This window comes from Gardnerella sp. DNF00550 (genome assembly GCF_049262685.1).
Taxonomy (GTDB): Bacteria; Actinomycetota; Actinomycetes; order Actinomycetales; family Bifidobacteriaceae; genus Bifidobacterium; species Bifidobacterium leopoldii.
In genome coordinates this window covers 865072-1095757 of record NZ_CP058397.1, presented here as the reverse complement: position 1 = coordinate 1095757, position 230686 = coordinate 865072, and the positions used below count along the sequence as shown (strand labels likewise).

The window sequence follows — 230686 nt, the reverse complement described above, 5'->3', positions numbered from 1 at the left end:
CAAAGATGAACGCGCCGAAGGACTTTCGCTTTCTGCGCGTTCTAATCTTGAGTATGTGCAAAGCCCACAATCTACTCCGCAATTAGTGGCGTCTAGACGGATTAGCAGTGCGCCAATTCCTGTGCATGTTACGGCAACATTGTTTGACGCTCCTTCTAAAGCTGAGCGTATTGACAATAAGCCATTGCTTGTGCGTTTTGGTCGCAGGCTCGTTACGTCTATTGTCGGCATGTGGATGCGTCTTGCTGGTCGTGTTGCTCGTCGTTTTGGCTGGTTTCCAAGTGTTGAGCCATATATTGGGTATGGAACGCATAGATATGCTCGCTTGATTTGCAGAACTGTGTATGCTCCAAAGCTTGGTCATCATTCTGCTCTAAAACGCGGAATTTATGCGATGCTTGTTGTTCCTGCTGTGCGTGTGCGCGTGGCTTTGTCTATTGACGGTATTCCTGTAGAAACAGCTCAAATTGGCGATTCTGAAATATACGATAAGCCTGAAGGTTCACGCGATGGTAGTGCAGAGTACTGTATTTCTGACCGTGCAGGGTATTTAGATTTAATTACCGAACGCGCTTTAGAGCCTGGTCGTCACGTTGTTTCGTATTCTGTTAGTGACCGTGAGCCTGTAAAAGCGAGTTTATTTGCTATTGATGCAAATGTTCCTGTTGGTGTTATTTCGGACGTTGACGACACTATTATGGTTACTCAAGCGCCTTCGCCAATTCGCGCTGCTTATAATTTGCTTATTATGAATCCTGCTCATCGTTCGCCAGTTGCTGGAATGTCTGAGTTTTTCCAGTCTTTAGAGCGTTTGCGTGACGATATTCCATTTTTCTATCTTTCTACTTCTCCGTGGAATGTTGAGGCTTCAATTCGTCACTTTATTGATCGCGAAAAGTTTCCTGAGGGTCCTCTTCTTCTTCGTGATTTGGATCCGCGTCCTAAAACTTTTATTCCAAACGGACCGCAGCATAAATTAGAATTTGCAACTCAACTTATGGATGATTTTCCTGGCATGCGTTTTGTGCTTATTGGCGATGATGGTCAAAAGGATCCTTTAACGTATGCGAATATTATTCGTAAGCATCCAGGTCGTGTGCTTGCAGTAGGTATTAGGCAATTGCGTAAGCGTGCTACTGTTGAGGATTTTCGTCGTAAATTATCTCGTGATTTTGCTGTTGCTTTAAGTGCATCTAAACGTGCGTATGTTTTTTCGGATGCTCTTGATACTACGTGTGAAGATGCGCAAGAAATTCCTACTATGGCGATCGAAAAATTAAATAATGCTAACGAGTTTTCTGGTGATATTGATGATTTTGATGATGCTCAAATGCGCATAATTGAAGCAGAAGGTGCTGCTGGTACTTTGCAAGGCGTGCCATTTTTTGCAGCTCCTCAAGGCAAAGATTTAGCTAAAGTAATGCTTCCGTTTATAGAGGAAGCGATTGCGAAATAGTATAAAATAATTGCAAAATAATTTTGTAATATTAAAGAATTGCAGAAAATATTTCGTTACTAATATATAAGAGCTGAAGAAAATACTTAATGAAAATTAAAAGAGGTGTAGCTATGAATAATCAAGATTTTGCAAAGCCAAAAGCGGCAGAACGCATACCGTCGGCACGTGAATTCCATGGCGACACTTATATAGACGAATATGCTTGGATGAAAGATCGCAATAATCCTAAGCTTATGGAATACGTCAATAGTCAAAATGCTTATACTGAACAGCGTGTAAAGCACTTAGAAAACTTGCGTTCTACATTATTTGACGAGTTGCGCTCAAGAGTGCAAGAAACAGACATGTCTGTTCCTGTGCGCATGAATAATTACTGGTATTACGTGCGCACTGAAAAAGGCAAACAATACGCTGTGCAATGCCGTATGAAAGTCGAAAATAGTGACGATTGGAATCCGCCAACTATCGACAATTCTGCAAAACCTGGCACAACTGATGGTGAAGAGATTTTATTTGATGCAAACTTTGAATCTGAGCACTCTGGTGGCAAGTTCTTTAGAGTCGGTGGAATGGATTTGAGCACCGACGGTTTGCGAATGCTGTACGGTGTCGACACTCAAGGTGATGAACGCTTTAACTATTTTATTCGTGACTTTTCTACAAAAACATGTTCTTGGTCGCAGTTAGAAGAATCGTGGGAAAATCTTGCTTCTGCTTCACTTTCTCCAGATGGAAAATGGGTGTTTTATGTAAAGCTTGATGATGCTTGGCGTCCTTATCAGGTTTGGAGGCATAAGGTTGGCACTAACGTTTCTAATGATGTAAAAGTTTTTGAAGAAACTGACGAGCGATTTTTTGTTGACGTGTATGAAAGTTTTGACGAACGATACATGATGATCAGTAGTAGTTCAAAGACTACATCGCGCGTGCTTATGCTTCCTTTGAGCAATCCTGAAGGCGAATTCAGCATGGTTATTGAGCCGGTTGAGGGAGTGGAATACGATATTTCCTTCGCTTGCTTTGAGAATGCTGGCGAAAATGGTGAAGATATTCCAATTGCGATTGTGTGCCATAACGCTAAAAATCCTAATTTTGAAATTGACATTATTGATATGAGAGGAAATTCCGGCAAGTTTGATGAGCATGTAACGTATAAGCTTTCGGATGGAGTATGTGTTGCTTCGGGTTCTCCTTATGGTTGCGAGCAAGGAGATGCTTGGCAAAAAGGTGCCGGAAGTGAGCCTATTACAAAGCCTTATAATTCGCCTCAAAATCCTGAAATATTGCAAAATGCAGTTGGATTGAGCATAAGCGGATTGTCAATGTACAAAAATTATGTGGCACTAGCTTACCGTTCTCAAGGTTTGCCGCATTTGGCTGTAATGAGCAAGAAGCGCGCTGTTGAAGATTTTTTGCAAGCAAAACCGTGGCGTTTTTGCGAAGTGCGACCGCTTTCTTCCCAGCTTACGAATCAATTTACGGATCAACTTACGGATCAATTTTCTTCTCAACTTACGGATCAACTTGCGGATCAAGCGCAAGCCGAATCACGTGCTGCGCTCGCAAATATTTCACAAGAAGAAATCAACAATAATCGCCTATTTAGTATTTCTATGACTGGAAATCCTTCGTACGAAGCTCCGCATATGCGTTACGCTTTTGGTAGTTATGCGACTTTAGGTCAACTTCGCGAGTTGGATCCTTTAACAGGCGAAGATGTGCTGCTCAAGCAAGGTAAAATTTTAGGCGAATTTAATGAGCACAATTATGCTGAAAAGCGAGTTTGGATTACTGCTCGAGATGGTGAGCGTGTGCCAGTATCGCTTGTGTGGCGTCCGGATAAAATTTCTCAAACTGACTCAATGTTTATTACTGGTTATGGAGCGTATGAAGTTAGTTCAGACCCTACTTTTTCTGTCGGTCGCTTGAGTTTGCTGGATCGCGGCGTGTTATATGCGCAAGTGCATGTGCGAGGCGGTGGCGAAATGGGTCGCGCGTGGTATGAGCAGGGTAGGCGCGTTAATAAAAAGCATACTTTTGAAGATTTTGTTGATGCCACGCGTGCTTTGCAAAATGCTGGTTTTGCTTCCGCTTGCCATACTGTTGCAAACGGTGGTTCAGCAGGAGGCTTGCTTATGGGTGCTATAGCAAATATGGCTCCGGAATGTTATGCAGGGATTGAAGCAGACGTGCCTTTTGTAGATGCTCTTACGTCTATGCTCGACTCTTCTTTGCCGCTTACTGTAACAGAGTGGGATGAGTGGGGCAATCCGCTCGATGATTCTGAAGCTTATGCTTATATGAAATCGTATACTCCTTACGAAAATGTGCCTTGCGCAAAAACGGAAGATGGTCGCAAAAAGTTAGCTGATTTTCCGAAAATCTTAATCACATCGTCTATTCACGACACGCGCGTACTTGTTACAGAACCTTTGAAATGGCTCGCTAAATTGCAAGCTTCTGGGGTTGATGCAATTGCTCGTATTGAAACTGACGGTGGTCACGGTGGCACTTCTGGCAGGTACAGGCAATGGCAGGAGTTAGCTTATGAAAACGCATGGTGCTTGCATGTTATGGGCGTAAACAGTTAGTCGGAAGCGGCAGAAACTTTACTGCGTTGTAAAGTAAATGTCGTTTGTGTGCTAAAAGGCGGCAGAAACTTTACAGCGGCGTAAAGTAAATGTCGTTTCCTCGTCTTTCGTGATATCATAGGTCAGGTGATGTGCGTTTTTCGCTTACGCTTTTCGTTTGCGTTTGCGCTCATCCGCATACAGGTAGTTCAATGGAGATATCTACTTATTGCTTAATGAAGGGGTAGAGCAGCAATGGCAACACTCAGCGTTGACAGTGATGAATTTTCACTGCAACATACCGCATTGTTTAAGCAAGTTCCAGCTGATCAAGTAAAAGAATTGATGCAGTATTTGCAAGAATCGACATTTAAAAAAGGTTCGGCAATTTTTAATGAAGGCGATACTGACCATCGAATGTACTTGCTTGAGCGTGGAAGAGTAAAATTAGTTCGTCATTCAAACGACAATCGTGTGCAATTGTTAAGTATTCACACTCCTGGCGAAATTCTAGGCGAAATTCCCGTTTTTGATCCTAGCGGCGGTCCTCGTACAGCTTCAGCAATATCTATTACAAACAATACTAGAGTTTTATGGCTAGAAAATGACGTGTTATTCCATTGGCTAAACAATCACCCTAGCGTTGCAGTAGATATGCTTCAAGTGCTTGCAGCGCGCATGAGAGCAAATAATGAGCGAATTTCCGACTTAGTTTTTATGGATGTTCCTGCTCGTTTAGCGAAGACTTTGCTGAATTTAGCTTCAAGATTTGGCGAGCCTATGAGCGATGGCTTGCTTGTGCCGCATGATTTAACGCAAGAAGAGCTTGCGCAACTTGTTGGCTCTTCACGCGAAACAGTTAACAAAGCACTTATGGATTTTGCAAACAGAGGCTGGATTATGCGCCAAGGCAGGTCAATTATTATTTATAAGCCTGGCATGCTTATTCGTCGAGCTGAGCGTTAAAGTGCGAATGTTTATGATGCCAGTTTTCAAGTAGAGGCAAACCTTTAGAATAGTACGCATGCCGAAAAAGAATTCACTGACTGTTCGCCGTGTGCTAGCACTGTTCCTTACCTACATCACTTTGTGTGTTGCAGGAGGTGTTGCAGCAAGTATTATGTTTGTTCCTGGCGTAATGAGCGTGAATAGCATAGTGAAAACAGTAGTACCTTCACTTCGCGTTGACGGCATCGATTTTGATGTAACTGCTTTGCCGCAAAAATCGCGACTTTACGCTTCTGATGGCAAAACTATTATTGCAACTTTTTATGCTCAAAACCGCACTGTAGTGCCGCTTCGACGCATATCGCAATATATGCAGCGAGCAATGGTTGCTCGTGAAGACCGTCGATTCTTTGAGCATTCCGGCGTAGATATGCAAGGTGTTATTCGCGCATTCGTGCAAACATTCGTTAAAAAGGGAGATATGCAAGGTGGCTCTTCCTTAACTCAGCAATATGTAAAAAATGTGCTTATGATTAAAGCTCGCGAAAATAACGATCCTTTAGCTGAGTATCACGCTTCTGAAGGCACTATTGCTCGTAAATTGCGCGAAATGCTTATTGCAATTCAAATGGAGAAAAAATACTCCAAACTTGAGATTTTGCAGGGATATTTAAATATTGCGCAGTTTGGTAGCAATAATATTTACGGCGTAGAAACTGCAGCTCATCGATACTTCAATACGAGTGCTGCAAAGCTTAATCTTGTGCAATCGGCAACTATTGCTGCAATTACAAAGAATCCTTCGCGTTACGATCCTTCTATTGAAGCAAATCAACCTGAAGCGCAAAAGCAGCGCAATATTGTACTTGATTTAATGCTTCGTCAAGGTTTTATTACTAAGAGCGAGCATGATTCCGCTGTTGCTATTCCTCTTAAAAGCACTCTTAACATACAGAGGGAAGTTTCTAAGATTGGATGCCAAGCTGCAGGTGATGCAGCATTCTTCTGCGATTATGTAACGAAGAAAATTTTGCATTCTCGCGAGTTTGGTAAAACTGCTGCCATGCGCGAAAAGTTGCTTACTGAGGGTGGTCTTGATATCTACACAACTATGGATTTGCGTGCTAGTAAGGCTGCTATGAAAGCTGCTAGAGATACGATTCCTGTAAACGATAAGAGCGGTTTTGAGGTTTCAATTGCAGCAATTAAGCCTGGAACTGGTGAAGTTTTGGCATTTGGCAGCAATCGTATTTATGATGCTACGGATGCTGCAAAATCAGATCCTACGCATACTGCTTTGAACTATGCTGTAGATGAGCGAGATGGTGGCGGTCTTGGTTGGCAGATTGGTTCTACGTGGAAGCCAATTAATATGGTTGCATGGATGCTTGCTGGAAAGTCAATTAATCAGCCTCTTCGCACTTCTATGCTTTACAACAATGCTGATTTTAATTGCAGCAAATTCCGCGGAGTTGGTAGTTGGTCAGTTCAAAACTCTGGTGGTGGCACAACTAATCCGGAAACTCCTTTGCAAGGTCTTGTGCGCTCGCATAACACCACTCAGGCTTCTATGGCTCAGCAAATTAAGCTGTGCTCAATCGCGGATGCTGCTCGCATACTTGGTTACCATAATTCGCCTCTTGGTCAGGAAAGTGTGTATTCTTCTAACTCGCTTAATCCGCCTATGACGATTGGTTCTGTGCAAGCTTCGCCTTTAACTGTGGCGAATGTGTATGCAACTATTGGTGCTGATGGCGTGGCATGCGATCCTATTGCTATTAAGCGAGTTGTTGACAAAAATGGTAAGCGTTTGAAAGTTCCTAGTGCGCATTGCCATCAAGCAATTCCAAAGGGAATTGCTCAAACTGCTGCTTATGCGCTGAATCAGGGTGTTGTGCAACCTGGCGGCGAGGCTTCAACTACCCAACTTGATGGTGGTCGCAAGACTTTCGCAAAAACTGGTACTAACGAACAGTACTACATGACTACAGCTGGTTTTGTGCCGTATCAAGTTGCTTCGTTTGTGGCAGTTGGTAACGCCGAATCACAAAAAAGCTTTAATGGCATGACTATTAACGGTCGTACAATGGCAGCTTGGTACGGTATGTATATTGCAACGCCAGCGTGGAAACAGTTTATGAATGACTATTTGAAAGCTGCTAACATTCCTGTTGACAACGATTATGGCAAGCCTGATCCAAAGTACACTGCCGGTGGAACTCTGCCTGGCATGCCTAAAAATACTGTTAAAACTGATCAGCAGAAGCGAGATGAAGACGCTAGAAAGCAGGCAGCACAAGAACAGCAGGAAGAAGCTAAGAAACAAAAGAACACGCAAGATCAGTACGGCACTGCTCGTCGCGACGACTATAGTAATTCAGAAACTGATAATTACTAAATGGTATTTGTTAACTCGTAATTGCTAGTTAACTTACTAAATACTAAGTTGTTTTGTGCTGTTCCTTACAAATAGACCCTTACTTATGCTACTTGATTGTGAGCAAAGTAAGGGTCATTTTTAGCGCAAATACGCACTGTACTAGTTCAAATCCGCACCAACTGCGTCTGTAACATGCTCAAAGCCGTCGCGTTTCAAAAGATCCGCAAGTCCGCGTTTCAGCGTTGTGATTTGCTGCGGTCCTCTGTACATAAGTGACGTAATAAACATAACCAAATCAGCGCCTGAGCGAATCTTCTCATATGCTTGCTTTGGCGTAAATACTCCGCCAATGCCTGCAATAGCAAAACGTTTACCAAAAGCTTTGCGCGTGCGTCGAATAAGCTCGTTGCTTGCGCTGTAGGTAGGACCTCCAGAAAGTGCTCCTTGCCAATCTTCCGGAACATCAAGTCCTGCGCGATTCTTTTGCAAGTTCGCAATACTTACTCCGTCAACTTTATGTTCGGCAAGTACGTCAAGCAAAGATTTGAACTGTTCCCAACCACCGTGCAAATTAAGCGGCATCTTAACTAACGTTGGCTGAGGTCGCTTAATAGTGTCAAGATCGGTGAATAATTTGTCAAGTGCTTCCGGCTGACTAAATGGTTCACCCACACGCGTGTTCGGGCATGAAATATTTACTTCAATTATTGAGCTTTTTCCGGCTGCACGTTCCATAGAAATATGGTAGTCTTCAATTCCTTCTTCCAAGTCGCCAACTAAGTCGTCGTTTGTGCGCGCAATAGAAATAGACATATTCATAGACTTTGCATGCGTCCAGGCTTTCTCGGCTCGTGCAACAACGGCTTCGCTGCCATCGTTTGCTAGTCCTGCGTGTACAAGAATAGAGTCATATTCTGGAAGGCGATGATACCAAGGTTTTTGATTTCCTTCGCATGGTCGGCTTGTGGTAGAGCCAACTGTTTCAAAACCAAAGCCGGCGTTGTCTAGTACGGTCGCCATTTGGCAGTTTTTATCCAGTCCTGCACTTAAGCCAAACGGATTTGCAAAATCCACACCCATAACGTTAGTTTCTAGCACTGGGTCTGTGTAGTTAAGCATTTCGCGAAGAAGCCACATTAATCCAGGAGTGCGTTCGCTAAATTTGCAAAAATTAATCATGCGATCATGCGCTTCGTCTGGAGGAATGTTAAAAACAAAATGCGGTTTAATAATGTGTTTGTATGAGAATGTAAAAAGGTCGGTCGTTGCTTTATTGACGACATTGTGCAATGAGTGTTCAGAAACGTAATACATATTTATATAGTAGGGCATTATTGTTATATGCGCTATTACTTAGTGTATTTTGTGCGTTTTTTCTTGCCGTAGTTTGTGCGTTTTCTTCCTTAGTACGCGTTCGTTTTTGTGCGATTTTTCATAAAACTTGCTTTGCTTGACAACAAAATGTGCGTTCTTTTCGTTTTAATGCCCTGAAACGCTCAATTACGTTTGTTTTTTGCGTTTACGTGTGCGATAATGTTCGTATGATTTCTTCACAGCGTCAACATTTGATTTTAAGCCGTCTCCGTACGCGCGGTGCTGTTCGCATTACTGCGCTTTCTAAAGAACTGAACGTTTCTGCTATGACGGTTCGCAGGGATATCGCAGAGCTTTCGGATCGTGGGCTTTTAAAGCGCGTTCACGGCGGCGCAGTGACGACTAATACTCTGCTTTCGGAGCCGCTGTTTTCTGTAAAGTCGCAAATGGATATTGGTTTGAAGGATGCAATTGCGCGTTTGGCTGTGGATTATGTTTCTCCGGGGGATGTGATTGCTATTGGCGGCGGTACCACTGCTTATGTGTTTGCGCAACATTTGCTCGAGTCGCGCAGGGCTTCTGGTATTACGATTTTGACCAATTCGATTCCTGTTGCGGAGCTTGTGCAAGCTTTAGAGTCGAAGGATGTCGAGGTTATTGTTACCGGTGGCGTGATTACGCGTTCCAATTCGCTGGTTGGGCCTATTGCAGATAAAGTTGTTGCTTCTCTTCGTGTGAATACCGTTTTTCTTGGCACGCATTCTGTGTCTCTTCCTCGCGGATTCCTTATGCCAAATTCTTTGGAAGCTGCTACTGATATGGCGTTAATGGATATTGCGGATCGCACGATTATTTTGACGGATCATACTAAATGGAGTTGTACGTCGCTTTCGCTATTTGCTCGTTTTGATCAGGTTGATACTGTTATTACCGACGATGGTTTGGATGCTGATTCTCAGCTTCGTACGCGTGAGCTTGTGAAGGATTTGGTTTTGGCACCTGTTATTGATGAGCGAGATGTTCTTGATGCGTCTAATGCTGACGATTTAGTGAGTTCTGGAGATTCTGACGATTTGCTTGATTAGTATTTTTGCGAATATTTTTGCAAAGTTTAATTTTGCGCGCTGATGATTTTAATGCCCGAGTGAGTTGTTTACTCGGGCATTTTTGGTTTTTCTGTTTGGTTTTGCTTCAAGTGTGTCGATGTTTAAACAAATTTCGCCGATGGTTAAATATTGCGTTTTTCTTTGTTTTATAAGGCTGTTAGAGGAATCACAAAACTCAAACCTTAAAGAAAGCTGAAAAAACGTTAAAAAAATCCAGTATATGGCGTGTCGCGTAATTTTTATTAAAAAATACAGAAAAATGTCGTAAATATTTCTACTTTTCAATGAATATAACGAATATTTATCAAGATTTTTGTATTTTTGATGCTGAGAAACCTGAATTTTAGTGTTGAGTTTTCTGAGAGCTTGCGGTAAGTTTTAACTCAGTTACCGGTTGAATCCCTAGTTCACTGGTACGAGCGGGAAACCGCAAATGGCAAATTTTTCTTCGCATACCCTAGTGCGAAGGAGAAGAAGAAAGGAAAATATTATGTTGAATAAGAAGGCTATCGCCGCATTCGCTGCTGGCGCCACCCTCCTCTCTGGTTTCGCTTTTGCTGCTCCAGCAATGGCTGCATGCCCAGATCCTGCTCCATTCAAGAGCGCTGCTAAGACGTCTGCTGATGCTGCTTACAAAGCTTATACTGATGCTAAGGCTGTTCTTGATGGTATGACAGTTTCTCCAGCTCCTGCAAAGGATTCTGAAGCTGAACATTATACTGTTACAATTTTGGCTACTGGCTTGTTGAAGAATAATGCTGATCCATCTGAAGTCTCACATGATCTGTACGTAAAGGTTCAGAAGTATGTTGATGCTTTCAATGCTAACGTTACAGAGACTAGGGCTAAGGAAGCTCAGCAGACTAAGGTAAATGATCTTCTTGCTAAGTATCTCGATGCTAAGAACGTATTGGAGAACTGCGCAGTTCCAGATCCAACTGAGGATCAGGTTAAGAGGGCTCTTATTAACAAGGTTCGTCTTGCTAAGATGAACTTGGACAACAAGGATGATGAACTTGCTGTTGCTAAGAATAAGTTCAATGATGCTTATAAGGCTTTGGTTGCTGCTATTGCTGAGTACAATGCTCGCATGGATGCATTCAGTGCTGCTAATGGAAAGCTCAACGCATTCTTGGCTTCTGGCGTGAATGATTCTGCTACCCTTACTCGTTTGCGTGATGCTGCAGATCGTGCTGAGGCTCACCTTAAGCGTGCAACTCTTGCTCTTGCCAAGGCTAAGGCTGCTTATGATGATGCTCTGGCAAAGGATTTGGCTGCTGTAGCTGCTTATAATAAGGCTTTGCAGACTTACAAGGATGTTTACAATGAGGCTGTTGCTGCTGGTGTGAACCCAGCTTTGTTGCCACCAGTTGTGACTTCTGATCCTTTGGATCCAAAGGTTCCAGCTGTTCCTGGTTTGAAGCATGCTTATGCTTCTGCTATGAGCGGTAAGTTTGGTAAGGAAGCTAAGGCTGCTGAGGCTGCTGCTAAGCAGGGTCAGAATACCAAGGCTTCTGCTCAGCAGAACAGCAATGCTAACGGTGCTGCCGCTGGTGCAAACGGTGCCGCTGCTGCTGGTTTAGCTAAGACTGGTGCTGCTGTAGCTATGGCTGCTGTTGCTGCTTCTGTGCTTGCTGGCATGGGTGCTGCTCTTCGCAAGATCCGTCACTAAGCTAAAAGCTGATTCAGCGATGAATCATTTGGGCTTTAGCTTATTGGTTGATTGTTGAGTCGGTTTTACTGTGAATTACTTAGTCTAGTGTGCTGAAAGGTGCGCTAGACTAAGTTTTTTTTTATAGCAATTTTGAGATCTGTACGCTTGTATTTACCGCGTTCGTTCTCTTTTTACGCCGCTGTAAAGTTTCTGCCGCCTGACACCATCGTTTAAGCGCGTAACTCTCGTCGTCACGAGCGTGCTGTAAAATAGCAAAGTTGTGTGCGGTTTTGGTGCTTATCATCAAACAATCGCGCATATTTTGCAAACACACTCCTGCTGTGGAAGGTCCACAGCCGATAGTCCGAAGGAGGTGGGTGATGTCTGCACATAAGTATGAACTGATGTTCATTGCAAATCCTGAGCTGGATGAGCACGGTCTTAAGAAGTTGACCGAGCAGTATCTTGAGCTTGTCACCAACGAGGGCGGTTCCGTTGACGGTACCGATTACTGGGGTCGCCGCAAGTTTGCCTACGAAATTGAAGGCAAAACCGAAGGTAACTACGTTGTGGTGAACTACACTGCCGAGCCATCTGTAAGTGACGAACTTGACCGTGTTTTGAACCTTAACGAATCTGTAATCCGCACGAAGATTCTTCGCAAGGACGCTAAGTAAAAACTAGCAAAACTAAGTAAGCTCTAGTGAATTAAATAAAAACTAGTTAAGCTAAATAAATACGTAAACAACCGCGCATAAGTTGCGCACAAAATTGCCAGTAATTGCTAACTAACATGCGATTACGAGTAAAGCGAGAAAGAAAAGGCACGATATGGCAGGTGAAACAATTATTACCGTCGTGGGAAATCTCACTTCGGATCCTGAATTAAGGGCACTTTCCAACGGTGCTTCTGTTGCGAGCTTTACCATTGCATCCACACCTAGAACGTTTAATCGTAATACGAATCAGTTCGAGGATGGGCCTGCATTATTTATGCGTTGCTCAGCGTGGAGAGACTTGGCAGAACATTGTGCAAACAGCCTTTCTAAAGGCATGCGCGTGATTGCTCAAGGCAGGTTGTCGCAGCGTTCGTATCAAGCGCAAGACGGCTCTAATCGCACAGTTGTTGAACTTACAGTTGACGAAATTGGTCCATCTTTGCGTTATGCAACTGCGCAAGTTAACCGCCAAAGCTCTTCAACAGGTTTTGCTGGTGGCTCGCGTGCAGCAAATGCTGCTGGTGCAGGTTATGCTGGCGGAGCAAATTATGCTGCTAGCCAGGCCGCTTCTCAGCATGCCGCAAGTTCTTCAGCGGCTGATCCGTGGAGTGCTGCTGCGCCAACAAACGATAGTTTTTCAACTTTCGGCGCTAATTCTGATTTTGGTGGCGATTCTGAAGAACCTGAGTTCTAGCGTTTTAGTTGAGCTATAGATAGCGTATTTATTTGTTTATTTATGCACTTATTTACGCGCTTACTTAATCCTTATAAATACATCATCAGTTACATGTTATGCGAACAAAAAGCATAACGGATTTGAGAGAGGACATCTTATGTCACGCAAAAGGCCGCAACCACCGGTCAAGCCTTTCAAAAAGAAGCCAAATCCTTTGAAGGCTGCCAAGATTACTGAAATTGATTATAAAGACGTTGCTTTGCTGCGCAAGTTCGTTTCTGACCGCGGCAAGATTCGTTCCCGTCGTATCACCGGCGTAACCGTGCAGGAACAGCGCAAGATCGCGAAGGCAGTGAAGAATGCTCGCGAAATGGCTTTGCTTCCTTACGCCACTACCGGTCGCTGATTGAGAGGATAGGAATATGGCTGAAACCAAGGTTATTCTTACCAAGACTGTTGCCAACCTCGGTCACTCTGGTGACGTTGTTGAAGTTAAGGCTGGCTATGCACGCAACTACCTGATTCCTCAGGGTCTTGCTTTTGTATGGAACAAGGGTGCTGCTTCCCAGATTGAAGCAATGCGTCGCGCTCGTCTTGCCAAGGCTGTTGCCACTCGTGAAGAGGCAGTTGCAGCTAAGGCTCAGATTGAAGGCACCGTTGTGGAGCTTTCTGCTAAGGTTTCCGAATCCGGCAAGCTTTTCGGTGGCGTTTCTGCCGATAAGATTGCTGCTGCTTTGGCTTCCAAGGCTCAAGTTGAGGCTCGCGCAATTAAGGTTGCTACTATTAAGACCACTGGTGAGTTCCCAGCAACCGTAACGTTGCATCCGGAAATCACCGCTTCCTTCACTGTTAAGGTTGTGGCTGAGTAAGTAGCTTTGTGAATTTTACAAAACATGTTGCAGCAAGCAGATTCTTGCTTTTAGTGGTTTTCTGCTTGTAATACATGTGGATTGAACTTAAGCATTAGCTCTGCGTTTGCGTTGTATTGAGTTTTCTCAGTGCGATGCTGCGCAGAGTTTTTTATTGCTGCGCGCTGGTCGGTTTTACATTTCTATTCCCCGCGCGACCTTTTCTTTACAAGCGTGTAAAGTTTCTGCCGTTTTATTGCCTTAATCCGACCGAAATTTTACACTCGTGTAAGGTTTCTGCCGTTTTTCTGCCATTTTGCGACTTTTTCTTTACAAGCGTGCACAGTTTCTGCTGTTTTATTGCTTTAATCCGACCGAAACTTTACACTCGTGTAAAGTTTCTGCCGTTTTCCAAATGTGAATGTGTTGTAAGTGTCACGTGCGTAACGTAGTTTTTTAAGTTTTACTCGACTAAATTAGAACAGTTGGAAAATTGCGAAATTATAAAGGAGATGCAAACTGTGCTGGAAAGCAAATATGAACTGGCTGACGAGCTTAGTATGAACGCAAAAGCGCAAGATGCCAACATATCTGCTATTCGCAATGACGAAGAGTATGCTTGTAAAAATTCCGTAAGCGCAAATCTTGAAAACGCAATAAAATACAGCAATCACAAAGGTTATGGCGAAACTTGCGCGAAGGTTATTCTTTTTGGCGAACATTCCGTGGTTTATGGCCATTCTGCAATAGCTTTGCCGCTTAAAAACTTGCGTATGCGCGCTGTTGTAACTAGTTGCAATGAATCTTTAGCACCTGCTTCGTGTGAATCTTTATCTTCTACATCAAGCGAATCTTTAGCATCTATGACGAATCTCGATTCACATATAACTCTTTCATGCCTTGACTTTACTGGCAAACTTTCCGAAATTCCTACGCGCTTTAATAGCATACGAACAGCAATTCGCGCGTCGCTAGAGTTTGCAGGGTGGAACGGTGAGAATTTGCACATTTTTACCGAGTCTGATTTTCCAGCAGAACGAGGTCTTGGTTCGTCTGCGGCAGCTGCCGGTGCTGTAATTCGTGCGATTCTTGACTATTATGGCGTTGCAGCTAGCAATGATGAGATTTTTAAGTTGACGCAGACTGCTGAGTGTGTGGCTCACGGACGTTCTTCAGGCTTGGATGCCACTGCAACTGCTGCTTCCTGGCCTGTGCGTTTTAGTCGTGGCTGTTTTGATCGCATGGAAATTAACATGCGTGCGTGGCTTGTTTTGGCGGATTCTGGATGCAAAGGAATGACTCGCGAAACAGTTGAAGCTTTACGTTCTCGTTTAGAATCGAATCCTGTTGAAGTTGGAGCGCAGCTCAATAAATTGGGGGAGATTGCGGCTGTTGCAGAAGATGATTTGGCGTTTGGCCGTATTGAAAATATGGGTAAGCAAATGACTTTCGCACACCGTATTTTGGCGGATTTGGGCGTAAGTACTGCAAAACTTGACGCCTTGGTAGATGCTGCTTGTCAGCATGGCGCGTTGGGTGCAAAACTTACCGGTGGAGGTGGTGGAGGATGTGTCATTGCGCTGGCTGATAGTGAGGATGCTGCTAAGCGAGTGAGTGAAGCTTTTAAAAATGCCGGTGCTTGCGATACGTGGGTTGTAAATATAGGTGATTCTGCAATAAATTGAATCTTATTTTTACTTGAAATGTAGCATAAACTTTACAGTTGTTTAAAGAAAAGAAGCTTGTGCGCACTGTTTTGCTAAAATATTGCTTAGCACATTAACAAACGAGAATTACTTATCTGCCGCAAGAGGAACAGCATGCAAAATGTTGAAATTCAGCCAAAAATAACGTTTGACGCTAGTCTTTCACCCAACTCAGCTTTTGCTAAAGCAAACGCGAATATTGCGCTGATTAAGTATTGGGGTAAGCGCGATGAAAAGCTGATTTTGCCTTATACTTCCTCGCTTTCGCTCACCCTTTCGGATTTGTCTACAACTACAAGCGTAAGTTTTGCGAATAATCTTGAACAAGATACTTTTACTTTAGATAATGAAAAGATTTCGCCGTCTGCCAAAACTTTTCGTCGCGTAGTCGCTATGCTCGATTTGGTGCGTGAAATTGCAGGAATTTCAATGAAAGCAAGCGTTATTTCGCATAATATTGTGCCAACTGCTGCTGGTCTTGCGTCGAGTGCGTCTGGTTTTGCAGCTCTTGCGTCTGCTGCCTCGTACGCTGCTGGATTAAACCTAACTCCACGAGAACTTTCTAGACTTGCAAGACGTGGTTCTGGTTCAGCTTGTCGTTCGATTTTTGGAGGACTTTCAATTTGGCATGCAGGTTGCGACGACGAAACGTCTTATGCAGAGCCTATTGAAAACGCACAAGTTGCGCTTAAAAATTTAAACCTTGCTATGATTGTCGTCACTTTGGACGATAGCAAAAAGCCGATTTCTAGCCGAGAAGCGATGCGCAGAACGGTTGAAACTTCGCCAACGTATATGCAATGGGTTGAGCAGTCGAAGGACGACCTTGAAATTGCTAAAAACGCAATTCAGCGAGCAGATATTGAGCAATTGGGTGAGGTTGTTGAACGCAATGCTTTTGGAATGCACGAAACTATGCATAATGCTGTTCCATCGGTGAATTATTTGACTAGTAGCACGCATATTGTGCTTGAAGCGGTTAAAAATATGCGAAAAGATGGTTGGCTGGTGTGGTCTACGATGGATGCTGGTCCGAATGTGAAGGTGCTTACTTCTGGAGATGATGCTTATCGTGCGATGTGTCAGTTGCGCTCGCGAGTTGAAGATGGTTTGCGTAATTCTAGCGTTTTTTGTAATACAGAATATTGCGAGCCGAAATTTGCGATTGCGCTGCCAGGTGACGCTGTGACGGTGAGTACGAGTTTAAAATAGGCGGATAATATGACTCAAGTGCGCTCTAGTGCCCCAGGAAAGCTTTATATTGCGGGCGAGTATGCTGTTGTTGACGGCTGTGCTGCAATTGTTGCTGCTGTTAATCGTTATGTGACGGTTAGTGTAAGTGATGAAACTTTAAACGAAGAGTTACGCGAAAATTTGCAGAAAAATGCGCCTAGTAGCAGAAATTATTGTGGTGTGATTACCTCAGATGGCGAAAAATATAAACCGTTTCTTTGGGCGCGTGCATCCGACGGAAGTATTGAAATACAAAACGACGAAAAATATGCTTATGTGCTTGCAGCAATGAGTGTAGTTGACGCTTATGCTAGTGAGGAATGTGCGCCAAATATTAACCGCAAAAGTTACAATGTGCATATTTCTAGCGAACTTGATGATGCAAAAACTGGTAGAAAATACGGTCTTGGATCTTCTGCTGCAGTAACTGTCGCAGTTATTCGCGCGTTGTGCAAATGGTATGATTTGAATCTTTCGACTCCAGAAATTTGCAAGCTAGCGTTAATTGCGTCGTCGAGTGTTAAAAAATCCGGAAGCGGTGGAGACGTTGCTGTCAGCTCTTATGGCGGTTGGATTATGTATCGCGCGTATAACCGCGAGTGGCTTGAAGCTGAGCTTACGCTAGTAAAATCCGGATGCTCTGATTTCGGTGAGTTGTTGCACAAAAAGTGGCCGCGCCTGGAAGTTAAGCGTTTAAACGTAGATAAGTCGCTAAAACTTTTAGTCGGCTGGACTGGTTCTCCTGCGTCTAGCGCAAAGCTAGTAAGTAGCGTAGAAAGTAGCGTTAAAACTAGTACGGAAAGTAACGTTGAAAGTAATGCTGAAAGTAGCGTCGAAACTAGTGCTTTTGACAAAAAAATTAAATCTTTCACTTACGAAGATTTTTGCAAAGAAAGTGAGATTTGCGTGCAAAAACTTGCGCGCGTAATTGAAAAGTTTGAAATAAGCGAAATCTATAGCGGTTTTGCTCAAAATCGTGCGTTGTTGCAAAAATTAAGTGCTCTTACTGGAACTGTTATCGAAACGCGTGAACTTACAAAATTTATTGAAATTGCGACTTGTGCCGGTATTCCTGCAAAAACTAGCGGTGCAGGCGGAGGAGATTGCGCAATTGCGCTGTCGACAATTTATGACAATAATGTAATTGAAACTATGAAATCTACTTGGGAAGCCAATGGAATAAAGCCATTGAATATTGATGTTACGGAAATTTTTGGAACTGGTAAGCCTTCTGAAAATATTGTATTAGACGCGTTTGCTAAGCGTAACGAGCTTAATATGCAATCTGCTCAATCTTGCATAATACAAAACCGAAAAGACGCGCATATTGCGCTTGCGGACAAGCAGTATAAAACTCGTGCAGATTCAGATTTTGACAAAGTGCGTTTTGTGCCGAATGCTTTGCCGCAAGTCGCGCTTGAAGAAATTGACGCTAGCGTGAGCGTGCTAGGAAGCGAAGTATGCGATTCTGTGCATTGGTGCTCGCCGATATATATTAACGCAATGACAGGCGGAAGTGATGCTGCTAAAAAAGTGAATGCAAGTCTTGCTAGAGTTGCTGCAAAAAATTCTGTTGCTATGGCGAGTGGATCTTTGAGTGCTGCTCTTCGAGACGAAACTTTACTCAGCACTTTCAGTGTCATAAGAAGCGAAAATCCACACGGATTTGTGATGGCAAATGTTAGCGCTGGAACTAGCGCGTCTGATGCATTGCGTGCTGTAAACATGATTCATGCGAATGCGTTACAAGTGCATTTAAATGCTGCACAAGAGTTGGTTATGCAAGAAGGCGATCGCGATTTTCGAAATTGGTTGCGCAATATTGAGTCTATTGTCAGTGCGTGCGAAGCTCTAAAAGTGCCTGTGATTGTGAAGGAAACTGGATGCGGAATTTCTGCTAAAGATGTTCAGCGTCTTAAAGATGTTGGAGTGCGCACTGTAGATGTTTCTGGTCGTGGTGGAACTAATTTTGTAACAATAGAGAATGCTCGCAGGAACTTAGGCGACTGTGATTATTTGGCTGATTGGGGTCTTACTACTGTTGAGTCGCTGGTTGACATACGCAAGTGTGATTCGTTAAAAAATATGGAAGTTTTCGCAAGTGGAGGAGTTCGCACGCCTTTGGATGTTGTGCGCGCGTTGGCTTTGGGTGCTTCTGCAGTTGGTGTCGCTGGCGAGTTTTTGCATACGCTTATGCATGAAGGTGAGGACGCGCTTTCTTTGCAAATTGATAACTGGAAGAAGCAAATTAGGGTGATTATGGCGCTTCTTGGATGCAAGACAGTTAAGGATTTACAAGAAAAGACTGAGTTTGTGCGTGCGGATTGTCTTGGTAAGTGATATACTTGTGTAGTTGTGCGTTCAAGCGTGCTTATTTGTTTATGCAATGTGCGTAAGTAATTTGCGTAAGTAGTTCGTGTGTTTGAATGACGCAAGACTTGCAAGTCAAAGAAAATAGGAGTCCATTATGGCAGCTCGTTGCGCAGTATGTGGCAAGGGACCGCAGACCGGTTTCAGCGTTTCACATTCGCACATTCGCAATAAGCGCACCTTCCGCCCGAACCTTCAGCCGGTTCGCACCACCATTGATGGCGAAAACGTTCGCCTTCGTGTGTGCGTAAAATGCATTAAGGCAGGCAAGGTTCAGCGCGTTGAGGCGTGAATCGCGTGTTAAATGTAAGGCCCTGAGCAGTGCTCGGGGCTTTTTTGTATTTGCATATTTTTTCGCGCGCACGTTATATTCCTGATTGCGGATGATTTATAATCGAAATATGCTAAATACGCCCACGAACTCAGCCAAAATGCATACTTCGCTTTCTGCGATAATCAGCAATAAGCGACGCGTTTCTGCATTAAAATCTTTGGGCATAGTCACAGTTGAAGACGCGTTAACTTACTACCCGTTTAGAGTTACAAGTCCACTGAGAATTGCGAACTTAAAAGATGTAAAAATTGGCGAAGAAGTGGCTTTCTATGCGCAAGTTCAGTCAATTAACGTTGTGCCTATGAATGCTCGTCGCGGTTTTAGAATCGAAATTAACGTTTTGCAAGATATGCAAGCAGTAGCTCAACTTATTTATTTTTCTAAAAATCGTCAATACGCTCAGTGGCTTTCTGCAAAGATGCATGTTGGCGAAATGGTTGTTGTTGGCGGCACGTCTAGTGCTTTTAATGGTAAATTGCAATTTACGCATCCTCAAATTTTAACCGTATCTGCTGTAGAAGAAAGCGATAGCTTGCATCAATCTCGCGATACTGTAAGAAGCGTGGAAGATGGTTTGGCGCGTATGAGTGCGCCTATGCCTGTGTATCATGCAAATTCGCGAATCTCTAGTGAGCATATTCACGAAACTATACTTTCTATACTTTCTGCACTTTCTAAAGATTCTGAAGATTTCGCAGCTTCCGCAGATTCCGCAGATTCTAAAAATTCCGCAGCTTCCGCAGATTCCGCAGATTCTAAAAATTCCGCAACTTGCACTACTGAATCCCTGCAAATCCCAAACATTACGCCTGAATCAGTGCTAAAAAAACGTAACCTCATGACTAGAGCGTCAGCAATATACTCAATTCATAATCCGCAATCAGTTGACGAATTTTACAAAGCTGTTGACTCGTTGCGCTATGAAGAAGCTTTTATTTCCCAAGTAGCTGTATTGCGATCTCGTGAAGATTCTAAAGATAATCAAGCAAAATCCTGTAATAATTCTCTTATAAGAAATGAATTTGTGGAAAGTTTGCCGTTTGAGCTTACTGCAGGTCAAAAAGATGTAATTGATGAGATTGTACGTGACATGCGTGAGCGCCATCCGATGCGTCGCTTGCTTCAAGGTGAAGTTGGTTCCGGAAAAACAGTTGTTGCGCTCGCTGCAATGCTTGAGGCAGTTGGATCAGGATATCAGGCTGTGCTTGTGGCTCCTACTCAAGTTCTGGCGTCTCAACATGCCGAAAATTTGCGCCAAATGATTGCGCGCGCGAATCTAAAAGTGCCTGTAATCGTAGTAACTGGCGGCATGAGACTTGCGGATCGCAGACGTGCGCTAGCGAGTGTTGCAAGTGGGGAGCCTTCGCTTATTGTTGCAACTCATGCAGCGTTCTCGTCGACTTTTAAGCCGACTAATTTAGCTTTGGTAATTATTGATGAGCAACATCGTTTTGGTGTTGAGCAGCGCGATGTTTTGTTACGCAAAATGAGTGTAGATCCGCATGATAGTGCTGAAAAGTCTTTTACACCGCATCTTTTAGTAATGACTGCAACGCCTATTCCGCGCTCTGCTGCTATGACGTGGTTCGGTGATTTGGATGCTTCATATTTAACTGAATTGCCTGGAGGCAGAAAACCTATTCGCACTTTTGTTGTACAAGAATCGGATGCGAATACTATGGCGAGAATGTTTGCGCATATTCGTGCTCGCATTGATGCAGGTGAGCGTGCGTATGTTGTTTGCGCGCATATTGATGATGATTTTAATGAGGATTCTGGTAGGGATTCTGGTAGTGCTTCTGCTAGGGATTTTGATAGCGATGAATCTGAAGGTTTTGAAGATGTTTCGCAATCTGTGCAATCTAATCAATCTGAAGAAAATAGCGCAGATTCTTTGCGTAAACTTCACACAGTTAACGGCATTTTGAAGCGGCTTTCAGCTTTGCCGCAATTTAAAGGCGTTACTTTTGCTAAGCTTACTGGTCGCGACGATGATGCTACAAAACGCGAAACGATGGAACATTTTGCACGCGGAGATGTGCAAGTTCTTGTTGCTACAACGGTTATTGAGGTCGGTGTTGATGTGCCTCAAGCGAGTTGCATTGTGATTTTTGACGCGGATCGTTTTGGCCTTGCGCAATTGCATCAGTTGCGTGGACGTGTTGGGCGTGGTGGCACGAATTCTTGGGCATTTTTGGTTGCGCAAACTGAGGATGGAAGTCTTGCTCAAGAACGTTTGCAAGTTGTTGAAAATTCGCTAGATGGTGCCGTAATTGCTAAAAAAGATTTGGAATTGCGCAATGTTGGCGATGTTCTTGGCGATAAGCAGTCGGGTGGTCGCTCGAGTTTGAAGATTTTGCGAGTTGTTAAGGATGCAAAGATTATCGCTATGGCTCGTGAAGATGCGTTGGAGACTTTGCAAAAAGACGCTCATCTTGTTTCGTTGCCGTATCTTGCAGGTGCAGTGCTTGATTTTACGAGAGGCGGAAGTACGCAAATCGTAAGCAATTAAAATTCTAAAGTTCTGAATTTGCTCGCAAAATATCTTATAAAATTAAAATATTGTATGAATAAAATATCCTATAAAGAAAAGTATAAAGAAAAAATTATTGCATATTTATGCACTTAATTTAGTAAAAAATACTGTAAGAAACTATTTTTAATTGATAATTAATATCAACTTTTGTTAGATATAATATAAAAAAACAACAAAATTACATAAATTTACGTGCATATTATGAGAATTGTGAATATCCTAGATAGTAGGCATCATTTGTAATCACAATAGAGATGAGGCGACAATGACTGAACGCGAACAACAAATCTTGACTTGGATTCAACAAAACCCGATGATTAGCCAGCAGGAACTTGCAAATCTCGCAGGAATTACTCGTTCAGGTGTGGCCGCTCATATTTCCAATTTAATTCGCAAAGGATATTTACGAGGTAAGGGATATATTGTTACTCCTCCAAGTTATGTGACTGTTGTTGGCGGAATTAGCATGGATGTTCTTGGCATTGCTTGCGGAGATTTGATGGATTACACGTCTAATGCTTCCCACGTGCGCTACATGCTAGGCGGTGTTGGAAGGAATATTGCAGTCGCGTTGGAGCGTCTTAATATTCGCACAAGCATGGTTTCTGTGTACGGTGGCGATCACAACGGAGAACTTTTCCGCATTGATGCTGCTGCAAACGGCTTAGATATTGGTTATGCGAAGCAACTTCCTGAGTCGATGACTGCTTCGTACATGTATGTTGGTGACGCTTCTGGTCAGCGTTTGCTTGCTTTAGACGATATGAGTATTTACGATCACATGACTCCTGATTTTTTGCGTGAGCGTATGTCTATTATTGAAAATGCTGATATTTTGGTGTTGGATACTAATATTCCGCAAAAGTCAATTGAGTGGCTATGTGACCGTTATCGCCGTCCTATTGTTGTTCGTGCAGTTACGGATGCAAAAGCTCCTCGAGTGCTTTCTAGATTGTCTCGTATTGACACTCTTATTTTAGATACTGCTGAATCGCAGGCTTTAACTGGCATTAATGCTGTTGACGAGCGTTCTGCAATTCGCTGTGCGAATGTGCTTTTAAAGCGTGGAGTAAAACGTGTATTTGTAAATGCCGGTCGCGCAGGAGTTGCTTATGGTGTTGCAGATGAGGGAGTGTCGTTCTATCCTGTCCCAGTCAAGCGCGTCCAGAGAATGATGCTAACTCGCGGAAATAGCAATGTTGGTGTTAAAGCAGTCGGCAACGACAACGGTTCTAGCGATGCTGCTACTGCGGCGCTTATTTACGCGCGATATAACGAATTTGATTCTTCAAAAACTGGCAGATTTGCGGTTGCTGCTGCAGCTTTGAATACTGAATCTATGCAGCCTGTACATGAGTCGTTTAATCCAGAACTTATTTCTCAACGCATGACGAATATTCATGAGCATGCTTAATTTTGCGTTCTTATGCGAAGTGCATTCGTCACGATTTGCTTCCAAAATACATGTGTTTATGAAGGAGTTAGTATGACTTCCATCATCCTAGATTGTGACCCTGGTCATGACGATGCGATGGCAATTTTATTAGCTGTTGGCAATCCTAATATCGATTTGCTCGGCGTAACTACGGTTGGTGGAAATCAAAGCCTAGAAAAAGTAACATACAATGCTCGAGCAACTCTAGAAATAGCTCATGCAACTAATATTCCAGTTCATGCCGGATGCGACCGTCCTATGGTTCGTCCTCTAAAAGTTGCTGCTGCTGTTCATGGAGAAACAGGATTAGACGGAGCAAATATTCCAGTGCCAACTAAACCTTTGGATAAAGGGCATGCTGTTAACTGGATTATTGACACAATTATGAGCCATGAGCCTGGCACGATTACGCTTGTACCAACCGGACCTCTTACGAATATCGCTATGGCTGTGCGATTGGAGCCTAGAATTGTCAGCCGCGTTAAAGAAGTAGTTCTTATGGGTGGTGGCTATCATAGCGGCAATTGTAGTGCTGTTGCTGAGTTTAATATTAAGACAGATCCTGAAGCTGCGCATGTTGTGATTAATGAAAATTGGCGAGTTACGATGGTTGGCTTAGACTTAACTCACCAAGCTTTGTGCACTTTAGAGATACAGAAGAAAATTAATTCTATTGGAACGCCTGTTTCTAAATTTGCTTGCGATCTTATGGATTACTTCCGTAAAGCTTATAAGAATAATCAAGATTTTGTTGATCCTCCAGTGCATGATCCTTGCACAGTCGCTTATTTGATCGATAAAAGTGTTATTAGCACAAGGCGTTGCCCACTTGATGTTGAAATAAACAGTGACTTAACTCTTGGCATGACCGTTGCAGATTTGCGTGGTACTGAACCTTCTGAAGAAGAATGCCATACGCAAGTTGCTACAAAACTTGATTTCGATAAATTCTGGAATTTGATTATAGATGCGATTAAGCGCATTGGATGATTGTTGGTGACTTTTGAATGACGTTTGAATGACTTTACGTAATTAAGCGGAGGTTAGATTATGGCTGAGGTTGAATCTCCAACATTTTCTACGCGTATGCTAGATAAGGGTGGACGTTCCGTTTTGGCGTTAATGGTGGCGTTTCTTGCTGCTATCTTTGCGTTCCAGCTAAACGTTTCTATGCTTTCGCCAGTATTGACGACGATGTCAAAAGAACTTCATACTACAGATACTCAAATCGCTTTAACGCAAACAATATTCTTTACTGCTGCAGCATTATTTTCGCTATTTTTGCCGCGATTGTCTGATCTAATTGGGCGTAAAAAAGTACTTTCCGGAATTCTTATCTCAACTCTTTTTGGAAGCATTATTTCTGCGCTAGCTCAAGACGTTAATATGCTTATGCTTGGGCGTATTTTGCAAGGTGCTTCCGGTCCTGTATTGCCAATGTGCTTAATTATGTTGCGCGTGCGCGTACGGCAAGAAAAAAGTTACGCAAAGTTGATGGCAATATTAAGTTCTGTAAATGGCGGTATTGCTGGATTTGATGCTTTATTAGGTGGTTGGCTTGCCAGTAAATACGGATTCCGTTCTGTTTTCTGGATTATGGCTTCAATCGCAACTATTGCTGTTATTATGATTATTGTTTTAGCTGATGAATCTCGCTCGGATGCTACTAGCAGAATGGATTGGCTAGGAGTTGTAACGCTCGGAATTGCGTTTCTTGCAATATATCTTTCTATTAATGAACTTAGTAATAAACTAGCTAAATCTAACTGGCTTATGGTGCTTATTCTTGTGCTTGTTGCTGTGCTGTTTTTCGCAATATTCTGGAAAATCGAAGTTTTAAGCGCGGCTCCGCTGGTTTCTACAACATATATGAAGCAGCGTCGTACATGGGGTTTGCTTTTGTGCACTTTATTGACAATGACTGGCGTGTTTGCTTTGATAAATGGCGTTGTGATAAAGCTTGCTAACGATAGTAAGTTTGGTGCAAATATTGGCACAAATATGGTAAGTTTCGTAACTCTTACTCCTTACGCAATTATTGGGCTATTGTTTGGCACTATTTCGGGCGTGCTTGCTGCAAATTACGGGTACAGGCTTGTGTTGCGTATTGGAATTGCGTTTAGCATGATTTGTGTTGCTTTTGGTGTGTATGTTGCTTATATGCCGTCTGCTTGGGCTTTGGTGCTGTTTTCAGTGTGGGTAGGTGTGAGCTATTCTGGCATGGCAAATATTATGCTTAATGGCTTAGGTATTGTGCTTTCTCCAAAAGATAATCCGGGATACTTGCCGGGTATGAATGCTGGAGCTTTTAATTTGGGAGCCGGCTTAAGTTTTGCAATTTTGTATGCTGTGATGACGAATGTTGCGTCTTTAAGTGGCGTAACATGCGGATACGCTGCTGCGATGGTTGCCGGCGTCGTTTTGCTAGCTTTTGCGCTTGCTTGCTCGTTCTTAATTCCAGATCCTAAGGCTGCGGATAAGTAATATTGTAAAGTTTCGCCGTTTTTTGGCGCGCAAACGGCTTTTCCTTTACACAGCTGCACAGTTTCTGCCGTTTTTTGGCGCGTAGCCGACCGAAACTTTACACGCGCGTAAAGTTTCTGCTGCCGCGTGCGTGTCTGCAGGTTCCAGCTAAGCTAGAAGTATGCACATTATTGCTGGACGTTTTAAATCTTTGCCGCTTACTTCAGCGCAGTCGTGTACAAGACCTACTACAGATCGCACAAAAGAAGCGATATTTTCTAGGCTCGATTCGTGGGATGTTATGCACAATGCGCGCGTACTTGATCTATTTGCTGGCACGGGAGCACTCGGAGTTGAAGCGCTATCTCGTGGCGCGCGTGAGCTTGTTTCTGTTGAAGCAAATTCGCAAGCAGCTGCGCTTATACTTCGTACGTCGAAAGCGTTGCAGAGTTCAAAGGCTTGGGATTCTGCGCTTTCTATGAGGGTTCTTCGAAAGCGCGCGGAGCAGTTCGTTGCGGATTATAGTGGGGAAGCGTTTGACTTGGTTTTTATTGATCCGCCTTATGCTTACGAAACTGCGGATTGCGAAAGTTTATTGGCTTCGATGATTGCGAGCGGAGTTGTGAGCGTTTCTGCAGATACGTTGATTGTGTTGGAGCGTAGCGCGCGAAGTGTTTTGCCGACTATGCCTGAGGGCTGGGAGCTGTTTGATACGCGTAATTACGGAGAAACTTCCGTGTTGTTTATTCAGCCTTCTCGCGACTAATTTATTTTTCGGCTTCGTTACAATCTGTTTTCGCACTCAGGTTGTGGCGCGAGTTTTGGGGGATTTCTCTCCTCGCACGTCCCGTCCTTCAGTCGCTTTGGCTGTTAGATGTTTTGCTGTCTGCTTTGTTCTTTAAAGAACGTTGCTCCATCAGTCCTCTTTTAGTGCTCGTAAAGAAATCCCCCAAACTCTGCGTGTTTAATCGTTAATAACCGTGTCTATCGCAGAGATTTTTCGATTTTTCTTCTTCGCTTGGCGAATCAGCAGCCTGCGGCTCTGACGTTCGCCGCGCTCAGTGCGAAAAATCTCAAATCTCTACCACACGAATATTAGTACATTGAAGTTAGCGTACTAAACAGGTGGTGGTGTTATGGTGAAGGGATTTTATGTTGTACGCGTGCGGCAGCAATAATGTTAGTGTTCTCTAATCAACAAGTAATTAACGTTAGCAGGGCAATACTGTTGCCGGAGTATTTCTGGCTTTTGTTGCTAGAGTAAGTTTTTGCGCGGATGATCGCCGGAAACTTCCCATCCGAGCGACATAAGCGTTTTTCGATCCGCTTTATCTAGCTTGTGGCAGTCCAATTTTTCAATCAAATCAGGACGAATTTCGCTTGTGCGAGATATAGCTTCATCTCGACGAAAACGATCAACTTTGGCGTGATTTCCGGAAGTGAGTATTTCCGGAACGCTTATACCGCGCCAAGTAGTTGGACGCGTATATTGATGGTGTTCCAAAAGTGCGTCCGATCCTGTGTACGACTCTTCAACAATCGACTCAGGATTTCCCATAAACCCAGGGATTAAGCGTGTAATTGCCTCAAGCATAACGCTTACTGCAACTTCTCCGCCATTTAGCACGTAATCGCCAATTGAATACTCGCGTACGTCAATTCCTTGCGCGCGGTAATATTCTGGAATCCTAGCGTCGTAGCCTTCGTATCTGCCGCATCCAAACACCAAATGATTTGCGTTGCTTAATTCCGTTGCGTCTTTTTGCGTAAATAGTGGGGCAGAAGGGTTCGGGAATATAAGGATTGGTTTAGTTGAGTCTATTTTATTAGGCGCGATTTTTGCTTCTTCGCAACTATCACACGTATCACACGTATTTTTTACTTCAGATTTTGGCAAGTTAAGCAGCTCGTCTAAGCATTCCGCCCAAACTTCAGGCTTCATAACCATGCCAGCGCCACCGCCAACCGGCGTGTCATCAACCGATTGATGCACATCGTGAGTCCATTTGCGTAAATTGTATGCGCGAATTTGCAATAAACCATTATTTTGCGCTTTGCCTAACAAACTTAGGTCTAGCATGCGAAAATATTCTGGGAATACGGAAATAATATCGATGTCCATCATAAGGCACTCTACTACGAAAACTACAAAACTACGAAAACTACAAAAGCCCCGGAATTAAACCGCCAGGAGGATCAATAGTCAAATACCCGTTTGCAACATCAACTTCCGGCACAATAGCTTCAACAAATGGCACGAGCGCTGTTTTATTCTCTTCGTCAATCGGATGATCTAAACGGATTTTCAGTAACGATTGCGCGCCGTCGAGCACATCCACGACTTTTCCAATAACTTTAGGAGTAAGCCCAAGCTGATTTTCTTCGCACAAACGCGCTTGCAAACCGACCAAATCCTTAATATACCAAGCATTTTCAGCAGCAAGCTCTTGCGCATCTTCTGCATGCACATACAATTCAGTGCCATTAAGTGCTTCCGCATCGTTGCGATTTTGTGATTCTTCGAATAGTAAAATCCAACGATTTTTGAACGTTCTTGCGTTCTCAATAACGAACTCGCGCTCGCCGTTTGCAGTGCACAATATATTTCCAGGCTCAAAACGTTCATAAGGCTCATCTGTAAAAATTTGTACAGTGACTTCACCTTTTAAACCTTGGGCTTTACCGATACGACAAACCCTCAGCAGGTCATTACGACTTTGCTGAGGGTTGTCAAAAGATTGTTGGTCTAATGCCACGTTCATCTCACTTACGTACGTCCATAATGTCAACGCGCACATTGTGGTTGCTCAAAGCTTGCACAACAATGCGAATTGCATTAGCGGTACGACCATTGCGTCCAATAACGCGACCGATATCTTCAGGATTCACGCGTACTCGAAGCAATTCGCCGCGAGCATTTTCGTGAGAACGTACCGACACGTCATCTGGAAAATCTACGATGTTCTTAATGAGATGTTCAACAGCTTGAGCCAGCATGATTACTCAGCCTTTTCCTCGGCTTCGGCAGCTTCAGCTGGGGCTTCTTCGGCTTCGTTTGCAGCGGCTTCAGCTGCAGCCTTAGCCTTAGCAGCGGCTTCAGACTTAGCGGCCTTCAGCTTCTGAGCTTCAGCTTCAACAGCTTCAACGCGAGCCTGTGCGTCTGGGCCAGCTTCAGAAGTCTTCAACGTGCCTTCAGCGCCGTCGAGACCCTTGAACTTCTGCCAGTCGCCAGTAATCTTCAAGAGCTTCAACACTGGTTCGGTTGGCTGCGCGCCAACGCCAAGCCAGTACTGTGCGCGCTCAGAATCAATCTGAATCATAGATGGCTGCTTGTTTGGATCGTAAACGCCGATCTCTTCGATGGACTGACCGTTGCGCTTGTTGCGTGAATCAGAAATGACTACACGGTAGAAGGCATAGAACTTCTTGCCCAATCGCTTAAGACGAATCTTGGTTGCCAAAATGGCTCTCCTTATAACTAGAGTCGTGGAATTTCGTTCGGGTGTGGGGCACTCCTTGCGAGCTTCCACATGTTCCTCACGTGATCGGGAAGAGGGCGCCGATTCACGCGAATAACTTATCCATTATGCCTGCGCGCTTGGACGTTTTTATCTAGTGATTGTAGGTCGATTGCTGCGATGTAGGCTAGGTGATCAGTGCCGTCAACAACTACATTCTTTTGCCATAGTGCGTTAGATTTACAGTTTTTTGCGCAAAATAGCACATGGTCAAGTGTAAGATTTGGCCACTTAAGCCATGTAGGCCATGTGCGTAGACGCTTTCCAAGCGAAAGTGCAACGTCTGTAAATCCGTATTTCAAAAGCGAGCGAAAGCTTGGGTGGTCGACTGTGGAATTAAGATCGCCAGTAACAATAGTAAGAGTTGCTAAATCGCAAGTTTTCGAAGTGGATTCGTCAACGCAATAAGTAGAATCAATAGTCGCAAGTGCGCGAATTCCATTACTCCAAGCAGCACACCCACGCATCGGTGACTTTGGATGTGCAGAAGCAAATTTCACTACAACTTTTTCAGTTGCACCAAAATCTAAGCAAGTTGTAACGCGAGGCACGCTTGCAGCTTCAATTTTTACGGAATTATTGCAAGTAGAAATCGCGGAATATTGCGTAAAAATAGCGTTGAATCCGCCGTTATTATGCTCACTTTGCGCACCTACGCACGAAGTTGGGAAAATTTCGTATATTCCAAGTTTCTCAAGATTTTTTACTAAAGACTCGCTTAATTCTTGTAAAAGTAACGTATTTACGTGATATTTTTTCGTTATTTCTATTATTTCGGATGCGCTCGCTTTTCCGTATCTGCAATTAAGAGTCATCACGCGTATTTCTTGATGCCGTTTCTTGCAGCTTTTGCGCGACGACCTGCTTTCGTGCAACCTACGTAATTTTGCAAACCAGTACGGCGTATGCGACTTAAGCGAAATCAAAAATAGCACAGCGTACGCAATACATAAATATCCGTAAGATTTCGCGTAAGATTGCGCTAAATTAAGCGATTTCGTCACTTTTTCTGCGCAGCATGTATACAGCAAAAAACCGCCAAAATTACACAAAAACAGTGCTCCCATAACGTAAGTTGCAAGTGGAAGCAGCGCAATAATATACGGAAGTGGGTTATATTTATCCGCACCTGTTGGCAGCCAACGCATCAACTGCCACAAAAGAAGCGGCACAAATATAACCCACAAAAACGCCAATACTAAAATCATCGACCGAATAAGCCAGCTAATCCGCCGCCAAAGTTAGGTGGCAGTTGATTATCTTGATTTGCATCTTCGGAATTCATAAGTTCCTTAAGTCCTTCAGGAAGATTCTGAAGATTTGGTTGCTGCGGCTTTGCAAAAGCAGAACCTGCAACATCGTCGCTAGTAGATTCGCCAGAAAGACGCTCACGCAACGCGCGCTCTTCAGCTTCCCTGCGCATTGGATTTCCGGACTTTCCGCCCTTCTTCTTGCCTTTCTTATCTTTGCGCTTCGACTTACTGCCGGCTCCACCGAAGCCAGGAATTCCGCCCATGCCAGGCATTCCAGCGCCTCCGCTCATTCGCTTCATCATTTTTGCAGCCTGCTCGAAACGTTGCAAAAGTGCATTAACTTGCGAAACGCTCACACCTGAACCAGCAGCAATTCTCGCGCGGCGAGATCCGTCAATAATCTTTGTATTTCTACGCTCTTGAGGAGTCATAGAGCGAATAATTGCCTCAGTTCGGTCAATTTCCTTATCGTCAAACTGCTCAAGCTCCTGACGGTGAGCTGCCATTCCAGGCATCATGCCCAAAAGCTTCTTCATTGAGCCAAGCTTACGAACTTGCTGAAGCTGCTCCAAAAAATCATCCAAACCAAAGCTGCCTTCAGCTATTTTTGCAGCAGCCTTGCGCGATTCTTCTTCGTCGAACTGCTTCTGTGCGTGCTCAATAAGCGTCAAAATATCGCCCATATCGAGTATGCGTGAAGCCATTCGATCAGGATGGAAGATTTCAAAATCCTTCAAACCTTCACCTGTAGAAGCAAACAAAATCGGCTTTCCAGTAACGCTTGCAACCGAAAGTGCAGCACCGCCTCGAGCGTCGCCATCAAGCTTAGAAAGCACAACGCCAGTAAAGTTCACGCCATCGTTAAAAGCTTGAGCAGTGCGAACAGCATCCTGACCAATCATTGCATCAATAACAAACAGCACTTCTTGCGGTTGCACGGCATCGCGAATATTGCGTGCCTGCTTCATAAGCTCTTCGTCAACACCCAAACGACCTGCGGTATCAATAATCACAGTGTCATACATTTTTTCGCGCGCATAATTAATAGAATCGCGCGCAACTTTAACAGGGTCGCCTTTAGTGAACCATGGCAAAGAAATCGCGCTTCCACCTGTTTGCACACCCTTTTCTGGAGCAAATACAGGAACTCCTGCGCGCTCGCCAACAACTTGCAGCTGTGTGACTGCATTAGGTCGTTGCAAATCTGCTGCTACAAGCAAAGGAGTATGACCTGCATCCTTTAGCCAGTAGCCTAGCTTTCCAGCAAGCGTAGTTTTACCTGCACCTTGCAAACCTGCAAGCATAATTACAGTTGGAGGGTACTTCGCAAAATTAAGCTGCCTATCTACACCTGCGCCCAATACTTGCGTAAGCTCGTCGTTTACAATTTTCACAACTTGCTGAGCTGGATTTAAAGCGTGCGAAACTTCCTCACCAAGAGCGCGCTCGCGAATTCGAGCAGTGAATGAGCGTACTACTTCCAACGCAACGTCTGCATCGAGAAGTGCGCGACGAATCTCGCGAATTGTGCCGTCAATATCGGATTCTGATAGCTTGCCTTTGCTGCGCAAATGCTTAAAAGCATTGGAAAGGCGGTCTGTTAACGAACTAAATGCTGCCATAGTTTTCCATTCTACCTGTTGTTGCTAACGTAACTTTAGTGCAATTGCTAACTAATACTTTTGCGTTACTTTCGTTTATTGCAAATGCCAAGATGATCCTTGCGAAGTATCGACAATTACAATTCCTGCGTTATTTAACGCGTCGCGAATAGCATCTGCAGTAGCAAAATCCTTTGCTTTTCTAGCATCTGCTCTAGCTTTAAGTTGCAAAGTAATTAAAGAGTCCAAAGCTGAGTATTCTTTGCTTTCCTTGCCATTTGAGCCTTCTGCAGACGATTGATTATCGTTCGAAGCCCACGTTTTTGCGTAAGGATCCAAGCCCAAAGTATCTAACATAGCTCGCACTTGCAAAACAGCGAGATATATGAGCTTTTGTACGCTTTCGCTTTGTGCTTGTGAAGAATCTTTGCTGCAGTCGTCAATAAGAGCATTTCCTTGACGAATTGTAGTAAATATTTCTGCGATTGCGCCAGAAACGTTAATGTCATCGTTCATAGCGCGAGTAAAATCTTCTGGAAGCTCGTCTGCGTTAACAGAGTGCACTTCTTCGCAAGTTGGCTTCTTGTCAAGCAATCTGCCAGCTCTCTCAAGGAAGTTCATAATGCGATCGTAAGCCGATTTTGACTCCACCAAAGCTTGGTCGGACCACTCCAGCATTGCACGATATTGCACTGCTCCCAAAGCATAACGCACAACCCAAGCCGAATTATTTGCCAAAACTACTGGTACGGAAAGTCCATTTCCTAAGGATTTGGACATTTTTTCACCTTTTGCGGTAAACCCATGCTGAATGCATCCACACATCAGCGCTTTCCCAGCCAGCAGCACGCGTTTGTGCCATTTCGTTTTCGTGGTGAGGGAAACGCAAATCCAGGCCGCCTCCGTGAATATCGAAATCGTCTCCAAGATATCGATGGCTCATAGCAGAGCATTCAATATGCCAACCAGGGCGTCCCTCGCCAAAAGGAGTTTTCCAGCGCGCATCCGGCTGATCGAAATCGCAAGGTGCTTTCCAAAGTGCGAAATCCCTAGGATCATGTTTGTCTGGTGAAGCATCTGCAGGATCTGTTGGATTGTAAATATCGTTTTCAGCAGCGTCTACGCTTGGACCCTTTGCGTCTGCAATAGCTGCGGCTTCGTCTGCGCAAGTTTCATTTTGGTTCTGATTTTGGTGCGTTAATTCGCCGTAATGCTCCCAACTTGGCACGTCAAAATAAACATTTCCAGTAGGATTTCCGTCGCTGTCATTAATAACATATGCGTGACCGCGCTCAATCAAACGCTCAATCAGCTCAACCATGTCTGTAATATGACCTGTTGCGCGCGGCTCAACTGTTGGCGCAAGTACCCCTAAAGTATTGTAGGATTTTGTAAATTCGCGCTCGTAAATATATGCTCGTTCCCACCAATTTTGCCCTGATTCATTGGCTTTTTTCATAATTTTATCGTCAATATCTGTGACGTTTCTAACAAACGTGACTTTGTAGCCTAAACGTAGCATCCAGCGACGGATTATATCGAATGCGATCGCTGCGCGAATATGACCAATATGCGGAGAACTTTGCACTGTGGCGCCGCACACGTACATGCCTACTTGACCAGGCTTTTTAGGTACGAAAGTGTTCGTTGAATGTGAAGCCGTGTTGTATAAGTGCAGGTTTTCTGCGGCTTTAGTAACTTTTGCAGTCTCTTCGTTCAAACTCTTATTAAGCATAATTGCTATTATAAATGCTTCTTTATACTCAGAGTGACTTTGAGAAGTTGCATTTCGTGCGTCGGCTCTTTAGTTAGCGATACAATTATCGCGATTTGGTTTTAGATTTAGCTTTAGTAATCCAATTAGATTCATATCTATTACTTATCTATTACCTAGCTGTTTTTATTTTGTTCGTTACGAAAGGAATATCATGGCTGAGATTTCATCTGCTCTTATGACGGACATGTATGAATACACTATGCTCGACGCTGCTCTTAAAGACGGCACCGCAAATCGCAAGTGCGTTTTTGAAATTTTTACGCGCCACTTGCCTCAAGGCCGTCGTTACGGAGTTGTTGCTGGCATGGGCCGCATTTTGGAAGAGTTGCAAAAATTCCATCTTTCGGAAGATGATTTACGTTTCTTAAGTGATCGCAAAATTGTTAGTGCAGAAACCATTGAATGGCTGAAAAATTTCCGATTCCGCGGTAAAATTTCCGGTTATCGCGAGGGTGAGATGTTCTTCCCTAACTCGCCAATTTTGCAAGTAGAAGGCACTTTCGGCGAGTGCACTTTGCTCGAAACTCTTCTGCTTTCCGTTCTCAATTACGATTGTGCTGTGGCGTCTGCTGCAGCTCGCATGGTTTCTGCTTCCGCAGGACGTCCTTGCATGGATATGGGCGGCCGCCGCACGAACGAATATTCTGCAGTTGCTGCATCTCGTGCCGCAGTAATTGGCGGTTTTAAAGGTACTGCAAATCTGTTAGCTGCAAAACTTTACGGTTTAAAGGCAATCGGAACCGCAGCTCACTGCTTCACTCTTGTTCACGACACTGAGCGTGACGCTTTCACTTCTCAAATTGCAGCTCTTGGCAAAGGCACTACGCTTCTTGTTGACACTTATAATATTGAGGAAGCTGTAAAGACAGCCGTGGAAGTTGCAGGTCCAGATCTTGGCGGAATTCGTATTGATTCTGGAGATTTGTGCGCTCTGGCTCGTCGCGTTAGGAATCAGCTCGACGAATTGGGTGCTAAAAACACAAAGATTACAGTTACGAACGATTTGGACGAGTATGCTCTTGCTTCCTTACAAAATGCGCCTGTGGATTCTTACGGCATCGGCACAATGCTTGTAACCGGCTCCGGCGCTCCAACTTGCGCAATGGTTTATAAGCTTACTGAGCGTGAGGGTGCAGATGGTGTAATGCAGCCTGTTGCTAAGCGTTCTAAGAATAAAGCGACTGTGCCTGGACGTAAGTTGGCGTATCGTTCATACGATTACAGCAGCGATTCTTGCGGTGTAGCTGATTGCGAACACGTGATTTCCGGTTCGGAAGTTGCGCTCGCTCAGTTTAAGCCTAAGGATTCGTGGGAAAATCTGCTAGTTGATTACATGGTCGACGGTGAAGCTGACGAACAGTTTATGGGTCACGATGCGATTATGCGTGCCCAGGATTATTGCGCTTCTGCTTTGCGTCGACTGCCTTTGGCTGCGCAAAGTTTGATGCGCGGAGATCCTGCAATACCAACAGAAATTCAAGTACTGTAAATTGATTTTTTTAAAACTAAACTTTACTAAATAACTAAATAAGATTCGCAAAAGGATCGCAAATAATTTTCGCAAATAATTCATGCGTAAAGATTAGCGTTTCCGACAGCTTTTTGAGTGTTTGTTGCGATAATGCTTTATGCTTGGTTTTGCGAATAAAATTCAATTAAATTTTAGTGCGCTACGAAATTCGTTACACAATGCGTTACGAAAGGATGCGAGATGTTTTCATCTTTAGAAGCAGATAATGCGTTAGATGCTGTTATGGAATCTGGTTCGCAATCCACAGATCCAGACTCTGGTTCCGGCACAAGCACTTCTGTTCTAGAACGTCCAGAAGTTGACGAAGATGCTCGTCTAGATGATGGTGGTAATGCAGATCGTTTTGCGCACTATGTGTCAAAAGACAAAATTGAAGAGTCGCGCTTAACTGGTCGACCAGTAGTAGCTTTGTGCGGTAAAGTGTGGATTCCTCGACACGAAGCAAATGACTACCCAGTTTGCCCTGAATGCAAGCGCATATACGAGGAATTAGGAAAGTTTAATTTTTAAGTAATTATGTTGCGTATTTAAGCAATTTATATTAAATATCAGCGTTACTTCTATCTTTAACGATAAAAGTAACGCTATTTTATTAATATATTTTTGTTCTGAGCGCAATGGGTGATAATCTAAGAGCATGACTATAGCTGTGTGCCCCGGCTCGTATGATCCAGTCACTGCCGGCCATTTAGACGTAATACAACGTTGTACGCATCTATTTGATGAAGTACATGTGCTAGTTGCGGTAAATGCTGCAAAGACTCCGTTATTTCCTGAATCTGAGCGCGTAAAAATTATTCAAGAAGCAATAAATAATTTGCCGCAAGCTCAGAATAGTTTCAATCGCAATTGCAAAATAGTAGTAACTTCAACAGCTGGTTTGATTACTGATTACTGTACAAAAGTTGGTGCTACAGTAATCGTAAAAGGCTTACGTCAAAACGGTGATTATGAGGCAGAACTTGGAATGGCGCTAGTGAACCGCAAATTAGCAGGTATCGAAACACTTTTTCTGCCTGCTGATCCTGTGCTTGAGCATGTTTCAAGCTCTGTGGTTAAAGATGTTGCTCGTCATGGGGGAAATGTTACTGGCATGGTTCCAGATAACGTAATACCCTTATTAAAAAAGCTTTTTAATGAACAATCATTAGGCGTAGATAATAATTCATCTATGCTGAACAATTGAACAGGAGAGTAGAAGATGACAAATAAAAATGAACTTACTGACGCAACTTCTGGATTATCTAGTGAAGGAGACGACACAATGGAGCGCGAAGTGCAAGTTGATCGCAATCAAAAGCTTCCATTGCATCCGGTTCTTGCAGATGAAGAAGATGCTCAAGACGGCGTTGTAAATACAACGCAATCCGACGTGCGAAGTGCGCGTAAAGGCGACCTATTAGTTGACTCAGATGCTGACAATACAGAAACGTCATCTGTTGCGGCAGTTGGAAGTGTTTCTGCTGCGGAAGATGTGCGAGATAATGGCGCTGATAGTGCAAATAAGAACAATAAAAATAGCAAAGCAGCTTCTTCGCCAGCATCATTTTCTCCTTTCCCTCTTCCAGATTTACGAGAAAGAGAAGACGGTGGCGTTATTGACTTTGAAGAAAATGAATCTGAAACTTCAAAAGTAGCTGCAGAAGCAGTAAGCGATGAAGTGCGCTCAAAGAGTCGCGCTGAATTTACAACAGTTTACGACATTATTGATGCAATGGAAGCAGCCCTTTCGGAAGCAAAGAATGTTCTGTTTGCTGCAGGAATGGTAAAAATTGATCGCGATGAGTTCGTTGACCAGTTAGCGCGTTTGAAAGATATGCTTCCTGTGCAATTGGAGCGAGCTTCTGCATTAATGCGAGAAGCAGAGCGACGTTTGCGTACAGCGCAAGCACAAGCAAGCTCTATTGTTTCCTCAGCGCAATCTCAATCTGCAGAAATAATTGAAGAAGCGCAAGAGCGTGCTCAATTCTTAGCAGGTCAAGAAAACGTAACGGCTTTAGCAAAACAGAAAGCTCGCGATATTCTCGCTACTGCGCAAGCAAAATCAGACAAGCTTACGCAAGGTGCGGATCAGTATTGCGCAACTGTTATGGAAGGCTTAAAGCAGCAGCTAGATAAATTAGAGCAAGACGTGCAAGCGGGTCAGCGAGTGTTAGAAGATCGTCGCCGAGCTGCAGCGCACGTACAAAACGACATTAGCTCATCATTGTATGACGATGATGAAGAGGAAAGGAATTAGTAATGGCTTCGCATCCATCCCAATCACCATGGGCTGTTCCAGTAGCGCAAATGGCTGCGCGCGCTGGTAGTAGCATGTCGTTGCATCGCGTATTTCCGGCGCCGGAAGGCATTGGAGATTACGTTATTGGCGTAAAGCCAGGCAGCGATGTTATGGTTGATGGCGATTTTGATGCTGTGGTTGACGGCTTAATGTTTCAGGGCAGTATTACTGCTCCGGTGCATGCAGAATGTACTCGATGCTTGATGCCGCTTCGTCGCGATTGGAAAGTGGATGTGTGCGTATTCTTCCCATATGCTGACTCGCGTTCTAATCGTTCTGATAATCGCAATACTCGTGGCGATGCGGATGAAGCTGAATCGCAAATTTGGGATGAAAATGACGAGTCAGGCAATGTGTATCCGCTAGTTGCGGGTGGCGATTTTGCGGATATTGAGGCTCTTATTCGCGACACGATGGTAAGTGAGTTGCCGTTGCAGCCGTTGTGCGAGCCGGATTGCCGCGGACTTTGCTCTCAGTGTGGCGAAAACTTAAACGAGCATCCAGATCATCATCACGACGTTACGGATATTCGTTTTGCTGCTTTAGAGGATTTGAAAGCTCAGCTTGAGCAGAATGAAGAGCGGCATTAATTTTAGCGAGTTGTAAAGTTTCTGCCGTTTTTGAGCTGATTCCCGACCGAAACTTTACAGTAGTGTAAAGAAAAGGTCGTTTGCGCGCCTTATTTCGACCGAAACTTTACAGTAGTGTAAAGAAAAGGTCGTTTTTGGGCTGAAAAGCGGCATAAACTGCGCACGTTTGTAAAGTTTCTGTCGCACTAAAGAGAAATTAGGTTGCGCAATTTGTACGGCGCTTGCTGTAATATACAGAACGCTTAAGCTCAATCGATTGAACGAAATAGAGGAAAGAATTATGGCACTGCCTAAGTACAAGACCTCGCGTGCTAATACGCATTCGCGTCGCGCTAATTGGAAGGCGTCTGCCGTGCAGACTGTGACTTGCCCGAACTGCGGTTCTCAGGCATTCCCACACATGGCTTGCCCATCTTGCGGAACCTTCCGTGGTCGTGTTTACCGTGAAGCTATTCGCTCCGAGCACACCAAGTAGGTTTTATTAACAGAAACCCTGCCATCGACGGGTGGCAGGGTTTTTCTTTTTTCTTTCGTATTGTGGTTGTTGCGCGAGTTATCGTTTGGTGTGGCGTGAGTTTTGGGGGATTTCTCTCCTCGCACGTCCCGTCCTTCGTCGCTTTGGCTGTTAGAGGTTTTGCTGTTTGCTTTGTTCTTAAGGAATGTTGCTTCCTCAGTCCTCTTTTATTGCTCGTAAAGAAATCCCCCAAACTCTGCGTGTTTAATCTTTAATAACCTCGTTTTATCGCAGAGATTTTTCGATTTTTCTTCTTCGCTTGGCGAATCAGCAGCCTGCGGCTCTGACGTTCGCCGCGCTCAGTGCGAAAAATCTCAAATCTCTACCGCACTAATATTCGACCTCTCAAGCAACACCCACCCCTCACTACTCAGAAAATGATTAGTGTTTTTGTTGTGTGGTAGTCATTTCGGTGTAGCGATGGCAGAGCAATAATGCTAGTGTTCTTTGATTGATAGTCGCTTATCGTATTCGAAGTATCGATGACAAAGTTCGCAGATCAGGTAAAGTTCGTAGTTACTTACGCGCGTCGAGTGCGTGCCAAGCGATTTCGGCGGCTGCGAGTTGCGCTTTTCGTTTGCTAGAGCCACTTCCGACTCCCAGCACTTCGTCGCCATCCTTATGTGCCAAAACCGCGCGAGCCTCAAATACTGGTGCGTATTCTGGCCCAGAAACAGCCATTCGATACTCTGGATCTTCCAAACCCATATCGTGAGCTTTGACTGTAAGCGAAGTCTTCCAATCGAGAGCTGGTCCTTCAGTTAGCACTTCCGCCAAAGTGTCGTCAATCAAACGATGCACAACTCTGCGAGCTTCATCAATTCCATGCTCAACAAAAGTTGCGCCAATAAGCGCTTCAACAATATCGCACAAAATTGAATCTTTATTATTTCCGCCCTGCTCCATTTCTCCGCGACCGAGAAGAATATACGCGCCAACATGCAGCTTTTCGCGCGCAACAGCAGAAAGCGCCCATTCAGACACAGCTTTCGCTCGCATCTTTGCAAGCTGACCTTCAGTCATGTCTGGATGTGCAGAAAACAGCGTTTCCGTAGAAACTAACTCAAGCACAGCATCGCCCAAAAACTCAAGTCGCTCATAATTTCGTGTGCCAGGATGCTCGTGCGAGAACGAGCGGTGGGTGAGTGCTTCTACCAAAAGATCCGGCGAAATAGTTGTGCCTAAAGCGTTCAAAAGTTCCTGCGTTGGGTCTCCAGGACGTGTTTCATCGCCATCTAATCTCAAAACTCCATCTTCGTTGTGTTGCGCATGTGAGTTGTTTTGATTATTTTGATTGTGTTTGCTCTGCATATTTTGTTGATTGTTCTGAGTTTTCATAGCACGTATTATTATAGTCCTACTACCAACACAAGCGCTTTTAAGCTTCGTGTTCGCATTTGCGATCGCATTTTTCCATATTCCTTCTATATCCTTTCGTATAAGTGTTCAGCTATATTTGTGGATTATGCCTACGTATGATTTGGGATTAGAACGAGTTTCGCTAGAATTTGCTACAAAAACGATTTTTACAGACGTAACTCAAGGTGTTTTTGAAGGCGACAGAATAGGTATTGTTGGAAAAAATGGTGACGGAAAGTCAACGCTACTTCGGCTACTTGCCGGTACAATGCAGCCTGATTCTGGTCGCGTTACAAAGCGCGGAGGGCTTACTTTTGGCATGTTGGATCAGCGCGATCCATTGGACGATAACGCAACTGTGCGCGAGGCTGCTCTTGAAAATCGCGAAGATTACGAGTGGGCTGCAGATCAGCGTTCACGCGAAATTGTAGAAGCGCTTCTTGGTGGCATAAATTTGGAAGCAAAAGTAGGCACGCTTTCTGGAGGCCAGCGCAGGCGCGCAGATTTAGCAAGATTATTGTTGCACGATTGGGATATTTTGGCTTTGGATGAGCCTACGAATCATTTGGACGTTGTGACGATTCATTGGCTTGCGGAGCATCTTCTTCACCGTTGGCAGGACGGTCAAGGTGCGCTTTTGATTGTGACGCACGACCGTTGGTTCTTGGATGAGGTTTGCACTTCGATGTGGGAAGTGCACGACGGCGTAATTGATCCTTTCGAGGGTGGTTACAGCGCTTATATGATGCAACGCGTGGAGCGTGAACGCCAAGCGGATGTGCGCGAAGAGCGTCGCAGAAATTTGGCAAGAAAAGAGTTAGCTTGGCTTTCTAGGGGTGCTCGTGCGCGTTCTACTAAGCAAAAATTCCACGTAAAGCAAGCGCGTGAGCTTATTGCAGATGTGCCGCCGCTAAGAGACACTCTTGAATTGAAGAAAATCGCAACTTCGCGTCTTGGTAAGCAAGTTGTTGATTTAATTGACGTTACGCAAATTTTCGACAACGCTCAGCAGCTAAAAAATATCGATCCGGATATTGTAGAAAACGCATCTTTAGGTGAAGATAATGCAGAAAAATCAAATAAAGTCGATATCGTAGAATCTGCTTTTGCGCAACCAACTCACGTAGGAAGCGTTACTATTGCTGTTGACGAGAGTCAAGAAAATTCTTTTGAAAATACTGCGGAAAATACTTCTGAAAATACTGCTACGAGCGCAGAAAACATTGCAGAAACTTCAGCTGCATCGCGCAAAACTATTACTGGACGCATGATTTTAGACGATGCAACTTGGCTTATAGGCCCAGGCGATCGTTTTGGAATTGTGGGTGCGAATGGAGCAGGAAAATCAACATTATTAAGCATTATTGACGGGTCTCTAAAGCCTACGCTTGGACACGTAAATATCGGCAAGACTGTAAAATTTGCTGTGCTTTCGCAGCGGCTAGAAGAGCTTGAAAAGCTTGGAAAATATAAAGTAAAAGAAGTTTTAAGTCGCTATAAGCCTAGCTATATTATCGATGGCAAAGAAGTGACTCCAGGTCAGCTTATGGAAAGGCTTGGTTTTAAGCCCGAGCAGCTTATGACACCAATTGCGGATCTTTCGGGCGGTCAAAAGCGCCGTATGCAGTTGCTGCTGATTTTGCTAAACGAGCCAAACGTGCTGATTATGGATGAGCCTGGAAACGATCTTGACACTGACATGCTTGCAGTTATGGAGGATTTGCTCGATACTTGGCCCGGCACTTTGATTGTTGTTTCGCACGATCGCTACTTGCTTGAGCGCGTAACAGACCAGCAATTTGCGCTTATTGACGGCAAAATTCGTCACCTTCCAGGCGGTGTAGATGAGTATTTGCAAATTGTAGAAAAGTTGCAGCGTGATCACGAAAATAGCATTAGTACTGCGAGTACTGTGAATGCTTCAAGTACTGCAAATTCTACAACTAAAGAAAGTTCAGAAAGTACAGTAGCTGAGCCAAAACTTACAGGCAAAGCCTATCACGATGCTGCAAGGCGAGTTTCTGCAATCGAGCGAAAACTTACAAAGCTTGAAGAAGAAAAGTCGCAAATTGAAGCGCAAATGGCTGCGCATAACCCAAGTGATTTTGTTGGACTTCAATCTCTTAACGAAGATTTCCAAAAAAACGAGCAAGAAACCAGTGCTCTTGAGGATGAGTGGATGAAGCTTTCTGAGCAGCTTTAGTACAAAATTGCTGCGCGCTAAGAAGAAGAAATAGAAGATAACAGCCACGTGCTAAATTTGTGAGGTATGACTCAAATCAAGGATATGTTGGAATCTGTAAAACCAATTCGCGTTGACGGTCGTAATGTTGACGAGCTCCGACCTGTGCGCATAACACGTAAATTTACTGATGTTCCTGAAGGTTCTGTGCTTATTGAGTGTGGCAATACGCGCGTAATGTGCACTGCAACTTTTACGGTTGGTGTGCCTCGTTGGCGTAGAGATTCCGGTTTGGGTTGGGTAACTGCCGAATATTCTATGCTTCCTAGAGCAACAGCTGAGCGAACTGATCGCGAATCTGTGCGTGGAAAAATTGGTGGTCGCACTCACGAAATTAGTCGTCTTATTGGTCGCTGCTTGCGCGGTGTAGTCGATATGAAAGCGATGGGTGAGTGCCAGATTCAAATTGATTGCGACGTGTTGCAGGCGGATGGTGGAACTCGTACTGCTTCTGTAACTGGAGCTTATGTAGCTTTGGTAGATGCGCTTAATTGGGCAGAAAAGAATGGTCATATTCGCTCTGCTGCAAGTGTTATTAAGGATTCTATTTCCGCTGTTTCTGTAGGCGTTATTAACGGCACGCCTATGCTTGATTTGCCTTATGTTGAAGACAGTCAAGCTATGACAGATATGAACGTAGCTATGACAGGTTCCGGCACTTTCATTGAAATTCAAGGCACTGCAGAACATCGTCCATTTAATCGCGACGAATTAAATACGTTACTTGATTTGGCAACTAAAGGTAATCGCGAATTGCAAGCTGCTCAAAAAGCCGCTTTAGCAAAATAGAAGAGATTGAAGGAGAACGGGCGTGAAGCTTATTGTGGCAACACATAATGAGGGAAAACTCGTTGAAATTAAGCAAATTTTAGAGGAGCAATTGTCGAAGCTGGCAAACAGTTTCGAGTTAGTAACTGCAGGTTCTCTTGGCTTGCCTGATCCTGTGGAAACTGGCGTGACTTTTGAACAGAATGCTTTGCTCAAAGCGCGTGATGTTGCTGCAAGAACAGGTTATCCTGCTATTGCAGACGATTCGGGTCTTATTGTCGACGTGCTTGGTGCTGCCCCTGGTATTCTTTCTGCCAGGTGGAGTGGTGTGCATGGGGACGATAAAGCTAATAATGAGCTTCTTTTGCGCCAACTTTCTGATATTCCAGATCAATGTCGTACTGCTCGTTTTCGTTGTGCTGCAGCTCTTGCTATTCCGGATGGGTGCAGTGAGGTTCCTGAAGGCAGTGTTATGTCGCATTCTCACGGCTTTGAGACTGTTCGAGTCGGAGAAATGGTTGGTCACTTGTTGCGCGAGGTGCACGGAACTAACGGTTTCGGCTATGATCCGCTATTTGTGCCAGATCTTCAGCCTATTCGCGATGGTGTGCAAATGAAAGGTTTGACTAGCGCGGAGCTGACTCAAGAAGAAAAGAATGCTATTTCGCACAGAGGTAATGCTTTGCGCGCGCTTTTGCCGGAGTTGCAGGCATTATTTATTACCGAATAAGCATTTATTACTGAATAAGCGAAAAATTTCGTGCGCGAGATGGGACTTGAACCCACACGTCGTAAGACACAGGAACCTAAATCCTGCGCGTCTACCATTCCGCCACTCGCGCATAGACTCATATAAATAATCGAGCGAATAAAAACAAATCAAAAGTATTAATACACTCGAGCGAGTCAGAGAGCCGCTTGACAGAATCGAACTGTCGACCTTCTCATTACGAGGGAGACGCTCTACCGACTGAGCTAAAGCGGCATGTTGCCCGAGACGCATTCGCGACTCGCGCACAAATCAATTACTATATATCATATTTTTAAATTTGTCCAATGGGCGCGCCGTACAAAATATAATAGTCATTAAGCAAGTATTGCATAGTTTGTATTGCAATTCGTTTAGTGTGGCGCGAGTTTTGTGGGATTTCTTTCCTCGCAGGCGCGACGACCTGCTTTCGCGCAGCACCAGTGTGATTGTGTTCATTTTTGTGTTAAGCTTCGCGTGTTTCTGTCTGCTTTTGTGAGTATCTTGTGAATTGGACTATAGTGACGATTGCTGTCACGTAAGTTGAAGAAATGAAAGGACCTAGAAATGGCCATCAATCCGCCAGTTGACGCCGTAAAAACCCCAGAGTGGGCTGCATTGCAGAAGCATTACGACGAGTTGCAATCAGAAGGTGTTTGCCTGAAGAAGTGGTTTGCTGAGGATGCAAATCGCGTGGATAAGTTGAGCTTCGAAGCTGGAGATCTCCACTTCGATCTTTCTAAGAATTTAATTAAGCCTGAAACTCTTAAGCTTTTCGCAGACCTTGCAAAGGCAGTTAAGCTTGACGAGCGCACTAAGGCAATGTACACTGGCGTGCACATTAATAATACAGAAGATCGTGCAGTTTTGCACACTGCTTTGCGTCGTCCTGCAGAGGATGCTGGCAAGTTCATTGTTGACGGTCAAGATACCGTTGCAGACGTGCGTGAAGTGTTGGGTCGCATTTACGATTTCGCTAACGAAGTTCGTTCCGGCGCTTGGAAGGGCGTTACCGGCAAGAACATTAAGACCGTTGTAAACATTGGTATCGGCGGCTCTGATTTGGGTCCGGTCATGGTTTACGAAGCCTTGAAGCCATACGCTGATGCCGGCATTAGCGCTCGCTACGTTTCTAACATTGATCCAAACGATATGGCAGAAAAGACCAAGGATTTGGATCCAGAAACCACTTTGTTCATCATTGTTTCCAAGACCTTCACCACTTTGGAGACTTTGACCAACGCTCGCACCGCTCGTACCTGGTTGCTTAACAAGCTTCAGGAGTCCGGTGCTATTGACGGAAGCGACGCAAAGAAGGCTGAAGCTGTTGCTAAGCACTTCGTGGCTGTTTCCACCAACCTCGAAAAGGTTGAAGAGTTCGGCATCAACCCAACCAACGCTTTTGGCTTCTGGAGCTGGGTTGGCGGTCGTTACTCTGTGGATTCCGCTGTCGGCACTTCTTTGGCTGTTGTTCTCGGTCCAGAGCGCTTCGAAGAGTTCTTGAAGGGCTTCCACGCAATCGATACTTACTTCGCTGAGACTCCATTCGAGAAGAACGTTGTTGTGCTTCTCGGTATGCTCAACGTTTGGTACCGCAACTTCTACAAGGTTGCTTCTCACGCTGTGCTTCCATACGATCAATACTTGCACCGCTTCCCAGCTTATTTGCAGCAGCTCACCATGGAATCCAACGGTAAGTCTGTGCGCTGGGACGGCACTCCTGTAACAAGCGAAACCGGCGAAATCTTCTGGGGTGAGCCAGGTACTAACGGTCAGCACGCTTTCTACCAGTTGATTCACCAGGGCACTCAGCTTATTCCAGCTGATTTCATTGCTTTCGTGAACACGCCAAATCCTACTAAGGATGGCGATCAGGATGTGCACGAGCTCTTCTTGGGCAACTATCTTGCACAGACTAAGGCTCTTGCTTTCGGCAAGACTGCTGATGAAGTTCGCGCTGAAGGCACTCCAGAGGAGATTGTGCCAGCTCGCGTGTTCAAGGGCAACCGTCCAACCACGTCCATTTTCGGCGATGCTTTGACTCCATTTAGCTTGGGCGAGCTTATTGCTCTCTACGAGCACATTACCTTCGTTGAAGGCACTGTGTGGGGCTTGGATTCCTACGATCAGTGGGGTGTGGAGCTTGGCAAGCAGCTTGCAAAGCAGATTACTCCTGCAATTTCTAAGGATGATGAAGCTTTGGCAGCTCAGGATGCTTCTACACAGAGCTTGATTCGCTTCTATCGCGCTCATCGCAAGTAAGATAGTAGTCATATAGGCAATCGTTTTTAGCGATTGTTGATTTATAAGCCTCTTGGCGTTAATTCGTCAAGAGGCTTTTTTGTTTAGCATCTGTCGCTGAGTTTTGTAATCGTTAGACTGCGTAGAGCGCGCGGCGTGTCGCGTCAGAATGGCGGTTTTGCAACGGTTTTGCGGCTGGTTGGGGGAGTATTAAAGAGTTTCCTGAGAGTTTTCTGAGAAAAATCTTTAAAAACCTTGAAATTGACATTTTTACGAAAAATAACGCATAATACTGTATTTTTTACTCTTAAAAATAGTTTGACTGAAATATTTCCGCAAAAACATCGATGTTTTTTGTTAATGAGCTGCGTGTCTGCTCTTGACTTTTGCGAACGGGGGGGGGGTATGTTAATAGCAGCTTCCAGCCAGACGTTCTGTGCTGGTAGTTATTCACAAAAACTTAAGTTGTGAATATTTAGATTTTTCTTCGCACACATGGTGCGAAGGAGAAGAAGAAAGGAAAATATTATGTTGAATAAGAAGGCTATCGCCGCATTTGCTGCTGGCGCCACCCTCCTCTCTGGTTTCGCTTTTGCTGCTCCAGCAATGGCTTACAGCACAGTGTGCCCAGTACCAGCGCCTTATCATAAGGATGCTAAGCGCGTTGCAGACGCTGCTTACGATACTTATATTGGTGCCCAGACTGTTCTTAATGGTATGACTGTTTCTCCAGCTCCTGCAAAGGATTCTGAAGCTGAACATTATACTAAGACTAACGCTTCTGGCTTGTTGGAAAATACTGCTGATCCAGCTGCAGTCTCACATAATTTGTTTGAGAGGGTTCAGAAGTATGTGGATGCTTACAATGCTCATGTAACTTCTCAGAAGGCTTTTGATGAGCAATCTCGCACTGTAGCTGACCTTCAGGATAAATATCTTGGTGCGAAGTATGTTCTCGATCATTGCGCTAAGCCAGATTTAACTGAGCATGATATTAAGATGGCTCTTATTAACAAGGTTCGTCTTGCTAAGATGAACTTGGACAATGCTGATAACGAGTTTGCTATTGCCAAGAAGAACCTTATGGATGCTTATAAGGCTGCTGTTGCAGCTCAGGCTGAGTACAACAAGCGCAAGGCTGATTTTGATGCTGCTGAGCGTGCTTACCAGCTCTTCAAGGCTTCTGGTGTGAACGATTCTGCTACCGAGACTCGTTTGTTTGATACCATGAAGCGTGCTGCTGCTCATGTGACTCGTACTCTTGCTGCTTGGCAGACCGCTAAGGGTAATTATGATGATGCTTTGAAGAAGGCTCTCAAGGCTGAAGCAATTTACAATAAGGCTTTGGTTCTTTACAAGGCTGCTTACAATGAGGCTGTTGCTGGCGGTGTAGATCCATCTTTGTTGCCACCAGTTAAGACTTCTGATCCTTTGGATCCAAAGCTGAAGTCTATTCCAGGCATGAATGAAGCTTATGCTTCTGCTATGAATAGCAAGTTTGGTAAGGAAGTTAAGGCTACTACTCAGAAGGGTAAGGATACCAAGGCTTCTGCTCAGCAGAACAACAATGCTAACGGTGCTGCCGCTGGTGCAAACGGTGCCGCTGGTGCTAATGGTGCCGCTGCCGCTGGTTTAGCTAAGACTGGTGCTGCTGTAGCTATGGCTGCTGTTGCTGCTTCTGTGCTTGCTGGCATGGGTGCTGCTCTTCGCAAGATCCGTCACTAAGCTAAAGCGCTAAATGTGCATGGTGAGCGTATTTCAAATATGAATGCGCTCACCGCAATAATCTTGCACTCAACAATGGCATAGAGTGTAGGGCTCTTTGCTCTGGCGGATTTAAGTTTGCTTGTTTTACTGGCTATGCTGTTTTGCTAAAATTCCTTTTTTCACGGCATTTGCTAGTTCTTGTTTGCTTTTTCTGCTGTTGGGTGTGTTTAGCTTTCGGTTTTGTTTGAGCTACTAGGGGCTCATTCAAAGCCGAAAGCTTTTTTATTGCGTAAAAATCCTATTTTTAAACGATAAAGCTGCGCCTTTTGCGGCATTGCAATGTGTTTTGCTGCATGTTGACACAACTGCAACAATAATTTATAATGAGCACGGTCGGTAGGTAAGGCTACCACGGGGATACGGGTTGCTGCCGCAACACAGTGGAGACACTGCACGCTGGTTAACAGTCGTTGTCGAATTCAAGGCTTCGACTAATGCAACGCCACCGCCCTGCGAAGCTGAAGCTTGAACGACGTGGCACGCTTAACATGCGTTTGTGTGTTTTGGTGCGCCTCTGTTCTCTTGTAAACCTCCGATTCAATGATGAAGATTTGCGCCGGCAGCGCACTAACTTAAGGAGGTGATTTGCCGTGAAACATGACAGTAAAAGCCATAATTCTAGTACTCGTACTGATGAAGGCTCCGACACTATTGGCAGTAGTAGTTCGGATGTTCCTCCTGAATATATGAAGCCGGCAATCACCGAATTTAGGTTGCAAAACTTGCGAAATATATAACTTACGAAATATAACTTATGAAATATAATTTGTGGAGTTAAAACGTGAGTTCTAGTTATTTGCGCCTGTAACGTAATCAATGGTGATACGGCTACGCAAGAATTTACACAAGAAAAGTTACGCAGATCTTTACGCAAGAATTTACGAAAATCTAAATAGAAATTCGCATAGAAATCTCAATAGATATCTGCGTAATAAATGAATAGAAATAAAAAATACACGAAAGTGAATCCACTTATTGCCTATTCGAGGACTTTATTATGACCGTATTTACAACTTCGCGCAAAGAAAGCGCAGGCGCGCAAGTCGACGAGAACACTCGTTTCTGGTCGGACATTATTGTGTGCGTTGGCATTATTGCCGTTTTTGGCGTAACTGCCTTCCTTATTCAGCGCATAAATCAACCGATTGGTCCAAGTGGCATACCATCTAAGGTATCCACGGACTTAATCAATCTGCCTTACTACACTTTGCGCTCAGTATTTCGCATGCTGATCGCATTAGTTGCATCTCTTATCTTTACTATTGTTTATGGCTCTCTTGCAGCTCGCAGTCGTAGGCTTGGCAAGGTGCTTATTCCTCTTCTAGATATTTTGCAATCAGTTCCAATTCTTGGCTTCCTTTCGGCAACTGTCACGATTTGGTTGGTAATTTTCCCTGGATCGATGCTTGGTGTTGAAGCCGCTTCGATTTTTGCTATTTTTACGAGTCAAGCATGGAATATGACTTTTTCGTTCCACCGTTCGCTGCTCAGCGAGCCAAAGGAACTGGATGAGGCAGTTCGTAGTTTGCAACTCACGCATTGGCAACGTTTCTGGGTGCTAGACATGCCTAACGCAATGATTCCACTGCTTTGGAATTGCATGATGTCTGTTGGAGGCGGATGGTTCTTCCTTACAGCTTCGGAAATGATTTCCGTAAATAATCACACTTACGCTCTTCCTGGCATCGGTAGTTTTGTGGCACAAGCTGCTGCCGAAAATAAGCTTGGTCTTATTTGGTGGGCTATTGTGTCGATGGTCATTGTTGTTTTGGCACTTGACTTCTTCTTGTGGAAACCGCTTACAGCTTGGGCTGAGCGTTTCCGCATTACGCAAAGCGCATCTGATAATGAGCGTCACAGTGCTATTTTGACTCTTATTCGTCACTCTCATGCAGATGAAGTTATTAGTAAACTGTTTTTGCCAATTCGCGAGTGGCTTGAAAAAGTAACGCGCCCATTCGGTCGCACAGGCTCCAAGTGGCCTCACAAGGCTGCTCAGCATAAGCTTGGTGATTGGGTATTTAACGTTATTATGCTAATTATTGTGGCTGCTGGTGCTGCCCATATGCTTTACTTTGTGTATACAACTGCAGGTTTGCATGAGTTTATTACTGCAGGCATGCTTGGTGGCATCACTTTTATACGCGTTGCTGTGTTGATTTTAATAAGCTCGCTTATTTGGGTTCCTGTTGGTGTTGTAATCGGCATGAATCCTAAGATTTCGCGTATTATGCAGCCTATAGTGCAAATTCTTGCTAGCTTCCCAGCAAACTTCATCTTCCCGTTTGCTATGGCTTGGTTTATGGCTTGGCATATTGATCTTGGTTGGGGAAGTATTATTTTGATGGCTCTTGGTACGCAATGGTACATTCTGTTCAATGTTATTGCAGGTGCTAGTGCTATCCCTGATGATTTGCGTGAAATGACGCGCAGCTTCCGCTTGGATCGTACTTTGCGATGGAAGACGCTTATTTTGCCGTCTATTTTCGGTTCATGGTGCACTGGCGGTATTACAGCTGCAGGCGGTGCATGGAATGCTTCGATTGTGTCTGAGATTGTGGAATATGGAAAGAACCACATGGAAACTCAGGGTTTGGGTGCATATATTACTAATGCAACCACTTTAGGAGATTCTGCGCGCACTTTAGTTGGCGTAACTGTTATGAGCTTGATTGTTGTTTTAAGCAACCGATTATTCTGGTCGCCAATGCAACGTATTTCCGAAAAACGTTACGTATTGAATTAAATCGACTAATAAATCGACTAATAAATCGACTAATAAAATTACTAATAAATCGCTTAAAATAACAAAATTTTATGAAAAAGATTGGCAAAATTATGAATACTTTAAAGAGCAATGCAAAAAAAGTGCAATCCTCAATTACAAGCGATATTATCGACGCAAAGCACATCAGTCAAAGCTTCACTTCTGACAGTGGCACTACTCAGCACGTTTTGCACGATATTTCTTTCACCCTTCGCGAAGGTGAAATCGTAGCAATATTAGGACGTTCTGGTGCTGGAAAATCAACTTTCCTACGCACAATGGCTGGTCTTGTGCAGCCAACAGAAGGCACAGTAACGTATCGCGGACGCGAGCTGACAGGTCCAAACCCAGGTGTTGCAATCGTATTTCAAACCTTCGCTCTTATGCCGTGGCTTACAGTACAAGACAATGTGGAACTTGGTTTGCGTGCTAGAGGCGTTAGTAAAGAAAAGCGTACTGAGCTTGCTTTAGCTGCAATTGACGCAATCGGTTTGGACGGCTTTGAAACAGCATATCCTAAGGAACTTTCCGGCGGTATGCGTCAGCGAGTTGGTATTGCGCGCGCGTTGGTGCTACGACCGGATGCATTGTTTATGGACGAGCCATTCTCTGCTCTCGATGTGCTTACTGCAGAAAACTTGCGTCAGGAAGTTCTTAAGCTGTGGTCTAGCGAGGAGCGAGATATTAAGTCTGTGCTTATTGTGACGCACAATATTGAAGAAGCTGTGCAAATGGCTGATCGCGTTGTGGTTCTTGGATCTCATCCAGGTCACTTAATTGCTGATGTGAATGTTGATTTGCCTCGTCCTCGAGATAAGCACAGTGCTGAATTTGAAGCGATGGTTGATAATCTGTATGCTATTTTGACTGGTTCTGCTCCAGAAAGCGCTGCAGAGCAAGACGCTTCCGAAGATGCTGATTCTCAAGATCAAGCAAATAATGCAACTAATGAAGATGCTGAAGATAACGAAGCTGCAGCAATTGCAGATATGCTTATTCAGCGCCACCATGACGATGAAGATGAAGATAAGCAAAGTGAGGATGAAGCTGAAGCAGGTGAGGCAAAGGCAGAGCCTGTGGCTGTTCATTTGCTTCCAAACGCTACACCAGGTGGTATGGCTGGTTTGCTTGACGTGATTTCTGAAAACCCAGATGGCATTGATTTGGCTGATTTGGCAGCTGATTTGTCGTTTGAGATTGATGATTTGTTCCCACTTGTCGATGCGGGTACGATGCTTAATTTACTTACTGCAGAAAACGGTCATATTACTATTACTTCTGAGGGTGAAGAGTGGCATAATGCCGATATTTTGCACAGTAAGCAAGTTTTTGCTCGTCTTGCGATTGAACATGCACCTCTTGTGCACGCAATTGATCAAGCTTTGAGTAGGAATCGTAACGGAAAGCTTCGTGGCGAGCTGATTTTGGATTTGTTGCGCAGTAAGCACACGGATGCTTTGGCACGTCAGCAGTTTGATATTGCAATTAGCTGGGGTCGTTACGGCGAGTTGTTTGATTATGACGCTGATGATGACGAGTTGACTCGTACAGTTGAAACTGCTCCTCTCGATGGAGTTGTGCGCTGAAATAGTGCGGAATAGTGCGGAATTATGCTCAATAATGTCCATTATTGAGCATAATTTGGTATTTGTATGCTTTCGATAAAGGGATGCCGCATAGTTCTTTTATCTTTTAGGTCTAGTCGCTTCTTATTTAAGATTGCGCGGATCGGAAGCCCCCTAAAAAGCGAACTTTTTGGGGAAAGAATTGCGTAGCACATTTGTTGCTAACGCTTACTATGCGTCGATATGCGGCGGCGATGGAGGAATATTATGGTAAATGCTGTAGAAGCATTTGATGCTAAGCATCTTAAGGCTGCTGAAGAAATTCCAGCTTTCCGTCCTGGCGATACCGTTGATGTCAATGTTAAGATTCAGGAAGGCAACAACACTCGTATTCAGACTTTCACCGGCGTTGTGATTGCTCGTAAGGGTGCTGGCGTGCGTGAAACTTTCGTTGTTCGTAAGGTGAGCTTCGGCACTGGTGTTGAGCGTCGTTTCCCACTTCATTCTCCAGCTATCGATTCGATTAAGCTGGTTCGTAGCGGTCGCGTTCGTCGCGCTAAGCTTTACTACTTGCGCGCTTTGCGTGGTAAGGCTGCTCGTATTGCCGAGCGTCGCGATAACTCTGCTAAGTAAAATGGAACTTATGTGAAGGGTATTTGTTATGACTGATGACACGCAAATTAGCGATACTCATATCGTTTCAGTAGCGGGTCATGGTATAGATCCTTCACCGGTTCCACCAGAGCCGGAAGGAGATTTACCTTCCGGCTCTCGCATGTTTAAGCGCAAAAATAGAAAAGGTAAGCATTTTGCACATTCTAAGCGTGCTAAAAATGACCGCCTAACTTTGCGCGATGCTATAACATGGTTCGGTATTCCAGTATTAGTAGTGATACTTATTCGTGTGTTCCTATTTGGAGCTTACACAATTCCTTCTGGCTCTATGCTAGATACTATTCATATTGGCGATTATGTTATTACGACTAAGCTAACTCCGCGCTTATTCCCATTAAAACGTGGAGATATTGTTGTTTTTGAGGATCCTGCACATTGGTTGAGTGGTGAAAATTCTTCCGGTGCTGTTGGCAAGGATTTAATTAAGCGTCTTATTGGTTTGCCTGGAGATACTGTTGAATGTAAAGGCGCTGGGCAGCCTATTGTTGTGAACGGTGTTCCAATACGAGAATCTTCCTATATTCGTCCTGGTGTTGACCCGAGTGCTTTTCCGTTTAAAGTAAAAGTCAAAGCCGGTCACGTGTTTGTTTTGGGTGATAATCGTTCTAATTCTGCGGATTCACGATATCATCGCAATGATGGCGATGACGGTTTAGTTCCTATTTCCAAAATCGAGGGCGTTGCTGTGTTTAGATCGTGGCCGCTTGATCGAATTGGTCTTTTAGACGAACATCATGATGATTTTAACAATGTGCCTGATCGTCCTGCAAAATAAAAGTATTAGCGCAATTAGTATTAACGAAATTGTATTAGCGCGACTTATATCAACTGATTTCAATTATGCCAAATAAATCATCCAATATACCGCTTGTTCCATCATTTAAATATGAGCAAGATCTGCTTTGCGAAGGCTATGATTGGGTTATTGGTCTTGATGAAGTAGGAAGAGGCTCTCTTGCAGGTCCTGTGATGGTAGGAGCTGTAGTTATTGGAATTAAACAAGTAAAAGAAAACTATATGCCTGAAGGCTTAGCTGATTCTAAATTGCTGAGCGAAAAGCGTCGAGAAGAGCTTTATGAACCGTTGCAAAAATGGTGTACAACTTGGGCAGTCGGATCTTGCACTAACACAGAAATTGATGAGTGGGGCATTAGCTATGCGCTTGGTGTCGCTGCGTTAAAAGCAATTTCTAAAGTTGAGGAAGATATTAAAAAGCTAAGTTTTAGCGTAAATGCGGATTCGGGTGAGAATACGTGTGCGAAGTTGGGTGCGGATTCGGGTGCAAATTCAAACTTTTGTATTGCCGCAATATTGGATGGACCTTGCGATTATATTGACAAAGTCGCAAATACTTTTGACGCTCCTTACGTTCCTGAGCCTGTAAAAGTTCATACTTTAGTAAAAGCAGACAGGCAGTGTGCGAGCGTAGCTGCAGCTGCAGTTTTGGCAAAAGTTACTAGAGATAATCTTATGGTATCTCTTGCTAAAAATCCGCAATATGAAGCCTACGATTGGGCAAGTAATAAGGGTTACGGTTCTTTAGCTCATCGCAATGCCATTAAAAAAGTAGGACCTAGCGATTTGCATAGACTGTCTTGGCATTTATAAGCGAGGGTGCATATGGCAAAAAATGAAGCAAAACGCGTGTCAATGATCGATGTTGCGCACGCTGCTGGTGTAAGTCATCAAACTGTTTCTCGCGTTATTAATAATTCTCCTGATGTTTCTGCTAGCACGCGAATTAAAGTTCTGCGAGTTATTGAGCAGCTTGGGTATTATCCGAGTAATTCAGCACGCGCATTAGCAACTAAGAAATCGCGTACTTTAGGGCTTATCGTTGGTGCAGAAAATAGAACATCTCGAAACATTATTGCTCCTATAGAAGCGCAAGCAAAATCTCGTGGTCTTTTTCTTTCTATTAGCATGGTCAACGAAACATTATGTGAACAAAGTGATATTCAAGATTTATGCGAGAGTTTTGAAGAGCAAAATGTCGACGGATTAATAATTGACGCTCCAACAGATGCAATATTTACGTCACTGTGTCGTACGCGTATTCTTAAGCCGTGCGTATGCGTTACTGCTACTCATGGTGCAATAAGCGCGCATGAAGGCATGAATATGTTGCGTTCTCATAGCAACGTTGAGTATTCAATGATTGGTATTAATCAATCTCGCGCAATGAACGATATTGTGTCACTTATTGCGCATTATGGACATCGAAATGCCATTTATATAGCAGGTCCTTCGCAATGGAGAGGTGCTGCAACGCGACTCATTGCATGGCGTTCACTTTCAACTGCTCAAGGTATTCATTCGCATATTGTGCAATGTACTTCGTGGAAGTCTTCTGAAAGTTACGCGCGAATGAATCATATGATTGAGAAATTTGGCATAGATGGCATTGCATTGCCGACTGTTATTGTTGCTTCAAGCGATGAGCAGGCAGTAGGAGTTGTGCGTTCCTTGTATGAGCACGGTTTGAAAATTCCGAGTGATATTAGTGTTGTTGGTTTCGGCGATATTCCGGCAATAAGTGATTTTTTCCCACCTCTTACAACTGTGAGTCTCGATATGCAGCAATTAGGGTCGTTGGCAGTGCGTGAAGCTTTGAGATTAATGAATCATGGGCCTGAGCCAGCATTCCCAGATATGTCTCATGGAGTTGGGCAAATACCTGCTGGCTTAAAATTGCGTTCTTCTATTGGTGCCGTATTGAGATAATTTTGCGATTGTGAAAAATTGCATTAAAAATTATCGAGAATAGAATTAAGAATGGTATTTTTAATTATTTTTTTGATTATTTAAATATTGTGTGAAACAGTTGTGAAACAACTTTATTTTCTTAATGCTAATATCTGGCAAAATGGCTTAAAATCAGCATAATTACGCGGATGCCGGCGTGTTGATGGTGTGTGTGAAGCGTAATCTTAACATCAGTTGGGAGTGTGTGGTTTTTTGAATAAATATGGAATAAAGAAAAGGATCAGGAGATGATAAATCGCTGCTTTGCGTTCGTGCCAGGAATTAAGCATCTAGTTATTTTAAGGTCGGCGTGTCTTGCGATTTCTTATCTTGTAAACATAGCTTTTGTCTACGTTTGCGTTGGGATGTTGTCTCCAGTATTAAGACCTGTTCGTTCTACTGGAACTTCTTTAATGAGTTCTGTTGAATTTACGTCTTACATTATTGCTTTAGCTGCTATTATTTTGCTGAAATATGCAGTTTTTTACTGGTCGTGTACTGTTTGTGCAGAAATTGAGTCGCGAATAGCTATGCGTTTGCGCCCTAAAATGTTGCACGCAATGTTATCTCTACGTTCTGTAGATATTGAAGATTCTCATGACATTACTTCTTTGCGTGTAAATGAAGATATTTTTGCAATACAAAGTTTTGTTGCTTCTTTAGTTCCACAAATTATTGCAGCTATTCCTGTTCCTGTGGTTGTTTCTGCAGCACTATTTACAGTTAACCCTGCTATAGCCGGGATTTGCGCATTAGCTGCATTGTTTAATGTCGCTTCTCTTATATTCTCGTTGGCACTAAGCCCAGTATCGTGGCGTTGTGTAAGTGCGTTATTTGCCTATGTTATTGCTGGACTCGCAATTGTTGCAACTGTTTGGTTATCTTCCGTTAAAGGCGTAGGTCTTGCTGCAGCTCTGTTAACGATGCCTTTGTTAATGTTAAGCGTCCAGCCACTGAGAATTGTTGGTAAGAATATGCATGTAGTTAAGCATGCTGTTCATGGTTTGGATCATGTTGAAACATTGTTAAAAATGGTTACTGATTCTCCTGCTCCAATAGCATTTAGTGACGATGGTTCAACATTATCTTTGCCTGATGGCTCAACCAATATTGCTTTGCGTATGCGATGCAATATTTTGGAAAATAATGCGAATACTAATGAAGCTCAGCGTTTATCGATAATTGCAAAATCTGGTGAATTGCAAGTTATTCCAAGTAAATATCATCATGTTATGCGTGAGAAAATACTTTCTGGTACAGGTTTTAACAAATCTGCTGACATATTGCTTTCTTATAGCGACCGTTATGATATTCATGAAGACGACGTTTCTCCATTTGTAGTTTCTGAAGTATTTGACGCAAACGATAGTGCATCTTACTTGTCGTTGAATGATGCAAGTTCTGCAGCTTTAGCAGATATTGTTACTATAGTTAGCGAGCGAAGTCATCTATTTTCCACAACATTGCGAGAAAACTTACTTTTGGCTGCTCCAACAGCTACGACTACTGCGATGTGGGATGCATTGCGAGCTGTGCGAATAGATGGCGTTGTTTATGCCGATTACGACGGTCTAGATATGCCAATAGATAGACTTTTTAATAATCCTGAAGCATCCTATAATTCTGAAGATTTAAAGCGTCGTGTTATTCTTGCTAGAGCAATTTTAAGACACACTAAAGTGTACGTTTTTGATTATTCCCAATGTGATATTAGCAATCATGAAGCTGAAGAAATTGTTAAAATATTGCGTCGCATAGCGCGTTATGCGAATGTAATAGTTTTAATGCCAAATGATGCTGGAATTAGCTCAACGGACGAAATAGCAACTGTAGAATCGTATCGTCATGTTGCTAATGATAGTTCTAAAAATATTACGCAACTAAATCAATTAAACGAATCTCAGAACTCGCAAAACTCACGAAACTCGCAAAACGTTGAGCAAGCTCAGCAAGATCCTAATAAAAACAAGCATATTTCTTCTATTGCAAGTATTGCTTACACTTATGAAGTGAGAACAATCTCAAAGTTCAAACGTGCTATTTTTGCTTTTATATCAATGTTTAGTACTGCTCTCAATCTTGTTTCTGCAGTATGTATTCCTGTTGCTATTGTTTCAGCAATGTTTGCTGTTGCAGGACGTCCAATATTTGGTTTTGTAATGCAACAGTGTGTGCTTGTTGCTGTTGCTTGTATGGCAGTTCGTGCATTAACTCTTGTTACAACATTTGCAGGTGTAGATATGCATCACGAACGTTGGCATAAAGCTCATATCAGCATGAATGTTGGAATGATATTTGCAGTTGTGCCTCTTATGGTTGTTTTGTACTATTTCGATGCGAATTTGTCTTATGTAGCTATTGCTTCGTGCGTGTTTATTATGTTTATTGTTCCTCGATACTTACTTATACGCTCCAAGCATATTGCAAATAAAGTGCGCATTGAACAACATGAAGTTGAGAATGAAGTAAGTGATATTGAACTTGGTATCGATGAAGTACTTGCATTTAGGCAAGGTGAGCATTGCGTTAATCGAATGGTTACTTCAATGCATAAAGTTTCTCAACAAAGAATGCGTTTGGCTCGTAAAAGTGGAGGCATGTCGGCACTTGTTCTTGCTATATCGTTAATTAGCATTTCTGTAGCAGCACTAGTTGTTTCTCACACTATCCATCCAGTTCCAGCTAATATTCCAGCATGGAGCACTGTTTATGCTGTTATGGCAATGGTTTTGCTTGTAATTATGATTCAGCAAGTTGTAGATGTTGTTTTACAAAGAATACCGTCTGTTATGAGAGTTAAGAGCAGTAACTAACTTTAATTTAAAAAATATAGAATATGCATAAGTTGGGTTGGGGGACTGAACATGCGTAATCGTTGTAACAAGAGGCAGTTTCTTGCGCTGTTTTGGATGCTGCTGTTTGCTGTTTTATGTGGGATTGTTATTGGCTTGTTGCTTCCTAAAATAAACAGTAACGTTGGGAAGATTACAGGAGAATATGAAGCAAACGGAGAAGCTGCGCAAGCATTGAAAAAATTGCGTATATCTAAGCCTTATCGTTACGGGTACGAGCGTCAAGTATTTGGATATCGTACTACTGACGATGACGGTAACGGATGTGACGTTAGGGAAGATGTTTTAGCGCGTGATTTACAAAATGTGAAATACAAGTACGCAGGATCTTGCCAAGTGCGTTTCGGCTTGTTGCATGATCCGTATACTGGCAAAGATATCAACTTCGTGCGTGGGCGAAAAACTAGTGCCTTAATTCAAATAGATCATGTTGTTGCATTACAAAATGCGTGGGAATCTGGAGCATGGAAATGGAATCGTGCAAAACGATTAAAATTTGGCAACGATATGATGAATCTACTCGCGGTTGAAGGAGCTGCTAATCAAGAAAAAGGTTCCGCGTCCGCAGCTTACTGGCTTCCTTCAAACAAAACCTTTAGGTGCGAATATGTTGCTAGGCAAATAGCTGTTAAATATAAATATGGTTTAACTGTAACTCGCGAAGAAAAGCAGAGTATGGAAAGCGTATTGCATAACTGTTCTGCACAGAAATTGCCAAAGTAAGGATTTTGCTCAGTCTAGTATCCTTAAAAGCGACTTAGTAAGCGTTTAATAAGCATTTAGTAATGATTATGGGTGTGATCGTGCATTACGTCGTGATGCTCTGCTGAATGAGGAATATGCAAAACGCGCATGCGGTCAATAGCTCTACGCGCAAGATTGTGAGCAGAACCTGTGCCTTCGCCCTTGACTCCAAAAATAACGATAAGAGCCATAATTCCCGTAATAATAGCACTAATGCGCAAAGTCCATTGAACTCCAAAAATACTAGCAGCAACATCGGCAGCGTGACCTGTGCCAGAATGGTGAAGAGTTGTCAATACTGTCATTGTAACTACTAAAACAGGTGCTCCAATAGCACCCCAAAGTTGACGCATAGTATTAGTTACAGCAGAACCGTCGCCAAGCTCTTCCTTACGCAAACAATTAAGTGACCACGTAGTTATTGGCATAAGCAAGAATCCCATGCCAATTTGGCGAGTAAACTGCCAAATGGAAATCCACCAAATCCACGTATCCATGTCAATAAGACTCATCATTACAGTGCCAAAAAACAGAATAATAGAGCCTGCCATAGCAACTGGGCGCACTCCAAAGCGATCTAGCATACGACCGCCAAAATACTGCGAAATAGCCATGCCGAATGCTCCAGGAAGCAGAATTAAGCCGCTCATAGTTGCTGAAAAACCACGATCAGACTGAATATAAAGCGGAATAAGCACCATAATTGAGCTGAAAGCAAAAAATGTAAGGCAAGCGCAAATAGTACCTACCATAAAGTAGCGGTTTTTAAGCACATTAAGACCAAGAAGAGGAGTGTGACCGCGTTTTTGCGCTCGCAACTGCCTTATAACAAACCAAGCAATTCCAAAAGCACCAATAATCATAGGAGCCCAAGATAATGGGTGGGAAATTCCGCATCCTTCAATATTAGTGAATCCAAACATGAGTCCGCCGAAGCCGATAACCGAAAGACCAACCGAGAAGAAATCAGCATGCGCGTTAAGATCATGTTCTCCAAAATTATGCAAGAAAAATACTGCTAAAACGACGGATAGCGCTCCGATAATAGTAAGAGAGCAGAAAATAGAACGCCATCCATTAATATCAGTTTGCAAACCGCCAATAGTAGGACCGATTGCTGGAGCAATACTCATAGCCATGCCAACGCTTCCCATTGCCACACCTCTGCGAGTAACAGGGTAGACGGAGAATACGGTAATTTGTAAAACAGGCCACATTACGCCAGTGCCAATAGCTTCAAGAGTTCTGCCAACAAGTGCCATCATAAAGTCGCTACTAAGCCATGCAAGTACGGATCCAAAAGTAAAAAGCGACATGGAAGTAATAACAATTTGGCGAGTAGAAAAGCGTCTTGTTAAAAATGCTGTAAGTGGAACCATAATTGCCATAATCAGCTGGAAAATAGAAGTAAGCCACTGACCAGTTGTGACGCTTATGCCAAATTCTTGAACTATTGTTGGCAATGCTGCAGTAAGTTGTAATTGTGCGAAATTGCCAATAAATGTAATAAACGTAAGAATAGCAAGAGAAATTAAAGCAGGACGTGTAAGACGATTGTTATTGTATGCTTCTTCGCCTGTTAGCGCATGGCTGAGATTTTGGCTTTTATTAGACAGCCATGTTGAGTGCATCAAAATAAAACATCCTTTTTATTCTTAAACGTAGTTTTTCTTAAGCATATTTTTAAGCATAGGTGGCAAAAGTCAATCGACTTAAGTCTATTCTCTTATCTATTACAACGAAAAATTGTAAGACTTAATTTGCGCAAAACAATGATATCTAGACTGATTCTAATCAGTAGCTGTGGTAGGAAAGCCAATGATTGTAAGCGCCTTGAATGGAGCCATAACGACCATTGCAATAATTCCAGAACCAGCGGAGCTGAGTTTGATAGTTAGTAGCCCAATCAGCTCCGGCAGAAGCCATTTTTCCGCCTGGCAAAGCTTGAGGTAAACCGTAAGCTCCAGAAGGATTCATTGCGTTTACGCGCCAGCCAGATTCATGAGAAATAATAAATACTGTTGCAGTAAAATCAGCTTCACTATAACCGTTAGAAATAAGCCAATCGTGAGCCCATTGTTGCATCTCGCCAGCAGGAACAGTCGTGCCGATAGAAGCAGCTAAGCCAAGTCCGGCAGAAGAACCGCCAGTTCCAACAAGAATAACCTTATCTTTTGGAGCTTTTTTAACATAAGAAGCAAAAATATTAGAGGAAACTATTTTTCCCTTAGTTCGAGTAACTATTTTTGCTGTTTCCATTACGCCGTTAGCGCCTTCACTTTGCACCTTCTCAGTACCTTTTGGAAGTGCAGCAGTTTCCTTTTTAACGACGTTAAACGCGATTGGGTCGTCGGAATTTTCTAATTTTGCGCCTGCACGATTAATAGTAATAACAGTTGATTCGCTAACTTTAGTTGTAAGAGATGGAGTAACAACATCGTGTGGCTCAAGAGTGATATCCCCGGCATCAAGAACGGATTTTACATCAGTGAAATTAGTGCCCAAAATAGTACGATGATGACCATTTATAACAACGTTAACATATGAAGTTGCGCTATCATGCAACATGCGACGGCTAGCACTACGAGAAACTTGCGAAGAATCGGTTGCCGAATAAGAAGTAACCTGAACAGCGTGACCTTTAGACGAAGCGTAAAAATCTCGCGAGGCAAAACCAAGTATCACCAAAGCAATGAAGCCTAAAATAACCGCGCTAACTCTAGCCCACTGTCGTAAACTGAGTGAACCAAGCGTAACAGTATGCTTACGGTGACTGGCCATAACCCTCCTTATTTCTGCAATTACTCTATTGATATTTGCAAACGCTCGCAACGTAGAGTAATAAAACTAAAATGTATGTGCAAAACGTATATGCAAAACCTCACATATTGTATCTCATGGCATAGTCTATAAATCAGGATTCAGAATCATTAGATTCGTAAGATTTAGCTTGTTCAACCAAATCTTCTAAATCAGAAGCTAGTAATGCTCCAGCTTGTCTATAAATAACTTCGCCGCGCTTAATAACCATTACTGTTGGAACAGCTTGGATTTGAGCAGCTGCAGCAATCTCGTTGCTTTTGTCAATATCAACTTTTACAAAAGGAATTTCGGGATATTTTTCACTGACCTTCTCAAAAATAGGACCAAAAGACCTGCATGGACCGCACCACGTTGCCCAAAAATCGACAACAACTATTTCATTTGTCGAAGCAATCTTCTCAAAATTTTCTGTAGTAGCATGTATTGCTGCCATATTACTCCCTCAATATTTTGCGTATTTGCTTTATTGTACGTGCCGCCTTGCATAAATGTTGTCGATAGTGCGCTTATCTGTCGTCTTGCGGCACTAGGCTAGGAGTCATGCTTGATATCCAATTTATTCGTGAACATGCCGACGTAGTTAAGGAATCGCAGCGCAAGCGCGGTGAATCCGTTGAGCTCGTCGATGAAGTATTGCACAACGATGACTTGCGTCGTACTGCTCTTAAGGCTTTTGAAGAGGCTCGCGCTGAGCAAAAAGCTATTGGTAAGAAGGTTGCAACAGCTAGCGCGGAGGAAAAGGTTGCTCTTATTGCCGAAACTAAAGAATTAGCTTCGAAGGTTGCAGAATACAAGGCTGAATCCGAAAAAGCTACTGCCGACTACACTACAGCAATGTGGAAGCTTTCTAACATCGTTGAAGATGAAGCTCCAGAAGGCGGAGAAGACGATTATGTTGTAGTTAAGAAGGTTGGCACACCTCGCGATTTTGCAGCTGAAGGTTTCGAGCCAAAGGATCATTTGACTCTTGGAACTGGCGTTGCTGGAATTGATATGCGTCGCGGCGTGAAGGTTGCAGGATCTCGCTTCTACTTCTTGCGCGGTGCTGTGGCTCGCCTGCAAATCGCAATGCTTACTATGGCTGTTGATCAAGCCGAAGAGCACGGTTTTACGCTTGCGATTACGCCAACGCTTGTGCGCCCGGAAGTAATGCGCGGAACTGGCTTCTTGAATTCTCATGCGGACGAGATTTACCGTTTGCGCGAGCCAGATGATCAGTATTTGGTCGGTACTTCCGAAGTTGCTTTGGCTGGTATGCATGAGGATGAGATTCTTGACTTAAGCAATGGTGCTTTGCGTTATTGCGGTTGGTCGAGCTGCTACCGTCGTGAGGCTGGTGCTGCCGGAAAGGATACTTCTGGTATTATTCGCGTGCATCAGTTTGATAAAGTTGAGATGTTCGTTTATTGCAAGCAGGAAGATTCTCGCGCTGAGCATCAGAAGTTGCTAGGCATGGAGCAAGAAATGCTTGCTAAGGTAGAAGTGCCTTACCGCATTATTGATACTGCTGCAGGTGACCTTGGTTCTTCTGCCGCTCGTAAGTTTGATTGCGAAGCTTGGGTTCCAACGCAAGGACGTTACCGTGAGCTTACTTCTACTTCTAACTGCACTGAGTATCAGGCTCGCCGCTTGAATGTGCGTGAACGTATGGAAGATGGTGGAACTCGCCCAGTTAGTACGCTTAACGGCACTTTGGCTACTACTCGCTGGCTTGTGGCTATTTTGGAAAATCATCAGCATGAGGATGGTTCGATTGATATTCCGAAGGCTATGCAGGCTTATATGGGTGGCAAGGAAGTCATTGAGCCAACTAAGTGGGAAGCGTGAGTTTGCTCGTGCACAAACACGGCGTTTGTTTCAAAAAATCGTTTAATTAACTACAAAGCCCGGGAAATTACCTGGGCTTTGTTTTTTAGTTGATAAGTTTTTTGAATCTGGGTGTTGTGTGTTGCGTTCTATACGTGATGATATGCTTACCACTTGTGCGTTAAAAGCGGCAATTTGATTGCTTTCGCGCGCAAATGGATGGGTGTCCGAGCGGTCTAAGGAGACGGTCTTGAAAACCGTTGTAGGGAAACCTACCGCGAGTTCGAATCTCGCCTCATCCGCGAATTAACTAAGCCTAAAGCATGTGAAATTGCTTTAGGCTTTTTTAATTCGCCGAGCTTGCTCAGGGTTGGAAGCACAGTGTGCTTCCAACGCAAGCGAGGTCTTTCTGCGTCAATAAAGACGCAGAAAGTGTGGGCTAGTGTGTTTAACGTAGTGTGTCAGGTTTGTGTTGCTGCATTTCGCGCTTGAAGCTTTTTTAATTCGCCGAGCTCGGGAAATTAGCAAATTGCGGCAGAAACTTTACAGCGGTGTAAAGAAACGGTCGGTTGTGCGCGGAATAACGGCAGAAACTTTACAGCAGCGCACAGTTTATGCCGCCTACGCACCAAAAAACGGCAGAAACTTTACGTGGGTGTAAAGGAACGGTCGGTTGTGCGCGAGAATCCGATTGAAACGTGCGCTCGCTCGATTTTAGCGCGTGGAATAATGACGCTCTTGAGAAGTGATTGCGTCAAGGAAGAAGTTCGCACCTTCGCGGCAAGACGTGCTGCTTTCGAAATCTTCCGGAGCGTAAGGCGCAACGCTTTCAAACATCTCCTCGTAATCAGCAACGCTTAAACGCACGCGCGAATCAAGCATATCCGCATGCTCGCGCGCAAACAGCGCATTTCTAAATCCTGGCGCAATCGTGCCGCTGAAAAATTCACCAACAGCGCCGGAGCCGTAAGAAAATAGCCCAATCTTATCGCCGCTTTTAAGTGCAGTAAGATTACTATTTTCGCAAGTAAATTCGTCTAACTCAAGTAAAGACAGCAATCCCAAATACAGGGAACCCGTATAGATGTTGCCTACGCGATGGCTGTACTTCGTGCTGGTTCCATAGCGCGAAAGTAAGCGATTGCGCGACGACTCGCTTAGGTTGCTATTATCGCAAGAATCCATCGCAGCCTTAAGCGCCTTCAAACCCATTTTCGTATACGGCAAGTGGAAGCATAACCCTGCAAAATCATTGAAATTACAACTGTTTTGCGCACAATATTTTTGCCACACGTCGCAGAAAAATTGTATGTATTGCTCAGTCGAAAACTTTCCGCGAGCAAGCGCAGTGTCTTGGTAAACAGGTCGCCAAAAGTCCTGAATATCAGCGGATTTCACAACGCTATCGTCGTTAATTTTAAGCACGTGCGGGTTCGCGCTCACAAGCATTGCTACAGCCCCTGCTCCCTGCGTTACTTCGCCAGGTGTAGCAAGACCGTAGCGCGCAATATCGGCTGCAATAACAAGCACTTGCGGATTTTTTTCGGCGTGCGCGCGCACGTAGTCACATGCCATCATCAAAGCCGCGGTGCCGCCGTAGCAAGCTTCTTTTACTTCAATAGAGCGCACCCACGGCGTGAGTTTTAGCAGATTTTGAACGTACAGAGCACTCGATTTACTTGCGTCGACGCCGCTTTCTGTGCCGACGATTAGCATTTTGAGGCGATTGCTATCGATGTGGGGTAGCAGTGGGAGGGCAGCTTGCGCGGCGAGAGTGACGATGTCTTGGTGATTTGGTGGCACAGATTGTTCGCTTTGACCGATTCCGATTGTGAATTTGTTAGGGTCGATTCCACGGTGTTCCGCCAGTTCTTCGAGGTTTAGGTAATAGTGCGGCGTTGCGAAGGAGATGCGGTCGATGCCGACGGCAAGGGGAGTGGTTGCGGAGGTTGTGGTTGCTGATGTTTCGGTATTTTGTGTGTTCATTTGTCCTAAAATTCCTAAATTTTTCTTAATTTTTCTTAATTTTTCTTAATTTTTACTTGATTCTCGTAACTTTTGAAGTAATTGCATAACTTTTTCTGTAGTTCTTTCTGCAGGGCTAAGTTGCAAAATATCATGCGCGATTTCCGCGATTTCCGCACCTTTGGCACCTGCTGCAATTGCTAGGTTTGACGACTGTAATGCCATATGACCTGCTTGAATTCCAGGGCCTGCTAGTGCGCGAAGAGCCGCAAGATTTTGTACCAAACCGAGCGCGGCAAGCGTGTTTCTAAAGTCGTTTGCGTTTTTGTAATTGCCGATTTTGATCGCGAGTTTTGCCATTGGAAGCGATGAGATTGAGCCGCCAACAATGCCGATCTGTAGCGGAATTTCAATACTGCCATGGAGTATGGTTTTTCCGTTTAAAGTTTCGGTGTTCCACTTTGACAGTGGTAGGTAGCGACCGGAGCGCGCCGCCCACGCGTGTGCTGCCGATTCTAGCGCTCGCGTATCATTTCCTGACGCGAGCGCGGCTCCTGCGATTCCGTTTAGGATTCCTTTGTTGTGCGTGGCGGCGCGCGCAGGGTCGCTGGCGGCAAGCGCGCTCAATGCCGCGATTCGGCGCGCAAGGCGTTTTCCTTCGCTCTCTCGCTCAGAGTCTTCCAGCCGCCTGGATGCCAGTGCTTCAACCGGTATATGCACTTCTGCTGTGGTGGCAACGCGGCTGGTGTTTGTGAGTATTGCCACTAGCGCCTGCACGCCGAGCCAGCTCTCCAGCTGGGCTTTGACGGCTTCGCCCATAGTGTTTACTGTGTTGGCGCCCATTGCGTCGCATGTGTCTACGTCAATCTCGAGCTTTGCGAAGCCGTGCAAAGCTGAAGCGCGGCATTTTCGCGCGCCGCCACCCCTTTTACTCATTGATGGGTGTGACTCGTTTGCAATGAGCAACAGCTCTGCAACCTTTTCTTTATCTTCAACGATTCTGCTCAAGCGCGCCGCCACGCTCCCGTCTGCGTCCTCAAAAGCTATTTGCGCTGTAGTCACGTATTGTGGGGAACGCGCAATAATTCCGTATCCAACGTCAGTCGCCGCGTCAAATCCAACGTCAGTCGCCGCGTCAAATCCAGCGCCAGTCTCCGCCGCAATCCGCGCCCCATTGCACGCAGCTGCAATCACGGACGGCTCTTCGGTTGCAACCAGCACGTCCCGCACTTCGCCGTTCACAATCAGCCCACGCACAACGCCAACCGGCAGCGTATACTTTCCAATTTGATGCTCAATCATATGATTTGCAACGTCTGCAGGAATTGTAGTATCAGAACTTTCCGCAAACTGTTTAAGCAAAAATGTTGCATCAGCATCGTTAATTGCGCCCTCATTTTGCAAGGTTTTTATGCGATTTTCCACGCTTAATTCGCGAAAAGCAGTCATCGAAATCACCTCATGATTTGTAGACTACGAATGCTTCTGATCGCTTCGCATTCTGACTTAGTTGTTTTGCAGTCTGACTTTATTGTTTTACATTTTGGCTTGATTGTTTCGCATTCTAATTTGCATAGAAACGCCGATTCCGCCGCCGACGCACAGCGCAGCAACTCCATTTAACTTATTGCTATCTCGCAAAGCGTATATAAGCGTCGTCAAAATCCTAGCTCCGCTAGCGCCCAGCGGATGACCGAGTGCAATTGCTCCACCGCGTACGTTTAGTTTTGACTCGTCAATATGAAGTTGCTCCGAAACGGCAATGCTTTGCGCTGCAAACGCTTCGTTTATTTCGAATAAGTCAATGTTGTCAACGCTGCTACCGGTCGCATTTAGCATGCGTTCCATCACATGTTTTGGAGCATATCCCATTAAATCTGGGTCGATTCCGCCTTCTGCGAATCCCACAATTTGCGCAAGATATTCAATTCCGTGCGCTTGCGCGTAATCTTTGCTCATAAGCACTAGAGCTGCAGCTCCGTCGTTAATTCCGCTTGCGTTTCCGGCAGTTACAGTCGATTCGTGCTTGCAAACTTCGTTCTCGCTAATTTCGTTCTTGCCAACTTCGCAAGTCGCGCCCGAAGTTTCTTCCGATGCTTTAAAAAGCGTGCGCAATTTCGACAACTGCTCTAAAGACGTATCTTCGCGAGGATGCTCGTCTTGAGTTATAACAGTTCCGTTTGCAAGCGTTACTGGCACAATTTCAGAAGCAAAATCGCCTCGTTTAATAGCGGCAACAGCTTTTTGGTGAGATTTAAGTGCAAAAATATCTTGTGCTTCGCGAGTGATACCAAATTTTGCTGCAACATTTTCTGCAGTAACGCCCATTGCGTCGCCAGTAAAAGCGTCGTTTAAGCCGTCTCGTTGCAAACCGTCAATAAGCGCAAAATTCCCGTATTTGTGTCCGCTAAATCGCGAATTAGTTGCGTAAAACGGTACGTTGCTCATGCTCTCAGTGCCGCCTGCAACAATAACTTGCGCATCTCCCATAACGATTGCGGATTGTGCTAAACGCACTGCTTTTAAACCGGATCCGCATACTTCGTTAATTGTCATTGCGCAGCTAGAAGTATCTAAGCCTGCTTTTAACGCAATTTGGCGAGCAACGTTTTGTCCGCTGCCTGCTTGTAATACGTTTCCAAAAATAGCTTGATCCACGTCGTGTGAGCTAATTCCAGCGCGTTCTATTGCTGCTTTTGCTGCGATTGTTCCTAAATCAACTGAGGAAAGCGAAGATAAGCTGCCGCCGAATTTGCCAATAGGCGTACGTACAGCGCTTGCAATCACCACATCAGTCATATGTTTAGCCACCTAATCAATTGTTTGTTGCAATACGTGTTGAAGTATACCAACCGGACTACTTTATCGTATTTTTCGACAAAATTACCATTTGCGAAAAATTTTTCTCGTTTCCTTCACAATTAAACGTGCTTCAGTGAGTTCGCTCACCCGAATCCGGCATAAACTTTACAGCGGTGTGAAGTTTCGGTCGGCTACGCGCCTGAAAGCGGCATAAATTTTACAGCGTTGTAAAGTAACGGTCGTTTGCTCGCCAAATAGCGGCAGAAACTTTACAGTCGTGTAAAGTAATGGTCGGCTACGCGCCTGAATCTGGCATAAACTTTGCGCTCGTGTAAATTAAGGGTCGTATTTTCCCAAACCTCCTGAAGCTTTGCGCCAGTGCTTCTGCGAAAAGTGGTTTTGTAGCTTTGCGCCTGTGCTCTGCAGACGTTGCGTCTGTAGCTTTGCAGTAATGCTTTGCTAACGTCGATTACTTATTGCTTAGTGAACTTTAGCAATAATGTTCTGCAGACACTGATTACCTGTTGTTCAAGAACAACTAACGTCATTGCTGCTGCACACATCACGCCAGACACTCCTACCACACAACAAAAACACTAATCATTTTCTGAGTAGTGAGGGGTGGGTGTTGCTTGAGAGGTCGAATATTAGTGTGGTAGAGATTTGAGATTTTTCGCACTGAGCGCGGCGAACGTCAGAGCCGCAGGCTGCTGATTCGCCAAGCGAAGAAGAAAAATCGAAAAATCTCTGCGATAAAACGAGGTTATTAAAGATTAAACACGCAGAGTTTGGGGGATTTCTTTACGAGCAATAAAAGAGGACTGAGGAAGCAACATTCCTTAAGAACAAAGCAGACAGTAAAGTCTTTAACAGTTAAAGCGACGAAGGACTGGGCGCGACGACCTGCCTGAGCGCTTAAAGCGTAGCGCGCGAAGGCAACTCGGAGCGTGAGCTTGCTCAAGTTGAAAGCACAGTGTGCTTTCAACTTGAGCTCAGCAGCGAGTACACGCAAAGTGTACGAGCGCTATAAACGCAAACACAAATTTTCCAGCCTCGTCAAAACAAAAGAACAAGAACACCAGTCAAAACTCATAGACGATACGCAAGAATATTGCAAATAAGCTAGCGCACTTGCTACTTACGGAACGAAATCGACCCATCAACAGGATCCATCGCGTCAACAATCGCCAGCGAATCCAAGTCATATCCGGCTTCACGAAGCGCATCTCCGCCACCTTGGAAGCCCTTTTCGATAGCGATTCCAATGCCTGCAACGCTAGCTCCAGCATGATTGCAAATGTCGATTAATCCTTGTAGAGCTTTGCCGTTCGCCAAAAAATCATCCAAAATAAGCACGCGATCTTCCGCACTTAAATACTTACGTGACACAATCACCGGAAACTCGCGCTGCTTTGTAAAAGAAAATACCGTAGATACGTATTGGTCGCCATCGAGATTAATTGACTGAGCTTTCTTTGCAAAAACCACAGGAACTCCACCAAAATGGTGTGCTGCAACACATGCGATTCCAATACCAGAAGCCTCAATCGTAAGAATCTTAGTAATATTTGCGTCGCGGAAATGCTCAGCCCAAGCGGCTCCCATATGATCAAATAAATTCACATCGCACTGGTGGTTCAAAAAAGCGTCTACTTTTAATACATTGCCTGGTTTTACGATACCATCTTGGAGAATGCGTTCTTCCAATTCTTGCACGATGCGCCCCTTCTTACGAACAATTACTTGCAGTACGCTCAAGCATACCCACGTTCGTGACACAATACGAGTAAAAACGACTGCAGCATGTGGTAAACCTGATTAGATACGTGCGCAATTAAAACGTGGGGGCGTTTTATTGCTGAAGCTAAAACGTAGGTAATTGGCAGCATCAATGGAGTACAAGTATGAGCGTAAGTATGGGCGCAAGTATGAATGCAAATATGAGTGCAAAAGATAGCGATTATGGATATGTAAGTGATTTGTTGGGGAATCCAGTTGATTCGTTCGATTCTGACGATCATTTTTACGAGAATGTTGCGGATGCGAATGATTATGCCAACTACAGTTACGACGAGTATGCTGACGCTTACGCTAAAGAGCCTGATTTTACGCAGCAAGAATATGCGTCTGATCAAGAATCAGTGCCTCCTCAAGAAGAAGTGTCTCCTCAAGAATCTCAAGAATCTCAAGAATATTCCCAAAATTCTGCACATTCTAGAGTTGCAGTTGACGCGCAAAAACTACTCGACGGCTTAAATCCGCAACAATCTCAAGCAGTCCAATACGACGGACCGGCACTGCTTATTGGAGCAGGAGCTGGAAGCGGCAAAACGCGAGTTCTTACGCGAAGAATAGCTTGGATATTAAGCCAAAAAGGTGCCTGGCCAAGCCAAATCCTTGCTATCACGTTTACAAACAAAGCTGCTGCCGAAATGCGTGAACGTTTAAGCAATCTTATTGGCAGCGAAGCAAATACTATGTGGGTTTCGACGTTCCATTCTGCATGTGTGAAAATACTTCGCAGATCAGGACAGTATATTGGCTTAAAATCAGGCTTTTCTATTTACGATACTTCCGATTGCGAGCGATTAGTAAAAATTATTGCAACAGAGCTTAACGTTGATATTAAGCGTTTTACGCCACGCAGCATTTTGGGCAAGATTTCGGATTGCAAAAATAGTTTAATCACTTGGCGTGAGCAACTAGACATGTATGCTAACGATTACAAGCCGGGTGTTGCAGGTCAACAAATTGCGCACGCTGGCAATTCTGAAGCTGTTTACGCAACTATTTATGCGGAATATCAGCATCGTTTATCTCAAGCAAATGCGGTTGATTTTGACGATTTAATTATGCGAACTGTGCAACTCATGCGCGAAGTACCAGAAGCTGCGCAATATTACCGCCATAAGTTCCGCTATATTCTCGTAGACGAGTACCAGGATACGAATCACGCTCAATACGAGCTTATTCGCGAGCTTGCAGGAGTGGATGTAAAACAAAATAGTGCGTATGTAAAGCAAAATAACGCAAATGCATCTCAGCAAAATAGCACTCCTGCATCAATCACAGTTGTAGGTGACTCCGACCAGTCGATTTACGCTTTTCGCGGAGCAGATATTCGCAATATTCAAGACTTTGAAAAAGATTTTCCAAACGCTACAACTATTATGCTTGAGCAAAATTATCGCTCTACGCAAACTATTTTGGATGCTGCAAACGCAGTTATTTCGCATAATCAAGGACGAAAGCCTAAAAAATTGTGGACTGCATTAGGTAAGGGCGCTCCAATTACCGGTTATGCAGCAGACAGCGCTCAACAGGAAGCAGCTTGGGTTGCGCAAGAAATAGCGCGATTAGCAGGTGAGGAGGGTGTTGCTTATTCGGATATGGCGATTATGTATCGCGCTAATGCACAGTCTCGTTCGCTGGAAGATGCGTTCGTTAAAGCAGGTCTTCCGTATCAACTTGTTGGCGGCACGAAGTTTTACGAGCGTCGCGAAGTAAAAGATGCGCTCGCATACTTGCAATCTATGGCAAACCCAGATGACGATGTGAATATGCGCCGAATTTTGAATGTGCCTAAGCGTGGGCTTGGAGCGCGTGCGGAGGCTTTGCTAACGCTTTACGCTCAAACACAAGGAGTTAGCTTCTGGCAAGCTTTGGAACATTTGGAGTCAATCGAAGGCATGCCAACTCGCACCGCAACCAAGCTTAAAGAGTTCCGCGAGCTTATGCACAACTTAATTACTTGTATGCAAAACAATGACTCGAAACCTTCTAAAGTTATTGACAGCATACTGAACGACAGTGGTTTGCTGGAGGATTTGCAACGTTCTGAAGATCCTCAAGATGCCGCTCGAGTGGATAATTTGTCGCAATTGCAGTCGGTTGCAGCTGAGTATGAGCAGAATACGCCGGATGCTAGTGTTGCTGGATTCCTTGAAACGACGGCGCTTGTGGCTGATTCGGATCAATTGCCGGATGAAAATGAGGACACTGGTAAAGTTACGTTGATGACGCTTCACACAGCTAAGGGCTTGGAGTATCCGGTTGTGTTCCTAACTGGCATGGAGCAGGGAACTTTTCCGCATTCTCGCGCTTTGGAAGACGATGGCGAGCTTTGCGAGGAGCGTCGTCTTGCTTATGTTGGTATTACTCGAGCTAAGCAGCGTTTGTATGTTACTCGTGCTGCTGTTCGTGCGCAATGGGGGCAGGCTCAAGATATGCTTCCAAGCCAGTTTTTGGATGAGATTCCAGATAATTTGATTGATTGGAAGCGCAGAGAGTCTGATGTTGAGCGTTGGGGCGCTTCGTCTAGACGCGGCGATGATTTCGATAGCGATTTTGATAGTGATTTCGGTGGCGATTTCGGTGGCTGGGATGACGATTATAGCGATGCGTTTAGTGAAAAAACAACTTATGGTGGAAGCAGTTACGGTTCTGAAAAGTCGCATGGCTCTAAGTCTTACGGAAGAAATAAGTCTTATAGCAAGTCTTATGGCTCTTCTTACGGAAAGTCTTATAGCAAGTCTTACGGCTCGTCTTACGGTTCTTCTTACGGCTCGTCTTATTCTAAATCGAATTGGTCTAAGTCAAGTGCAGTAAAAACGCGCAAAGTTACTGCAAAAACTGCGACTTCAACAAGTGCAACAAAAGTTGGTTCAACTTCTGCAGTTATGAATAAAGACAATCATCTAAATATTCAAGACTTCCAAGTTGGCGACAAAATTACTCACGATACTTACGGCTTAGGAACCGTGTTAGCAACGCAAGATAAGGGCAGAAACTCAATTATTACAGTCGATTTCGGCTCCGATGGAGTAAAGCGACTAATGCTTAGAGTTGCACCAATCGAAAAATTGTAAAATCTTTTATTTATGCACTTTAATGTAAGATAAATTTTTAACAAGGACGTGGCGTTTGCTGGTGTGAGCGCTGAGAAGCGTGTTGCATTAACGAAAATGTGACACTAAAAAATAAAAACATACATTTCATGAGGTATAAATTATGAAAAACAAATTATTCGCATCAATTCCTGCAATTATTTTCGGCCTGCTTATTGCCGTTGCACCATTGACGTTTGCAAAGCCATGCTCAACCGGAGGCATGCACAAAATGCATATGATGATGCAACCTATGGCATGCTACTACACAGGTCGTGCAGCCGTTGGAATTGGTTTAGTTATTGCAGTACTTGGAATTATTGCGCTATTTGTTAAAGAAAATGTTCGCATTGGTTTAAATATTGCTGTAGTTGTGAACGCTTTGCTTATGCTCGCTGTTACAACATTCCTTATTGGCGTGTGCAAGAGCCCAATGATGCACTGTGCATCGGTTATGCGTCCAACACTGATTGTTCTGTCTGTGCTCGCATTAGTGTTCGCAGCTGTTTCCGTGTATTTGGATAACAAAGAAGATTAATAGTTCAAATAGTTCGAAAAGCTTAACAAAGCAAAATTATGCGCACTATTACGCTAAAGCGATTGCCGCTGGAAAATCTTAAACGCAAGCCATTGCGCACGGCTGCACTTATTGTTGTATCTGCGTGCTTGTCTGCAATATTTTTCGGCGGCTCGCTGATTTCTATGAATCTTGAACGCGGCTTGAACAGTATGCGAGAACGCATGGGAGCCGATATTATGGTTATCCCTCAAGGTACGCATACTAAAGCAGAAGCGCTGCTTACAAACAGTGGTTCAAGCACTTTTTATTTCACTAACGATATTGAGAATTTAGTAAGACGCTCTCCGGGTGTGCAAAAGGCGAGTGCACAAACGTATATTTCTTCGCTTTCTGCAGGATGTTGCGCTGAAAAATTACAAATTATTGGTTTTGATCCCGATTCTGATTTTGTTATAGGTCCTTGGATTTATTCTCAACATAAGCAGAAGTTACAAAAAGGCGAGATGATTGCTGGCGCAAATGTAATCGTGTCTTATATGAATACTGTTCGTCTTTTTGGACACCAATGGCCTGTAGCTGCGCAGCTTGCAAAAACCGGCACAAGCATTGATAATTCAGTGTTTGTGCGACGCGAAAGTGTGCCGCAAGTAGTTGAGTATTCAACGAAAGTAGGGCATACCGCTATTCCAAAGGAATATGCTAAAAAAGCAGTTTCTGCAGTTCTTGTAAAAGTACAAAAAGGTTACAGCGCGCAAGAAGTTGCAAAAAATATCCGTAAAACAACTGGTCTTTCAAGCATTGGCATAGTTTTTCCGGGCGGAATTACAGCAACTACGCAAGCTAATCTTGGTGTTTTTACTCGCACGTTGACTTTTATAATTGCTGCGTGCTGGCTAGTTGGATTGCTAGTTTTAGTTGCAGTGTTTTCAACATCTGTAAACGAGCGTAAAAAAGAGTTTGCTTCTCTTCGCATACTTGGCACAACAAGAAATATGCTTTTAGGTGTTGTAGTTAGAGAATCTACGATACTTGGCTTAGTTGGCGGAGTATTGGGTGTTGCGTCTGCAAGTCTTATATTGTTCCCTTACAGTTCTCTTATTTCTGAACAATTGCAGCTTCCGTATTTGGAAGTGACTGCTCTACCAGTAGCAGTGCTTATGTTAGCGTCTGTGCTACTTGCGCTTGTTGCAGTTGTTGTAGCTTCAGCGCTTACTACATTGCGTATTGCTATGCGCGAAACGTATTTGACACTTAGGTCAGGTGAGTAAGTATGGAAGATAAGAGTCAAAAACTGTCAAGTAATGAGTTTGATATTTTACCTGTTGTTGAACTTACTCGTGTAACTCGCGAATTTATGCGCAGAAAGCACAAATTTTTTGCAGTAAATAATGTGAGCTTTGTGCTAAATAGCGGCGATTTTGTGGCAATCGTTGGAAAGTCAGGTAACGGAAAATCTACTTTACTAAATTTGATTGCTGGGTTATTGAAGCCAACGCATGGAAGTGTAAAAGTTTGCGGCGAAGAGATTTCTGAACGCACTTTTAGTGATGTCAAGATGTCTCGTTTGCGCGCATGTGATATAGGTTTTGTGACGCAATCGCAGACGCTTTTGCAAAATCTTACTGTGCATGACAACATACTTTTACCTGTGCAAATTGCAGCTAATGCTTGTGAAGTAAGTAAGTCTGAAGTAAGTAAGTCTGCTGAAAGTAAGTCTGAAGTAAGCGAAGATTCAAACGAGACTCGCGCGTTAGAACTTTGCAAGCAATTGCATATTGAAGATTTACTGTGGTGCTACCCAAGTGAGCTTTCGGGTGGTGAAATGCGTCGCGTAATGATTGTGCGCGCGCTGATAAACAATCCGAAGCTTCTTATTCTTGACGAGCCTACTGGCGATTTGGATTTAGAGCATACTCGCATAGTGGTGAAAATGTTGCGTGAGGCTGCAAAAAATGGTGTGGCAGTGCTCATGGTAACTCACGATGTTGAGGCTGCTCGCTGTGCGGATCGCACATACACAATGGATTGCGGATTGACTTGCCGGAGCGCTTGAAGCGTAGCGCGCGAAGGCACTTCAATCCGGAAACTCGCTAAAGTTGGAAGTCCACTGGACTTCCAACTTTAGCGAGTTTCGCAAGCGAGCGCGTTACTCGCGCGAGCGTTTTGGCTGGTTTGTGGAACATTTGCCGGGGAACTTACAACGTGAGTTTCGCGCTCAGTACGAAAAATATCAACAATTATTCTTACGGGTGTGTAGAATCAGAAACGATGCCTATTTTGTGTAAGCATCATCTGGAGCCTTAGCCCATCAGTGGGTCGGCGCGCGGTAGTTATGGCGTTATTTCAACGTTTTAATACTTGCACGTTCGTGTGTTAGCACGAAGAAGCACTGGAGAGGCCGGCTCAGCGTGAGTAATTTTTAGGCGATTTTGCAATCGACTAAAAACTTGGTTCACGTTCCGTTCAGATAACGACAGAATTAAAGGATTAGTTATGACTAATATTCAGCGTTCTCGCCGTCAGGTGCGTCTTTCTCGCGCCCTCGGCATCGCTTTGACCCCAAAGGCTCAGCGTATCTTCGAGAAGCGTCCATATGCTCCAGGTGAGCACGGTCGCACTCGTCGTCGCACCGAGTCCGATTACGCAGTACGTCTTCGCGAGAAGCAGCGTCTTCGCGCTCAGTACGGTATCTCCGAGAAGCAGCTTCGTGCTGCTTACGAGAAGGGTACGCACACTGCAGGCCAGACCGGTGACGCAATGCTCACCGATTTGGAAACTCGTCTTGATGCTTTGGTTTTGCGCGCAGGCTTTGCTCGCACCACCGCCCAGGCTCGTCAGTTTGTTGTACATCGTCATATTTTGGTTGATGGCAATCTTGTTGATCGCCCATCTTACCGTGTGAAGCCAGGTCAGACCATTCAGGTTCGTGCCAAGAGCCAGACCATGGTTCCATTCCAGATGGCTGCAGAAGGCGTTCATCGCGACGTTTTGCCAGCAGTTCCTGGTTACCTCGATGTGAATCTTGCCTCTTTGAAGGCTACTTTGACTCGTAAGCCGGAAGTCGATCAGATTCCAGTTGAAGTCAACATTCAGTACGTCGTCGAATACTACGCTCGTTAATTCGCCGATTTAATTCTTAAGGACATACCGCTTGACCCCTGTTGCGCGTTCGCGTGGCAGGGGTCAATGCGTTTTTGTCGATTTCATCGGTTGGTTTGGTGTTTTCGACAGTTATGTACCGCTTAGTGCAATAATGGAGTTATGTTGCTGCATCTTTATTTAGTGCGTCACGGACAGACGCTATTTAATCGCTATAATCGACTGCAAGGCTGGTCAAATTCTCCGCTTACTGAAAAGGGTTTGAAAGATGCGGACACGGCTGCAAAAAAGCTAGAAAATATTGCTTTTGCTGCAGCTTACTGTTCGGATACTACTCGCGCGCAAATCACAGCACAACGTATTCTCGATGCGAATGAAGCTGCCGGTAACGCGCGCCCGACGCTTGTAAGCGATATGCATTTTCGCGAGCAATGCTACGGCTATTTTGAAGGTCAAGATATGCAAATGGCTTGGTGGGCTGCAGGAGCGCCTCACGGAGCGCACACTTATAACGAAATCGTTGAAAAATTTGGGCTTGCGGCAACGCGTGACATGCTTAAAGAAGCGGATCCTTTCCACGATGCCGAATCAGATATCGAATATTGGACTCGCGTAGAAGAAGGTTTTGCGTTAATTGCTTCAAATTCTTTGCTTAACGATGGAGATAATATTTTGCAAATTTCGCATGGCAACACTCTGCTAAGTCTTATGCACCGTTTTGCGCCTGCAGGCTACGATTTAAGCGAACGTCCTCAAAACGGAAGCGTAACCAGACTTGATTTTGACACTACCAAACCTATTGATAATGCCATTACTATTCGAGGCTATAACGAGTAGATTCTACTGTTTAACTTTGTTATATGCGTCTTTACCGTTCGTTAATCTTAAGTCATTGCGAAGGGTTTTAATACGTAGTTTGATTTGCTGTTGTATGGCTTTTGATACTGCGAAATCTTAGGCAAAATGGTATAGAAAGAGGTTACGATGAGCGTTGGAGACATAGCTGCTCTTATTGCTGCGATTGCGTTTGCCGTGCTTTCTGGCTTTTTGATTTATCCGTTAATCAGATTAGGCAGATTGTTTGATCAGATTGCGAAAACAATTAAAGAGTCGGGTGAGCATGCGATGCCGGCAATCGATGAGTCTGTTACAACTATTAAGCAAGTTAATAAGACTCTTGACGACGTAAACGCTGTTTCAGGAGCTACTCGCACAACCGTTACAAATATTAGTGCTCTAACAGATTTGTATGGTGCTTTCCTTGGAAAACCGCTCGTAAAAATTGCAGCTGCCGGTTACGCTCTAAAAGATACTGTTTCTTCTTTCTTCAATAAGCCGACTGTGCCAACAGACAAGAATAGTGCCAATCGTAACGCTTCAAAAGAATCCTCTGACAAGAATGCAACTAATAATGCAAGCAGGGGGAAGTAATGTTCAAGCGTTTATTTTGGATGTTTGTTGGCATTGTAATTGGTGTTCTTACAGTTACGAAGGCTCGTGCATATGTTAAAGCAAAAATGCCGTCTTCTGCTAGTCGTTTTATATTTGATGAGGAACCGAAAAATATCACATTGCGCACAGTAATGGGATTGTTTAAAGATTTCAATACTAGCCGTAAAGAGCATGAAGCTGAGCTTAATTCTCGTTATGCTAATCGTAGAAATAGGGAATTTTAAATAAAAAACGAGTTTTTCATAATTTCGTTACTTTGCTAAGTTTAGTTAAGTTAAGTATTGAAGTACTATATTGAATGTTTGCATGATTGCGTCGTGCGTCATGCGGCACGATTTCGTGTGAGCGTTGCATGTGGCTTTTGTTTGTGACGGTTATTTGTGACGGTTTGCGTGGGTCTTGCTAAAAATTACACAAGGAGTTCGTACGTATGCGCACAGCAGAAATTGCAAAGCGTTATCTTGACTATTTTGCCAAGAATGGTCATATGGTTGTTCCTTCGGCTTCTCTTATTTCGCCGAACCCAACAACATTGTTTACTATTGCCGGCATGGTGCCGTTTATTCCTTACTTGCTTGGTGAGCAGACGCCTCCTTCGCGTCGTATGGCTTCGAATCAGAAGTGTGTTCGCACTCTAGATATTGACGAAGTTGGTAAGACTACTCGTCACGGCACTTTCTTCCAGATGGTTGGTAACTTCTCGTTTGGCGATTATTTTAAGGAAGAAGCTATTCACTACGCTTGGGAGCTTTTAACTAGTCCTCAAGATAAGGGCGGCTACGGTTTTGACCCTGAAAAGCTTTGGGTTACTACTTATACTGACGACGATGAAGCACGCGCAATTTGGAAGAACGAAGGCTTCGACCCAGAGCATATGCAAGTTTTCGGTATGGAAGATAACTTCTGGACTACCGGCGGCCCTGGTCCTGGCGGTCCATGCTCCGAAATCTACGTGGATCGCGGTCCTAAATATGGTCGCGACGGAGGCCCAGCTGCTGACGAATCTCGCTTTATTGAGATTTGGGATTTGGTTTTCGAAAATTACCAGGTAGATAACGTCAAATCTAAGACTGATTTGCATATTGCTGGCGAACTCGATCAAAAGAATATTGATACTGGCGCTGGTTTGGAGCGTTTGGCTTACCTTATGCAAGGTAAGGAAAATATTTACGAAACTGACGAAGTTTACCCAGTTATTGAAGCTGCAGAAAAGCTTAGCGGCGTAAAGTACGGCGATAATAATGATGCTGACGTGCGTTTCCGCGTTGTAGCAGATCACGTGCGTTCCGCACTTATGATTATGAGCGATGGCGTGCGCCCAAGTAATGTTGGCCGTGGCTATGTGCTTCGTCGTCTTCTTCGCAGAACTGTTCGCGCAATGCGTATGCTCGGCGTTCAAGATCCAGTTTTGCCAACGCTGTTCCCAGTTTCTAAGGCTGCTATGGAACCAAGCTATCCAGAGCTTAACGATACTTTCCACGAGGTTAGCGAAGCTGCTTACGGTGAGGAAGACGCGTTCCGTCGCACTCTTGAAAAGGGCACAACTATTCTCGACTTGGCTGTTGAAAAAGCTAAGAAAGAGCACAAGGATGACCCTATGGTTGGCGGCTCCGACGCGTTTACTTTGCACGATACTTACGGCTTCCCAATTGAGCTTACTCTTGAGATGGCAGCCGAGCAGGGTGTTAAGGTCGACGAAGCTAAGTTCCGCGAGCTTATGAGCGAGCAGAAAGGTCGCGCTCGCGCTGACGCTTTGAAGAAGCGTCATAACGTGGACGTTAGCGTTTACGACGATATTAAGAGGTCGCTCGAAAAGCCAATCGACTTCCTCGGTTACACTGACTTCTCAAGTCGTTCAAACGTTTTGGCAATTGTTGAAGCAGGCAAGGGTTCTGTTAAAAGCGTTACTGCTCCTGCAAACGTTGAGATTATTCTCGATCGCACGCCATTCTATGCTGAGCGCGGCGGTCAGATTGCAGATCAAGGTGAGATTATTTCCGACGACGGCGCAATTTTGGAAGTCGACGATGTTCAGCGTCCAATCAAGGATTTGATTGTTCACAGCTGCCGACTTACTGAAGGTACTTTGAGCGTTGGTTCTCCTGTAAACACGAATATTGATCAGGTTCGCAGGGCTGCGTTGGCGCGTTCTCACACCGCTACTCACACTCTTCACAAGGCTTTGCGCGAAGAGCTTGGTCCACAGGCTACTCAGCGTGGTTCTGTAGTTGATCCAGATCGTTTGCGCTTCGACTTCCAGTGGCCAAAGGCTGTCGATAAAGATGCGCTTTCTCGCGTTGAAGCTCGCGTAAATGAGCGTATTCGTGACGATTTGCAGGTAGTTCCTAAGGAAATGCCAATCGACGACGCTTTTAAGCTTGGAGCAATGCACTTGTTCGGCGAAAAGTACGGCGATGTTGTGCGCGTTGTTGAAATCGGCGACGGTTGGAGCCGTGAGCTTTGTGGCGGTACTCACGCTAAGAGCACTGGAAAGATTGGTATGGTAACTATTCTTTCCGAGTCTTCTATTGGCTCTGGTGTGCGCAGAATCGACGCTCTTTGCGGTGAAGCTGCGTACGAGTATGGCGCTCGTGAACACACTTTGGTTGCGCAATTAGCAGACATGGTTAACGCTCGTCCAGACGAGTTAGCTGAACGTTTGGAATCTTTGCTTAACAAGATGAAGGATTCTGATCGTAAGCTTGCATCTGTTTACGAAGCTCAATTAAATGAAGCTGTACCAACATTAGTTGATGAAGCAAAGAATAGTAACGAAAAAGTTAAGTTGGCTCTTAAGAATGTTGGCAACTTTGGCTCATTCGATGCTTTGCGTAAGACAGTTCTAGATATTCGCGCTCGTTTAGGTGAAGATGCTCCAGTGGTTGTTGCACTTGCTGGTGTTAATGAGGACGATCGTCCAATGATCGCAGTCGCTACAAACGAAGCTGCTCGCGGTCTTGGTGCTAAGGCTGGCGACTTGGTGCGTACTGCTTCCAAGGTGCTTGGTGGCGGCGGTGGCGGCAAGCCAGACTTCGCTCAGGGCGGTGGTACAGACGCTTCTAAGATTGATGAAGCTCTCGAAGCTGCGAAATCAGAAGTAGCTAAGCTCGCCTAGTGCGTGTCTTACAGCTTAAAAATTTACGAATCATACCAAAAGCAACACGAAATATGGTGTGGTTAGGTATTGATTTAGGTGACGCAAGGGTCGGACTTGCACTTTCCGACCCTGGTCTCACCTTTGCACATCCTATTGGTAATGTGCAAGTGTTTGGAGATTCCTTCCGTGCTATAGATGAAGTGCTTGAAGTTATTGAAGATAACAATGTAGAAAAAGTTGTTATAGGCTTGCCTTTGCAACTCGATGGCACTGAAGGAAAATCTGCTAAAAAAGCTCTGCGCTGGGGGAAGAATCTAATAAAACGCATGCAAATATTGCATGATGAAAAAGATTGGGCATTGGATTATATGCCAGAAGTAGTTTGGAAAGATGAGCGTTTGACAACAGTAAGTGCTCATCGTCAGCTTTTGCAAGCAGATCTTTCTACTAAAAAGCATCGCCCAATGGTGGATCAGCAGTCGGCAGTGTTGATTTTGCAGTCTGCTCTCGATTCAAAATATGCGCAACAAAACTAGTAAAAGTAAATGAACAAAAGTTAGAAAGTAGAAGAGGAGTGTCAAATGTCTGATAGTTTTGATGAGTTCTTTGACAATCATGCACAATGGACTGAGCATGATGATTCTCCTTCATCGTCTACTTCTAACGGTTCAGATTCGTCAGGAAAATCTCGCAAACGAGCAAAAGCGCGTCTTGCTGCAAAGAAGCGTAAACGTCGAGCAAAAGCAGTTTTAGCTATATTGATTGTGTTCGTGCTATGTGTTGTTGGTTACGTTGGATACAGTGCTGTGCGTGCGTGGCGTTTGTCTCAGAACAGTGAAGCTGTTGCAGATTGGTCGGGTCCTGGTTATGGATCTGTTGAGTTTACAGTCGATACTGGCGAAGGCGCTATTACAGTTGCTGAAAAACTAGTGAAAGCGAATGTTGTTAAATCGCAAGCTGCATTCACTTCAGCTGTTTCTGCAAATAATAAAATTTTGTATCCTGGCGTTTACTCACTGAAAAAACATATGGCTGCTATTGATGTAGTTGATATTCTTTCAGATCAAACAAAAGCAGGCGGATTCCTTGATGTTCGTGCAGGGGATCACGCAGCAGACGTTTTGCAAAAAGCTTCAACATTATCTGGAATAAGTTTAGATAAATTCAAGGCTGCGTTAGCTGATGGCGCCGCAGGAATTCTGCCTGCTGAAGCAAACGGTAGCGTTGAAGGCTGGCTAGAGCCTGGAGTTTATAACGTAAAAGCTATGAAAAGTGCGGATGCTATTCTTTCCGCAATGATAAAAAAGCGTATTGAAAAACTTGATTCTCTTGGAATTCCTAAAGGTAAAGATAGAGAAAAAGCCTTAATTATGGCGTCTATTGCCGAAGCTGAAGTGAATAATCGCGAATATTATGGCAAAGTTATTCGCGTAATACTGAACCGTTTGGCAAAAGATATGCCGTTAGGAATGGATTCTACTGTTGGTTACGGCGCAGGAGTAAAACCTATTAAACTCACGCAAGCAATGCTTGACGATGCAAATAATCCGTATAATACACGTATTCATAAGGGTTTGACCCCTACGCCTATTGGCATTGCTGGCGACAGCGCGTTGCTTGCAACCATTAAGCCTCAAGATGGTCCATGGCTTTACTTCGTCACTACGAATTTGAAGACTGGTGAAACGAAGTTTGCGGATAACAAAGACGACTTTTTGAAATTCCGCGACGAGTACAAGCGCAATAATCCCGAAGGCAACTAAACTAAGCTTATTTTTGTTTGCTGTGGCGTGAGTTTTGGGGGATTTCTCTCCTCGCAAGTTCCCGTCCTTCGTCGCTCTGGCTGTTAAAGATTTTACTGTCTGCTTTGTTCTTAAGGAATGTTGCCTCCTCAGTCCTCTTTTATTGCTCGTAGAGAAATCCCCCAAACTCTGCGTGCTTAATCATTAATAACCTCGTTTTATCGCAGAGATTTTTCGATTTTTCTTCTTCGCTTGGCGAATCAGCAGCCTGCGGCTCTGACGTTCGCCGCGCTCAGTGCGAAAAATCTCAAATCTCTACCACACTGATATCCACACGACTGAATGGTGCGAAATTAAAATATTAAATAAAAATATAGCTTTTAACCACATAGATGTGTTGAGGTTGTAACAGTTTCGCAAGTTTTCGTAATCTGCTTTAATGAAGCAATTAATTATTACGATACTATCGGTGCTACCAACGCTCACATGTTTAATTTCAGTTTGCGCAACAGACATAAAAAGTCGCGTAGTGCCAAGACTTTGGGTTGTTATTGCAGGAATTTTTCAATCTTTTGCGAATCTCATATATTCGATTATTTTATTTAGAAATATTAGCGTGCTTATTTTCGGCTGGATTTCTTGCGTAATTATTTTTGTAATTTACTGGAGTATGCGAAAAATTTCCGCAAAAAATGCTATTGGCTTCGGAGATGTTACGAGCGCGTCAATGATTGCGCAAGCCTTGGTATTATTCGGCTTTGACTGCTTAATTTACTGGTTCGCTTTAGTTGGAGCAGTTGGCTTACTTTGGCTTTTGCTATGGAAAATTTACTGCAAAATCTGCTCTCCAACCAACGCATCAATACCATTCGTACCAGTAGAAGCAATATCTGCAATACTCGCAGCATTGCTGTCAATAACAACCAGCTCAATACTTGGTAGTTAGTAGAGTAGAGTATTTAGACGCGTAAATTACTTGAGAATGGAGAAATGGCATGCTTAGATGGCAAACGGCAGGGGAGTCGCACGGTGAAGCGTTAGTAGCCATGATTGAAGGTTTGCCGGCTGGCGTGCACATTACTAGCAACGATGTAGTTTCGGCACTTGCTCGCCGTCGCCTTGGTTATGGTCGTGGAGCGCGTATGAAGTTTGAGCAAGACAAAGTGCGTCTTTTAACTGGAGTTCGCCACGGAGTAACGCTTGGTTCTCCGATTGCTGTAGAAATCGCGAATACAGAGTGGCCAAAGTGGACCGAAGTAATGAGTGCAGATCCTTTGGATCACGAGGTTGAGCAAGTTGGCAGAAATGCTCCTTTGAGCCGCCCTCGTCCAGGTCATGCGGATTTAACAGGCATGCGCAAGTACGGTTTTAATGATGCTCGCGAAGTTTTGGAGCGTTCGAGTGCTAGGGAAACAGCTTCTCGTGTAGCTTTGGGTGCTATTGCTGATGCGTTTTTACAGCAGGCTTTGGGTGTGCGCACAGTTGCGCATGTTATCGGCATCGGCGGCGAATACACTAACAAAAGTTTAGCTTTACCAACACCAGATGATGTTGCCGCTCTGGATGCTTCTCCAGTTCGCACTCTCGACAAAGATGCTGAAGCTAAAATGATGGCTCGCATCGACGAAGCAAAAGCAAATGCAGATACGCTCGGTGGAGTAGTGGAAGTGCTTGCTTACGGTATGCCTGCAGGAGTTGGCACATACGTTGAGTCGGATCGTCGCTTGGATGCAGCTCTCGCGAGCGCGATTATGGGAATTCAGGCTATTAAAGGCGTGGAAATTGGCGACGGTTTTGCAGAAGCAGATCGCCCAGGATCGGCCGCGCACGACGAAATGGTAACAGACGAAAACGATAAAATTAAGCGTCTTACTAATCGAGCTGGAGGAATTGAAGGCGGAATGTCGAACGGCGAAATTATTCGTGTGCGCGCTGCAATGAAGCCAATTCCGTCTATTCCACGCGCTTTGCGCACAGTGGATGTGCTTACTGGCGAAGCTGCTCAAGCTATTAATCAGCGCTCAGATTTCACTGCTGTGCCAGCTGCTTCTGTAGTTGCAGAAGCGATGGTAAGGCTTACTTTAGCTAAGTATGCTTTGGAAAAATTCGGCGGAGATTCTTTGCAAGAAACGCGCCGAAATGTGGAGTCTTACGTAGCTTCCTGGCCGGAGAATATGAAATGAGCAACACTAAACTTCCGCTAGCTGTTATTATTGGCATGCCTGCTGCTGGGAAAACGCGTATTGGCCGCGAAGTTGCGCATCTTATGAATCTGCCTTTTTATGATACAGATGACATGATCGAGTGCGATATTGATATGTCAATACCGCAATATTTCGAGGAATATGGCCAGGATGCTTTTCGTGAAATAGAAGCTCGCATAGTGCGAGAGGCAATTTTAGGAGATACATCTGCAGAAGATTCTACAAAGGGAATAGTTTCGCTTGGTGGCGGTGCGCCTATGCGTGAAGAAACTCAAAAAGTTTTGCGTGAGTATATGCGTAGTGGTGGTCGCGTTGTGTATTTGCAAGCAAATGCTAAAGAGGCTATTGAGCGCGCAAGCTGGAATAATAATCGTCCTATGTTTTCTGGAGAAGATGCGCAAAAGCGTTGGATGGAATTATTTGAGCAGAGAGATCCTGTTTTTAAGGCGGTGTCGAATATCCACATGCAAACAAAAGGTTCGACTCCGTATATGGCTGCAGAAAAATTAAGGAATATGATTATGCAACGTATTGTGCACGTAACAGGTGAGGGAATTGAACCATACGATGTGCGAATTGGTGACGGTGCAATGCAACTTCTGCCGCAAATGCTTGGAACTAAGCCGGTTAAAGTGGCGTTAGTTCACACGCAACCTGTTCAGCGTCATAGCGACAAAGCTCGAACTATTTTGCGCCAATCTGGTTACGAAGTTTTCGACATGCTAATTCCGGATGCAGAAGCTGGAAAAACTATTAAAGTTGCAAGCAGATTGTGGGCTAACTTGGCAGAAGCTGGTTTTACTCGTTCGGATGCAATTGTTGGTTTAGGCGGGGGAGCAGCAACGGATGTCGCTGGCTTTGTTGCTGCAACTTGGATGCGTGGAATTCGCTATGTAAACTGCCCTACTTCGCTTCTTGCGATGGTTGACGCGTCTACGGGCGGTAAAACTGGTATTAATACGGATGCTGGAAAGAATCTAGTCGGCAGCTTTTACACTCCAGCTGGCGTTTTAGCAGATACTTCTACGCTTGCAACTCTTCCAAACGATATTCTTATTGAAGGCTTGGGTGAGGTTGCAAAATCTGGTTTTATTCGCGACGGTGAAATTTTGAAGATTCTTAGCGATGCCAATAATGCGAAGCTTTTGCGTGAATTTAATGGGGATGATTTAGAAAATAATAACGAACTTCACGAACTGCTCGTGGAGCTTATTGAACGTACAGTTAAAGTAAAGGTGTATCACGTATCGAGCGATTTAAAAGAGCAGGGTTTGCGCGAGTTTTTGAACTACGGGCATACGCTTGGCCACGCGATTGAGCAGATTGAGCATTTCCGCTGGCGTCATGGAAACGCTGTAGCTGTTGGTATGGTTTTTGCGGCGGAGCTTGCGCAAATTTTAGGATATTTGGATGCGGGAGACGTTGCGTATCATCGTTCGCTTTTGGATTCGCTTGGATTGCCAACTTCGTGGCAGTGTGCAAAAGATGCGGATGCTGCTTTTGAGTGCGTGCTTAACCTTATGCATCGCGACAAAAAAGCGCGCGGCAACATGCTACGTTTCGTAATTTTGGATGGTATTTCGAATCCTATTCATCTTGACAACCCGCCTATTGAAGCAGTTAAAGAAGCTTTCGAGCGCGTTTATAAGCAAAATTAATTAATCTTGCGAGGTAAAAATGGAAAATCAGCATACAAAAAAAGTGCTTGTTGTAAACGGACCGAATTTAGGTCGTTTAGGCGTGCGACAGCCGGACGTGTACGGTAGCGAGAACTTTGAAATTTTGCGCGAGAAATGCGAAAAGTGGGGTGCAGAACTTGGGTTTGAAGTAGAAGTGCGCCAAAGTGACGACGAAGCTCAAATGGTTCACTGGATGCACGAAGCTGCCGATACTCATACGCCCGTTGTTATGAATCCTGCCGCTTTTACGCACTACAGTTACGCGCTCGCGGACGCGGCTCACATGGTTTTGGATGCTGGAGTTCCGTTAATGGAAGTGCATATTTCTAATCCTGCTGCGCGCGATGCTTTTCGTAAAATTAGCGTAATTAGTCCTGTTGCAACCGGCACTATTACAGGCATGGGATTGTACGGCTATAAGCTCGCTTTGGAAGCTGTTGCGCATCTTGTTTGATTTTGTTCGATTTTTTGCGAATCAACACCCAGCGTCGAGGCTCGAAGATACTATGGAGTTCCATGGTTAGAAGACAACATGGTAACTCTCAGGAGCATATTACAAAGCATATTTTTGTCACTGGTGGCGTAGTTTCGTCCCTCGGAAAAGGCCTTACAGCATCATCTTTAGGCCGACTTTTACGCAGTCGCGGATTGCATGTATTACAACAAAAACTCGATCCTTATATCAATGTTGACCCGGGTACAATGAACCCATTCCAGCATGGTGAAGTCTATGTTACGGAAGATGGTGCAGAAACAGATCTCGATATTGGTCATTACGAGCGATTCCTCGATGTTTTCTTAAGCCAGAAAGCGAATGTTACAACTGGTCAGATTTATCAGTCTGTGCTTCGTAAGGAGCGCGCTGGCGAATATTTGGGTCAGTGCGTGCAGGTTATTCCGCATATTACTGGTGAAATCAAGTCGCGTATGCGCGCTCAAGCTTCCGACGATGTAGACGTTATTATTACGGAAATTGGCGGAACGGTTGGCGATATTGAGTCCCAGCCATTTTTGGAGGCAGCTCGCGAAGTTCGTCGCGATTTAGGTCCTGAAAACTGCATGTTTGTGCACGTTTCTTTGGTGCCTTATATTGCTGCAGCTCACGAATTGAAAACTAAGCCAACTCAGCATTCTGTTATGATGCTTCGCTCTCTTGGCATTTCTCCAGATGCGCTTGTCTTGCGTTCGGATCGTCCGCTTAATCAAGGCATTAAAGACAAGATTTCGCTTATGTGCGATGTCGATGCTGAAGGCGTTGTGAACTGCGTCGACGCTCCAAGCATTTACGATGTGCCGAAGATTTTGTTCAACGAAGGCTTGGACGCTTACGTTGTGCGCGAACTTGAGCTTCCATTCCACGATGTTGATTGGAACGAGTGGGAAGATTTGCTTGAGCGCGTGCATCATCCAAAGCATGAGCTGAACATTGCAATCGTTGGTAAGTATATTGATTTGCCAGATGCGTACCTTTCTGTTACTGAAGCTATCAAGGCTGGCGGTTTTGCAAACTGGGCTAAGGTAAACGTGCGCTGGGTTGCTGCAGACAAGTGCGAAACTCAAGAAGGTGCGGCTGCGGCTCTTGACCAAATGGATGGCATGGTTATTCCAGGCGGCTTCGGAATTCGCGGTATTGAAGGTAAAATTGGCGCACTTCGTTACGCTCGCGAGCACGGTTTGCCAACGCTTGGTCTTTGCCTTGGCTTGCAATCTATGGTTATTGAATACGCTCGTCACGTGCTTGGACTTGAGGATGCTAATTCCACTGAGTTCGAGAAGGATTGTGGCGATCCAGTAATCGCAACTATGGAAGAGCAGAAGGATATTGTGGCCGGTAAGGGAGATATGGGTCACACAATGAGACTTGGCTCTTACCCTGCAACGCTTGAAGAAGGCTCTATTGTTGCTGAGCTTTATGGCACTACGCATGTTACTGAGCGTCACCGTCACCGTTATGAAGTGAACGTGGCATATAAGGATCGTTTGCGTGAAGCCGGCTTGCGTATTAGCGGTCAAAGCCCAGATGGTAATTTGACTGAGTTTGTGGAGCTTCCAAAGGAAGTTCACCCATTCTACGTAGCAACTCAAGCTCATCCAGAGTTTAAATCTCGCCCAACTAAGCCTCATCCACTGTTTGCTGGCTTGGTTGCGGCTGCTCTTGAGCATCAAGAGGCTTCTCAAAATAGCAAGGAAGATAAGTAGACTTAAGTAAGATTTAAGTAAGGCTTAAGTAAAGCTTAAGTGGGACTTAAGTAAGAATTAAGTAAATAGAAATAAGCGGTAAGACTTGGTTTTCCTAAGTTTTGCCGCTTTTTAATTCGTAAACGACTTTTTCTTTACACTTGCGTAAAGTTTCTGCCGTTTATGTTTTATTAGATTGTGATAAACATTACGTTTTGCACGTAACACGGCTATACCAAGAAATCGCATTACGCGGTAACCTTAGATAGGTGATAATTGAGTGGGGAGAGTGCAAAAGTAGCGCTTTGGGGAGCAGCTTTTGCCAATTAATACGTACCGCGCGCAGGTGTGCGTTAAGTATGGAGGTGTAACAGGCTTTATGAGCGATACTAGCAATATGAGCGATGCTGGCAATATGAATGATACTGGCGTTACTGGCGATCCAAGCGTTGCAGCAAGTGATGGCAATAATTCAGCAAAAAATAAAGCTGCAGACGTTGAGATGAGCCAGTATGTGGCAGATCGCGCTCGCGTAAACGAAGAGAAAATACGTCAAGACGAACAGATTGTTGCTGAATTTGGCGATTACAATTACGGTTGGCATGATTCGGATGCTGCAGGTGAGGCTGCGAAGAAGGGTATTGACGAGTCGGTTGTTCGTGCAATTTCCGCTGACAAGCACGAGCCGGAATGGATGCTAAATCTTCGTTTGCAAGGTTACCGCGCATTTTTGCAAAAGCCGATGCCGGATTGGGGCGTGGATTTAAGCGGTTTTGACGCGGATGATTTTAAATACTACGTGCGTCCGGTTCACGATCAAGCGAAAACTTGGGACGATTTGCCAGAAGATATTCGCAAAACTTACGACAGGCTCGGCATTCCGGAAGCTGAGAAAAAGCGCTTAGTTTCAGGCGTTGCAGCACAGTATGAGTCGGAAGTTATTTACAATTCGATTCGCGAAGACTTGGCTGCGCAAGGCGTAATTTTTGTTGATACGGATACAGCAGTGCAAAAGTATCCGGAGCTTGTAAAAAAGTATTTTGCAACTGTGATTCCAGTTGACGACAACAAGTTTGCGGCTCTTAACACAGCGGCTTGGAGTGGTGGCTCGTTCGTGTACGTTCCAAAAGGCGTGCACGTGGATATTCCGCTTCAGGCTTACTTCCGCATTAATACGCCGAACATGGGTCAGTTTGAGCGCACGTTGATTATTGCAGACGAAGGCTCTTACGTGCATTATGTTGAGGGTTGCACGGCTCCAATTTATTCCACGGATTCTCTTCACGCTGCAAACGTTGAAATTGTTGTGGAAAAGCATGCGCGCGTGCGATACACAACCGTTCAAAACTGGTCAAATAACGTGTATAACTTGGTAACTCAGCGAGCTTACGTGCGCGAAGGCGGCACAATGGAGTGGGTTGACGGCAACATCGGCTCCAAAGCTACTATGAAGTATCCTGCTTGCATTCTTGCTGAGCCGTACGCAAAAGCAGAAACTATGTCTTTGAGCTTTGCTGGACGCGGTCAGTATCAAGATACGGGTGCGAAAATGATTCATTTGGCTCCGCACACGAGTTCAACGATTGTTGCTAAGTCGATTTCGCGCGGCGGCGGACGTTCAGCTTACCGCGGTCTTGTGAAGATTATTAAGGGCGCGAAGGGCTCTAGTTCGTCTGTTGTGTGCGATGCTTTGCTTGTTGACGATTTTTCGAGGTCGGATACTTATCCGCATGTTGACGTGCGTGAAGACGACGTTTCAATGGCTCACGAGGCCACTGTTTCCAAGGTTTCGGAGGATCAGCTTTTCTACTTGATGAGTCGAGGGCTTGAAGAAAAAGAGGCTATGGGCATGATTGTTCGCGGCTTCGTAGAGCCGATTAGCCGCGAGCTTCCAATGGAGTACGCGCTTGAGTTGAATCGCTTAGTTGAGTTGCAAATGGAAGGATCCGTGGGCTGATGAGCGAAGATTTAAAAGAGAATTTAGGCAATAAAATGACAGAAAAAGAAATTACTATTCCTGTAGCAGATCCTAATGATCCGTATGCGGTTCCTGCGGCAATGCCTTCTAGCGCAGACAAATCCGTGCGCTCGTTCAGCGTGGAAGATTTTGCGATTCCAACGCGTAAGCAGGAAGATTGGCGATACACTCCAGTTGAGCGAATTTCCGAGTTTTTCGAGCGTTTCGAGCCTTCTAATAGCATTCATGTAACGCTTGAAGGCGTTGGCGGAGCTGCTTTGGATGATTCTTACGTTGGCAGCGACGGTTCCGTAAGTTTGCAAGTAAAGCCGCAAAACGAGGCTCCTCACACCGAAATGAAGCCTTCTGATCGCGCGGCTGCAGTTGCGTGGAATGCAACGAAACAAGCGCGCGTGCTTCACGTATCTGGCGAAATTAAAAAGCCAATCGTGCTGAAAATTCAGGGTAATAATGTTAATGCGCTTGACGCACTGCACTTAGTAATCGAAGCGGACCCACGTTCAAACGCAGATATTATTATCGAACATACCGGCTGCGCGAAACTTGCAGAAGGTGTGGAAATTATCCTCGGAAAACACGCGCACGTTTCTACTACCTTTATTCAAGAATGGGATTCGGGCAGCAAACACGTTGGAAATCAGCGTATTCACGTGGGTGAGGGTGCTTCGCTTCGCCACACGATGGTCACTCTTGGCGGAGATGTTGTGCGCATTCGCATGGATCAGGATTTTGGCGGCGAGCAGGGCGATTTGAACATGCTCGGCATGTATTTTGTGGATCCGGGCGAGCATGTTGAGCATCGCACGATGGTTGTGCACAATTATCCGGAATGCAAGTCGCGAGTAGTGTACAAGGGTGCTTTGGAAGGAAAGGGCGCGCATTCAACTTGGGTTGGAAACGCGCTTATTAAGCCGGAAGCTCCTGGCACAGATTCGTATGAGTTGAATCGTAATTTGGTGCTCACTCCTGGAGCAATCGCTGATTCTGAGCCGAATTTGGAAATTGAAAACGGAAATATTATTGGTGCCGGTCACGCAAGTTCAGTCGGTAGATTTGACGACGAAGAGCTTTTCTACTTGCAATCGCGCGGAGTTAGTGAGATTGAAGCCAGAAAGCTTGTTGTGCGTGGATTCTTTAACGAGCTGATTGAAGAAATTGGCGTTCCGGAAATTGTTGATCACTTAATGAAGGCAATTGAGCGCCGTCTTGCAAGAACGGAAGAGCCTGCGAAAAAAGAGCCTGCACAAGACTCACCTGCACAAAACTAACTTGCAAGAACGGAAGAATAGGAGAAAAACATGTCAACTTTGGAAATTAAGGATTTGTACGCTTCTGTAGAAACAAAAGAAGGTCGCAAGCAAATCTTAAAAGGCGTGAATCTTACAGTTAATTCTGGCGAAACGCACGCAATTATGGGTCCTAACGGATCTGGAAAGTCTACTCTTGCATACACTTTGGCAGGGCACCCAAAGTATGAAGTTGATTCGGGTCAAGTTCTTCTCGACGGCGAAGATATTTTGAAAATGACTCCTGACGAGCGCGCAAAAGCCGGACTGTTCCTTGCAATGCAGTACCCGGTAGAGGTACCGGGCGTATCTATGACGAACTTCCTTCGCACTGCAAAAACTGAAGTCGAAGGCAAAGCTCCATCTTTAAGAAGCTGGGTGAAAGAACTTAGCGAGGCTATGAAAAAGCTTCGAATGGATCCAAAATTTGCGTCGCGTTCTGTAAACGAAGGCTTTTCCGGCGGTGAAAAGAAGCGTGCGGAAGTTTTGCAACTAGAGCTTTTGAAGCCAAAGTTTGCGATTTTGGATGAAACTGATTCTGGTTTGGACGTTGACGCGCTTCGAATTGTGTCTGAAGGCGTGAATCGCGCCAAAGAAAACACCGGTTTGGGCATTATGATGGTCACGCATTACACGCGAATCCTCAAGTATATTAAGCCGGATATTGTGCACGTTTTTGCGCAAGGTCACTTTGTAAAGACTGCAGGACCGGAGCTTGCGGACGAGCTGGAAGAAGAAGGCTACGACAAGTATTTGCCGGAAGGTACAACTGAGTCGGCACTGGCTTAAGCGCGGTTCAAGTACAGTTTAATCTATCTGTATATTCGTAAGAATAGCGTCAAAATAGCGGTTTAATATGACTACAGTGACTACAGAAAATATTATGCGAGAATTTAGCGATTTGCGCTCGCAGTTTCCGATTTTAAGTCGCACAGTTCACGGCACTTCGCTTCACGATACTGTGCACGGAAAACCTTTGATTTACTTGGATTCTGCAGCTACTTCGCAAAAGCCGCAAGTTGTAATCGACGCCGAAAAAGAGTTTTACGAAACAATTAACGCTGGTGTGCACAGGGGAGCGCACGAGTTGGCTGCACTTTCGACGGTTGCGTTTGAACAAGCGCGCGCGAAAGTTGCGTTGCTTGTTGGAGCGTGCGCAGATGCTGGCAGCGAGGAAATTGTTGTTACTTCGGGAGCTACAGGCGCGCTTAATCTTCTCGCAACTGCTATTAGTAACGCTAGTGCGAAGGCAAAAATCTGCAAAAAAGACAGTAGTGATCTGGCTGATTCTAAAAGTGATTTCCGCAAAAATTTTGCGCTTCAAGAAGGCGACGTAATAGTCGTATCTCGCGCGGATCACCATTCTGTTTTGCTTCCATTCCAAGAGCTGGCTCTTCGCACGGGGGCTGAGCTTCGCTGGATTGATGTAACAGAAGACGGTCGCGTGCGCACGGATGCAGATTATTTGCGAACAATTATTGACGAGCGCACGAAAATCGTTGCAGTTACGCATATTAGCAACGTTACTGGCGCTATTACGGACGTTTCGTCGATTTGCAAGCGCGCTCACGAAGTCGGCGCGATTTTTGTGCTTGACGCATGCCAGTCAGTTCCGCATATTCCAGTTGATTTTCACGCATTAGACGTTGATTTTGCGGCATTTAGTGCGCATAAAATGTATGGTCCTACGGGAGTTGGATTCTTGTATGGTCGTCGCGAGCTTTTGAACGCGCTTCCGCCTGCGAATTTTGGCGGCTCAATGGTGGAGCTTGCTTGGCTTAACAAGCCGGCGCAATACATGGATGTGCCTTACCGCTTTGAGGCTGGAACTCAGCCTGTTGCGCAAATGGTTGCGGCAGGAGTTGCAGCGGATTGGCTGCGCTCGTTGGACATGAACCGAGTTGCAGAGCATGAGCAGGAAATTGCTGCAGAATTGCTAAAATTACGGGATGTTCCAGGAGTTCGCGTTTTGGGTCCGACTGATTTAGAGAATCGAATTGGCACAGTTGCTTTTGAAGTTGAAGGCGTGCATCCGCACGATGTTGGACAGTTTTTGGACGCGCAGGGCATTGCGATTCGCGTCGGGCATCATTGTGCTCAGCCGATTCACCGTCATTTTGGCGTGTACGCTTCGAATCGTGCTTCTGTTGGCGTTTACAATACGATTGATGAGGCTCGTGCGCTTGTTGAAGCAGTCTCACACGTTCGCGCCTATTTTGGCGCATAATATTGTTAGCGAGCGAGTTGGAGAAGTTAGCGAGTTAGTCAATCGAATCGGCGAGTCAACGAGTTAGCGAGTAGGTAAGGAGTGTGTATGTTTGATATGGGTTTTGGTACAACAGGTGCTGGTTTTGGTGCAGGTGCTGGTTTTGCAGATGCGGCTGGTGACGGCTTAGAAAGCATGTACCAAGAAGTAATTTTGGATGCTGCGCGAAATCCGCATGGCAAAACTCATTTCGAAAGTACGGACGAGCTCGCACAAGCGGAATTGCAGGAAGAATCTCAAGAATCTGCAGAAAATACAGAATCTACAAAATCTCAAGAATCTGCAGGAAATACAAAATCTGCCGAAATTACCTTAAATAATGCTCACGAAAGTTGCGCTGTTGCATCTGGAGAAAACTCTGCTTTAGGTCAATCGCACCAATTCAATCCAACTTGCGGCGACGAAGTTACAATGCGAGTAGAGCTTTCACGCAGCGCCAATAATGACGAAACACCAATAGTATCAAGTATTAAGTGGGACGGTCACGGCTGCTCGATTTCGCAAGCAAGCCTTTCAATGATGGTTGATCTAGTCGAAGGAAAATCGGTTGACGAAGCCTTGCGATTAGACGCGCTTTTCCACAAACTTATGGAATCTCGCGGCGCAGGTTTTGAAAACGAAGAGGACGAAGATGCGCTGGAAGATGCAATGGTTTTGCAAGGCGTATCGCGCTACCCAATGCGAATTAAGTGCGCGCTTTTGGCGTGGGAAGGCTTAAAAGACAGCATTGCAAAAGCCTCGCAAAACTTAAATCCGCAAATTCTTGGCAACTTGTAAAATCGAACTTTGGTACAAGCAAAGCAAGGAATATTATGGCAGAAAATCAATCGGCATCTGAGGTGACGCATGAAACGCATCCTGCGAATTTAAGCGCAAATGACATTGGCCGAGTTACAGAAGATGATATTTTAGACGCTTTACACGATGTTGTGGATCCTGAGCTTGGCATTGATGTGGTTGATTTAGGCTTGGTTTATGGCATTGAAATTGATGAGCTTGGGCGCGCAATTATTACTATGACGCTTACTACTCCTGCATGTCCGTTAACTGAATTGATTGAGGATGAGTGTGCGAATGCGCTCGCAGGCTTGGTCGAAGAGTTCCGCATTGACTGGACGTGGAAGCCGCGTTGGAGCGTTGAAAACATTAATGAGGACGGTCGCGCGCAGCTTGAGGCGCTTGGCTACAATCTCAACAGTTTGCAAGCGAGTTTTGCTGCAGGAATGTACGGTTCTGGCGTAGTTGGCGATGCGTCGATGAGTGCCGGTATTCCGCCAACTGTGTGAGTATTTGGTTGGTGTGCTGTTTTGTTTTGTTGTTTCTGTTTTGAAAGCAACGTATTGCACAAGTGGGAATTATGGGCGCTGAAATAAAAGCAGTTAGTGCAAGCGGTATCTGTGATATTCGCGAAATAAGTGATGTGCGCAAAAATAGTATCAGCGAGTATGCTTCGCGCGGAATGACTGACGTTGTTTTCGACTTGCAATTGCTTGTAGATTGGGATGTGCGCCGCACTCTGGATGCAGATTATCCGGATTTTATTGGGGAAGTGCTCTTTAGTTTCGAGCCGGAATGGGGTTTTGAGTTTCACGAGTCATTGCGCGAGGCTGGGTGGAGCAGAAAGCAAGCGATGGATTCGTTTGATGAGCATCACGGACCGGCAGTTACGTGGCTATATCGCTTGTATTTTGAGCGTTTCGAGCGCGGTTTTGCTGGCGAACGCGCGGATGCTTCGGCTGTGGCACGCGAGTTGATTGCGAGCGGCGTGCGCGTGTGGGCACTTGGTAACGCTTCTTGCGATTGGTTAAACTGCGCGCGCAAAACTTGCCCAATACTCGGTGAGTTAAACGGTGTTTGTGCATCTTACGAATCGCATTTGCGCAAACCTGACGTAATGCTTTACCGCGCGTTTTTGCAACACGCCGGTCTTTCCGCTGCTTCCACGCTTTTTCTCGAAAGTGATTCTCGCGCCGCTTCTGCAGCGTCGTTGCTTTATTCTTAAGCTGCGCGCGTGCGCGACGACCTGCTTGAGCGCTGCGATTTAGCGCGCGAAAGCAATTCGGAGCGCTGAGCTTGCTCAGGGTTGAAAGCACAGTGTGCTTTCAACGCAAGCGAGGTCTGCCTTCGTCTCGATTGACGAAGGCAGGGCAGGTTCGCGTGGCGGTGCTTTAGAAACTAGGTTGTGATTGGCGTGCGTAACGAATGAATCCGGCGCTCAAGCACTTTATTGCGCGCGCTCGGCCGCTTCGAGCGAATCGTAGCCATACATGCGCACAGTATTCGCAATTATCATTTGCGTAAGATTTAGATTTTCCGTGCGCAAATTATTTACAAAACGCTGGTATTTTGCGAAAGTTGCGTCAGAATATGTGCTTAATTCGCCTCGCAAATACGTTTCAAAAGACGTATTTTCTGCCGTATCCTCGCTAGTTTTAAGCACGCGCATCGCAAGACCTAAATGCGGGTAGCGATTGTGAAAATCCGCAGCCCACTCGACTTGCGTTAAAATAATCTGCTCCTGCGCGCTTTTTCTAGGCTCCAAAATCGGCTTAATATAAGGCTTAATCGTGCGCTCAAAAATTTCCGGCGCAGTCGACTCCATCATTCGCGCATACTTTTCCGTAATCAAATTGCGTCCATCGCTATTCGCGCGCTCAAGATCCTGTTTATAAGACTCCTGCAAATCAAGCGGCCACGCCAAAAATTGACTCATGCGCATAATGCGAAAAGTTGGCCAGTTTCCTTGGCAATTCGCGCGTCCGCCTTCGTTTTGCGTGAGCTGGAACTGATCCCACTCGAGTTTAGTGATTTCTTCCGCAAGCTTTTGTGTTCTCGGATTTTGCGTTTTCGGAAGATTTTGCGTTTTCGGATTTGCTGATAAATCGTACATCATAAGCTCCTTAAGCACGCCGCACGCGAATTAATATGCGCTTCAACATACGGCCGTTGCCATTCCAAAAAAGTTTCGTCGCAATCGCTTAAGCCCTCGTATTGCAGTTCGCGCACAATATCCTCGCAAATGCTGTCAATTATTTGCGAAACTTGCTTTTGCGCAAGTCCAGCGCCCTTGCCGCCTTCGCCAAAACCGTCTCCGCCGGAGCCGTCTCCGCCAAAGCAAGCAGCGGAAGAAAGTTGCATTATCGACTCAAGTTTGCTGCACACTTCCGGAAGCCTAGAAGCCATGCGATTGCTGAGCTTGCGCAATGCTGCAAACTGCCACTTGTAGTACGGCAAGTAGCCTGCAGTTACGGGATTGTTGAGCAAAAACACGAGTGAAGCGGTTGCGCGCACGAATTCGTTGATAGAAAGACACGCTGCGGAAGCGTCTTTGCGTGCTAGCATTCGTGGAACATTGTATTGACCTGCTTGAGCCATCATGCCAAGTCTGCGCGAGATTAGTGAGATTCGCACGTCGTCCGGCATGAGCTTGAAGCTTTGGCGCGCCTTTGAGAACTCTCCAAGAGGGTCCGCGAAAATTTTGCCATTCGTCGCTGCTGCAAGCGTTGACTCGCTTAGCGATAGCCATAAGTGCGGCTCGTTTTGGCTTGGAGCGGTGGGGAAGCCGGTTAGATTTTCAAAAAATTCGCTTATGCGAAATACTCCGACGCGCTTGCTGCTTTCGCATGATTTAGCGCGCGGTGTTTCGTTGCGAGAGCCAAAACCGGCGTATTTTCGCGGAAGTGCGTCGTAAGCAGTCTGCAAATCCGCGCCGATTTCCGCGTAATCTTCGTCGGTAAGCCATAAGCAGAATCCTGGTCCAAAATCGTGATCGCGCGAAATCTCGTCGTCAAAACCGTAACATTCCGATCCATGACCAACTAATCCTGCAGCTATGCGGTTTTTGTATTTCGCAAATTTTGGCTGATCAAGTAACGGCTTTCCGTAAGTTTGCCAATATGATTGCGCTAATTGCATGCCAGTTTTTATATTATGGTTTGCTGCGTTCTGGTTTGCTGCGTGTGAGTTCGTTGAGTGTTGTTCTGTTATATCTTGGTTTGCTGATTCTTGAATTTCTGTAGATTCTTTCGTAACTTTTTCTGCCAACTCGCGCGCCTGCCGCAAATTTTCTGCCGTAATCGCGTAAGATTCGCTATCTTTTCCGTAGCATCTCGCAATCAAATCAAGTGCCTTACTGTAACTTTCCTCAGCCTGAGCGTACTCGCCGCGCGCGCACTGTACTTGCGCAAAACCTGCCAATGCAGAAGCGTAGTGCGGCTGATTTTCGTTATTCCCCGCGACGTACATGCGAACGCTGGTCGAAGCGTGTTCAAAAGCGGAGTCAAGAGTTGCGGATTTGCTGTTTGTGCTGGTGTTAGGATGCGAGCACTCCTGTGAGCACTCCTGCAACATTGCAAGCGCAAGATTCGTGTGCGTAGCGGCAATATCGATGTCGCGCTCAGGATCCGTGCTCGTATTTTGCAAAATTTCAAGCGCATGATTGAGCTCCTCAATTGCATCATGAGTGCGACCGGTTTCGCTGTAAAGCATCGAAAGATTGTTGTGAAGCGCGGCAAGCTTGCGGTTTTTAGCGCCGAGAGTTTCGGAGGATTCGTTAAGAGCTTGAGTGTAAATTTTTTCGGCGCGATCGTAGCTGCCTGCCGCGCGAAGGCTTGTGGCGGCGTTAATTAGCGTGGTTGTGCCGGCTTCGGTGCCAGCTAAATCCATCTTCTTTGCCAAATCTAGCGCCTTATCAATGATTGGCTTGTTTTTTGCGTGCTCTCCGCGCGATCTATAAAATCCCATGAGTTCGTTGAGAATTGAAAGCTGCAGGGGATTGGCTTCGGCAAGTTTTCGCAAAAGATACGTTTCGATCGTGTCTGCACTTGCGTGATTCGCAAACATTTCGTCAAGCTCGTTATAAAATTGCGCAGCGTTCTCCATCAAAGCCCCCTTGCTATTGCGCTTGTTCACAATCAATCGACTTCAACTTTACAGTCATGTAAAGAAACTGCCGTTTTTACGTCAAAAACCGGCAGAAACTTTACAGCCGCGCGCAGTTTATGCCGCCTTCGCGTCAAAAACCGGCAGAAACTTTACACACGTGTAAAGAAAAAGTCGTTTGCGTGCGAAATAGCGGCAGAAATTTTACAGCCTTGTATAGGAAACGTCGGAATTGCGGTGGGGGGGGGGTGATTCTGGAAATCAAAAGTCGGGCTGGCGGGATTTGAACCCGCGGCCTCTTCGTCCCGAACGAAGCGCGCTACCAAACTGCGCTACAGCCCGATGCTGAAACTCGCGAAAGCATATGCGCATAAAAGTTCCAACAACGTCCGTAATGTTACAGGTTGGCTAATACAAATTATTGTAAAGCGTGTGCAAGTTGCGCAAAGTAAGTCCCGCGCAAGTATATTGCGTACAAGCTGCGGAATTCCTTTGTAAACATATTACAAATTATCGCTACAGCTTCTGTGTAAACATATCGCAAATTAGCACTGCAAGTCGCGTATAAAACCTGTATTACCTACTGGCTACAATTAGCGTTTATGACTGACACCAATACTGCAATGTCTGCCGCGCAAAGTGCCGCAGAATCTGCCGATAAAAATGCAGCAGAAAACGAAGCAACAGATACCGTCAATGAAATTGACACTGTTGAACATGCCGAAATGTTACTCGCTCAAGACGAAGCAATCGCCAAGCGCGTAAACGAAGGCGCAACTCTGGATGAAGCAATCGACCCAAGCAATAAAGAATTTGGACCGCAAGCTCATCCTGAGCAGGTACAGATGCGCGTTGCTAAGCGCGCAATGATGCTTAAGGAAGGCGTGCAGCCTTATCCTGTGCATCTTAACGTTACGGATACTATCGAAAAGGTGCGTGCTGATTTCGATGGCAAGCTTGAAGCTGGCGAAGAAACCGATACTGAGGTTGGTATTGCTGGCCGCGTGCTTTTCTTGCGTAACGCTGGCGGCTTGTGCTTTGTTAAGCTTTCTGCCGGTGACGGTACTACGATTCAGGCGATGGTTTCCAAGAAGGAAATTGGCGAAGAATCCATTAAAAGCTTCAAGCAGATGGTGGATTTGGGCGACCACCTTTACGTGCGCGGTCGCGTGATTTCTTCTAAGACCGGTGAGCTTTCCGTATTCGCAACCGAGTGGGCGATTGCAGCTAAGGCTTTGCAGCCGCTTCCGGCTTTGCACAAGGAATTAAGCGACGACACTCGTACGCGTAAGCCATATATTGGCATGATTGCGGACGAGAAGATTCGCGATATGGTTCGCAGGCGTTCGCGCGCTGTGGCTTCTCTTCGCCGTACTTTCGACAGTCATGACTTCTTGGAAGTCGAAACTCCAATGTTGCAAACGGTTCACGGCGGTGCTGCTGCTCGTCCATTCACAACTCACATGAACGCTTTCGACATTGATCTTTATTTGCGCATTGCTCCGGAGCTTTTCTTGAAGCGCTGCTTGGTTGGTGGCATTGAGCGCGTGTTCGAAATCAACCGCGACTTTAGAAACGAAGGCGTGGATGCAACTCACGCTCCAGAGTTTACAATGCTTGAGGCTTACCAGGCTTACGGCACTTACGATACGATTGCTGCTCTTACCAAGGAGCTGATTCAAAAGGCTGCACTAGACGCTTTCGGTTCAACTAAGGTGACTTTGCTTAACGGCGAAGAGTACGATTTTGGTGGCGAATGGAAGCAGATTACCATGTACGGCTCGCTTTCTGAGGCTTTGGGCGAGGAGATTACTCCGGAAACTTCTGTTGAGCATTTGGGCGCGATTGCGGACAAGCTTGGCGTTGAGCGCGACGAAGTTGAGAATCACGGCAAGTTGGTTGAGCACTTGTGGGAGCACTTCTACGAGGATAAGCTTTACGCGCCAACGTTTGTGCGTGACTTCCCAGTTGAGACTAGCCCGCTTGTTAAGGGTCACCGCACGAAGCCTGGAATGGTTGAAAAGTGGGATTTGTACGTGCGCGGCTTTGAGCTTGCAACCGGCTATTCTGAGCTTAACGATCCTGTTGTGCAGCGCGAGCGCTTTGTTGCTCAAGCTAAGGATGCTTTGGCTGGCGATGTTGAGGCAATGGATATTGATGAGGACTTCATTGAGGCTCTCGGCGTCGGCATGCCTCCTGCTGGCGGCATGGGCATGGGAATTGATCGCTTGCTGATCGCTCTTACGGGCGCAACTATTCGCGAAACAATTACATTCCCACTCGTAAAGCCTCTTCGCTAGTTGACGCAAAGTCAAAGTTAATGTAAGTGTTAATGCAAGTAGTCGTATGAAACGAATAGACTAGGTAATTATGACATACAAATTAGTATTGCTCCGACATGGTCAGAGCGCATGGAATAAGACCAATCAGTTCACTGGTTGGGTTGATGTACCGCTGACTGAGCAGGGTGTCGAGGAAGCTAAGCATGGTGGCGAGCTTCTTAAAGAGAAGAACGTTCTTCCAGACATCGTGTTCACTTCTTTGCTTCGTCGTGCTATCAATACCGCGAATTACGCGCTTGATGCAGCCGACCGCCTTTGGATTCCAGTTCGTCGCAGCTGGCGTTTGAACGAGCGTCACTACGGTGCTTTGCAAGGCAAGAATAAGTCTGCAATTCGTCAGGAATATGGCGATGAGAAGTTCATGATTTGGCGTCGCTCTTACGCAACTCCACCTCCTGAGATTGATCCAAATGATCAGTATTCCCAGGCTAACGATCCGCGTTATGCTGGCGAACCAGTTCCAGAAACTGAGGCTTTGGCAAACGTCGTGACTCGCGTAACTCCTTACTGGGAGTCGGATATTATTCCAGAGCTTAAGTCCGGCAAGACTGTAATGATTGCTGCTCACGGCAACAGCTTGCGCGCAATCGTTAAGATGCTCGATAACTTGAGCGAGGAAGAGATTTCCAAGGTGAACATTCCAACCGCTATTCCTCTGCTTTACGAGTTGGATGAGAACTTCAAGCCAATCAAGCCTCGCGGTGAGTATTTGGATCCAGAAGCTGCTGCTGCCGGTGCTGCCGCTGTGGCTGCTCAGGGTCAGAAGTGAGATTCTGATTCGCTGGCTTTGGAGCGCTTAAGTTAGTTTTGAGAGCTTAAGTTAGCTTTTAAAATAAAAGTAGGTTTGCAATTAATTTGCAAACCTACTTTTTGTTTACTTTTATTTTCATGCGCGCTTTGTGCAACTTGAAATTGCGTAGCGTGTTTTGCTGTAACCGCGTTACGCTACAACAGTGTCTTTATCTGGCTCTGGCTTCTTGGACGGATCGAATCCGGAAACAATAAACACAATTTGCCTTGCGACGGCAACGCAATGGTCTCCAATTCGCTCAATAAAGCGGCTAAGCAGAACGACATCAATTAACTGCCTGCGCGTACCCTTCCAATTTTCGCCTTCTACCAGCTCAAAAATCTTCTCGTGCAATTTGTCGAGCGCATCGTCGCCAGCAATAATAGTTTCCGCAATTTGCACGTCGCGATTTGCAACCATGGTCGTTAAGCGACCTGACAGTTCGCGCAAGAAATCAACCATTGCAACAATAGTTTCGCGTCCTTCTTGTGCAATAGCAGATTCAGGCCAGGTTCGTCTAGTAATTTGAGCGATATGACTTGTTAAATCTCCCATGCGTTCAAACGTTGCAGCTAATCGCATTGTAGCTACAACTTCGCGCAAGTCCGTTGCCACAGGGTTTTGGCGAGCAAGCAAAGTCAAGCATTGGTCAATAGTGTTTGCTTCTAAAGCGTCTAAGTCTGCGTCTTTATCGATAACAGTTTGAGCAGCTTCCAAATCCGCGTTTAAAAGCGCGCTTCCAGCATCGTTCATAGCTTTTGCTACAAGTTCTGCCATGCGTTCGATGTTTGAAGCAATTGCCTTCATTTCTTCGTTGAAAATTACTCGCATGGTGCGTCCTTTCTCAGTGCTGTGAGTTTATTTGAACGCCTAGTTTGCACGTCGCTATAAGTCAGGCATCCTATGTAATTATAGACGACGCTGGTAACGAAGCGACCGAAACTTTACGGCGGTGTAAAGTTTCTGCCGTTTTTGTGGTGATTTTCGACCGAAACTTTACAGCCGTGTAAAGTTTATGCCGCTTTTTAGTTGCATAGTTACAAAAGCGCGCAAAGTATGAGATTATAGGAGTATGCCTCAAGGTTCTTCTGCGGTTGTGATCGTTGTATTTGTTGCTTTCGGCGTGCTTGCGTTGTGCGTTGTGCTTTCGTTGTGTGTGTTGATGTCGGATTGGTTTTCTACAGTTTGCCGTCTTTTTAAACGAGCGTTTAATTATATTCGTGGCGCAAAGTATGACGAAAGCGACGACATAAGCGACGACATAAGCGACGATTCAAGCGACAACGCAAGTGACGATATCAGCTACGACGCGTCCCAAGTTTTGGCAATGCTCGACATGCCAACTGTTGTAATTGATGCCAACAATGACGTAATTCGCGCAAGCTCCGAGGCTTATTTGCTGGGTGTTGTTAGCGATGATTCGTTATGCCAGCCTCGCGTTCTTCAAGCTGTTAATTCCGTGCGAGCTTCTGGCGGATTCGAGCGCTTCTCTTTGGTTACTTTGACACCTGAGCGTTATGTGTCAATAACTGTAAATCCTCAAGAGTCAACCACTGTTTCGCGCCCTAATTGGCTTACTGTTACGGCTGGAAGCATTGGAGGCGGTATCGTAGTTGTAATTATTGAGGATACGAGTGCAGCTCACCGTTTTGCGCAAACTCGCGACGACTTTATTTCCAACGTTTCTGAGCAGTTAATGCGATCTACTCGCAACTTAACTCAGCTTACGAAAGTTTTGCAAAACGAACAGGTATCTGCGCAAAAAATTAAAGATATTGCGCAAATTGCCGGTAAATCTTCCAAGAAACTTGAGCACATGCTTGAAGATTTGTTGTGGCTGGTTCGCGCTCAAAATCCTATTGACTTAGATTCTGCGCAAGTATTTTCTTTGAATGATGTTTTGTCGTATGTGCAAAATCAAGTTGCTTCATTTGCTAAGGATTGTTGCGTACGCGTTGTGTCAAAAGTCGATTCGCGTTTGTGCGTGCGCGGTGAAATTTCGCAAATTCAAGCTGCAGTGCGGAAATTAGTTGAGAATGCAATTACGTATTCTCCAAAAAATTCTACAGTTTCGCTATCTGCGTCACTATCGACAGATGGTCAATACGCTGTGATCCGTGTTGTAGATCGCGGAGTTGGCATTGATTTGCAAGATCAGTCGCGAATTTTTGAACGATTCTATCGTGCGAATAATCAAAATAGTCAAAGCCAGGATGGCGTTGGTTTAGGGCTTGCAATTGCCAAGCATGTGGCACTTACGCACCACGGAAATATTACTCTTTGGAGTATGCCGGGGCAGGGTACTACCGTAAGTTTTGCGCTACCAATTGCAAATAAATAAGCAGCAAATTAGTAAGTTAGAAAATCAGTAAGTTAGCAAGCCAGCAAATCAGCAGTAAATAATTCAGCAAATCAGCAACAAACTATTTTCCTAAGCGCCTGTAGTCCCAGCGGTCAAAATGTTCCCAAATTAATAGCAGAACGCCAATAATTGTTCCCGATGCGCAAAACAACACAGGAAACCAAGTTGTAATATGCAATAACGCAACGATAAGCGCAATTATTGTTGCGACTAGCCACGCGATCGTTCCTATAGCAAAAACCTTTCGCAAATCAACTCGCAGCGGTTTTGGTGCTGCTTTTCGTGCATCAGGATTAACTATAGGTGCAAATTTCATACTTCCAACCATACAACTTACCGAAGTCTAAGTGTGACGAGTGCAGCTTAAGCGCGAAAATTAGCGGATTTAGGCTGTGTGCGTTTCTTACATCCTAACCACGTTGTAACCTTTCACATAGAGGATTGAAAGAAAGTCAGTTGGGGGTGTGGCGTTTGTGCGCTGCGTTCCACGTTTAACATAAGAAAGTGATTAGTATGAGACATGCTGCACATGGTGCCACAAAAGCAAAGAGGCATGGAGATTCGCCGCTTTCGCTGTTTGTAGCTCAGCGTGGCGCGCATGGTGCGCATAGTGTGCGTGGCATGCGTTCTGTTCAAGCTAATCGTGTTAGTGAGCGTTTGGCTGCGGTTGCTACTAGCAATGGTGCTGTTGTAGAGCTTCCAGAAGCTGTTTCTGAGCGTTTGCAGGAGCTTGTTCCTCAAAGCAGGCGCGCGCTTAGGTTGTCTAAACTTGCTAATGAGCGTCGTCGCAATGTAATACTTTCGACTTCTCTTGTTGCAATGGTTGGTACTGTTGCAGCTACTATGGCTTTAACTAAGGTTAATAGTTTTGATTCTCGCGCTTCCGAATTTGAGCCATCTATGACTGCAGTTGGCGACGCATCTTCAACAGTTTCGCGTTCTAGCCAACGCGAGTCTCTTGATCCTATGGCAACTATTAATAACGCTGTTGACTCTATTGAGAATGCTGCTAAAAAATCGCATAATGCGAACTCTGCTGATGCTGCAAATGGCGCGAATGAAAGTAGTTCTGCTCGCTCGAATTCGAAGCATGAAAACTTAGCCGATAAAGTTGCTAATTCGGTACAACCTGGCACTTTTTCTACTATATCTTCGAAGTCTGATTCGTGGAATTTAGGTTCTGGTTCAGGCTTTAATATTGCAGAGATGTCACGTTCTGCTGCGAATAATCCTAAGGTTGCTTTGTTGATAGATAAAGACTTTGACGTTTTGCCGAAGGGCTTTAATCCAAATCATGCAACTGGTGATACTGGTAACGCGTATGAGTTCAGCCAGTGCACGTGGTGGGTGTATGTTCGTCGCCATCAGTTAGGTTTGCCTGTTGGCTCGCATTTTGGCAACGGAAATATGTGGGCTGATTCTGCGCGCAATCTTGGCTATTGGGTAGATAATTCCGCTCGTCATGTTGGCGATATTATGGTGTTCCGCTCAGGTCAGGCTGGTTCTGATCCATTCTACGGGCACGTTGCAGTTGTTGAAAAAATTAATTCAGACGGTTCTATTGAGACTTCTGAATGTGGCGCTTCTTACCAAGGACGAACTTTCTCGCGCAAGTTTGACGCTAAGGAAGTTTCTCAATATCAGTTTATTCATTACTAAAGTTGTACTACCGAAGCTTCGTTACTAAAGCTGCTTTGTTAAAATTAGTTTGTTTATTACTAAAATGAGTTTGCTTGTTACTGGCGTTGCTAATTTCTCTCGTATGTAATGCCCCGATGATATACTGCAAAAAGTATGCTAAAACAAAGTAGAATTTTCTCAGTTTTTGTATCAGCTGCCGCTGCAGCTTCAATGCTTACTGTTATGGCGCCATTCGCCATGGCAGAGTCTTCGCATGAGCTTTCCGAGTCAGCTGTCACTTCTACGCGCGCATTTCCAAAGGTGACGAATGTGCGTCGCGATATTTTAACTGAATCCACTTCTACTGATGTCGACGCAAATTCTCATTGGGGTGGCATAGAAAGCTTGAATGTACCTCAAACTAAGACTACTAGCGAACAAGCTGCTGAAACGGCACGCCGTGCTTTTGCTGGAAATGCTACTGCAAGCCGTTCTGGTTTCCGCAGTGGTGTTGAACAGGTTCCTCTTGCTTCTGTAGTTCCTCCTGATGGTAAGTCTGTTGCCTCTCTTTTGAATTTTGCTACTCAATTCTTAGGCAAAGTGCCGTATCGCAGCGGTGGCAATACTCCTGCTGGATGGGATTGCTCCGGTTTTGTGCAGTATGTTTTTGCTAGTGTTGGTATTTCTTTGCCTCGTACTTCTGGAGCGCAGGCAACTGTTGGAACTCCAATCCCAAGTTTGGCTCAAGCGCAGCCTGGAGATATTATCGCGAATGCGCAGCATGCTTCTATTTATGTTGGCAACGGCATGGTAATTAATTCGCAGCTTGCTGGCACTAAGTACGATCCTATCCGCTACGTGTTCCCAGGCGGGTACTCTATTCGTCGCATTCTGTAGCTTCTATAGTTTCTGTAGCTTCTGTAGTTATATATCGCAAAACTGCCAACACTCAATCTAAAATTACGCTACAATAGTACTTACAAGTTGTGCGCGAGTGACGCTGCTGTCGCGAGTGCAAGTATGAGGAGGTTGGCAATGATCCCAGAAAAAGCTGTATTGGTTGGAGTTGACGGCTCACACGCGAGTTATAAAGCGGTTTGGTGGGCTGCAAATTACGCAAAGCATGCTGGGTTGCAATTGCAAATTGTTTGCGCTTATTCGTTGCCAAGTTATGCTGCTGTTTCTTTTGATGCCACCTACACTGCGATTGGTGACGATAATGCAGCTCATCACGATGCGCAAGAAATTCTATCTAAAGCAAAAGCTGTTGCTCTTGAGCAGGGAGTTGACGCGACTACGCTAATTGTTACGGGCGATCCTTCTTCGGTTTTCGTGGAACTTTCTCGTAACTATCAGCTTATTGTGATTGGTAATCGTGGAAAAGGTGGCTTGGCAGAGCGTTTGCTCGGCACAACTAGTTCTTCGCTTCCAGCTTATGCGTATTGCCCAATTGTGGTTGTGCCTTACACTGACGATGACGGTCAGCGTATTCACTTGAATAATACGATTACGCGTGTGGCTGTTGGCTCTGACGAGTCAAAGTGGGGGCTTAAAGCTCTTGAAATTGCGGCTGATTTGGCGGATAGCTGGCATGCTGAGCTTGATGTTATTTCCGCAGTGCCAAGAGTGCAAGGTGCTGAGGGCGATACTGCTGTTATGGGATCGTACATGGAGGATCTTGAGGAGCGCGTGAAGCCAATTTTGCAGCGTTTGCCGGATTTGCAAATTCATCGAACTGTTGTGCCCGGTTCTGCCGTTGAAGCTTTGACTCAGGCTAGTTTGAATCATGATCTTGTGGTTGTTGGTTCTCGCGGTCGCGGTGGCTTTACCGGTTTGCTGCTTGGTTCGATTAGCCAGGGATTGTTGCAGCATTCTTCGAGGCCTGTGTACGTTGTGCCGCGCAAGTATGTGGAATTTAGTGCAGCTCAGGTTGCAGCAGCGCAAAAGCAGCATTCTGAAGCGTCTATTGACGATATTTCCGGAGTACATGAGGTTGATGTGCCGAAGGCTGGTAAAGAAGCTGCTAAGGAGATTGAGCAAACAATCGATCCGCTGCGATAGCGCGAAAGCATGTCGTTACGTGCGCAGTCGCTCATCTGCACCAGTAACGAAAAACGGCAGAAAACTGTGCGGCTGTGTGCAGTTTCTGCCGTTTGCCAGTCGGATTCCGACCAAAACTGTGCGGCTGTGTGCAGTTTCTGCCGCTTACCAGCCAGATTCCGACCAAAACTTTACAGCGGTGTACAGTTTCTGCCGCCTACGCGTTGTGCTGCGCTCAAGCATGTCATCGCGACCGCGTTTGGAGCGTTTGGAGCGTTTGGAGCGTGAGAGCGTCTAATCTTGCGATTCTTGCGACTCCGCTTCAGTATTCTCGCGCTTTTTCAGCATAAAACGCGCGCGCCTGGCATCTCGCTTAGCTTTCTTTTCAGCGAGCTTTTCCTTGTTCATCTCGATTGCGCGCTTGTAAATCTTAAGCAGCTCAAGCGCTTGGCTCTTAAAATCGTTATTCTTCGAATACTCGAGCACGTTCGCCTTAAGCTGAGCCTGCTCAGCCTCGCTCATATTCAAAACTTTACTAAAAACAGTCTTAAAATCTTCCTTAGTATCCCACTGATACCCGTTTTGACCGCTAATAATCTGCTTCTCATTCGGCACATCATGCTTTACAAGCGCAAACAGACCGGAAGCCATTGCCTCTAGCATCGAAAGTGAGTGCATTTCGGAAAGTGATGCGGTTGTGTAGTAGTCCATTGCGTGCAAATACTTTGGAATTTCCGTGTGAGCAATAGGCCCAAGCAAACAAATTCTGTCGTCAAAACCATTATCTGCCACGCGCTTGCGCAACGATTCCAAATCAGGACCGCCGCCAATAACAAATAAGCGCGCTTTTTCGCGAGGAAAATCGCAATACATAAAGTTGTCAATTAATTCTGAAATATTTTTTTCAGCGCCGATTCTACCAACGAAAACAAACAGCTTAGTAGAGTCAGAAACGCCATATTTTTCGCGGAAAGCTTTGCGGAATGCAAGTCTCTCAGGCGTTGGTAGAAACTTTTTATATTCCACAGCGTTATTCAGCACAATTACTTTTTTATCAACCTTCTGACGGTCAATATATGCCTGTGCTTTAGGAGACATGCTCGTAATAATTGTGGCATTTTTCGAGAATCGCATAAAATATTTCGCCGAAATATTGCGAGAGAACTCAGTAAAATGCTTTAAGCCAATGTAAAACAGGAATTTATCGTATTCTGTGTGAAGCGTATAAATAACGGGAATATGCTCTTTTTTTGCTACTTCCAAGCCGATTTCGCCAATGCCAAATTCGTTTTGAATATGAATGACATCCGGCTTAAATTTAAGAGGAAGTTGCTTTCGCATGTGACCAATCGGGAGCGCAACGCGGTATTTGTAAAGCTTTTTAAGCAATATGCCCGGAACGTAAACAACTCCATCTTCAAGCTTGGTTTTGCGCTGTTTTTCGGAGCCGACCGTGACTACTAGCACTTCATGACCAAGCTCTTCATACATCTTTTTGAGCATATAAGACTGTGTTGCGACGCCATTTATGTACGGTGGATACGTTTCGGTAAAAATAGCGATTTTCAAAGTTTCCTCCGGTTGCATACATGCATGCGTAGCGTCATTATTGCGCAAATATCTTGTGTACTCAATTGTGCCACACGTGGTGAATTTTAATGCAATTTTAGTGCAATTTTAGTGTGATTTTTCGCGACTTTTGGCTTATTCTAGCTGCGAACCGTAACGTTTACGCTAACTTGCGCGCCTTTTTCGAGCGTATGCTTAACAGTACAACCCCTGGAAATGTGGCGTTCCATGCGCTCTTTTAGTGCGGACGCATCTTCCTGGCTGAGCGCAGGTTTTGCGCAAGTTGCGTCAAGAGTGACATCTTCTTGAAAACGCAAGTACGTGCCTTCTTCCGCGTCGTACGTGCCGTTTACTACAACTCGCGCTCCAGCGCCCTCGCCAATAGCGTGTTCTGCAGCGTACTGGCTGCTAAGAGCTGTGCAACCAGCTAAAGCGATTTGCATTAATTCAACCGGGTTGAACATGCCTTCGCCGTGACCAAACTTCAAGCTCACACCGTCGTCGCTGTGTGCTTCCCAAGTGCCGTCCTCGTTGCGCTCTACCCATAATCTTCTAGACATTTTTGCTCCTTTGCTGTAGTCGTATTTGTTCATGTTATCGTAAGGATTGTAACTTTGTGCTCAATTGTCGAATCTAGCGTTTTGCGTGGTAGACATATGGTTTTACGAGCGCAATTCTTTAAATTTATTAGCGCTTTGTTAACATGGCAGCATGGCTTTAACAGAAGAAGAACTTGCAGCAATTCGCGCGCGTGTACCACAAAAACCGCTTTCCAGCATCCCAACTCCTTACGAGGATTTAGTGCGAAAAATCCTTACGGACGGCACTTTAAAATCAGATCGCACAGGCACTGGTACGATTTCGCTTTTTGGCCAGCAAATCCGCTTCGACATTAGCAAATATTTCCCGCTTATCACCACGAAAACCGTGTTTTTCAAAGGACTTGCGTACGAGTTGCTTTGGTTCCTTAAGGGTTCGAGTAACGTGCGTTGGTTGCAGGAAAATGGCGTTCACATTTGGGACGAGTGGGCGGACGAAAATGGCGACTTGGGTCCTGTTTACGGTGTGCAGTGGAGGAGTTGGCCGGCGCCAACCGCGGAAAATCCAAACCGTACAATCGACCAAATCGCAAACGTGCTGGATCTTATGAAGAATCACCCGGATTCTCGTCGCATGATTGTTAGCGCTTGGAATCCTGCGGAAGTTGAGCATATGGCGTTGCCGCCTTGCCATTCGCTTTTCCAATTTTACGTTGCTGACGGCAAGCTTTCGTGCCAGCTTTACCAGCGCTCTTGCGATATGTTCCTTGGCGTGCCGTTTAACATTGCGTCTTACTCGCTTTTGACGATGATGATGGCTCAGCAAGCAGGTCTTGAGCCGGGCGAGTTCGTGTGGACGGGCGGCGATTGCCATATTTATGACAATCACGTTGAGCAGGTGCTTGAGCAGCTTTCGCGCGAGCCGTACCCGTATCCGCAGCTTGAAATTCGTAAGGCGGATTCGATTTTTGATTACGATTACAGCGATTTTAAGGTGGTTGATTACAAGCATCATCCGACGATTAAAGCACCGGTTGCGGTGTGATTGATTGCAAATTATTTTGCTTGATTTTGCTTGATTTAGTTTAATTTTTAGCTTGTTTTAGCGTGTGAGGTGCGTATATGGCAAACAGCGTGTCGCATAATTTCCCTGTGCGACTGATTTGGGGCGAGGCTTCTGGTTTGGACGGCAAGCCCGGCGCTATGGGCGTAAACGGAGGCATGCCGTGGCGACTTTCGCCGGATTTGCGCTATTTTAAGGCGATGACTATCGGTTGCCCTGTGATTATGGGTCGTGGCACGTGGGATGCGATGCCTCTGAAGTTCCGTCCGTTGCCTGGGCGCGAAAATATTGTTGTTACGCATAATCCTGATTTTGTAGCAGATGGAGCGCGTAGTTTTACTAGCATTGACGCGGCTTTGGATTACGCGCGCGAATGGCTGGAAAATAGGGAAGTGCTGGAAAGTCAGGAAAGCGTATCTCAAGACGTATCTCAAGACTCGCCTCAAGATGGCCCAGCAATCTGGGTTATTGGCGGAGCTGCGATTTTGCGCGAAATGCTTGCGAATTATCACGCAGACGCAGCTTACGTAACGCAAATTGATGCGAAAGTTGCAGCGGACACATTTGCTCCGAATATTCATGCACTAGTTGATGCAGGAAAATGGCATGTTGCGCGCGAAGGCGAGTTTGAGGAAGCGCCTCTGAAGGTTGGCAGCGAAAGCAATCCTGCACGATACCGGTTTATGGTATATGAGCCTGCTTAGTAAACGAGAAATCGCAAAGTAAACGAGACAGCAAAATAAACGAGGAAGCATGACTGAAGAATCAAGCAAAATCAAGGTAGACGCACGTCACCCATACACTGTTATGACGGTTTGCACAGGTAATATTTGCCGCTCGCCAATGGCGGAAATTGTGTTGCGCAACGAGTTTCAATTGAGGGGATTGGGCGACGTTGTTGCTGTGCGTTCCAGCGGTGTAAGCGACGAAGAGTACGGAAATCCGATTGATCGCCGCGCGCAAAGAGAATTAACTAAGCGCGGATACAGGCTTCCTGCTTCGCATTTTGCGCATCGAATTGAAGCGGATGAGATTGCGGAAACGAACCTGTTTTTGCCTATGACGGCTTCGCATATGCGTTCGCTTTTGCGTTTGTTGCCTGCGCAAAAGCGCGAACTTGTGCACATGTACCGCGCGTTTGATCCGTCGCTTCCTAAGCCTCAGCCGGGTCGCGAGATGTTGCTCGACTTGGCAGATCCGTGGTACGGAGGTCCTCGCGAATTTGAGGTTGCGATGGATCAGGTTGAGCAGTGCGCGCCTTATATCGTCGATTGGGTTGCCACGCGCATTGAGAGGGCTTGAAAGCGGCAGAAACTTTACAGCCGCGCGCAGTTTATGTCGTTTGCGCGCCAAAAAGCGGCAGAAACTTTACAGGCGTGTAAAGAAACGGTCTCGCAAGCTGACCAAAGTAGATAGTTAAGTTTGCGTCGCGTTTTCTCGCGTTTCCTCATATTTGCGGACATAGTTGCGAATATAGTTTAAATTTGTAGGTATAGTTTTACAGGCATCAATTACCGCTCTGTTACTTTTATTTGGGAGGATTTATGGCAGGTTTGGCTGTCGAAGACGTGCGCGCTCGCGTGCAAAACGCCTGGAATGACGTAGTTTCCGTGCTGAATAAGAAGATTTCACTGGCTGCGGTGTCAGCTAAGGGCATTGCTGGCGAGCATATGCGCAAGTCCGCGCAATACGTGGCTGGGGTATTGCGTGAGGTTGGTATTGACGCGCGCGTCGAGCAGTCTACGAATCCGGACGGCACTCCAGGAGCTTTCGAAGTGGTCGGCTCGCGCATCGTAAACCCAAGCGCGCCAACGGTTTTGCTCTACGCGCATCATGATGTGCAGCCAGTTCCAGATCCATCTGAGTGGGAAACCAACCCATTTGAAGGTACCGAGCGCGACGGTCGCCTCTACGGACGCGGCTCAGCCGACGACGGCGGCGGAATCGCAATTCACTACGGAGCTTTGCGCGCACTGAGCGACGATTTGCGCGTAAATATTAAGGTTTTCATCGAAGGCGAAGAAGAAATGGGCTCGCCAAGCTTCATTCCTTTTATCGAGTCGCATAAAGCCGAATTTGAATCAGACGTAATTATCGTTGCCGACTCCGGCAACTGGTCCGCCGAAATCCCAAGTCTTACAACGAGTTTGCGCGGAAATACCGACGTGGACGTGAAGGTTAAAGTGCTCGGCCATCAAGTGCATTCCGGTCAGTTTGGCGGCCCGATTTTAGATGCTTACACGCTCGCTTCCATGCTTATTGCCTCGCTTTACAACGAGGCTGGCGACCTGGCAGTGCCTGGAATTGAAGCACAGGAGCCGGTTGGCGGTTTGCAGCGCGATTTGGACGAAGCGCAAGTGCGTGCCGACTCTTCCGTGGTCGATTCTTATAAGCTTGCCGGCACCGGTTCTCTCGCAGCGCGCATGTGGACTAAGCCGAGCTTGACGGTAATCGGCATGGACGCACATCCTGTTGAGGGCAGTTTTAATGTGATTGCGCACGAAACTAAGTTGCGTCTTTCGCTTCGTACCGCGCCTTCGCAGCGTCCGGAAGAAGCGCAAAAAGCTTTGTGCGACTTCTTGGTATCTCACGCGCCTTTTGGTGCAGAAGTTACTGCAGAGCCGATTGATAACGGCATGGGTTGGGCAATGGATCCGGATGCTGTTGCAACGAAGGATGCGCTCGCTTCTATGCGCGATGCTTTCGGCGTGGAGCCGGTAAATAAGGGCGAGGGTGGTTCGATTCCGTTTATTCCGGAGCTTCAGCGCATCTTCCCGAAGGCGCAGGTGCTGGTGACGGGTCCGGAAGATCCTAAGTCCAATGCACACAGCCCGAACGAGTCGATTTCGCTTTCTGGTTTGCGCGGAAATATTGTGACGGAAGCGCTGCTTTTGGATCGATTGGGCGAGTAATTCTGGCTAATTTTGCGCGCAGGCGGCATAAACTTTGCAACGCTGTAAAGTTTCTGCCGCTTTTTGCTGCGTAGCCGACTTTTTCTTTACACGCGCGTAAAGTTTCTGCCGTTTCCTCCGCGTCTGCATGCGTCTAGTCTGTTGAGTAATCTGCAAACATGACATGGAATCCATTTGCAAAGAAAACTGCTAATAATGAGGGCGCGTCTACTCCTTCGTTGCAAAAGAAAGTAGCGGATGCAGAATCGTCTGTAGCGACGAAATCTCGCGAAAAAAACGCGCCGACTCCTAAGCGCAACGCTGCTCAGGCGCAAAAGCTTCGCCCACTAGTACCAGCAGATCGCAAGGAAAGCGCAAAACGCGCGCGTGCTCGTCTTCGCGAATCTGAGAATTTGCAATACAACGCAATGCGCACTGGCGATTTGGCGCATATGCCAAAAATTGAGCAGCTTCCGTGGCGTGTGTATATTCGCGATTACGTGGATGCTCGAATTAATATTGGCGAGTTTTTCATACCAGTTGCAGTGCTGATTATGATTTGCTTGTTTGCGCTATCTAAGTTTGTGATTGTTTATTTTGTTTTTGCAGTGTTCTTGTACGCGTATTTGTTTGCATCTGTAATTGACATGTTTGTTATGTGGCGTAAGTTGCGTAAGGAGCTGATTCGTCGTTTTGGTGATGTGGCTGTGTCGCGCAAGTCGCGTTCCGGCATGTACGCATTCAGCCGCGCTATGCAGCTTCGTCGCTGGCGTTTGCCTAAGCCGAGTAGCGCAAAGCGTGGTAACTGGCCGAAGTAAGTGCAGAAATAAGTGCAAATTTATTAATATTTGCACAAGCTACTATTATTATTTGGGATACTCAAAATAACGCGAATATTATGGGGTAAACGCATGGCACAAGATAAAGCACAAAGCAAATCGCAAGGCGCGTCGAAGGGCGCGACGCAAGGCATGAAGAAGCCTAAGAAAAAGCAGGGCATGTTCTCGCAGATCATACGTATTTATAAGTACACGCATTCTGACGATAAGCAGCTGCCTTTGTGGTTGTCTTGCGCATTTGCTGCGCCGATTTTGGTTGCTGTAATTCTTGGAATTGTATCTCGTTGGTCCATTTTGATGTGGATTATGATGCTTATTACAGCGGTGATGCTTGGTTTGCTGCTGTTTACTGTTGTGCTTACAAAGCGCGCAGATAAAGTTGGTTACGCAAAGTTGGAAGGTCGCCCGGGTGCGGCTGCCGGCATTATTTCTGCGATTAATAAGGGCGGTTTTACTTTTCCGCAGCAGCCTGTGTGGGTGGATGCGCGCACGAAGGATGCGCTTTGGAGAGGCACTGGTTTTAACGGAATTTTCCTCGTTGGTGAGGGTAATTACGAGCGTTTAATGCATGCTATGGATCGACAGGAGCACGCTATTAAAAGCGTTACTGCCGGATCTAATATACCTGTATACCGTATTGCTGTTGGTAATGGCGAAAATCAGGTGAAGCTTAAAGAATTGCGCGGAAAGGTGTTGCGCTCGAAGACGTTACAGCCTGTGAAGCACAAGTTTGCGTTGTTTGATAAAATTCATCCGAACCGCCGATTCTTCCTTACTAAGACGGAGCTTGCGATTTTGAATGAGCGTTTGCGCACGTTGCAAAGCAAGAGTGGATTTGGCATTCCGAAGGGCATCGATCCAACGCGTCCGCAGCGCATCAGCCGTCGTGCAATGCGCGGTAAGTAAATTATTCTTGCGACGGATTGGCGACAGTTACTTTACGTAAATGTGAAGGAACTGTCGCTTTTTGATGAGATTTCGACATTTTCTGTACACAGCTGCACAGTTTCTGCCGGGATTGCGCGCGCAGGCGGCATAAACTGTACGCGGTTGTAAAGTTTCTGCCGTTTTTTGGTGCGCAAGCGACCTTTATTTTACACGCGCGTAAAGTTTCTGTCGTTTTTCGTTACTGGTGCAGATGGGTGATTGCGCGCGCTGTGCTGCGCTCAAGCATGTCGTCGCGCGCACAAAACACAACTGAATTCCCAATAAACTACCATGCAAACCTGCCCTGCCTTCGTCAATCGAGACGAAGGCAGACCTCGCTTGCGTTGAAAGCACACCGTGCTTTCAACCCTGAGCAAGCTCGGCGCTCCGAGTTGCTTTCGCGCGCGCTGTGCTGCGCTCAAGCATGTCGTCGCGCCCGCGTTTGGAGGGTTGGCGTCTACGCGCTGCCGTACAATCGTCAATCGACACGGGTGCTCTGTGTTCTCGCTTATGTAAGCGTGAACATTCAGAGCTGAGAGAAAACCGCTTGAACGTGAATCCGGGTAATACCGGCGCACGGAGGTCTGTTTTTCCCGTGCCTGGAGAGGTGTTGCAAGGTTTCTTTGTAACGCAAAGTATTGCATGTAACGCATCGCAATGTAACGCGTTTGACGCACAGCATCGTAATGTACACATGTAACGCAAAATATTGCATTGCGCACAATGTAACGCATTGCAACACGTAACAAGAAAGGCACATTTTTATGTCAGAAGAAAATTATCAGTCCAACATGCAGTGGCGTGTTGCAGACATCGCAGTTGCTTCCGTAATTGGCGTTGTTTCTGCTTTTATTTATTGGGTTGTTGCCATTTTTAGTGAGGTTCCATGGACTGCGCTAAACAGCATTCTTCCAGGTTTTGCAGGTCTTATTAACGGTCTTTGGCTCTTCGCTGCTCCTTTGGCCGCAGTAATCGTGCGTAAGCCGGGTGCTGCTATTTACGCTGAAGTCGTAGCTGGCGTGCTCGAAGCTTTGATGGGCAATCAGTGGGGTGGTGCTGAAACCTTCGCTATTGCAGTGGTTCAGGGTCTGTTTGCTGAAATTGCGTTCATTATTTTCGCTTACAAGAAGTGGAATTTGAACACAATGATTCTTTCCGGCGCATTGACTGGCATTGGTTGCTGGGGTTACACCTTCCTCGGTAAGTTGCAGGCTGTTAGCGTATTCGGCAAGTATGGTCTTCCATACTTCGCCAGCACAGTGGTTTCCGGAATTGTGTTTGCTGGTGTTTTAATGTGGTTCTTGTATGTGGGAATCGCTAAGACCGGCGCGTTGGATCAGTTTGCGTCCGGTCGCGAAATACGCGAAAAATAGCGAATAACGTATTCGCAAAAATTAAAAATCTATCATTGCCATAAAGGATTTACTATGCCTGATGCTGTTAAATCGCAAGAATCTGAAACTTTCCTTCCATCAGCTTCAAGCGATTGCAATAGTGACAGCAGCGCTAATAACGCTAATAAAGCTAGCAAAGCTAATAACGCTGAACTTCGGTTTGAGCATTGGGGTTATCGTCATGCTTCCCGTCGCGCTTTTGCTGTGCGCGGGTTGGACCTCACAATTAAGGCGGGGCAGCGCGTGTTGCTGCTTGGTGCATCAGGCATCGGTAAATCCACGATTTTAAGCGGCGCGGCAGGTCTTATTGGCAATGATTTTGTGGCGAAAAATAGCGTAGAAAATAGCGAAGATGGCGCAAAATCCCAGCAAACCACTCTCGTCGAAGATGCCGATGGTGGTGTGAGCGAGGGTTGCGTTTTGGTTGACGGCGTGCCGGTTCGACGTGCGCGCGGTCGCGTTGGTTTGGTTTTGCAAGATCCGGATGCACAGGCGATTTTCCAGCGTTTGGGGGATAACGTTGCGTTTGGTCCGGAAAATATGAACGTTCCGCGCGGTGAGATTTGGGATCGCGTGCGCAAAAGTCTTAAAGAAGTTGGGTTGGATGGCTTGCAATTGCATCGCTCAACTTCGCATTTAAGTGGCGGTCAGATGCAGCGTTTGGCGCTTGCTGGCGCGCTCGCTATGCAGCCGAGTGTGCTGCTTTTGGACGAGCCGACTGCGAATTTGGATCCGGATGGCACGCAGCAGATTGTTGGTGCTGTGCGCGCGGTTTTGGATTCGACGCATGCCACGATGGTGCTTGTGGAGCATCACGCGGAGCCATGGATTGACATGATTGACCGCGTGGTTGTGCTTGGGCTTGAGAATGATGAAGCTGCGAACGGAAAAGATGCGAACGGCGAAACCGTTCATAGCGAAACCGTTCACGACGACGATATTGCGCGCGCGGCTTCTTCGCGCACGGTGATTGTGGCGGACGGCACGCCAGACGAGGTGTTTAATCGCACTGATTTGGACTTTGAGGATCTGGGAATCTGGCTTCCTGAGCGTTACAAGCACAACGCAAAGTCTTCCGAAAAATCTTCCGCAAATGCGGAATCTCCTGAAAATTCTTCCGCAAGTAATTCTTCCGTAAGTAATTCTTCCACAAATGCAGAATCTTCTGAAAAATATTACGAAAACTACAATCCAGCAGAAGGCTACGGAGAAGTGCTACTTTCCACGAAGGACCTCGCAATCAGCCATAGAAGCGAGCCGATTGCGCGTCACATCAATCTTGAGTTTAAAGCAGGGCAGATTACGGCTTTGGTCGGCGCGAATGGTGCTGGAAAATCAACGCTTTCGCTCACTTTGGCTGGTCTTTTGCCGGCAGTAAGCGGCGAGGTAGTGGCGAGTGATGCTCTTGCTCAAGGCGCGAATGGCACGGATCCAATGAAGTGGAAGTCGCCTGATTTGGCGAAGCGCATTTCGTACGTTTTTCAGAATCCGGAGCATCAGTTTGCGTGTGGTTCGGTGTTGGATGAGGTTATGTTGGGGCCGCTTCGCACGGGTGTTTCGGCGGATGAGGCGCGCGCGAAGGCTCAGGAGTTGCTGAAGCGATTCCGTCTGGCTCGTTACGCGAAGGCGAATCCGTACACGCTTTCGGGAGGTGAAAAGCGTCGTCTGACTGTGGCAGCGTCGCTTGCTGCGGCTCCGCGTGTGCTGATTTTGGACGAGCCGACTTTTGGGCAGGACCGCAAAACTTGGTTGCAAATTATTCGCTTGATTGCAAGCCTTCGTAGCGAGGGTGTGAGCATTATTGTGGTGACGCACGACCGTGAGCTGGTTGAGGCGTTGGGTGCGCGCTTGGTTGAGCTTGTGCCGGATGCGAAAGCTGAAGCTGCTGAAATGAGTGCTGCTGAAGCGAGTGCTTCCGAAGCGAAATCTTCCGAAGCGCTTTCCGCAACTACCGGCGCAACAGACATTTCGCGTATCAAAGTGAGCGCAGTAAACAATCGCGACGAGGAAGCGAAACTTTCCAGCAAATCGCCACTTCTTGCGTCAATTAATCCAGTATTTCGCATTTTTGGAGCGTTCGCGGCTTCGATTCCGCTACTTTTTACGCTTGATTGCGTTTCTGCTTCGGTTGCGTTGCTGCTGGAATTTGTGATTTTTGCGTGCATTAAGCTTCCGCCATGGCGTGTGATTCGCCTTTCGTGGCCTGTGTGGGTGGGCGCGCCGACTTCCGCGCTCACTGTGTTACTATACGGCAAAAGTGGCGGAAATACTTGGTTCCAGTGGTGGCTGATGCATGCTACGGATCGTTCGGCTATGCTGGCTGTTGCAACTTCGCTTAGGATTTTGGCGATTGGCGTGCCGTCGATTGTGATGGTGATTGGGCTTGATGCTACGGATTTGGCAGATGCTTTCAGCCAGGTGTTGCATTTGCCGGATCGATTCGTGTACGGCGGTTTGGCTGGAATTAGGCTGTTTGGCGTGCTGCAGGATGATTGGGCGGCACTGACTGCGTCGAGGCGTTCGCGCGGTTTGGGTGATGAGCATCGCGTGAGGGCGTTCTTCCCGCAGTCGTTTGCGCTGCTTGTGCTTTCGATTCGACGTTCGACGACGCTCGCCACTGCTATGGAAGCGCGCGGTTTTGGGGGAGTTGGTGCGCGTTCGCACGCTAGGGTGAGTCGTGTGCGTGCGCGCGACTGGTGGATTTTTGCTGTGTGCGCGATTGTGCCGTCGGTTGCTGTTGCGGCTGCGCTTTATTTCGGCACCTTCGCCTTCCTCGGTGGCGCGTGATGGCTGTGCGCGTGTGAGTTTTTGGTGCGTATGCGGCATAAACTGTGCGCGCCTGTAAAATTTCTGCCGTTTTTTGCTGCACAGGCGGCATAAACTGTGCGTGCCTGTAAAATTTCTGCCGTTTTTTGGCGCGTAGGCGACATTTATTTTACATGGCTGCACAGTTTTTGCCGTTTTTTCGTGCGTAGCCGACCTTTCCTTTACACCGCTGTAAAGTTTCTGCCGCTTTTTGCTTCGCATCCCCAGTCACAATTTAATTTCTAAAGCACAACCATACTAACCTGCCCTGCCTTCGTAATAAAGCCGCAGGCAGACCTCGCTTGCGTTGAAAGCACACTGTGCTTTCAACCCTGAGCAAGCTCGGCGCTCCGAATTGCCTTCGCGCGCGCAATGCTGCGCTCAGGCAGGTCGTCGCGCATCCTCACTAGCGTGTATACTTTCTCGAGTTGCGGGCTTGTAGCTCAGTGGATAGAGCGTCTGCCTCCGGAGCAGAAGGTCGTGGGTTCGAACCCCATTAAGCCCACTTTTGATTTTCTACTTTCCCTACTTTCCCTACTTATCGTCGTAGTGGCCTCTGCAGGCGTAGATTATAATCGAGTCATCTGTAAATGAGTAAACGATTCTATCCTTATCGTTTACTCGTCTACTCCAGCAACCGGAATAGTTTCCTTTGAGTGGTTCAGGCTTACCTTTTCCGTCTATTGGATTCCGCATAATCTCTTTAATAATATTGTTGAGCTTTTTGCGAGTTTTATTATCGCTTTCCCAATAGAGATAGTCGTTCCAGGCATCTGGAGTCCAAGCAATCTTTCTCATTGTTTGAACCCTACGTCCTAATCCATTATTAGATTGTGCTCTTCGAGCTTGATGGTTCCATTTCTCACACCGTCAATCTGCGATTTCAAATATGCTTGATTTGACGGTTCGTAAAACGGATCTAGCGAAAAATCTAGCGGTATCCTCTTTTCGCGACCAATAGTTTTAATAAACACGTTCAGCGCGGCGCTCATAGAGATTCCGAGCTCCTTGCAAACTCGTTCCGCGTTGAGTTTGTCTTCTTTCTTTGCTCGAAAGTTCACGTTTACTATATCTTTTGTTGCTGTAGTCATTTTGGACTCCTATGTCTATGGTGAATTTTGTACTTTTTCTCATACTCTCATATAAGTATACAATAATTCTATATAATGTAACGTAAATATCATTAATTATGCAAGCAATTATTGATGATTTTAGCGCGCGACGACCTGCCTGAGCGCTGCGATTTAGCGCGCGAAAGCAACTCGGAGCGCCGAGCTTGCTTAGGGTTGAAAGCACGGTGTGCTTTCAACGCAAGCGAGGACGTGAACGCGGCTAATCTGCGCGAGCGACACGACCTGCCTTTTCGCTTGGAGCGTAGCGCGCGGCTGCACAGTTTCTGTCGCAATTCCGTCATTTCGCGACATTTATTTTACGCGGTTGCACAGTTTCTGTCGTTTTTTGGTGCGTAGGTAACATAAACTGCGCACGCCTGAGTCGTTTCGGTCGTGCCTGTCTACTCGTTGCTTTTCCTGTACTGTTTTGTAGAATAGTTGTATATGCGCTGATGCGTTTAAACGATGCGTTTATATGTGATTTGCGTGATTTTAGTAACTTAGTGATTTGTTTCTGTGATTTGTTTCTGTGATTTTGCAGTGTTGCTTGTGATTTATGGATCTTGTGTTAGAAGTTACGTTTTTGTTGCACTGCGCTAGGTTTTACGTACATTTTTAGGAGGGGTTTTATGGTAGAGCAGAATAAAAATTTAATTATCGCGGACGCTAGAAGTGTGCCAGTTAAAGCGCTTATAGATGCTAAAACGATAAAAGAGAAGATCTATAACATTCGCAATCAAAAAGTCATGCTTGATTTTGAGCTTGCTGAAATATATGGGTATGAAACGAAAAATTTCAATAGACAGATTAAGAATAATATTGAAAAGTTTGAGGGCGAAGATTTTATGTTTCAGCTAACTGCTGACGAGTTCAAAAACTTGATGTCGAAAAATTCTACATCAAGTTGGGGTGGTCGCAGAAAGCTTCTATATGCTTTTACGGAGCAAGGTATTTATATGCTCATGACTGTGTTAAGAGGCGAACTTGCCATAATTCAGTCGAAAGCGCTTATTAGAACCTTTAAGCAAATGAAGGATTATATTGTTGAAAACAGGGATTTTATTGGCGCGAATGAGTTAGCGCAGTTGGCGATTCAAACAAACCAGAATACTAAAGATATAGCGGAAATAAAATCTCAAATGGCAACAAAGGAAGATTTTAATAAGGTAATGGATAATTTTATTAATCCAAATACGCATAAACATTTTCTTCTTATGGACGGCAATAAAATAGAAGCGGATCTTGCGTATTGCAAAATATATGAGTCAGCTAAGAAAAGCATTTACGTTGTTGATAATTATATTGGTCTTAAAACTTTGGAACTATTACGTTTTGCTGGTGAAGGGGTGGGAATAGTAGTTTTTAGTGATAATTCTAGGAATAAGAATATGCTTACGGAAAGCATGTTGGGAGATTTTGTAAGCGATTATCCTGGTGTTGATTTGAAGTTTAAGACTGCTGGCAGAAAGTATCACGATAGGTATGTGGTTATAGATTATGGGACGGCTGATGAGGCTGTTTACGTTTGTGCGCGACGACCTACCTTTGCGCTTAAAGCGTAGCGCGCAAAGGTAATTCGGAGCGCTGAGCTTGCTCAAAGTTGAAAGCACGGTGTGCTTTCAATGCAAGCGAGGTCTGCCTTCGTCAATAAAGACGAAGGCAGGGCAGGTTTGTGTGGTGGTTCATTGTGAATTCGGTTGTGTTTTGTGTGCGTGCGTATGCGGCATAAACTGCGCACGGCTGCACAGTTTCTGCCGTTTCTTCCGGCTCCGCACTTCTGCTCGCGCTTTCTGTCTGCACTCGCGTAAAGTTTTTGCCGGATTAAGGTGCGCAAACGACCGTTTCTTTACATAGCTGTAAAGCTTTTGCCGTTTTTTGGCGCGGAAACGACTTTTTCTGTACATGTGCGTAAAGTTTCTGCCGGAATCTGGCTGGGAAGCAGCATAAACTGCGCACGGCTGTAAAGTTTCTGCCGGATTTTGGTGCGTAGACGACCTTTATTTTACACCGCTGTAAAGTTTCTGCCGGAATCTGGCTGGGAAGCGGCATAAACTGCGCACGTGTGTAAAGTTTCTGCCGGATTTTCTTTCTGACGCGACGACCTGTTTGAGTGCTGCACAGTATATATAGCAGCACGGCATATAGCGACGAAGCACACAGTATATATAGACGAATCATATAGCAGCATGGCATATAGTGACGAATCTCACACAGAATACAGCAGCGAAGTACACAGCACATAGAGCGTATACAAGCACTGCATATACCAGCACAGTATATAGCGGTGCGATGCATGCGCTATAACAACATGTAGTACTTTGTGTTGGGAAAGTGGTCGGTTTTTAGACACGCCGAAGACGCGATTTCGTCGTTTTGGCGTCGGAAATTATTCATTATAAATGCGTTTTACAGTAGATTTTTTAGCGATATTCGTGAATTATAGAAATTTTTTATATGCACGAATATAACACGTGTTTTGCTTGAAATCATTCATGGGGGGGGGGTATAAATATTAGAGGCTTTTCAGCAACCATGCTTGCATATAGGGCATACAGATATGTTATACTGACTACCTGTGGTTAGCTCTGTCTATGGCATTTGCAGTAGTATGCGTACAAGGTTTTAGTACGCTAAGCATTGGCATCGTATGCAGGTTGAGTACGTGAAGTCTTAAAGATTAGAGAGTTGGAATTTGGGATATACTGCGGCTTGTGCGGCGGTTGAGGACCAGGAAGGCGAGAAAATGTTACCAGCAAAGTTCCGTGGATTCGCATCACGCGTGGGTCGTCTTGCGTCGCGCGCTTTGGTCTGGCGTAAGACCAGCGCTAACGACGCCGTTCATACTTCCAGCACCGCAGTTATTTCTTCCACCAATGCCAGTACTTTCGGCACCGCCAGCACTTCTTTCGACAATGCAGTCATTTCCGGCACCACAGCCACTTCCAGCAACGTCACCATCGCTCCGCACCGCTCACCCAGCCCACACTCTTCGTCGCGCGCTCTTCGCAATGCTCGTATCAGCCGCCACCATAGTAACCATGCTCATAGTGCCGCCGGCACATAATGCGAAAGCTGATCAGGCTTGGTGGGATAAATCAGGTAACGGTTTTTTCACTCATAATGGTTATTGGGTTGGTGACGCTCAGAGAGATATTGATCTTTCATATCCTGAAATAGAGACTGTTAATGATAATGGTCGTATCAGGAGAAAGATAACTTGGAAAGTAACTTTTAATGCCAATAGCTTAGCACTTAAAAGAATGGGCTCATCGCAATTCGCTGCTGAAAATATTGGAAATCAGAAATCTGATGGTCAGGCTTGGGATGGTAGAAGCTACATCTACGTATATCTTCCGAGGGGTATTGATGACTCTAGTGTTCATGTTTATCGTGAATATACAAAACGAAGTTTATTGCCTGGTCAAACTAATTTTAACTGGTCGTTACAGGGAGATGAGAAGAATCCAGGAGAATTTAATGCAGGTTGGACCAGATGGACATATACTTACGCTGATGGTCCGAAATTTCAGCATGATTGGGATTTGTCTTTAGGAAACCTTGGACGAGGTAAAGATCCGAAGGATCAATTTAAAGATCAATTTGATACTTGTGAAGTTAAAAAATGGAAAGAACACGGAGATTTTTCTCGTGTGTTGATTTCTCGAGAGAACGGTGATACCGTAACTGCGTATCGATGGACAGTTTCTGCTTATCTTGATGATTCTGTAACTGTTCCAGAAAACCTTCCATTCATTGCAGGATTTAGATCGGATGATAGTGATAAGCACAAGTTTGCGATCATGGGTCCTTATGATACAGATGGCGATGGTTTCCCTGATTTATGGGAGCACGCTCATAACACGAATCCTGATTCTTGGGATGAACTACGGTATCCAGAGCCGAAAGGTGCGTTTGGTAGATTCGATGACGGCAAAGATTATAACGCTGTTTATGGTAAACCTTATTCGCAAAAACCATTTATGTATACCGGTAAGTGGGTTGGTGATTCTGTAAAAGGTCATTTCGAATACAATAAGGATAAAAATCCGAAGCCTACAAACCCTAAGGACTATAAAACAGAAGATATACCACAAAATGGCATAGCATATGTGTTTACTAATCAAAAACTACCTGACGGAGTCCGGCGTGTGTGGAGTAGTAACAATATGCAGGATGGTGATGTATACCTCAATGAATTCACTGGTGAGGTCATATACAAACCTAGGAAGCAGGATGCGGGTAAGACTGTAACCTTTAATATAGGTATAAATTATCCTGATCCATCTTTCTATAACTGCAAGAAATCACAGGTTAGTGTATCTAAAAAGGTCGTTTTCAAAGTTAAGAAGATGTCGCAGTTGTACAACCCAGTGTATGTAACAAAGGATATGTATGCTGGTACTCAGGATTTTTCTGATAGACCTACCAGTGATGGATCGTATGGATCTATAAAGGGTCCTTTACCTGAAGGTACTACTTTTGTAATAGGAAAGTACAATCATGGAATAGATCCTTTATCGTGGTCTGCAATTCAACCACAAGATACTAAGACTGGTTCTGTATATTTTTACCCTAACAAGTGGCTTACTGCAAGCAAGCCAAATGATCCTTATAAGACACCAGTAATAGTTACATATCCTGATGGATCAAAATCTACAGATGAAGATTCTATTACTAAAGGTAATCCTGTTTATGCGAAGGTAAATTTAAAGCGTCATGATCCTGGTACTGGTGACTTGCACCTCCATATTGCTAGGAACCAAAATGGTCAAGAGATTAACTACAACAATGGATTCGTATTCCGCAAGAATCGTGATGTTAATCCACAGCCATGGATAGATTCTTGGTCAGTGCAGGAGCCTGGCGATATTAAGATTCGCTCTGTGTGTGCTGATACTACAAGTCCTACGAATATTAAGTTTTATCTTGACGGTATTAATGGAATAACAATAAATGGCGAAAAACCGTGGCCTCATGCTACTGATGAGGAACAGGAAAAGTGTCGAAATGGTCAGGGTTGTGTAGCAAACAAATTATTTGATAGCACTGGCAATACCATGGAGCGTACGCGTGGTAGTATCACCGGAAAGCCAGTAAAGACTGGTAATTATCAGTGCACTGTATATGCTTTGAAGCCTAAGGCTTTGAAGAAATTTGAGGATGCTGAGAAAAAGAATAAGAATATTGGAAAGGAAGAAGGTTCTTCTACTAATATCATTAGTTCGGATACCTTCAGTGGGTTAAGAGAAGGCATTGACTATACATCTAGGACTGTGCCAATTAAGGTTCACTCTGACGCGCATTATTATAACCCTAAATACGATAAGATATATGTGAAGGCTGGTAATTCTAAACAATCGGCTGCTCCAGTAAGCCATCGTGGTTCTAACGGCGTGAAGGGCGACGACAAGAGTCAAAATGATCTTGTTGATGAAGGCACAAGGTTGCCAAAAGGCACTTGGTTTGAGTTAAGAGGGTATCCTAACGATAAAAATAAAGTTCGTGACTGGTTTAAGTTTGATGGTAAGCAAAGTAACAAGAAATCAGGAGAGAACAAGCCTGAAGATGCTACTTCCGAAGAGATGTATGGCAAAGTCACTTTTTCTCCAAACAAGATTGTTAAGATTAACGAAGAATATTACGCTCCTGTAATCGTGCATTATCCGGACGGTTCCACTTCTGAAGATCCGGATTCTGGTAATCTTGGCAAACCTGTATACGCTCCAGTGGAAGTAACTAATCAAGATATTCAAAAAAATGATTTAAAACTCAATGTTTATTCCCAACATGGTGGCGGAAGGAAAATTGAGGACAACGATAAAAGCGGTATGCGTTTCCGTAAAGGTGATACTTTAGGCGACAAGCCTAGCGATACGTATAAGCCAATGTTCTTTGACTCCTGGTCGAGTGCTAAGCAGGGAAAAATTTACCAGCGCATGCTTTGCTACAAAAAGAATCCACAAACTGGTAAACCTGAACCTAAAAGCTATGAGGTTGATGGTGTTAATGGTCTGAAACTTGCTGGTCGAAAAGGCAATATTGAAGGCGGTGAGTTTACCGATAAGAATCCATCTCAGTGGACGCGAGCTAATGAACAGCAGAGGAAAGAGTGTAAAGCCAATGATAGTAAGTGCGATCGTAATAAATATCTTTATGGTAATGAACGTGATACTACAGAGCGCACGTGGGGCTGGCTGTACGGCAAGGTAAAAGAAAATGGCGACTTTGTGTGCACTGTGTACGCTATTAAAGACCTTGAGGGTAAAGGTAATGCGCATGGTGCTTTGCAAACTAAGTTTGATAATGCTGTAAAGGAGTTTGTAAAGAACCCTGGTGACCGCAAGTTTGAAGATGTTATCAGTAAGTCAGTCTTAACGGATAAGCAGGGTAGTCAAGATCATCCTGAATATGCCACTCAAAGGCACATCGATTGGGACTCTGTGAAATTCCCAATTCACGTGCACTCGGACGCGCACTACTACAACCCTAAGTATGAGCCTATAACTATGGAGGCTGGTACCAAACAAGCCACTGGGCTGCCTCAAAGCAAGAAGAATGCTAACGGTGCTGATAAGTCGCAAGACGATGTGAAAGAAGGCGACTTGCCGGACGGCACTTGGTTTGAAAAGAATGGTTTAAGTTATGCATTCTTTGAGGATGGTCAAGACAATAAAGCTGACTCTGGTGATTCAGCTAAAAATGGCACGGGTCAGTTTGGTAAGGTTACGTTCCGACCGCACAGGTGGTTCCCTGTTGCTCCTGACCAAACGCAGGTTATAGTGCATTATCCGGACGGTTCTAAATCAACAGATTCAGATTCTGGAAACAACGGCAAGCCTATTTATGCGAGTGTGAAGGTTACTCGATCACATGATGAGACTCCTGATAATTTGCACTTGAATGTTGGCGATAAAGAAGGTAGTGGCAACTGGTCTAATACTACAATCAAACTCACTAAGGGCGAGGAGTTAAGTGCTTCTAAACAGACGACTCGTTGGCTTGATTCTTGGTCCGTGTATAAGCCTGGAAAAATCAATTTGCGCACAATCTGCTATAAGATCAATTCAGACGGCACTAAGTCTCACTACCAGTCGGGCGGTATTGCCGGCATTACGATGCAGGAAGTTAAAATTTGGGAGCATACAGAGAATGCGCAACAGCAGAAAGACTGCGAGAAGGATAGCAGACAGTGCCACCCTGATAGGCAGCTGTATGACGATTACATTACGAATGGTAACTCACGCGACACAACTGAGCGTACTCGTGGATGGATTAAAGGCAAGGCTAACGAATCTGGTGACTACGAGTGCGTAGTGTATGCGATTAAGCAAAAGCAGTTTAAGGACGATACCAATAATTTGCTTGATAGATTCGATGCAGCTGTAGCAAAACTCAACAAAGATGCAAGTAAGAATAACACTGATCCGTTGCAAAACTTCAAGTGGAAACTTGATGGTGATAACGGCAGCAAAAACGCGGTTGAAGGCATTGACTATGCGAAGCGCCCAATACCAATTAAGATTCACAACGAAAACCACTTCTACAACCCGAAGTACGTTGATGTGAACGTTACGGCTGGTCAAAAGGTTGAGAATGCTGTGCCTCAAAGCGTTAAGAGCGCTAACGGTGCGGATAAATACCAGGATGCTGTGAAGGCTGGCGCGCTGCCGGATGGCACTTGGTTTGAGTTTAAGGATTCTGCGAACGGCTTTGAGGTAAATGATTACGGTACTAAGGGCAAGAGTGTGTCTTTAGACTGGTCGTATTGGGCTTCCGCTGCTGGTAACACCGGTGAGCAAAGCAATAAGCCTGACGATCCTACCAAACAAAAGAGTGGCAAGCACAGTGCCAAGGATGACGGTACACGTTACGGCAAAGTGACATTCCATCCAGATCAATCTGTTGCTCCTAAAGCGTACTTGAAAGAGATTGTCATCCATTACCCGGATGGCTCCACTTCGGACGACCTGGATTCTGGTAACAACGGCAAGCCTGTGTATGCGAAAGTTACAGTTGGAGGTTTGGGCGGTGGCGCCGACAGGGATCTTAAGATGACATTGCTCAGATCTCAAGACGCTGATTCTACTGACACGCTTGGTGGTGGTAATTCTCTTACTGTTATGAGCGGCACGAGTCTTACTAAGAACCCGTATGTGCTCGCGTGGAGCTTGAAGGATCGTAGCAATATTTCATTGCGCATGATGTGCACTAAGCAAGGCGAGAATAAGTGGAACCGCGGACTTGACGATACCCTCAATATGCACTTGAACCAGAATTACGGCGAAGATGTGAAGCCGTGGGCTTTTGCAAGTGCCGAGCAGCGAAAGTCTTGCAGTGAGAACAGTAATAATTGCATGGCTAACTTGTTGTATGGCTTCACGAAGGGGCGGCAGGAAAGCATAGAAAGCGCTGTGTCTCGCAGTGAAGACGATATTGCTGGCGTGCCTCAAAAGGCTGGAAAGTACACGTGTGCTGTGTTTGCGTTGAAGCCAAAAGCACTGACTGTGTTTAATAGCCTTATTGATGGGAATAATTATTCGTCTACGAATATGCAAACGACTCAGCTTAGCGGCGTAACTGTTGGAAAAGACTGGAACAGAATTGCTGTTGACGTGAACGTGATAGATCCGCCTAAATTCGCGCTGCCAAAGACCGGCGGAGTGAACTGGAACGTGCTGCTTGGTGCGTTTGCTGTGATTGGCACGGGCGTGATGGCGGCTGGGTTCTTCCTTGAACAAACCAAGTGGGGGCGCGCGATGCTTGATGCGTTGCTGCGTAAGACACTGATTAAAGATTTTATCTGCAAAACTGCCAAAAAGCTTCGCGCTTTAAGGCGACGTAGCGAAAGGTGGCGATGCTGATGAAAACATTTGCACGCAATCCTGCTAGCCGGCTAGTCGCAAGACGTAACTGACTCGCAAGCTTGCAGTGCGATTCTCGCTAAAACTTGTTGCGCAATGCGACGCGCGCAAACAGTGGCTAGATCACTGAATGCGGCACGCGTACGGAATGTGGCTCTCACTCGCAAGTTGTGGGAACCTCTGCATGTGGGAACCTCTGAATGTGGGAACACTCGCAAAACGCAACACAAAATAAAACAATAAACGTATTTTCCTCAAAACCTGCCCACAAGGGCACTGATATAAAGGAGAAGAAAGTGAATAAATTCACTAAACAATGCGTGGCGGCATTCGCCTCGCTCGCAATGGCTGGCACGCTGTGCGTCGCCGGCGCCGTGGTGGCAAACAACGTGGCATTTGCTAATGGTAATGAGCAAACAGCTGCTAAGCCAGCACCATGGTCTGATGATGGTAAGAAGCTGACTGGTTCTATCACCATTTATAAGAAGGATGATACTACTAATAGTGGTATTAAAGGCGCTGAGTTTACCATTGTGAAAGTTACTACTATTAAGGCTAGTAAAGATGATACTAATGGTCTTAGTGTTGATTTAACTACTAGAGATGGTTGGACTAAGCTTGCTGAGAAAGTAAAGCAGCTTAATACAAGTCCTCTTGATGAAAATAAGCTTACGACAGTTCCTGTAACTGGTGGTACTCAGACTACTGATGGTAGTGGTGATGCTAAGTTTAGTAATCTCACTTTGGGCTTGTATTTGGTGAAGGAAACAAAACTTCCTAAGGGTTATTCGTCTGATGTTGTTCCGTTCTTCATGACTGTTCCAGAGATTACTCGTGAAGGCAAAGCTACTAACAACACGTATACTTATGATGTTCAAGTAACGCCTAAGAACCATAACGTGAGTAATGCTATTTCTAAGACTGCTGATACTAAGAACATGGTTGGTGTTGGTGATGTTTTGCCATACACGATTGATGCTACGCCAAACAAGACTAAGGCAACCAATCTTAAAGATGGTAAAGCTACGGATCTTACTGCTGATGATCTTAAGCAGTACGCGATCTTCGATGACGCTTTGACTACTGCATATGAAAAAGTTGACGCAAGTACTGTTACTGAAGTTAAGGTTGATGGCGTAAAAGATGCTCTTACCAAGGGTGCTAGCGCAACTGATACTACCAAAGATTACTATGTGACTGCAGTACAAACTCCGGGCGATAATACTCGTACTCGTATTTCTGTTGTGTTCCTGCCAGAAGGTCTTAAAAAGATTGTTGCAGAGCTGAATAAAGTTACTGGTAATAATCAGCCGAAGGTTCATGTAACTTTTAATTTCAAGATTGCTGCAACTGTTCCTACTGGTAATGGTGAGAACATGCTTATGAACAAGTATGGTTTCGTTCCTGGCGGTAAGGATGGTGAAAATCATAATCCAATCGTGCCTGAGACTCATACTGATACTGAGTTCCGTAAGTTCCACATCTTCAAGCACGACGGAACTGATAATACTGTCAAGCTTAAGGATGCAAAGTTCAAGGTGTTTGCTGGAGCTAACGGTACGGCTTCTGATTCTAAGGCTCTTGCAGTAGCACAGAAGTGCGCTGATGACCCTACTGCTGGTAACTGCTCAGCTGCTCTTAAAGGCTTTGGCGAGAAGTCTACTGACGCTAACGGTGTAACTGAGGACTACGTCGCTAAGGTTGGTCAGAAGTTCTACATTGTTGAGACTGCTGCTCCTGACAAGTATGCTCGTTCCACCAAGGTTTATGAAGTAACTTTGGAATCTGCTGCTAAGGGTACTGCTGCTCAGGCTGTTGACATTCCTAACGTCCCAACCAAGGATGGTGGCTTCTGGTTCAACCTTCCAAAGACCGGTGCTGCAGGCGTAATCATCTTCGCAGTTATCGGCATGTGCTTCGTTGGTTCCGGATTCTTTGTGTACATGCGTCGTCGCAAGAAGGAAGAGGAGCAGGCTAAGCTCCGCGCTTAGTTAATCCCTTTCTTTAAGCATTAACGAAAATGGGGAGTCGGGCGCGCGTTAACTAACGCTTTCCCGGCTCCTTTTATTAGTGGAGGAATCATGAAGCTAGCTGATTTTGCAGAGTCTGCTCGCGCGCTATTTAAACGGCTGACTCATATGCGCGCTAATAAGTCCTCCAAAAGTGCGCAAGATTCCGCAAGCTCTGAAATCACTGCATCTTCCGAAAATACTGAATCTGCGCAATCTACATCATCGCAAGAGCAGTCTTCCCTAAAACCAATGTCCCCACTTCGCAAGCTGGCTGAGCCGATTGCGCTTGTTGCTATTGGCATTTTGTGTTTCAGCTATCCTGTGGTTTCTACTTTGGTCAACAATCATGCTGCCAAGGAACTCTCAATCGAGTACGACAAATTAAATAAGGAAAAGCCTAAAGAAAATCGCGCGGAAATTTTGCGAAAAGCGCGTGAATACAACGCTCGCCACAAAGCAATTATTAGCGCGGACCCGTATAACGGCAATAACGATTACATGGACACTCCCGAGTATAAAGAGTACGAAAAAGTGCTTAGCGAGCCGATGGGGATTATGGGCATCGTGAAAATACCAAAAATTGGCGTGAGGCTGCCGATTTACCACGGGACTACTCAAGATACTCTCGCAATGGGCGCGGGGCATTTGTACGGCACGGATTTGCCGGTGGGTGGCAAAAGCAGGCACACGGTTGTGACGGCGCATACGGGTATGCCGGATGCCACGATGTTTGACGATTTAAACACGCTGAAAAAAGGCGACTACTTCTATTTTGATGTGCAAGGAAAGACTCTTCGGTACAGAGTGTTTCGCATAAATGTGGTGGAGCCGAACGATATTCGTTTGCTGCGGCGCGAGAAGGGTCGCGATTTGGCGACGCTGATTACGTGCACGCCGTATGGAATTAACACGCACAGGCTGCTCGTGACGGGGTATCGCGTGCTGCCGGATCCTGCTAACGTGCCGGGTGACCATATGCAGTGGCCGTTGTGGATGACGCTGTTTGTGATATCGATGGTGATGTCTGCGGTGTTGATGGCGATGATGCTGATTGCGTCGTTGCGAAAGAAGAATGGTGTGAGTAGTGTGCAAGGCAGGCATTTGCTGGCGGTTTCGCGCAAAATGCTGCGTAATTTACGGCGCAAGTAGCGCGACGACCTGCCTGAGCGCAAATCGTCGTGTGCTTGCGTGGTTTTTGGCTGGCGGGTTTCTTGTGTGGCTGTGATTGTCGTGAATTTCTTTTGCTGTGGAGCGAGTTTTTGGGGATTTCTCTCCTCGCAAGTTCCCGTCCTTCGTCGCTCTGGCTGTTAAAGACGATTATTGTGTTCGCCTTTCTTTAAAGAATGTTGCTTCCTCAGTCCTCTTTTATTGCTCGTAAAGAAATCCCCCAAACTCTGCGTGTTTAATCGTTAATAACCGTGCTCATCGCAGAGATTTTTCGATTTTTCTTCTTCGCTTGGCGAATCAGCAGCCTGCGGCTCTGACGTTCGCCGCGCTCAGTGCGAAAAATCTCAAATCTCACCGCACGAATATTTGTTCCGACCAAGCAACACCCACCCTCACTACTAGTAAAACCGCTAGTGTTTTGTGGTACGGTAGGAGTGCCTGGTGTAGTGTGTGCAACAGCACGGACGCTAGTGTTCTTTAAGCAATAAATACTCAACGTCTGCAGAGCATTGATGCAAAGCTTCTTTACTCGTCAGATTGTGCTTTCTTAAGATAATAAAGAAAGCACAATCGTGTGCGCGCTTGCGCGTAAAGCCCACTGGGCTTTACGCATTATGCAAGCGCTACCGCATTAGTGTATCGAGAAGCGCACTGTGCTGCTTCTCGATACTCTAATGCGACACGCCGGCTTGCGTACGCTCTCATTCTGAGTATAGTAGTTACTCGGTTCGCGAAACGAGCCAAGATAACCAACGCCCCTTTAGCTCAGTTGGTTAGAGCAGCTGACTCTTAATCAGCGTGTCCAGGGTTCGAATCCCTGAGGGGGCACAAGCAAAACCCAAGCTTCACCGCTTGGGTTTTTTCGTATCTAATCCCTCCGTCACGCATATGCAGCAGCGCGCGTTTGTCCTTCTTTGCAGTCAAGCTGGAAACATGACCTCGTCAAATATGATGCCGCAATTATTCCAGGATGATGCCCATCTTGAACAGCCGCAACCGTCGCAACAACCGCTGCTAAATTTAGCACAGTCGCAGCTAACAGTAGAGCAGCAGCCGCAACCGCTTACTCCGCAGCAAGCTCAGCCGCGCCAGCTTCCTTTGAAAGCCGCCGACACGACTGCCGAAAATCCATGGCCTGTTGCTGTTTTAAGCCAAAAGTTCCACAGTGCAGTAGAACGCTGGCCAGCAGCGTGGATTGAGGGTCAAATCGTCGAAATTAACATGCGCCGCGCCTCTTCCGGTTACATCACTCTTCGCGACAGCAACGAAGAAGTGTCGATTTCCGTAATGGGCTTCAGCAATTTCGTGCAGCAAGCGCGCGATCTTCGCCAGGGTGACCGCGTAGTCGTTCACGGCAAGGCGGATATTTGGGTAAAAGCCACGCGTTTAAGCTTCGTTGCGGACGAAATCCGCCGCGTCGGTGCCGGCGACTTAAAAGCGCAAATTGACGAGTTGCGAAAAAAGCTTAAAGGCGAAGGCCTGTTTGACGCTGAAAATAAGGTGCCGCTGCCGGAATTTCCTAAGTGCATCGGCCTCGTGTGTGCGCCTCAGGCTCGCGCAGAGGGCGATGTTATTACTAACGTGAATTTGCGCTGGCCTGTTACGCGCTTCAAAGTTGTTCACGCGCATGTGCAGGGCGTGCAGTGCCCGGCGGATATTATTGCCGCAATTAAGCAGCTCGACGCGGATCCAGAGGTTGATGTTATTATCGTTGCCCGCGGCGGCGGCAGCTTTGAGGATTTGATTGGTTTTTCGGACGAGGGTGTGGTTCGTGCCACTGCTGCGTGCGTGACGCCGATTGTGTCTGCAATCGGTCACGAGGACGATTGGACACTGATTGATTTGGCTGCAGACATGCGCGCTTCGACTCCTACGGATGCTGCAAAGCGCGTTGTTCCGGACGTGCGCGAGCAGTGGCAGCTTATTGATAACGCGTTGCAAACTATGCGCATGCGAATTTCTGCGCGCGTTGACAATGAGATTCGCCTCGTTGAAGGTTATGCGAATCGCCCGAGCCTTACGCGCCCGAGCACTATGCTTGAGCCGCACGAGCGCTTGGTTGAGCAGGCTGTTGAGCGAATGCGTCACGGTTTGGTGCGACTTCTTGACGACGCGAGTTTGACTGTTGAGAAAGCACACGCGAGCTTGACTGCGTTAAGTCCGCAATCGACTTTAAATCGCGGGTACGCTGTTGTGCAGCTCAGTGGTGGGCGAGTGCTTGACGACGCGGCTTTAGCGAAAGTTGGCGACGATATGACAGTTACGCTTAAAAGCGGTGTGGTTCTTGGTAAGGTGACTGGAACAAAGTCGACTGCTACGAAAGCTACTGCTTCCATAAAGTCAAGTAAAAAGTCAAGTAAGTAATTTTTTAGATATTTTAGATATTTATTTAGATACAACGAAAGGTTAGATATGAGCGAGAAAGTAACGAAAAAAGCGGAAGAAGTAGCGGCAGAAAGTAACGAAAGTGCAGAATTTGCAAGCACTCTTACGAAAGAAGAGCGCGCTGCGATTGAGGCGATGCCGTACGAAGAAGCTCGCGAAAAGCTGGTTCAGGCGGTTCAGGCGTTGGAAGCTGGCGGTTTGACGCTCGACCAGTCCATGCGTCAGTGGGAGATTGGCGAGGCGTTGGCAAAGCGCGCGCAGGGTTTGCTTGCCACAGTTCGCGCCAAGTTGGATGCGGCGCAGGCGGAGCAGTCGGCGACGGCGGCTACGGCTGGTACGCAATCGAATCTTGAGGATTAAGCGCGCAAACGACTTTTTCTCTACGCGGCTGTAAAGTTTCTGCCGTTTTTTGCCGGTTTCCCGACCGAAACTTTACTCCGCTGTAAAGTTTCTGCCGCTTTGTCGCCTTAATCCGACCGAAACTTTACACGTCTGCGCAGTTTCTGCTGCTTTATCGCGCGAAAACGACCTTTTCTTTACACTTGCGTAAAGTTTTTGCCGTTTTTTGCTGCGTAGCCGACTTTTTCTTTACGCGCCTGTAAAGTTTCTGCCGCTTCGATCAGTCGCGTAGCCTAAATTGTTGCTCGCATAATTGTGCGCGAATCATGCCATAGTGTATAATTGCCATTTGTTGCCTCGGTAGCTCAGTGGATAGAGCACCACTCTCCTAAAGTGGGTGTCGTCAGTTCGATTCTGATCCGGGGCACTTTTATTACTTGTTTGCTTTTGCTATATCTCTTAGAACAAGTTGGACTGTTTTAGTATCTCCATCTTCTAGTGCAATAGCAAGATATTCATCAATTGCTTCCTGTGTGTCTAAGTATTTACTTGCGTCAAACGTTGAAAAACTAACCTTGTCCATCTTATTGTTCCTCGCGTAATTGTCCTGTCAATTTATATTAGCAAAGTTGCTAATGTTAGGGGATAGTGTTAGATTGTTTCTAACTTAAGCGATGATCCGTTATCGGCGGGGAGTTTTCGGAAGAACGGCGAGTGTTCGTAAGATTCTCGCTTATTAGAACCGACGGGGTTGGCCCGTACAGCCAAACACGAGAGGCTATAAGAATAGTTCGATTGCGTTATGTACTTGCGTTATGTACTTGCGTCGCATATTCGCATTACGTAACTTACGTAACCTACGTAACTTGCGTTACGTAATCATCTTATAGCAAGCGAGGTGGTACCGCGGCAATAACTGTCGTCCTCGCAGGGAAATATTCACCCTGTTGAGCGAGGAGAGCACAGTGAGCGAATCCACTAATCCAGCAGCAAACGCGTCCGAAAATACGTCCGAAAATACTTCCGAAAATACGTCCGTAAATCACGTATATCCAAAGGTAACTGTTTCTGCATCAACGCAAGAAAACGCCGGCGCGCAAGTTGCACCAAATCCTTCCTTCCCAAAGCTTGAAGAGTCAGTTCTCCAATACTGGGATGCAAACAACACTTTCCGCAAGTCAATCGAATACCGCCCGTCCGGCAAGGGTAGCCAAAACGAGTTCGTGTTCTTCGACGGCCCTCCATTCGCAAACGGTCTTCCTCACTACGGCCACCTGCTCACAGGCTACGCAAAAGACGTCGTTCCGCGCTATCAGACTATGCGCGGTCGCAAAGTAAACCGCGTTTTTGGTTGGGATACTCACGGTCTTCCTGCAGAGTTAGAAGCGCAGAAGGAACTCGGCATCGAGTCAGTTGAGCAAATCGAAAAAATGGGCATCGCAAAGTTCAACGATGCTTGCCGTGCCAGCGTTTTGAAGTATACGAACGAGTGGCAAAACTACGTGCATCGTCAGGCTCGCTGGGTTGATTTCGAGCGCGGCTACAAGACGCTGAACATTCCATACATGGAATCCGTAATGTGGGCATTTAAGCAGCTTTATGATAAGGGCTTGGCTTACAAGGGTTACCGCGTGCTTCCGTACTGCCCGAAGGACCAAACTCCACTTTCAGCGCACGAGCTTCGCATGGATGCAGACGTTTACCAGAATCGTCAGGACACCACCGTTTCCGTCGCTGTTAAGCTTCGCGACGAAGCCGACGCTTATGCAGTCTTCTGGACTACTACTCCTTGGACTGTGCCAACCAACTTCGCAATCGTAGTCGGCGCAGACATCGACTACGTGGAAGTTCGCCCAACTGAAGGCAAGTTCGCAGGTAAAAAGTTCTACATCGGTAAGCCTTTGCTCGGCTCCTACACTAAGGAACTTGGCGAAAATTACGAAGTTGTGCGCGAACTTAAGGGCGCGCAGATGGCTGGTTGGCGCTACTACCCAGTATTCCCATACTTTGCAAGCGATTCTGCGCTCGCAGAAGGCGGCACTCCTGGTCCTAACGCTTTTACGATTTTCACTGCAGATTATGTTGACACCGCTGAAGGTACTGGTCTCGTTCACCAGGCTCCTTACGGCGAGGACGATATGAACACGCTTAACGCGCACGAAATTCGCAGCGTTGACGTGCTCGACGCAGGCTGCAAGTTTACAAGCGACTGCCCAGATTACGAAGGCTTGTACGTTTTCGACGCGAACTTGCCAATTTTGCGTAACTTGCGTGCAGGAGACGGTCCGCTTGCTCAAATGCCGGAAGATCAGCGCGCGTTGCTATTCCAAGAAAAAAGCTACGTGCACAGCTATCCTCATTGCTGGCGTTGCGCAACTCCGCTTATTTATAAGCCTGTTTCTAGCTGGTTTGTGTCTGTTACGAAGATTAAGAAGCGCTTGCTTGAGCTTAATCAGGAGATTAATTGGATTCCTGGAAACGTTAAGGACGGCCAGTTTGGTAAGTGGCTTTCTAACGCGCGCGACTGGTCGATTAGCCGTAACCGCTTCTGGGGCTCGCCAATTCCAGTGTGGGTGAGTGACGATCCAAAGTATCCTCGCGTAGACGTGTACGGCTCTTTGGAAGAACTTAAGGCTGATTTTGGCGACTATCCGCGCGACGACGACGGCAATGTGAATATGCACCGCCCGTATATCGATCGCCTTACTCGTCCAAATCCAGATGATCCTACCGGAAAGTCGCAAATGCACCGTATTACGGACGTTCTCGACTGCTGGTTTGAGTCCGGTTCCATGCCTTTCGCGCAATTCCATTATCCGTTTGAAAATAAGGAATTCTTCGAAGAGCACTTCCCATGCGATTACATCGTTGAATACATTGGTCAGACTCGCGGTTGGTTCTACACACTTCACATTATGGCTACGGCTCTATTCGACCGCCCGGCTTATAAGAACGTGATTTGCCACGGCATTGTGCTTGGTTCCGACGGTCAGAAGATGAGTAAGCATTTGCGTAATTACCCGGATGTGAACGGCGTTTTCAACGAGTACGGTTCGGACGCAATGCGCTGGTTCCTCATGTCTTCGCCAATTTTGCGCGGTGGCAATTTGATTGTGACTGCAGACGGCATTAGGGATACTGTTCGTCAGGTTATGCTTCCAGTTTGGAGCTCGTATTACTTCTTCACGCTGTATGCGAACGCTGCAAACGGTGGTAAGGGTTACGATGCTCGTCGCCTTCGCGCGGACGAGGTTGCAGGACTTTGCAATATGGATCGCTACTTGCTTGCTCGCACGCGTTTGCTTGTTGAGCGCGTAGAAAAGTGCTTGAACGAGTTTGCGATTAGCGATGCTTGTGCTGCAGTTGGCGATTTTATTGACGTGCTTACGAATTGGTATATTCGCGGCAGCCGTGACCGCTTCTGGAATGAAGACGAGACTGCTTTCAACACGCTTTACACTGTGTTGGAAGTGTTCATGCGCACGATTGCTCCTCTTGCTCCTATGGAAGCTGAGGCTGTGTGGCGCGGTCTTACAGGCGGCGAATCCGTGCATTTGGCTGATTGGCCTTATTTGGTTGAGCCTGAGACTCTTTCGGATGGTGAGCCAAATCCTAAGGCTGGCGAAGTCACTGAGCTTGGCGCTGTTCTTGCGCACGACGATGCTTTGGTTGCTGCTATGGATAAGGTTCGCGAGGTTGTGTCTTCTGCGCTTTCGTTGCGTAAGGCAGAACAGTTGCGTGTGCGCCAGCCGTTAGCAAACTTGACTGTTGTTGCAGAAAATACTGCCGCTGTTGAGCCTTACGAGCAGGTTCTTGAGCGTGAGCTTAACGTGAAGAATGTTACATTCTGCACTTTGCAGGATGCAAGCGAACACGGTTTGAAGATTGTTCACGAGCTTAAGGTGAACGCGCGCGCGGCTGGTCCTCGTTTGGGTAAGCAAGTGCAGTTTGCTATTAAGTCTTCTAAGAGTGGTGATTGGCATGTTGACGGCTCTGGCGCTCCTGTTGTTCAGACTCCAAACGGCGAAGTTGCGCTTGTTGAGGGCGAGTATGAGCTTGTGAATCGCGTTGAATCTTCGGATGCTCAAGCGGCTCAAAATACGGCTTCTGCTGCAATGCCAACTGGCGGTTTCGTTATGCTCGACACTGCTTTGACTAGCGATTTGCTTGCTGAAGGTTATGCTCGCGATGCTATTCGCGCTGTTCAGGATGCTCGTAAGGAGAACGGTTTGGATATTAGTGACCGAATCGCTTTGACTTTGAGCGTGCCAGCTTCGGACGTTGCTAAAGTTGAGCAGTTCCGCGATTTGATTGCGGAGGAGACTTTGGCTACGAGCTTCGAGGTTGTTGAGGCTGATTCTAGCGCAACTGGTCTTAGCGTAACTGTTAAGCGCGCGTAAAACACAACTAACAGCTAGCTAACTAAACAAAACGTGCCGGTGTATTTCAATAATACGTCGGCACGTTTTTGTTATTGCTGCGCTATATATGTTGAGGCTCGCCATTACGATAGTAAGCGTTTTTAGGAGGTAGTTTATGGCATCGTCGGCAGCAATTGGCGTTTTTGATTCGGGGCTTGGGGGAATTTCCGTAGCTCGTCAGTTGCATGCTGCTCTTCCGCATGAGCGAATTGTTTATTTCGGCGACTCTGCTAACGCGCCATACGGCATTAAAACTCCTGAAGAAGTTAAAAAGTTAAGCTTTGCAATTGTCGAGCATTTTGTTCGTTTAAATGTAAAAGCTGTTGTAATTGCTTGTAATACCGCCACTTCCGCAGCTGTGAACGATTTGCGCGCGCATTACAATATACCTATCGTAGGTATGGAGCCGGCGCTTAAATTAGCTTGCGATTTAGGTAAAGGTGAGTCTCAGCGCGTAATCGTAGCTGCAACTCCTCTTACTCTTCGCGAGCGCAAGTTTGCGGATTTGCTGCAACGTTTTTCGCAAAATAACACGATTTTTTCGCAGCCTTGCCCCGATTTAGTGCGTATTGTTGAGCGTGGGGAGCTTAATGATCGTGATGTAGTTTTTGCTGCTCTTCACAAGTATTTCGACGAGTATGATTTAGACAGTATTGATTCGGTTGTGCTGGGTTGTACTCATTTTGTGTTTTATAGGGATTATTTCCGCGAGTTTTTGCCTGCGCGCACGAATATTGTTGACGGCAACGAAGGAACTATTAATCATTTGCACAAAATATTGGAACTTAATAATGAGCTTGCAAGCGATTCTCAAGAAGGCAGCATAACTCTTACTAATTCGGATACAAGCTTGCGCATGCAGCAACTTGCGAAGAGCTTGTGCTGAAAGACTTGCGTTAAAATCTTGCGTTAAGACTTTGTGCTAAAAATCGCTCTTATTCAGCCAAAAAATACTTTAGAATATTGGCACAAAATCAAAGTAAGCAATGCCGCAATCCAAAGCACGTCTATGAGCAAGTCGTATCGCAAACGGTAGTAGCTTTCAACCAAGCTAAAACGCTTAACAAGCAATTTTTGCGAACTTACGCTTGCGTGAGTCAACGATATAAATTGCATTGTTGTGGAGAACATAAGCACAATGCACCACGGGCACAACGCGTGAATTACGAACATAGATTGCGAAAACAGCCAGTAAGCGTAGGCAAGTGCGCATAATCCACCAAGCCAAGTGCAAATTGCAAACCATCGCGGCACGCGTACGCGAATCATTCCAATAACTGCGAGCGTTACGAATACGCTTTCTGCAGCAATTCCAAAGAATGCGTTTGGGAAGCTTAATTCGCCAAATTTCACAATTTCTGCCTGCCAAGTTTGCGCAACTCTAGAGCAGGATACTACGCTGTTGAAGTCGCAGCTGAGCAGCTTATTAGGTTCGCGTGCTAAAGCAAGGGTTTCAGCAGAAAGTATAAGCGAAGTTACGAGTGCTACCGCAGAGAAAAATAGCATAATGCCATACGTCCATACTGCAGAGTGCCTCCATCCGCTAAGTGTTGTTTCATAGTCTTCTTTAGCGGCGTTAGTTTGCTCCATTGCTGCTCCTAAAAGTTACTAATTGCGAATGATGTGAATAATAATAAATAATAGCAAATAATTATGTGTGCATATTCATTTCTCGTTACATGGCACAGTTTACGATGATTATATGACCGCAATAAGCAACAACCAACACGACGCATCAAATCATGCTAGCGATAGCAACTCCAGCATGATGAATTTTGCGCGCGAACGCTGGGATTTGCACTGTCATACTGTTTATTCAGACGGTACTGCAACTCCAGAAGATTTAATTACGCAAGCTAAAATCGTTGGTTTGCAAGGTGTTGCTATTACTGACCACGACACAACTGCAGGATGGCATGATTTTCAAGAGGCTGCTAAGGCTTCGAATGTGCCAGTATTATTTGGTTCGGAGATTACAGCGCAAGACTCAGGCGTGTTTGTGCACATGCTCGCATACCAGTACAATCCGCAAAATAGCATGATTGTGAGCATGTTTGAGCTTACTAGGAAGCGTCGTTTTGATCGCACAAAGCATATGGTTGAATGTATGTCACGCGATTTTCCAATTACTTGGGATGACGTTTTAGCTCAAGCGAAGCTCGGTGACTTAACTACAATCGGGCGGCCGCATATCGCTGATGCTTTAGTAAAAGCTGGCGTGTACAAAACGCGTTCTGAGGCTTTTGCTGGGCCTATTTCTCCGTGTAGCCCGTACTATATACCAACTCCTTCTCCAAATGTTCGTGAAGTTATTGAGGCTGTTAAAGATGCTGGGGGAGTTGTTGTTATTGCGCATCCTGCTGATCCTACGCGTAACCGCGTGCTTCTTTCGGACGATCAAATTATATCGTTTGTTAAAGCTGGTCTTGACGGTTTAGAAGTGTATCATCGCGGAAATTCTAAAGCACAGCGTGAAAGACTGCTTTCTTTAGCGAGTAAGTGCGATTTGCTTGTGACGGGCGGCTCGGATTGGCATGGCTATGGTAAGCCAAATCGTTTGGGCGAAGAAACAACAAGCCGCGAAGTAGTATCGGAAATACTCTTGCGCGGCTATAAGCTCTAAAATGTTGCTGTAAAGTTTCTGTCGTTTTTTCGCTCGCAACCGACCGAAACTTTACTCCCGTGTAAAGTTTCTGTCGTTTTTTGGCGGTATTTCGACCTTTTCTTTACGCTGCTGTAAAGTTTTTGCCGTTTTTAGCGAAATTCCGCTATTTTAATTGAGCGCTCCGAAGCCTACTGAATGCTTTGGCGTATCGCCGATGAGTGCGTAAGACAGCGACGAAGCTGAGACCATAATAGTGCGCCCATTTACGTCCGTAAACTCAAGCATATCTTTGGAATCATCAATCACTTTGCGTACTTCTTCTGCGCTTTGGTTGGTTTCAAAATCGATGGAATCAGAAACGTTTTTTACTCCTAAAACAACTCGCATACATGCTCCTTTTGCTTTTTACGCTATTTATCGTTTTAATTAGTATTTAGTATTTTATTTATCTTAGTCTAAGTCTGCTTGTGCGTCGCGCATCGCTCGTTCTTCACGTTCCAGAAGAGGAATGATTACGGTTTCTGGTTTATCGTCATAGTCTTGCATATTTTTTTCTTCATCTTCAGAAAGTTTTGAGTCAGAAGAAGTCTCGTTTGCACTATCGACCTTACTGTCACGCTCAGCTATAACTTCATCCTTAACCTCAGAATCATTGTTGTTCTTGGTGTCCTTAGCTTCCTCAGCGCTACCAGCGTTATTGACGCTTTCAGGCTCATCACTAGCATAGCTATCAGCAGATTTACTCATTGCAGTTTGCACAATAGTTTCTGCGGTTTCGTGTACTGTTTGAGTTTTTACATGAGTAATTACTTGAGTTGCTGTGTCGTCAGCGAGTTGTGCTGCTTTTTCAGCCTCCTCAGCGTTAGCTGCGTATGTGCCAGCATATTGAACTTTGCGCTCATGAGTTTCGTCGCTTATAGTTTTGTTGCTATCGTAAGTCTCGTCTTGAGCGTTATTTAATTCAGTATTTCCTTCTGAAGTAATGTCTCGCTCATTAGTTTCGTCGCTATTTCCAGTGTTTAGTTGGTTTTCAGTAGAATTATTCTTAGAAATTTGGCGACTTTGAGTATTGTCATTTTCAAGAAGCGTTCCAACTGTAATAGTCGAGGCAGGATTTCCTGTAGCACGACCAGTTTTAGCAGTTTGTGCATTACTAATACGACTAAGCTCGTGCGCTAAACGTTCAACTTGAGCCTTAAAACGCATAATACTGGTGTTATCTGCACGTTGCAAAGCTTGAACAAAATCGCCAACTTGTTCCATTTGTAGCCACAAGTTTGCGCGGAGCATAATCAAACTATCTAAACGAGAACCCATAATCCTACCGTATGCAGAAAGCACTGCGTTTCGGCGCTGCTCGTTAAGTTTTGCAAAAATCCAAGCCAAATCGCGCGCAGGATCGTTAATTTGCATTCTTTGCCAATTTGTTACAGCAGTAATCGTTGAGCCGGTAAATAAAATGTCACCATCCATAAAACCGCCGTGTACTGGGCAAGTTTCAAATGACCACAATCCTTCAGTTTCCAACACTCTCGACCAACTGTCAGTAATTTCGGTTGGAATATGGCCGGCTTGACGAAGTCTTTTAATCCAACCGGTTAACTGTGCTCGAATTTGACCAGTAGTAAAAGCAGGGTATTTTCCGCGCGTCACGAAAGTAGGGCGCAAGCGATGAATAGCGCCGATTGCAGTTCCAACATTTGCGCAATCGTCGGTAGTAAGAAGACGCAAGTCGCGAGCGCTACCTTCAAGATGTTCACAAATAAGCACAGTGTCTTCATCGTTGTCGTTGGCAATAATGCTTGACATTCGTGTAGATTGCTGTTGAGTAGATTGCTTTTGCGCATATTGCTGGGTGCCAGCAACTGTAGAATTTCCAGCGGTTACATTATTTGCAACATTTCCAGTGTTATTATTGGCATCTTCGCGTTTTCCTGGCATAAACGTGAGCATAGTGTCGTAAGCGAATCCCAAAGCTGCCAAATCTTTACTGTGCTCAAGAGTCCATGCTGCGCGAGCCCGGTCATGCAAACGCTTGCGACCTTTACTATCCGCACTGATAAAAACGTCGTAAAGCTTACCGGAAATATCTTGCACAACGGCGTGAGAAATTCCAGCCGCGGTATCAGTGGCATTAACTTGCTCACTTTGGCGCGTTCCTGCAAACTGTACTTCGGGCATGGCTGCAGATGCCAGTGCTGCCAACTTGAATCTACTGAGTTGTGTCACACTCCCACAGTAATACAAAGCACCGAAATTTTGCCAATTTTTTGTAAGTTATACACATATTTTTATTCTTGTTGCGTAAGCGTTGCTATTGCTGCAACAATAGAATTATGAATTCTTCACCAGAAACTTCGCAAGTGACTTTGCAAGTGACGTCTAAAACTTCGCAAGTGACTTCTCCAGGAGCGCTTTTAGACGGGTTGGATGATTCGCAACGCGAAGCTGCTACCGCGCTAGAAGGGCCTGTGCGCATTATAGCTTGTGCAGGAGCTGGTAAAACGCGCACTATTACGCGCAGAATTGCGTATGCTTGCGCTACTGGTAAGTGGGATCCTGAAAGAGTTTTGGCAGTTACTTTTTCTGTAAAAGCAGCTGCGGAAATGAGATCGCGTATTGAGGCTCTTGGTGTAAGTAATGTTGGATGCGTCTCAACATTTCATTCTGCGGCTTTGCAACAAATTCGCAGCGTGTGGAACGACGTCTGTTCAGCACAATTCCCGTCAATTATGAATGATTCTCAGCAAATCATAGCTTCTGCGCTTAAACGTTATCGAGATTTTGCAGATATGACTTTGTTGCAAACTCGCGATATTTTGGCAGAAATTAATTGGGCGAAAGTTTCGCTTATTGCGCCTGACGATTACTTGCGTGTGTGCGCTTCTACGCATCGTTTGCCTCCTGCAGGCATAGAGCCGCAGCAATTTGTCGATATATATGAAGCTTACGAAACCGAAAAAAATGCGCATACTTGCATCGATTTTAACGATATTCTTCTACTTTGCTGCCATATTTTACGAAATTTTCCGGAAGCTGCAAACCGTATTAAGCAATCAATCGGATGGATCACAGTTGATGAATATCAGGATGTGTCTCCTTTACAGCATGAATTGTTGCGATTATGGATGGGGCAGAACCGCGATATTTGCGTAGTGGGCGATCCTGCGCAAACAATCTACTCGTTTGCAGGTGCGAATAGTTACTATTTGCTTTCATTTCCGCAAGAATTTGCGCCTCTTGGTGCAGATATTAATTTAAATACTGACTACCGCTCCACAGAACGCATCGTAGGTCTTGCTAATAGGGTGCTTGCTGCTTCTGCACATAAAAAGGATTACGTAAAAGTTAAAGCTGCAACGAAAGGTGGCGTTCGAGTTAGTCAGCAAGTTTTTGCCACCGATGTTGAAGAGGCTTTGGGCGTGGTTGAGCAAATTGCAAAACTTGTAAAAAGCGGTGCTGCGCATCTTGGGGAGTGCGCAATACTAACGAGAACCAATGCTCAACAGCAAGTAGTTTGTAAAGCGTTAAAAGCAGCAAAACTTCCGTATCGCGTGAGAAAAGACGTGGGGTGGCAGCGAAATGTTTTAGAGGATGCGCAAAGCTATGGTGCTCAAGGTATTTCTGACGTTTTTGCATTTTCTAATATTTCAACTGTTACTGTTTCAACTATTCATGCTGTTAAAGGTTTAGAGTTTGCGCATGTTTACGTAATTGGCTGTTCTGAAGGGCTTATTCCTTTTGGCTCTACGGCTGATGACAGCGCTTTGGAAGAAGAGCGCAGACTTATGTACGTTGCAATAACTCGCGCAGAAAAGACTTTGCATCTTTCTTACGCTTCTAGAAAAGACAGTGGAACTGGCATGAATCGTGTGCCTAGCCGCTTTCTGGCTTAATCTCGCGGCATAAACTTTACGCTCATGTAAAGTTTATGCCGTTTTTTGGCTTGCAACCGACTTTTTCTTTACGCTCATGTAAAGTTTCTGCCGTTTTTTGGTTGTGAACCGACCTTTTCTTTACACAGTTGCACAGTTTCTGCCGTTTTGAGCGTTGATGTCGATTATTCAGCTGGATTGTTATTGAATCAGGAGTTTTACAAGAGTTTTATTCGCCGTCAGCATCAGTTTCGTCGGAATTGCCGGATTCGTTACTGTTTTTGTTACCAGATTCGTTGCCAGCTTCGTTACCGGTTTCGCTGTTTTGCTTCTTTTGGCGCGCATCCTCTTCCAAAAGCTTGCTAAGTTCAGCATCCCAATCATTTGTGCCTAAATCGTCTTCTGTTAATTTTTCAAACGATTTTTCGTTAGGCGCATTTTCGATAGCGTTAGCAGTATTTTTGTTACTTTCGTAATTGTCCGCACTTTCGTGACTTTCGCTAGTTTTTTCAGTTGCTTCATTAGTTTGATTAGACTGAGTTTCTGTTGCATTTTTTGCAGCAGCTTCCGTTGCATCCTCCGCATCGGATTCTTTCGTAACTTCGTCACCAGCTTTACTTTCGTTACCAGCACCGTCACCTGCATTACCAACGCCAGCGTCTTTCGTAACTTCGCTAGCTTCCGGCAAAGTTGGCAACAAATCTGGATGACTCCACAAGCTATCTCGCTCCTCAATACCGCGCTCGCGAGTCAACTTTTCCCACAATTGTGATGCTTCACGCATACGGCGAGGGCGCAAGTGCAAACCAAGTAACGATTCAAACGTCACTTCTGCAGGCCCTCCCGCAGCTCGCTCGCGACGCATCATCTCTCGCAACTGCTCAATGTGCACAATATGAGCCATTCCAGACTGCCATGTGACGCAATCAACCCAACCTTCAACAAGTGCAAGCAAAGTTTCCAAACTGTGCAAAGCTTGACGCTGCTCTTCAGAATCATTGCTGCCAATATTTTGCAAATTAACAGCTCCTGAAATTGCTTCCGGATTCATTGTTTCCACGTCGCGAAGCTGTTCTTCCATAGCTTCTAAGTCAATGTTTATTCCGTTTGCGTACTTAATAATCAGCGCTTCAAATCGTGGCATAAGCCATGGCACGGATGCAAATAATCTTGCGTGTGCAGCTTCTCGCAAAGCCAAATAATTCATGACTTCTGTAATATCCAATTCCCACACTTTTGCATACTCAATGCAATTATATGGAATTAATCCGCCTGCAGGATTTTGTAAAAGCGCAAGACCTTGATCAAAACTGCCATGCACTTCGTGTGAAAGTGCTCCAGCTGCTTGACCTAGTTGCATAGCAAACGAAGTGTTTCCAAGCAGTTTCATTAGTTGCGCTGGATTATTCATTCCTTCAGGCAGCGGAATTGGCACAACTCCTGCAAATAATCCTTTTACTTCAGCATCATCCACATCACGGAATCGTTCTTCAATAACAGAAGTGAGTGCTTCATTTACTGATTTTGCAACAGGATTAGCGAATTTAACCCAAGCTTCCAGGGTTTTTTCTACCCAATCAGCTCTAGACAATACTTCTGGCGTTCCAGGAGCAGGATTGAAATTGCACGTTATATCTAGCCACAAGTTCGCTTGGCTTAAAGATCTTCGTGTGGCATCTGCTACGTCTGCATTTACATTTCCTTGATCGCCATTAGCGTGCTGTAGAGCAATAGATTGCGCTAACTTGCGATTAATTGGCCCTTCTTCAAGTGTTGCTTCCATTTCGTATGGATTATTAAGACCGCCTGCACTAAAAGCTTGCATCATTCCGCGAACTTCGTCTGGTTTAGGAAGCTTATCTGGATTCTGATTTAAGAGTTGTTCGCGTAGCTCAAAAGGAAGCTGATCAAGTTGTTTCCATGCTTCTTCTCCTTGTATTGGCCCAAAGCATTCAATGAGCCATTGGTGAATTGCATCGTCATTCATGAGCGTATCCTTCTCGTGCCACGTGTTGCATAATTTACAGTTTTTATTTTTATACGTTTCGTATCTGCACGTATTTGTACGTATTTTACACGTCTTTATATGCGAGTTTAGCGCATCTTCTTAATAAAAATATTTTTTTAATACAAATATTCTACTCGATAATATGGTTTTATGCGCTATAACTTGCGTGCAAATATATTTTAAAGCAAAACTATATAGGGCTTGTGTCATGATACAAGCATGTTTCGCTTTTCTACAGGTGCTAGTGTATTCCGTACGTGTTTTAGATTCTTGCGCTCGCTGCCTCATGCTTTAGTTTTGTACATTACTTCGCATTCTTTGCGATATTTTGCAGGATTCTTTACAGTAATTGTTGCGATTTTTGCGTTGTCGCTTCCAAGCGCATACGTCGTAGAAGAGCCTGGTCCAACACAGGATGTTTTAGGATCCCTATCCAATACTCCTGTGATTGATATGTCTGGTTCTCGAGTAAAAGAGAATCATGATACTGGCAAGTTATTGTTGATTACTGTAAATGTTTCTGGTGTTCCTGGATATGAAGTTTCAACATTTTATTCATTGACTTCATGGATGGATCCTCATAAAACTTTGTTGCCTCGTGAAGCTATTGTGCCAGTAGGGCAGAGTGCTGACGAGTATGAGAAGGAATCCACAAACGAGATGGATGATTCGCAAAGCCTTGCTCAAAATGTTGCGTTGCAGTACGCGTCTAAGCACCTTGGAATTAAAAAAGAAGATGTAAAAGTTCGTTTACATATTGAAGATATTGGTGGACCGTCTGCCGGAATGATGTACACTCTAGGGATTCTTGACAAACTTACTCCTGAACAAGAAACTGGTGGTAAGACGATAGCCGGAACTGGAACTATTGAAAAATCGCAAAAAATTGGCGAAATTGGCGGTATTCGGTTAAAGATGATTGCAGCTAAAAGAGATGGGGCCACTTGGTTCTTAGCACCTTACGATAATTGCAATGAAGTTGTTGGGCATGTGCCACAAGGCTTGCGCGTTGTAAGTGTAAAAACATTGGATGATGCTTACAGGGCGTTAAAAGCTATTGGTTCTGGTCATGGGGCAAATAAATTGCCAAGCTGCAATGTGAAATAAAACTACAAACCAAATAAAGCAGAAAATAGATAAAACAGAAAATAGATAAAAAAGAAAGTGGGCGATGAGGGACTCGAACCCCCGACATCCACCGTGTAAAGGTGGCGCTCTAGCCAGCTGAGCTAATCGCCCGTTCGCAACAAATTAAAAACATACATGATGGTGTGTACGAATGCAACGTGTGGCGCGCGTCGTAACAATCGCGTACAGTATACTGAATAAGAACATGTGCTCAGGAGGTCGATATTCGATGGCTCAGAAACCTGATACCGCTCGTAATGCTTCAGCAATGGAGCGTGTGGGTAAGCGTAAGTTAGGATATAACGTCGCGCAGGTGAATGCTTTTCTAGAGCGCGCTCACACTTTGTACGAAAGCGATGAAGCTCGACTCACGCAGAAAGATATTCAAGAGGTTTCTTTTGACTTGGAGCGTAATGGTTACATTATTGGTCAAGTTGATGCTGCGTTATCGCGTTTGGAACGTGCGGTAGTAGATAAGTGCACTGAGCAAGAATTGGCGCAATGCGGACGAGTTGCATGGAAAGCTCGTGTAGAAGCGCTTTATCGTAAACTTTTGCAACATGCGCAAAGAGATTATCGCGATCGTTTTGATCGTGGCTCTTCGCGTCACCCATCTTATGCGCGTAAACAAGTGGATATTATGGTTGATCAAGCCTTAGATAAGATTGCTCTTATGCTTGGTCATGAGCTTGAATGGGAAACAGACAAAGAAACATTGCAAGATATTGATTCTGCTTATGTTTCTAATGTGATTTTTACGCAAAAAAACGGTAAGCACGGTTATGATGAGCGCCAAGTTGACTACTATTTAAACGCTTGTGTGCGTTTGCTTAGCAGCTTGGAATCTTTTGAGCGTGTAGAACAGTATGTTGATGCGGATAATAGTAGTTCCTCATACTCTCGAGCAGAATCTGAATCTTATTCTGCTCCTGCTTCTGTTTCACCTTCTGTTTCTCCTTCTGTTATTCCTGTAACTAAAGCTGAAGAGCCTGCTAAATCCTCAGAATCTACGGAATCTTATAATCATTATGAAGAGCCTGTTCCATCATTTGCTCCTTCAATAAAGCCTGCATCTGATTTCAGTGCTGCTTCTGCAGCTTCTTCTGCTTCTGTTGCACCTTCAGCTTCTTCAATATTCAAACCTGTTGAGGATGCTGTGGAAGATGAAGACACTGCGGATAGGTTGCCTAAGATTGCACCTCGCTCAATACCTAGCGTGCCAAACCATGATAAACAAAGCATTTTTGCTCCTGTAGATTATGCTAATCAAGATTCCAATGATTCGTTTGAAGCGTTAAATAAGTCTGAGCGCGCAATATTTACACCTCATGCTGCTGCAAGTAAGCCTTCTAATGTTCTTAACGATACTGATAGCAATGATGAGCTTTTGCAAAGCGCTACAGTAATGCGAAACTCTTCTGAATCTTCTGTACTACCTCCTTCTTTCACTCCTGCAGCTCGTAATCGCAATAATTCACCTGCTGCACCTAAGCCTGTTGCGGCTCCTGCACCGGCTCCTGCTGAGTCAATTCCATCATTTGCTCCTCAAGATCCTGCACAGCATTCGTCGCAGCATTCCTCGCTTAATATTCCGGAGTTGCATGTTTCTGATTTGCAGCCGAGTAAGCCATTGAGTTTAGATATTCCAGATTTGTCATTCCCAATTATTGGCCATATTGATGAATCTACTAATTTCAGTAGATCTTCTCAAAGCGACGACGATTCGGAAAATAACGATCGTAATTAATCTAACTATTAAAAAAGATATAGTTTGATTCATGCCATTGTATCGCGATGAAGCTGTTGTGCTTCGTACTTTTCCTTTAGGTGAAGCGGATAGGATTGTTGTGCTTCTTACTAAGCGGCATGGTAAAGTTCGTGCTGTTGCGAAGGGAGTTCGTAGGCTTAAATCACGTTTTGGTGGTCGTCTTGAGCCGCTTATGCGTGTTGATTTGCTTCTTGCGCAAGGTAAATCTTTGGATGTAGTCTCGCAGGCTGTTTCTATTGCTGCTTATGCTGGTGAAATTTGTGCAGATTATACGTCCTATGAGTATGCAAACGTCATGCTTGAAGTTGTGGATTTGCTTGTTTCTAACGAATATACAGATGAATACAGGCGTGAATATCAAGATACGCTAGGGCAGTATCGTCTGCTTACTGCGGCTTTACTTTCATTGTCTAAGCATAAGCATTCTCCTGATGCTATTGGCATGTCGTATATATTGCGAGCATTGTCATTAGCTGGGTGGTCTCCGCGACTACAGGCTTGTGTTGTATGTGGCAAAAATGAAGATTTATGCTATTTTTCGCCTTGCACAGGTGGAATGATGTGTGCAAGTGATCACACTCCGGATTCAATAGTTTGTGCTAATTCGACGCGTTTGCAATTGTGTGCGCTTGCGCAAGGAAACTGGTCTGTTCTTGACGGAGTGTCGGTTGATTCTTCTACTATGCGATGCGTTCAGCAATGGGCTGAATATTATCTTGAGCGACCTATTCGTTCGATGGGGTTGTTACATTCGTAAGTATGGCTTTTGAAAACGTGGATTATAAGTCGCTTGATATTCCAGCGGCTCCTTTTAGTGACCCTTCTCGCATACCAGATTTTCCTAAGGGCAAAGTGCCTCGTCATGTCGGTGTGATTATGGACGGAAACGGACGCTGGGCAAAAGAGCGCGGAATGATTCGAACCGAAGGTCATAAAGCTGCAGAACCGGTAGTTTTTGACGTTATTGCAGGAGCTATAGAAGCAGGAGTTCGCTATTTAAGCTTATACACTTTTTCTACCGAAAATTGGAAGCGATCTCCGCAAGAAGTGCGCTTTTTAATGGGATTTTCTAGGGAGATTATTCATAGGCGAGTTGCACAAATGAACGAGTGGGGAGTGCGAGTTCGTTGGGCAGGTCGTCGTCCTCGTTTGTGGAAGTCTGTTATTGACGAGTTGGAAAAAGCGCAAGAAATCACCAAAAATAATAAAACTATTGACGTTGTTTTTTGCATAAATTACGGCGGTCGTGCGGAAATTGCGGATGCTTGCGCACAAATTGCGAAAGAAATTCGAGACGGCAAAATTAAAGGCGATCGCGTAAGTGAAAAAATGATTGCTGAGCACTTGTATAATCCGGATATTCCAGATTGCGATTTGGTGATTCGCACTTCCGGCGAGCAGCGCACTAGCAACTTTTTGCCTTGGCAAGCATCCTACGCGGAACTTGATTTTGTGCCGGAACTATTCCCGGATTACGGTCGCGAAGCGCTGTGGAGATCAATTGACCGTTATGCGCATCGCGACCGCAGATTTGGTGGCGTAAAAAATGCCTAGTATCTCACTAAGATTTGTTACTTTTCGCTAGCGAGCCAAGCGCAAGCTGCTACGACTGCAGCTGCTAATCCGCGATTAAGAGTGGGCTGCAAATCTGGGGCGAATGCCGGATTGTGATTTCCAGGAGCATTCTGCATATCCGCAAAACCACCTAAGCCCCAGTAAGCGTAAGGAGTTTTAAAAGCGTTCGCGACTATAGAAAAATCTTCCGAAGCAGAAGCGCGCGAAATATCTACAGAATCTTCTCCAAAGTATTCATCAAAAGCTTTACGCACGCGCAAAGACGCATTCTGATCATTATTCGTAAGCGGATAGCGATCATAATACGTAAACTCTGGTTCTTTAGGACATCTTGCAAGCTCGCACTCTCCACGCACAATTCGTTCAATAGCATTGTGCACAAATTCTTGAGTATCTTCGCTATAAGTTCTTGTGTTAATTAAAAGCTCGGCATCATCAGGAATAATATTCGACTTACTTCCTGCATTAAGCGCGCCAACTGTAACAATTGCGTAATCTTTAGCTGCAAGTTCGCGAGAAACAATCGTCTGCAATTTAAGCACAATTGATGAAGCAACAACCACCGGGTCAACGCTCAACTCAGGCATAGAACCATGCGAACCTTTACCAAAAATGTGCACGCGAATCGAAGCTGCAGTAGTTAAGAATGCGCCCGAACGAATACCGACTGTTCCTGCAGGAATAGCACCCAACACATGCTGACCAAGGTAAACGTCGGGCTTTGCAATCATGCTCGTAATGCCATTTTCCACCAAGTCTTTTGCGCCTTGAGCTGTTTCTTCTCCAGGCTGAAAAACGCCAATGTACGTTCCTCTCCAAGCATCTTTATGTTCATTAAAAGCCTTCAAGGCACCAAGTAGGCTGGAAATATGAAAATCGTGACCGCAAGCGTGTGAAACTCCAACCGTTTTGCCATTTTCGTCTTGCGTGCTAACTGTTGAAGTGTAATCTTTTCCTGAATTTTCTTTAATTGGAAGCGCATCGATATCCGCTCTCATAGCAACAACAGGACCTTCGCCGTTTTTAATTTCTGCCACAACGCCTGTTTTTCCAACTCGCTTTGTTTCAATCCCAGCTTTGCTAAGAATATCAATAATTGTTTGAGCTGTATGATCTTCTTTCATTGACAGTTCAGGATGTTGATGAAAGTATTTGTATTGTTTTTCTCGTTCTGCTTGGGTTTCATCTAAATCGGATAATATTTTCTGAACTGCCGTAAGTTGCAGCATAAATTCCTGCTTTCCTTTGTTTTATTATAACTTTTTTGAGTTTTGAGATTATTTGAGATTATTTGATTTCAGTTTTATTCTTCTTTATTCCGTTCGTTGAGAATTTTATCTACAAGCGCACTTTTTGCGTCAATTTGATTGCTAAAACCAGGGCGAATATCTAATTTTAGTATTACTCCGGTACGGTATCCTTTGCTGACTAAAGCCATTGTAGCGTCTTTTACAACGCGCATAACGTCATCAAATTCGCCCTCAATATTCGTGAACATTGCGTTAGTTTCGTTCTTTAATCCAGAATCGCGAATTACTTGTACGGCATCCGCCACGTACTCGCTCAACTCGTCTCCGACTCCGCTTGGAGCAATACACAACGCTGCGACCGTGTTAGTTTTGTGAGCGTTTGTGTGGTCGTTTGTATTCCCGTTATTATTTTCACTCATAGTAACAATCCCTTTAAAATCGTAATCTTACGCAAATTTAGCAAAACAAGACAACGCCAAATAATGCGTCAACAAACTTATAAATTTGCGTTACTTTAACAGTTACTTTAACAATTTTACAAGCGTCACAGGGTTTTTCTATAATAGCAACGTTTTCACCCGAATTTTCTAGTTTTACGAAAAGGTGTATTGTGGCTGTTTCAAAGCTTGATGAAGTCGTCTCCTTGGCTAAGCGTCGAGGATTTGTGTTCCCAGCCGGCGAAATTTACGGTGGCACGCGTTCTGCGTGGGATTACGGTCCGCTTGGTGTTGCGTTGAAAGATAATATCAAGCGCGAATGGTGGCGCTACATGGTGACCACGCGTGGAGATGTTGTTGGAGTGGATACTTCCGTTATTCTGCCTTCACAGGTGTGGGTTGCCTCCGGTCACGTTTCCGTGTTTAACGATCCTTTGATCGAGTGCTTGAATTGCCATAAGCGTCATCGTGCAGATAAGTTGGAAGAGTCTTATGCTGAAAAGCATGGCGACAAAATGCCAGAAAATGGATTAAAAGACATTGCTTGCCCAGATTGCGGTACTCGCGGAAACTGGACTGAGCCACGCGACTTCAACATGATGCTTCGCACTCATTTAGGACCGGTTGAAGACGAAAATAGCTTGCATTATTTGCGTCCAGAAACAGCTCAGGGCATTTTCGTTGATTTTAAGAATGTCATGACTTCTACTCGTCAAAAGCCACCTTTCGGTATTGCAAATATTGGTAAGTCTTTCCGCAACGAAATTACGCCTGGAAACTTCATCTTCCGCACTCGCGAGTTTGAGCAGATGGAAATGGAATTCTTCGTAGAGCCTGGAACCGACGAAGCTTGGCACCAGTATTGGATTGACACTCGCGTGCGTTGGTATGTGGATTTGGGTGTGAAGCCAGAAAACTTGCGCATGTATGAGCATCCTAAGGAGAAGCTCAGCCACTATTCCAAGCGCACTGTCGATATTGAATACAAATTCGGCTTCCAAGGTTCGGATTGGGGAGAGCTTGAGGGTATTGCAAACCGTACTGACTACGATTTGTCTGCTCATGCTAAGCATTCCGGCGAGGATTTGAGCTACTTTAACCAGGCTACTGGCGAAAAGTATGTGCCTTACGTTATTGAGCCTGCGGCTGGTCTCACGCGCTCGCTTATGGCATTCTTGGTTGATGCTTACGACGTTGACGAAGCTCCAAACACTAAGGGCGGAGTTGACAAGCGCACTGTTCTTCGACTTGATCCTCGTTTGGCTCCTGTTAAAGCTGCAGTTTTGCCTTTGAGCAAGAAGCCAGAATTGCAAGCTGTTGCTCAAGATTTGGCTGCAGATTTGCGTCAGCATGATTGGGTTATCGATTACGATGAGGCTGGTGCTATTGGTCGCCGCTATCGTCGTGAGGACGAAATTGGTACTCCTTTGTGCGTAACAGTCGACTTCGATACTTTGGAAGATCATGCTGTTACAATTCGCGAGCGCGACACTATGCAACAAGAGCGCGTTTCCTTGGACAAGGTTGCAGATTACGTTGCTAGCCGAATTAACGAAAAACGTGTTAAGTATCCGCAAGGTCCTGTTGAAATCGTTGGTACTCGTGCAGCCGACGGTGCTACGGATATTGCTAAAGAAGCTGGCGAAGACGAGTCTAAGCCTGTACAAATCGCTACTGCTGGCGGATTGTACTAATACGCGTTTGAGTAGTGCTTAAGCATTAATAAGCAAAATTATTATTATAGTGAACGGAGTTAAAGCAATATGAATTTTTCTATAAAACCAGTGGATTTAGGGAAAGTTCATATTGCAACTCCTGTTGTTCTATCTCCAATGGCTGGGATCACTAACTGGCCATTTCGCGTAATTTGCCGCGAATTTGGTCCGGATGGGCTTTACGTAGCAGAAATGATTACAGCGCGAGCTTTAGTTGCAAGAAATCCAAAAGCGCTTAGACTTTGCCGTTTTGCTCCTAGCGAAAAAGTGCGCTCTTTGCAGCTTTATGGTGTAAATCCTTCTATTGTTGAGCAGGCAGCTCGAATTGTTGTAGACGAAAACATGGCTGACCACGTTGACTTAAACTTCGGTTGCCCAGTTCCAAAAGTGACGCGACGCGGTGGCGGTTCTGCTCTTCCTTGGAAAACTGATTTGTTGCAAGAAATTTTGCATCGCGTTGTTTCTATTTGTGAGCCAGCAGGAATCCCTGTTACGGCTAAATTCCGTGTTGGAATTGACGAGAATCATGAAACTTTTATTCAAGCTGGTCATATTGCACAAGAAGAAGGATGCGCTGCTGTAACTTTGCATGCTCGCACAACTGCAGAATATTACGGTGGTCATTCAGACTGGCAACGTATTGGGGAGCTTGTAGAGGCGCTGAATATCCCCGTTTTTGGCAATGGTGATATTTGGGGTGCGGAAGATGCGCTCGCAATGTTTAAGGAAACTGGTTGCGCTGGCGTTGCTATCGGTCGAGGATGCCAAGGTCGCCCATGGTTGTTTGCTGATATTCGCAATGCTTGCGAAGGTAGCGATAATCGTGTGAATCCTACTTTGGCAGAAGTTGGTTCCGTTATTTTGCGTCACTTGAAGCTTTTAGTTGAGTTTTATGATGGTGACGAGCGTATGGCTGTTCACGACTTGCGTAAGCATGTTGCTTGGTATTTAAAGGGCTTTCCTGTTGGCGGTGGCACTCGTAAAGCGTTTATGGAGTGCGAGTCGATTGAGGATGTTCAACGTAATCTCGATATGCTTGATGGTTCTCTTCGTTTGCCAGAAAAGGTGTTAGACACGCCGCGTGGACGAGTTAGATTTGCTAAAAAAGTTCATTTGCCGTATGGGTGGTTAGATTCTCGTACAACTAGTCACGAAGAGCGAGAGGCGTTATTTGGTGATGATCCAATGGATGCAAGTTACTAATGTTTTCTAGGGCTTTCGTCATTTTTTTGCTCTGATTATTTCGAGAATATTCTATTAAAATCACCTTGTGCTCATATTTGCATATAGCACGGTGTATTATCAAAGCAGTGACATTTTTTCAGTTTATTGTGAAAACGTCGTCAGTATCGAGCGTTTTGCGCTAAAATATTGTGTAAACGTGCGTGAGTGACAGGAGATAACGGTGAGCGAGATTGCCCAGACTGACAATTTCAACGACAAAACCATCATCAAGGTAGTCGGCGTCGGTGGTGCCGGCGGTAACGCCGTCAATCGGATGATCAGCGAGGGCCTACAGAATGTAGAGTTTGTGGCCATTAATACTGACGCTAAAGATTTACTGCGTTCTGATGCTGATGTAAAGATTTCATTATCTGATGCTTCGAGCCGAGGCTTAGGCGCTGGTGCTGATCCTGAAAAGGGTGCTAAGGCTGCGCAGGATCATCAATCAGACATTGAAGAGGCACTTAAGGGTGCTGACATGGTGTTTGTTACCTGCGGTGAAGGCGGCGGCACAGGTACTGGTGCAAGCCCAATTGTGGCTCGTGCAGCTCATCAGCAAGGTGCTTTGACTATTGCTGTTGTTACACGTCCATTCGGTTTTGAAGGACCACAACGTGCTGCATCTGCAAAACTTGGTATCGAGAATCTTCGCAAAGAAGTTGACGCGTTGATTGTTATTCCAAACGATCGTCTTTTGGAAATTTCTGATCGTACTATTGGAATTATTGAAGCATTTAAGACGGCAGATACTGCGTTGCTCGCAGGTGTGCAAGGCATTACTGATTTAATTACCATGAATTCTTACATTCATGTTGATTTCTCTGATGTTACAGCTGTTCTTCGCGGAGCAGGTACCGCATTGTTCGGTATTGGTGCTGCAAAAGGCGAGGATCGTGCAACTCAGGCAGCTGAAATTGCTATTAGCTCCCCATTGCTGGAAGAAAGCATTGAGGGTGCTCACGGTGCTTTGATTAATATCGCAGGTCCAAGTGATTTGAAGCTTCAGGAAGCTTCTGCTGCAACTGAACTTGTTCGTAAAGCTATTCATCCAGAAGCTCAAATTATTTGGGGTCTTTCCCTCGATGATTCTTACGGCGATGAGGTTCGAGTTACGGTTATTGCTGCTGGATTTGATGCTCATCCTAAGGCGGAGGAGTCCTCAGCTAAAGCTGGTCAGTTTGTTGATATGCAAGCAGATGTTAAGCCTGTAGCTCCTGCACAGTCTACCTCATCTTTCAAAGAGGAAGCTCAAGCTGCTCCACAAGTAGAACAACCTGCTTCTATGCCTTCTATGTTTGAGCCTGCAATGAATCAGCAATATTCTCCTGCGGCAGCTCCTGTACAGCAGCCTGCTGAACCTGACGAATTAGATATTCCTGATTTTCTGCGTTAAGCGTGACGAGAGGAGGGTTGCTTCATGGCTGGCTTTATGAAGAACGTGATGTCATACGTTGGTATGGCAGATGTGCCTGAGGATGATGATTATGCTGAATCTGATGTTCAAGAAACGTCATTCGATAATGATCGCTCGGTAACTCCTGCTGTGTCGCAACATGGTAATGATTTACGTGGTGGTTCTGCTCGTGCGAATGCTAGTCGTATGAGTCGTATCACTACAATTCATCCTAAGTCTTACGATGATGCGCAAATGGTAGGTCGTGCTTTGCGTGACGGTGTTCCAGTGGTTTTAAACCTTACTGGTGTAACTGAATCGGTTGCGTATCGTATTGTTGATTTTTCTGCTGGAGTTGTATTTGGTGTTCGCGGTTCTATTGAGCGTGTGACTCCTAGGGTATTTTTGCTAAGCCCAGCACAAGTGAATATCAAAGTAGAGGATGCTCCGAACGACAATACTGCGCGTGACTTGTTCTCCTAAAAATTGTATTTGCTAAAGAATTAATTGAGCAGCGTTTGTTTAACAACTTTCGCTGCTTTTTTATACTTTTTGGTAGCATAAAAGCGATGCGTACGAGCATGACTAAAATCATGCGAATTTAAACTAAAGGCATGTAACCCAAATAACGAAAGTAATCTCATGAGCACTGAAAATGAAAACGAAAACACTATGCAAGCCAAGCAACGCACTGTATTGTCATTTGTGCGTCGTTCTGGGCGCTTAGATGCGCGTTTACAGCACGCTCAGGAGCGTTATGCAAGTCAGTACCTGCTAGACGTTACTGAAGCGCCTGGCTCATTTAGATTGCGCGAAAATTTGAATATTACGCATGATTGGATTAGCGATAAGTGGGGGAATGATAATCCGCTTATTGTTGAAATTGGTTCCGGGCAAGGCGAAAACATTGTTGCCGCAGCTGAACGTTTGCCGGAAACTAACTTTTTAGCGCTTGAAGTTTATGATCCAGGCGTTGCTCACACAATGCTTCTTGCTGGAAAGCAAGGTTTGACTAATCTTCGTATTGCGCAAATTAACGCTCCTGATTTCTTCGCTGCGTGCGACTGCGGAGTTTTAGAAGAAGTTTGGACTTTCTTCCCGGATCCATGGCCTAAAATGCGCCACCATAAGCGTCGTATTGTGCAGCCAGAGCTTGCCTCTACAATACACCAGGCGTTGCGTAGAGGGGGTGCGTGGCGCATTGCTACAGATATTGAGGACTACGCTTTGCATGTGCATGAGATTATGGATTCTCGCGAAGATTTTGCAAATATTGGCGAATTAAGCGCAAGTCTTCCAATTGAGCATGTAGGGAAAGGTACAGCTGATACTGCAGCAGCTCTTCCGCACGCAGATTTTAGCGAGTCTGAGCGCTTTGCTGGTCGAGTTCTTACGAATTTTGAGCGCAAAGGCTTGGAAGCTGGTCGCACGATTCACGACTTCACCTACATAGTACAATAATGCTTTGCCGCCGCTGTTCTCGTAGCTTTGCAGTTGTACTTAGCCTCAACACGCCGTGAGTTGCGCGACTCTTTTTTGAGTGTTAATATCATATGGTTTGGTTCGAAGCCCCCTTCGTCTAACGGTTAGGACACCAGACTTTCAATCTGACAACAAGAGTTCGACTCTCTTAGGGGGTACAAATTACAACGCCGCTGGGTTTCCAGCGGCGTTTTTCGTTTTTCGTATTTCTGATTTTTGTATTTCTATTTTTACTGCTTACCCTATTTTTGCGCAGCAATTAGTTTTTCATATATTTTTTCTATAAATCGATATAACATCTGACAATGTATTAAATATCACAAAAGGTATGTTGTGCTTTTTAGAGATGATACACTTTCTCATTGGTACTTCTGCCCGGGCTGCGTAGGTCAGGAAGTATTCAATTCAGTAATTTACAATGCGCAGCAGCTTAAAAAAGGATTTCCTATGAGCGATATTTTCAATACAAATAATAATGGATTAGAATCATCTAATTGTGTAACGGATCAAGTGGATAGTAATGCTGCTTCTAGTATTAATAGGGTTGTAAGCATGCGTTGGCGTGTTGCAGATATCGCATTAGGTGCTGCTCTTGCTGCTGTTTTTGGCGTTATCTTGTATGGCTATGGCTTGGTGTTTATTCCTTTGATTCGTACTTTGAATGCAGCTGTTCTTCCTGGTTTTGCAAGCATCACGCATGGTGTTTGGTATTTGTCTGGAACTCTTGCAGTTTTGCTTATTCGTAAACCAGGTTCTGCAGTGTATGTAAATGTTGTTGCAGCATTTGTACAGGTGCTTCTTGGAACTCCGTTTAATATGCGAGATACGCTTATTTCCGCACTTTTGCAGGGTGTGTTTGCGGAGATTCCGTTCTTAATTTTCCGTTTGCGAAAGTTTAATTTGACTTTAAGCGTTGTATCTGGATTATTGGTAGCGTTTGAGTATGGAGTTTACTTAACATTTACTAAGTATCAAGGTAAGGCTCCAACTTATATTACTATTCACATGCTTAATGAGCTTATTAGTGGATTGCTGCTTTCTGGAGTGCTTGTGTGGTTTGTGTATTTAGCTTTGCGCAAAACTGGTGCTCTTGATAACTTCGCATCTGGACGTTCTGACCGAGCTTGAAATCATCGGGATTTCAAGCTCCTTCAGAGCGTCGAGCTTGCTCAGGTTGAAAGCACGGTGTGCTTTCAACGCAAGCGAGGTCTGCCTTCGTCGTTATTGACGGAGGCAGATTTTGGTTGGTGTGGTTTTGTGTTGGGTTTTGTTTTTGTTTGTTTGGATTTTGACTGAGCTTGAAATCATCGGGATTTCAAGCTCAGTAATCCTAAGCAAGGTCAAAAATTCGACTCACTGAGTTGGCGACGTTTATGGGTATGTGCTAATCTAGTCGTTGCTAACTTTGTTAGCGTGGGGCTTTAGCTCAGTCGGTTAGAGCAGCGGACTCATAATCCGTCGGTCCAGGGTTCAAGCCCCTGAGGCCCCACAAGATATTAATAATGCCACTTCATTATGGTTTATGAAGTGGCATTTTTGTATCTTATAATTTAAATTTTATTTTTTGTTCTATTTGTTATTTTCTGCCAATGACAAGTAATCTGGTATTTGTTTTGGATACTTAGGCCATGCTCCTTCTTGAGTGCACACGAATGCTGCAGTATTAACAGCTGCGCGATGCGCCTCTTGTAAGCTTTCTCCTTTAAGAATATGCGCTGTGAATGTTCCTGAGAACGAGTCCCCAGCACCAACTGTGTCAAGAACGTCAACGTGTGGAGTTGGGATAGTTGAGCTTTCTCCAGTGCTAGTAGTAATCGTACTAAAAGTAGAGCCGCCTGTAAGAATCACATAATCTAGTGCATAACGAGCTTGGAACCACTTGCAAGCTTCCTCGTCTGAAGTGTCGCGAATATTGAACATGTCGCGCAATAAGAATAGTTCCGAATCGTTAAGCTTAAATACTGTGGCTTCTTGAAGTAATGTGTCAATAAGATCCTTAGAGTAGTGATCGCTTCTAATATTAATGTCGAAGAACTTCATTGCTCCAGGCTTAGTATGCTTTAACAATTGTAAAATTGTGTCGTGAGTTTCTTGAGAACGTAAGCTTAGAGTGCCAAAACATACTGCATCTGCTCGTTCTACTAAATCAATGAGTTCTCGAGTGTAAAGAATATGATCCCATGCTATATTTCGTAGAATAGTGTACTCTGGTATTCCATTTTTTAGTGTTACTTCTACAGTGCTTGTTGGCCAAGCGTTGCGTTGAATAATTGAAGCGATGCCAGCTTTGTTTACTTTGTCAATCAGCTCATCGCCGAGTTGGTCTTGACCAACAGCACTAATCATGCAACTTTGCGCTCCGTGACACTGTGCGTGATATGCAAAATTTGCTGGCGCTCCGCCAACACGTTTTCCGTGTGGGAGTAAATCCCATAAAAGTTCGCCGAGTGAAAGAACAATTGGCTTAGTCATAAATATTCCTTTCGCGCGCGTCAGTGCAGCAAATTTGTAGAGCTATACTTTTTACTAAATATCTTCTCGCTTCTTCAAAAGCATTTTGATGCAAATTTTGCTTGTAAAAATGCTATATAAACAATTATGGTGCGCCCTTTCGATAAGTAACATGCGCAATGCGTGTTACGTTTCTATAGAGCGCACCATAAGTGCCATATTGCGTACGTTTAACTTAGCTTATGCTGGCGTACTATATTATTATTTCGTTTTATTATATTTTTCTATTATTTTGATTTGCTGCTTAATGTTGGAAAATATCACTTTTGTGAGCTTGTTCAGCCATCCATGCTTCTACATCATCGATTTGCTTTGGAATGTCAATAGAAAGCCATTCTGGACCGTTTTCAGTCATTAGCACATCATCTTCAATACGAATTCCAATTCCGCGCATTTCTTCAGGAAGCATCAAATCGTTAGCTGCAAAGTATAATCCTGGCTCAATAGTGAATATCATTCCTGGAGTAATTTTTGCGCCCTGATAAGACTCATAGCGTGCTTGTGCGCAATCGTGCACATCCAAACCAAGATGATGAGCAACGCCGCAAGCGTGCCAACGACGATGCTGTTGACCTTCTGGCGAAAGTGATTCTTCAACGCTAACTTTCAAAATTCCCCATTCGTGTAAGTGTTCGGCTAGAACGCGCATGCAAGCATGGTGAATATCGGAGTAGGTTGCACCTGGCTTAGCTGCCTCAAAACCGGCTTGTTGAGCGTCAAGAACGCACTGGTAAAGCTTCTTTTGCAAGTCAGTGAATTTGCCATTTGTTGGGAAAGTTCGTGTAATGTCAGCAGTGTAGAGGCTGTTAACTTCAACGCCGGCATCAATAAGTAGCAATTCTCCGCTGGAAACAACGCCAGTATTGCGCATCCAGTGCAAAATTGGTGCGTGCTTGCCTGAAGCAACAATAGTGTCGTAGCCTACTTCGTTTCCTTCCTCGCGAGCAACAGAATTAAAAGCACCCTCAATCATGCGCTCGGAATGCTCATGACCTAAAGCATTAGGCAAACGCGTAAGCATGCGGTCAAAACCAAGTTTTGTGGCTGCAATAGCTTTGCGCATTTCGCGAATTTCGTAGTCGTCCTTAAGCATTCGTGCTTCTGCAGCGAATTCGTGCAATTTGTCGTCTGCGCAAGTGTTTGCATCTTCATCAGTAAATCCACTTGCTTCGCGCATTGTTTCAACTTTTGCAGTAAGCTCAGGATCCGTTTCTCGAACAATTCGCACGCGAATGCCCTCACCATTCGCGTCGTCGCTTACATTCTTTGCAATAGCGTCGTCAAGTTCTGCAATATCGCGCGTTTCAATGCCGGTCATTGCTTTAAGTTCTTTTAAGCCTGCACGAGGGCCAACCCAATATTCTCCATAGTGAGGATCCTTATAAAATGCTGAAGTGCTGTTATCTGCGCGTGGAGCTACAAAAAGCTCAGGTACATGTGTTTTTCCAGCCTTAGCTTCTTCGCTATCTTTGTTGACTGGCTCCATAACAAGCACAGCACCAGCCTCATAGTCTTGACCTAATCCAGTGTAGTAGGCAAATGTAGTGTCTGGGCGGAAAGCATAATCACAGTCGTTATTACGCACCTTTGGTTGTCCTGCAGGAATAACTAAACGTTCGCCTGGGAAACGTTTTGAAAGAGCCTCTAAACGAGCTGGAATATACCTACTAGATTCAAGAGCCTTAACTTCTGGCTCCTGGTTATCCCAGTTATTCGTCATAAAATCTTTAAAAGAATCACTGTTTGGACGAAGTGAACGGTTATTTACACGATCTTCTGTCTTTTGTGTTCCGTCAGCCTTTAGCTCTTCGCCGTGCTCAGTTGGCGTATATTCTGCCATTATGAGGCTCCTTAATTTTTGCTTGTTAATTTTTGCTTGCGCAAATTATACAAATAGTAAATAAACAGTCAATAAACTAACATAGTCTTATTTAGTGTTTTATGCGAGTTTTTTAGTGCAAAATAGCAAGATTTTATACGCAATTTACAAAGTGCGTATAAAACGCTTTTGTTATGTGAATATTGTCACAACATATTTATATGCGTGTGTTGTTGGTATCAACTAATCTAGATAGTTGGAAAATGAGTGAGCGAGCGTAAAAATTAGGGGGAGTAGTTATGTCTATTGAAAATCCAAATCGCAATAATGAGCGAATTGTTGATATTGAACGCAATATTATGAGCCGAGCTCCAGAACATAATAAAACTAATCTCGACTTGGACCGCATGCGTCTTATTCTCGATATTTTAGGTCATCCAGAGCAGTCTATGCGTGTTATTCACATAACTGGTACGAACGGCAAAGGTTCTACTGCTCGAATGGCTGAGTCGATTTGTCGAGCATACGGTTTGCGAACCGGATTATATACTTCTCCACATTTGGAGCGCGTAAACGAGCGCATTATGATTGACGGACAGGAAATTAGTGACGATCAGTTCGTTGATGTGTGGGATCAAATGAAAGACATTATCGACATGGTTGACGCTCGCATGGAGGCTGACGGTAAGCCAAAAATGAGCTTTTTTGAAGTGCTTACAGCCATGGCAATTTGGGCTTTTGCGGATGCTCCTGTTGATGTTGCTGTTATGGAAGTTGGCATGGGTGGTGAATGGGATGCCACCAATGTTATGAATGCTGATGCTGCAATTATTGGACCGGTTGATATGGATCACATGCAATGGCTTGGAAACACTGTTGAAGAGATTGCTCGCACGAAGGCTGGTATTATTAAGCCAAATTGCACTGTTATTTTGGGTCCTCAACCGCATGAAGCTAAGGTTTTGCCAATTATTAAGGAAGTTGCGGAGCGCAATCATGCTACATTATTGCGCGATTCTTCTTATGGCGATGGCGAACTTGAAGTTGTGTCTCGTACTCCTGCAGTTGGTGGACAGGTTGTTACTTTGCGTACGCCTCTTGGCACTTATGAGGATGTTCCGATTGACAAGTTTGGCAAACATCAGGCTCATAATGCTTTGGCAGCTCTTGCCGCTGCAGAGGTTGTGCTGCCTGTAAATGGTGCTTTGGATGGCGATTTAGTTGCAGAGGCTTTAATCCAGGTTAAGGTTCCTGGTCGTATTGAGCAGGTTCGTACTTCGCCGACAATCATCATTGACGGTGGACATAACGTGAATGCTGCTGACTCTCTTCGCGAAACTATTGAAGAAAACTATCATTTTGAGCAGCTTATTGGCGTTGTGGCAATGATGGCAGATAAGCAAGTTGAAGAATACTTGGGTGTTCTTGAGCCTATTTTGACGAAGATTGTTGTTACGCGTAATTCTTGGCGCGACCGTGTAATGGATCCAGAAGAGCTCGAAAAGATTGCTGTAGGCGTATTTGGCGAGGATCGCGTAATTCGTGTCGACGAGTTGCCGGATGCTATTCAAACTGCTGTTGATTTAGTTGATGAAGACGATGAGCTTGGTGTGGGCTATGGTCATGGAGTGCTTATTTGCGGTAGTTTCGTCACTGCAGGAGACGCGCGCACAATGCTTGTTGAGCACGTGAATCCGGATCTAAAAAAGCCAAAGGATCAGCGCGTAGCAATCCACCCAAATATTGACGAGTCCTGATAAGCTATTTTTGCTACTTCATTCGCAAAGATTTAGCTTTTTCTACAGTATTTTTTACAAGTACTGCTTGAGCGTCAACTAACGGTATTTGCGGAAGAGGGAAAGCTTCATTAAGCACACTTAATTCTGTGCAACCCAAAATAAGTGCGTCGCAACGGCACGCTCCTGCAGGGTCGAGCATGTCGCTTAAAACGGACTCGTAACGGCGTAGATTAAGATCGCCTGTGCCTTTTACATCATCATAAATAAGTGATGTAATGCGTTTTTGTAAATCGTCGTCTGGTGCTACGAATGTGTATCTTGCTTCTTCTATAGCGTGCTGATACACTCCAGCTTTACGCGACCCTGCAGTACCTAAGAATCCAATACGGTTACATTTAGACTTTGGGTAACGTTTAGAAACTTCAGCTACAGCACCACGCGGCATATGCATAATTGGCACATCGGTGAGTGCTTGGAACTTATCGTAAAAGTAATGCGCAGTATTGCACGTGAGCACAATAAATGAAGCACCCATCGCAGTTGCTTTAGCTATGTCGTCTGCAAGAGTAGGGAATGGGCTTTCGGATGATTCGCCAACAATATATGCTGTTCTATCTGGCACAGAAGCATCATTGAACACCACATAATCTAAAAACTCTTGATCATTATGCGCATGCGTTTCTTTGTTAAGTAAACGAATATAGCTTTCTGTTGCAAGTGTGCCCATGCCGCCAAGTACAGCAAAAAACGGACGTTTCATTGTCTCATATTCCCTTCAAAGTTACGTAATAATTTTCACGCTTTATTGCGGAAAAATTCTGCATAACGTCTTGTGTAAATTGAAAACATATGACGAATCATCAACCAGCGTAGCAGATTCATATCTTTTTTATATTCTAGCGTAGTGCCCCAATCGCCGCGACGAATCATATTAAGACCGCGCTTCTTTTCATCGCCTTCTGCTACATAATTGCAAAATATCGATCGCGGAATCTCCATCCACAGCTTTTCTCCACGGCCGAACACAGTATTCCCGTCAAAAGGCTTATGGTCAATTAAATCTTCAACAAAATATTTAGCAATATTAAATCCGTTTAAAGTGACGAAATAGCTTGAACGTCCTTGGCGTAAATTGATTTCAAAAAGCTTATATTTTCCGTCTCTCTCATCGTATTTCATATCAAAATTAGCTACGCCAACGTAACGTATATCTTCCAAAAATGCTTTAATATTTTGGAAAACTTCCTCATTATAGTCTGGAATAATAGCTGCATAATTTCCGATTGCTTCTGGAGTTGGATCCTCCAGTAGAGGGTGTCCTAGAAACATCATGCGCACATGATGGTCGCTATCAACGTAAGCATTTAGCACACGCATGCGGCTGTCGTCTCCAGGAATAAAGTCTTGCAAAATCATTTCGTCATCGTAGCCAGCTTTGTACGAGCGTTGAATAAGAGTATCAAGTTCTTGCGGAGTATTGATAATAAAAGCTTTTTTACGTCCCTCAAAATCAATGTCAAGCCATTTAGTGCTATTCGCTGGTTTCATAGCAATAGGGAAGCTGAATGGCAAATCTTCATAAGCGTGCGCTGCTACTTCTTGAGCGTTTACAACTTTAGTTTTTGGATGAGGAAGATTGTATTTTTCACAAGTTTTATAGAATGAGCTTTTAAGGCTAAGCTGGCGATTGAGCGAATTTGGCAATGTGTGGAAAGCAAAATATTCGTGCAATTCATCACCGCATTGGCTTAGAAGGTTCGCATATACGTCGCCGCAAGGAATAAGCAGAAGCTTGGTATTAGGATGCTCTTGATGCCATGATTTAGCAAAATTAAGCATTGTATTGCGGAATGTAGGAAGTTCTCCAAAGCCTGGAACAATTCTCACATCGACAATTTTGCTAAATTTCGTAGGTGAAAGTTGGAAGTGCGCAAAAGCAATTGAAGTAATGCCATATTCTTCATGGAATGCTCGAGCCATGCCATATGCGTTTATATCGCTACCGAGTAACACAGGTTGGAATCGTTGATTATTCATTTGTATCTTCTTCATTTGTTTTTAGTTTGTTTGTTATTTAGTTTGTTAGCTAGCTTGTTATTTAGTTTATGTAGTAATTGCGTTTATTTTATTCGTATATTTTCATACTTTCGCATAAGCGTATTACAGACCAAAAAGACGCTTTATTACGAATGAATCACCCTCATACGGCACATGCTTTCGTTTGTTTTTAATCCAACGTTCATCGCCCTTACCAATAGCAAGAAGAATGTTTAATTTTCCATTTTTTTGTTCGCTGTTTGCAGCATCGTTGTAAGCGTATTCTATTGCTTCAGCTCTGTCGATAATAATGCGTGAAGAAACATTTGGGTCCGTAACATAACTTTGCATATCCTCGCAAATATGCATTACGTCTTCAGTATCAGTATCTTCAGTAGTGAAAATAAACTGTTCTATGCGGTTTTGCGCTGCTTCAACAATTTCTTTACGACGGTCGACAGCTTTATCTCCTGTGGAACCAGTTATTAGCGTAATTCGAGGATTAAATTTGCCGTAGCGCTCTTCTACAAAGTCAAGAACTGATTTTGTAGAAATGTAGTTATGCGCATAGTCGACAACTGCAATCATATTTGAGTGCGTGTCTTTGAAAACTTCCATGCGTCCAGAAATTTTCACGTTCTCAATAGCGTGTAATGCGTGTAAATCAGTATCTTGATTAATTCCCAATTCTCCTGCAATAGCGATTGCAGCTAAAGCATTTTCGTAGTTAAAATCTCCTGCAATAGACAATGCGAATTCGTCAATAGGGCAGTAGTGCACGTCTTCTTCGTAGTCGTTATCTTCATAGTCGTCGTCTTCGCTTGAGTCTCGCATAGCGATGCAGTGTGATTCACTATTTTCTACTGGCATTGCAATGTAGTCAGGAGTAAGTAATTCTGTGTAGTCATCATCGTTAGCAGGAGCGCAATAATTTATGCGATCGTCGTCAATATCATCGAAATTGTCATTTTCGCAAGCGTCGCTTTCTATTTCATCTTTTTTAATGCGAGCAAAAGTTGTTACGAGCACATTGTTGCGTTCTGCATCTTGTAAAAGAAGATCTGCGTGATCTGTATCAGAATTTAATACTAAACGCTTAGTATTTGCAATAATTTGTCGTTTGCAATACAAGTAATCTTCAAAAGTTGGGTGTTCAATAGGGCTAATGTGGTCTGGGCTAATGTTTAAGAATGCTGCAACATCGAATTTAAGACCATATACGCGATTCACCTTATAAGCTTGTGAAGAAACTTCCATAACAAGATACTTCATGCCGTTATCTACAGCTTCGCGCATCATTTTGAAAGCATCAAAACTTTCAGGAGTAGTTAAATTAGATTCAACGTAATTTTTTCCGTCTACGCAATTATCTACTGAAGAAAACAGTGCTGCTTTACCGTGCGAATGGGAGTTTAGAATAGCGTGAGTAAAGTAGGCTGTAGTTGTTTTGCCTTTAGTTCCAGTAATTCCAACAATAGTGAGTTTTTCTTGTGGATTTCCAAAGAATGCTGCTGCAAGCACGCTCATTGCTTTTTTAGCATCCGTAACAATTAAACCAACAGCTTTTGTGTATTGTGCGTAGCTTTGTTCAGCAACATATGCAGCAAGTCCTTTGTTATCTGCATCTAAAAGATATTCCGACTGAAAATTGCCTTTAATAAACAGAAGTGTTCCAGGTGTAATATCGCGAGTATCGTAAGTTGCGTTAGTGAAGCACTCGTCTGCATCAATATTTGGGAAATAATACGGATTTAAAGACCATATTTCATTGCGAGAATGAGTAGAGTCTACAGTTTTTTCTTTAGTATTAGCAGTATTGGCACTATTAGTATCTTCTGCTTTACAATATTGAATCATTTCGCGCAACAAACCATAGTGTTGCAAAATTTCACTTGCGCTTGCTAATGACAACGTGTTATACATGATCATAATTTACTTCTTTTCACAAAATGTTTTATAGCCATGTTCCAGTAATAGGCTCACGCCCGTGAGATTGCAGCCATTGATTGAAGCTATCTCGCCAATTAATATAAGCTTCGCGCTGCCAATCCATCATAGTATTCAGCCTCATGCAACTTACTGACTCATATAGTTTGCTCATTGGAGCAATCAAATCAAGAGCTGCAACTGTGTCTGCTGTAGCATCGTGGAAATCTCCGATTGGTTCAACTCCATAAAATTGAGATGTAATAGTGAGAGTACGCTTGCCGGATCTTCTAGAAACAGCTCTATCGATAACAAGAGGATCAACAGTAAGAATGTCATTAGCGTTTAGTGCATGTATTGAACAAGTTGCGCGTTCTTCTAGCGCAGTAAGATGCCAACGCTTCAAGTCGTGACGTAACATTGAAATATCAAATGGAGCGTTATAAGCAAGTAGTGGAATATTCTTAGCTTGAGCCATGCTTACTGCGCGTGCAAGGAATTCAAGTTCTTCTTCAGGCTCTCCGCCGTGTTCTTGAAGGTATTCGTCTGTGAAACCATTTACTTCGCTTGCCTTAGGATTCATAGGCTGATGAGGGTTAATTAACCAAGTTGATACCACATCTCCATCGTGAGCTAGTTCAGGATTGCGTAATACTAGAGTTGCAGAAACAATGGCATCTTTACCAATATTTGCACCTGTAGTTTCAGTGTCGAAACCAAGTAACCATGATTCAGCAAGTAATGTATTCTCATCTTGCTTAGGTGCTAAATCTAAAGCATTTAACAATTCTTGAATATGAGTTGGCATAGTCACAATACTACCGCAATGTCACGCAATGTCACACTATGCCGCGCTGCATTATTGTGCTGCGATGTGTTATCATCTCGCGCTGCGCTACACTATGCAACACGACAAATTAGTAGCTATATGTGCAAAGTAAAAGTATTATTGACTATATGAGTGAGCAAATCGAGAAGACAAATGTTATGTGCTCTAAAAGCGTAAGAGCTAAAAAACAAAGTGCAAAAAATTGTAATGCTCGCTTATTTAGTGATCGTTTAGTAGATACTAAGCAAAGTTCTGCAATGGAAAGTCGACGCAAAAGATTTGAACAACTTGTATCTACTTGCGTTGATCCTTTGTACACTCAAGCTATGCGTCTTACGCAAAATGCGCAGGATGCGCAAGATTTAGTGCAAGATACTTTTGAGCGTGCTCTTAAATCTTTTGAAACTTTTCAGCCTGGCACAAATTTTGCTGCCTGGATTAACAGGATTGAACGAAATTTGTATTTTAATCAGTACGCGAAAGCAAAACGAAGCCCTAAACGTGCTAACGATGAAACTGGCGACTACAATGATTGGGATATCTATGAGGCTTCTAATCATTGCGCAAAAGGGATGCTTTCTGCTGAACAAGAATATTTAGAAGGGTTTGCTCCACAAGAGATTATTGCTGCGCTTAGTAAGTTGCCGCCTGAGCGTAGAAAAGTTTTTATTGAAGTCGCTATTCGAGGTAAATCTTATAAACAAATTGCCCAAGAAGAAGGCGTAAAAATAGGAACTGTTATGAGCAGACTTAACCGCGCTCGCATGCAACTTAAACGTGAGCTTTCTGATTATTCTGATTATTCTGGTGAATAAAAGTATGCTAAAACGAAAAAGCCCACGATTGACGTGGGCTTTACAGTATGTATAAGCGAATTTATAGCTTAAGCATTTGGTCTTTTGCCATGATTCGCTGCTTTTTTACGACGCGCCTTGCGCTTGCGGCCACGCATACCCATAATGCACTCCTTAACGATTAATGAACAACCTTAGGGATTATCGCACGTTGCCAAGACGTTATATTTGTCAACGTACTAATCTCGTGCGAGTAATCACTTGTTAGTAACAATATTTGCAGTAATAAAGCTTATGTTGCTTATGCTGCTATATCAGCTACAGTTGCGTTTAATAATGTTACGATATCTTGAGGATTAAGAACTACGTCCAATCCTCGTTTTCCTCCAGAAACAAGAATCTCATCAAATTGCATTACGCTACTATCTAGTACTGTTTCATGGTGCGTTTTTTGTCCGAATGGTGAGATTCCGCCAACTACGTAGCCGCTTTCTCGTTGCGCAACTTCTGGGCTTGTCATACTTGCTTTCTTTGCGTGTACTGCTCCTGCAATTGCTTTCATATTGAGGCGTCCGTTTACTGGAACAATTCCAACCACTCGCTTTTCACCAGTGTCAACCATAAGAGTTTTGCAAACTTGAGCTGCGCTTACGCCTAGCTTCTCAGCAGCCTCAATTCCATAGCCGTCGTCCATGTGATCAGCGTCATGCTCGTATTGCGCTATGCGGAAGGTGATGCCTGCGTTTTCGAGTTGCGCAATAGCTGGAGTTGCTTTTCCGGTTTCTGCATGTTTTTTACTCATTTTGTTACCGTGCCTTATACTCAACTGTCAAATTGTGTTACATGATATGCTATACCGACTGTTGACTTAGTGTATATTAAACATATAAACCCCTTGTGGAGCTTAGAAGGCAGCACAAGGGGTTTTGATATATTAAATATTCGCACAACCAGCTATTGCTGATCGATGCTTAGCGAAATCACTCGGAGATTTCAGCGAAGTAAAGAAGAGTGCGAATCATGTTGGAAGTGAAGCCGTACTCGTTGTCATAGAAGGTAACGGTACGAGCCAAAGTTACACCGTCAACAGTGTTCACGTCGGTCTGAGTTGGATCGAAAACGCCACCGTGGGTGTCGCCGATGATGTCAGAAGACACGATGCTGTCTGCATTGTAACCGAAGTACTCGCAGTTTTCGAAAGCCTTCTTGAAAGCGTCGTTAATTTCTTCAGTGGTTGCTGGCTTCTCAAGAACAGTGGTCAACTCAGTAACAGAGCCGTCTGGAACCTGAATGCGCTGTGCGTGACCCTGGAGCTTGCCGTTAACTTCTGGCACAACCTTGCCGATTGCCTTAGCAGCGCCGGTGGAGTGCTCAATGGTGTTGCAAGCTGCGGAACGGTTATTGCGTGGCTTGGAGCCGCGTGGACCGTCGAGAATCATCTGAGTGCCGGTGTAGGCGTGAATTGTGGTCATGAAGCCGGACTTGATTCCCCAGTTGTCTTGAAGCAACTTCACCATTGCAGCCATGGAGTTGGTGGTGCAAGAACCAGCGGAAACAATGTTGTCAGAAGCCTTCAAGATTTCGTGATTAACGCCGAACACAACTGTTGGAGTGGTTTCATCCTTAGCAGGAGCAGAAATAAGAACCTTCTTAGCACCTGCGTTCAAGTGAGCCTGGGACTTTTCTGCAGAAGTGTAGAAACCGGTGCATTCGAGAACGAATTCAACGCCATCGTTCTTAACCCATGGAATGTTATTTGCGTCTTTTTCGGCGTAAACCTTATAAGTCTTGCCATCTACAACGATTGCGTCTTCGGTGGAGGTTACCTCAACTGGGGTGCCGTCATCGTGGCGGAATGTGCCGTGGGTGCTGTCATACTTGAGCAAGTAGGCGAGCATCGAAGGGGTGGTCAGATCGTTGATGGCTGCGACTTCGATGTCACCTGCTTGACCGCCGCGAGCTTGAAGCTCAAAAATACGACGGAATGCGAGACGACCGATACGACCGAAACCATTAATACCAATCTTGACTGTCATGTGGTTCTCCCTTGAGTGAGACCTCGTGCGCAACGTTTTAAGTCGCGCTATTTTCGCGATGAAAACTCACGCATTTAGGTCATCGTTATTTGAATTAACGGTGTTCATTTTAGTGTGCGGTATGTACGAAGAGTTGTAACATAGCTCACTTTTATTGCAATCATGCACTATGAGAACAGTGAGCGTTAACATGCTGTGTTTTATGAGTGTTTTTGTGAATTTTTTGATAGTTTCCAGTTGCGTTTTTGCATAACATTTTACGAATCAATATTGTTCAATTGAACAACGCATGTAATGTTAAAAAGAAAAAGGCTGACGAGTTTTTCAAGTAAAAGAACCTCGTCAGCCATTTGCATAAACTAAAGTTTGCGCCTATTCGTTATACGTCATTGCTTCAGCAGCTGCAGTAGTCGAATATGTTGGAGTAGTCTCGCTTTCAAGAGGAACTGCTAATGCCTCAGATATAGAAGTATCGACTTCGCCTAAATCTCCAATTGGTCTTTTAAACCAGCTCACCTGTGGTAATGGAGCATTAATAGGGAATGTTACAATAAGTGTTCCTTCATGAACGTCAATATGAGCAGGCGTATCATTTAATAATTCGTTACTTAAACCTTGTACTGCATCTCCATGCATGGTTGCGTGTTTAAGCTGATACTTTAATCCAACTTCATTTACATCATTAGAAACTGGAGTATGAGAAAAAACGGAAACTATGCGCAAATCATTTCCAGATGATGCTGGAAAATCAAGAGATCCATCATGTATTGCTGTAACAATTTGACCGTCGCCGTACAAGAATCCAATTCCGCCGCGGCGCGCTAAACGAACCATAAGTTGAATATTAGAAATAGTATGGTCAACTCGACCACCTAATCCTCCAAAAATATGAAATTCTCGAGAGCCTTTAGCCCAACCAACTTTTAACGCAGAAAGTAAGTCCGGATCATCTTTTTCTGCAGGCAATCTAGTAATAACTGCATCAGTAGGGAGTTTTAATCTAACAGAGTCAAAATCGCCGATAAGTGCATCTACATGCAAACCTAATTTACATGCATGATCCCAGCCTCCATCAGCTGCAATTGTTAAAGCGCGATCTGGCACATGCTCACGCGTATGATCGTAATAATCTCCTGCTGCTAATACTACGCAGCGTTGCAAAGGTTCCATAACAACATAATAACGCTGCATTTGTACTGATGACATACATTTATAACAAGAGTTTATAAGCGTAGTGTCAACCAACATTTGACTACGTTTTATGCCATTTTTCGGATTTGATATTAGCGCATTTGATTGTTTTTATTCCGGCAAATACAGGAATTTTTAAACTAATACTCGCTTAACATAAAGTGCTTGGTGTAGTATTGCATGGCAAGTTAGATTTTCCAAGTTATTATGGATTTTCGTTAATTATTTGCTAGTAGACTAACGTAATGCTGTGTTGTATATTCTACGAGGAGAAATAAATGTGCGGAATTGCAGGGTTCATTAATGACACCCCAATTAACGTCAAAAGCCAAATTGTAAAAGATATGACAGATGTGATTGCGCATCGTGGTCCTGACGAATATGGAACTATGATTGACGAACACGCAGCACTCGGTTTTCGTCGACTTAGCATTATAGATCTTCACGGTGGATCCCAACCTATGTACAACGAGGATGGGAATCTTGCAGTTACTTTCAATGGTGAGATTTATAACTACAAGCCACTTCGCGAAGAACTTATTAAAGCTGGTCACACTTTCCATACTGATTGCGATACAGAAGTATTAGTGCACGGCTACGAAGAGTGGGGTAAAGGCTTACTTAATCGTTTACGCGGAATGTTTGCATTCGTTATTTGGAACAAGAGTACTCAAGAATTGTTCGGCGCTCGCGACCATTTCGGTATTAAGCCTTTTTATTATGCGCAAATGAATGGTACTTTTATGTACGGATCCGAAATTAAATCTTTACTGCGCCATCCAGATTTTAAGAAGGAACTTAACGAAAATGCGCTTAAGCCGTTTATGACATTCCAATATCCTGCAATTAACGAAACTTTCTTCAAGGGCGTTTTTAAGCTGCGTGAAGGTAATTGCTTCACGTATAAGAATGGCGAAATGAAGATTGAGCAATATTACGATCCTAATTTCAAAGAAACAAAGCAACGCTTGAATGAATTAGTTGATTCTATCGATAAAACAGTTTGTGATTCTGTTCAAGCTCACCAAATTGCGGATGTTGAAGTTGGTTCGTTCCTTTCTTCTGGAGTTGATTCAAGTTATGTTGCAGCTGTTGCACGCCCTGAACACACATATTCTATTGGTTTTGCTGGTGGAAGATACAATGAATCCAAACAAGCAAGCGAATTGGCAAAAATTATTGGCTTAAACAATAAATCTGAAATTATTGACGCTGCTGACGCATTCCGTTATTTCCCACAAATTCAGTGGTATTTGGACGAACCTGATTCTAATTTCTCTTGCGTCCCATTATTCTTCCTTGCAAAATTAGCTTCGCAAGATTTACGCGTTGTGCTAAGCGGTGAGGGAGCAGATGAATTATTTGCAGGATACATTGATTATGGTGTTCACACGCGTTCTAAACTTATTAAAGTTGTGACTCGCATGCTTGCAAAGTTGCCAAAAAAGTTGCGTTACGCGATTGGTCGAGCTGCAAAGGGTAAGCATTTCCACGGAGCGTGGCATTTGTACGCTAATTTGGCTCCAGCTGAGGAGCATTTTATCGGTCAGTCAAAGGTTTTCAATGAGGAAGATGCTGTAAAACTTTTGAAACCTGAGTATCGCAAGGGTCCTAGCGTTCGCAGCATTGTCGATGCTATTTACAATAGAATTGCCGGTAAGGGACTTTCTGAAATTAAGAAAAAGCAATATCTTGATATGCATCAATGGATGCCAGGAGATATTTTGCTTAAGGCAGATAAAATGACTATGGCACATTCTTTGGAGCTTCGCGTGCCTTTGCTTGATCGTGTTCTTATGGATGTTGCAGAAAAAGTTCCTACTAAGTATTTAATTACTGATGAAAATACGAAGTTTGCTTTCCGACAAGCTGCTTCCCGTCATTTGCCAAAAGCTTGGTATGACAGAGAAAAGCTTGGTTTCCCTGTGCCAGTTAAGGATTGGTTGCGTGAGGAGCGTTTTTATAAGATTGTTCGTAAGACGTTTGAAAGTGACGATGCTGCTAAATTCTTCGATAGAGATGCTTTACTTCGTATGATTGACGATAATTATGCAAAGAAAAATGACGATCGCCGTAAGATTTGGACAGTTTACACATTCCTGACTTGGTATGATGTGTACTTTAATCACGATGGATTGAAGCCTGAGCCAATGCAGTTAGCGTAGAAATCGCATAGTTCTAGCTTTGATTTGTGGCAGTCAAAACACGTTTCGTGTGTTGACTGCCTTTTTGTCAAGGCTTCTAGTAGAATAGATATTCGGCTTGAGTAATCAAGAAAGTGGGATGTCCCCACCTGGAAGCCTACTGTGGTTTCGGGTTCATGACTTCGGTCACGCAAGTTAGCTTCTTGTGCTGCTTGCTGCGCTGTTATATAGCGTTTTATTGATATGAAGTAGTGAATCTTAAGCTCTTGGACTTCTTGGTGTATTACATCTTACAAGTATTTAGAAGGATTGGAGTCATCATTAGCGACGAACCACGCATTAACGAGGAAATTCGAGTCCCTCAGGTGCGCCTTATTGGTCCAAAGGGCGAGCAAGTGGGAGTTATCGCAACCTCTGTCGCGTTAAACCTTGCAAGGGAAGCTAACCTCGATCTTGTCGAAGTTGCGCCTACTGCTAAGCCTCCAGTAGCCAAGCTTATTGACTACGGTAAGTACAAGTACAACGAAAAGATTAAGGCTCGTGAAGCACGTCGTAATCAAACCGTCGCAGAGGTTAAGGAAATTCGTTTCCGCCTTAAGATCGACGATCACGATTTCGATGTGAAGAAAGGTCATGTGCTTCGTTTCTTGAACGGCGGAGACAAGGTAAAAGTAACTATTATGTTGCGTGGCCGTGAGCAATCTCGTCCGGTTGGTGGCGTTGAATTGTTGCGCCGACTTGCAGATGAGGTCTCTGAAAGTGGCACAGTAGAGTTTGCGCCAAAGCAAGAAGGTCGAAATATTATTATGACTCTTGCTCCAAAAGGCAAGAAAATTCATACACAGTCTGAGCAACGTCGTCGTGGCGCTGAATCTCGCGCTGAGCGTCAAGCTCGTCAGGCTGCTCGTCTTGCAGCTAAGCAAGAGGTTCAGTCACAAGCTGCAGCTGCAGTAAATGCTATGCAATCCGATCAACATCACAAGGAGGGCAGCAATGCCGAAGATGAAAACTAATTCCGCAGCGTCCAAGCGCGTTCGTCTTACCGGTACCGGTAAGGTGATGCACGATGGTAGCGCCATGCGCCACAACTTGGAGCACAAGTCGGCTCGTAAGCGTCGTGCTCTTTCTGAAGATAAAGTATTGGCTACTGCGCAGAGCAAGAAGCTTAAGGGCTTGCTCGTTAAGTAAGTAACAAGTAAGAATTGCTTGTAAACGAATACGCAATCGAAAATTTTTAAGAAAGCTGAGGAATACTTATGGCACGAGTAAAGCGCGCAGTAAACGCTCACAAGAAGCGTCGCGTTGTTCTTGAGAGGGCTTCTGGCTACCGCGGTCAGCGCTCCCGTCTTTATCGCAAGGCAAAGGAACAGCTGCTCCACTCATTTACTTATAACTTCCGCGACCGCAAGGCTCGCAAGGGTGATTTCCGCAAGTTGTGGATTCAGCGCATTAACGCAGCAGTTCGCGCTGAAGGCATCACCTACAATCGCTTCATTCAGGGCTTGCACTTGGCAGGCATCGAATTGGATCGTCGCGCTCTTGCTGAGCTCGCAGTTTCCGATATTGAAGCTTTCAAGGCTGTTGTTGAAGCTGCTAAGGCTGCATTGCCAGCTGATGTAAACGCTCCAGTTGAAGCCTGATTTTGCTTTAATAGAGTTCTATTTTAAGCCCACCAATTTAGGTGGGCTTTTTCTTTTAAATCAACAAATTTACTTATTAGCTATAATTATTTTTATGCGCTCAAATCTTGATTCTGACAATAGGAAAAATAATATTCCTGAAGAGTTTGCACTTCATATTCAACGCTTTATTGCGCATATTGATATTGAGCGTGGTCTTTCTAAAAAAACAGTATCTGCATACGCTTCAGATTTGCAAGATTACACATGCTGGCTTTACGACGAACGAAAAATAAAAGATATTACTACTATTTCTCAATTAGATATTGAATCATACATTCGAACTTTGAATGAATTAGGGTTGGGGACTAGGACAGTTGCGCGTCGACTTGCAAGTATTCACGAGTGGCATCGCTTTATGCTTGCTCATGGTGACATACAAGCTGACGTTTCAGCGCAAGTAAAAGCTCCAAAACAAGCAGACTACTTACCGGATGTTTTAAGTATTGAAGAAGTAAATAGAGTTATTGAAGCTGCAGGAAATTTTGGAAGTTCCGATGCTATTTCGATTAGAGATACTGCGCTTCTTGAGTTTTTATACGCTACTGGAGCGCGAATTTCGGAAGCAGTTGGCGTAAAATTCGAAGATATTGATTTAAATGAGTCCGTTGTAAAACTTACAGGTAAAGGCTCTAAGCAGCGTTTAGTTCCGATTGGTGGGTGTGCTGTTCGTGCTCTTCGTAACTATATGGAGAAATCTCGCCCAGAATTAGCGTCCAAGGGCAAACGTGAATTGCACACAATTTTCTTAAATAAGAGAGGTAATGCACTTTCTCGCCAATCAGCATGGGCAATAGTAACGCAAGCTGGCGAGCGTGCAAAACTTGACAAACCATTGCATCCGCATACGCTGCGCCATTCTCTTGCCACGCATCTTATTGCAGGTGGTGCTGATGTGCGCACAGTTCAAGAGTTACTTGGACATGCTTCAGTTACAACAACTCAAATTTATACGCATATTAGTCCTGACGCATTAGTTGAAGCTTACGTAATGAGTCATCCTCGAGCTAAATAATTTTATGCTCAGAGTTTCGTGAGTATACCTGTTGATAAAGTGGGGAGCATGCCTACTGATTTACTTGGACGCGAATACGAAACTTTTCATGCACCAGAGCCGTTAACTTCACACGGTCCTGCTCGCATTATTGCAATGTGCAACCAGAAAGGTGGAGTTGGTAAAACTACAAGTTCCATTAATATTGCTGGCGCACTAAGTCAGTATGGTCGTCGCGTTTTGATTGTTGATTTCGATCCGCAAGGTGCCGCAACAGTTGGACTTGGAATTAACGCAAATGCGCTTGATAATACAGTTTATACGGCATTATTTGATTCGTCTGTAGACGTGCATGATGTAATTCGTCATACTGAAACAGAAAATATTGATATTATTCCTGCAAATATTGATTTATCTGCAGCTGAAGTTCAGTTAGTAACCGAAGTAGGACGAGAGCAAATATTGGCAGGTGTATTACGCAAAGTGCGCGACGAATACGATGTTATTATAGTGGATTGCCAGCCTTCTCTCGGTTTGCTTACTGTAAATGCGTTAACAGCAGCTGATGGCGTGATTATTCCACTTGCTGCAGAGTTCTTTGCTCTTCGAGGCGTGGCTCTTCTTATGCAATCAATTGAGAAGGTACAATCTCGTATTAATCCAAATCTTAAAGTATTTGGCGTTTTGGTTACTATGTATACACGCACTTTGCATAGCGAAGAAGTCTTACAGCGCATTTACGAAGCTTTCCAAGATAAAGTTTTGCATTCCGTGATTTCGCGTTCTATTAAGCTGCCAGATTCTACAGTTGCTGCAGTTCCTATCACTATTTTTGCTCCTGAACACAAGACTGCAAAAGAGTACCGCGAAGTTGCGCGTGAGCTTATTGCTAAAGGCGTTGTTGCTTAAGTTCTTGTGATTCTGCGTTAGTATGTTTTGTAAAGCTGTCTTAGCTCGCTAGTAAAATCGGTGCGGTTTGGCAGCTTACCTATTTGGGCGCTCGTCAATAAGGTATATGGCTACTGTTTTAGCTGATGTTTATAGCTTAAATGGTTGCATGTTAGTAATTACTTAAACGCGAAGAATGGAAGAGGTTTGTGATGACTGTTCGCGGTGATATTCGAAATGTGGCAATTGTGGCGCACGTAGACCACGGTAAGACCACTCTGGTAAACGCCATGCTTCAGCAGTCGCACGTATTTTCTGAGCGTGAAGAAGTTCCAGATCGCGTTATGGATTCCAATGATTTGGAACGCGAAAAGGGCATTACTATTCTTGCTAAGAACACTGCTGTTCAGTACACAGGTCCATTAGCTGAAAAGTATGGTCATCCAGAAGGTATCACTATTAACGTTATTGATACTCCAGGTCACGCTGATTTCGGTGGTGAGGTCGAGCGTGGTATCTCTATGGTTGACGGCGTTGTTTTGTTGGTTGACGCTTCTGAAGGTCCTCTTCCACAGACTCGCTTTGTGCTTCGTAAAGCTTTGGAAGCTAAGCTTCCTGTTATTTTGTGCGTAAATAAGGTAGATCGTCCAGATGCTCGTATTGAAGAAGTTGTTGGCGAATCTACAGATTTGCTTCTTGGCTTGGCTCAGGATGTTGTTGAGGAAGGTATTGACCTCGATCTCGACGCTTTGCTTGATTTGCCAGTAATTTATTGCGCTGCTAAAGCTGGTTATGCTTCTGTTAATCAGCCGGCGAATGGTGCTCTTCCGGATAATGATAATTTGGAGCCATTGTTTGATTCTATTATTTCAAACATTCCAGCTCCTGAATACGAAGAAGGCGCTCCTCTTCAAGCTCATGTTGCAAACATTGATTCCTCTGACTTCTTGGGTCGTCTTGGTTTAGTGCGAATTTACAACGGTACTTTGGAAAAGGGCAAGACTTACGGTCTTTCTCGTGTCGATGGTTCCATTGAAAACTTCCGTGTTTCTGAGCTTCTTCGCACTCAAGGTTTGGAGCGCACTCCTGTAGCTTCTGCAGGTCCTGGCGATATTGTGGCTGTTGCTGGCGTAAACGACATTATGATTGGTGAAACTATCGTTGACCAGAATGATCCAAAGCCGCTTCCATTGATTCATGTCGACGATCCTGCAATTTCTATGACTTTCGGCGTGAACGATTCTCCTCTTGCTGGAACTGAAGGCAAAGATCATAAGCTTACTGCTCGTATGATTAAGGATCGTTTGGATCGCGAGCTTATTGGTAACGTTTCTATTAAGGTTATTCCAACTGAGCGTCCAGATGCTTGGGAAGTTCAAGGTCGTGGCGAGCTTGCTTTGGCTGTGTTAGCTGAGCAGATGCGTCGCGAGGGCTACGAGCTTACAGTTGGTCGTCCTCAGGTCGTTACCAAGACTATTGATGGTCAAATTAATGAGCCTATGGAAAGCACTACGATTGATGTCCCAGAAGAATACATGGGTACCGTCACTCAGCTTATGGCTGATCGTAAGGGTCGTATGGATTCTATGAGCAACCACGGTTCTGGTTGGGTTCGTTTGCAATTTACTGTTCCTTCTCGCGGTCTTATCGGTTTCCGCACTGCCTTGCTTTCTGCTACTCGCGGAACTGGTATTGCAAGCTCTATTTCCGCTGGTTATGCTCCATGGGCTGGTCAGATTGTGACTCGTCAGAATGGTTCCATGGTTTGCGATCGCAAGGGTGTTGCAACTCCTTATGCTATGCAGCGTTTGCAAGCTCGTGGTATCTTCTTCGTTGATCCACAAAGCCCAGTTTACGAAGGACAAATCGTTGGTATTAACAATAAACCAGATGAGCTGGATGTAAATATTACGCTTGCTAAGCACATGACTAACATGCGTTCTTCAACTGCTGACGTGCTTGAAACTTTAACTCCACCAATTAAGATGAGCTTGGAAGAGTCTCTTGACTTCGCTAACGAAGACGAGTGCGTGGAAGTTACGCCTGAAGCAATTCGCGTGCGCAAGATTATTTTGAGCCGCGATGAGTGGTACAAGTGGCGTGCTAAGCAGCGTCGTCAAAACAACAACGCTGCATGATAATCGCGATATACCAATTAGTGATGGAACGTTAGGCTTATTATGTCGTCGAAACCGTGGTCGCATCGCTTGCCTTCGTGGGGCAGGTATGCGACCACGTGTGTTTCTGCGCTAATATGCGCGTTGATTGGTACGTTTGCTCATCGCTGCGGTGCAGTGGATAATATTCCTTACGGATTTGCATTATCTATGCTTTTGCTATTTTTGTCTGCTTGGTGTGCAAGATCTCGTAGTGGTTGGAGTGGATTATTTATTCACGCAATAGTTTTTTCATTCGTAGCTTGGCTTATTGCTTTAGATTTTGTTGGTAGTGCAATTCTTGTACCTGTTGGTTTCACAATACCGTTACCATGGTGTTCGCAATATGTTGGATATTTTTGGCTTTTCGGCATTCTTGTTGCTCACTTAGTTTTGCTTTGTATGCCTCAGCGTTGGTTTGTTATTGAATAGTAAAATAAGTAAAGAATTTGCAATAATTTAAGCTCAATTTTGCATAAAAAGCAGTATTAAGCAGTATTTTTTACAGTAGTCTTGATTACAATATTCTTAACTGCAACAGTTTTTAAGGAATAGTCATGAATGGTAATAAGAACAGTCAGAGTGCTCGTAAATTATGCTATTTAGGACCGGAAGGTTCTTTTACTCATCATGCATCTTTAAAAGTTCAAGAACAATGTCAATCATTTGATAATTTGCGACTTATTCCAACTGCTTGCGAGAATGTTCTTAGTATTGCTAGTGAAATTGAAGAGCATCACCATTGGGGTGTTATTGCGTGGGAAAACAATATTGAAGGCGTTGTAATACCTAATTTAGATTTACTCATTGATGCAAAGAATATGGTTGGTATTGCTCGAATAGGCGTTGATATTAGTTTTGATGCTGTTGTTTGCAAATCAGATTCAATCGATAACTGCTCTACTATTGTTGCTCACCCTCACGCGTTAGCGCAATGTCGTAAGTTTTCTCAAGAGCGCGGTTTACAAGAAAAAACTGCGTCTTCAAATGCTGCTGCTTGTAGGGATTTAGTTCCTGGCGAAGTTGCTTTATGTCCTAAAATTTGTGCTGATTTATACAATAGGCAGATTGTGAGCGAAGCAGTTGAAGATTTTTCTGGCGCGCGCACTGAATTTTTAGTGTTAGCTCCTCGAGATCAGGCTTTAAATTTTGTTAATACGCAACGCGAAAATTTTTCATCTTTTTCATCAATTATTGCGTTTATTCCGCGTTCTACAGGTGCTGGAGTGTTAGCAAATTTGCTTGATGTTGTGCGAGATCATGGCCTTAATATGACTTCCTTTATGTCTAGACCAATTAAAGGGCAGGATGGTTTATACAGTTTTATTGCAACTGTTGATGCTGCTCCTTGGGATTCTACGTGTAAAGCTATGATTCAAGAGGTTGTTGAACATGGTGATTGGGTTCGAGTTTTAGCAGTGTATTCTTCTGATAAACGCAAGAATCCGGTGATGAATGATTGGATGCTACCTCATGGTGGAGTGTGCGTTGAACCTTCAGTTGATGCTTTACGTAATTTGAACGTAATGCGTGCAGAAAGAGAATTATTATGGTAGAAGATGCTGAATTTTCGCAAAAATTTTCTGTTGGCATTGTAGGTCTTGGTCTTATTGGTGGATCTCTTGCAAAACGACTTGCTAAACTGGCAAATTGCAACGTATATGCATGGAATCGTCATAATGAGCCTTATGACGAAGCTAAAAGTTTAGGAATTACTTGCGTAGAAAAAGTGCAGGATTTAGCAAAACTTCGTCCAAATGTTTTGATTTTATGCAATGCTTTAGCTGCTATGCCAAGTATTTTGCATGAAATTGCACCTTATATTGACAAATCTTGCACAACTATTAGCGATGTTGGCAGCGTAAAAACTTTAGTTCGAGAGCAAGTAAAAGACGCAGGTTTGCAAGATTGCTACGTTGGTGCGCATCCGATGGCTGGTAGTGAATTTACTGGTTGGAAAGCTTCTAGTGATGAGCTTTTAAATGGTGCTTTGTGGGCTTTAACTGTTGATGATTCTACTGAGTTTTGGCGAGTTTGCAATGTTTTGCAAATGATTGTTTCGCTATGCAAGAATCGCGCAATAGTTTTGGATGATGCAACGCACGATAATTCTGCAGCTCTTATTTCTCACATGCCTCACGTTGTTGCAACTGCTCTCGCAAATGTTTTGTGCGAACAATCTAATCGTGCTATTGCTTTACAACTATCTGCAGGTTCCTGGCGAGATATGACACGAGTTGCTCTTACTGATCCTCAACGCACTCGTGCTATGGTAAGTGAAAATCGGCATAATACTGCGAAATTATTGCGTTCCGTAATTTCTGAGCTAACTTTTGCTGCAAATATGTTAGATAATGATGTTGAAACCGCGGATGCTTTAGAGCAAGAGTTTTTTGCTAAAGCTCAATCTTGGAGAGAATATAAATACCAGCAGCGCAACTCATCTAAAACTAGTACGCAACAAAGCGACGATGCTAAGCAAAATGATGATGCAAATAGCAGATTGTGGAAGTATGATTCTCAAATCAATTGGCAGCAGGAATTACTAGAATCCGCGCGCTCAGGTGAATCCATTATTGAATTTTACGGATTTAATACCAACGAATCTTCGCAACTACTATTGCGCGCAGATAGTTCGCTAAACAACTTATAATGTGAGTTCCTCTTTGCTGTGGCGCGAGTTTTGGGGGATCTCTCTCCTCGCGCGTCCCGTCCTTCGGGCGCTCTTGCTGCTAAAAGAGTTCAGTGTGTTCGCCTTTCTTTAAAGAATGTAGCTTCTCAGTCCTCTTTTAGCGCTCGTAGAGAAATCCCCCAAACTCTGCATGCTAATTCGTTAATAACCGTGCTCATTGCAGAGATTTTTCGATTTTTCTTCTTCGCTTGGCGAATCAGCAGCCTGCGGCTCTGACGTTCGCCGCGCTCAGTGCGAAAAATCTCAAATCTCTACCACACGAATAGAAAAAATGAAGTATTACTACACACTAAGCGGTTTTTGAAATTTGCGTTCTGGGATTGGCTTTAATCGGTAAATAGTTTTGGCGTCAATGAACATTTCTTCGGCAGCTCTAGTGCCGTTTGCTGCAGGATCTCGAAGTAAATGAAGCATTACCCCGTCCCACTCGAGTACGTGCCCGATCGCATCATGGTACTCGATTTTTTGTGTTCCATCGTTATTGTTTTCTATAATTTTGTAAGTTCTTACTACTATGCGCGAGCCTGCAGGTATTTGCTTCGGTAGTGTAGTTGAATTCCGTGTTTGTGTGTTCATAACATGCTCCTTGTTGTATTATGCATGTGACTGAAGTATATGGCAAACGTTTTGTTTTAAACTTTTATGGAAGGGTGAGTTAAGCATGAGCAACAATAAATTTGTTTCTGAAAATTTCTTAGGTTTACCTTCTAAATATATGAGTTTAATAGATGATTATATTGATTATGTTCGTGCTAATAAAGGCTTGGGTGAACGCACGCAGAAAGCTTATGCCAGTGATATTTTGCAATGTTTAGCATGGTGTAATCGGCACGGATTTAATAATATTTCAGAGCTTACTACGGATGATTTGCGTTCGTGGATGGCTGATGAGTCGCGAAGTCATGCGCGTTCAAGTTTGGCTCGCAAAGTAGTTGCGGTGCGTGGTTTTTTTGCGTGGTGTCAGCATGTTGAATACATAAGCAGTAATCCTGCAGAAATTTTAATGACGCCAAAAATTAAAAACATGCTACCATCTGTTTTGGATGAACATCAAGCAGAATCATTAATGAATAATGTTGATTCTAAAGCTAATGTTTCATCTTCGTGTACCAAAAATCAGAAAGCTGTAGGACTTCGCAATGCTGCAATTCTGGAGCTTTTATATGCGACTGGTATTCGTGTTGGTGAGCTTACTAGTTTAAATATTCAGGATATTAATTTTTCCTCGCACACTATAAAAGTTACTGGTAAGGGAAATAAGCAGCGTGTTGTGCCTTTTGGGGTTCCTGCTTATAAAGCTTTATCTGCTTGGATTTCTAAAGATGGACGAGAAATTTTATTGCGGAATTCTGTTGAAGAGGCAGTATTTCTTGGTACTCGCGGAAAGCGTATCGATCAGCGTTTGGTAAGGCGGATTGTGCATGATGAGGCTAAGAGTGCGCATGTTCCGGATATTTCTCCTCATGCTTTGCGGCATAGTGCTGCTACGCATATGTTGAATGGAGGGGCAGATTTACGCGAAGTGCAGGAATTATTGGGTCATTCATCGCTTAATACTACTCAGCGTTACACTCATGTTTCTATTGAATCTTTAAAACGTAAGTATTCTCAAGCTTTTCCGCGTGCATGATATTAAATGCTTTAAGTATTCAATTATTCATATTTAACATGTTTTTTACATAATAAATATGTTAATTTACATTTTTGTAATATACATATACCTGTAAAAAACAATAAATTTTACTATATAAATAATAAAATTTTCGGTATTTATAATTAAATCTAGACTTAAATAATTAATTATTACTAATATACAATATTTTTTTCAATTTTCTTTTACTATTGCATTGTTTGTAAAAATACGTATCATTGAATTTTAATCAACGAAGAGGCCTCGTCATTGGCTTGCGAGAATCCATCTGGCAATAAAAACCGGATGGATTTTTATGTTTTAGCTGATGCTTGGCTTTTTTGTGATATGACAATCCTGCCTACCAGACGTTAGGAGAAAATATATGAAGAATAGGGCTTTGGCTTTCGCTGCTGCTGCCTGCTCGCTGGCAATGTTACTTGGTGGCTGTGGCTCTTCCGCTAAGAATGCACAAACAAACGGTGGCAAGGTTATTATTACCGTTTCAAACTCTGAGCCACAAAACGAATTAGTCCCTGGAAACATTAACGAAAATGCTGGCGCTCGTCCTGCCATGTTGGTTAATTCCACGTTGGTAACTTTCGATGAAAAGGGTAATCCTGTAAATGAGGATGCTGAAAGCATCACTCCAAATGCTGATGCTACCCAGTACACCGTGAAGGTTAAGAAAGGAAAGAAGTTCAGCGATGGCACTCCTATTACAGCCGAAAGCTTTGTGAAGGCTTGGAGCTTCGTCGCTAACGCTAAGAATGCTCAGAAGTGTGCTTCCTTCTTCCAAACCATTAAGGGTTATGCTGATTTGCAGAAGGATGGTACTAAGGGTGACGAACAGCTTTCTGGTTTGAAGGTTGTTGATGAAAATACTTTTACCGTTGATCTGGAACAGCCAGATTCTGTATTCCCAATTAAGGTTGGCTACTTGGCATTTGCTCCACTTCCGGAATCCTTCTACAAGGATCCAAAGGCTTATGGCGAAAAGCCTGTTTCTTCTGGTCCATACTTGTTCAAGTCTTGGGATCACAACAAGCAGATCGAAGTTGTAAAGAATCCTGATTACAATGGTCCGCGCAAAGCTCAGAATGATGGCGTAACTTTCAAGGTTTATACAGATGGTAACGCTGCATACCGCGATGTGCAGGCTGGAAACCTCGATATGACTGATAATATTCCAGATACCCAAACTAAGACTTTCCAGAAGGATACAACTGTTAAGGCTTACAACCGTCCAGGTTCTGTAATCCAGCAGTTCACTATTCCTTCAAGCCTCCCACACTTCGATGTAAAGACTGAAGAAGGTAAGCTTCGTCGTCAAGCTATTTCTATGGCTATAGATCGTAAGGTGATTATCGACAAGATTCTCAATGGCACTGCTTCTCCTGCAAACGAATTTACTTCTCCATTGACTCCAGGCTATAAGGCTGATCTTAAGGGTCACGAGAACGTAGAATTTAATGCAAAGAAAGCTAAGGAACTTTGGGCTAAGGCAGATAAGATTTCTAAGTATGATGGATCTCTTACTTTCTCCTACAATGCCGATGGAAATGCAAAGTCTGTGTTCGATGCTGTTGTGAATTCCCTCAAGAATAATCTCGGAATCAAGGCTGAAACCACTCCAATTCCTACATTCCAGGAATTCCGTAATGCTTGCGCTAAGCGTCAGATTAAGGGTGCATGGCGTGCAGGTTGGATGCCAGATTATCCAAGTGCAGAAAATTACTTGACTCAGGAATTTGCTTCCGTTGCAGCTGATGGCAATGGCTCCAACGAAGGTGATTATAAGAATCCAAAGTTCGACGATTTACTTAAGAAAGCTGCATCTTCTAAGCCAGAAGAGGCTATTAAGCTCTATCAGCAAGCAAACGAAATCCTTCTTGAGGATCTTCCATCTGTCCCATTGTTCTACTCGAACGCTAAGGCTGTGATGGTTCCAACTTTGAAGGGCTTCACAATGGATTGGCAGAATATGCCGCTGTACTATCAGCTTCACAAATAAGCTGGTAGCTAATTAAGAAAACAGCATAGTGTTACATACTTTTTAGAAAGTTAGTAAGTAACACTAGTTGGTTCCTCTCAATAATTTGATATCGCTTATTGCGAAATTGCTGCTCCAGCTAAACTAGTTAAATAAAACTATTGAGCTGGAGCGGCACTTTGTTGTTTTTTGAGTAAGTTTTAACAATTCAAGGAGAATTCGATGGGTAAGTACATTCTGCGTCGTATTTTGCAGATGATTCCTGTTGTTCTCGGCACAACATTATTAGTTTATGCTTTAGTATTTGCTTTGCCTGGAGATCCAGTAAAAGCAATGTTTGGAGAAAAACCTGTTAATCCTGCAGTGGCTGCACAAATACGAGCCGAGTATAACTTAGATAAACCATTTATTATTCAATATTTACTATTCTTAAAGAATGCTCTTACCCTCGATTTTGGTCATACTTTTGCAGGTCAACCAGTTATCGATGAAATTGGTCGTGCATTCCCAGTTACTGTTCAACTAGCAATTATGGCATTCGCTTTCGAAGCAATATTTGGTGTCATATTTGGCATAATTTCAGGTTTGAAGAAAGGCAAGTGGTATGACAGTGTGATCCTGGTTGTATCACTTCTTCTTATTTCTGTTCCAACATTTGTGACAGGTTTCGTAGGACAATACTTATTTGGTGTTAAATGGCGTATATTACCAGTTACAGCTAGTAACGATCCTGGATTCTTCGATTTGCTTCTTCCTGCAATGGTTCTTGGTTCTGTGTCTATGGCGTATATCATTCGACTTACAAGATCTGAAATCTCTTCAAATATTTCGCTTGATTACGTGCGTACAGCTCGTGCAAAGGGCTTAAAAGAAGGCTCTGTTATTGTTCGCCACGTTTTGCGCAACTCGCTTATACCTGTCGTCACCTTCTTAGGCCAGGATTTGGGTGCTCTTATGGGCGGTGCAATGATTTCGGAAACAATCTTCAACATTCATGGCGTTGGATTCCTCACATATCAAGGGATTCTAAAAGGAGAAGGAAACCTTGTTGTTTCCATTGTCACGCTTTTGACATTGATATTTGTATTTAGCAATTTTCTTGTTGATATGTTGTACGCGGCTCTTGATCCGCGCATTCGTTACGCGTGAGGGGAGTACACTATGGAAGATAATTTGATGAAAAATGATTTGATTGCAAATAATGCTTCAAATTGCAATATATTACCGGGGCAAGAACGCTACGTTGCACCATTAGACGATACGCCTATTCAGGAAGTGGATTCCGTAGACGAATCCGCTGCTGCAACGAGTATGTGGGCAGATACCTGGAGAACTTTGCGCAGGAATCCATTGTTTATTGTTTCTGCAGTTTTGATTATTGCAATTATTTTTGTTGCATTCTTCCCAAGCATTCTTACAAAGCACAATCCTAATTATTGCGTTTTGGAACACTCTCTTGAGCCAGCTTCAGCCGCGCATCCATTTGGTTTTGATATGCAAGGTTGCGATATTTATGCTCGAGTTGTTTATGGTACTCGTACATCGCTAAGTGTTGGTTTGCTTGCAACTATTTTGGTTGTACTTGTTGGTTCTTTGATTGGTGCGTTAGCAGGATTCTTCGGAGGCTGGGTTGATACTATTCTCAGCCGAATAACTGATATCTTCTTGGCCTTACCAATGCTTCTTGGTGCAATCGTAGTTTTACAAATGTTCCGTACATCTAAATCAATTTGGAAAATTGTGCTTGTTATGGTGCTTTTTGGATGGGTTAGCGTTGCTCGTATTGCACGAAGCGCTGTTATGGAATCAAAAAATCTTGAATTCAATACCGCATCTACTGCTTTAGGATCTACTCCAATACGTAATCTTTTCAAACACATTATCCCGAACTCTTTGGCTCCAATCATTGTTGTTGGAACAACTTCGCTTGGAACTTATATTGTGTTGGAGGCAACATTAAGCTTCCTTGGAATTGGTTTACCAAGTACTACCGTCAGCTGGGGTGGAGATATTTCTACCGCTAGAAATGTTCTTACTACGAACCCAGAAGTCTTGTTCTATCCGTCTATTGCACTCGCAATTACTGTGCTCGCCTTTATTATGATGGGTGATGCTGTAAAGGATGCATTAGATCCGAAGAGCCGTAAGGCGTGAATTTAGCGTGGAGGAATAAAACTTATGAATACAACACGTAAAGATATAGACATTCGCGCCATGCAGCTAGAGCAAGGGCCATTGTTGGAAGTAAAAAATCTCCAGGTTGATTTCACAACAGACTCAAAAAAAGCTGTTCATGCTGTTAGAGATGCTAGCTTCTGTGTTTATCCTGGTCAGTGGGTTGCAATTGTAGGTGAATCTGGTTCAGGAAAGTCCACTTCTGCAATGGCTGTTCTTGGTCTTCTTCCTGGAGCCGGTCATGTTACAGGTGGATCTATTAAGCTCAAGGGTAAAGAAATTAGCAGTTTGAAGCCAAAAGAGATTGCTGCTTTGCGAGGTACTGCAATGGGTCTAGTTCCGCAGGATCCTATGAGCAACTTGAACCCTGTGTGGCGTATTGGCGAACAAGTTAAAGAAGCATTAATCGCAAATGGTGTTGACGTTGATCACGAGAAGCGTTCTTCATTAGCTGAGGCTCTTGCAGGCGATTCTGTTCAAGTCAAAAGCAATGAGGATGAAACATTCCTTGGCTCTAAAGAATTACCAGATTTGATTGAAGTCGCTAAGAAAGCTTTGAAAGAAGTTGGGCTTGATGAGCATAATAATGCTGAAAAGTTCAATGAAGCTATTGATTACTACAAGAAAGAGTGGGTTCCAGGCTCTGAAACTCGTTGGCGCGTAGCAGACGATTTAATCAAATATGGTGTGAATGACGACAAAGCTTGGGAAATCGCCAAAAAGTATGTTGTAGGTGCAAGCGTTGAAGATCGTATTGCTGGTTTGCTTGACGAAGCTGGTTTGCCAGATGCTGCAACTCGTGCACGTCAGTTCCCACATGAGTTTTCCGGTGGTATGCGTCAGCGCGCTTTGATTGCTATTGGTTTGGCTTGCCGACCGGATTTGCTTATTGCAGATGAGCCAACTTCCGCTTTGGATGTTACTGTGCAAAAGCGTATTCTTGACCATTTGCATACACTAACTGATTCGCTCGGAACTTCTGTTCTCTTCATTACACACGATTTAGGCTTGGCTGCCTCTCGCGCGCAGCATGTTGTTGTTATGTATAAGGGTCGTGTTGTTGAATCTGGCCCATCGTTGGAAGTTTTGCAGCATCCTCAGCATCCGTATACAAAGAGACTTGTTGCTGCCGCTCCAAGCTTAGCTTCTCAGCGCATTATTTCTGTTAAAGAACACGGTGGTAACGCTGATAACTTGCTTGAGCATCACGTAGTAGGTGAGCAAACTCTTGAAAAAAGTGAGCATATTATTACTGTGGATCACTTAACTCGTGAGTTTAAGCTTCCTCGCAAGAAAGAGCTTTTTAAGGCTGTTGACGACGTTTCATTCTCTATTAAGCGTGGTACAACGTTAGCTATCGTTGGTGAATCTGGTTCAGGTAAATCTACCGTTGCGAATATGGTTTTGCGACTTCTTAAGCCAACAAGTGGAACTGTTACTTACGAAGGTAAGAATATTTCCGATTTAAAGGGTGCGGATTTGCTTGACTTCCGTCGCCATGTGCAGCCAGTTTTCCAGAATCCGTATGGTTCTTTGGATCCTATGTACTCAATTTATCGTTCAATTGAAGAACCTCTGCGTATTCATAAGATTGGTGATAAAAAGAGTCGTAAAAACCGTGTGGTAGAGCTTCTAGACATGGTTCGTATGCCTGCTTCAGTTATGACTCGATTCCCGAACGAACTTTCTGGAGGACAGCGTCAACGAATTGCAATTGCTCGTGCTATGGCTTTGGACCCAGATGTTATAGTTTGCGATGAAGCTGTATCTGCTTTGGATGTGCTTGTGCAAGATCAGGTTTTGCACTTGCTTAACGATTTGCAGGCAGAGCGTGGTTTGAGCTATTTGTTCATCACACACGATTTGGCTGTCGTTCGTCAGATTGCAGACGAAGTTGTTGTTATGCAGCATGGAAAGCTTGTTGAGCATGCAACTACAGATGAGGTATTCGATCATCCACAGATGGAATACACTCGCGATTTGCTCGATGCAATTCCAGGAGGAAATTTGGAGCTTGGTTTAGACTAAATAGTACGAGCTGATGAAAAGGTGCAGGTTTTATAGAATCTGCACCTTTTTATTTTTCTATTAATTCCGTGTTTATTGGTTGAGTAATCCATAACTTGTAATCTGTGTTGGTTGCGTGATTTATGTCCGTTGTTTAGTGATGGAGCTGTTTGTGTTGTGTACATATTAGAGTTGATTACATGATTACAATTACGACTTCGAATTTAAATGGTATTCGTGCAGCTGAGCGCAAAGGTATGCTTAACTGGTCTGACGCGCATACTCCAGACGTGTGGTGTATGCAAGAAGTGCGCGCTCCGCAGGATGCAATCGACCCAATTATGACAAAAATTGAAATGGGATATCGTGCGTCTGAAAATATCGTAAATTCTATAAAAGACGATAATTTTACTTATACAAATGAAGTTTGCCGTGTAAAAGGTCGAGCTGGAGTAGCTCTAGTTACGTCCCTTCCTGTAGTTGAAAAACGCTACGGTTTGCCTGATTTAAGTGAGGATGTTGATTCTGGTAGATGGGTTGAAACTGACGTGCGTACTCCTGACGGCTATGAAATCACTATTGCTTCTGTGTATGTTCATGCTGGAAATGTGGACGATCCGCAAAAAATGCAACAAAAATTCCGCTTTTTAGACACAATGCTTATACGTTTGGGGGAGCTTCGAAATATTGCGGCAAATGGTGGAAATCAAGCGATTTTGTGCGGTGACTTTAATATTGCGCATACTTCACTTGATATTAAAAACGCTAAGGCTAATGAAAAAAGTGCAGGATTCTTGCCAGAGGAACGTGCGTATATTGATCGCTGGATTAACGAATATGAATTTGTGGACGTTATGCGCATGCTTGCAGGAGATATTCAAGGACCATACACTTGGTGGAGCCAGCGCGGTAAAGCTTTCGACAATAACGTTGGTTGGAGATTAGACTACCAGTTCGCAACTCCTGAAATTGCGGAAAGCGCTCGCGGATTTGTGATCGATCGTGCTAAAAGCTATGATGCGCGATGGTCTGATCACGCGCCGTTAAGTATAAAGTATGACGTGTGATGCGTAAGTATTAATTTGCATAATGTGAAGTAACTAAGTAATCGCATGTGTATATGAATGTACTATATACGCAAATTTTTCAGTGCTTTGCTTGTGCTATCCTGGTGAGGTTAGGCAATTTACAATAATAAATAATAAATATATTTTTGTAGATTTGTTGTTTTAAGAAATGAGGAATAATGGGTTGGTTATTTGGCCGACATGAAGAAGAAAAATCTTCAAAAGTTGAAGACAAAATCGTAGAGGTAAAAACTGGTCCATGGGATTTCAATGATGAAGATGCTCCTGATTTTAGCGATTATCTAGATTTTGGTTCAATCTATATTCCATACTTTCAAGGCATTGAGTTGCGAGTAAAAAAGCAGCATGAAACATCGCAAGTTCTTGGTATGACAGTAACTTATGGTTCTTCAAGCGTAGAAGTTGAAGCTTTTGCTGCCCCTAAAACATCTGGTATCTGGCTAGAAGTGTGCAAAGATTTGCTTGATGGTAATAGTCAAGCGTGTACAGTACAAGGCGAATTTGGTACTGAGCTACTGTTACCTGTAAAAGTTGGAGAAAAAACCATTACAACGCGTATTGTTGGCGTTGATGGTCCTAGGTGGATGCTTCGCGGAGTATTCTCTGGACCTGCAGCAACAGAGCTTGCAGATAATAATAACGAAACAAAACAATTAGACGAATGGTTTAAGGGGATTGTTGTAAATCGTGGTGAAGAGCCGCTTGCGCCTCGCGATTTTATTCCTATGCATGATCCAATAACTAGAGAAGAAAAAGAAGCTGCTTTAAATGCAGAAAATAGCGGTAAAGATGGGGAAAATAATACGTCTGATGAAGATGCTAATAATGCACTAAAAAAAGACGATAAACCATTAGGTTACGACCAACAAGTAGAAGTAAAAACTACGCTTACACGCGGTCCAATGTTTGCTGAAATTAGATAATGCAAGTAGTAGAAAGTTAATTGAATGGATTCACAAGAATCTTTACAGAAATCCGAAGAAGAGTTTTCAAATGAAGTAAAACTCAACGATTCTGCGCAAACCAACGATTCTGCGCGAACCAAAAAACGCTCAGGACTAGCGACATTGGCTTCAATCGGAGCCGAAGGGTCTACATTTTCTGTAATTGATTCAATGGGTGGCGTTCGAGGCGTAATCGAATCCATGCTTCCAGGCTTGCTGTTTGTTATTTGCTTCGTTGTAACACGAAATGTGCAAACAACGGTTATTGTTGCAGCTGTGATTGCTGTTTTGCAAGTTGTGATTCGTCTTATTCAGAGGCAATCGCTTATGGGAGCAATTAGTGGACTTATTTCCATTGGAATCTGCCTTGTTTGGGTGTGGACGAGTCACCAAGCGCGCGACTACTATATGATGGGCTTTATTACGAACGCTGTTTATGGTGCGCTTCTTGCTATTTCGCTGATTGTGCGCGTGCCTGCTTTAGGGATTGTGATTGAGTTAATTCGCAAAATGCCTACAGAAAACTTTGGTGCGTGGCTTCACGAATGGCTCGATTATAAGCCGCTTAAGCGAGCGTATATGTATGTGACAGGATTGTGGATTGCTGTTTTTGTGCTGAGGCTCGTTTTGCAAGTGCCATTATATTTGACGAATCACGTTGTGTGGCTTGGTACCGTTCGCTTGATTATGGGATTGCCGTTCTGGGCGCTCGCAATTTGGGTTTCTTACTTGATTATTGCAACGCCGTTTATGCGACTTCATCATAAAAATCATGAAGAGAAGCAGAGCGAAGAAAATCAGCTTAACTAAAATCAGCCTAACAAAACGCAAAACTAGGGGTTAGCTTATGCAAGTGACGATGCGAATCGAGCGATATGCGGATCAAGGCAGATGTGTAGGTCATCTTGACGGACGCGTTGTATTCGTGCGATTTGCGCTGCCTGGTGAGCTGGTTATTGTGCGTATGGATGAGCCGATGCGTGCAAAAGCGCACTTTTTTACCGGTGAAGTTGTGGAAGTTTTGGAGCCTAGTGCGAATCGTGTGGAGCCGCAATGGAAGCTCGCTGGTCCTTTGGCTCAAGGCGGCGGAGTTGGTGGCGCAGATTTAATTCACGTTTCTTTGCCTGGGCAGATTCGTTGGAAGGCTTCCGTAATTGCCAATCAATTCCAGCGTTTAGCGCATATGGATGTTGCGGATAACGATGTTAGAGTTGAGCGAATGCCAGGTGATGAGGAGCTTAACGGATTTAATTGGCGTACGCGCATGGAGTTGGTTACTGATGATGAAGGGCGATTGTCTATGCGAAAGCGTGAGTCGCATGATCGCATTGCGATTGATACTATGCCGCTTGCGTCGCGCGCTGTTTTAGCTGTTGCGGATTCTTTGGATTTGTGGAATCGAGAATTTGAGCCAAATTCGCAAATTCGCCTTGCTGTTCCAGAGCCTCGAGTTGAGGGCTTGGACTTTGGTATTTCTGGTGATAAGTCTGCGCTCCTTAGTGCGATTGGCGAAAATTATGCGCTTATAGTAAATGATGAGTTGGTTGCAGGATCGGCTTTGTTGCGAGAGCGCGTGCGCGTTGCGGTTGATGGTGATTCATCGCGTGCGCGTACTTTTGATTACGATGTTGACGCGCGTGGTTTTTGGCAGATTCATCGCGCAGCTCCAGAACATTTGGTGAACTACGTTTTGGGATTAGTCCGTTCTGCGCTTGGTGGGCGCACTAAGAATACGGTTTTGTGGGATTTGTATTCTGGATCTGGTTTGTTTACGATTCCGCTTGCGACTTTGGCTAATATTGGCGGAGATTCTTCTTGCGCTGCTGGCGCTCTTGGTTCTGCAGAGCCAGCGCGCGTTCTTAGTATTGAGGGTGCGCCGATTGCTGTGAAGAATGCAAGGCGAAACATTGGGCGCGCAGGTCTTAGCAGGGATGTTGTTGAAGCGCTTGAAGGCGATGTTGCGCAAACGCTTGAATCGCAGGTGTTTAAGGCGAGTGAGTCATCTAAGATTGTGCGCCGATTTGCGCATCCGGATGTTGTTGTGTTGGATCCTCCTCGCGCTGGTGCTAAAGCTCAAGTTTGTAAGCAGATTGCGAAGTCTGGAGCAAGAAGCGTTGTGTATGTTGCTTGCGATCCGACCAGTCTTGCTCGCGATGTTGGCACGTTTAAGGAGCTTGGTTACAGCGTTCAGTCTTTGCGCGCGTTCGACATATATCCCAACACTCACCACGTCGAGAGTGTTGTATTGATGTCAAAGGCTGATTAGGTGGGTGCAAGTTTGCCCTTGTGTAACAGGGCTTAGCGAGGGCTATCGTTAAAAGGTTTAATGCGAAGCGGCTTTAAGCTGGGTTCTCGCGGTTTTTGAGCGTGATTTTGCTGTTTGAGGGAACATGTCAACGGTGTAGGGTCGAGTGCACAGGATGTTAACGTTAAAAAGTGCACCCACTTTGCACCCAGCTGGTGAAGGTTGGTTCTAGTTTCTTAACTCTTGGATACAATGAAACTTTTCCTTCTGAACTCTGAAACTGTTGCTTTCTGTGTGTAGAGTTGTTGCCTTAATTTCGCCTTTTTACCATTTTCTGTAATGCCTGTTATTTTTTGTGGGTTTATATCACCGGTATGCGTGTGCGAGTGGTCTTCTTGTTTTGTACTTGTTTCTAGCATGATGTGGTGTATCGATAGGTTTTTTAGAGTTCGAGTACATTGTTAAATATATGCTGAAAAGTGTTGGTGCTACTATGAGTATGACTGGTAGTATTCCGCCTTTGAACGCGCATGAGAGAGTGATAAGAACTATTGAGAATATTATTTCTTGAATGTTCATTCGTAATGATTCAGCTAATGTAATATGTTGCGTTGTTTTTGGTGTGACAACAAATATGGCTTTTCTTCCTGTAAGTGCTAGGAATGATGATTTCATTGACACGTAAAGCATTGAACCGTACAAGCAGAAAGTAAAAAGCATGTAGAGTAGTAAATGTTTGAGCGATACTTTACCAAGCCAGAAGAATACGTCGTTTAGCATTGGTGCCATGAAGAATATTACGGTTGGTACAAGTAGCCATGCTGGATAGTGTAAATCGTAGTGCAGCGCTGGGAAGAATATGATATTCATTGCTACATAGCATGTGAAAAGTGATGTTAATGGCAGGTTGTAGGTGAACAGGAAAATATCTAGTTTTTCAAACCATCGCATTTTAGATGTGAAAATGCGTTTAGTGTAGCATTTCATGAACTCGAAATTACCTTGAGTCCATTTACTATGTCGTTTCTTAAAAGCTAGATAGTCAATCGGATATTGTTCCTCGCATGTTATGTTCGGTGCGAAAGCAACATAGTATCCTTTACTGCGTGCTTCAATTGATAAGCATAAGTCTTCAGCAACAACTTCTGGTAATCCATCTACTGCTTCGTAGCATTCGCGGCTTACCATTGCACCATGTCCTAATAGAGACATGAAACCATAGTGATGTTTCATTGTTTGGTACACAGGCCAGTGGCTGTTCACTCCAATGTGTAGTAGGTGCATAAAGCGGTTAATGTTACGTGTTGCTACGTGATTGCATTGTACGATTCCAGCGTTTTTAAAGTATTGGAAGTATTGTAAGCATCGAATAATAAAATCTGAAGGAATGATTTCATCACTGTCGAGAATAACAAAGTAATCGTAGTCAGTTCGTCCGTGTAAATAGTTGTTGAGATTTCCTGCTTTGAATCCTTTTCTATTTTCGCGGCGTACTACTTCTACATTATGTTCTTTAGCATATTCGTCTACCTTATTTTTGTAATTAGGGTCACTAGAATCATCAAGGATGACTGTTTTGACTGATCCGGCGTACTTTTGTTTTAAGCATTGAGTGAGTGAGTCACCTTCGAAATCGTTGCAAGTACAGTAGAGCATTACGATACGCTTGTTTGCTGGTATTGGCATGCAAGAGACTTTTTGAACGTATTGTGTAATGGATTTCTTATGCAGGTAGAACCATAGTACGTAGATGATATCTTTAGTGCCGTTTAGCCAGAAGTAGATTATGAAGATTGCGTTTAATGCTATGAGAATATCTAGCGTAGTGTTTCTTGTTCCAGAAAAAACGTATTCTCTAATAGCGAATGGTGTAAAGATCAAGAATAGTAGTAACCATGTTATGAGAATAGTTACGTATAGTGATGCTTTCTTTAACATGGGGAAAAGTCTAGGGGGGGGGGACGTTTTCCCAGACGTTTTTATGCGAGTGCTAAAAAATAGGTTTTGCTTGCAAAATTCTGATAGATATAAATACAGGTAGAGTGGCTGACAATAAAACTTGATATTATCTGGAATTAGAGCGTATATAGACATACCAATAAAGGAGGACTATATATGCTCTATGTAAAATTTGATGATTTCGAAGATGTTAGTGTCATGGGAAATGAGAAAGACCATGGAATGTTTATTCCGATTAAGGATGGGAATGTGTATGCTGAGTGTGAACGGTGCGGTATAGTTGAAAGGATCACCTCACCGTGCGAATTCATTGCTAGCACATTTAGGTCAAGAGTGAACTTCAATGAAGGTTATGAACTTTGCGAGAAGTGCTTGCAAGAGGTTGAGTTTGTTACTGTCGCTTTGAGAACTGGAAAATTACCTAATCGAGAATTGAAATAACTGAAAAAGCAAAGCAGTGATAACCGTAGTAATACAGGAAAAACTAAAGGGTTAGACCAATTTCTGAAAATAGCCTAACAATCTCACGTGGAGACTGTCGTATTGATGTCAAAGGCTTAATAGGTGGGTGCAAATTTGCCTTTGTGTAACAGGGCTTAGCGAGGGCTATCGTTAAAAGGTTTAATGCGAGGCGGCTTTAGGCTGGGTTCTCGCGGTTTTTGAACGTGATTTGGCTGTTTGAGGGAACATGTCTACGCTTTAGGGTTGAGTGCACAGGATGTTAACGTTAAAAGGTGCACCCACTTTGCACCCAGGGTGTGAGGTGGGAAATTGAAGTCATAAAACAAAAATAAGGTAAGATTTCACATATAAGGTGTGGTCGTACCTTATTTTTTGGTCTATAACCCGATAATTGAGAAAAATGAGCAATCGTAATAGAGGATAGTCTGCATATTTTCATGTGAATTTTATCTTCAAGATCATACATAATTCGCGATTACATTAATGCCAGGATGAAAGTTGGTGGAAATATCTGGTGTATATGTGTTATAACATTTTCGTTACAGTGTATTAACAAGACATTATAAATGCTTTACAATTATGGTGAGAGTTGAGAATGCAACATTCGTCTATGATGTTGCGGATTTAGCTCTATAGGAGGTTTTACTTGAAAGAGAGGAGATGATTATTATGAAGAAGCTAACACTAGAAGAATCTCGCTCGATTAGAGCTGGATGGATGTGCGTTGTCTGGGGTTTCATCTGCTGGGGATGATTCTCTAGTTCTGCATATGATTATATTACCAGATTTCATTACAACAGTAGATTAGGTTAGTCTCATTGTAGTGTTCTAATTGTAATCTATTTGCGTAATTTAGTATTTGAGAAAATTGATTTGATTGTATGATGCTTTTTAACATTTGTGATTAAATCTGTAGCGTGGAGGCTATGATAGCCTACACGCCTTGAAACTTTGAGGAGCTCAATAGATGGTGGCTTATCCTCATAATATGCAAAATTTGACTTCAGATTGCGGTATTGCAGTTATCAAATCATTGCTAGAAAATTATCATAGATTTAATGAAAGAAGTTTTAAATCGGTTGTTTCTAGTTTAGATATTGAGCAAGGTTTATCTTTGTTTAATATTGAAGAGGTTTTGAAACAATGAAGATTTTTATAGACAAAGTCTTGGAGTTAAAAAAGACTGCGATGATTTTTATTGTTACTCATGATGCAATGTTCGATAAAATTGCTGATGAAATAATAGATTTGGATGTGATTAAGAAATGAAAAGCAAAAAATGGATATTTGCAGCTACCATAGTAATCCTAGGTCTTGTCAGTCTGCTGTATGTAGGGTATAAGACAAATAATGTTCGTTTTGGTATGGTTCGTGATGATTTGCCAACACTAGTTTCAGGAGATTATAAGAATAACGATAACTTATCGTTAAAGCCAGGAGTGTATGCTATTTATGCAAAGAGAGGCAAAGGAGAGATACGCTTTGCTGGAAAGCTGTACAAGCTTGATGATGCTCTTTTTGTGCGTGCTCAGAAACAGCCAGGAAATGTTAAAAATGCTGTTATCTACGAAGAGAGTCCTAAAATTTTTATTGGTGAAGATAGTAAGATTTCTGTAAAAGGAGATCGGAAATTTTTAGTTTCATTTGTTAAGAGGTAATCTTATGAAGATATCTCATTTGAAAAAATCATATGGGGGAAAAGTCGTTTTAGATGACATTTCTTTGGAAAGCAGTGCTGGGCAAATTATTGCGTTAGTAGGCAATAATGGTTCAGGAAAAACCACGTTAATGAAGTGCATTGCAAATTTGATAGTTGATTATCAAGGCAATATTGAATTGGACGGTTCACTTTCATTTGCTATTGAGAATCCATCTTTTTATGACGAATTTTCTGTACAGGATAATCTTAGAGTGTTTGCTGCTTTGATGGGGAGAAAAGACTTTAATTGTGATAAATTATTGCATCAGGTGAGTCTCGACGAAGCAAAAAATAAAAAGTTTAAACAATTGTCGCTAGGTATGAAGCAAAAATTAAATATTGCTAGAATATTGCTCTCAAATAGTGAAATTATTCTTCTTGATGAACCTTTCAATGGATTAGATGTTCTTACTATAAAGCAGTTAAAAGACACTATCTTGTCATTGCGCTCACAAGGTAAAAGCCTTGTAATTTCAAGTCATATATTAGATGAGTTAGGTGAAATTGCTGATATTGTATGGTATTTAAAAAAAGGGAAAATTCAAAAAATTGTTAATTTTAATGATAATCTAAGAATTTATAATGTGATTGTTATAAATGGTGTGGATATTAGTGAATTGCTTTCTAACAGATATGAGGTTTTTTGTCGTAGCAAAGATAACAAAGAATCAACTTTTAGAATTAAATTGCCTAGAGAGGATATTGCCAAGGTTCTTAAATTGCTGATTGAGCATGGGGTACAAATCGTGGAATACAGTGATATTACGCATGATATTAAAGATTTTATGTTGGAGGAAGATGATGATGAAGTACTATATAAAATCAGAAATTATTAAGTTTAGTCATCAGAAGCTTTTCTTATTGTCTTTTGTTTTGTATTTGGCATGTTGCGTGTTTATAGTATTTCAATCTAAAAGAGGTGCATTTTTATCACAATATAAATTCTTTTCAACGATAACTATACTATTTTTAAGCCTATATCAGATATTATCAATTGGTGAATGGCAAGAGAAGAAAATTATTCATCATTATCTAGAGTATATTCCTAATAGGATTAAATTATTGTGTTTTATATATGGTGAATACGTAAGCATTTATCTAGTCGTAAATTTGGTATTTTTGTCACTAAAATACTCGTCTCTAGGGATAGTTATGCATCAACTGCTCGTATATCCGATAATTTTCCTTTTGTATATTGCTATAAATATGAATCTGTTGATATATTTTGAAAAAGTTGGTGTTACAATGATTCTTTCCTTTATATTATTATGGATATTGCCGAATTTGATAAACATAATATTGTCTCAAACATCCGTGTATTCTTTTCAGATATTTTATTATTTATCACCAGACTCGTTCACCGCTCTTACGCCTGTAACTTGTATTATTGCTCTAATGTATATTGTTATGTTTTTCCTATTGTCGTTATTCCAATTTATGAAAAAGGAGTACTGAGTTATGAAAAGTGTAATATCTCGTATACTTCCAGCTATTGTCATAATGTTATTCGTTGGTTTTATTGCATATATTCATTTGAGTGGCTTAAGACCCTCATTTTCAGTATTACAGGAGAATAATATCTCAAATCTTAAAACTGGAGAAGTGCTCTATTTTGGTAGTTCAGGCTGTGGAGCATGTCAGGAATTCAATAAAGTTCTAAAAGAATATCAAGATGAAACGCATGCTAAAATTTATTATTGGGATGCCACAGACACGAAAATTGTGAGAAAGGCAGCTGAAATAAAGATTTACAATACTCCAACTATTGTAATGAGGAAGCGTGGGAAACTGGTAATTTCTCAAGGATATAAGAATTTGAAAGAGTTAAAGACTTTTGTAGAAAGCTAGTAGCGATGAAGAAGATTATTTTATACATTGTTTTAGTATTAAGTCTAATTGCAAATGCTTATTTTATTGTTGGACAAACTTACGAAAAGGATATGACGCATCCTACATTGACTATGTATGATAAGTTAAATAGCCTGTTGGAAAAAAATTTTGTGTTGCGCAATAATGATGGAAAGAAGCTTATAGTTTATTTTGGAAGGCCGGGTTGTGGTGATTGTAATAAATTTGATCAAATATTGGGGGAAATGATCGACAAATATAAAATTAGTGATAGATTATATTATGTCAATGTTGAGAGGATTCACGAAAATAAATCTGAATGGCTTCAGTTTAAGAAGAAGTATAACATTAAAGGTACTCCGACGTTGGCTATATATAATCATAGAAAATTGTTAACAAAACTAGATTTTGAGGAGCATGGCGGATTCTCTCTTAAAGAACTAGAGATGTGGATTAGTAGAAATCTTGTTTCAGAATAACTAATAATGCAAATGCTTGATTTTTATGGTTATTTCCTAGAAAGTGTGCATAGAATTGGTGTGTCGTTACCATATTCTCATATTCCTGCCAACCCTTTTCGTATAAACAAGTATGAATCCTCCCATGGTTTGTACGGGATTAATCGCGTTACCGTACCCTGTTATTTCTTCTTTTCCTCGTGAGGAGTATTTATAGTTTTTGTTTAAAAAACTTAACAGCCATTTCATAAACAAATGTAACAGTTTTTTACGTGTTATATCTTGGCAATGTTGTATTAAAAAAGAGCCGCATGTTTCGCATATCTCCATCGTATTTTCTTTGCACTGGTTTTACCATTCTTAACCATCTTGTTGCTGCATACACTACCAATGGGATTATTGCAAGAGTTCATCATTTAATTACAACAGTAGATTAGGTTAGTTTCATTAAAGTATTCTAATTGTGGTCCATTTGCATAATTTAGTATTTGGGGTAATAACCCTATTTCTATTTGTTATAAGTAAAACTTAGAATACCTTATACATTTTATGTGTTATCAAAAATAACAACAACAATTGTATTGCAAAAAATTATGGAATAGGATGAGTGTTAAACCTAATGATAGGTCTTTTATATATTGTAATTACAAAGGAGAATTTCTATGAAATGTCATATTTTTAAGTCTATTGCTGTAGTTGTTGTAGCATTATCAACCTGTATTTCTCTGGTATCAACTGCTCAAGCTAGTGAGATAGTGGATAACGGACCAAGTGTTGTAGAAAGCAATGTCAGTGATGCGAATATAGATAATTATGCTAAGCGTCTTGAAATTATTTTTTCAAAGTATCTCAAGTTTAATGAAATTAATAAAAAATGGACTATAACACAAGCAGGGGAGTTTTCTCATGTTCCGAAAGAAGTGCTTGAGAATTTAATTCATAAGCTCAATGCAAATGCATCTGTTGGTGAGATTTCGTCTAATGATAATCATGCAGTGCGTTCGAAGGATTATGCTAAATGTGTACTTGAAACTACTGGTATAAGCACCCTTATTGGAGTATTTAATGGTGCTTTAACAAGGTTACTTGAAAATCAGCTTTGGAAGCAAGCTGCTATGTATATTTTAAAGGCAGTTGGTCCAGCCGCATTTAGAGGTGGAGCTGTGGGCCTAGCTGCAAGTTTAGCAGCTTCTGCTATTTGGTGTGCGACTCCGTGGAGTAAGTGAGGAGGATATTCTTATGTACAAGGTTCTTATGTTCGTGCTGAAGTTGGTTATGTTTACAGCTGTGAATTTTATGTTCCTTTACTTGTCGATGGTGGTATACGGCCATGATTTTGGTGTGATGTTCAAAACGTATGGGAATGCGCTCGGTCCGTTTACGTTCATGCTTGCTTTGATGACAACGATGTTGTTGCCTAATGAAGGAACTATTTTTGAGGGTAAGCGGCAAAAAGTGTGCTAAAAAACCGAGTTTTCGTTGAAATACCAAGGAAAACTTGCTGTAGTTAAGCTGAAAAGGCTTAACATTTAGTATTACTTGACATTGAAAACAAAAGGGGCTTAGGACAATTTTTTAGACATTTTGTGCAATCATACCACGATGTTCCATAATTGTCTTTTAAGCCCCATTTTAATTCTGTGGTTGTTGTAAGAATCAATATAAGTATGAATAGCTTGACGTAATTTTTCTGTACTATCACAGTTATGTTGCAAGAAGGTTTTCTCTTGCCAGAAGCAGGCTATCTTCTTGATATTAAAAACCATAAATAGATTCAAAAATGCATGTTTAGAACATTTGAGCCAGTCTGTTTCATTATAACTATTCTCTTTAACTACTCTAATCTTGCGCTCTAAAAGTCCAATACGTTGCTTAAGTGGAATTATTTTGCCGGTTGTTGCATTATAACGGGGCTTCTCCGCACGTTATTTCCATTCGACGTTCATCTACATATGTCATCCAATTTGTTGAGCGTTTCTCTGAAAACTCAATTTTTTCTGTGGTAGAAATCCAACTTTTATATTTATTATGGTTAAAAATATCTTTTTACCAAAACACGCTTCTAGTTTCATTACGTGTTGGCACAATGAAACCTTAGCCTTGTACTCTGAAACTTTTTGTAGGAATCCTGAAACTTTGACATTGAGTTTTTAACCATTAGCTTGGAGCATCATACTATTTCTTATTGAAAATAAGAAATAGTATCTCAAATAACACTTAAAAGATAACATACAAAAAATGACTCTAACATATAGCTAGAGCCATCTGATAATAAACAATGCTAATTACTTAAAACAAGCAGTGCCTACTTATTGTTTTTTCTTCCATCATTTTCTTCTTGTGTATTTTACATTTATTCATTGAGGACATGTAGAGTTTAACAATTAGTATTTTTATGACTGGCATACAAATATGATGCAAGAGTGGTAATAATTGCTATAGCGAACATCAGAGGTATTACCACATGCACTGGCAACAAATGTAACAAGACAGATAGGATAGTCAGAACTATGATTGACGCGATTCTCGTCATCATAGATGCAAGTGACGTTAAGGTACTGAGGGCTTTTTCCGTAAGATTTTGGCGTAGTTGCGCATTGATATCATTAGAAACAACCCAAAATATGGCAACAAATATACTATACGCAAATATTTGTATGTATATATTTACTGGCATTAGTAACAATACGATACAAAATACTGTTGCGCATAATACGTAAGGTAATAGTGATGCCAATTTGTAACGAGCCAGTATTCCACGCATGGAAACGAATGAAACGACAAATGACACTGACTGAAATAGTACGTAGAGAAGACCTAAATAGTGTTGTTTCATGCCAATTTCCAAGAAGAATGATTGCCAAAATTGAAAGTGTGATTGGAAAAATATTTGTGTTGTGGCAAGTGCGCAAAAATAAATGCCCACATTTTTGTTGTCAATAAGTTCACGAACACCTTCCGTAAAAACGTGTTTGATTCTAGTAATATATGCGCTGTTGTCTTGTGGTATTGTACCAATGTTTTTAGCTGGGAAACATATAAAAATAGTAACTATACAAATTGTTGCACCGATAAGTGAACACCAGTATAAAGAAAAACCTATCTGCTGATATATGAATGATCCGAGAAAACCAGAAATAATCATGCATATCGTAGCAATCCTCGTATCAAGCCTTACTAAAGTGTCGACCATTTTTGCAGAAGATTCACCTGAATGATCATAGTGATCTCGTACACGTAAAATAATTTCATTACCAATAGTTCCAGAATCAAAAGCTACAGATACTCCATAAATAAACCATGCAATGGTCATAGCTTGAAGCCCATGTGCGAAGTAAACAATCAAGAAAAAAGTAATGATTAGAAACTTTGACCATAAATAGACGGTTCTTCTCGAAAATGCGTCAGATAGAATGCCACTAGGAATCTCGCACAACGCTACAGCAATACTGAATGCAATTTGTATGGTAGCAATGTCAGCGAAGGATAATCCTTTTTGAATGAGTAACGGTGTAAGAATCGCATGAGGGAGAGAAATTGAAAGCATGTAAATTGCTGCAACGGAGTAATATACAAATATGTTTCTCTGTAATGGAGTAGGTAGTGTGCGCATATTATTTTCCACAATATTTGCACTTCCAGTCTTTTTCTACAGGAAGTTCATAACGTTTAAGCGTGCGTGTGTCAATCCCAATGCGCTTATTGAACGATTGTACGCCTTCCTTATCACCTACAATATACGAGATAATGTCACTCATTGCCATTGCTGAAGCAAGTGCATTATTCGTAAAGCTAGAAGGAGCTGAATAGTTACGGTTAATTAATTCGTACAAATTATTGGTATCGGTTGCACTGCATTTTGCTTCCACACTTAATGCGTTACCGCATAGTGGGCATGCATGATCTCGATCGTAGAGTGGACCTATAGCTGCAATATCATTGAAATATCCAACATTAATAAATGGGACTTCATATTCAGCAAAACATTTCGTAGTATCTTGTAGAATTCCTGCACTATCTGCAGACAATATGCAGAACATTTTCCCTTCATTATTAGAAAGTATTTTTGATAAAGTTTGGTAAGAAGTCTTACTGGAATATGTTTCTATTTCAGCTTTGCAACCTCTTTCACGTAAGGCCTTAGCAAGAATTTCAGTTTTCAGTTGCCCGATATCTGAACTAGTGAATAAAAATTGTCTATTGAGATTAGATTCTTCGATATGATCAAAATCTATTAAGACTATTTTCCTTACTGGGAGTGAAGAAATAGCATAAGAAATAAAATTACCAATACCTCCGCATCCAGCAATAATTATTGTGTAGTCTCCGAAAGTATTTTTCATATCGAACGTACGATTGAAAAGACTATCAAGGAAAAGTTGATTTTTAATATATAATTCCTCGCATTCAGAAAGGTATGTATTAGTAGTTTTTATGAGAAAATTATGGCTAGTCAACCATTCAATATATTCCCACGGAAAATGATTATTACTTATATAAGTTTTTAATTCTTCTAAGCTTCTGCCTTGTAGACAAAAGGCTAGAATAGAAATATAGCTATCAGCAGTTGGTCGATCAACAAATTCTTGATGAGTACCTAGCCCCATGATGCATTGCGCTGCACCTTTTTGTGAGCGAAAAGTTTTTGAAGTAAAAAACATAGAAATCTCCTGAATGAGAATAACGTTAATAACAGCACGACGAGAATTATTCATTCTCTTCGTGCTGTAAAAGATCTATTATAGAGATCATTATTTATTAGTAATCAATCAGTTTGATGGAGTTACGTGCATTCTTATCACCTCTTTTCATTACTGAAAATTACCGCAGCTATCATACGCCTGAGTAAGTTTATTTTAAATTGTTCGGCGATTCTTTTGTATGAACTAAAAAAACCAGAAAATTTTTAAGATAAAGTTGAGAATTCTAGAAATTTTACGAAATAAATTATTTTATCGTGTAAGTTGAAAGGATAGATATTTATAGGATTATTTCCAAAAACACACCCTTGTCTAAATAGCACATACCTCTAAAAGCAAAAAGACACCCCTAAAAAAGAAAAAATCCAGTGTCAATCCACGCCAGACTTTAATTCACGTTCTTCTGTTTCGCAAGCCTATAATAAGCTCTTATTTACAGCGTTTTTTAAGCAACAGCCACCAAACTCTGTATTATTGCCTGTAAATACATTTCGTCAACTAAATTATTTTGTTCATTGCAAATCCAAGATGGAGTAAAAGCTTCTGCTTTACCTTTAGCGCGTGACGCTTGTAAATCACGAGATTTTGCAATTCTGAGAGCAATTAATTCAGAATATTTTCCAGTAATAGATGCGACTGTAATTTCTGCATTAGCTTGATGCAAGCTACTAGCCTCTTTATAGTCATCTGTAGCCCACACAATATTATGTTTTGTGGTTCTATCGAGTAATAGAGTGGGTAAAAGCTTAGGACAATGTTGAGCTAAAACCTGTTCATCAATATTTTTAGAAAATATGTTTTATATAATCCTGTCGCACTCATATATTCTTATCATCAGTTTTTACTTGTTTCGCTTCGCAAATATCGCTAATGCCACATTCAAGATATTGACAGATGCGTAGTAGTGTCTCTGTATTCACGTTCTCACCTTTGCTAATTCTAGCTATGGAAGCTGATGATATTCCAGCATCACGTTTTAAGTCCTCTTTCTTTTTCTGCCTATCAATAAGCAGCTTCCACAAATGCGTGTAATCAAGTTCAATCTGTAATTGTTTTTTGTTAGTATTTGTCATATTATTTCTTTCCCCACTCTTTTCCAAATAATGCATCTGCGTTACTGTCAAGGCGTAGGCATCTGCTGTTTTTTATAATCTCTTTTGCATTACCGTTGTATTTGTCAATTTCATCAAGCGCGATGAAGATTTGCTTATTTTTAATCGTGTTATAGTGTGCGAGTATTCGATTTACTGCTTCTGTTTCTATTTGCTTAAACAGGAAAGAGTCCTCCATTATGACAGGTAGTTTTGAATGTTCTAACAACGCAAGATCGAAACTTAAAAGACTTCTATAACCTGAACCAGTACCAGTATCATCAGCAATCGCATAACTATACGAATCAATATTTTTCAGACTAAGTTTTGGGGGATTCCTTTTCTCGTCAGTAAAACTTTCATCAACCTTTTTCAAGTAATTATTAATTGACTTTTCTATTTGATTAAGAAGATTTTTTGTGGTTTCTTCTACGATACCTTGAGTCTTTTTGAGAGTTTCCCTATTTTCTTCCTTTACCAAATAGTTTTTGTTCGCATTCTGAAGACTTGAAATTTCAGCTTTTAACTCATGATATGTTTGAGCAGTTGCTGCCGTAATGCTAGGAGCAGTAGTGATATTAATTATTTGCTCATCTAGGTGGTTGAGCCTGTCATTAACGATTGTCAATTTTTCTTTAGTAGCTTCGATTTCATCAGTTACTTGCTTAGTGAGCAGTTTCTTAATGCCCGCATGAAAACCTTCAATTTTAGTAAGATAATCAATGTCCAATTCAGGTACAAACTCTTTTAATTGTTCAAAGTCTGCTTTATTAAAACGTTCACTTCCAATAGCGTGATTATTAATGAGAGCGTTTAACCGATTAGTTAAAATGGTTCGTTGCCTGTATATAGGTGTTTGTTCTCGTTTTAACTCAGCGACAATTTTTGCTTGTTCCTCGGTTAATTCTGATGGTAACTTTTCTCCAAAAGAATTCTGAACCTCTTTTAGTTGTTCTTCTAATTCCTGGATTCTTTTAGCATTGTTTTCAAAATCATTCTTACTAGAAGCAATATTCAACTGATAAACAGAAGATGCTGTTTTGGCTGCAGTGAGCGCATTTTTAGCGTTTTCTTCGTTTTCGTTTTTTGTTTTCTTTGTCTTCCGGATCTTTCGGGTTTCGCATCCCCGGTGAGTTTTCCGCTGTGTGTGCACGGGCGGAAAAGTTCTGTGCGCACGGGCGGACAGGTTTTTGCGCAGGCGCGCGGAAAGGCGTACAGAAATCTTATAACCAGTGGAAAGATTGGCTTAATCAAAAAACGTTCCGTAGGAATGTTTCTGAAGAAAATATTCCTTCTTGGGTAAGAAGTAATCAACAATGGTGGTATACGCACCAGACAGCAAGAAAAGCTTATAATCTGCTTGCTATACAAGTTAAAAATGGTACACACTATTTACCTTTCTTGATCCTCTACTATTAGAGAAAATGAGCGTTCCTATTCCTAGTACTACTAATGCTTTAGAAGGTGGCATAAATTCACAGATAAAGAAATTGGTAAGTTTCCATAAAGGATTATCTGAAGATCACATGCGTAGAGATATAGAATGGTGGTGTTACTTCAATAGTGAAAATCCTTCAGATCCTAAACAATTTATAACTTCTGAATGTTTTAAACCAAAAACTAAAAAAAATTATTATTGATGATAATCCAATCGGACCAGCTCATTTAGACACTGAATTTGACTTATATAAAGCTGACTATCATCCAGATATTGCAATCAGAAAAGGGACTATGCGTTAACGACACGCCGACCAATAGACACACTTTTTGGCCGATTACCCTTAGTTTCCCCTACACGCACGACAGAATAAATCGGGCTTGACACTGCAAAATCATTCACAAGCATCAAGCCCAATACGTCAATTGCCGATCATTGCAACCATTTTGGATTCACAGCTGGAATTCCCGGATATAAATTCGTATTTTTCTGAGCTGTCAAATAGAGAAAATCTTTATTAACTTTTATTTTTTTCAATAATTTTCCAGTCTTCCTATCAAATCGTTCGATAACAAAATCTTTCAAATCAGAGGTATCGATAATCGATGGTATACGAACTATTTCATGGTTTCCTACCAGCAAACGATAGTTGACGCCCGCTGACGACTCTTGACGCGTAGTTTTATCTAACAATCGGCGAAGAACACCTGTTTGCGTATCAAGAGTAAACACTCGTCCATTCTCGGTATCAACAATATGAAGAAGCTTTTCATCGTATGCCTGTGCGTTTATGTAACCAGCAATCTCATAAGAGACCGTGGTCGGACCATACAACACTTGACCTTTGCTGTTCTTCAATGGAATTGTTGTTATTTTACCAGTTTTCACATCCCATCGCACAAGAAAATGTTCCTGAATAGTTTTAACATCATCAGCAGAATCGCTGTGTTCTACTGCCATATCCTTTGTGCGATCAGACGATGGACCATACGAATATAAGAAAGTAATCACACCATTGTTGCATCGTGGGCTATAAGCAGCATCAATTACTCCTGTAGATTCATTTTCTCCTTGATATAATTGCTCACCCACCATGTCTTTTTCATGGTGCCGCGATACCTCATTTAGGCCAACATTTGCTTCATTGACCATACGATACAATACAACTTCATGCTTGTCTGTTTGAGCAATTGCATACGCTTGATTACCACAGGTAGAACAAGTTTTAATAAACAGATTCTCTGAAAATTGTATTGTTTGCTGCTTACTCTCACCTTTAGAAGTCGTAGAAAGAATCTTATATGTTGTTTTACCTCTATGCTTCATCATGCTTTCGTCATACAAATCAACAAAACCGCCATTAGCAAGAGAAAATGCAAAATTCTGACGTTGCACCTTTTCTATAGAGTTTACCGTAGGTTTTCCAGCGTTCACTGGTATGAAATAACTATCACGGGAATCTGTATAGTGAAGCGCCTCAGTATTCCAAATTGGCGTTTGGCCTTCTATATTGCTCACCTTATGCAGCTTAAAACTGCCATCTTCATAAACAATTGACATAAATGCGTTGCCATTGGGAATAAGAGATGTCTGAGGGTTATGCAGCGGGATTGCAACAACCGCATGCTGCAACCGAAGATTTTCAAATTTCTCCGAATGAGCAGATACTGTATATTCTGTCGATAAAACCCAATGAAAGACACCTATAGTAACGGCTGCAATTACAGCAATTATACCTATAACCCCGAAAATCCAGACTACTACTCTATGAGTTTTATTCCCAGTTGTGAATGAAGATTGAGGTGCAGCATTACGCACATAATCATCATTCACTCTCTTGTGAGCTTCAGATTCATGAATAAATTTTTTCCACATAATGACCGCACCTCAACTACTGAACATATTGATATTCCCTAACATATCCAGAATTTTTAATATCATATGGCCACACATATTCACCACTACCAGTATCCAAATCAATACCAGCACCATAATAATATGCAGCCCACACTAATTGAGAACAGTTAAGACCTCCCCAATCATTTCTATTAGTATCAGTAATATCTGCATTGTAACCCCTACCAATATAACCAATTGCCCGACGCGCCGCTTTATCGCGGTTTCCCTGGGAAGTTTTTACTTCAAGAATAGAGGCACCGCCGGCTGCGACACTATTTTTCCTTGATACTCGATGAGCATTCTGGAACATCCCTACTGCTTCGACAATATCATCACGATTAACATAAATTCCAGTATGCCCATGCTTCCAAACGAAAAATGATGAATTATTAGAAACAAAAATATCTCCTGTATGACGAGCTCTTGGTAACTGTGTATTCCCACTTCTTACAGAGAACCTCGCAGTATCTAACACTGAATCACGAACCGATTTCTCCACCCTACTAGCAATCGAGTCAGGGCTCTCACCAGTGCGACGCGAGGTCTCCTTTATCTGCTCATCAATTTCTTTTTCACTGAGTGTGTGATTCAGATAAGTTGATATATCCCCCAGTCTTTGCTGATAATTCTCATTATTATCTTGTCCAAATGCCAATGGGGAAAAAGTAAATAAACAAGCAGCAGAAACAACTACAGATAGACTTCGCATTATTATATTTTTCATAATATCTCTTTCTCGATAAGAAGGCATACTATGCATCTTTACAATAGTAAAACACCTTGCTCTTATTGTACGCTTCTATGAAAAAATATGCAATACTCTTTCCCTGCAATCTCGTGAATACGACACCGTATATGTGCGTATTTGTCAGGTTTTTGAAGAGCCTTTTTAGCATAGTAATAACTTGAACGTTTTATCTGAAGTGTTTTAATCAGAAGCTCTAACGGTAATACTAAAAGTAGTTAGGCCTATAACACTTTTTGCGGAGTGAGGATTTCTGATATTAATACGGTTGGGATTATATTAGATTTGTTGGGATTGTATTAAATACAGTTGGGACTTTATTAGCTACGGTTGGGACTCTATTAGAGCGTGGCTAATGCTCGTTTTGTTTTCTAAAACGGGTGTTCTTTAACGAGAAGGGGGGTGAAAACATTGTTAACGCTTAAACCTCAAAGCACGTAGCTTTCAAGGCAAGTGTGGTTTTTACATGTCAAACTGTTATAAAAACGAGATTATTCCACTCTTTTTTACACTCATGATACGGGTCTTAAGAAAGAGCGGGTAAATGTTATAAGAATTTTTGGAACAATTAACAAGATTGTGGTTAATGATTAATCAATAAGACACTACTAATAAACAGTTAAAGCCTGATTAGCTATAGGGCGATGAGATACGTCAATAGGATCCTCATGGTTTTTTCATGACTCCTATGAAGTACCTCTATTCTACTATGGCTGTTTTTCAGGTATTAGAGTCGGTACTTCATAAAGTATCGGCTCTTTTTTGTATGTGTCTTCACCCTACCGCTGCAGGCGGGAAGGGTGAGCATGAGGACTCGTAAAACTAATAGCAACGATCGAGCAACATATAAGTATACAAGTTGTGTTCGTAATGAAGATGGTAGTTATAGTGAAGAAACTATCGAGATTAAGCCGGGCGAGAATGGTGTAACCGTTGCGGATATTAAGATGCTTCACTCAATGGATGACAGCGAGGTTTACTACAACAATAAGAATCTGCGTCCAACTAGAACTGCTGAAGAAAAAGCTGAGATTGAAGCGTGGAAAGAAGAATATATCCGGCTTTTTAAATCTAAGCACGGTTATGAGCCTAACAAGGATGACGTGGATTATGCGGCTGAAGAACATTTTCCACGTAACTATAATCTTTCACTTGACTTTGATGCAGATGGTGAGCTTGAAGTAGATAAAAGCCATCTTGCTGAGGCTCTTAGTACTACTGATGATTATGGTTTTAGCGGTGATGATCATGGTTTTGAAATGTCAGAGAGAACAGAATCCATGCTTTCAGTGCTGACAGATAAGCAGAGTCAAGTAGTAAAACTGATGTTTTTTGGAGGATACACTCAGTCAGAGATTGCAAGAATTCTTGGTATCTCGTCTGCTGGCGTGAAAAAGCATCTGGATAAGGCTCTCGAAAAGCTTAGAAAAACGCGTTAAAAAATTCTAGAAATTTTATTTGGAGGAGGTTAAAAACTCCTCTTTTTTCTTTGCCTGTGATGTGTAAGGAAGAAACCCCTTACAGAAAGGAGGCAAAACTCGTGAAACACAAGATCGTTATTAACGTCACCGGTGAAAACGGTGAGAAGAAACAGGTTCTACGTGGAGCTGTGATGCGATTACCTCAACGGTTTATCCGCTGGCTGTTTGGTGATTACTCGCAAGTCTACCTATTAGATCCCGGGAAAAGTGTTCAGTCAGTTGATGTCAAAGAAGTTTAAGGAGGAAAACCGTGAAAAAGGAAATATTGAAAGAAGTCATCAAAGACTTGGAAAACTTAACAGCTCATCTTAAAACACTGTTTGATGATGCCGGTGCTTCTGGTGCTGGTTGTAAAGAAACAGCTCCTAATAATAAGGAGTCTGTTAAAAAGGTGAGTTTAGAGGATGTGCGAGCGGTTTTAGCAAAACTTAGCCAACATGGTAAAACCGCGGAAGTAAAAGCGCTTATCGTCAAGTTCGGAGCTAACAGGCTTTCAGAACTTGATGAAAGTAAGTACGCTGAGCTTCTTGAAGAGGCGAAAGGTATGACAAGTGACTAAGCATGCTTTACTTTCCCCTTCTTCTGCTCACAGGTGGATTAAGTGTACTCCTAGTGCTGTTTTAGAAGAAAAGTTTGAAAACACTACTTCTGTGGCAGCAGAGGAAGGAACAGCGGCACACGCGTGGTGTGAGTACAAGCTGAATAAGCTTCTTAACCGTCCGTGCGAAAAACCGTCAACAGAGTATGACTCAAACGAGATGCAGGAATGCTCGGATGCTTACGTGGATTTCGTAATGGAAAAATACGAACAGGCAAAACTTAACTGTCAAGATCCTATCCTTCTCATCGAGCAGAAAGTTGATTTTTCAGCTTACGTGCCTAGTGGTTTTGGTACAGCGGACTGCATTATTGTAGGCGATAAAACGCTGCAGGTTATCGACTTTAAGTACGGTCAGGGCGTGCTGGTTGATGCTTACGAGAATCCTCAGATGAAATGCTACGCTCTTGGGGCTTTAACGCTTTTCGACAGCTTGTACGAGATTCAAACTGTTGAGATGAGTATTTTTCAGCCGCGTCGTGACAACGTATCAACTTTCACACTACCTGTCACGGAGCTTATCTGTTGGGCTGAAAGCGTGCTTAAACCAAAAGCAGAGCTTGCTATTAAAGGCGAAGGCGAATTTGAAGCCGGTGACTGGTGCAGGTTTTGCAGGGCAAAAGCAGTATGCAGAAAGCGTGCCGAGGAAAATCTAAAGCTTGCAGAACTTGAGTTCAAACCACCATCTGTTTTAACAGATAGTGAGATTGAGGAGGTTCTTAAAACTATTCCAACTCTTACGAAGTGGGCTGATGATGTTTTAGCGTACGCCACAGATTCCGCGATAAACCATGGTAAAGAGTGGAGCGGTTTCAAACTCGTGGAAGGACGTTCTGTTCGTAAGTTTAAGGACGAGACAGCTGTTATTGAGAAAGCGAAAGCTCATGGTTTTACCAACATTTTCAAAACTAGTCTTATCGGTTTAACGGAAATGCAAAAGCTGATGGGCAAGAAAAAATTTGAGGATATTCTGGGCGACCTCATTGTAAAACCGTCCGGAAAACTTACGCTCGTACCAGACTCGGATAAGCGGGCAAAAGTTAACGTAACAAATGTAAACCAAGAATTCAAAAAGGAGAATTAGTATTATGTCTAAATTAAATAACACGAAGGTTATTACAGGTAAGAACACGCGTCTTTCCTATTTCAACGGTTGGGAGCCAAAGTCTATTAACGGCGGTCCTGAAAAATATAGTGTTTCACTGCTTATCCCTAAAAGTGATGTTGAAACAGTAAACGCTATTGAGAAAGCTATTGATGCTGCGATTGAGGAAGGTGTCGGCAAGTTCGGTGGTAAGAAACCAAACAAGCAAGCAATTAAACTCCCGCTCAGGGACGGGGATATTGAGCGTGATGATGAAGCGTATAAAGGACATTACTTTATTAACGCGAACTCAACCACGGCTCCGCAGATTGTAGACAAGCAGGTAAAACCAATCATGGATCGCAGTGAAGTGTATTCAGGCTGCTATGCGAGGGTTTCCATCAACTTTTACGCGTTTAACTCTAACGGTAATAAGGGTGTTGCTTGCGGTCTTGGCAATATTCAAAAGATCCGAGACGGTGAGCCACTCGGCGGACGTAGCCTCGCAACCGATGATTTTACGACTTTAGAAGATGATGATTTTCTAGCATAAGGAGCGTGAGTTAATTATGGAAATTGTTATAGCGGTTTTTATTTCAGTGTTTATAGGAGTATTACTTCTTGATTTCACGGTAAAGAAACTCGTGAGTCTTTACGTTGATATTAAACACATTCTAAATAGGAATTAGAAGATTCCTGAAAATAGGATTTAGAAGATTCTATAAGTGGGGTGGCAGGTTTTCTGTCACCTCTTTTATAAGCTTGGAGGTGATGTAATTTGGAAAATTTGAGTGTGGATTTAGAGACGTTTTCGAGTGTAAATCTTGGTAAATGTGGTGTTTACAAGTATGCAGAATCGGATGATTTTGAGATACTGCTTTTTGGTTACAGTGTGGACGGTAGTGAAGTTCAGGTCGTTGATTTAGCGCAAGGTGAAACCATACCCGAGGTTGTGCTTTCTGCTTTAACGGATGAAACGGTGACCAAGTGGGCGTTTAACGCTCAGTTTGAAAGAGTCTGCTTATCACGCTACCTGCGAGATAAAGGCATCAATGTTAACCCTGGTCAGACAGTGAAAAGTGAAGGCCTGTTTTTAAATCCCTGCTCGTGGCATTGCACAATGATCTGGTCAGCCACCCTGGGGCTTCCCATGTCGCTTGAAAGCGTGGGAGCAGTATTGGGGCTTGATAAGCAGAAGCTCACTGAGGGTAAGAATCTTATTAAATATTTCTGCCTGCCGTGTAATCCTACGAAAGTAAACGGTGGAAGAACAAGAAACAAGTATTTCCACGATAAGGAAAAATGGGATCTGTTTAAATCGTATAACAAGCGTGATGTGGAAGTTGAGATGAGTATTCAAGAAAAGCTCTCACTCTTTCCCGTGCCAGACTTTTTATGGCAGGAGTTTTATCTCGACCAACAGATAAACGACCGTGGAATAGGAATAGATTCTCTTTTCGTTGAATCAGCCATAAAACTCGACCAGGAGGTGAAAACGCATCTCATGAGTGAGCTTAAGCATATTACCGGTTTAGAAAACCCGAACTCCGTGTTACAAATGCGCTCTTGGCTTAAAAAGCATGGTCTTGAAATGGAGTCGCTTGGTAAAAAAGAAGTCGCTAAAGAACTTAAGACAGTGGGTAAAGAGTTGGCGGAAGTTTTACGGCTTCGCCAGCAGCTTGCTAAATCTTCGGTGAAAAAGTATACGGCGATGAAAAACGCTGCTTGCATGGATTATCGGGAGCGTGGCATGTTTCGCTTCTATGGTGCAAACCGTACAGGAAGATTTGCGGGAAGGCTCGTGCAATTACAAAACCTGCCGCAAAACCATCTGCCTGATCTAGCTGAGGCTAGAAGTCTTGTTAAACAAGGAAATGTTGAAGCGTTGGAAATGCTTTATGAGGATATTCCTGATACCTTATCCCAGCTTGTTCGCACTGCTTTTATTCCACGCACGGGATTTAAGTTTATTGTCGCAGACTTTTCAGCGATCGAAGCGAGAGTCTTGGCTTGGCTTGCTGGTGAAAAATGGCGTATGCGAGTATTCGCGGAAGGTAAAGACATTTACTGCTCGTCAGCATCTCAAATGTTTAGCGTACCTGTTGAAAAACACGGAGTAAACGGGCATTTGCGGCAGAAAGGTAAGATAGCGGAACTCGCTTGTATTGCTGAAGGTGAACTTGTACTCACAGATGAAGGGCTTGTTCCAATTGAAGAAGTCACTACAAAACAAAAAGTGTGGGACGGAGAAAACTGGGTCAACCATAACGGAGTTGTTTTTAAGGGTGTAAAGGAGGTAATCGAGTATGAAGGACTTAGAGCAACACCAGACCATCTCGTCTGGGTTAAAGGGAAACCGAAGCCAATACGGTTTATTGAATCCGCCATCTGCAAAACACATCTCATACAAACCGGAGATGGTCGGAGAACAATACGGTTGGGTGAAAATCATAAGTGCAGAGAAACACTGGAATCAAAAGCAAAACCACTGTTATGTACTGACACAATGCGTAGGGTGTGGAAGCGTCCAATGGCAGAACTTAAACAGTCTAAAGTCGGGCAAATCAAAAGGGTGTCAAGCTTGCTCGCAGCCGAAACAAATACCAATATGGTTAGAAAAGCGGCTAAGTGCTGCAAAACAGCGATGTATCAATCCAAGAGATCCAAATTACAAAAACTATGGTGCAAGAGGGATAAAGTGGTGCTTCCATTCTGTTTTAGAAGCAGGTCTTTGGATTTTACAAGAGGTAGACAATGTGCGAAAAGACTGGGAATTAGATCGGATAAATACAAACGGCAACTACGAAAAAGGAAATATCCGCTTTGTTCCAAGAATAGTCAATCAAAACAACAAGCAGAACGCTATCCTAACACGGTGGGAGCAACAATATTGGCCATACGCAAGATCGGTAGTTGCAAGAATGCTATCGAAAGGAATAGGCAGAGAAGAAATCATATCAAGAGCAAATACAGCTGTAGAACAACACAGAAAAAACTGGCGTTTAATCGAAGCAAGGCTCGAGTTTATGACATACGAAATGCCGGACCAAATCATCGTTTTACCGTATCGGGGAAGCTCGTGCATAACTGTGGCTACGGTGGTGCAGTAGGAGCATTAAAGGCAATGGGTGCTCTTGATATGGGTTTACATGAAGATGGTTTGCAACAGTTGGTTAATGATTGGAGATCTGCTAATCCGCATATTGTTTCATTGTGGTGGGATGTGGACAGAGCGGTAAAACAGTGTGTGCGCGAACACGTATCTGTGCGAACACACAATATTGTGTTCACTTATAAGAGTGGGTTTCTTATCATCGAACTGCCTTCGAAAAGATGCCTTTACTATGTGAAGCCACGTGTGGAAGAAAACAAGTATGGTGGCGAATCAGTCACCTATGAGGGTGTGGGATCTACTAAAAAATGGGAGCGGCTGGAAAGCTACGGTCCTAAATTTGTGGAAAACATTACGCAAGCTATAGCTCGTGACATTCTACTTTACGCCATGCAAACGCTGAAAGAATATCGCATCGTTGCTCACGTGCATGATGAAGCCATTATTGAAACTGATAAAAGCGTGAGTGTTCAAAGCGTGTGTGAGCTCATGGGAAGAACACCACCTTGGGCGGAAGGGCTTGTTTTACGAGCTGACGGCTACGAGTGCGAGTTTTACAAAAAAGATTAAAAAAATTTTAGGAGCAGGGTTAAAAACCTGCTCTTTTTCTTTGCCTGTGATTTAGAAGGTAATACCGCCTTCAGAAAAAATCATAGGAGGTAATTTTATGAATGAGTTACAAGTTTTTAAGAATGTAGAGCTTGGATCTGTTCGCACAACAGTAGTAGATGGTATTCCTTATTTTGTGGGTAAGGATGTGGCTGAGATTCTTGGTTATCGTGATACATCTGATGCTCTGAAAAGGCATGTAGATGAAGATGATAAGCTGACTCGGTGTTTCACCGACTCAGGTCAGAACAGAGAAATGTATGTTATTAATGAGTCTGGTTTATACAGTCTTATTCTTAGAAGTCAGCTCCCTAAAGCGTGTCAGTTTAAACGATGGGTTACATCACAGGTTCTTCCGAGTATCCGTAAGCACGGTATGTATGCGACAGATGAGCTTATCAACAATCCTGATATGGCTATCGCTGTTTTTAACGCATTGAAAGAAGAGCGTGCTAAAAGAGAGGCGTTAGAGCTTACGACTGCTGTGCAAAAACAGCAGATAGCAGAGCTTAAACCGAAAGCCAGCTATTACGATGTTGTGCTTAAATGCAAAGACATAATCTCTATGCGTGTGATTGCAAAAGATTATGGCAAGTCAGCACAGTGGATGAATAATTTCTTGCATGACCTTGGCGTGCAATATAAGCAGTCTGATATTTGGCTTTTATATCAAAAGTATGCCAATCAGGAATATACGAAATCTCGCACAAATACATACGAGGATTCTAATGGTGTTACACACTCAAAAATGCATACTTATTGGACTCAGAAAGGCAGGCTTTTCATCTATCACCTCATGACACAACACGGTATCTACCCGTTGATTGAACAGGAGGCTAAAGATGAGTAAGTCTTATAAAAAACATTTAGAAACGACACCGAATTTTAAGCCTATCGTCTACATTTGTGCTCCCTACCGTGGAGATAAGGAGAAAAACGTGCAACACGCTATCCGGTGTGCGGCTTACGCGTATTTGCATGGAGCAATACCTATCACTCCACACCTGCTTTTCCCGTTTATGGATGATGAGAATCAAAAGCATAGAGGGGATGCGATGTTTATGGACATTATCCTCTTAGGCAAATGCAACGAGCTGTGGGTGTTCGGGGAGAAAATCACAGGCGGCATGCAAGTAGAAATTGATCTGGCTGAAAAACGCAGGCAGCCGATTAAGTATTTTACGGATAAGGATTTGGAGGTGAATGTTGATGCGTAGTTTAGCTATCGCTTACGGTAACAACAGGCAGGCAAAGACATGGGTGAATAAGACCATCACCTATGGTGAGCTGAAAGACCGTCTTAAAGTGACGATTCGCACCTCAGAGTCAGCGGAAGAGTATGCAAAAATGAAGAAAACGGATCGTGATCTTGCAAAAGACCACGGTGGTTTCGTTGCAGGAGCGTTGGCTTACGGTAGACGAAAAGTCGACAGCGTTGAATTTCGCTCCATGCTCGCCTTAGATGGGGATCATGTTGCTAAAGACTTTATTGTACTCTACGAGAGTGTTGCGCCTTACACGTCTTTTCTGTACACGACACACAGCCACACGCCTGATAATCCGAGGGTGAGAATTGTTTTTCCTTTAACAAGGAATGTAACACCTGACGAGTTTGTAGCAGTGTCAAGGTATTTAGCTGACATGCTGGGTATTGACCAGTTTGATGAATGCTCTTACTTGCCTAACCAGCTCATGTACTGGCCGTCCACGCCACAAAACGGCGTGTACGAGTATAAAGAGGTTGAAAAAGACTGGCTTAATCCAGATGATATTTTATCCGCTCACCCTGAGTGGACAGATCCAACCAGGCTTCCGACCTCATCTCGTGAGAGTAAAGCGAATCAGGTGCAAAAGCAGAAAGTGCAAGATCCACTCGCAAAAAATGGTGTGGTTGGATTGTTTAACCGAGTATTCTATCCGATAACTCTTGCTTTGGAAAAGTTTTTAAGCGACATATATGAGCCGACAGATAATGAAAACCGCTGGCATCTTATAGCCTCACACAGTATGGCAGGAGTTGAGATTATCGAAGACAAGTTCGTTTACTCTCATCACGCTAAAGACCCGGCGTATTTAAAACTGTGTAACGCTTTTGATATCGTTCGCACGCACAAATTCGCTAGCTTAGACGAGAAAGAGTCGTTTAAGAAAATGAGCGAGTTTGCGATGAGTCTTGATGAAGTAAAACTTCAAGCGGCAAACGAGAGACTCTCGGAAGCAAAAGATGATTTTGTTGACAGTGAGGATTGGAAGAAAAAACTACGCTACACGTCTAAAGGCGCGGTTTTAGAAAACTCGCTTTATAATGCGAAACTCATTATTAAACATGATCCTTTGCTTAAAGGAATCGTTTTTAACCAGCTGGCTGATGGTCTTGAAATTAAAGGCGATGTGCCTTGGCAGCATCCTGCGAAGTTTTGGAGGGACGCGGACGATGCGCAGCTTATCTGCTATGTGGACGACCATTATGGCTCGTTTTCACAGAGAAACTATGATATTGCTGTCACGAAAGTGTCAGATGATAGAAGTTATCATCCGATAAGACGCTATTTTGAGAGTCTTCCTCAATGGGATGGTGTGAAACGTGTAGACACGCTTTTTATCGACTATCTTGGTGCTGAAGACAACGCGTATATTCGTGCAGTGTGTAGAAAAACACTGTGTGCAGCATACATGCGTATCTACCATCCCGGCATTAAATTTGACTACCTTCCTGTTTTTAACGGTGCGCAAGGTATCGGCAAGTCAACGTTTATAGCAAACCTTGGCATGGAATGGTTTTCAGACAGTCTCACACTTTCAGACATGAACGATAAGACGGCGGCTGAAAAACTCCAAGGATATTGGATTCATGAAATCAGCGAGCTTGCGGGCATGAAAAAAGCTGACCTTGATAAGGTAAAAGCTTTTGTTTCAAGACGTGACGATAAATATCGTGCTTCTTTTGGAAAACGTGTCTCCCCACACCCGAGGCAGTGCGTGTTCTTCGGTACAACGAATAGTGAAAACGGTTATTTAAGGGATGTTACGGGTAACCGGCGTTTTTGGAATGTGAAAGTGTCGGGAAACGGTAAGTATAAGCCTTGGGAAATGACACGAGAACTAGTTGACCAAATATGGGCGGAAACCATGGTTATTTCCAAAGCGGGTGAAGAACTGTTCCTTGACAAGAGCTTAGAGGCTTTCGCTCAAGAAGAACAGCGTGAAGCCATGCAACAAGACGACCGTGAAGGCATTGTCAGAGAGTATCTTAACATGCTTCTACCTGATACTTGGGATGAAATGGATATTTACAGGCGGCGAGATTATTTCCGTGACATGAAGGATCCGACACGACCTAAAGGCACGATTAAACGCATGGAAGTATCCAACATTGAAATATGGTGCGAATGCTTCGGGAAAGCCAAAGAAGATATTAAGCCTATCGACAGCTACGCAATATCGGCGATTATGAAACGTTTGAAAGACTGGCAAAGATCTGACAATCGTAGAACCATACCAATCTATGGAAGGCAAAGAATTTATACCAGAATTTGAGCGGACAAGCGGATAGAACAGGACAACTAAAAGTAGCTTGTCCTGACTTTGTCACTTGTCCCACTAATAACAACAAGCTTTGGACGAACAGGGACGGACAACACATGAAAATCTATATTAAATAAAATCTTTATTTATTACTTATAGCGTACACGTAACACGTGTATTCGCGCGTAAAGGGATTTTTAGCCATTTGTCCGTCCTTGTCCCGACAGAAAGGATAAAAAATTATGAGAAGTAAACAAGCAAGAACAATGGAAAGATACATGAAAGCAGGAGCTGAAATGAGACTGCTTAAGAGCCTTAGCGCAAGGCTTATCACAGATACAGGCTCTATCCTCTTAAAAACGCAGCAGGATAAATTGATGAGAGCCATGGATAAAGTCCGTCAGCTATGTTCGCTAGCAGAAGAAAACATGTTTAAAGACTATCCCGATTTAAGCAAAGACTATATTGACGTGTTTTATGGCGATGTTGCTAATGAGCCGAGAAACGAAGTTGATAAGAAAATCATTGAGATGGCAAAAGAGGTATCTGATGGGCTTTTTACGAGAAAAGGAAACTGAGCGAAAACTCGTCCGTGAAGTCAAAGCTGCGGGAGGACTTTGTTTAAAGCTTACGAGTCCTTCTGTCGATGGGCTTCCTGACAGGCTCGTTTTACTTAACGGCGGAAAGATTGGTTTTGTCGAGCTTAAAGCACCAGGTAAAAAGCCTAGAGTCTTACAGGTGAAACGGATGAAGGATTTACAGGCTTTAGGTTTTAAGGTTTTCGTGGTTGATGAGAAGAGTCAGATTGGAGGTGTGATTGATGCAATACGAGCCACATGAGTATCAAAAGTACGCGACTGATTTTATTATCAATCGTCCTATTTCAGCGGTTTTCCTTGAATGCGGTTTAGGTAAGAGTGTGATAAGTCTTACAGCGATTAACGACCTGATGCTTGACTCGTTTGATATTTCCAGGACTCTGGTTATAGCTCCTCTTAGGGTTGCGAACACTACGTGGCCTTTAGAGTTAGAAAAGTGGGAGCATTTAAAACACTTGACTTATTCTGTGGTAACAGGCAGTGAGAAGGAGCGGATTCAAGCACTAAAAACGCCTGCTCACGTTTATATTATTAACCGTGAAAACGTGGAGTGGCTAATAATGAAAAGCGGCCTACCGTTTAATTTCGACATGGTTTTGATAGATGAGCTTTCAAGTTTTAAATCATATCAGGCGAAACGTTTCAAAGCATTACTGAAGGCTAGACCGAAAGTTAAAAGGATTGTAGGTCTTACAGGAACTCCGTCTTCTAACGGGCTTATGGATTTGTGGGCTGAGTTTAGGCTGCTTGATATGGGTCAAAGGCTAGGCCGCTATATTACGTATTATCGGCAGAACTTTTTTAATCCTGATAAGCGTAACCAGCACATGATTTTTTCCTATAAGCCTAAAGATGGTGCTGAGAGTTTAATCTATAAGCAGATAGCTGATATTACGATTTCGATGAAGTCAAAAGACTATTTGAAAATGCCTGCGTGTGTGATAAACGAGGTGAAAGTAGAGTTATCCGGTAATGAGCGAAAACTCTACGATGAGCTGAAACAGGATATGGTGGTGTCGTTGGAGGGTAAAGAGATTGATGCGATTAACGCAGCGTCTCTTTCAAATAAGCTTCTTCAAATGGCAGGCGGCGCGGTTTATAACGAGAAAAAAGAAAGCGTTCATATTCATGATCGTAAGCTGGACGTGTTAGAGGATTTAATCGAGGCTGCTAACGGTAAACCGGTGCTTGTAGCTTACTGGTTTAAGCATGATCTTGAGCGGATTAAGAATCGTTTTAACGTGCGTGAGATTAAAACGAGTGCTGATATTGCTGACTGGAATGCCGGCATGATTCCTGTGGCGTTGATTCACCCGGCTTCTGCAGGTCATGGTCTTAACCTACAGGCTGGCGGTTCTACTCTTATCTGGTTTTCCCTGACTTGGAGTTTGGAACTTTACCAGCAGACGAACGCTAGGCTTAACCGTCAGGGTCAAACCGGCACGGTTGTAATCCATCACATTATCACTAAGGACACGATTGATGAGGATGTGATGAGGGCTTTAAGCATGAAGGCTAAAGTTCAGGATGCTTTAATCGAGTCGGTTAAAGCAAGACTATCAATTAACGAAGTGAGGGAAAGGGGTTCTAGAGAGAACTTACCTCAAAATGGAGGTAAGAATGAACAAAAAAGAATACTTACGGCAAGCCTATCTTCTTGATAAGCGGATTAAGGCTGACATGGATGAGGTAGTAAGACTGCGTGAGCTTGCTACAAGTGTTTCTTCATTAAGATACGACCGAGAGTATGTGCAGACGACTCGAAGTATAGAAGCTCCGTTTGTGAAAGCTCTTATAAGGGTTATGGATTTAGAAGCAAAGATTAACATGGAGATTACGCTGCTTATCAGTTTGAAAGAGCAGATTTTAGACGTGATTTCAAAGCTTGAAAGCGTGGATGAGCAGATGATTTTACGCTACCGTTACATGAGTAACATGACGTGGGAGGATATTGGTAACGAACTCCATGCTAGCAGAATGACGATTATAAGAGGGCATGGTAAAGCGTTAGAGCACATGGTTTTACCAGATAATCTAATCCAAATCTAAAAAATGGTACGGTTTGGTACGCTCTGATACGAGATGTTACAGCCTCCTATATGGTATTATATAGTTAGCAAAAACTGTAAATACTAAGCCTTGGAAGAGTAATCTTTCAGGGCTTTTTTCATGCCCGAAGGGAGGATGAGTCTTGCCAAGAAAACCTAAAAGACCGTGTTCTTATCAAGGCTGTCCGAACCTAACTGACGGCAGGTTTTGTGAGGAACACTTAAAACAAGAGAACAGACGATACGAAAAATACGAGCGTCCTTATGATGCTCACAAGCGTTACGGCAGAGCATGGCAGAAAGTCAGGGATTCTTATGTGAGAGAGCATCCTTTCTGTGAGCTTTGCTTTAAGAACCATATGCTTGTGCCTGTTGAGCAGGTTCATCATATTAAACCGATTGCTGAAGGCGGAACACACGCTAGAGAGAATCTTATTTCTCTATGTAAAAGCTGTCACTCTAAAATTCACGCTAAGCGTGGAGACCGCTGGCATAACAAATAACCCACCCCCTAGGGGGGTTTAAATCTCTACGAGCCTACCCCATGGGGAACGGGCGCAGGGTATTTTGCGTAAAAACAGCGAATTCAAAAGGGTAATAGGCAAAATCAGACACAAAAATTTTTTAATAGTTAAAACTTGCGTGGGAAGGAGGCGAAAAGTTTGCCTACAAAATCAAATAATATCGGCGGTCGTGGCGGCAGACGCGTGGGTGCCGGGCGTAAAAAGAAAGCGGTTGTTGAAAAAGCGAGTGAAGGAAACCCAGGTGGCAGGCCTTTAAGCGTTCTTGATATTCCGGAGCTTGAAGGTGCTGAAATGCCTCAGCCTCACGAGTTTTTATCCGCCACGCAAAAAGACGGTACTCAGCTTCAGGCTAAAGAAATTTTCGCTGAAACATGGAAGTGGCTAAAAGACATTGGTGTTAGCAGTAAAGTGCCGTCTCCTCTTATTGAACGGTATGCGATGAGCTGTGCTCGTTGGATTCAATGCGAGGAAGTAACCAGTAAACTCGGGTTTCTTTCCAAGCATCCGACCACGGGAAAACCGATACCTTCGCCTTTTATCAATATTGGTATTAACTACATGAATCAGGCGGTTAGGCTTTGGAATGAGATTTTCCAGATTGTGAAAGAAAACTGTTCGACTGAGTTTGATGGCGTTTCACCTCAAAACGATTTAATGGAACGCCTGCTTATTACACGTAAAAACATATAAGGAGAAAAAATTATGATAGAAAAAGTAAATCCAAGTCACCCGGACAAGATTGCGGATCGTATTGCTGGAGCAATTGTTGATCTGGCTTACAAGCTGGATGAGAATCCGAAGATTGCTGTTGAAGTGATGCTCGGGCATGGTAAGTGTGCCGTGTGTATTGAAAGCACGGTGATGTTTAAGTTTAAGGATATTAAAAATATTATCCACCGTTTAAGCCCTGGGAAAGTAAAGATTGATATTACGGTTGTGCCGCAGGATAAGCATTTAAGCCGAAACCAGGATGGTATGGTTCGTTGCGCTGATAATGGGATTTTTAAAGGCGTACCACTAACAGACGAACAGAAGAAACTTTCTGCTATTGCCCGAAGGGTTTATGAAAAGTATCCGTATGACGGCAAGTATGTTCTTGATGGTGAAAAGCTTATCATCTGCCAGTCTCACGCTAAACGAGAAGACTTATTGAAAGACTATCCGAATGCGTTTGTTAATCCTTTAGGCGACTGGACGGGCGGTATCAACGTGGATACGGGAGCGGTTAACCGAAAACTCGGGTCAGACATGGCTGATTCTGTCACGGGCGGCGGCCTTCATGGTAAAGATCTTACGAAAGCTGACGTGTCGGTTAACATTTACGCGTTCTTGAAAGCACAGGAAACCGGCCGGGTGGTTGAGTTTTCTTGCGCGATCGGGGATGAAATGGTTGATGGTA

At 43.8% G+C, this 230686-nt stretch carries 193 protein-coding genes, 10 tRNA genes, 4 pseudogenes and 1 riboswitch (2 of these 208 running past the window's edge); of the genes and pseudogenes, 152 read left to right on the top strand and 55 right to left on the bottom strand.

The window, feature by feature from the left end:
* The 4 genes from HXT29_RS04260 to HXT29_RS04245 form a co-directional block, all read left to right on the top strand.
* Positions 1–1456, top strand: partial view of an App1 family protein gene (locus tag HXT29_RS04260; protein ID WP_004105429.1) — the 3' portion only. Its footprint begins 29 nt before the window's first position; the window shows 1456 of its 1485 coding nt (coding positions 30–1485); its start codon lies beyond the left edge, outside the window; it ends in the stop codon at positions 1454–1456.
* An 89-nt stretch (positions 1457–1545) separates the two neighbouring features.
* The gene (locus tag HXT29_RS04255; RefSeq protein ID WP_422118305.1) at positions 1546–4050 is read left to right on the top strand and encodes a S9 family peptidase; all 2505 of its coding nucleotides are present in this window, start codon (positions 1546–1548) and stop codon (positions 4048–4050) included.
* Between the two features lie 234 nt (positions 4051–4284).
* Complete coding sequence (locus HXT29_RS04250; protein ID WP_004105425.1) at positions 4285–4995, top strand: Crp/Fnr family transcriptional regulator; 711 nt, start codon at positions 4285–4287, stop codon at positions 4993–4995.
* 58 nt (positions 4996–5053) lie between these two features.
* Positions 5054–7375 carry a transglycosylase domain-containing protein gene (locus tag HXT29_RS04245; RefSeq protein ID WP_004574072.1) on the top strand — a complete coding sequence of 774 codons (2322 nt, stop codon included), beginning with the start codon at positions 5054–5056 and terminating at the stop codon, positions 7373–7375.
* Between the two features lie 141 nt (positions 7376–7516).
* Here HXT29_RS04245 and HXT29_RS04240 read toward each other — a convergent pair whose 3' ends face one another.
* On the bottom strand, positions 7517–8671 hold the full coding sequence (locus tag HXT29_RS04240; protein ID WP_004105417.1) for a quinone-dependent dihydroorotate dehydrogenase: 1155 nt from the start codon (positions 8669–8671) through the stop codon (positions 7517–7519).
* A 227-nt stretch (positions 8672–8898) separates the two neighbouring features.
* Between HXT29_RS04240 and HXT29_RS04235 the strand changes: the two genes are divergently transcribed.
* The 15 genes from HXT29_RS04235 (at position 8899) to rsmD (ending at position 26517) form a co-directional block, all read left to right on the top strand.
* On the top strand, positions 8899–9756 hold the full coding sequence (locus HXT29_RS04235; RefSeq protein WP_004105415.1) for a DeoR/GlpR family DNA-binding transcription regulator: 858 nt from the start codon (positions 8899–8901) through the stop codon (positions 9754–9756).
* 511 nt (positions 9757–10267) lie between these two features.
* On the top strand, positions 10268–11449 hold the full coding sequence (locus HXT29_RS04230) for a hypothetical protein (protein WP_422118304.1): 1182 nt from the start codon (positions 10268–10270) through the stop codon (positions 11447–11449).
* A gap of 362 nt (positions 11450–11811) precedes the next feature.
* Positions 11812–12108: a 30S ribosomal protein S6 gene (gene rpsF, locus HXT29_RS04225; protein WP_004574062.1), complete on the top strand. Its 297-nt coding sequence runs from the start codon at positions 11812–11814 to the stop codon at positions 12106–12108.
* Between the two features lie 154 nt (positions 12109–12262).
* On the top strand, positions 12263–12844 hold the full coding sequence (locus tag HXT29_RS04220) for a single-stranded DNA-binding protein (RefSeq protein ID WP_004105402.1): 582 nt from the start codon (positions 12263–12265) through the stop codon (positions 12842–12844).
* Between the two features lie 139 nt (positions 12845–12983).
* Positions 12984–13232, top strand: coding sequence for a 30S ribosomal protein S18 (rpsR, locus tag HXT29_RS04215; protein WP_004105399.1), 249 nt, complete (start codon positions 12984–12986; stop codon positions 13230–13232).
* Between the two features lie 16 nt (positions 13233–13248).
* Positions 13249–13695, top strand: coding sequence for a 50S ribosomal protein L9 (gene rplI / locus HXT29_RS04210; RefSeq protein WP_415688578.1), 447 nt, complete (start codon positions 13249–13251; stop codon positions 13693–13695).
* A 539-nt stretch (positions 13696–14234) separates the two neighbouring features.
* A complete protein-coding gene (gene mvk / locus HXT29_RS04205) occupies positions 14235–15359 on the top strand; it encodes a mevalonate kinase (protein ID WP_422118467.1) in 1125 nt (374 codons plus the stop codon).
* A gap of 135 nt (positions 15360–15494) precedes the next feature.
* Positions 15495–16592, top strand: coding sequence for a diphosphomevalonate decarboxylase (mvaD, locus tag HXT29_RS04200; RefSeq protein ID WP_004574055.1), 1098 nt, complete (start codon positions 15495–15497; stop codon positions 16590–16592).
* A 9-nt stretch (positions 16593–16601) separates the two neighbouring features.
* Complete coding sequence (gene fni / locus HXT29_RS04195; RefSeq protein WP_422118303.1) at positions 16602–18953, top strand: type 2 isopentenyl-diphosphate Delta-isomerase; 2352 nt, start codon at positions 16602–16604, stop codon at positions 18951–18953.
* Positions 18954–19080: 127 nt separating this feature from the next.
* A complete protein-coding gene (gene rpmB, locus HXT29_RS04190; RefSeq protein ID WP_004105392.1) occupies positions 19081–19275 on the top strand; it encodes a 50S ribosomal protein L28 in 195 nt (64 codons plus the stop codon).
* Between the two features lie 91 nt (positions 19276–19366).
* Positions 19367–21829, top strand: a complete 2463-nt coding sequence (locus HXT29_RS04185) for an ATP-dependent DNA helicase RecG (RefSeq protein ID WP_422118302.1) — start codon at positions 19367–19369, stop codon at positions 21827–21829.
* A 289-nt stretch (positions 21830–22118) separates the two neighbouring features.
* Positions 22119–23267 carry a PfkB family carbohydrate kinase gene (locus tag HXT29_RS04180; RefSeq protein WP_004105383.1) on the top strand — a complete coding sequence of 383 codons (1149 nt, stop codon included), beginning with the start codon at positions 22119–22121 and terminating at the stop codon, positions 23265–23267.
* Positions 23268–23339: 72 nt separating this feature from the next.
* Positions 23340–24278 (top strand): nucleoside hydrolase, encoded by a 939-nt coding sequence (locus HXT29_RS04175; protein ID WP_004574052.1) that lies wholly within the window; start codon positions 23340–23342, stop codon positions 24276–24278.
* A 60-nt stretch (positions 24279–24338) separates the two neighbouring features.
* Positions 24339–25772: an MFS transporter gene (locus HXT29_RS04170; protein ID WP_004105381.1), complete on the top strand. Its 1434-nt coding sequence runs from the start codon at positions 24339–24341 to the stop codon at positions 25770–25772.
* 160 nt (positions 25773–25932) lie between these two features.
* Positions 25933–26517, top strand: coding sequence for a 16S rRNA (guanine(966)-N(2))-methyltransferase RsmD (gene rsmD / locus HXT29_RS04165; protein WP_004105380.1), 585 nt, complete (start codon positions 25933–25935; stop codon positions 26515–26517).
* 489 nt (positions 26518–27006) lie between these two features.
* Here rsmD and trmD read toward each other — a convergent pair whose 3' ends face one another.
* From trmD to cysS, 7 genes and pseudogenes are all read right to left on the bottom strand, one after another.
* Positions 27007–27873, bottom strand: coding sequence for a tRNA (guanosine(37)-N1)-methyltransferase TrmD (gene trmD / locus HXT29_RS04160; RefSeq protein ID WP_422118466.1), 867 nt, complete (start codon positions 27871–27873; stop codon positions 27007–27009).
* Between the two features lie 40 nt (positions 27874–27913).
* Entirely contained in the window at positions 27914–28513 is a 600-nt protein-coding gene (gene rimM, locus HXT29_RS04155; protein ID WP_032835294.1) for a ribosome maturation factor RimM, read from the bottom strand.
* 1 nt (position 28514) lies between these two features.
* On the bottom strand, positions 28515–28748 hold the full coding sequence (locus HXT29_RS04150) for an RNA-binding protein (RefSeq protein ID WP_004105376.1): 234 nt from the start codon (positions 28746–28748) through the stop codon (positions 28515–28517).
* Between the two features lie 2 nt (positions 28749–28750).
* Complete coding sequence (rpsP, locus tag HXT29_RS04145) at positions 28751–29212, bottom strand: 30S ribosomal protein S16 (protein WP_004574047.1); 462 nt, start codon at positions 29210–29212, stop codon at positions 28751–28753.
* A gap of 116 nt (positions 29213–29328) precedes the next feature.
* Positions 29329–30477 (bottom strand): endonuclease/exonuclease/phosphatase family protein, encoded by a 1149-nt coding sequence (locus tag HXT29_RS04140; protein ID WP_004105370.1) that lies wholly within the window; start codon positions 30475–30477, stop codon positions 29329–29331.
* Complete coding sequence (gene ffh, locus HXT29_RS04135) at positions 30474–32144, bottom strand: signal recognition particle protein (protein WP_004105368.1); 1671 nt, start codon at positions 32142–32144, stop codon at positions 30474–30476. The genes HXT29_RS04140 and ffh overlap by 4 nt, the downstream gene beginning before the upstream one ends.
* Before the next feature lie 75 nt (positions 32145–32219).
* Positions 32220–33858, bottom strand: a pseudogene (gene cysS / locus HXT29_RS04130) (cysteine--tRNA ligase).
* Between the two features lie 193 nt (positions 33859–34051).
* Here cysS and HXT29_RS04125 point away from each other — a divergent pair.
* The 6 genes from HXT29_RS04125 (at position 34052) to rpmF (ending at position 38777) form a co-directional block, all read left to right on the top strand.
* Positions 34052–35389 carry a nicotinate phosphoribosyltransferase gene (locus HXT29_RS04125; protein WP_174143446.1) on the top strand — a complete coding sequence of 446 codons (1338 nt, stop codon included), beginning with the start codon at positions 34052–34054 and terminating at the stop codon, positions 35387–35389.
* 222 nt (positions 35390–35611) lie between these two features.
* Positions 35612–35941: a DUF3039 domain-containing protein gene (locus HXT29_RS04120; protein WP_004105359.1), complete on the top strand. Its 330-nt coding sequence runs from the start codon at positions 35612–35614 to the stop codon at positions 35939–35941.
* 127 nt (positions 35942–36068) lie between these two features.
* Positions 36069–36617 carry a pantetheine-phosphate adenylyltransferase gene (coaD, locus tag HXT29_RS04115; RefSeq protein WP_032835291.1) on the top strand — a complete coding sequence of 183 codons (549 nt, stop codon included), beginning with the start codon at positions 36069–36071 and terminating at the stop codon, positions 36615–36617.
* Between the two features lie 15 nt (positions 36618–36632).
* Positions 36633–37670, top strand: coding sequence for a hypothetical protein (locus HXT29_RS04110; protein WP_064340304.1), 1038 nt, complete (start codon positions 36633–36635; stop codon positions 37668–37670).
* A 2-nt stretch (positions 37671–37672) separates the two neighbouring features.
* Entirely contained in the window at positions 37673–38302 is a 630-nt protein-coding gene (locus tag HXT29_RS04105; RefSeq protein ID WP_004574043.1) for a YceD family protein, read from the top strand.
* Between the two features lie 280 nt (positions 38303–38582).
* Complete coding sequence (rpmF, locus tag HXT29_RS04100; protein WP_004574042.1) at positions 38583–38777, top strand: 50S ribosomal protein L32; 195 nt, start codon at positions 38583–38585, stop codon at positions 38775–38777.
* Positions 38778–39332: 555 nt separating this feature from the next.
* Here the strand turns inward: rpmF and rnc are convergent.
* Positions 39333–40154 carry a ribonuclease III gene (gene rnc, locus HXT29_RS04095; RefSeq protein ID WP_004105351.1) on the bottom strand — a complete coding sequence of 274 codons (822 nt, stop codon included), beginning with the start codon at positions 40152–40154 and terminating at the stop codon, positions 39333–39335.
* A 127-nt stretch (positions 40155–40281) separates the two neighbouring features.
* Between rnc and HXT29_RS04090 the strand changes: the two are divergent.
* The 4 genes and pseudogenes from HXT29_RS04090 to HXT29_RS04075 form a co-directional block, all read left to right on the top strand.
* A pseudogene (locus tag HXT29_RS04090) lies at positions 40282–42042 on the top strand (ABC-F family ATP-binding cassette domain-containing protein); the annotation flags it as partial.
* A gap of 105 nt (positions 42043–42147) precedes the next feature.
* Positions 42148–42378 (top strand): annotated as a pseudogene (locus tag HXT29_RS04085) (ABC transporter C-terminal domain-containing protein); the annotation flags it as partial.
* Positions 42379–42444: 66 nt separating this feature from the next.
* Complete coding sequence (gene rph / locus HXT29_RS04080; RefSeq protein ID WP_004105347.1) at positions 42445–43206, top strand: ribonuclease PH; 762 nt, start codon at positions 42445–42447, stop codon at positions 43204–43206.
* A 22-nt stretch (positions 43207–43228) separates the two neighbouring features.
* Complete coding sequence (locus HXT29_RS04075; protein WP_004105345.1) at positions 43229–43915, top strand: non-canonical purine NTP pyrophosphatase; 687 nt, start codon at positions 43229–43231, stop codon at positions 43913–43915.
* Between the two features lie 31 nt (positions 43916–43946).
* On the opposite strand, the gene HXT29_RS04070 is transcribed toward HXT29_RS04075, so the two are convergent.
* Positions 43947–44027: transfer RNA gene (locus tag HXT29_RS04070), tRNA-Leu, on the bottom strand.
* Positions 44028–44097: 70 nt separating this feature from the next.
* Positions 44098–44170, bottom strand: a tRNA-Thr gene (locus HXT29_RS04065).
* Positions 44171–44500: 330 nt separating this feature from the next.
* Between HXT29_RS04065 and pgi the strand changes: the two genes are divergently transcribed.
* The 11 genes from pgi (at position 44501) to HXT29_RS04010 (ending at position 59268) form a co-directional block, all read left to right on the top strand.
* A complete protein-coding gene (pgi, locus tag HXT29_RS04060; protein ID WP_004574038.1) occupies positions 44501–46195 on the top strand; it encodes a glucose-6-phosphate isomerase in 1695 nt (564 codons plus the stop codon).
* 507 nt (positions 46196–46702) lie between these two features.
* Positions 46703–47899 (top strand): hypothetical protein, encoded by a 1197-nt coding sequence (locus HXT29_RS04055; protein ID WP_422118301.1) that lies wholly within the window; start codon positions 46703–46705, stop codon positions 47897–47899.
* Between the two features lie 367 nt (positions 47900–48266).
* Positions 48267–48427, top strand: a riboswitch (M-box (ykoK) riboswitch).
* Positions 48428–48531: 104 nt separating this feature from the next.
* Positions 48532–48678, top strand: a complete 147-nt coding sequence (locus HXT29_RS04050) for a hypothetical protein (RefSeq protein ID WP_004574037.1) — start codon at positions 48532–48534, stop codon at positions 48676–48678.
* A 260-nt stretch (positions 48679–48938) separates the two neighbouring features.
* Complete coding sequence (locus HXT29_RS04045) at positions 48939–50687, top strand: ABC transporter permease (RefSeq protein ID WP_004574036.1); 1749 nt, start codon at positions 48939–48941, stop codon at positions 50685–50687.
* Positions 50688–50779: 92 nt separating this feature from the next.
* Positions 50780–52294 carry a nitrate/sulfonate/bicarbonate ABC transporter ATP-binding protein gene (locus HXT29_RS04040; protein WP_032842404.1) on the top strand — a complete coding sequence of 505 codons (1515 nt, stop codon included), beginning with the start codon at positions 50780–50782 and terminating at the stop codon, positions 52292–52294.
* 246 nt (positions 52295–52540) lie between these two features.
* The gene (gene rplS, locus HXT29_RS04035) at positions 52541–52906 is read left to right on the top strand and encodes a 50S ribosomal protein L19 (protein WP_004105329.1); all 366 of its coding nucleotides are present in this window, start codon (positions 52541–52543) and stop codon (positions 52904–52906) included.
* 28 nt (positions 52907–52934) lie between these two features.
* Positions 52935–53723, top strand: a complete 789-nt coding sequence (gene lepB, locus HXT29_RS04030; RefSeq protein WP_004105326.1) for a signal peptidase I — start codon at positions 52935–52937, stop codon at positions 53721–53723.
* 65 nt (positions 53724–53788) lie between these two features.
* A complete protein-coding gene (locus tag HXT29_RS04025) occupies positions 53789–54556 on the top strand; it encodes a ribonuclease HII (RefSeq protein WP_422118300.1) in 768 nt (255 codons plus the stop codon).
* Positions 54557–54568: 12 nt separating this feature from the next.
* Positions 54569–55672 carry a LacI family DNA-binding transcriptional regulator gene (locus HXT29_RS04020; protein WP_004105321.1) on the top strand — a complete coding sequence of 368 codons (1104 nt, stop codon included), beginning with the start codon at positions 54569–54571 and terminating at the stop codon, positions 55670–55672.
* 269 nt (positions 55673–55941) lie between these two features.
* A complete protein-coding gene (locus HXT29_RS04015) occupies positions 55942–58506 on the top strand; it encodes an ABC transporter (protein WP_422118299.1) in 2565 nt (854 codons plus the stop codon).
* Positions 58507–58557: 51 nt separating this feature from the next.
* Positions 58558–59268 (top strand): HNH endonuclease family protein, encoded by a 711-nt coding sequence (locus HXT29_RS04010; protein ID WP_422118298.1) that lies wholly within the window; start codon positions 58558–58560, stop codon positions 59266–59268.
* A gap of 56 nt (positions 59269–59324) precedes the next feature.
* Here the strand turns inward: HXT29_RS04010 and HXT29_RS04005 are convergent, their stop codons facing one another.
* From HXT29_RS04005 to trxA, 3 genes are all read right to left on the bottom strand, one after another.
* Entirely contained in the window at positions 59325–60920 is a 1596-nt protein-coding gene (locus tag HXT29_RS04005) for an MDR family MFS transporter (RefSeq protein WP_064340570.1), read from the bottom strand.
* Between the two features lie 163 nt (positions 60921–61083).
* On the bottom strand, positions 61084–62070 hold the full coding sequence (locus tag HXT29_RS04000; RefSeq protein ID WP_032842330.1) for a G5 domain-containing protein: 987 nt from the start codon (positions 62068–62070) through the stop codon (positions 61084–61086).
* A gap of 133 nt (positions 62071–62203) precedes the next feature.
* Entirely contained in the window at positions 62204–62545 is a 342-nt protein-coding gene (gene trxA / locus HXT29_RS03995; protein ID WP_004110313.1) for a thioredoxin, read from the bottom strand.
* A 107-nt stretch (positions 62546–62652) separates the two neighbouring features.
* On the opposite strand from trxA, the gene serS reads away from it, so the two are divergent.
* Positions 62653–63939 (top strand): serine--tRNA ligase, encoded by a 1287-nt coding sequence (gene serS, locus HXT29_RS03990; protein WP_004574030.1) that lies wholly within the window; start codon positions 62653–62655, stop codon positions 63937–63939.
* A gap of 196 nt (positions 63940–64135) precedes the next feature.
* A tRNA-Ser gene (locus HXT29_RS03985) sits at positions 64136–64220 on the top strand.
* A gap of 412 nt (positions 64221–64632) precedes the next feature.
* Here the strand turns inward: HXT29_RS03985 and HXT29_RS03980 are convergent.
* The 4 genes from HXT29_RS03980 to HXT29_RS03965 all read right to left on the bottom strand — a co-directional run bounded on the left by HXT29_RS03980 (position 64633) and on the right by HXT29_RS03965 (position 70401).
* Positions 64633–65904 (bottom strand): hydroxymethylglutaryl-CoA synthase, encoded by a 1272-nt coding sequence (locus tag HXT29_RS03980; RefSeq protein ID WP_032835287.1) that lies wholly within the window; start codon positions 65902–65904, stop codon positions 64633–64635.
* Positions 65905–65949: 45 nt separating this feature from the next.
* A complete protein-coding gene (locus HXT29_RS03975) occupies positions 65950–67332 on the bottom strand; it encodes a hydroxymethylglutaryl-CoA reductase, degradative (protein ID WP_174164198.1) in 1383 nt (460 codons plus the stop codon).
* Between the two features lie 87 nt (positions 67333–67419).
* Positions 67420–68682, bottom strand: coding sequence for an acetyl-CoA C-acyltransferase (locus HXT29_RS03970; protein ID WP_422118297.1), 1263 nt, complete (start codon positions 68680–68682; stop codon positions 67420–67422).
* Between the two features lie 1137 nt (positions 68683–69819).
* Entirely contained in the window at positions 69820–70401 is a 582-nt protein-coding gene (locus HXT29_RS03965) for a xanthine phosphoribosyltransferase (RefSeq protein ID WP_422118296.1), read from the bottom strand.
* A 188-nt stretch (positions 70402–70589) separates the two neighbouring features.
* Here HXT29_RS03965 and HXT29_RS03960 point away from each other — a divergent pair, with 188 nt between their 5' ends.
* The 23 genes from HXT29_RS03960 to HXT29_RS03850 all read left to right on the top strand — a co-directional run bounded on the left by HXT29_RS03960 (position 70590) and on the right by HXT29_RS03850 (position 97074).
* A complete protein-coding gene (locus tag HXT29_RS03960) occupies positions 70590–73553 on the top strand; it encodes an ATP-dependent helicase (RefSeq protein ID WP_422118295.1) in 2964 nt (987 codons plus the stop codon).
* Between the two features lie 142 nt (positions 73554–73695).
* Positions 73696–74109 carry a DUF4418 family protein gene (locus HXT29_RS03955; RefSeq protein ID WP_421791731.1) on the top strand — a complete coding sequence of 138 codons (414 nt, stop codon included), beginning with the start codon at positions 73696–73698 and terminating at the stop codon, positions 74107–74109.
* Positions 74110–74147: 38 nt separating this feature from the next.
* Positions 74148–75359 (top strand): FtsX-like permease family protein, encoded by a 1212-nt coding sequence (locus HXT29_RS03950; protein WP_101885909.1) that lies wholly within the window; start codon positions 74148–74150, stop codon positions 75357–75359.
* Positions 75360–75361: 2 nt separating this feature from the next.
* Positions 75362–76144, top strand: coding sequence for an ABC transporter ATP-binding protein (locus HXT29_RS03945; RefSeq protein WP_101885910.1), 783 nt, complete (start codon positions 75362–75364; stop codon positions 76142–76144).
* Positions 76145–76584: 440 nt separating this feature from the next.
* A complete protein-coding gene (gene rpsD / locus HXT29_RS03940; protein WP_004105277.1) occupies positions 76585–77211 on the top strand; it encodes a 30S ribosomal protein S4 in 627 nt (208 codons plus the stop codon).
* Positions 77212–77352: 141 nt separating this feature from the next.
* Positions 77353–78027: a histidine phosphatase family protein gene (locus HXT29_RS03935; protein ID WP_410299472.1), complete on the top strand. Its 675-nt coding sequence runs from the start codon at positions 77353–77355 to the stop codon at positions 78025–78027.
* Between the two features lie 147 nt (positions 78028–78174).
* Positions 78175–78621 carry a DUF948 domain-containing protein gene (locus tag HXT29_RS03930; protein WP_004119281.1) on the top strand — a complete coding sequence of 149 codons (447 nt, stop codon included), beginning with the start codon at positions 78175–78177 and terminating at the stop codon, positions 78619–78621.
* A complete protein-coding gene (locus HXT29_RS03925) occupies positions 78621–78866 on the top strand; it encodes a hypothetical protein (RefSeq protein WP_004105270.1) in 246 nt (81 codons plus the stop codon). The genes HXT29_RS03930 and HXT29_RS03925 overlap by 1 nt, the downstream gene beginning before the upstream one ends.
* 206 nt (positions 78867–79072) lie before the next feature.
* Entirely contained in the window at positions 79073–81757 is a 2685-nt protein-coding gene (gene alaS / locus HXT29_RS03920) for an alanine--tRNA ligase (RefSeq protein ID WP_116971335.1), read from the top strand.
* 53 nt (positions 81758–81810) lie between these two features.
* Positions 81811–82275 (top strand): Holliday junction resolvase RuvX, encoded by a 465-nt coding sequence (gene ruvX / locus HXT29_RS03915; protein WP_004119274.1) that lies wholly within the window; start codon positions 81811–81813, stop codon positions 82273–82275.
* Between the two features lie 45 nt (positions 82276–82320).
* Complete coding sequence (gene mltG, locus HXT29_RS03910; protein WP_064340386.1) at positions 82321–83502, top strand: endolytic transglycosylase MltG; 1182 nt, start codon at positions 82321–82323, stop codon at positions 83500–83502.
* Between the two features lie 508 nt (positions 83503–84010).
* Positions 84011–84427: a hypothetical protein gene (locus HXT29_RS03905; protein WP_004105258.1), complete on the top strand. Its 417-nt coding sequence runs from the start codon at positions 84011–84013 to the stop codon at positions 84425–84427.
* A gap of 49 nt (positions 84428–84476) precedes the next feature.
* Positions 84477–85664 (top strand): chorismate synthase, encoded by a 1188-nt coding sequence (gene aroC / locus HXT29_RS03900; protein WP_064340467.1) that lies wholly within the window; start codon positions 84477–84479, stop codon positions 85662–85664.
* Positions 85661–87343: a bifunctional shikimate kinase/3-dehydroquinate synthase gene (locus tag HXT29_RS03895; protein WP_064340466.1), complete on the top strand. Its 1683-nt coding sequence runs from the start codon at positions 85661–85663 to the stop codon at positions 87341–87343. The genes aroC and HXT29_RS03895 overlap by 4 nt, the downstream gene beginning before the upstream one ends.
* Positions 87344–87362: 19 nt before the next feature.
* A complete protein-coding gene (locus HXT29_RS03890; RefSeq protein WP_064340465.1) occupies positions 87363–87818 on the top strand; it encodes a type II 3-dehydroquinate dehydratase in 456 nt (151 codons plus the stop codon).
* 62 nt (positions 87819–87880) lie between these two features.
* The gene (locus HXT29_RS03885) at positions 87881–89563 is read left to right on the top strand and encodes a CTP synthase (RefSeq protein WP_004119263.1); all 1683 of its coding nucleotides are present in this window, start codon (positions 87881–87883) and stop codon (positions 89561–89563) included.
* 394 nt (positions 89564–89957) lie between these two features.
* Positions 89958–91499, top strand: a complete 1542-nt coding sequence (sufB, locus tag HXT29_RS03880; RefSeq protein ID WP_100066584.1) for a Fe-S cluster assembly protein SufB — start codon at positions 89958–89960, stop codon at positions 91497–91499.
* On the top strand, positions 91499–92788 hold the full coding sequence (gene sufD / locus HXT29_RS03875; RefSeq protein WP_422118294.1) for a Fe-S cluster assembly protein SufD: 1290 nt from the start codon (positions 91499–91501) through the stop codon (positions 92786–92788). The genes sufB and sufD overlap by 1 nt, the downstream gene beginning before the upstream one ends.
* A gap of 30 nt (positions 92789–92818) precedes the next feature.
* Positions 92819–93595 carry a Fe-S cluster assembly ATPase SufC gene (gene sufC / locus HXT29_RS03870; protein WP_004105229.1) on the top strand — a complete coding sequence of 259 codons (777 nt, stop codon included), beginning with the start codon at positions 92819–92821 and terminating at the stop codon, positions 93593–93595.
* Between the two features lie 94 nt (positions 93596–93689).
* Positions 93690–95033, top strand: a complete 1344-nt coding sequence (locus HXT29_RS03865) for a SufS family cysteine desulfurase (RefSeq protein ID WP_410294724.1) — start codon at positions 93690–93692, stop codon at positions 95031–95033.
* Between the two features lie 87 nt (positions 95034–95120).
* Positions 95121–95849 (top strand): Fe-S cluster assembly sulfur transfer protein SufU, encoded by a 729-nt coding sequence (gene sufU / locus HXT29_RS03860; protein ID WP_422118293.1) that lies wholly within the window; start codon positions 95121–95123, stop codon positions 95847–95849.
* A gap of 35 nt (positions 95850–95884) precedes the next feature.
* Entirely contained in the window at positions 95885–96358 is a 474-nt protein-coding gene (locus tag HXT29_RS03855; protein ID WP_064340461.1) for a metal-sulfur cluster assembly factor, read from the top strand.
* A 71-nt stretch (positions 96359–96429) separates the two neighbouring features.
* The gene (locus tag HXT29_RS03850; RefSeq protein WP_410294722.1) at positions 96430–97074 is read left to right on the top strand and encodes an HAD family hydrolase; all 645 of its coding nucleotides are present in this window, start codon (positions 96430–96432) and stop codon (positions 97072–97074) included.
* Positions 97075–97296: 222 nt separating this feature from the next.
* Here the strand turns inward: HXT29_RS03850 and HXT29_RS03845 are convergent, their stop codons facing one another.
* The 3 genes from HXT29_RS03845 to HXT29_RS03835 form a co-directional block, all read right to left on the bottom strand.
* A complete protein-coding gene (locus HXT29_RS03845; RefSeq protein WP_174164182.1) occupies positions 97297–97962 on the bottom strand; it encodes a DUF4125 family protein in 666 nt (221 codons plus the stop codon).
* Positions 97962–99953: a DUF4037 domain-containing protein gene (locus HXT29_RS03840; RefSeq protein ID WP_422118292.1), complete on the bottom strand. Its 1992-nt coding sequence runs from the start codon at positions 99951–99953 to the stop codon at positions 97962–97964. Before HXT29_RS03840 ends, HXT29_RS03845 begins: the two co-directional genes overlap by 1 nt.
* 268 nt (positions 99954–100221) lie before the next feature.
* Positions 100222–100295 (bottom strand) — tRNA-Pro (locus tag HXT29_RS03835).
* A gap of 260 nt (positions 100296–100555) precedes the next feature.
* On the opposite strand from HXT29_RS03835, the gene lysS reads away from it, so the two are divergent.
* Entirely contained in the window at positions 100556–102253 is a 1698-nt protein-coding gene (gene lysS, locus HXT29_RS03830; protein ID WP_004105214.1) for a lysine--tRNA ligase, read from the top strand.
* A gap of 70 nt (positions 102254–102323) precedes the next feature.
* Positions 102324–103064, top strand: a complete 741-nt coding sequence (locus tag HXT29_RS03825; RefSeq protein ID WP_004119231.1) for a phosphoglyceromutase — start codon at positions 102324–102326, stop codon at positions 103062–103064.
* 171 nt (positions 103065–103235) lie between these two features.
* Here HXT29_RS03825 and phoU read toward each other — a convergent pair whose 3' ends face one another.
* The gene (gene phoU / locus HXT29_RS03820; protein ID WP_004105212.1) at positions 103236–103916 is read right to left on the bottom strand and encodes a phosphate signaling complex protein PhoU; all 681 of its coding nucleotides are present in this window, start codon (positions 103914–103916) and stop codon (positions 103236–103238) included.
* A gap of 241 nt (positions 103917–104157) precedes the next feature.
* Here phoU and HXT29_RS03815 point away from each other — a divergent pair, with 241 nt between their 5' ends.
* A complete protein-coding gene (locus tag HXT29_RS03815; RefSeq protein WP_422118291.1) occupies positions 104158–105426 on the top strand; it encodes a sensor histidine kinase in 1269 nt (422 codons plus the stop codon).
* An 82-nt stretch (positions 105427–105508) separates the two neighbouring features.
* On the opposite strand, the gene HXT29_RS03810 is transcribed toward HXT29_RS03815, so the two are convergent.
* Entirely contained in the window at positions 105509–105775 is a 267-nt protein-coding gene (locus HXT29_RS03810; protein ID WP_004105210.1) for a DUF2530 domain-containing protein, read from the bottom strand.
* A 185-nt stretch (positions 105776–105960) separates the two neighbouring features.
* Between HXT29_RS03810 and HXT29_RS03805 the strand changes: the two genes are divergently transcribed.
* From HXT29_RS03805 to HXT29_RS03795, 3 genes are all read left to right on the top strand, one after another.
* Positions 105961–107106, top strand: a complete 1146-nt coding sequence (locus tag HXT29_RS03805; protein WP_004119219.1) for a CHAP domain-containing protein — start codon at positions 105961–105963, stop codon at positions 107104–107106.
* A 135-nt stretch (positions 107107–107241) separates the two neighbouring features.
* On the top strand, positions 107242–107964 hold the full coding sequence (locus HXT29_RS03800) for a C40 family peptidase (protein WP_422118290.1): 723 nt from the start codon (positions 107242–107244) through the stop codon (positions 107962–107964).
* A 138-nt stretch (positions 107965–108102) separates the two neighbouring features.
* On the top strand, positions 108103–109128 hold the full coding sequence (locus tag HXT29_RS03795; RefSeq protein ID WP_004105206.1) for a universal stress protein: 1026 nt from the start codon (positions 108103–108105) through the stop codon (positions 109126–109128).
* Positions 109129–109401: 273 nt separating this feature from the next.
* On the opposite strand, the gene HXT29_RS03790 is transcribed toward HXT29_RS03795, so the two are convergent.
* Both HXT29_RS03790 and HXT29_RS03785 read right to left on the bottom strand, forming a co-directional pair.
* The gene (locus tag HXT29_RS03790) at positions 109402–110676 is read right to left on the bottom strand and encodes a glycosyltransferase (RefSeq protein WP_064340468.1); all 1275 of its coding nucleotides are present in this window, start codon (positions 110674–110676) and stop codon (positions 109402–109404) included.
* A 140-nt stretch (positions 110677–110816) separates the two neighbouring features.
* Positions 110817–111236, bottom strand: coding sequence for an OsmC family protein (locus tag HXT29_RS03785; protein WP_004119211.1), 420 nt, complete (start codon positions 111234–111236; stop codon positions 110817–110819).
* Between the two features lie 151 nt (positions 111237–111387).
* On the opposite strand from HXT29_RS03785, the gene HXT29_RS03780 reads away from it, so the two are divergent.
* From HXT29_RS03780 to HXT29_RS03740, 9 genes are all read left to right on the top strand, one after another.
* Positions 111388–112260, top strand: a complete 873-nt coding sequence (locus HXT29_RS03780; RefSeq protein ID WP_174164169.1) for a thymidylate synthase — start codon at positions 111388–111390, stop codon at positions 112258–112260.
* 77 nt (positions 112261–112337) lie between these two features.
* Complete coding sequence (locus tag HXT29_RS03775; protein WP_422118289.1) at positions 112338–112982, top strand: dihydrofolate reductase; 645 nt, start codon at positions 112338–112340, stop codon at positions 112980–112982.
* Positions 112983–113031: 49 nt separating this feature from the next.
* Positions 113032–113580, top strand: coding sequence for a low molecular weight protein-tyrosine-phosphatase (locus tag HXT29_RS03770; protein WP_004105200.1), 549 nt, complete (start codon positions 113032–113034; stop codon positions 113578–113580).
* Between the two features lie 242 nt (positions 113581–113822).
* On the top strand, positions 113823–115190 hold the full coding sequence (locus HXT29_RS03765; RefSeq protein ID WP_064340451.1) for a dipeptidase: 1368 nt from the start codon (positions 113823–113825) through the stop codon (positions 115188–115190).
* A 158-nt stretch (positions 115191–115348) separates the two neighbouring features.
* Positions 115349–115987: a DUF3043 domain-containing protein gene (locus tag HXT29_RS03760; protein WP_004105197.1), complete on the top strand. Its 639-nt coding sequence runs from the start codon at positions 115349–115351 to the stop codon at positions 115985–115987.
* Between the two features lie 153 nt (positions 115988–116140).
* Positions 116141–116914, top strand: a complete 774-nt coding sequence (locus HXT29_RS03755) for a DUF4191 domain-containing protein (RefSeq protein WP_041160554.1) — start codon at positions 116141–116143, stop codon at positions 116912–116914.
* Positions 116915–117699: 785 nt separating this feature from the next.
* Complete coding sequence (locus HXT29_RS03750; RefSeq protein ID WP_004105192.1) at positions 117700–118308, top strand: ECF transporter S component; 609 nt, start codon at positions 117700–117702, stop codon at positions 118306–118308.
* A 54-nt stretch (positions 118309–118362) separates the two neighbouring features.
* Positions 118363–121116 carry an ATP-binding cassette domain-containing protein gene (locus tag HXT29_RS03745; protein WP_421789207.1) on the top strand — a complete coding sequence of 918 codons (2754 nt, stop codon included), beginning with the start codon at positions 118363–118365 and terminating at the stop codon, positions 121114–121116.
* A gap of 450 nt (positions 121117–121566) precedes the next feature.
* Positions 121567–121639, top strand: a tRNA-Arg gene (locus tag HXT29_RS03740).
* A 29-nt stretch (positions 121640–121668) separates the two neighbouring features.
* On the opposite strand, the gene HXT29_RS03735 is transcribed toward HXT29_RS03740, so the two are convergent.
* Both HXT29_RS03735 and HXT29_RS03730 read right to left on the bottom strand, forming a co-directional pair.
* Positions 121669–121932: a Txe/YoeB family addiction module toxin gene (locus tag HXT29_RS03735; protein WP_080550925.1), complete on the bottom strand. Its 264-nt coding sequence runs from the start codon at positions 121930–121932 to the stop codon at positions 121669–121671.
* A 17-nt stretch (positions 121933–121949) separates the two neighbouring features.
* A complete protein-coding gene (locus HXT29_RS03730) occupies positions 121950–122225 on the bottom strand; it encodes a type II toxin-antitoxin system RelB/DinJ family antitoxin (protein WP_174182636.1) in 276 nt (91 codons plus the stop codon).
* Positions 122226–122875: 650 nt separating this feature from the next.
* Between HXT29_RS03730 and HXT29_RS03725 the strand changes: the two genes are divergently transcribed.
* From HXT29_RS03725 to HXT29_RS03690, 8 genes are all read left to right on the top strand, one after another.
* Positions 122876–123808 (top strand): ORF6N domain-containing protein, encoded by a 933-nt coding sequence (locus HXT29_RS03725; RefSeq protein WP_422118288.1) that lies wholly within the window; start codon positions 122876–122878, stop codon positions 123806–123808.
* Between the two features lie 1476 nt (positions 123809–125284).
* Positions 125285–131107, top strand: a complete 5823-nt coding sequence (locus HXT29_RS03720; protein ID WP_422118287.1) for a Rib/alpha-like domain-containing protein — start codon at positions 125285–125287, stop codon at positions 131105–131107.
* Positions 131108–131403: 296 nt separating this feature from the next.
* On the top strand, positions 131404–133098 hold the full coding sequence (locus HXT29_RS03715) for a SpaH/EbpB family LPXTG-anchored major pilin (protein ID WP_422118286.1): 1695 nt from the start codon (positions 131404–131406) through the stop codon (positions 133096–133098).
* Between the two features lie 90 nt (positions 133099–133188).
* Positions 133189–134268 (top strand): class C sortase, encoded by a 1080-nt coding sequence (locus HXT29_RS03710; protein WP_422118285.1) that lies wholly within the window; start codon positions 133189–133191, stop codon positions 134266–134268.
* 772 nt (positions 134269–135040) lie between these two features.
* Positions 135041–135114 (top strand) — tRNA-Lys (locus tag HXT29_RS03705).
* A gap of 120 nt (positions 135115–135234) precedes the next feature.
* Positions 135235–136650 (top strand): exodeoxyribonuclease VII large subunit, encoded by a 1416-nt coding sequence (gene xseA, locus HXT29_RS03700; protein ID WP_422118465.1) that lies wholly within the window; start codon positions 135235–135237, stop codon positions 136648–136650.
* Between the two features lie 48 nt (positions 136651–136698).
* Positions 136699–137031 (top strand): exodeoxyribonuclease VII small subunit, encoded by a 333-nt coding sequence (locus HXT29_RS03695; protein ID WP_415683393.1) that lies wholly within the window; start codon positions 136699–136701, stop codon positions 137029–137031.
* 333 nt (positions 137032–137364) lie between these two features.
* A tRNA-Arg gene (locus HXT29_RS03690) sits at positions 137365–137437 on the top strand.
* Between the two features lie 6 nt (positions 137438–137443).
* Here the strand turns inward: HXT29_RS03690 and HXT29_RS03685 are convergent.
* Complete coding sequence (locus HXT29_RS03685; RefSeq protein ID WP_004105159.1) at positions 137444–137593, bottom strand: DNA-binding protein; 150 nt, start codon at positions 137591–137593, stop codon at positions 137444–137446.
* A 382-nt stretch (positions 137594–137975) separates the two neighbouring features.
* Between HXT29_RS03685 and ileS the strand changes: the two genes are divergently transcribed.
* Both ileS and murI read left to right on the top strand, forming a co-directional pair.
* Entirely contained in the window at positions 137976–141410 is a 3435-nt protein-coding gene (gene ileS, locus HXT29_RS03680; protein WP_422118284.1) for a mupirocin-resistant isoleucine--tRNA ligase, read from the top strand.
* A gap of 136 nt (positions 141411–141546) precedes the next feature.
* Positions 141547–142317 (top strand): glutamate racemase, encoded by a 771-nt coding sequence (gene murI / locus HXT29_RS03675; RefSeq protein ID WP_422118283.1) that lies wholly within the window; start codon positions 141547–141549, stop codon positions 142315–142317.
* A gap of 53 nt (positions 142318–142370) precedes the next feature.
* On the opposite strand, the gene HXT29_RS03670 is transcribed toward murI, so the two are convergent.
* Positions 142371–143021 carry a vitamin K epoxide reductase family protein gene (locus tag HXT29_RS03670; protein ID WP_101885943.1) on the bottom strand — a complete coding sequence of 217 codons (651 nt, stop codon included), beginning with the start codon at positions 143019–143021 and terminating at the stop codon, positions 142371–142373.
* A 112-nt stretch (positions 143022–143133) separates the two neighbouring features.
* Here HXT29_RS03670 and HXT29_RS03665 point away from each other — a divergent pair, with 112 nt between their 5' ends.
* Positions 143134–144054, top strand: a complete 921-nt coding sequence (locus HXT29_RS03665; RefSeq protein WP_410297421.1) for a PHP domain-containing protein — start codon at positions 143134–143136, stop codon at positions 144052–144054.
* 150 nt (positions 144055–144204) lie between these two features.
* Here the strand turns inward: HXT29_RS03665 and HXT29_RS03660 are convergent, their stop codons facing one another.
* Together HXT29_RS03660 and HXT29_RS03655 are read right to left on the bottom strand one after the other, a co-directional pair.
* Positions 144205–144423, bottom strand: a complete 219-nt coding sequence (locus tag HXT29_RS03660; RefSeq protein ID WP_004573894.1) for a DUF3107 domain-containing protein — start codon at positions 144421–144423, stop codon at positions 144205–144207.
* Positions 144424–144486: 63 nt separating this feature from the next.
* Complete coding sequence (locus HXT29_RS03655) at positions 144487–146217, bottom strand: phosphotransferase (RefSeq protein ID WP_422118464.1); 1731 nt, start codon at positions 146215–146217, stop codon at positions 144487–144489.
* A 155-nt stretch (positions 146218–146372) separates the two neighbouring features.
* Here HXT29_RS03655 and HXT29_RS03650 point away from each other — a divergent pair, with 155 nt between their 5' ends.
* On the top strand, positions 146373–147932 hold the full coding sequence (locus HXT29_RS03650) for an ATP-dependent helicase (protein WP_422118282.1): 1560 nt from the start codon (positions 146373–146375) through the stop codon (positions 147930–147932).
* 208 nt (positions 147933–148140) lie between these two features.
* On the opposite strand, the gene HXT29_RS03645 is transcribed toward HXT29_RS03650, so the two are convergent.
* A complete protein-coding gene (locus HXT29_RS03645) occupies positions 148141–149898 on the bottom strand; it encodes a zinc-dependent metalloprotease (RefSeq protein ID WP_422118281.1) in 1758 nt (585 codons plus the stop codon).
* A 240-nt stretch (positions 149899–150138) separates the two neighbouring features.
* On the opposite strand from HXT29_RS03645, the gene HXT29_RS03640 reads away from it, so the two are divergent.
* Positions 150139–151026, top strand: a complete 888-nt coding sequence (locus HXT29_RS03640) for a PDZ domain-containing protein (protein WP_422111933.1) — start codon at positions 150139–150141, stop codon at positions 151024–151026.
* Between the two features lie 58 nt (positions 151027–151084).
* On the opposite strand, the gene HXT29_RS03635 is transcribed toward HXT29_RS03640, so the two are convergent.
* Positions 151085–151158, bottom strand: a tRNA-Val gene (locus HXT29_RS03635).
* A gap of 118 nt (positions 151159–151276) precedes the next feature.
* Between HXT29_RS03635 and HXT29_RS03630 the strand changes: the two genes are divergently transcribed.
* The 3 genes from HXT29_RS03630 to HXT29_RS03620 are packed head-to-tail and all read left to right on the top strand — an operon-like array spanning position 151277 to position 154369.
* The gene (locus HXT29_RS03630) at positions 151277–152794 is read left to right on the top strand and encodes a DivIVA domain-containing protein (protein ID WP_422118280.1); all 1518 of its coding nucleotides are present in this window, start codon (positions 151277–151279) and stop codon (positions 152792–152794) included.
* A 31-nt stretch (positions 152795–152825) separates the two neighbouring features.
* Positions 152826–153572 (top strand): DNA repair protein RecO, encoded by a 747-nt coding sequence (gene recO / locus HXT29_RS03625; RefSeq protein WP_101885947.1) that lies wholly within the window; start codon positions 152826–152828, stop codon positions 153570–153572.
* A 2-nt stretch (positions 153573–153574) separates the two neighbouring features.
* Positions 153575–154369: an isoprenyl transferase gene (locus HXT29_RS03620; protein ID WP_004105147.1), complete on the top strand. Its 795-nt coding sequence runs from the start codon at positions 153575–153577 to the stop codon at positions 154367–154369.
* A gap of 17 nt (positions 154370–154386) precedes the next feature.
* On the opposite strand, the gene HXT29_RS03615 is transcribed toward HXT29_RS03620, so the two are convergent.
* Together HXT29_RS03615 and HXT29_RS03610 are read right to left on the bottom strand one after the other, a co-directional pair.
* A complete protein-coding gene (locus HXT29_RS03615) occupies positions 154387–155619 on the bottom strand; it encodes a M20 family metallopeptidase (RefSeq protein ID WP_004573901.1) in 1233 nt (410 codons plus the stop codon).
* Positions 155620–155693: 74 nt separating this feature from the next.
* Positions 155694–156059, bottom strand: coding sequence for an MTH1187 family thiamine-binding protein (locus tag HXT29_RS03610; protein WP_004105145.1), 366 nt, complete (start codon positions 156057–156059; stop codon positions 155694–155696).
* A gap of 191 nt (positions 156060–156250) precedes the next feature.
* On the opposite strand from HXT29_RS03610, the gene HXT29_RS03605 reads away from it, so the two are divergent.
* From HXT29_RS03605 to HXT29_RS03570, 8 genes are all read left to right on the top strand, one after another.
* Positions 156251–157771 (top strand): glycine--tRNA ligase, encoded by a 1521-nt coding sequence (locus HXT29_RS03605; RefSeq protein ID WP_004105144.1) that lies wholly within the window; start codon positions 156251–156253, stop codon positions 157769–157771.
* Between the two features lie 69 nt (positions 157772–157840).
* Positions 157841–158995 (top strand): tRNA dihydrouridine synthase DusB, encoded by a 1155-nt coding sequence (dusB, locus tag HXT29_RS03600; RefSeq protein WP_415706199.1) that lies wholly within the window; start codon positions 157841–157843, stop codon positions 158993–158995.
* Between the two features lie 202 nt (positions 158996–159197).
* Entirely contained in the window at positions 159198–160409 is a 1212-nt protein-coding gene (gene ftsZ, locus HXT29_RS03595; RefSeq protein ID WP_032835254.1) for a cell division protein FtsZ, read from the top strand.
* Between the two features lie 24 nt (positions 160410–160433).
* Positions 160434–160892 carry a cell division protein SepF gene (locus HXT29_RS03590; protein ID WP_004105139.1) on the top strand — a complete coding sequence of 153 codons (459 nt, stop codon included), beginning with the start codon at positions 160434–160436 and terminating at the stop codon, positions 160890–160892.
* A gap of 159 nt (positions 160893–161051) precedes the next feature.
* Positions 161052–161870 carry a tRNA (guanosine(46)-N7)-methyltransferase TrmB gene (gene trmB, locus HXT29_RS03585; RefSeq protein WP_116442639.1) on the top strand — a complete coding sequence of 273 codons (819 nt, stop codon included), beginning with the start codon at positions 161052–161054 and terminating at the stop codon, positions 161868–161870.
* A 107-nt stretch (positions 161871–161977) separates the two neighbouring features.
* Positions 161978–162049, top strand: a tRNA-Glu gene (locus HXT29_RS03580).
* A gap of 289 nt (positions 162050–162338) precedes the next feature.
* A complete protein-coding gene (locus tag HXT29_RS03575; RefSeq protein WP_032835265.1) occupies positions 162339–163019 on the top strand; it encodes an ECF transporter S component in 681 nt (226 codons plus the stop codon).
* 287 nt (positions 163020–163306) lie between these two features.
* Positions 163307–163380, top strand: a tRNA-Ile gene (locus HXT29_RS03570).
* Between the two features lie 80 nt (positions 163381–163460).
* Here the strand turns inward: HXT29_RS03570 and HXT29_RS03565 are convergent.
* Entirely contained in the window at positions 163461–164363 is a 903-nt protein-coding gene (locus HXT29_RS03565; protein ID WP_004105130.1) for a carbohydrate kinase family protein, read from the bottom strand.
* Positions 164364–164646: 283 nt separating this feature from the next.
* Positions 164647–166242, bottom strand: a complete 1596-nt coding sequence (locus tag HXT29_RS03560) for an aminopeptidase P family protein (RefSeq protein ID WP_004573905.1) — start codon at positions 166240–166242, stop codon at positions 164647–164649.
* A gap of 278 nt (positions 166243–166520) precedes the next feature.
* Here HXT29_RS03560 and HXT29_RS03555 point away from each other — a divergent pair, with 278 nt between their 5' ends.
* Positions 166521–167978: a bifunctional folylpolyglutamate synthase/dihydrofolate synthase gene (locus HXT29_RS03555; RefSeq protein ID WP_422118279.1), complete on the top strand. Its 1458-nt coding sequence runs from the start codon at positions 166521–166523 to the stop codon at positions 167976–167978.
* Positions 167979–167991: 13 nt separating this feature from the next.
* On the opposite strand, the gene HXT29_RS03550 is transcribed toward HXT29_RS03555, so the two are convergent.
* The 4 genes from HXT29_RS03550 to HXT29_RS03535 form a co-directional block, all read right to left on the bottom strand.
* Positions 167992–168720, bottom strand: coding sequence for an aspartate/glutamate racemase family protein (locus HXT29_RS03550; RefSeq protein WP_422118278.1), 729 nt, complete (start codon positions 168718–168720; stop codon positions 167992–167994).
* A gap of 35 nt (positions 168721–168755) precedes the next feature.
* Complete coding sequence (locus HXT29_RS03545; protein WP_064340240.1) at positions 168756–169997, bottom strand: hypothetical protein; 1242 nt, start codon at positions 169995–169997, stop codon at positions 168756–168758.
* Between the two features lie 123 nt (positions 169998–170120).
* Complete coding sequence (locus HXT29_RS03540) at positions 170121–171926, bottom strand: UDP-N-acetylmuramoyl-L-alanyl-D-glutamate--2,6-diaminopimelate ligase (protein ID WP_422118277.1); 1806 nt, start codon at positions 171924–171926, stop codon at positions 170121–170123.
* A gap of 25 nt (positions 171927–171951) precedes the next feature.
* Positions 171952–172731 (bottom strand): exonuclease domain-containing protein, encoded by a 780-nt coding sequence (locus HXT29_RS03535; protein WP_112928545.1) that lies wholly within the window; start codon positions 172729–172731, stop codon positions 171952–171954.
* 278 nt (positions 172732–173009) lie between these two features.
* On the opposite strand from HXT29_RS03535, the gene HXT29_RS03530 reads away from it, so the two are divergent.
* Entirely contained in the window at positions 173010–173567 is a 558-nt protein-coding gene (locus tag HXT29_RS03530) for a sigma-70 family RNA polymerase sigma factor (RefSeq protein ID WP_422118463.1), read from the top strand.
* Positions 173568–173635: 68 nt separating this feature from the next.
* Here the strand turns inward: HXT29_RS03530 and HXT29_RS03525 are convergent, their stop codons facing one another.
* From HXT29_RS03525 to HXT29_RS03510, 4 genes are all read right to left on the bottom strand, one after another.
* Positions 173636–173710: a 50S ribosomal protein bL37 gene (locus HXT29_RS03525; protein WP_369803150.1), complete on the bottom strand. Its 75-nt coding sequence runs from the start codon at positions 173708–173710 to the stop codon at positions 173636–173638.
* Positions 173711–173847: 137 nt separating this feature from the next.
* Complete coding sequence (gene ybaK / locus HXT29_RS03520; protein ID WP_004105119.1) at positions 173848–174348, bottom strand: Cys-tRNA(Pro) deacylase; 501 nt, start codon at positions 174346–174348, stop codon at positions 173848–173850.
* A 178-nt stretch (positions 174349–174526) separates the two neighbouring features.
* Entirely contained in the window at positions 174527–175582 is a 1056-nt protein-coding gene (gene gap / locus HXT29_RS03515; protein ID WP_004573912.1) for a type I glyceraldehyde-3-phosphate dehydrogenase, read from the bottom strand.
* 372 nt (positions 175583–175954) lie between these two features.
* A complete protein-coding gene (locus HXT29_RS03510; protein WP_064621400.1) occupies positions 175955–176752 on the bottom strand; it encodes a thiamine diphosphokinase in 798 nt (265 codons plus the stop codon).
* A 299-nt stretch (positions 176753–177051) separates the two neighbouring features.
* Here HXT29_RS03510 and asnB point away from each other — a divergent pair, with 299 nt between their 5' ends.
* From asnB to HXT29_RS03460, 10 genes are all read left to right on the top strand, one after another.
* Positions 177052–178938, top strand: coding sequence for an asparagine synthase (glutamine-hydrolyzing) (gene asnB / locus HXT29_RS03505; RefSeq protein ID WP_117008931.1), 1887 nt, complete (start codon positions 177052–177054; stop codon positions 178936–178938).
* Between the two features lie 254 nt (positions 178939–179192).
* Complete coding sequence (infC, locus tag HXT29_RS03500; RefSeq protein WP_064621401.1) at positions 179193–179930, top strand: translation initiation factor IF-3; 738 nt, start codon at positions 179193–179195, stop codon at positions 179928–179930.
* Positions 179911–180105 (top strand): 50S ribosomal protein L35, encoded by a 195-nt coding sequence (rpmI, locus tag HXT29_RS03495; RefSeq protein WP_004128670.1) that lies wholly within the window; start codon positions 179911–179913, stop codon positions 180103–180105. Before infC ends, rpmI begins: the two co-directional genes overlap by 20 nt.
* Positions 180106–180173: 68 nt before the next feature.
* Positions 180174–180557, top strand: coding sequence for a 50S ribosomal protein L20 (gene rplT / locus HXT29_RS03490; RefSeq protein WP_004105106.1), 384 nt, complete (start codon positions 180174–180176; stop codon positions 180555–180557).
* A 94-nt stretch (positions 180558–180651) separates the two neighbouring features.
* Entirely contained in the window at positions 180652–181611 is a 960-nt protein-coding gene (xerD, locus tag HXT29_RS03485) for a site-specific tyrosine recombinase XerD (protein ID WP_004105098.1), read from the top strand.
* A gap of 48 nt (positions 181612–181659) precedes the next feature.
* Complete coding sequence (locus HXT29_RS03480) at positions 181660–182499, top strand: ParA family protein (protein WP_004105096.1); 840 nt, start codon at positions 181660–181662, stop codon at positions 182497–182499.
* 191 nt (positions 182500–182690) lie between these two features.
* Positions 182691–184616: a translational GTPase TypA gene (gene typA, locus HXT29_RS03475; protein WP_004105095.1), complete on the top strand. Its 1926-nt coding sequence runs from the start codon at positions 182691–182693 to the stop codon at positions 184614–184616.
* Between the two features lie 42 nt (positions 184617–184658).
* The gene (locus tag HXT29_RS03470; protein ID WP_004573915.1) at positions 184659–185066 is read left to right on the top strand and encodes a hypothetical protein; all 408 of its coding nucleotides are present in this window, start codon (positions 184659–184661) and stop codon (positions 185064–185066) included.
* 125 nt (positions 185067–185191) lie between these two features.
* Positions 185192–186190: a prephenate dehydratase domain-containing protein gene (locus HXT29_RS03465; RefSeq protein WP_410295642.1), complete on the top strand. Its 999-nt coding sequence runs from the start codon at positions 185192–185194 to the stop codon at positions 186188–186190.
* The gene (locus HXT29_RS03460) at positions 186184–187287 is read left to right on the top strand and encodes a prephenate dehydrogenase (protein WP_410295641.1); all 1104 of its coding nucleotides are present in this window, start codon (positions 186184–186186) and stop codon (positions 187285–187287) included. The genes HXT29_RS03465 and HXT29_RS03460 overlap by 7 nt, the downstream gene beginning before the upstream one ends.
* 321 nt (positions 187288–187608) lie before the next feature.
* On the opposite strand, the gene HXT29_RS03455 is transcribed toward HXT29_RS03460, so the two are convergent.
* Positions 187609–187902: a DUF6725 family protein gene (locus tag HXT29_RS03455; protein WP_116442646.1), complete on the bottom strand. Its 294-nt coding sequence runs from the start codon at positions 187900–187902 to the stop codon at positions 187609–187611.
* A gap of 85 nt (positions 187903–187987) precedes the next feature.
* Here HXT29_RS03455 and HXT29_RS03450 point away from each other — a divergent pair, with 85 nt between their 5' ends.
* The 9 genes from HXT29_RS03450 (at position 187988) to HXT29_RS03410 (ending at position 199429) form a co-directional block, all read left to right on the top strand.
* Positions 187988–188956, top strand: coding sequence for a tyrosine recombinase XerC (locus HXT29_RS03450; RefSeq protein ID WP_116442647.1), 969 nt, complete (start codon positions 187988–187990; stop codon positions 188954–188956).
* A 385-nt stretch (positions 188957–189341) separates the two neighbouring features.
* A complete protein-coding gene (locus tag HXT29_RS03445) occupies positions 189342–190970 on the top strand; it encodes a peptide ABC transporter substrate-binding protein (protein ID WP_101885958.1) in 1629 nt (542 codons plus the stop codon).
* Positions 190971–191171: 201 nt separating this feature from the next.
* Positions 191172–192098, top strand: coding sequence for an ABC transporter permease (locus tag HXT29_RS03440; RefSeq protein WP_004105077.1), 927 nt, complete (start codon positions 191172–191174; stop codon positions 192096–192098).
* A gap of 12 nt (positions 192099–192110) precedes the next feature.
* Positions 192111–193103: an ABC transporter permease gene (locus HXT29_RS03435; protein ID WP_004105075.1), complete on the top strand. Its 993-nt coding sequence runs from the start codon at positions 192111–192113 to the stop codon at positions 193101–193103.
* Positions 193104–193127: 24 nt separating this feature from the next.
* Positions 193128–195152, top strand: a complete 2025-nt coding sequence (locus HXT29_RS03430) for a dipeptide ABC transporter ATP-binding protein (protein ID WP_422118276.1) — start codon at positions 193128–193130, stop codon at positions 195150–195152.
* Between the two features lie 179 nt (positions 195153–195331).
* Entirely contained in the window at positions 195332–196198 is an 867-nt protein-coding gene (locus HXT29_RS03425; protein ID WP_422118275.1) for an exodeoxyribonuclease III, read from the top strand.
* A 179-nt stretch (positions 196199–196377) separates the two neighbouring features.
* A complete protein-coding gene (locus HXT29_RS03420; protein WP_004105066.1) occupies positions 196378–197142 on the top strand; it encodes a DUF3710 domain-containing protein in 765 nt (254 codons plus the stop codon).
* A 24-nt stretch (positions 197143–197166) separates the two neighbouring features.
* The gene (locus HXT29_RS03415) at positions 197167–197973 is read left to right on the top strand and encodes a DUF3159 domain-containing protein (protein WP_422118274.1); all 807 of its coding nucleotides are present in this window, start codon (positions 197167–197169) and stop codon (positions 197971–197973) included.
* A 37-nt stretch (positions 197974–198010) separates the two neighbouring features.
* Positions 198011–199429: a class I SAM-dependent RNA methyltransferase gene (locus tag HXT29_RS03410; RefSeq protein WP_422118273.1), complete on the top strand. Its 1419-nt coding sequence runs from the start codon at positions 198011–198013 to the stop codon at positions 199427–199429.
* Positions 199430–199774: 345 nt separating this feature from the next.
* Here the strand turns inward: HXT29_RS03410 and HXT29_RS03405 are convergent, their stop codons facing one another.
* Positions 199775–201346 carry a glycosyltransferase gene (locus HXT29_RS03405; RefSeq protein WP_225622771.1) on the bottom strand — a complete coding sequence of 524 codons (1572 nt, stop codon included), beginning with the start codon at positions 201344–201346 and terminating at the stop codon, positions 199775–199777.
* A 177-nt stretch (positions 201347–201523) separates the two neighbouring features.
* Here HXT29_RS03405 and HXT29_RS03400 point away from each other — a divergent pair, with 177 nt between their 5' ends.
* From HXT29_RS03400 to HXT29_RS03355, 10 genes are all read left to right on the top strand, one after another.
* Positions 201524–201808 (top strand): hypothetical protein, encoded by a 285-nt coding sequence (locus HXT29_RS03400; RefSeq protein ID WP_004113328.1) that lies wholly within the window; start codon positions 201524–201526, stop codon positions 201806–201808.
* Positions 201809–202796: 988 nt separating this feature from the next.
* Complete coding sequence (locus tag HXT29_RS03395) at positions 202797–202976, top strand: hypothetical protein (RefSeq protein ID WP_205411975.1); 180 nt, start codon at positions 202797–202799, stop codon at positions 202974–202976.
* A gap of 118 nt (positions 202977–203094) precedes the next feature.
* Complete coding sequence (locus HXT29_RS03390) at positions 203095–203487, top strand: hypothetical protein (protein WP_016828761.1); 393 nt, start codon at positions 203095–203097, stop codon at positions 203485–203487.
* 4 nt (positions 203488–203491) lie between these two features.
* On the top strand, positions 203492–204364 hold the full coding sequence (locus tag HXT29_RS03385) for an ABC transporter ATP-binding protein (protein ID WP_415695935.1): 873 nt from the start codon (positions 203492–203494) through the stop codon (positions 204362–204364).
* Entirely contained in the window at positions 204333–204983 is a 651-nt protein-coding gene (locus HXT29_RS03380; protein ID WP_422118462.1) for a hypothetical protein, read from the top strand. Before HXT29_RS03385 ends, HXT29_RS03380 begins: the two co-directional genes overlap by 32 nt.
* Positions 204984–204986: 3 nt before the next feature.
* Entirely contained in the window at positions 204987–205376 is a 390-nt protein-coding gene (locus HXT29_RS03375) for a thioredoxin family protein (protein ID WP_422118272.1), read from the top strand.
* A gap of 5 nt (positions 205377–205381) precedes the next feature.
* Positions 205382–205855: a thioredoxin family protein gene (locus HXT29_RS03370; RefSeq protein ID WP_004114696.1), complete on the top strand. Its 474-nt coding sequence runs from the start codon at positions 205382–205384 to the stop codon at positions 205853–205855.
* 290 nt (positions 205856–206145) lie between these two features.
* Positions 206146–206271, top strand: a complete 126-nt coding sequence (locus HXT29_RS03365) for a hypothetical protein (protein WP_421777202.1) — start codon at positions 206146–206148, stop codon at positions 206269–206271.
* A 225-nt stretch (positions 206272–206496) separates the two neighbouring features.
* The gene (locus HXT29_RS03360; RefSeq protein WP_004114700.1) at positions 206497–207060 is read left to right on the top strand and encodes a hypothetical protein; all 564 of its coding nucleotides are present in this window, start codon (positions 206497–206499) and stop codon (positions 207058–207060) included.
* Between the two features lie 13 nt (positions 207061–207073).
* On the top strand, positions 207074–207298 hold the full coding sequence (locus tag HXT29_RS03355; protein WP_004114701.1) for a hypothetical protein: 225 nt from the start codon (positions 207074–207076) through the stop codon (positions 207296–207298).
* A gap of 128 nt (positions 207299–207426) precedes the next feature.
* Here the strand turns inward: HXT29_RS03355 and HXT29_RS03350 are convergent, their stop codons facing one another.
* The 6 genes from HXT29_RS03350 to HXT29_RS03325 form a co-directional block, all read right to left on the bottom strand.
* Positions 207427–207600, bottom strand: coding sequence for an IS3 family transposase (locus HXT29_RS03350; RefSeq protein WP_422118271.1), 174 nt, complete (start codon positions 207598–207600; stop codon positions 207427–207429).
* A 611-nt stretch (positions 207601–208211) separates the two neighbouring features.
* On the bottom strand, positions 208212–209459 hold the full coding sequence (locus HXT29_RS03345) for an MFS transporter (protein WP_020760721.1): 1248 nt from the start codon (positions 209457–209459) through the stop codon (positions 208212–208214).
* Positions 209449–210549: a ThiF family adenylyltransferase gene (locus HXT29_RS03340; RefSeq protein WP_020760720.1), complete on the bottom strand. Its 1101-nt coding sequence runs from the start codon at positions 210547–210549 to the stop codon at positions 209449–209451. The genes HXT29_RS03345 and HXT29_RS03340 overlap by 11 nt, the downstream gene beginning before the upstream one ends.
* Before the next feature lie 430 nt (positions 210550–210979).
* The gene (locus tag HXT29_RS03335; RefSeq protein WP_004117157.1) at positions 210980–211234 is read right to left on the bottom strand and encodes a hypothetical protein; all 255 of its coding nucleotides are present in this window, start codon (positions 211232–211234) and stop codon (positions 210980–210982) included.
* A gap of 118 nt (positions 211235–211352) precedes the next feature.
* Positions 211353–211607 (bottom strand): helix-turn-helix domain-containing protein, encoded by a 255-nt coding sequence (locus HXT29_RS03330; protein WP_004117154.1) that lies wholly within the window; start codon positions 211605–211607, stop codon positions 211353–211355.
* Position 211608: 1 nt separating this feature from the next.
* Positions 211609–212778: a DUF2326 domain-containing protein gene (locus HXT29_RS03325; RefSeq protein WP_422118270.1), complete on the bottom strand. Its 1170-nt coding sequence runs from the start codon at positions 212776–212778 to the stop codon at positions 211609–211611.
* A gap of 59 nt (positions 212779–212837) precedes the next feature.
* Between HXT29_RS03325 and HXT29_RS03320 the strand changes: the two are divergent.
* Positions 212838–213365: pseudogene (locus HXT29_RS03320) on the top strand (IS256 family transposase); the annotation flags it as partial.
* 130 nt (positions 213366–213495) lie between these two features.
* Here HXT29_RS03320 and HXT29_RS03315 read toward each other — a convergent pair.
* Both HXT29_RS03315 and HXT29_RS03310 read right to left on the bottom strand, forming a co-directional pair.
* Positions 213496–214938 carry a hypothetical protein gene (locus tag HXT29_RS03315; RefSeq protein ID WP_422118269.1) on the bottom strand — a complete coding sequence of 481 codons (1443 nt, stop codon included), beginning with the start codon at positions 214936–214938 and terminating at the stop codon, positions 213496–213498.
* Positions 214939–214954: 16 nt separating this feature from the next.
* Complete coding sequence (locus tag HXT29_RS03310) at positions 214955–215713, bottom strand: hypothetical protein (protein WP_004114709.1); 759 nt, start codon at positions 215711–215713, stop codon at positions 214955–214957.
* An 800-nt stretch (positions 215714–216513) separates the two neighbouring features.
* On the opposite strand from HXT29_RS03310, the gene HXT29_RS03305 reads away from it, so the two are divergent.
* The 16 genes from HXT29_RS03305 to HXT29_RS03230 all read left to right on the top strand — a co-directional run.
* Positions 216514–217146: a sigma-70 family RNA polymerase sigma factor gene (locus HXT29_RS03305; protein WP_422118268.1), complete on the top strand. Its 633-nt coding sequence runs from the start codon at positions 216514–216516 to the stop codon at positions 217144–217146.
* Positions 217147–217205: 59 nt separating this feature from the next.
* Positions 217206–217427 carry a hypothetical protein gene (locus HXT29_RS03300; protein ID WP_016815920.1) on the top strand — a complete coding sequence of 74 codons (222 nt, stop codon included), beginning with the start codon at positions 217206–217208 and terminating at the stop codon, positions 217425–217427.
* Between the two features lie 11 nt (positions 217428–217438).
* On the top strand, positions 217439–217747 hold the full coding sequence (locus tag HXT29_RS03295) for a hypothetical protein (protein ID WP_101889405.1): 309 nt from the start codon (positions 217439–217441) through the stop codon (positions 217745–217747).
* On the top strand, positions 217740–218870 hold the full coding sequence (locus HXT29_RS03290) for a DUF2800 domain-containing protein (RefSeq protein ID WP_422118267.1): 1131 nt from the start codon (positions 217740–217742) through the stop codon (positions 218868–218870). Before HXT29_RS03295 ends, HXT29_RS03290 begins: the two co-directional genes overlap by 8 nt.
* 4 nt (positions 218871–218874) lie before the next feature.
* Positions 218875–219423 carry a DUF2815 family protein gene (locus HXT29_RS03285; protein ID WP_422118266.1) on the top strand — a complete coding sequence of 183 codons (549 nt, stop codon included), beginning with the start codon at positions 218875–218877 and terminating at the stop codon, positions 219421–219423.
* A 225-nt stretch (positions 219424–219648) separates the two neighbouring features.
* The gene (locus tag HXT29_RS03280; protein ID WP_422118265.1) at positions 219649–222552 is read left to right on the top strand and encodes a DNA polymerase; all 2904 of its coding nucleotides are present in this window, start codon (positions 219649–219651) and stop codon (positions 222550–222552) included.
* 97 nt (positions 222553–222649) lie between these two features.
* Positions 222650–223441: a phage antirepressor gene (locus HXT29_RS03275; protein ID WP_422118264.1), complete on the top strand. Its 792-nt coding sequence runs from the start codon at positions 222650–222652 to the stop codon at positions 223439–223441.
* Positions 223434–223808: a hypothetical protein gene (locus HXT29_RS03270; protein WP_422118263.1), complete on the top strand. Its 375-nt coding sequence runs from the start codon at positions 223434–223436 to the stop codon at positions 223806–223808. The genes HXT29_RS03275 and HXT29_RS03270 overlap by 8 nt, the downstream gene beginning before the upstream one ends.
* Positions 223795–226128: a VapE domain-containing protein gene (locus HXT29_RS03265; protein ID WP_422118262.1), complete on the top strand. Its 2334-nt coding sequence runs from the start codon at positions 223795–223797 to the stop codon at positions 226126–226128. The genes HXT29_RS03270 and HXT29_RS03265 overlap by 14 nt, the downstream gene beginning before the upstream one ends.
* 230 nt (positions 226129–226358) lie before the next feature.
* Positions 226359–226694, top strand: coding sequence for a hypothetical protein (locus HXT29_RS03260; RefSeq protein ID WP_004117127.1), 336 nt, complete (start codon positions 226359–226361; stop codon positions 226692–226694).
* Entirely contained in the window at positions 226666–226956 is a 291-nt protein-coding gene (locus HXT29_RS03255; protein WP_020757793.1) for a VRR-NUC domain-containing protein, read from the top strand. The genes HXT29_RS03260 and HXT29_RS03255 overlap by 29 nt, the downstream gene beginning before the upstream one ends.
* Positions 226937–228376 carry an SNF2-related protein gene (locus tag HXT29_RS03250; RefSeq protein WP_422118261.1) on the top strand — a complete coding sequence of 480 codons (1440 nt, stop codon included), beginning with the start codon at positions 226937–226939 and terminating at the stop codon, positions 228374–228376. Before HXT29_RS03255 ends, HXT29_RS03250 begins: the two co-directional genes overlap by 20 nt.
* Positions 228336–228764 (top strand): sigma factor-like helix-turn-helix DNA-binding protein, encoded by a 429-nt coding sequence (locus HXT29_RS03245; RefSeq protein WP_422118461.1) that lies wholly within the window; start codon positions 228336–228338, stop codon positions 228762–228764. Before HXT29_RS03250 ends, HXT29_RS03245 begins: the two co-directional genes overlap by 41 nt.
* Before the next feature lie 142 nt (positions 228765–228906).
* On the top strand, positions 228907–229266 hold the full coding sequence (locus HXT29_RS03240) for an HNH endonuclease (RefSeq protein ID WP_103084955.1): 360 nt from the start codon (positions 228907–228909) through the stop codon (positions 229264–229266).
* A 159-nt stretch (positions 229267–229425) separates the two neighbouring features.
* Positions 229426–229977, top strand: a complete 552-nt coding sequence (locus HXT29_RS03235; protein WP_014554461.1) for a P27 family phage terminase small subunit — start codon at positions 229426–229428, stop codon at positions 229975–229977.
* 12 nt (positions 229978–229989) lie between these two features.
* A protein-coding gene (locus HXT29_RS03230; protein ID WP_422118260.1) for an S-adenosylmethionine synthetase N-terminal domain-containing protein crosses the window boundary here: on the top strand, positions 229990–230686 show its 5' portion. The gene runs 89 nt beyond the window's last position; only the first 697 of its 786 coding nucleotides appear in the window; the start codon lies at positions 229990–229992; the stop codon falls past the right edge of the window.

Excerpts from the sequence above, each read along its gene's own strand:
- fni (WP_422118303.1), top strand. The coding sequence starts at position 16,602 with ATGACTCAAGTGCGCTCTAGTGCCCCAGGAAAGCTTTATATTGCGGGC.
- HXT29_RS03970 (WP_422118297.1), bottom strand. The coding sequence starts at position 68,682 with ATGACTGATGTGGTGATTGCAAGCGCTGTACGTACGCCTATTGGCAAA.
- HXT29_RS03350 (WP_422118271.1), bottom strand. The coding sequence starts at position 207,600 with ATGGTTTTTAATATCAAGAAGATAGCCTGCTTCTGGCAAGAGAAAACC.
- trmD (WP_422118466.1), bottom strand. The coding sequence starts at position 27,873 with ATGGACATCGATATTATTTCCGTATTCCCAGAATATTTTCGCATGCTA.
- dusB (WP_415706199.1), top strand. The coding sequence starts at position 157,841 with ATGAATTTTTCTATAAAACCAGTGGATTTAGGGAAAGTTCATATTGCA.
- HXT29_RS03785 (WP_004119211.1), bottom strand. The coding sequence starts at position 111,236 with ATGTCTAGAAGATTATGGGTAGAGCGCAACGAGGACGGCACTTGGGAA.
- HXT29_RS04125 (WP_174143446.1), top strand. The coding sequence starts at position 34,052 with ATGGCTGAGATTTCATCTGCTCTTATGACGGACATGTATGAATACACT.
- murI (WP_422118283.1), top strand. The coding sequence starts at position 141,547 with ATGGCATCGTCGGCAGCAATTGGCGTTTTTGATTCGGGGCTTGGGGGA.
- HXT29_RS03945 (WP_101885910.1), top strand. The coding sequence starts at position 75,362 with ATGGAAGATAAGAGTCAAAAACTGTCAAGTAATGAGTTTGATATTTTA.
- ffh (WP_004105368.1), bottom strand. The coding sequence starts at position 32,144 with ATGGCAGCATTTAGTTCGTTAACAGACCGCCTTTCCAATGCTTTTAAG.
- HXT29_RS03775 (WP_422118289.1), top strand. The coding sequence starts at position 112,338 with ATGGCAAACAGCGTGTCGCATAATTTCCCTGTGCGACTGATTTGGGGC.
- HXT29_RS03640 (WP_422111933.1), top strand. The coding sequence starts at position 150,139 with ATGTTTCGCTTTTCTACAGGTGCTAGTGTATTCCGTACGTGTTTTAGA.
- HXT29_RS03365 (WP_421777202.1), top strand. The coding sequence starts at position 206,146 with ATGTTTCGCATATCTCCATCGTATTTTCTTTGCACTGGTTTTACCATT.
- HXT29_RS03950 (WP_101885909.1), top strand. The coding sequence starts at position 74,148 with ATGCGCACTATTACGCTAAAGCGATTGCCGCTGGAAAATCTTAAACGC.
- HXT29_RS03850 (WP_410294722.1), top strand. The coding sequence starts at position 96,430 with ATGGGCGCTGAAATAAAAGCAGTTAGTGCAAGCGGTATCTGTGATATT.
- HXT29_RS03650 (WP_422118282.1), top strand. The coding sequence starts at position 146,373 with ATGAATTCTTCACCAGAAACTTCGCAAGTGACTTTGCAAGTGACGTCT.
- HXT29_RS03545 (WP_064340240.1), bottom strand. The coding sequence starts at position 169,997 with ATGAATAATCAACGATTCCAACCTGTGTTACTCGGTAGCGATATAAAC.
- HXT29_RS03955 (WP_421791731.1), top strand. The coding sequence starts at position 73,696 with ATGAAAAACAAATTATTCGCATCAATTCCTGCAATTATTTTCGGCCTG.
- HXT29_RS03565 (WP_004105130.1), bottom strand. The coding sequence starts at position 164,363 with ATGACTAAGCCAATTGTTCTTTCACTCGGCGAACTTTTATGGGATTTA.
- HXT29_RS03275 (WP_422118264.1), top strand. The coding sequence starts at position 222,650 with ATGAATGAGTTACAAGTTTTTAAGAATGTAGAGCTTGGATCTGTTCGC.
- HXT29_RS03960 (WP_422118295.1), top strand. The coding sequence starts at position 70,590 with ATGAGCGTAAGTATGGGCGCAAGTATGAATGCAAATATGAGTGCAAAA.
- HXT29_RS03810 (WP_004105210.1), bottom strand. The coding sequence starts at position 105,775 with ATGGTTGGAAGTATGAAATTTGCACCTATAGTTAATCCTGATGCACGA.
- HXT29_RS03615 (WP_004573901.1), bottom strand. The coding sequence starts at position 155,619 with ATGCTGCAACTTACGGCAGTTCAGAAAATATTATCCGATTTAGATGAA.
- HXT29_RS03925 (WP_004105270.1), top strand. The coding sequence starts at position 78,621 with ATGTTCAAGCGTTTATTTTGGATGTTTGTTGGCATTGTAATTGGTGTT.
- HXT29_RS03895 (WP_064340466.1), top strand. The coding sequence starts at position 85,661 with ATGAGCAACACTAAACTTCCGCTAGCTGTTATTATTGGCATGCCTGCT.
- HXT29_RS03465 (WP_410295642.1), top strand. The coding sequence starts at position 185,192 with ATGAATGGTAATAAGAACAGTCAGAGTGCTCGTAAATTATGCTATTTA.
- ruvX (WP_004119274.1), top strand. The coding sequence starts at position 81,811 with ATGGTGTGGTTAGGTATTGATTTAGGTGACGCAAGGGTCGGACTTGCA.
- trmB (WP_116442639.1), top strand. The coding sequence starts at position 161,052 with ATGAGCACTGAAAATGAAAACGAAAACACTATGCAAGCCAAGCAACGC.
- HXT29_RS03285 (WP_422118266.1), top strand. The coding sequence starts at position 218,875 with ATGTCTAAATTAAATAACACGAAGGTTATTACAGGTAAGAACACGCGT.
- HXT29_RS04020 (WP_004105321.1), top strand. The coding sequence starts at position 54,569 with ATGGCAAAAAATGAAGCAAAACGCGTGTCAATGATCGATGTTGCGCAC.
- HXT29_RS03975 (WP_174164198.1), bottom strand. The coding sequence starts at position 67,332 with ATGACTGCTTTTCGCGAATTAAGCGTGGAAAATCGCATAAAAACCTTG.
- HXT29_RS03405 (WP_225622771.1), bottom strand. The coding sequence starts at position 201,346 with ATGTTAAAGAAAGCATCACTATACGTAACTATTCTCATAACATGGTTA.
- rpmI (WP_004128670.1), top strand. The coding sequence starts at position 179,911 with ATGCCGAAGATGAAAACTAATTCCGCAGCGTCCAAGCGCGTTCGTCTT.
- HXT29_RS03460 (WP_410295641.1), top strand. The coding sequence starts at position 186,184 with ATGGTAGAAGATGCTGAATTTTCGCAAAAATTTTCTGTTGGCATTGTA.
- HXT29_RS03540 (WP_422118277.1), bottom strand. The coding sequence starts at position 171,926 with ATGATCATGTATAACACGTTGTCATTAGCAAGCGCAAGTGAAATTTTG.
- sufB (WP_100066584.1), top strand. The coding sequence starts at position 89,958 with ATGAATGATACTGGCGTTACTGGCGATCCAAGCGTTGCAGCAAGTGAT.
- HXT29_RS04240 (WP_004105417.1), bottom strand. The coding sequence starts at position 8,671 with ATGTATTACGTTTCTGAACACTCATTGCACAATGTCGTCAATAAAGCA.
- HXT29_RS04220 (WP_004105402.1), top strand. The coding sequence starts at position 12,263 with ATGGCAGGTGAAACAATTATTACCGTCGTGGGAAATCTCACTTCGGAT.
- HXT29_RS03735 (WP_080550925.1), bottom strand. The coding sequence starts at position 121,932 with ATGAGAAAGATTGCTTGGACTCCAGATGCCTGGAACGACTATCTCTAT.
- HXT29_RS03310 (WP_004114709.1), bottom strand. The coding sequence starts at position 215,713 with ATGCCTTCTTATCGAGAAAGAGATATTATGAAAAATATAATAATGCGA.
- HXT29_RS04105 (WP_004574043.1), top strand. The coding sequence starts at position 37,673 with ATGGCTTCGCATCCATCCCAATCACCATGGGCTGTTCCAGTAGCGCAA.
- HXT29_RS03245 (WP_422118461.1), top strand. The coding sequence starts at position 228,336 with ATGAACAAAAAAGAATACTTACGGCAAGCCTATCTTCTTGATAAGCGG.
- aroC (WP_064340467.1), top strand. The coding sequence starts at position 84,477 with ATGCTTAGATGGCAAACGGCAGGGGAGTCGCACGGTGAAGCGTTAGTA.
- HXT29_RS03825 (WP_004119231.1), top strand. The coding sequence starts at position 102,324 with ATGACATACAAATTAGTATTGCTCCGACATGGTCAGAGCGCATGGAAT.
- HXT29_RS03935 (WP_410299472.1), top strand. The coding sequence starts at position 77,353 with ATGTTGCTGCATCTTTATTTAGTGCGTCACGGACAGACGCTATTTAAT.
- HXT29_RS03660 (WP_004573894.1), bottom strand. The coding sequence starts at position 144,423 with ATGCGAGTTGTTTTAGGAGTAAAAAACGTTTCTGATTCCATCGATTTT.
- rph (WP_004105347.1), top strand. The coding sequence starts at position 42,445 with ATGACTCAAATCAAGGATATGTTGGAATCTGTAAAACCAATTCGCGTT.
- HXT29_RS03510 (WP_064621400.1), bottom strand. The coding sequence starts at position 176,752 with ATGGAACCTTTGCAACGCTGCGTAGTATTAGCAGCAGGAGATTATTAC.
- ybaK (WP_004105119.1), bottom strand. The coding sequence starts at position 174,348 with ATGAGTAAAAAACATGCAGAAACCGGAAAAGCAACTCCAGCTATTGCG.
- rsmD (WP_004105380.1), top strand. The coding sequence starts at position 25,933 with ATGCACATTATTGCTGGACGTTTTAAATCTTTGCCGCTTACTTCAGCG.
- rpmB (WP_004105392.1), top strand. The coding sequence starts at position 19,081 with ATGGCAGCTCGTTGCGCAGTATGTGGCAAGGGACCGCAGACCGGTTTC.
- HXT29_RS03400 (WP_004113328.1), top strand. The coding sequence starts at position 201,524 with ATGCTCTATGTAAAATTTGATGATTTCGAAGATGTTAGTGTCATGGGA.
- HXT29_RS03390 (WP_016828761.1), top strand. The coding sequence starts at position 203,095 with ATGAAAAGCAAAAAATGGATATTTGCAGCTACCATAGTAATCCTAGGT.
- HXT29_RS04185 (WP_422118302.1), top strand. The coding sequence starts at position 19,367 with ATGATTTATAATCGAAATATGCTAAATACGCCCACGAACTCAGCCAAA.
- HXT29_RS04255 (WP_422118305.1), top strand. The coding sequence starts at position 1,546 with ATGAAAATTAAAAGAGGTGTAGCTATGAATAATCAAGATTTTGCAAAG.
- lysS (WP_004105214.1), top strand. The coding sequence starts at position 100,556 with ATGACTGACACCAATACTGCAATGTCTGCCGCGCAAAGTGCCGCAGAA.
- HXT29_RS03535 (WP_112928545.1), bottom strand. The coding sequence starts at position 172,731 with ATGCCAACTCATATTCAAGAATTGTTAAATGCTTTAGATTTAGCACCT.
- HXT29_RS03670 (WP_101885943.1), bottom strand. The coding sequence starts at position 143,021 with ATGGAGCAAACTAACGCCGCTAAAGAAGACTATGAAACAACACTTAGC.
- HXT29_RS03255 (WP_020757793.1), top strand. The coding sequence starts at position 226,666 with ATGGGCTTTTTACGAGAAAAGGAAACTGAGCGAAAACTCGTCCGTGAA.
- HXT29_RS03645 (WP_422118281.1), bottom strand. The coding sequence starts at position 149,898 with ATGAATGACGATGCAATTCACCAATGGCTCATTGAATGCTTTGGGCCA.
- HXT29_RS03315 (WP_422118269.1), bottom strand. The coding sequence starts at position 214,938 with ATGTGGAAAAAATTTATTCATGAATCTGAAGCTCACAAGAGAGTGAAT.
- HXT29_RS03440 (WP_004105077.1), top strand. The coding sequence starts at position 191,172 with ATGGGTAAGTACATTCTGCGTCGTATTTTGCAGATGATTCCTGTTGTT.
- coaD (WP_032835291.1), top strand. The coding sequence starts at position 36,069 with ATGACTATAGCTGTGTGCCCCGGCTCGTATGATCCAGTCACTGCCGGC.
- sufC (WP_004105229.1), top strand. The coding sequence starts at position 92,819 with ATGTCAACTTTGGAAATTAAGGATTTGTACGCTTCTGTAGAAACAAAA.
- HXT29_RS04150 (WP_004105376.1), bottom strand. The coding sequence starts at position 28,748 with ATGCTGGCTCAAGCTGTTGAACATCTCATTAAGAACATCGTAGATTTT.
- HXT29_RS03590 (WP_004105139.1), top strand. The coding sequence starts at position 160,434 with ATGGCTGGCTTTATGAAGAACGTGATGTCATACGTTGGTATGGCAGAT.
- sufU (WP_422118293.1), top strand. The coding sequence starts at position 95,121 with ATGTTTGATATGGGTTTTGGTACAACAGGTGCTGGTTTTGGTGCAGGT.
- asnB (WP_117008931.1), top strand. The coding sequence starts at position 177,052 with ATGTGCGGAATTGCAGGGTTCATTAATGACACCCCAATTAACGTCAAA.
- HXT29_RS03530 (WP_422118463.1), top strand. The coding sequence starts at position 173,010 with ATGGAAAGTCGACGCAAAAGATTTGAACAACTTGTATCTACTTGCGTT.
- HXT29_RS03745 (WP_421789207.1), top strand. The coding sequence starts at position 118,363 with ATGCCTGATGCTGTTAAATCGCAAGAATCTGAAACTTTCCTTCCATCA.
- HXT29_RS04180 (WP_004105383.1), top strand. The coding sequence starts at position 22,119 with ATGACTGAACGCGAACAACAAATCTTGACTTGGATTCAACAAAACCCG.
- HXT29_RS03555 (WP_422118279.1), top strand. The coding sequence starts at position 166,521 with ATGTCTATTGAAAATCCAAATCGCAATAATGAGCGAATTGTTGATATT.
- HXT29_RS03885 (WP_004119263.1), top strand. The coding sequence starts at position 87,881 with ATGGTTAGAAGACAACATGGTAACTCTCAGGAGCATATTACAAAGCAT.
- HXT29_RS03795 (WP_004105206.1), top strand. The coding sequence starts at position 108,103 with ATGATCCCAGAAAAAGCTGTATTGGTTGGAGTTGACGGCTCACACGCG.
- HXT29_RS04250 (WP_004105425.1), top strand. The coding sequence starts at position 4,285 with ATGGCAACACTCAGCGTTGACAGTGATGAATTTTCACTGCAACATACC.
- HXT29_RS03840 (WP_422118292.1), bottom strand. The coding sequence starts at position 99,953 with ATGGAGAACGCTGCGCAATTTTATAACGAGCTTGACGAAATGTTTGCG.
- HXT29_RS04015 (WP_422118299.1), top strand. The coding sequence starts at position 55,942 with ATGATAAATCGCTGCTTTGCGTTCGTGCCAGGAATTAAGCATCTAGTT.
- HXT29_RS03445 (WP_101885958.1), top strand. The coding sequence starts at position 189,342 with ATGAAGAATAGGGCTTTGGCTTTCGCTGCTGCTGCCTGCTCGCTGGCA.
- HXT29_RS04245 (WP_004574072.1), top strand. The coding sequence starts at position 5,054 with ATGCCGAAAAAGAATTCACTGACTGTTCGCCGTGTGCTAGCACTGTTC.
- HXT29_RS03480 (WP_004105096.1), top strand. The coding sequence starts at position 181,660 with ATGCCTACTGATTTACTTGGACGCGAATACGAAACTTTTCATGCACCA.
- HXT29_RS04110 (WP_064340304.1), top strand. The coding sequence starts at position 36,633 with ATGACAAATAAAAATGAACTTACTGACGCAACTTCTGGATTATCTAGT.
- HXT29_RS03610 (WP_004105145.1), bottom strand. The coding sequence starts at position 156,059 with ATGAGTGAAAATAATAACGGGAATACAAACGACCACACAAACGCTCAC.
- xseA (WP_422118465.1), top strand. The coding sequence starts at position 135,235 with ATGATGCCGCAATTATTCCAGGATGATGCCCATCTTGAACAGCCGCAA.
- HXT29_RS04175 (WP_004574052.1), top strand. The coding sequence starts at position 23,340 with ATGACTTCCATCATCCTAGATTGTGACCCTGGTCATGACGATGCGATG.
- HXT29_RS03800 (WP_422118290.1), top strand. The coding sequence starts at position 107,242 with ATGCTAAAACAAAGTAGAATTTTCTCAGTTTTTGTATCAGCTGCCGCT.
- HXT29_RS03420 (WP_004105066.1), top strand. The coding sequence starts at position 196,378 with ATGGGTTGGTTATTTGGCCGACATGAAGAAGAAAAATCTTCAAAAGTT.
- HXT29_RS03750 (WP_004105192.1), top strand. The coding sequence starts at position 117,700 with ATGTCAGAAGAAAATTATCAGTCCAACATGCAGTGGCGTGTTGCAGAC.
- rpsR (WP_004105399.1), top strand. The coding sequence starts at position 12,984 with ATGTCACGCAAAAGGCCGCAACCACCGGTCAAGCCTTTCAAAAAGAAG.
- HXT29_RS03415 (WP_422118274.1), top strand. The coding sequence starts at position 197,167 with ATGGATTCACAAGAATCTTTACAGAAATCCGAAGAAGAGTTTTCAAAT.
- HXT29_RS04230 (WP_422118304.1), top strand. The coding sequence starts at position 10,268 with ATGTTGAATAAGAAGGCTATCGCCGCATTCGCTGCTGGCGCCACCCTC.
- HXT29_RS03725 (WP_422118288.1), top strand. The coding sequence starts at position 122,876 with ATGGTAGAGCAGAATAAAAATTTAATTATCGCGGACGCTAGAAGTGTG.
- HXT29_RS03260 (WP_004117127.1), top strand. The coding sequence starts at position 226,359 with ATGAGAAGTAAACAAGCAAGAACAATGGAAAGATACATGAAAGCAGGA.
- rplS (WP_004105329.1), top strand. The coding sequence starts at position 52,541 with ATGGTAAATGCTGTAGAAGCATTTGATGCTAAGCATCTTAAGGCTGCT.
- rnc (WP_004105351.1), bottom strand. The coding sequence starts at position 40,154 with ATGAAAACTCAGAACAATCAACAAAATATGCAGAGCAAACACAATCAA.
- HXT29_RS03550 (WP_422118278.1), bottom strand. The coding sequence starts at position 168,720 with ATGAAACGTCCGTTTTTTGCTGTACTTGGCGGCATGGGCACACTTGCA.
- HXT29_RS04000 (WP_032842330.1), bottom strand. The coding sequence starts at position 62,070 with ATGGCCAGTCACCGTAAGCATACTGTTACGCTTGGTTCACTCAGTTTA.
- HXT29_RS03450 (WP_116442647.1), top strand. The coding sequence starts at position 187,988 with ATGAGCAACAATAAATTTGTTTCTGAAAATTTCTTAGGTTTACCTTCT.
- mltG (WP_064340386.1), top strand. The coding sequence starts at position 82,321 with ATGTCTGATAGTTTTGATGAGTTCTTTGACAATCATGCACAATGGACT.
- HXT29_RS03375 (WP_422118272.1), top strand. The coding sequence starts at position 204,987 with ATGAAAAGTGTAATATCTCGTATACTTCCAGCTATTGTCATAATGTTA.
- rpsF (WP_004574062.1), top strand. The coding sequence starts at position 11,812 with ATGTCTGCACATAAGTATGAACTGATGTTCATTGCAAATCCTGAGCTG.
- HXT29_RS04140 (WP_004105370.1), bottom strand. The coding sequence starts at position 30,477 with ATGATTTTAGTATTGGCGTTTTTGTGGGTTATATTTGTGCCGCTTCTT.
- HXT29_RS03685 (WP_004105159.1), bottom strand. The coding sequence starts at position 137,593 with ATGGACAAGGTTAGTTTTTCAACGTTTGACGCAAGTAAATACTTAGAC.
- HXT29_RS03780 (WP_174164169.1), top strand. The coding sequence starts at position 111,388 with ATGGCTTTAACAGAAGAAGAACTTGCAGCAATTCGCGCGCGTGTACCA.
- HXT29_RS03855 (WP_064340461.1), top strand. The coding sequence starts at position 95,885 with ATGGCAGAAAATCAATCGGCATCTGAGGTGACGCATGAAACGCATCCT.
- HXT29_RS03865 (WP_410294724.1), top strand. The coding sequence starts at position 93,690 with ATGCGAGAATTTAGCGATTTGCGCTCGCAGTTTCCGATTTTAAGTCGC.
- HXT29_RS03630 (WP_422118280.1), top strand. The coding sequence starts at position 151,277 with ATGGCTCAGAAACCTGATACCGCTCGTAATGCTTCAGCAATGGAGCGT.
- pgi (WP_004574038.1), top strand. The coding sequence starts at position 44,501 with ATGGCCATCAATCCGCCAGTTGACGCCGTAAAAACCCCAGAGTGGGCT.
- rplT (WP_004105106.1), top strand. The coding sequence starts at position 180,174 with ATGGCACGAGTAAAGCGCGCAGTAAACGCTCACAAGAAGCGTCGCGTT.
- HXT29_RS03385 (WP_415695935.1), top strand. The coding sequence starts at position 203,492 with ATGAAGATATCTCATTTGAAAAAATCATATGGGGGAAAAGTCGTTTTA.
- HXT29_RS03340 (WP_020760720.1), bottom strand. The coding sequence starts at position 210,549 with ATGAATAATTCTCGTCGTGCTGTTATTAACGTTATTCTCATTCAGGAG.
- HXT29_RS03410 (WP_422118273.1), top strand. The coding sequence starts at position 198,011 with ATGCAAGTGACGATGCGAATCGAGCGATATGCGGATCAAGGCAGATGT.
- HXT29_RS03695 (WP_415683393.1), top strand. The coding sequence starts at position 136,699 with ATGAGCGAGAAAGTAACGAAAAAAGCGGAAGAAGTAGCGGCAGAAAGT.
- typA (WP_004105095.1), top strand. The coding sequence starts at position 182,691 with ATGACTGTTCGCGGTGATATTCGAAATGTGGCAATTGTGGCGCACGTA.
- phoU (WP_004105212.1), bottom strand. The coding sequence starts at position 103,916 with ATGCGAGTAATTTTCAACGAAGAAATGAAGGCAATTGCTTCAAACATC.
- HXT29_RS03665 (WP_410297421.1), top strand. The coding sequence starts at position 143,134 with ATGACCGCAATAAGCAACAACCAACACGACGCATCAAATCATGCTAGC.
- HXT29_RS03305 (WP_422118268.1), top strand. The coding sequence starts at position 216,514 with ATGAGGACTCGTAAAACTAATAGCAACGATCGAGCAACATATAAGTAT.
- HXT29_RS04040 (WP_032842404.1), top strand. The coding sequence starts at position 50,780 with ATGAATACTTTAAAGAGCAATGCAAAAAAAGTGCAATCCTCAATTACA.
- HXT29_RS03845 (WP_174164182.1), bottom strand. The coding sequence starts at position 97,962 with ATGTACGATTTATCAGCAAATCCGAAAACGCAAAATCTTCCGAAAACG.
- HXT29_RS03395 (WP_205411975.1), top strand. The coding sequence starts at position 202,797 with ATGGTGGCTTATCCTCATAATATGCAAAATTTGACTTCAGATTGCGGT.
- HXT29_RS03720 (WP_422118287.1), top strand. The coding sequence starts at position 125,285 with ATGCTCATAGTGCCGCCGGCACATAATGCGAAAGCTGATCAGGCTTGG.
- HXT29_RS03730 (WP_174182636.1), bottom strand. The coding sequence starts at position 122,225 with ATGACTACAGCAACAAAAGATATAGTAAACGTGAACTTTCGAGCAAAG.
- HXT29_RS03250 (WP_422118261.1), top strand. The coding sequence starts at position 226,937 with ATGCAATACGAGCCACATGAGTATCAAAAGTACGCGACTGATTTTATT.
- HXT29_RS03620 (WP_004105147.1), top strand. The coding sequence starts at position 153,575 with ATGGCTTTTGAAAACGTGGATTATAAGTCGCTTGATATTCCAGCGGCT.
- HXT29_RS03655 (WP_422118464.1), bottom strand. The coding sequence starts at position 146,217 with ATGCCCGAAGTACAGTTTGCAGGAACGCGCCAAAGTGAGCAAGTTAAT.
- HXT29_RS03890 (WP_064340465.1), top strand. The coding sequence starts at position 87,363 with ATGGAAAATCAGCATACAAAAAAAGTGCTTGTTGTAAACGGACCGAAT.
- HXT29_RS04055 (WP_422118301.1), top strand. The coding sequence starts at position 46,703 with ATGTTGAATAAGAAGGCTATCGCCGCATTTGCTGCTGGCGCCACCCTC.
- HXT29_RS03560 (WP_004573905.1), bottom strand. The coding sequence starts at position 166,242 with ATGGCAGAATATACGCCAACTGAGCACGGCGAAGAGCTAAAGGCTGAC.
- rpmF (WP_004574042.1), top strand. The coding sequence starts at position 38,583 with ATGGCACTGCCTAAGTACAAGACCTCGCGTGCTAATACGCATTCGCGT.
- serS (WP_004574030.1), top strand. The coding sequence starts at position 62,653 with ATGCTTGATATCCAATTTATTCGTGAACATGCCGACGTAGTTAAGGAA.
- HXT29_RS04045 (WP_004574036.1), top strand. The coding sequence starts at position 48,939 with ATGACCGTATTTACAACTTCGCGCAAAGAAAGCGCAGGCGCGCAAGTC.
- HXT29_RS03980 (WP_032835287.1), bottom strand. The coding sequence starts at position 65,904 with ATGAACACACAAAATACCGAAACATCAGCAACCACAACCTCCGCAACC.
- HXT29_RS03380 (WP_422118462.1), top strand. The coding sequence starts at position 204,333 with ATGAAGTACTATATAAAATCAGAAATTATTAAGTTTAGTCATCAGAAG.
- xerD (WP_004105098.1), top strand. The coding sequence starts at position 180,652 with ATGCGCTCAAATCTTGATTCTGACAATAGGAAAAATAATATTCCTGAA.
- HXT29_RS04010 (WP_422118298.1), top strand. The coding sequence starts at position 58,558 with ATGCGTAATCGTTGTAACAAGAGGCAGTTTCTTGCGCTGTTTTGGATG.
- HXT29_RS03360 (WP_004114700.1), top strand. The coding sequence starts at position 206,497 with ATGAAATGTCATATTTTTAAGTCTATTGCTGTAGTTGTTGTAGCATTA.
- mvk (WP_422118467.1), top strand. The coding sequence starts at position 14,235 with ATGAACGCAAAAGCGCAAGATGCCAACATATCTGCTATTCGCAATGAC.
- HXT29_RS03370 (WP_004114696.1), top strand. The coding sequence starts at position 205,382 with ATGAAGAAGATTATTTTATACATTGTTTTAGTATTAAGTCTAATTGCA.
- rplI (WP_415688578.1), top strand. The coding sequence starts at position 13,249 with ATGGCTGAAACCAAGGTTATTCTTACCAAGACTGTTGCCAACCTCGGT.
- HXT29_RS03765 (WP_064340451.1), top strand. The coding sequence starts at position 113,823 with ATGGCAGGTTTGGCTGTCGAAGACGTGCGCGCTCGCGTGCAAAACGCC.
- HXT29_RS03300 (WP_016815920.1), top strand. The coding sequence starts at position 217,206 with ATGTGTAAGGAAGAAACCCCTTACAGAAAGGAGGCAAAACTCGTGAAA.
- lepB (WP_004105326.1), top strand. The coding sequence starts at position 52,935 with ATGACTGATGACACGCAAATTAGCGATACTCATATCGTTTCAGTAGCG.
- HXT29_RS03575 (WP_032835265.1), top strand. The coding sequence starts at position 162,339 with ATGAGCGATATTTTCAATACAAATAATAATGGATTAGAATCATCTAAT.
- HXT29_RS04235 (WP_004105415.1), top strand. The coding sequence starts at position 8,899 with ATGATTTCTTCACAGCGTCAACATTTGATTTTAAGCCGTCTCCGTACG.
- HXT29_RS03770 (WP_004105200.1), top strand. The coding sequence starts at position 113,032 with ATGACTGAAGAATCAAGCAAAATCAAGGTAGACGCACGTCACCCATAC.
- sufD (WP_422118294.1), top strand. The coding sequence starts at position 91,499 with ATGAGCGAAGATTTAAAAGAGAATTTAGGCAATAAAATGACAGAAAAA.
- HXT29_RS03755 (WP_041160554.1), top strand. The coding sequence starts at position 116,141 with ATGAAGAAGCCTAAGAAAAAGCAGGGCATGTTCTCGCAGATCATACGT.
- HXT29_RS03455 (WP_116442646.1), bottom strand. The coding sequence starts at position 187,902 with ATGAACACACAAACACGGAATTCAACTACACTACCGAAGCAAATACCT.
- HXT29_RS04025 (WP_422118300.1), top strand. The coding sequence starts at position 53,789 with ATGCCAAATAAATCATCCAATATACCGCTTGTTCCATCATTTAAATAT.
- alaS (WP_116971335.1), top strand. The coding sequence starts at position 79,073 with ATGCGCACAGCAGAAATTGCAAAGCGTTATCTTGACTATTTTGCCAAG.
- HXT29_RS03805 (WP_004119219.1), top strand. The coding sequence starts at position 105,961 with ATGAGACATGCTGCACATGGTGCCACAAAAGCAAAGAGGCATGGAGAT.
- HXT29_RS03760 (WP_004105197.1), top strand. The coding sequence starts at position 115,349 with ATGACATGGAATCCATTTGCAAAGAAAACTGCTAATAATGAGGGCGCG.
- HXT29_RS03470 (WP_004573915.1), top strand. The coding sequence starts at position 184,659 with ATGTCGTCGAAACCGTGGTCGCATCGCTTGCCTTCGTGGGGCAGGTAT.
- HXT29_RS04120 (WP_004105359.1), top strand. The coding sequence starts at position 35,612 with ATGTTTTCATCTTTAGAAGCAGATAATGCGTTAGATGCTGTTATGGAA.
- mvaD (WP_004574055.1), top strand. The coding sequence starts at position 15,495 with ATGCAAAATGTTGAAATTCAGCCAAAAATAACGTTTGACGCTAGTCTT.
- HXT29_RS04005 (WP_064340570.1), bottom strand. The coding sequence starts at position 60,920 with ATGCACTCAACATGGCTGTCTAATAAAAGCCAAAATCTCAGCCATGCG.
- recO (WP_101885947.1), top strand. The coding sequence starts at position 152,826 with ATGCCATTGTATCGCGATGAAGCTGTTGTGCTTCGTACTTTTCCTTTA.
- HXT29_RS04170 (WP_004105381.1), top strand. The coding sequence starts at position 24,339 with ATGGCTGAGGTTGAATCTCCAACATTTTCTACGCGTATGCTAGATAAG.
- HXT29_RS03330 (WP_004117154.1), bottom strand. The coding sequence starts at position 211,607 with ATGACAAATACTAACAAAAAACAATTACAGATTGAACTTGATTACACG.
- rimM (WP_032835294.1), bottom strand. The coding sequence starts at position 28,513 with ATGAACGTGGCATTAGACCAACAATCTTTTGACAACCCTCAGCAAAGT.
- HXT29_RS03815 (WP_422118291.1), top strand. The coding sequence starts at position 104,158 with ATGCCTCAAGGTTCTTCTGCGGTTGTGATCGTTGTATTTGTTGCTTTC.
- HXT29_RS03270 (WP_422118263.1), top strand. The coding sequence starts at position 223,434 with ATGAGTAAGTCTTATAAAAAACATTTAGAAACGACACCGAATTTTAAG.
- HXT29_RS03355 (WP_004114701.1), top strand. The coding sequence starts at position 207,074 with ATGTACAAGGTTCTTATGTTCGTGCTGAAGTTGGTTATGTTTACAGCT.
- HXT29_RS03435 (WP_004105075.1), top strand. The coding sequence starts at position 192,111 with ATGGAAGATAATTTGATGAAAAATGATTTGATTGCAAATAATGCTTCA.
- HXT29_RS03930 (WP_004119281.1), top strand. The coding sequence starts at position 78,175 with ATGAGCGTTGGAGACATAGCTGCTCTTATTGCTGCGATTGCGTTTGCC.
- HXT29_RS03265 (WP_422118262.1), top strand. The coding sequence starts at position 223,795 with ATGTTGATGCGTAGTTTAGCTATCGCTTACGGTAACAACAGGCAGGCA.
- HXT29_RS03710 (WP_422118285.1), top strand. The coding sequence starts at position 133,189 with ATGAAGCTAGCTGATTTTGCAGAGTCTGCTCGCGCGCTATTTAAACGG.
- rpsD (WP_004105277.1), top strand. The coding sequence starts at position 76,585 with ATGACTAATATTCAGCGTTCTCGCCGTCAGGTGCGTCTTTCTCGCGCC.
- gap (WP_004573912.1), bottom strand. The coding sequence starts at position 175,582 with ATGACAGTCAAGATTGGTATTAATGGTTTCGGTCGTATCGGTCGTCTC.
- HXT29_RS03430 (WP_422118276.1), top strand. The coding sequence starts at position 193,128 with ATGAATACAACACGTAAAGATATAGACATTCGCGCCATGCAGCTAGAG.
- trxA (WP_004110313.1), bottom strand. The coding sequence starts at position 62,545 with ATGGCAGCAATACATGCTACTACAGAAAATTTTGAGAAGATTGCTTCG.
- HXT29_RS03425 (WP_422118275.1), top strand. The coding sequence starts at position 195,332 with ATGATTACAATTACGACTTCGAATTTAAATGGTATTCGTGCAGCTGAG.